This is a genomic window from Kocuria sp. SL71 (assembly GCF_026672465.1).
Lineage (GTDB): Bacteria > Actinomycetota > Actinomycetes > Actinomycetales > Micrococcaceae > Kocuria > Kocuria palustris.
Genome location: NZ_JAPPRE010000001.1, coordinates 1 through 225,380, shown reverse-complemented (window position 1 = coordinate 225,380; position 225,380 = coordinate 1). Strand labels below are relative to the sequence as shown.

Genomic DNA, 225,380 nt, shown 5'->3' with positions numbered 1-225,380 from the left:
CGCGAAGGGGCATGGGGCCGCGGATGCTGAAGCCGAAGCCGGGATCGGCGAACCAGGCGCCGTCGTCGAGCCGGACCTCAAGCGAGGTGTGCGTGCGCGCCCGATCCGGGAGCCCACCCGGCCCAGGTGGCGCGTGACCTCGAATCCCAGGTGCTCGAGGGCCGCGGCCATCAGCTGCCCGTGGGCGAAGCAGTAGCCACCGCGGCGTCGTTCGATCAGCTGCCGCTGCACGGCCGCCGGCGCCGCACCGGGGTAGGTGCCCAGCAGGATGTCGACGTTCGTGAACGGCAGCGTGCGCACGTGCGCCTGGTGCACGGCCTCGAGCAGCTCGAGGCTCGCGGGGCCGGGTTCGATGCCGATCCGCTGCAGATAGGCGGGGATGTCGAAGTCCTCAGTGCGCCACGAGGATCCGGTGAGGTCGGCGGGCATGGTGCTCCTTTACGAGCCGCGCGCCGACGCTCGTCGGCGCGCGTCGGCCCTGAGCCGAGCCTAGGCCAGACGGGGCTCCCCGGTCCGCGCTGGCTCCTCCGACGCCCTCCGGCTGGAATGATGGACGGATGTCCCCTTCGAGCACCCCTTCCTCCCACGCCACCGCACCGCCGCCGGAGAGCACAGAGACCGCATCGAGCGGCCGTCGCTCCGGCGCCGTGCTGGTCGCCTCCCTGATGCTCTTCTCGATGTTCTTCGGCGCCGGGAATCTGATCTTCCCGCCGATGCTCGGCGCTCAGGCGGGCTCCAGCACGACACCGGCCCTGCTCGGCTTCCTGAGCACCGGCGTCCTGCTGCCGGTCCTGGCCATCCTGGCCATCGCCGTCACCGGACGCGATCTGCAGGATCTGGCCAACCGCGGCGGACGGGTCTTCGGCGTCGTGTTCACCGTGCTCGTGTACCTGTCGATCGGCGCGTTCTACGCTCTGCCGCGCACAGGGTCGGTGAGCTACGAGACGGCCGTCGCCCCCTACCTGGGCGAGGAGTCCCTGTGGATCGCCGTGGCGTTCAGCGCCGTGTTCTTCGGGATCTCGCTGCTGCTGGCCTTCGACCCCAGCGGGATCGTGGACCGGCTCGGACGCTTCCTGACCCCGGCGCTGCTGATCCTGCTCGTGGTGCTGATCACGATGGCTGTGCTGCGTCTGAGCGCCCCCGGCCACGGCCCCACCGAGGAGTACGCCTCCGCCCCGTACGTCACGGGCTTCCTGGAGGGCTACAACACCATGGACTCGCTGGCCGGTCTGGCCTTCGGGATCATCGTGGTGGCCAGCCTCCGGGCCAAGGGCGTCTCCGACGGCCCCGCGATCGTGCGCGGAGTCAGCCTGGCCGGCGTGATCGCCGGCGTCCTGCTGGCCGCCGTCTACATCGGCCTGGCGATCGTGGGGCTGCGGATGCCCGAGGGCCAGTCCCACCCCGACGGCGCCTCGCTCCTGGCCGAGGCCGCCGTCCAGGTGCTGGGCGGACCCGGGGCCGTGGTGTTCGGGCTGATCGTCGTGCTGGCCTGCCTGACCACCTCCGTGGGGCTGATCGGGGCCACCTCGGAGTTCTTCCACAAGCTGGTCCCGGCCCTGTCCTACCGGGTGTGGGCGATCCTGTTCACGGTCATCGCGTTCCTGGTCTCCACCGCCGGGCTGGAGACGGTGCTGGCCATCGCCGGACCGATCGTCGGCTTCCTCTACCCGGCAGGCATCACGCTGATCCTGCTCACCCTGATCGAGCCGCTCACGCGCCGGCGCCTGAACCTGACGTTCCGCCTGGCCCTGGCGGTGGCCATTGTGTGGGCCGCGCTCATGACGCTGAGCGATCTGGGTGTGGGCGCCGACCCGATCGAGACGCTGATCGGCTGGACGCCTCTGCACGCGCAGGGCATGGGCTGGGTCGTGCCCACGGTCGTCGCGGCCGTCGTCGGGTTCGTCGTGGACCTGGCCCGCGGGGCCTCCGACCCCGTTCCGGTGGGCGGCGAGTCGCAGGAGGCCGCTCAGGAGCGGGTCGACGCCGCCTCCTGAGTCAGTCCGCCAGGTTCGAGAGCGCGGTGCGGAAGGCCTGCTGCGCGGACTCTCCGAAGGGCACGAAGACGACCTCGTCGATCTGCTGCCCCACCTCCGCCCGCATCGCCTCCGACGTCTCGACGGCGATGCGGGCGGCGTCATCCATGGGCCAGCCGTAGACGCCGGCGGAGATCGCGGGGAACGCCACGGTGCGCGCGCCGATCTCGGCGGCGACGCGCAGGGACTCCCGATAGCAGGAGGCCAGCGTCGCGGACTTGTCGATGGTCTTGGCATAGGTGGGCCCCACGGTGTGGATGACCCAGCGTGCGGGCATCTCCCCCGGCCGTCGTGGCCACGGCCTGGCCCGCCGGGAGGCCGTCCGGCAGCTGCTCGGCGCGCAGCTGCTTGCACTGCTGGAGGATCGACGGGCCGCCGGCGCGGTGGATCGCGCCGTCCACTCCCCCGCCGCCCATCAGGGACGAGTTGGCCGCGTTGACCACCGCGTCCACGTCCATGGTCGTGATGTCACCGGGCTGAATACGAAGCTCCATGACGTCGAGCCTACGCGGGGGCGCTCCCGTTCCGCTCAGTCGATCAGCTCGTGCAGCAGCTGCTCGAACTCCTCCGGCTTCTCCGAGTGCACCCAGTGGCCCGCGCCCTGGACCGTGCGCAGCTCGACGCGCGGGAAGAGCTGGGACATCAGCGGCAGCTTGGCCTCGCTGACGTAGTCCGACTCCGAGCCGGCCACCCACAGCACGGGGCCGTCGAAGCTCTGGTTCGTGACGGGGAAGCCGCCGATCTCCTCCAGGGACTGATACAGCAGATCGAGGTTCGGCTGCCACCCCCAGGCGCCGTCCGAGTAGCGCAGATTCTGCAGCAGGAAGAGGCGCACCGAGTCCTTGGGGATGGCCTCAGCCAGCTTGGCATCGGCGTCGCCGCGGTTCTCCACGTTCGCCAGGTCCAGCTCCCGCAGGCTGCCCAGCAGGTGCGGGAACTCGCCGCCGTCCTCCCAGGAGCGCCCCGGCGAGATGTCCACGACCATGAGCCGCTCGATCAGCTCCGGGTGGCGCAGGGCGATCAGCATGGCGACCTTGCCGCCCATGGAGTGGCCCACGAGCATGATCTTCCGGTCGCCGGCCTTGGCACGCAGGGCCTCTGCGACCGTGTCCGCCATGTCCTCGTAGGAGAACTCGTCCGTCCACCCCGAGGTCCCGTGGTTCGGCAGGTCCACCAGCAGGCTCGTGCACTGGGCCGAGAGGTCCTTGGCGAAGCGCGTGAAGTTCTTGCCGCGCCCCATCAGCCCGTGCAGGAACGCGACGACGACGGGGCCATCGCCCACGGTGGAGATCGTGACGGACTCGGCGGCTTCAGACAGTGCGGACATGGGATCGACGATAGCCGCGGGTGACGACACCCGAACGGTGCACGAGGCGACGGACCCCTAGGGTGAGAAGGCCCTCGACGCCGATGCCCAGGACAGCGCCATGACCATCCCGCCCTCAGCCGCCGCACCGCATGAGCCCCTGCAGGCTCCCCGCACCACCCGAGGGAGGCTGCGCCTGATCGGGCCGGGGATCGTCCTGGCGCTGTCGAGTGTTGGCGCCTCGGACATGATCACCACACTGAACTCGGGCGCCGAGCACGGGCTGGCCCTGATCTGGGTGTTCACGGTCGGCATCCTGCTCAAGTTCGTGCTCTCGGAGGCCGTGGCCCGCGTGCAGATGAGCGGCGACCGCTCGTTGATGTCGCACATGTCCACCGCCGGCGGGCGCTTCTTCCCAGTGGTGTTCCTCGTGGCCGAGCTGCTCGTGGGGCTGTTCTTCGGCGCCAGCGTGGTCTCGGTGTGCGCCATGATCCTGCAGAGCCTCATCCCCGGGCTGCCGTTCTGGCCCACCGCGATCGTCGTGCTGGCCTCGGCCATTTTCATGCTGTGGGTCGGGCGCTACGGGTTCGTCGAGAAGGTCATGATGGGCTTCGGCATCCTGATGTTCTTCGGCATCGTCGCCCTGGCGATCACCACGGCCCAGGGTCAGGAGGCTCAGGAGATCGCCACGCAGACCCTCGTGCCCGTCATGCCCGGCGGGTCCCTGATCACCGTCCTGTCGCTGATCGGCGGCGTGGGCGGAGCCACCGGGATCCTTGCCTACTCGTTCTGGATCCGGGAGAAGGCCTGGCGCGGCGTGCAGTGGAAGGCCACGATCCGCACGGATCTGCTCATCAGCTACGGCGTGGTCTTCGTGTTCGCGGTGGCCATGACGATGGTCGGGGCGTTCCTGCTCTACGGCCAGGGCTTCACCATCTCGGACAACGGCGCCATGTTCGCCATGGCGGACTCACTCGGGGCCTCCCTGGGCTGCTTCGTGCGTCTCGTGTTCCTGCTCAGCTTCCTGGCGGTGGTCTACACGAGCGTGCTCGGCGGCTTCTCGGGCATTGCCTACGTGACCGCCGACTGCCTGCGCGTGCTGCGCCGCTACCCCCATCAGGACGCCCCGGGTCTGGACATGTCCTCCAAGGCGCCCGAGTTCCGCATCGCCCTGATCTACCTGACGATCTGCGCCCTGGCCATCATGGGCACCGGCCGGCCGGTGACGCTCGTGCTCATCTACGCGGCGATCAGCGCCTTCATCCTGCCGGTGCTGGCCATCGCCCTTCTGGTGCTGCTGAACCGCCGTGGGATCCACGAGACGCTGCGCAATCGCGCACCGGCCAACGTCCTGCTCTCGGTGTGCTTCCTGCTCTTCGGCTTCCTGGCCGCCATGCAGGTCGTGGAGTCCGTCGGCGGACTGCTGGCCTGAGCGCCCCGCTCGGCCCGGTGACTTGCGCCGGACAGCGCCCGTATCGTCAGTCGTCCGCGGGCTCCAGGTCGATTCCCGCAGCCCTGGCGATCTCGCCGTAGGCCCTTGCCAGATCCTCCAACGACGAATGGGCGTTCAGCCCGCTCGGATTGGGCGCGACGAACAGCCGCGTCCCTTCCCAGGGGCTGTCCTGCTCACCTGTGGCCGCCTTGGGCTGCCCGAAGGCGACTCGGAAGGCGGTGATCCCGACGACGGCCACGACGGCCGGGCGGTACCCTGCGACGGTCGCGGCCAACCGGTCCTGCCCTGTGCGCAGCTGCTCGCGGGTCAGCTCATCGGCGCGAGCCGTGGCCAGCGGCCAGAGGTTCGTGATGCCGATCCCGCGCGAGGTCAGCTCCGCCAGGTCGTCGTCGCTGAATCCGTCGGACGCTTCGATGAGGTGCCGGGTGATCCCCGCGCGATGCAGCGCCGGATAGAAGCGATTGCCCGGGCCGCTGAAGTGCGCGCCGGTGGCCGCGGAGCGCAGGCTCGGATTGATGCCCACGAACAGCAGCCGCAGCGGATCCGGCAGCAGGTCCGGGACCTCGCGCCCGTACTGCTGCTTCAGCTGCTCTCGCGTGAATCCCATGAGCCCAGGCTATGCGTCATGAAGACCGCAAATTATGCTCCTGCAAGCACCTGATTGTTATCGGAAGGTGATCGGATTCCCAGGCTGAGGGCCCGAACATTCAGGTTCATCTCCTTAGGGTGTGCACTTCCCGGCGGTCCCGAGGAGCGGTCCCGAGGATGAGAGAGAAGGGACCGCCTCATCGCACGGAGGTGTGAATCATGCGCACGAGCATCCGACGAATCCTGGCGCTCCCCATGCTGGCCACCGCTGCCGTGGCCGGTTCGGCCGTGGCCGCCCATGCTGCTCCGGCTCAGGAGCCCGCTCCGGCTGTCGAGCAGACGGGCACCGGAGTCATCACCGCTGACGGCCAGCCGACCACCAACGGCGACTACCGCCAGGATCTGGCTGCGGTCGTGACCTTCCCGCAGGCCGATCCGACCGTGCAGGACTACGTCCAGATCACCTTCCACGGGGTGCCCACGGGTCCGCTGGTGCCGCTGGATGAGAACGGCCAGGCCGAGGTGCCGCTGTACATGTCTCCGGGCTCGTACTTCGTGGGTGCGAACTTCGTGGAGGACGGCCAGGAGGTCACCGACTCCGTCCAGCTGCCCGGCTTCACCGCCACGGCTCCGCTGCCCGGTGAGGAGGACGCACCCGTCGTGCCAGTGCAGTGATCGGCTGACGTCCTCAGCGCACGAGACCCGCGCCGTCCCCCTCAGGGCGGTGCGGGTCTCGTCGTCTCCGGCCCTGGGCCGCGCATCCGGCCGAGCCCTCCCCTACCCTGCTGTCCATGACTGCTCCTCCGAATCCGCCGCAGCCGCTGCTGAGGCTCAGTGCCAACCACCTGCGCCCTGCCGATGAGACCGATGGCCTCGGCAAGGTGCTGGCCTGGAACCCGGTCCAGCTGATCACCGGCGGATTCGGGTACCTGGCCGACGGAGGCCACCTGCTGATCTGGCCGAACGGCGTGAGCTTCGAACCGCACTCCATGAACCTTCCCGGCGGGCAGTGGTGGGCTCCCGCTGAGACGATCCGCGTCGTGCGCACCTTCTCCCAGCAGGCGCTCAAGGGCCTGGAGATCGAGCTGCAGGACGGCGCCACCCGCAGGTTCGTCGTCGGCGACCGCGAGAACGTCCTGGAGACGCTGCGAGCGCTGGGCCTACCGACCGGCTGAAGCAGGCGGCGCCGGGGACCAGCCGCCCCTGCTCATCCCATGCCTAGGGGCCCGTGCTGGTGAAGCGCTCGCGGAAGCCGCTCGGCGTCACCCCGAGCTGCCGCAGGAAGGCGCGGCGCATCGTCTCGTCCGACCCGAATCCAGCTCGTCTGGCCACTGACGTCAGCGGCATGTCGCTGTGGATGATCTCGCGGGCGGCGTCGACCCGCGCGGCCTCGAGCCACTGCATGGGCGACAAGCCTGTCTGCGCCCTCACCAGCCGGTGCAGCTGCCGAGAGCTCACCCCCAGGCGCTCGGCCATGGACGCCACGGAGTGACTGCGCTCCGGATGCTCGAGCACCTCGCCCATCACCGTCTGGAGCCCCGCATCGCCCACGGTCGCCTGTCGCAGGGCGGAGGAGAACTGCGCCTGTCCGCCCGAGCGCTGCATGAACACCACGAGCTCGCGGGCGGCCTCACGCGCCGCAGCCGCCCCCAGATCCTCCTCGACCAGAGCCAGGGTGAGGTCCAGTCCCGCGGAGATGCCCGCCGAGGTCGCGATGCGTCCATCACGCACGTGGATGACGTCGGGCTGGACGTCGAGCAGGGGGAACCGGTCCGCCAGCGCCTGCGCATGGCGCCAATGAGTGGTCACGCGGCGTCCGTCGAGCAGTCCGAGCCGGGCCAGCACGAACGCTCCCGTGCAGACCGACGCTACCCGGCGCGCGTTCTGGGCCAGGTCCCCCGCCAGCTGCAGCAGCTCGTCCTCGATCGGCTCGGCGACCAGCCGGTCCCCGCCGACGACGATCACCGTGTCCGCAGCGCCTTCTGCGCTGGGCGACTCCGTGAGGACCTCGAGCCCCGCCGACGAGCGCACCCGGCCGCCGGCGGCGGAGACCAGACGCGTGCAGTACAGCTCCCCGGACGGATCGGCGACGCGCAGGACCTCGAGCGGGCCGGTGGCATCCAGCAGGGTCATGCCGTCGAACACCACGATGTCCACGCGGCGCATCGGAGGCGCACCGTCGGCGGTCATGTCCGATTCCGAGGGGATGCAGGCTGATGGAACATGGCCCGATCCTATGCGGCGGACCAGGGTGAATATCAGCATCTTCACCGTACCGAAAGGATGGATCCCATGGCCGAGATCATCGCCGGCATCACCATTCCCGACAGCGCCGTCGCCCGGGAGGCCACTGAGCTGGTCCGCGACGTCGAGTCCGATCTGCTGTATCACCACAGCCGTCGCGTGTTCGTCTTCGGCTCCCTGCGCGGGCACGCCCTGGGCCGCGGATTCGACGACGAGCTGCTCTACATCTCCGCGATGTTCCACGATCTCGGGCTGACCGAGAAGTACCGCTCCGACGACCTGCGCTTCGAGATCGACGCCGCGAACGTCGTGCGGGACTTCCTCACCGGCCACGGCTACAGCCAGCACGACGCCGAGGAGGCCTGGGCCTCGATCGCGCTGCACACGACCCCCATGGTCCCGCTGCACATGTCCCCGCTCGTCGAGCTGGTGACCCGCGGCGTGGAGCTCGACGTGATGGGCGTGGACTACCACGAGCTGACCGATGCCCAGCGCGAGGAGATCACCTCCGTGCACCCCCGCCCGCGCTTCAAGGAGGGCATCATCGAGTCCTTCGCGCAGGGCTTGTTCCACCGTCCGCAGACCACGTTCGGCAACGTGAAGGCCGATGTCTTGGCCGATCAGATGCCGGGCTTCGAGCGCGGCAACTTCGTCGACGAGATCCGCGGCTCCGACTGGCCCGAGTGATCGCTCGCTTCACCTGAACCGCATGACGACGGATCCCCGGCGCAGCAACGCGCCGGGGATCCGTCGTCGTAGGTCACCGTCGGCCGACTGAGCCGGTCGGGATGCTCACTCCGTGGAGTCGGCGCTCGAGGAGTCCTCGGTGAGCCCGGCGTAGTCCGTCTCGGAATCTCGCCACACCGAATGGATGTGCGGCTCGGAGGTCGCCACGCCGTTCTGCATGGCCAGCTCGATCCACACGCTGGGCCCGTCGATGCGGATGTAGTCGCCGGCGGTGGAGAAGTCCGTGCTCCCGGAGAACAGGACGTAGGTGTCCTCGAGCTCGGACTCGTACGTGGCCATGTACTCGGCCGCCTCGTCCTCGGGCAGGTCATCGACGTAGGTCTCGATCGCCGCCAGCACGAGCTCCTGCTGCTCCCCCGACAGATCCGAGACCTTCACGCCCTCCTCCTCGGGGAACTCGCCGTCCTGGCCCGGGCCCAGCAGCAGGTCGGACTGATCGGTGGCGGCCTCGGCCAACTGCTCCTCGGTCAGGGACTCCGCCAGCGCGGAGAGCGCGTCCGTCTCCTGGGACAGCGGGTCATAAGTCTCGCCGTCGAACGTGAACTCTCCCGTGGGCTCCGTGCCGCGGAAGGACGGGGTCGCACTGACCAGCTCACCGTCCGTGTAGGTGTTGGACACCGCCAGGTGGTGCCCGCCGAACTGCAGCTCCCAGGTGCCGCTGTCGGTGACCTCGCCGAGAAAGGCGATGTAGTAGTTCTCCGAGCCGTAGTCCGTGCCGCCGTAGTTCTCGGCCAGGTAGTCGTCGGCGGCCAGGATGGCCATGACCTCGTCGTAGCCCTCGTTGTCCTCCCCGCCCAGCGCGGCGGCCATCAGCTCCTCGAGAGCCGCTCGCTGCTCGTCGTCCAGGGTCGAGATCTGCAGACCCACACGCCCCGACGACGAACTCGTCCCTCCGGGACCGCCGCCCATGCCGTTCTGGAGCAGCTCCTGCGGGAAGTTCGACCAGTTGGTCGCATTCTCGTAGCTGTAGTCCTGGTTCAGCTCGGCCAGCTGATCGTCATCCAGGGTGTCGGCGAAGGCCTGAGCCAGGGCCTGGACCTCGGCGGAGCTGTCGAGAGACGACTCCGTCGTGGAGGTGTTCGCGCTGGTCTCCACCGAGGTCGAGACGCTGGTCGCAGCGCTGTCGGAGGACGTGTCCGAGGCCTGGCCGACGGTGCCGCAGGCGGTCGTGGCCAGCAGGGCGGCGACGCCGATCCCGGCGGCTCCCACCCTCAGGCGGCTCCAGCGAGAGGCGGGCCTGTTGGAGTGGTCGGCGGTGGTGATGGTATGGGCTGCGCTGTTGTCGGTGCTGTTCATGACCCCGAGTCTGGGCGCGCTCGCTATGCCGGGGACCACCCGAAGCTGTGCCGGGGCTGTGACTGCGGATCAGCGAGCGGCGGCTGGCTGATCGTCGTCCAGGAATGCATCGGTGGGCACGATAAACAGCGAGCCGGTGGTGGCCGTGGAGAAGTCCAGGACGCGGTCCGTGGTGCCCTCAGGCTCGCCCACGAACATGCTGCGCAGCATCCGTTCGATGATCGCCGGGTCCTTGGTGTCGCCGATGAAGTACGCGCCGGATTCGGCGGTGCCGATCGTGCCGAACGGGCGGTTGTCGCGCACGAACTTGAGATCGCGGCCGTCGTCGTCCGGGGTCGAGTTCAGGTGCACGTGGGAGTCCTGGGGCTTGCGCTCCTCGGGCAGCTCGCTGTTCTCGGCCTTGGTGCGCCCGATCGCATCGTCCTGCTGCTCGACGCTCAGCGCGTTCCACGCCTGCATGTCGCGGAGGTACTTCTGCACGATCACGTAGCTGGCCCCGGCGTAATCCGGGTCCTCGGCGGAGTCGATGCTCACCCAGTCCTGGCCCGTCTGCCCCTCCGGGTTCTCGGAGCCGTCGACGTAGCCGAGCAGATCGCGCTGGTCGAAGAACTTGTAGCCGTGGGTCTCGTCGACCACCTCGGCGTGACCGCGCAGCCGGTCCATCATCATGCTCGCGAGCTCGAAGCACACGTCCATGTTCTTCGCCCGCAGATGCAGGAGCAGATCGCCCGGCGTGGACGGCGCCCGGTGGCGCGCGCCCTGGATCTCCTGGAACGGATGCAGGCCCTTGGTGCAGGGAAGATCCCAGAGCCGATCCCACAACCGGGCGCCGATGCCGGCCACGGCTTGCAGGCTGTCGTCGGGACAACGGAAGGAGACCGAGCGGGGCGACGATCTGCTGCAGCGGCATGGGGGCCACCGTGGGGTCTGCGCCGGGTCTGAGGACAACCTATCGCGGGGTGCTCGCGTGTAAACCGGCCCACGCACAGACGGCACGACTCGTAGACTCGCCCCATGACCGAGACCGAGCAGACCTACGACACCATCCTCGTGAAGACGAAGGGGCGGGTCGGAATCATCACCCTGAACCGCCCCAAGGCCCTGAACGCGCTGAACTCGCAGGTGCTGTCCGATGTCCTGCACGCCGCCCGAGCCTTCGATGCCGACCACGGGATCGGCGCGATCCTGCTGACCGGCTCGGACAAGGCCTTCGCCGCAGGAGCCGACATCAAGGAGATGGCCGACCGGGGCTTCGCCGAGATGTTCGCCACCGACTGGTTCGCCGGCTGGCAGGGCCTGGCCGAGATCCGCACCCCCACCATCGCCGCCGTGAGCGGCTACGCCCTGGGCGGGGGCTGCGAGCTAGCCATGCTGTGCGATCTGCTGATCGCCTCCGAGACCGCCAGGTTCGGACAGCCGGAGATCAATCTGGGCGTGCTGCCCGGCATGGGCGGGTCGCAGCGCCTGACGCGGGCGATCGGGCGCCCCAAGGCCATGGACATGGTCCTCACCGGGCGCCAGATGGATGCCCAGGAAGCGGAGCGCGCCGGGCTCGTCTCGCGCGTGATCCCCGCCGACGAGTTCCATGACGAGTCCCTGGAGATCGCGCAGACCATCGCCTCGAAGTCGCTGATCGCGACCATGGCCGCCAAGGAGGCGGTGCACACAGCCCTGGAGACCCCGCTGTCACAGGGGCTGGTCGCCGAGCGGAGGCTGTTCCACGGCCTGTTCGCCACGGAGGACCAGAAGGAGGGCATGGCCGCGTTCATCGAGAAGCGCGACCCGGAGTTCAAGCACCGCTGAGCTGCGGCGCTCGCCCAGCGGTGGGAGAACGACGAAGCCCGCCGTCCCCGACAGGGGCGGCGGGCTCCATCATGCCGCGACCGGCGAAGCGATGCTTCGGATCAGGCCTCGGTGGTCGTGGCCGGGCGGGCACCCAGCTCGGAGTCCATGCGCAGCAGGCCCGAGCCGTCGTCGCCAACGAGGCGGATGCGGCCGATGATCTCGTCGACCGTCGACTCCTCCTCGATCTGCTCCGAGGTGAACCAGTTGAGGATAGGGCGGGAATCGAAGTCGCCGGCCTCATCAGCAGCGCGGTAGAGATTCTGGATGGCCTCCGAGACCTTCTGCTCGTGCTTGAAGGCGGCCTCGAAGAGGTCCAGAGCGGACGGATCGGCGAACTGCGCCGGGGCGCTCAGGCTGCCGATCTGGACGTGGCCATCACGGGCATCGACGTGGTCGATGAACTTGTTGGCGTGGACGATCTCCTCGTCGGCCTGGTGGCGGAACCACGCGGCCATGCCCACGAGGTCCATGCGCTCGGCCTCGACGGCCAGCTGGCGGTAGACCAGCGAGGCCTCGAACTCGAGGGTGATCTGATCGTTGAACTTGGCTTCCATTTCCTGTGAAATCTTCATAATAAGGACTATAGGAGAGGTCGCTTCAGAAAGCCAGAACATGCGCTGTGAAATGCATTGCTGAGCTGAGGCTCAGCTTCGCGTGATGAGCCTCACCTCAATGAGATGAGCCTGACCAAACGCTTCTCTTTCCTACTCAGGAGACGGTCGGGCAGGTCGCACCAGGTGACAGGCACCCGCAGCGCGGACATGAGTTCCTCGTCGAGGCTCCCTAAAGTGAAAGGGTCGGCTGATCCCCCGGTGCACCATCGCTGCGCGGAGATCAGCCGCCTGCACGCCGGAAAGATCTCGTCCACCCGGAAGGAACTCTCATGGCAGGATCCACCGCACCGCCGTCACCCGGCACCGTCGGCCACGGAGCCGGCGACCCGCTCAGACGCGAGCCCCTCGATCAGGGCGGCCCCCGCCACTCCGCCGTCAGCTGGCCCGTCTTCATCGGAGCCTCGGCGATCATCGTCGCCTTCGCCGCCTGGGCCGCCATCTGGCCGGCGAGCGCGGAGACCGCGATCTTCGGCTCCATGAGCTGGATCGCCACCAACTTCGGCTGGTACTACGTCCTGACCGTGACGGCCGTCGTGGTCTTCGTCCTGGTGGTCGCGCTCTCCCGGGTGGGCCAGACCAAGATGGGCCCCGATCACTCCAAGCCCAAGTACAACCCGTTCACGTGGGCGGCGATGCTCTTCGCCGCGGGCATCGGCGTCGATCTGATGTTCTTCGGGATCTCCGGACCTGCCACGAACATCCTCACGCCCCCGGACGTCGCCCCGATGTCCGATGAGGCCGCGCGGATGGCGCCGCTGTGGACCATCTTCCAGTACGGGATCCCGGGCTGGGCCCTCTACGCGCTGATGGGAATGGTGTTCGGGCTGGTGGCCTACCGCTACCACCTGCCGCTGAGCATCCGATCGGCCCTGGCGCCGATCTTCGGCAAGCGCATCCACGGCGGCATCGGCCACGCCGCGGAGATCGGCGCCGTGATCGGCACGGTCTTCGGCATCTCGGTCTCGCTGGGCATCGGCGTGGTGTTCCTGAACTACGGGCTCGCCGCGATCTTCGGCATCCCCACGAACGTGGCCGTGCAGGTGGCGCTCATGGCCGTCGCCGTGCTGATCACCATCGCCTCCACGGTCTCCGGGGTGGACAAGGGGATCCGACGCCTGTCCGAGCTGAACGTGCTGCTGGCCATCGTCCTGATGCTCTGGATCCTGTTCACGGGCCGCACGCACGAGCTGCTCAACGCCCTCGTGCAGAACATCGGCGACTTCTTCTCCCGGTTCCCCGGGATGATGATGAACACCTTCGCCTACACGGACGGGCCGCCTGCCTATCCCGCGGATCAGTGGATGGCCGACTGGACCCTGTTCTTCTGGGCCTGGTGGATCGCCTGGGCGCCGTTCGTCAGCCTCTTCCTGGCCCGCATCTCGCGAGGCCGCACCCTGCGCCAGTTCGTCTTCGGCGTGCTGCTCATCCCGTTCGCCTTCATCCTGCTGTGGGTCTCGATCTTCGGCAACGCCACCCTGATGAGCGCCGACGATCAGGACTTCCTCGACCTGGCGGTCAGCCTGCCTGAGTCCGGCTTCTTCAATCTCCTCGAGCAGTATCCGGGGGCGTTCTTCACCATTCCGCTCGCGCTGCTGACGGGCCTGTTCTTCTACGTGACCTCTGCGGACTCCGGCTCGCTCGTCTTGGCGAACATGTCCTCCAAGGCCACCGACACCGACTCCGACGGCCCGCCGTGGCTGCGTATCGTCTGGGCCGTCATCACCGGCGTGCTGACCCTCGTCATGCTGTTCATCGACGGCGTCTACACGCTCCAGGCGGCCACCGTGATCGTCGGCCTGCCGCTGTCCCTGCTCGTCTGGGTCGTGATGGCCAGCCTCTGGAAGATGCTGCGCACCGAGCACGTGAACCTCGAATCGCGGCAGGCCGCGCTGCCGGCGCTGCTCACGAGCCGAGTCCGCGAGAGCGGGCAGCAGGTCACCTGGCGCCAGCGGCTGCGCGACCGGATGTCGTACGCCTCCGCCTCCCAAGCGCAGGACTTCGTGGAGCGCACCGCCGCACCCGCGGTGGAGGAGGTCGCCGCCGAGCTCTCCGACCTCGGGCTGTCGGTGGCCTGCCACCGCGGCGAGCACCCCGACAGCGGCATCTCCTTCGTGGACCTCGTCGTCACCTTCCCCGAGGCGGAGGAGTTCAAGTACCAGGCCTACCCCGTGGCCCACGCCCTGCCCAGCTTCGCCGCGAACCTGTCCGCGGTCCGCGATGTGTACTACCGTATCGAGATCTTCTCGACCCACGGGTCGCGCGGCCGCGACATCATGGGATACACCAAGGACCAGGTCATCGCCGACGTCCTGGACGTCTACGACGCCCACATCGCCTACCTGCACCTCAGCGGCGACGGCGGCGGCCTGGCCACGGGCGCGGTCCTCGGGACCACGCCGGAGACCTGGGTCGACACCGACCAGATCCCCGCTGTCGCCGCGAGGGACGCGACCTCGGACGATCGCACTGCCCAGACCACCCAGACCGAGAAGGAGCGACATGACTGAGACGAGCTCGACCCTGTACATCGACGGAGAGTGGGTCCCCTCCTCCGACGGCGGGACCCGCACCATCATCTGCCCCGCCGACGGCACCGAGGTCGGCGTCGTCGCCGAGGCCACCGGCGAGGATGTCGAGCGCGCCATCCTCGCCGCCCGCAAGGCGTTCGAGGCCCGGACCTGGGTGGAGACCCCCGCCGCTGAGCGCGGCGACTTCCTGATCCGCGTCTCGGACGCCCTGCTCGAGCGCAAGGACGAGTTCGCCCGTGCCGAGGCCCTCGACACCGGCAAGCGCCTGGTCGAGGCCGAGGGCGACATGGACGACATCGCGGCCTGCTTCCGCTACTTCGGCAAGATCGCGGACCAGAGCCCGGGCCGTCTGGTGGATGCGGGCGACGACACCGTCATCTCGCGGGTGGTCCACGAGCCCGTGGGCGTCTGCGGCATGATCACGCCGTGGAACTTCCCGCTGCTGCAGGCGGCGTGGAAGATCGCCCCCGCGCTGGCGGCCGGCAACACCTTCGTGCTCAAGCCGGCTGAGCTGACCCCGCACACGGCGATCCTGATCGTGGATGTGCTCGACGAGCTGGGGCTGCCCGCCGGAGTCGCGAACCTGGTCCTCGGAGACGGCGCAGTCGTCGGCGCCCCGCTGTCGAGCCACCCGGAGATCGACCTCGTCTCCTTCACCGGAGGCCTGGTCACCGGCCGGAGGGTCGCCGAGTCGGCGGCCCACGGCGTGAAGAAGGTCGCCCTGGAGCTGGGCGGCAAGAACCCCAATGTCGTGTTCGCCGATGCCGACTTCGACGCCGCCGTGGACAACGCCCTCAATGCCGCGTTCACGGACTCCGGGCTCGTCTGCTCGGCGGGCACGCGCCTGATCGTGCAGGACACGATCGCGGAGCGCTTCGTCGACGAGGTCGTCCGCCGCGCCGGCGATATCGTCATGGGCGGTCCGTTCGACGAGAAGGCCGAGACCGGCCCGCTGATCTCCAAGGAGCACCGGGACAAGGTCACCGACTACGTCCAGCGCGGCATCGAGGCCGGTGCCCGCCTGCGGGTCGGCGGCCACTGGGGCGGCGAGGAGCATCAGGACGGGTTCTTCTATGCCCCGACCGTGCTCGACCAGTGCGATCGGGAGAACCCCGCGGTGATCGAGGAGGGCTTCGGCCCCGTCATCACGGTCGAGACGTTCTCCACCGAGGCCGAGGCCATCGAGACCGCCAATCACACGGAGTACGGCCTGGCCGGAGCGGTGTGGACCTCGGATGCCGGAACGGCCAACCGCGTGTCCCGTCGTCTGCGCCACGGCACGGTGTGGATCAACGACTACCACCCCTACCTGCCGCAGGCGGAGTGGGGCGGCTTCAAGTCCTCCGGCGTGGGCCGCGAGCTCGGCCCCACGGGCCTGGAGGAGTACACCGAGGCCAAGCACATCTACCAGAACACCGAGCCCGCCGTGACCGGCTGGTTCCCGCAGAAGTGACCGCTTCCATGTCCCGCACTCAGCAGAAGGAGGACCGCGTGCTCGAGGAGCCCGTGTCGGAGAACCTGATCACCGAGTACGACTACATCATCGTGGGAGGCGGGTCGGCCGGCGCCGTCGTCGCCGCCCGCCTCAGCGAGGACCCGGACGTCTCCGTGGCCCTGGTCGAAGCCGGGGACCACGACCTGGACCACGAGATGGTCCTGCAGCTCAACCGCTGGCCGGAGATGCTGGAATCCGGGCTCGACTGGGACTACCCGATCGAGCCGCAGGAGAACGGCAACTCGTTCATGCGCCACGCCCGCGCCAAGGTGCTGGGAGGCTGCTCGTCGCACAACTCCTGCATCGCCTTCCACCCTCCTGCGGAGGACATGGACCTGTGGGAGCAGATGGGCGCCGAGGGCTGGAGCGCCGAGACCATGCTCCCGCTGATCAAGCGCCTCGAATCGAATCAGTCCCGTTCCGGTGAGCGGCACGGGACCGACGGCCCCGTGGAGCTCATGGACGCGCCCCCGAACGATCCCGTGGGCGTGGCCCTGCTCGAGGCCTGCGAGCAGGCGGGGATCCCCCGAGCCACGTTCAACGACTTCGAGACCGTGGTCAACGGCGCCAGCTTCTTCCAGGTCAACCGCCAGGCGGACGGGCGCCGCGCCTCGTCGTCGGTGTCCTACCTGCACCCCATCCAGCAGCGGGACAATCTCGAGATCCTCACGAACCGGCAGGTCATGCAGGTCCTGTTCGACGACGACCAGCGGGCCGTGGGCATCGAGTACATCGACAACTGCTTCGATCGCTCCTCGATCATGAGGGCCCGCAAGGAGATCATCCTCTCGGCCGGGGCGATCGACACCCCCAAGCTGCTGATGCTCTCCGGGATCGGCCCGGCGGATCACCTGCGGGAGGTCGGGATCGACGTGCGGGTGGACTCCCCGGGCGTGGGCTCGAACCTCCAGGACCACCCCGAGGCCGTGATCTCCTGGGAGTGCACCCAGCGCATGACCCGCGACTCCACCCAGTGGTGGGAGATCGGGATCTTCTCCCCGACCCAGGAGGGCCTGGAGCTGCCCGACCTGATGATGCACTACGGCTCGGTGCCCTTCGACATGCACACACGACGCCAGGGCTACCCGACCTCCCCCGAGTCCTTCGCGCTGACCCCCAATGTCACGCACGCGAAGTCCCGCGGAACGGTGCGGCTGCGCACGATCGACTACCGGGACAAGCCCAGGGTCGATCCGCGCTACTTCACCGATGAGGACGGCTACGACATGGCCATCGCGGTGGCAGGCATCAAGAAGGCGCGCGAGATCGTCTCGCAGCCGGGCATGGACGCATACCGCGGGCGCGAGCTCTTCCCGGGCGAGGGCGTCCAGACGGACGAGGAGATCGCCGACTACGTCGCCAAGACCCACAACACCGTCTATCACCCGGCAGGTACCTGCCGCATGGGCTCGGCCGATGACGAGATGTCGCCGCTGGACCCCGAGCTGCGGGTCAAGGGCGTCCAGGGGCTGCGCGTGGTCGACGGATCGATCATGCCGCAGCTCGTGGCGGTGAATCCCAACATCACGACCATGCTGATCGGCGAGCGAGCCTCGGACATCATCCGAGGCGCCTGAGGCGCCTCAGGTCCGAGCCCGAGATCGCCGTCCGACCGGACGACGCAGCGCCCCGAGCCGTTCCCGGACGGCTCGGGGCGCTGCGTCGTCTCGGGTCAGCCCTTGAGCCGGTCGATGTGCTCCGAGGCCTCGGCCTTGGTCAGATCTGCCGGGACGGTCTCCCCGGCCTGCTTAGCCAGCGTGTCCAGGTAGGACTTCTGGGACTCGGTCATGGGGTCGTCGCCGCTGACCCACTCCTCCGGGTCCTTCTCCAGGGCGGAGTCGTCGCCGGCCTCGCCCGTGGCACCCAGCATCTCGGCACCGCCCTCGGTGTCATCGGCGGCCGGCGTGCGCAGCTCGTCGTCGCCCTGCGTGGTCTCTGACATGGGAACCTCCTGGAACTGCGGCCACCCCGCAGGGCGGCCGGTGCGAAACGGTGACGCGCTGGTCGGGGAGAGTCCCCCTCGGCGGCGCGCCTGCGCTCATCATGGCACCGCCCGCTGACAGCGCAGCTGGCCCGTCACCATCTCGGGGCCATCGGCGTCGAGCGCCGCTCCAGCCACACGACCAATGCGGCGATCACCTGCGAGGCCACCAGGCTGAACACCGCCAGCGCCACCACCAGGACCCCGTCGAAGGCTGTGATGCTCCCGTCGATCATCGTGGCGCCCCACCACGGCAGCCCGATGATCAGGGCGAGGAACGGGAGCACGAAGAGCACCCGCAGCCACAGCGGATGGATCTCCATGGACAGCGGCAGGAAGAACGCCATGCCCAGGCTCGCACCGGACCACAGCAGCACCGCCACGATCACCAGACCGGCCGCGTCCATCGGCAGCGACCCGTCCACATGCCATGGATGCTCGCCGTCGCGCAGCAGGTAGGGCCAAGCCAGCATGGCCAAGGTGGGCACGATCCCCCACGGAATCGAGCCCAGGAAGACGGCCAGCCCGAGCCAGCGCCGCGGGATGCCGTTGCCCGGACGGTCCGTGTCGAACCCCCACCATCCCGTCATCACGCTGCCGAGCACCACGGTGATCACGCCCAGGGCCACGCCGTCGAAGATCGGGTCGTACATGTTGTCGCGGATCAACCCGCGCGAGCCCAGGAAGGTCGCCCCCAGGGAGCCCAGTGCGATGAGCACCGACCAGATCGCCAGGCGCCGCACGAAGCCCACGAACTCCGTCTCCTCTGCAGGCTGCTCGCGAACCTCCCAGGACGGTCCCGACGGCGGCGGCATGTGGGGGTGCATGGCTGGCTCCTGCGCATGAGGGATGGGGGTGACGGGCATCACCTAGGATGGCGGACGTCTCCCCGTCCGCTCAGGAGGTCCATCATGTCCCAGCCCGCAGATCGCGAGAAGATCTGGGAGCCGTCGGCCGAGCGCGCGGGGGCCTCGCAGCTGCGCGGCTTCCAGCGCTGGCTTGCCGACAGCCGCGGCGTGCGCACCGACGACTACGCCTCGGTGCATGCCTGGAGCATCGAGCACGTGGACGATTTCTGGGATGCGCTCTGGGAGCACTTCCAGGTCATCGGCGAGCGCGGCGATGGCCCCGTGCGCACCGGCGAGACGATCGAGGACACGCGCTGGTTCCCCGACGCCCGGCTGAACTACGCGCAGAACATGCTGCGCTGGGCTCAGCAGCGCCCCGACGACGAGGCGATCGTGGCCTACCACGAGACCGCGCCGCGCACCTCGGTGACCTGGTCCCAGCTGGCCGGTCAGGTCGGGGCGCTGGCCCAGCATCTGCGTCAGATCGGTGTGCGTCCCGGGGACACGGTGTGCGCCGTGCTGCCCAACACCCCGCAGACCATGGTGGCGCTGCTGGCCACCGCGGCCATCGGAGCGGTGTGGTCGGTGGTCAACACGGACTTCGGCCCCCAGGGCATCCAGGACCGCTTCGAGCAGATCCGGCCCAGGGTGCTGCTGAGCACCGACCGGATCGAGTTCGGCGGGAAGCAGCGGGACCTGCTGGCCTCACTGCCGCAGATCCTGGAGACGCTGCCCACGGTGGAGCACCACGTCCTGGTGGACACCGCCGAGGATCCCCTGGACATGCCGGAGATCGGCGTGCCCAGCCGGCGCCTCTCCGAGCTCCTGGAGCAGCCGCAGGAGCCCGAGTTCGAGCTCGTCGAGTTCTCCCACCCACTGTGGATCCTCTACTCCTCCGGGACCACCGGACGCCCCAAGGGCATCGTGCACTCCCACGGCGGGATGGTGCTGGAGTCCCTCAAGGCCAATGCCCTGCAGTACGACGTCCGCCCAGGCGAGCGCGGCTACTTCGCGGTCTCGACCACCTGGATGGTCTGGAACATGCTGGTGGGGCTGCTGATGCGCGGCGTCACCGCCGTGACCTACGACGGCTCCCCCGCCCACGACGGCGGGGCGGTCCATTTCGAGATGGCCGCGCGCGAGCGCACCGAGTTCTTCGGCACCGGAGCCGCGCTGCTGACCATGGTGCAGAAGTCGGGGCTCTCACCCCGCGAGCGCTTCGACCTCTCGAGCCTGCGCAGCGTGCTCTCCACGGGCTCTCCCCTGCCCCGCGACACCTGGCGCTGGATCCACCGGGAGATCCGCGACGACGTCCACGTGGGCTCGGATTCCGGCGGCACCGACGTCTGCTCCGGGATCCTCGGCTCCAACCCCCTGGACCCCGAGTACGTCGGCGAGCTGCAGGCCCCGTATCTCGGCGTGGACGCCCGCGCCGTGGATCCCGCGGGCCGCCCGCTGCACGGCGAGGTCGGGGAGCTCGTGATCGCCCAGCCCCTGCCGTGCATGCCCGTGTCCTTCTGGGACGATCCGGACGGCGCCAAGCGCCGTGACGCCTACTTCGCGGCCTTCCCGGGACTGTGGCGCCAGGGCGACTGGGCCACGGACGTGCCCGACGGCGGCTGGGAGATCCACGGCCGCTCGGATGCCACGATCAACCGCGGCGGAATCCGCATGGGCTCGGCGGACGTCACCTTCGTGGTGAACTCGGTGCCTGGCGTGCAGGAGTCCATGGTGATCGGCGCGGAGCTGCCCGATGGCGGGTACTGGATGCCCCTCTACGTGGTCCCGCAGGAGGGCACGGACGTGGACGACGCCCTGCGCCAGGCCATCACGCAGGCCATCCGCACCCGGCTCTCCCCGCGCTACGTTCCCGACGCCATCATCGCCGCCCCGGCGGTGCCTCTGACGCGCACGGGCAAGCTCATGGAGATCCCCATCAAGAAGGTGCTCCAGGGCGGGGACCCGCGCGAGGTCAATCGCACGGCGGCCGCGGACCCCGAGGCCCTCGAGTGGTACGTGGAGCAGGCCGCGCAGTTCGCAGCCCGGAGCAGGCCCAGCAGCTCTGACCGTCAGTAGCAGATCCGCACGTCGCCGAGGGCGATGTACTGCGTGTTGTACATCTGACTCCCTCCCCCGGATGTCACCGTCCCGGGGTTGCTGTACGTGGGGCTCAGGCTACTGCTCGAGAGGTTCGTGACGGTGACCGGCACATAGCCGCCCGCGTTCGTCGACTGCGTCGTGCCGGCCGGGACGGTGAACCCCGAGCCCTGGCCGTGCGACTTGCCCTGAGTGCCCACGGCCTGCTGGGCGCCAGCGGCAGAGGGCACGAAGTTCCTATTGGACGAACCTCTCCGACTGGGGCTCATGACCATGCTCCCATCGACATTTCCAGCGGCCGATCCGGAGGTGATGGACGAGGCCACGCGCACGGACCACAGCTCCGCAGCGGCCACCGTGCGCCGGGTGAGGACCCCTCCGGTCGCGGTCGTTCCTTCGGTCATGTGACTCAGCTCACCAATCGATGTAAATGCATTTGCCCAGTCGATTGAGGCTGCGGTCGGACCACCCTCCGGCGCCTTCCCCAGGTGCACTGCCCTCCGCCACATCACGGCCCACAAGCCCCCTCGGATCAGCGGCGTCTGGAATGCCGGACGACATCTGCGCTCGGCTCGCCGCCCTCTGCCCTGTGAGCGGGGTCATATCCACTCGAGCCTCTAGGCTCCATACCACCGCCTCGGCCCCCACCCGGGCCGGCGCTCCTACGACCCGGTGCCACCGCGCCGGCACAGGCGGCTCGTCCAGTCCACGGGATCAGCCGCCGGGAAAGGCGGATGCCATGCGCGCACTGACCAAGCTGACGGCAGGCCCGGGCCTGGAGCTCGTCGATCGCCCCGAGCCCGAGTGCGGCCCGGAGGAGGTCAAGATCCGCGTGCTGCGGGCAGGACTCTGCGGCACCGACCTGCACCTGGCCGGCTGGGATGACTGGGCGCAGGCCACCGTGAAGCCGCCGCTGGTCATCGGCCACGAGTTCTACGGCGAGGTCGTCGCGGTCGGCGAGAAGGTCACGAGCGTCGCCGTCGGCGACCGCGCCTCCGGCGAGGGGCACATCGTGTGCGGGACCTGCCGCAACTGCCGGGCCGGGCACCGTCACGTGTGCATCGCGATCGAGGGCCTCGGCGTGAACCGCGACGGCGCCTTCGCCGACTACGTCGTCCTGGCGGCCATGAACGCGTGGGTTCACCCGCCGCAGCTGGATCCGGACCTGGGCGCGATCTTCGATCCCCTGGGCAATGCCACGCACACCGCGCTGCAGTGGCCCATGGTGGGCGAGGACGTCGTGATCACCGGCGCCGGGCCGATCGGCGTGATGGCCGCGGCGATCGCCCGTCATGCCGGGGCGCGCTATGTGGTGGTCTCGGATGCCAGCGACTACCGCCTGGAGCTCGCCCGCAATGCCGGAGCGGACGTCACGATCAACGTGACGCGGCAGTCCCTCGCCGACGCGCAGGACATGCTCGGCATGAAGGAGGGCTTCGACATCGGCATGGAGATGTCCGGAGCCGGGCCCGCTGTCTCGGACATGATCAGCAACATGAACCACGGCGGCCGCATCGCCCTGCTGGGGCTGCCGCATCAGTCCTACGACCTGGACTGGGGCAAGGTCATCACCCACATGATCACGCTCAAGGGCATCTACGGACGCGAGATGTTCGACACCTGGTATGCGATGTCGCAGATGATCGCCACCTCGGAGCGCTTCCGCTCGGCCGTCTCGCAGGTCATCACGCACCGCTTCCCCGCCGAGCAGTGGCAGGACGCCTTCGAGGCCGCCCGCTCCGGCCAGTGCGGCAAGGTCATCCTGGACTGGTCCTGACCGCACCCGCCCCTCACCGACGACGACACCCCACCACCGACCCCGAAGGAATCACCATGTACGGCACCCTCAAGGAGGAGCTGAGCGCCACGCTGCAGGAGATCCGGGACTCCGGGCTCCACAAGGACGAGCGCGAGCTGACCTCCCCGCAGTCCGCCCACATCACGACCCTGAAGTCCGAGGCGCTGAACTTCTGCGCCAACAACTACCTGGGCCTGGCCGATGATCCGCAGATCATCGGCGCCGCCAAGACCGCCCTGGACGACTGGGGCTTCGGCATGGCCTCGGTCCGCTTCATCTGCGGCACGCAGAACCTGCACATCCAGCTCGAGGACAAGCTCTCCGAGTTCCTGGGCACCGAGGACACGATCCTCTACTCGTCGTGCTTCGACGCCAACGGCGGCGTCTTCGAGGTGCTCTTCGGCGCCGAGGACGCGATCATCTCCGATGAGCTGAACCACGCCTCGATCATCGACGGGGTGCGGCTGTCGAAGGCCCAGCGCTTCCGCTACAGGAACGCGGACATGGCGGATCTGCGCGCCCAGCTCGAGACGGCGGCCGATGCGCGCCGGAAGGTCATCGTGACCGACGGCGTCTTCTCCATGGACGGCTCCTACGCCCCGCTGGATGAGATCTGCGACCTGGCCGAGGAGTTCGGCGCCCTGGTCTTCGTGGACGACTCGCACGCGGTCGGCTTCATCGGCGACGGCGGGCGCGGCACCCCGGAGCTGTTCGACGTGATGGATCGCGTGGACATCCTCACCGGCACGCTCGGCAAGGCCCTGGGCGGAGCATCCGGCGGCTATGTGGCCGCCCATCAGGAGATCGTGGACCTGCTGCGGCAGCGCTCGCGCCCCTACCTGTTCTCGAACTCGGTGGCCCCGGCGGTCGTCGCGGGCTCCCTGGCCGCGCTCGAGCTGATCGAGTCCTCGGCGGACAAGCGGCGCACGCTGCAGGCCAACACCGAGCTGTTCGACTCGCTGATGCGCGAGGCCGGCTTCGACGTCCTGCCCGGAACCCACCCGATCCGCCCGGTCATGTTCCCCGGCGACGACGGCGCCCGCCAGGCGGCCCAGATCGCCGATCGCATGCTCGAGGCCGGCGTCTACGTGATCGCCTTCAGCTTCCCGGTCGTGCCGCGGGGCAAGGCGCGGATCCGCGTGCAGCTGTCCGCATCGCACTCGGAGCGCGACGTCCGGGATTGCGTGCAGGCCTTCATCGACGCGCGCGACGCCGTGGCCTGAGGCCTCCGCGCGCAGCGGCCCGCATCAGAGCGCATTGACAGGCGGACCCGACGAGCTCGAGCTCGTCGGGTCCGCCTGTCGCTGTCGCGACAGGGATCTCGTCGTCGTGCTCAGGCCACCTGCCGGCGTCGGGCCGCCTGATGCCGGCCGTGCACTGCGTGGTAGAAGACGCCGGCCACGACCACCACGACCGCCAGCCCCGCGTACATGGGGCCGTAGCCGGTCGCCGAGAGGATGGCGCCCAGCAGCACCGGGCCCAGCCCGATCCCCACATCGGCCAGCAGCAGCAGCGTGGAGATCCCGGTGCCGAGCTTGTCGGCAGGCACGGCGCTCACGGCGATGGCCTGGGCGGCCGGCATCAGCGTGCCGTAGCCCAGGCCAGTGAGCGCACCGGCCACGACCACCTGCCAGTCCTGCTGGGCCGCGGACAGCACGACCAGCGCCAGGACGAAGCACACGATGCCGAACCACACGACGATGTTGTCCCCGCGCTGGTCCTGGACGCGACCCAGCACGAAGCGCATCACGAGCATGGCCAGGGCGTAGGCCACGAAGAACAGTCCGGCGCCGGTGGCGACATCGCGCTCCACGGCATAGGCGTTCAGGTAGGTGATCACCCCGGCATAGCTCAGTCCGATCAGCACCATGACCAGCCCGATCGGCACGACGGCCGGATGCAGGATCTCCGAGAGCGAGAACTCGGCCTTCCGCGCGGCGACGGCCTCGTCGTTCTCCTCGGCCTCCTCGTCCGTGCGCGCTGCAGTGCCCTCGGCGGGGCGGCGCAGGAACAGCGAGAGCACCAGTCCGATGGCGGTGGCCCCCAGCGCGACGGCGAACAGCATCCCGTAGCTGTACGCCCCGACCAGGAAGAGCCCCAGCGCCGGCCCCACGGCCGTGGCCAGCGTGGTGCCCAAGGCGAAGAAGCCGGTGCCCTCGGCGCGACGGGCTGCGGGGATCACCGACTGCACGATGGCCATCACCGCCGTGGAGGCGAAGGCGTAGGCGAATCCGTGCAGGATGCGCACCGCGATCAGCAGGGGCAGCGAGGCGGTCGGGAGGTAGAGAGCGCAGGCCAGGATCGTCACTGCAAGGGCCGCGAGCATTACGCGACGGCGCCCCAGCCGATCGACGATGAAGCCGGTGACCAGTCGCGCGACGGTCGCCCCCACCACGAAGGAGCTCGAGGCGAAGCCGCTGGCGGCGTCGTCGGCGGCGAACTCGCGCACGGCGTACAGCGCCATGGTGGTGACCAGCAGGTAGAAGACGAGGTACTGCGAGAAGTTGACCAGCCAGGCCAGCACGAAGGCCGGGGTGATCAGGGGCTGAGCGCTCGGGTGGTCGATGCGCGGGATCTCACCGGTGGCGGCGGACAAGGGTCATCTCCTGGGATCGAGGTTTGTATGATGCAAATCTAGCACTGAGTGTGCACGATACAATCACTCTCGTCGAGAGCACGCCGTGAGAAGGGGCACCGCATGGCCGAGAAGAGCGGCAGCCGGACGCTGAAGGCGCTGATGTACGAGCACATGCTGATGTCCCGGCATGCCCTGCAGGGCTCGGCCCCGCGTCTGCGCCCGGAGACCCTGGAGCGCAGCGCGGCCGTGCTGCTGGCGCGCCTCCAGGCCTCCGGGCCGATGTCCGTGGGCGAGCTCGCCGAGGCCTTCGACCTGGACGTCTCCACGGTGCACCGCCAGGTCGCCGCAGCCATGAAGTCCGGGCTGATCGAGCGGGTCGAGGACCCCGACGGCGGCTCGGCCCGCAAGCACCGCCCCTCCCCGAGGGCGCGAACCGGCTCCGCGAGGACTTCCGCGGCCGCACCGACTCCGTGGCCGCCGTGACGGCCGAGTGGGCGGACGAGGACGTCGAGCAGCTGACCCGCCTGATGCGCCGCTTCAACGAATCGGTCGAGGCCATCCGGGCACAGCCCTGGCCGCGGCCCGGGCTCGACTGAGCTGTCCGGCTCGGACGCGACGTCGGCCGAGCGCGCTAGTCGGCAGCGACGACGTCGGTGAGCTCCAGCCAGCCGGCCATCGAGCGCAGCTGTGCCACAAGCGCCGGACGCGCCGCAGCCGGTGCGTCCGGCTCCCAGGTCAGGCGCTGCACGCGCAGGGCATCCGCCGCGCGGTCGGCCTTCAGGTCCGCGCGGGCGACCAGCGTGTCCCCGTAGACGAACGGCAGGACGTAGTAGCCGTGCAGCCGCTGAGCTGCGGGCGTGTAGATCTCCAGGCGGAAGCGCATGCCGAACAGCGCCTCGGTGCGCTCGCGCTGCCACACCAGCGAGTCGAACGGGCTGACCAGAGCCTCCACATGGGCTCTGCGCGGCCGTCGGGCCTCGGCATGCAGGTACGCCGGGCCCAGGCCGCGGACCGTCACCTCCTCCAGCTCACCGGCCGTCACCAGATCGACGACGGCCGCGCGGGACTCGTCGGCCCGCAGCCGGAAGTAGTCCCGCAGGCTGCGCAGGCTCGCCACCCCGTGGGCGCGGGCGGCGATGCGGATCAGCTCCACATGGGCCTCATGAGCGTCCATCTGCCGCGAGCGCTCGAGCGGCTCGGGAGGAAGGATCCGCTCGGGCAGGACGTAGGTGCGCTCGAACTGCTGGTTGCGCCCGCTGCTGATGATCTGCCCGGACCAGAACAGGAACTCCAGCGCGGTCTTGACCGCCGACCAGTTCCAGCCCCAGCCGTCGCCGCGGCCGGGGACCTGATGCTCCACGAGCGCGTCGCACTGCCGGGCGGTCAGGGGCCCATGGGATGTCACCACGGCGAGCACCCGCTCCACGAGCTCGGGCTGCTCCCGGGCGATCCGGCGGATGCCGCCCCAGGCCTCGTCACGAGCGCGGTCGCGGCGGAAGGCCAGCAGCGGCCAGGTCTGCAGCGGGATCAGACTGGCCTCGTGCGCCCAGTACTCCACGAGGCGCCGGGGCGAGCGGTCGCGCAGCCGGTCCAGCCGTGCGCGGTCGTACGGGCCGAGCCGGGAGAAGAACGGCAGGTAGTGGGAGCGGGTGAGCACGTTGACCGAATCCACCTGGACCACGCCCACGCGATCGATCACCCGGTTCAGGTGCCGCGCCGTGACAGCGCCCGGAGCCGGGCGCTGGTCCAGGAAGCCCTGGGCGGCCAGGGCGATGCGGCGGGCTGCCGCAGGAGTCAGCTCGGTCATCGGGGCCCCTGGTTCAGCGCGGACTCCAGCTTCTCCAGGGTCTTGGCGCACGTGCGCTGCCCGATCAGCCCCTCCCGGGCATGGGCCGTGGCTTCGAGGCCATGCTGCGACCACACGACCTGCAGGACGCAGGGATTCATCCCCGCCGCACCCGAACCGACCATGCCGGTCATGAGCACGACCGGTCGGTCCGGGGCCCATCCCCACTCGGCTCGACCGCCGAAGACCTCCCGCAGCACGTGCTGGACCAGGTCCTGATCCAGCGCCACCGGCAGCTGGGCCCGCGCCCCGTCCAGGTGCGTGAGGTGGCGGGTGCCGACCTGCGCACCGAACGCACCTCCCGAGCGGCCTCCGACGACACCGGGGATCCCGGCCCCGACCCCGCCGCCGAAGCCTCCGCCCGCACCGCCGAGCTGGGCGAGCCGCCCCTCCAGGCGCGCCTCGACCTCTGCCAGGGGCAGCACCGGAGAGGGCACCTGCGGTCGAACCGAACGTCGGCGGCGAAGCAGGGGCAGCAGGATCAGCAGCACTCCCCCGACCCCGAAGAACAGGGCACCGATCAGCATGATCGCGACCATCACCCAGTCCCCCGCGTCGCTCGGCCCACCGCTCAGCCCGCCGGCCAGCATCGCCAGGCACCCCAGGCCCATGCCGATGGATCCCACCCCCATGAGGATCGGGGTGGCGGGGTGATCAGCGCCCAGCAGCTGCGTCAGCCCGATCAGCGCGCAACCGCCGAAGAAGGCGATCACGACCAGGCCGAGCATCACGGGACCGAAGAGCAGGACGAAGACACCGGCCGCCACAAACAGCAGGGAGATGACGAGCAGCAGGATGGCCTTGAGCCGGCCGGGCTGAGATCCGCCCATCGCTCAGGACCCCGACGGCCAGGTGTCGCGGACGGGTGCTCCGCCTTCGACCACGTCCTCGGACCTGCCGGTGAAGCGGGTCCAGGAGTCCTGCGGCCGGTAGCCGAGCTCGACCATGGTGTTCGTGATGTCCCAGCGCCGGTTGGGGTTCTCGGAGATCGCGTAGTACGCCCCGAAGCTGCGATCCGCCTCGATCGCGCAGCGCACCACCTGGACGCAGTCGTCGGGCGAGAGCCACATGGCGTGCAGCAGCTCGTCGTCGGCCTCCAGCGGATCCTGGGCGTACCAGCCGATGCGCAGGGCGATGAACTCGAGGCCGAACTCATCGTGGTAGTAACTGCCCAGCGCCTCGCCGAAGACCTTGGAGACCCCGTAGAGCGAGTCCGGTCGAGGCAGCGTGGTGGGCAGCACGGGCCACTGCTCGTTCCGATCCCACATGCCGAAGGCGTGATTGGACGACGCATAGACCACGCGACGCACCCCGGCCTGCCGGGCCGCTTCCAGCACGCTGCGGGTGCCCACGATGTTGGCGTCCAGGACGTCGTCCCACTCGGCCTGCGGGGCCGATGCCCCCGCCAGGTGCACCACGGTGTCCACGCCGTCCATCAGGGCCAGCATCTCGTCCAGGTCGGTGATCTGCGCTGGGCGCAGCACGCGCTCCTGCTCCTCGTTCCTGGGCGTGCGCCCGTGCTGGATGATCTCGTAGCCGGGGCCCTGCTCGTTGAGCCGCTCGGCCAGCAGCAGCCCGATCCCGCCGGTGGCACCCGTGATCAGGAGGCGGCGGTTCGGGGCGGAGGACTCTGATGGCGTGGTCATGGCCCCATCCTCCCCCGGCGCATGGATCGGCGCACGCGCCGCAGCAGGGTCGTGCTCGGATCCTGGTCGCGCTCCACCGACGGCTCGTCGGAGGCGCCGTCGATCACGGCCTGCGCCGCCGAGGGCTCCACCCCCGCGTAGAGCATCGCGTCCAGGGCCAGGAGGCGGATCATCCGCACGGTGGGATCGCACTGCCGAGCGGGGCACAGCTCGGACAGCGCGGCCGGGAAGTCGTCGACGACGCCCTGGCGGGCGCTGCGGCTCGCGGGGTCCTCGGCCAGGCGCTCGATCAGTCCCGCGAAGCGCTTCAGGGAGGCGCCATGGGCCACCCGGGACGACGGGTCCGCGGCGATCGCCAGGCGCACGGCCATGATGGCGTCATCGCCCAGCAGGTCCAGATGACCGGCGTTCTCGGTCATGGCTACCAGGGGCGCCTCCCGGAGCGGCGGGTCAGCGAGTGCCGGGCCACGCGCTGGCTGCGCTCGCGCGCCGAGGCCACATCGGCCAGGTCGTCGCGCGTCTCGCGCAGGCCCGCGAGCGCGTCGACGGCCGCGGCCTCGTCGTCGCCCGCCAGGGCCTCGGCGGCCCGGCGCAGACCGGAGCCAACTGACGACAGGGCCTCAGACTCCGCGGCTCGCAGCAGCTTGAGCGGATCCGGGGTGAACAGCAGCTGCGTGAACACGAGCGCGACTCCCGCCCCGATCAGGGCGTCGATCAGCCGCTCAGGGCCGGCGCTGCCGTCGGAGATCGACACGGTCAGCACGGCGGAGGCCGCTGCCTGGGCCACGAGCAGCCGGGAGCCGCCGGCCAGTGTGGAGATGCTCAGCGACACGAGGACAGCGATGCCCAGCGCGAGCGCCAGATCGGAGACGACCAGCAAGGTCAGCTCCCCCACCACGATCCCGAGCACGACGCCCAGCAGCAGCTTCAGGGCGTTGAGGCCGCGCTCGCCCAGATCCGTGTTCAGAGACACGACCGCGGCGATCGGGGCGAAGAACGGCTCCGAGTGGCCCCCGAGCCAGCGGGCGAGCAGGAAGGCGATCAGCGCGGCGGCGGCCAGCTGCAGGATGGTCCACCCGTCCTCGCGCAGCCGATCGCGCACCTCAGCTCTCCAGCTCACCGCACCTCACCCGTCCTCCTCGGCGCCCTGCGCCAGCGGCCTCAGGCCATCGCCCTGCCCTTGGTCTCGGGCAGGGACTTCCACACGAAGCACACGCCCAGCAGTGCGAAGGCCGTGTACAGACCGTAGGCCAGATCCAGGCCGATCCCCGCCAGGACGGGGAAGGTCAGCGTGATCAGCCAGTTCATCAGCCAGTTCACGGCGGTGCACACGGCCACGGCGATGGTGCGGAGGTCCGAGTCGAACAGCTCGCCGAGCATGAGCCACATGACCGGCCCCCAGGTGATGCCGAAGGAGATCGCGAAGCCGTTCATGCCGATCAGGGCGGTGAGCGCAGCCCCGCGAGGCAGAGCGCCCTCGGCGCCGCCGCCCTGGGCGAAGGCGATGGCCATCGCGGCCATGGAGGCGACCATGAACGCGCCGCCGACGATCAGCATGCTCCGGCGTGGGACGCGGTCCATGATCAGGATCGCCACGACCGTGGCCGCGATGCTCAGCCCGGCGGTGAGCATACTGACCTGGAAGGAGGCGTCGACGGGCACGCCCACCGACTGCCAGATGGTGTTGGAGTACATCTTCACGACGTTGATGCCCACGAGCTGCTGGAAGGCGGCCAGCAGGATCCCGGCCCACACGATGCCCTGGAGCCCCAGCCGGCTGCCGCGCAGATCCTTCAGCGACGGGCTCTCGGATCGGTCCGCGAGCTTCTCGCGGATGCGCTCGAAGCGGCCCTCGGCGTCCTCGCCGCCGGCGCGCTCGATGAAGGCGCGGGCCGAGTCGTGATCGCCCAGGCGCACTGCATCGGGCGGGGACTGCGGCAGGCGCAGCGAGATCAGCACGTAGGACAGCGCCAGGACGGCGACGACGGCGAACATCCAGCGCCAGGCCTCCATGCCCCACAGCTGGGCCGATTCGGAGCCTGCGGCCCGGGCGAACAGGTACCCGGAGACCAGGCCCAGGAACTGACCGAGCACGATCGCCATCTGCCAGAAAGTGCCCATGGTGCCGCGGATGCGCGGCGGGGAGACCTCGCTGACATAGGCCGGGACCACTGCGCTGGCGGCGCCGATGCCCAGGCCTGTGCAGATGCGGAAGACGAGGATCAGCCAGAAGCCGTCGGCGAGCTGCGTGAGAACCGAGCCCACGAGCATCAGGGTGCCGGCCAGGGTCATGACCGGGGTGCGCCCTATCCGCTCGGAGACATCGCCCGAGAACCAGGCACCCGCAGCCGCCCCGATCATCGCGATCGAGGTGATCAGCCCCGTCTGGAACGAGCTGAGCTCCAGCGACGGCGCGATGCCGTTGATCGCCGAGTTCATGGTCGACATGTCGAAGCCGAACAGGAAGCCGCCGATCACCGCGCCGACCGCGAGCACGGCGATGAAGGCGGTCTGATGACGGGCGGCGGGCCTCGCCTGGGCGGGCGCAGAAGAAGGCACGGGGAACCTCGCTGACAGGGGGGGGAAGGAAGGGTGCTGTCCTTCACCGTATCCACGCTCCGGATCCCCCGCGCGCCCGAGGTGAGCCGGATCTCAGCCGCGCAGTCCTGCGGCGGCCCGGTGGAGGGCGTCGCCGGAGGCGTGCAGGCGCTCGAGCTCGCCGTCATCGAACGGAGTCCGCTCGATGGGGTGCACCCCCGAGGCGCTGACGATGCTCGGCACCGACAGCGCAGCTCCGTCGATTCCGTGCAGGCCTGAGAGCACGATGGAGACCGTGAGCACGGCGTCACGGTCGTCTCCACGAGCTTCCAGATCGCGGGCTGCGTCGGGACCTCGCTGGCCGCCGGCGTCTACGGCGCGCTCAGCGCCTCCGGCACGGCGAGGAACCGCGCCCCGTGGGCATCGTGAGCCGCTCGTCGATCAATCGCATGGTGGCGGGAAGCCGTCTGCGCCGGCACAAGGACAGCAGGACGCTGGTGGAGACCAGCCTATGATCAGGCGGCCCGCATGGCGCGGGGCTCAGCGCAGCAGCCGGCTCAGCAGCCGGTGGGCGCCGCGGCGGCCCATCCGCTTGCCGAGGGCCTCGGGGCCGCGCTGGGCCGCGCGGGCGTCGCCGCGCATCCGTCGTGCCTTGAACAGCCAGTTCAGCATGGTGTTTTCCTCCTGCGCGTCGTCGGTCCGGCGCGGAATCAGCGGCAGGTGCCGTGGTAGCCGGACCGCGTGGTCCGGCTCAGCCTACGGACCCCGTCCGACGGGCGGGAGACCCTCAGTCGCCGCGCATGTCCTGGGCGAGCATCACCACGATGCCGCTGGGCCCGCGCAGGTACGTCAGGCGGTAGACGCCCTGGTAGTCCGCCACTCCGCGCATCGGGTGGCAGCCGTGGGCGGCCGCCTTCTCCAGGGCGGCGTCGAGATCGTCGACCTGGAAGGCGACCCGGTGCATGCCCAGGTCGTTCGGCTGGGTCGGCGGCATGGGGCTGGCAGGCGGGTGGATGTACTCGAACAGCTCCAGGACGCCGCGTCCGTCGGGAGTGGACAGCACGGCGGTCCGCTCACACATCCACAGCGGCTGGGCATGCCGCCACGATCGCCGAGGCAGCCTCGATGGCCTCCTCGACGTCCTGCTTCGTGGCGGGCGGCCGAGAGATATCGGGGTACTCGGTGCTGTTGCGGACCTGTCGCATCCAGTCGAACTCCGCCAGGGCATCGTCGGACACCTAAGCAGCGGCGGCCGCGCCGGTGTTCACGTGCGCCCCGCCCACCGGTCGAGCGCGCAGACCGTGGTGAGCCAGCACGGCTGCCAGCGCCTTGCGCGCGGCGTCGTAGGCCGCGCGGAGCACCGGCCCCGGCCCATAGGTGGGTTGAACGATCTCTCGCATGGGTGCATGCAGCGGATGATCCCGCTCAGCACGCACCAGTCGATTGCGCCCCTCCTGGCGATCCTGCAGGACGCCGACGTCGATCAGTTGCTGGATCTCCCGATGCACGACCGCTGGGCTGACCCCGGTGCGTCGACCGAGCTCGGCCAGGGAGACTTCTCGCTCGGGGTGGCCCAGCATCTCGGCGAGGATCGCGCCCACGGCGTCCGATCGCACGAACGGCGTGAGCTGCGGAGGAAGAGTCTTCGCGGAACAGGAAGATTTATTCCTGTCATTGAAATGGCCAGGGGTGCGCTCGAGATCTCACTGCGACGTCAGAGCAGGCCTGTAGCGTGCGCAGCGATGCACTGCACCGACGAAACTCGTGAAGGGAATCCGATGACCGAGACCACGCAGGACCGCACGCCCACGCAGGACCCAGCGGAGGACGGGGCCTTCTTCCCGTCTCCGTAGTCACTTTCCCAGTACACCGCTCCCACCACGGACTTCGACGGACTGGCCACCGAGGAGCAGTACCGCGGCGGCCGCTGGAAGGTCCTGGTGATCGCCGCCCACGAGCGCTACATGCGCATGCGCAACGGGACGTTCTTCTCCACCGGCAATCACCCCGTCGAGACCCTGCTGCCGCTGCACCACATGGCCCAGGCCGGCTACGGCATCGACGTCGCCACGCTCACGGGCGGGCCCGGCAAGTTGGAGTGGTGGGCCTACCCGTCGCAGGACCAGGCTGTGGCCAGCACCTGGGAGGCCACCCAGGAGTCCTTCAAGACCCCGCGCGCGCTCGCCGACGTCATCGCCGACGGGCTCGACGACTACGCCGCGATCTTCATCCCCGGCGGCCACGGCGCCATGACGGGCCTGCCCGACAGCCGCGAGCTGCGGTCGGCACTGGACTTCTTCATGGAGCAGGACCGGCTCATCATCACCCTGTGCCACGGCCCCGCCGCCCTGCTGGCCGCGGGCGTCGACCGCGAGAAGAACCCCTTCGCGGGTCGCCGCATCACCGCCTTCCCGGATTCCCTGGACCTGGGGGCGAACATCGAGATCGGCTACCTCCCCGGGCAGATGCCGTGGAACCTGGGCGAGCAGCTCACCGCCGCCGGTTTCGAGATCGTCAACGACGACATGTCCGGAGCGACCACCCGCGACGGCAATCTGCTGACCGGCGACAGCCCTCTGGCCGCGAACCAGCTCGGCAAGGAGTCCGCGCTCGCGCTGTTGGAGTCGTTCGGCGACTGAGCCGTCCCCTGGAGTCGGCACACCATCGCAGCTCCTGCACCGAGCCCGCCCCGGAGCCTCTTCCGGAGCGGGCTCGGCCATGAAGCCCCCGGCCCTTCAGCTCCGCGCGGTGACTCGGGCGATGAAGCCGAGGATCTCCTCTTCGGCGTCGGCGCGAGTCAGCGGCTCGTCGTGCACCTCGTGGCGGACTTCGGGGAAGACGCGGGTGCGGACGTCGTCATGGCCGCTGTCCCGCAGTCGATTGGCCACGTGGAACGCGCCTTCGCCGAAGTTGGCGACAGGATCCTGCTCCCCCGCCAGGATCAGCACCGGCAGATCCACGGGCAGAGCGGCGTAGAAGGAGTCGTCGTTCGCCTGGTCGTAGAGGTCCACGAACCCCTTGAGGAACCGTGCGCTCAAGGGCGCCCCGAAGTTGTTGAAGGGGTCGCGGCCGTGGTCGGCCACCACGTCGGCGTCCAGGGCCACCCAGGCCGTGGGTCCCGCGTCCTGGCCGAAGCGGGCCAGGAAGCCGTCGAAGAGCTGTCCCACCAGAAGATCCGGCGCCGGCTCGGCACGGCCCTCTCCGGCGGAGAGGCGGGCGAGCATGTCCCGGTCGACCGTCGACTCGATGCCGCGCATCTGCGCCGCGATGCCGCCCAAGGCCAATCCGGCCAGCTCGACATCCGGCTGCGCGGCCAGGACGCGGGCGATCATCGAGCCCCAGCTGTGCCCGAACACGACCACCGGGACCCCGGGCAGCTCCTGCCGCACCCTGGCCAGCAGCGCCAGCTCGTCGTCGACGACCACACGGGCGGCGTCGTCGCCGGCATCTGCCCATATCCCGGACCGCATCGCCGTGCGACCATGCCCGCTGTGATCGCCCGCCGCCACCGCGAACCCCTCGTCCAGCAGCGCGCTGATGAGGTGGAGGTAGCGCCGCGAGTGCTCGCCGAGGCCGTGGACGATCTGCACGATCGCCTTGGGCTCGGCGATCGGCGTGTGCAGCCATGCCTGGATGGTGTCGCGACCATTGGCCGACGCGAACTCGATCTCCTGCAGTGCCATGGGTGTCCCCTGCGCTGGATGCGCCGCCGGTCGGCGCTGGGAGCCTCAGCATAATTCGGCGCGTCCTGACAGTTCCGGTGGAATGCAGCCGCCCCGCAGTTCACTGCCGGGCGCTGCCGCCGTCCACCGCACGGGCCAGATCGGTCATGGCCAGCTCGCCGTGGACCCCCGCGCCTGCCATGAGTCCGGCTGCGGCGGCCGAGACCACCATGGTCATGGGCTGGCTGGCGTTGCCTGCGCTCCAGATCCCCGGGATCGGTGTCATCCCCTGCGGGTTCGTGGGGATCTGCCGCCCGAAGGGCGTCTCCCCGGGACAGGCCGCGGAGTTCTCCACCATGACCCCGCACGCGCTCGAAGCCCACCGCGGGCCGGCGGAGATCCTCACGATCTTCGATCACGACGGCGAGCAGGCGCACCTCCCTGGACGGTCCCAGGGCTGAGGCTCGCCAGACCGAATCAGCCCCTGGCGAGCTCGGTCCGCTGACGCATGCCGTACGTCGCCACGCGCCGAGTAGCGTTGGCTCCATGAACACGATCTTCGATTCAGTGCGCGGCCTCGGCTTCCGACGCGGACCGCAGCGGCTCGCCGGAGGCATCGGCGGCGCGATCGCCGCGCGGCTCGGGATCAACGTGTGGGTGGTCCGCGCGCTGCTGCTCGCCTCCTTCCTGCTGCCTGTGCTGGGCGTGGGCGCCTACGCGCTCGTGTGGGTGCTGACCCCTTGGCAGGACGGCAGCATCCCGCTTGAGCGGGCTCTTCGAGGCTGACGACCGTGGTCCTGGCCTCGCGAGTGCTATCGCTGCTCAGCGCCGCACTGTGGGTCCTGAGCCTCACCACGCCCGTCCTCGATTCACGGGACAAGGACGGCATCTCCATGATCCAGACCGCCTTAGGCGGCACCGAGAGCGGGCTGAAGGCGGACTGGCCGCTGTTCGCCGCGCTCGGTGCGGCCGTGATCCTGTGCGCGCTCAGTGCCTGGATCGGCCGCTCGCGCCGGTGGGCCCTTGCGGCGCTGATCGTCGCGGCGGTGTGGGGCGTCGTCCTCTGGCACATGATCGACACCGCGCCGTTTGCGCTCTGGGACGGCATGGACGCCCAGGGCCGACCCACCGGCGGCATGGTCGTGGCGGAGCCGGCTGCCGGGGCTTCGCTGTGGGGTGCTGGCATCGCCGCCCTGGCGCTGGCCGGCCTGCTCCGAGTGGCGGCTCGTCGCCCTGAGGCGGTCAGCGCCAACTGAGGCGCCCCTCGAGACACAGGACATCACGGGCGGCCGCCGCGCGGCCTCCGGCATCGATCGCGAGCCCGCATCAGGCCGGGTGCCGCTCCTTGATGACCTTCATGGCGAAGCGCGACTGCATCCGCCCCAGCCCCGGCAGGGCGCTGAGATGCTCGGTGCTGAAGCGCTCGAAGCTGGGCAGGTCCGCCACCGCGACGAGCGCCTCGATATCCGGGGCGCCGAACATCCGCCGGGCCTCGATGACCTCGTCATAGGCCACGAGTGCGACCTCGAACTGCTCGATCGTGGACTGGCGCTGGTCGGCGAGCTCGAATTCGACGTAGACCTGGAACTGCCGTCCGAGCGCCTCGGGCGAGATCCGCGCGTGATATCCCAGGATCACGCCCCCCTCCTCCAGACGGCGCACCCGGCGCAGGCAGGGCGACGGCGTGAGCCCCACCCGATCCGCCAGCTCGGTGTTGGTCAGGCTCGCATTCGCCTGCAGCTGGTCGATGATGGCGCGATCCACGGAATCCATAGCAGGATCTTGCCATTTCAGCGGTTCGTCCGGGCTGAATTTGGCATCGGCTGTCGCGGACTTCTTCCTACGCTGTCCCTCGTCAACGACGACCGACGCCGCCCGAGGAGGCCGCAATGGATATGGGACTGTGGCTCGCTTTCATCGCCGCGACGGGAGCGCTGCTGCTGCTTCCCGGACCGGACTGGGCCTTCATGCTCGCCACCGGTGCACGCCAGCCCCGGATCGTCCCTCCGGTCGCCGGGCTGACGATCGGCTACGTGATCCTCTCCCTCGTGGTAGCCACCGGACTGGGCCCGCTCATCGCCGCCGTTCCCGCAGCGCTGATCACGGTGACCCTGGCCGGAGCGGGGTACCTGGCCTTCCTGGGGATCCGCATCCTGCGCGCGCCGCGCCCGGCCGCACCCGATGCCTCGACGGGTGCGCTCGAGATCGTCCCCAGCGCGCCGGTGACGGCCGCCGCCCCGGGCCGGAAGGTCCTGCGCCAGGGCGTCGCCGTGAGCACGCTCAATGCCAAGTCGCTGGTCCTGTTCGTCGCCTTCCTCCCCCAGTTCGTCTCGACGACCGCGGCATGGCCCCTGTGGGTTCAGCTCGGAGCGCTCGGACTGACATGGACCGGCCTGGGCGCGATCTTCTATGTCGGTCTCGCCGCGGCATCTCAGAGGCTGCTGGCCGGACGCGACGGCCCCGCCGATATCGTCACCCGCATCACGGGCGCGGCCATGATCCTCATGGGTCTCTGGCTGGCCGGCGAGCAGTTCGCCCATCTGCTGAGCGGAGTGCGCTGAGCGGCCGACTGCGGGGCCCCGTCGGCAGGACGCATCAACGAGCGACGTCATCTCCATGCCGCCGTCGCACTCGACACCTCTCTAGGTACGGATCATACTTAGATACATGACAGACGCCGATCCACTGTGGCCGACCCCCTGGGTGCGCGCCGCCATGGGCACCGCCCTGCTGGCGGTGCTGGCCGAGGAGCCGCTGCATGGATATGCGATCGCCGAACGGCTCGCCGAACGCGGGCTCGGCCGCCCCAAGGGCGGCTCGCTCTATCCGCTGCTGAACAGCCTCGAGCAGCAGGGCGCCATAGCGGCGTCGTGGTCCCAGGGCGACAGCGGCCCCGGGCGGCGCACCTACCGCCTCACCGACGTCGGACGAGAGCGCCTGTCCCGGGAGCGCGACGACTGGCATCGCCTGGTCGCAGCGCTCGAGCCCTCTTCTCCCGCAGCTCACTCTCAGGAGGACGCACGATGACCGCGCAGAGCGATTTCCAGGCCGCCGTCGACAGAGTGGGCACCGCCCGCGGTGCTGAGGAGGATCAGGACTGGGCGCTGACCGCAGGTGGTCGGCTGCTGATGGAGGAGGTGCTGGAGCGTCGCATCGTCGAGGCCCTCGACGAGGTCGCCGAGCAGGTGGCCGCGGCACAGGAGCCTGCGCAGGAGCTCTTCGGCGACCCGCTGACCTGGGCGCGTGGGCAGGAGGCGGCCTGGCGCGAGCAGGGCATGGCCCTGAAGGCGCCGCCGACGACCAGCCCGCGCAACTTTGCGGTCGAGACGCTGATCATCGCGAGCTTCTACGCCGGCCTGTTCCTGCTCTACGAGCTGATCACCTGGTCCTGGGCCGACCCCCTGAAGCTGTCCTTCCTGCTGGCACCGCTTGCTCTGGCGCTGACGTCGCGGACGATCGCAGCCGTCCACACCGCGGTGACGGCGGCTCGATCGCACACCGCCGGAGTCCTGGCCGCGGTGGCCGCAGCGCTTCCCGGCATCACGCTGAGCGTGGGCGTCTTCGCGCTCGGCAATCCCGTGACGCTTCCCGGCACGGCCATGCTGGGCTTCCTGGGCGCGGTCGTCGCCTATGCGCTGCTCGCCTGGGCCACCGCACTGGCCTGGCCCGCGCGGCCCGCCAGGACCGCAGCGCCTCACGACGACGCCTCCTGGTACGACGCCCTGGGCGCTGCACTGCGCAGCCGCGGGGACCTCACGGATTCGCGGGTGAAGGAGATCCTGGCCGAGGCGCGATCCCATGCCCAGGAGGCCGGCACCTCGCCTGCCGAGGAGTTCGGGGCGGCGGAGGCCTACGCGCAGCGGTTCGCGCCGAATCGGGCAGTGGCGGCTCGACGCCGGGCCTGGATGACGACCGGCGTTGCTGGGCTGGTGCTGCTGGTCACGGTGATGGAGCTGATCGAGGGTGAGCATGTGCTTCGGTACGAGCTGTGGCTGCTGCTGGTCGTGGTCATCGCCGCGCTGGAGTGGCGCAGGGCGCGCAAGCTGAGCTGATTCCTTCCCGCCGGCGCCGATGATCAGGCCCGTTATGACGAGATTCTCCGTTGGATCGCGATGCTGTGGCGAGCAAAGTCGGCACAGGCCCGGTGGGCACTGGATCACCGCCATACTGAGCCCATGAAGGATCGTCTGGCTCCTCTGGACCTGCCCGATCAGTCCGAGCGCATGACGAAGACCCACGGCTGGCGACCCTTCCGGGCCTACGGGCGCTCCAAGCTCGCCGACATGCTGTGGGGCCCGGAGCTCAACCGCCGGCTCGCCCCGCGCGGGATCCCCGTGATGCTGGCCCACCCCGGCTGGGCGCTCAAGGCGCAGCGCGGCGCCCCGACCCTGCTGGCTCGCTCCCCCGAGGCCGCCGATCCGCAGCTGGCGCGGCGGCTGTGGGACGAGGCGGTCCAGCTCACGGGGACCGACCTGGACTGAGGTGACGCTCCTCGTCTCCATAGCTGCTGGCCCGGCCGCTTCGCGAGGCCGCGCAGAGTCCCGATGGGGACCGCCGCAGATCTGCTTGACTGCCTTCATGACGATCTTCGCTGTGCGCTTCTCCCACCTCGACAGGCCAGACCCGCTGGATGCCGAGCGCGTGATCGAGCAGTGGCGCCCCACCGGGGGCACATGGCTCTGACCGCGCACGGGCGTTCGCAGAATCTTCTCGCTCCGGACCTCACATCTCACCCATCCCGCGCGTCTTCAGGGCGATGACGATGAATCAGCCCTTCGATCAAGCAGTCCAGCGGCACGGCGAGACCGTGCTGCGGGTCTGCCGGGCCGTGCTCGGGCCCGGCCCCGACTCCGACGACGCCTGGTCCGAGACGTTCCTGGCCGCGCTGCAGGCATGGCCCGAGCTGCCCCAGGACACGAACGTGGAGGCCTGGCTGGTGCGCGTGGCCCACCGCAAGGCGATCGACATCACCCGGGTCCGCGGGCGGCAGGCGATCCCCACCGACGCGCTCCCCGAGCGAGGCGCCTCACAGGAGCTGCCCGGCGACGACGGGCGCGAGGTGTGGACGGCCGTGGCCGCACTGCCGCAGCGGCAGCGCCTGGCGATCGCCTATCACTACCTCGGCGGCCTTCCTCATGCTGAGACCGCACGGATCATCGGCGGCAGCGCAGAAGCGGTGCGCCGAGCGGTCTCCGACGGCCTCAAGAACCTGCGTCACGGCATGGGCGCGGACCACCCCACGAGAGGAGCCTCCCGATGACCGAGAAGACCCCGACGCCCTGCCCCGGCGACGACCTCGCGACCGAGCGGGACACGCTGTTTTCGATCGAGTCCTCTGCGGTGGCGGATCTGCGATCGCGCCTGTCGGCGCAGGCCGGCGAGCGGGGGCTGGTCGACGTCGCCTATCGCACCCTGGAGACCCCCGTGGGTCCGCTGCTGCTGGCAGCGACCGAGACGGGGCTGGTGCGTGTGGCCTTCGAGCGCGAGGGCTTCGACGCCGTGCTGGAGTCGCTCGCGCAGCGGATCAGTCCGCGGGTGCTGGAGGCGCCGCACCGCCTGGATGCTGCGGCGGTGGAGCTCGACGAGTACTTCGCGGGCCGCCGGCACAGCTTCGACGTGCCGCTGGACTTCGCCCTGTCCTCGGGGTTCCGCCGCAGCGTCCAGACCAGCCTGCTGGGCATCGACTACGGGCGCACCCGGTCCTACAAGGAGATCGCCGAGCTCGTCGGCAGCCCCCGGGCGGTCCGCGCGGTCGGCACGGCGTGCGCGACCAACCCGCTGCCGGTCGTGCTGCCCTGCCACCGCGTGCTGCGCTCCGACGGCGGCCTGGGCGGATACATCGGCGGACTGGAGGCCAAGACGGCGCTGCTCTCGTTGGAGAAGGCTGCCTGAGCGCTTCAACGGGCACCCCTCCGCGACGCAGACTTCACTCCGGACGAGTCCGCCCCTCCTCGACCTCTCGGACCAGCGCGGCGTCCTGGTCCTGGAGCACTCGGACATCCACAGACTCGATGCCCCAGAACGGCGCCTGAGCGCCTACGACCGGGAACTTCTCAGCCCCCTCCGACACAGCCAGTCTGTAGAGCTCGATGAGGCTCTCATCCGGCACGTCATTCGCCCTGGCCAGGGCCTCGAGCATCGGCGGCGTCAACGACGGGTGCGGCCGGGGACCGGTCAGCCGATCGGGTACCCGGTGACCGGGCCCTGGGCGTTCGGCTCCCAGCCGAGCTCCGGGGCGACGTGCTCGGCGAAGCTGCCCAGCAGGTTGAGGTTCAGCTCCGGACCCATGTGGGCGGGGATCGTGAGCATCAGGGTGTCCGACTCCATGACGGCGGCGTCGGCCTTGAGCTGCTCGACCAGCCGGTCCGGCTCGCCGACGTAGGACTTGCCGAAGGTGCTGCGGAAGCCGTCGATGATGCCGATCTGGTCCTGGCCCTCGCGCTGCAGCTGCCCGTACAGCGCCTGGTCCTCGGCGGTGACGATCGGGAAGATGCTGCGGCTCACGCTCGTGCGCGGAGTCCGGCTGTGGCCTGCGGCCTTCCACGCCTCCCGGTACTGCTGCAGCTGCTCGGCCTGCAGATCGGCGAATGCGGCGCCGGTGGCCTCGGTGAGCAGGGTCGAGCTCATGAGGTTCACGCCCTCGCGCCCGGCCCACTCGGCCGTCTCACGGCTGCCGGCGCCCCACCAGATCCGCTCGTCCAGACCCGGCGAATGCGGCTCGACGCGCAGCCGCATGCCCCGTCCGTGCTGGGCGGGATCGGCGTCGACCATCGTCTCCCCTCGCACGGCCGCCATCAGCTGATCGAACTTGGGGCGGGCGATATCTGCACCGCGCGGGTCGGTGGAACCGGTGTAGCCGAAGGCCTCCCAGCCGCGCAGCGCCGGCTCGGGCGATCCGCGGCTGATGCCGATGGCCAGGCGCTGATCGCTGAGCAGATCCAGCGCCCCCAGCTCCTCGGCCAGATAGAGGGGGTTCTCGTAGAGCATGTCGCGGTTGTGACACTCGTTCCGTAAGCTTGGTTGCATGGTCGAACTGGTAGCGCTGAGGAAGACGAACGAGGTGGCCGCGTACGTCCGCGCCTCCATGGACCGCAAGGGCGACCGCTGGACGGTCGATACGCAGCTGAGGAAGATCAGGGCGCTGGCCGAGGCCAAGGACTGGAACGTCGTCGAGGTCTACGAGGACAACGCCGTGTCGGCGACGAAGAAGCGCCGCGCTGGCACCCGCTGGGCCGAGATGCTGGACGACGCCCGCGCGGGCCGCTTCTCGATGGTGGTCGCTGTGGACATGGACCGGCTGCTGCGCAGCACGAAGGACCTCAACACCTTGATTGACCTGGGGCTGCGGGTCGTCACCGTGGACGGCGAGATCGACCTCTCGACGGCCGACGGTGAGTTCCGAGCGACGATGCTCGCGGCACTGGCCCGGTTCGAGGCCAGGCGTAAGGCGGAGCGTCAGATCAGGTCGAACGAGCGCCGACGCTTCGAGGGCATCCCGACGAGCGCCTGGAAGGCGTTCGGGTGGACGCGAGAGGGCGAGCTGATCCCGGAGGAGGCCGACGCCGTCCGGCGGGCCTTCGCCGCGTTCCTCGGCGAGCCGTCGCTGTCGATCCGGCGAATCCGCGAGGATCTGAACGGTGCCGGTCATCTCACCGCCCGCGGGTCGGAGTTCTCCGTCGATGCCGTGCGCTACCTCCTGGCGAACCCGCTCTACGCTGGCTACATCAAGCACTACGCGTCGGGCGAGCTGTACCCGGTGCAGGGCGACGCGTTCCCGCCCATCGTCGGCGAGCAAACGTGGCGGGCCGCGGTGGCGAAGCTGGAGGACAACGTGCGAAGGTCGGCGAGGCAGGGTAACCAGCCGAAGTACCTTCTGTCCACGATCGGGCTGTGCGGGAAGTGCGGCGCGACGCTCGTCTCCGGGACGAACAGTCGCAAGCAGCCGACGTACCGCTGCGGCGAGCAGTTCCATCTCACCCGCCAGCGCGAGCCCGTCGATGCGATGGTGACCGAGGCGGTGCTCACCCGCTTGTCCTCGGTGGATGTGCACAACCTCGTGATGCCGCAGGAGGACGATGGGCCAGATCACGAGGAGTTGCTGACGGAGCGGAACGCCCTGGTCGAGCGGGTGAAGGAGCTGAGCCCGCTGCTGCGTGACATCCATCAGCCGGTCCTGGAGATCACGGCGGCGATCAACGACGTGAAGGCCCGCATCGATGAGATCGACGCGGAGCTGCTCGACCGTTCGGTGTCGGTGGCGGCGAAGTTGCTCGCGGACGTGGACGAGCCGGTCGGCACCGCGGAGCGCCGCGAGGTGGTCGAGGCGAAGTGGAAGACGTTGGACGTGGACCGCCGCCGGATGCTCGTGGACGAGCTGGTGACGGTGACCATCGAGCCCATCGCGCCCGGTCACGTGAAGTTCGACCCCGACCTCATTCGTATAGAGCCGCGTCGCGACTGACACGCGAGTCGACTCGTCAGTGGACTGGTGAGTCGACTCGTGGGAGAATGGTTGCAGACAAGAAGATCCCACCGGGGGCCAGACTTTGAAGCTGGCGGTACTACTCCCGGATGAGTAGCCGGTCAAACAGCCCAATTACCGTGGCGGGGAACCGGAAGCACACTCATGTTTGAGGACTTCCGATGTCTGTCGTTATCGACGCTCCCCGCGCATCTGCGCTGGACTGCCCTGGGCTCGACCAGGATTCGACCCCCGATCCGCAGGCTGATGGGCTCGATCCCGTCATCGCTGCCGCCCTCGCCGCCGGTCGCCGAGCTGGTGAGCGCCTGGCCCGCACGCCGCTGACTCCGCGCCAGCGGGCCGCGGTCGCCGCCGTGATGGGTGGTGATCGCTGATGAGCGCCAACTCCGCCGCCTTCGCCCACGTGAACGGCTTCCGCTGGCGTGTGGGCGACCCCACCCTCGCCGACAGCGAAGCGCACCTCTACGACCTCGGCGTGCTCCGCTCCGTGCTGGAGGAGGCCGTCGAGATGGCCGTCGCCGATGCCCGCGCCGACGGGGTGACCTGGGCCAAGATCGGCGACGCCCTCGGCGTCACGCATCAGGCCGTCATCAAGCGTTACCGCAAGGGTGGTGCCCGATGAACGCCGCCGAACGCACCAGCGCCACCGCTCCCGCTGACCTGACCAGCCCGACCGATGGGCCTGGCCTGGCATCCGCCGGAGGCGGGCTGCCCGTCGTCGTGATGCCCGTCCTCATCCGTGCTCCGCACTCCAAGAGTTCTGGAAGCCTCATCCGTTCCTACGGGCGCGGCAAGGGCTTGTCGATTGCCGCGCCATGCAACAACATGCCTGGTCAGCTGCCGGTTTCGCCTTCGCTCCACCGCGTGACCCCGCAGGATCATTTGGGGGTCAATAGGGGGTCATTTAAGGCGCCGCACGCTCCTTCCGACGTCCTGGGCGGTGGTCGCCGTGGCTGAGCAGGAGAACAACCCGACGAGCATCGGGCTCACGCAGTACCTCGATCCGTCGTACTGGACCTGGGCCGCCGAGGACGCGAACGGGGCCGCGCTGCTCCAGCAGGGAGCCGGGGCGGTCCTCGCCTACGTGGTGCAGCGGCTCGAGGCGATCGGCTGTGAGGTCGTCGAGGCCTACGGCATCGTGCACGACAAGGACGAGCGCGAGGTCTGGAGCGACACCGAGAAGACCCTCGTGGTCGAGCCGAAGCCGGATCACCTGCACGCGGTGATCAAGTTCGCCAGCCGCGCGAAGAGCGCGCCTCTGGATCGGCTCGCGTTTGGCATCGGCGTCGAACCGCAGTACGTCGAGAAGCCCGGTCGCGGGCGGTACGCCTTCGACAACATGCTCTCGTACCTGACGCACGTGAAGTACGCGGACAAGCACCAGTACGCGCCTTCGGAGGTCGCCACGGTGCGCGGGCCGGACTACCTCGGCATCGACGCCCAGCGCCGGGAGACGTGGCTCAAGGGTCGCGCCCACGTGAAGAAGAAGGTCGTCGCCGAGAACTTCGAGGACATGCGCGAGCGCGTGCTCCAGGGCGAGATCACGCGCGATCAGATCATGCTTACCGATGAACTGTTCGACATCTACTCGCGGCATCAGCGGGAGATCGACGATGCCCTGTCCGCCTACGGTCAACGCCGCGCGTACCGGGCGGCGGCGAAGCTCCGCGCCGGTGAGTTCTCGACGCACGTGGTATTCGTGCACGGGGATGCCGGTATCGGCAAGACCCGGTTCGCCACGGACTTCATCACCGAGGCGATCAACGCGGCGAACGCCCACGGCGAGCGGTGGCAGGTCTACCGGGCCGCCACGGGGAACCCCCTCGATGACTGGCGCGGGGAGGAAGTGCTGGTGCTCGACGATCTGCGCGCCTCGGCGATGGACGCGAACGACTGGCTGCTGCTGCTCGATCCGTACAACGCCTCCCCGGCGAAGGCGCGCTATAAGAACAAGGGCGAGGTGGCCCCGCGTCTCATCGTCATCACGGCGACGATCGAGCCCGTCGAGTTCTTCTACTACGCCCGTCAGAAGGGCAACGTGGACGAGGCGCTGGACCAGTTCATCCGCCGCCTGGCCTCGGTCGTGAAGGTCTACCGTGCCGACGAGATCAACCGCTACCTCGTGCAGCACATCGGAAGGATCGAGCCCTACGAGTGGCATCAGTGCAGCGTTCCGGCCGCCGCGCACACGCCCGGCATGTACGGGAACGCGTACCACCGGAACGCCGGGTCGCGGGAACTGACCTACGGTCCGGAGACCTCGGCCGACCACGACGCGGACGGCGCGGTCGCGGAGCTGCTGAGCGGGCTCGCCGTGCGGAGTCCGGACGTGCCGCTGGCACTGATCGGAGGTGCCGCATGAGCACCGAACTGGACGCGCTCTTCCAGGGGGTCGAGGGGGCCGGAGGCCCCTCGCAAGCAGGCATGGAGGACACGAGCGTCAGCGATGTGTCCGACATGCCTACTGCTTGCCACTCTGGCGTACAGGTGGAGCAGCAGACCGACTCCCAGGTGAACACGGGTCGGGCTGATGCGGAGGCTGTGCGGCAGAGTCACGGCGGCGCGAAGCGTCGTCGTGGGGGCCGCGCGAAGCTCGATACCGACTTCGGAGAGGCCACGCTCGCGGCGCTTCGCACTCGTGCGAAGCGGCTCGGGCTGGCTCCGAGCACGTGGGTGCGGGCCGTCGTGCGCGATGCCCTCCACGCCTCTCGGAGCGAGGAGCTGGACGCCGCCGTGGCCGCGCACCTGCTCGGCGTCGAGGCGCGCGCGCAGGTGTCGGCGGACGCGCGCGAGCTGGCCGCGCAGATCCGCCCGCTGGCGATCAACGTCAACGACCTGGACCACCGAGCACGTGCCGGTGAGGCGGTGGCGCTGTCGTCGGAGGTGCCCGAGCTGATCGAGCTGCTGCGCGAGGTCCGCGCCCTGCTCGGTGATCGGACGGCGTCATGAGCACGACGCACTACAGCCCGAGCGCCAGCGCCGCCGACACGGAGCGCTATATCCGGGGCAAGGAGGACGAGCGGGGCGTCGCGATCACGTGCGATGTGCCGGGAGGCCCCGGCGCGTTCTCGGCGCGCGCTCGGGCGCTCACGCAGAACACGACGCGCGAGGTCGAGGCGCTGCACTACCGCCAGTCGTTCAGCGACGAGGAGTTCGACCCGAAGAACCCCGAACACGTGCAGCGGGTGAACGACCTGGGCTACCAGCTCGCCAAGAAGATGCACCCGGATTCCGACTGCCTCGTCGTCAGTCATGTGGATGGGCGGGGAAAGAAGCCGCACAACCATATTTTGGTTCTCAATCACAACAACCGCACGGGAAAGGCGCTCTCGGACTATCGCACGTTCCACGACCGCAAGGCCGGGAATCAGAAGGGCGTGCAGTCGGCGAACGACGAGCTGATGCGTGAGCACGGGCTCTCGGTCGTGAAGCGGCTGGAGCACGCGCCGAAGGACTGGGAGCTGCGCCGCGAAGACTTCGCCGAGGGGTCGCTCGACCGCGAGATGGGCGACCGGATGAGTGCGGCGCTGGCCGATCCCCGCGCGGTGGACAAGGCCGGTCTGGTCTCGGTGATCGAGGAGCAGAACCAGCAGCTCGGTAATGACGGGGATCGGGTGCCACGGATGCGGCTGCACAGCCCCGTCAGCAAGAAGGGCAAACGCGCCGGGCAGGAGACCTGGACGCTCTACATCGAGGACCGCCGCGGCGAGTCCGGGCGTGCCGAGCGCCGCAAGCGCACGAGCGCACTCTCGGCGGACTTCACCCCGGAGGGCGCGCAGGCGTTCTTCGACTACCACCAGCAGCAGAAGGAGCAGGAACATGAGCGCAGCACTCGACAGGCTGAAGCAGCAGAACGGGCCCGTGCAGTCGCCGCAACCGCTCGGCAGTCCGGAGACGCTGGAGCTGTTGACCTCGATCCTCGCCGCCGTCGAGGCGCAGAATACGAGGATCGCCACGCTGACCGAGCAGCAGAAGAAGCTCGCGGGGTTCGTGAAGGTGGACAGCGAGGAGCAGGAGAAGCAGCTCTCCGCGATCTCGCATCAGCTGACCTCAACGTCGCCGCCGCCGGAGTCGAACGAGAACAGCGAACTGCTCGCCGGAATCGCGTCCACTCTCGCGGGTATGAGCGTGAACCTCAACGGGGAGAGTCTGAAGGGCTCAGCCTCTAAGTCCGAGGCTGCCGCCAAGCATCTCGATGAGAGCCGGGCTAAGTTCGAGCGGGCCGCGAACGGTGCGCAGAAGGCCTGGCGGGAGTCGATCACCCAAGCCAGCGCCGAGGCGACGAGTGCGATCAGCACGGCCCGGGATCAGGCTGTGCAGTCGATCGAGAGGGCCGCTGCCGACGCCGGGGCCGTGGCAACAGCCAAGATTGACGCCGCGAACGAGCGGGCCGAAAAGATCATCGCCACAACGGCGAAGCTGGAGGCCCGTCAGCTTTGGTCTGTCGCCGCGTCGATGTGCCTCGCGCTGCTGCCGGTCGCAGTGATCGTCGCGGGTGTTTGGATGGCCGTCGCCGGGCTTATCACGGGCGCTCAGTGGGCCCTCGACGTGGACGGGAGCGTGTGGCTCGGGATCGGTCGCTGGCTCGTGGTCTCCATGGGCCTCGCCGGGGCCGGCTACGGACTCTTCGCGTCCGTCCGCTGGGTCGCCGGTCTCGTGGAGACCTGGAAGGGCCGCGGGATGCCGAGGTGGCCCCGTTGGCGGTGATGGCTGGATCCGATCGAGCTACCGGTTCCGATCAGCAGTCGAAGGATTTTCGCAGCAGCCAGTCCTGCGGCCTCGGTGCCGCCGCCGTAGCCTGACGAGCATCCCGGCCGTGACGGCCATCGCGACGGCGATCCCGGCACCGATGATCCAGGGATTGCCGAGGAGCCCTCCGACGCCTGCGAGTGCTCCGCCCGCCGCGATGAGCGGCAGGCCGCAGCAGAGCAGCAACGGAAGCGCGCAGCATGCCAGTAGGAGCAGCCCGGTCCCTGCGGCGACGATGGGACCGGCGCGCCGTTCGTCGCGGTCGTGATCGGCGCTCATCGTCTGCACCTCTTCCGGATGAGATCTCCCCGATTGCATGCGTTGCCGTTCATGCGCAGCACGAGAGCAGTGACGGGTCGGTGGTGAAGGACTTCGCGGCGATCCGGATGCCTTCGGTCATGGTCAGGTAGGGGGCCCAGGCGTCGGCGACTTCGGCGATGGTCTTGCCGAGCACGTGGACGCCTGCGGCGGCGAGTTCCCCGGCGTCCTTGGCGACGGCGGTGAGGCCGAGGATCTCGCTCGTATCGGCGTTCACGACGATCTTGATGAACCCGCGGGTGTCGCGGTTGATCACCGCCCGGGGCACATACTCCAGGGGCAGCACGCGGCAGTCGCAGCGGATCCCCGCGGCGACGACCTCCTTCTCGGTCATCCCGACCGCGCCGATCGCCGGTCCGGTGAACGTCACCCGCGGCAGATGGGAGTAGTCGACGGACCGGTCGGCGTCGGCGAACGCGTTCTCGGCAACGAGGGTGCCGTGGTGGGCCGCGACGTAGACGAACTCCGGGTGCCCGGTCACGTCGCCCGCGGCCCAGATCCGCGGGTTCGACGACTGCAGATGGTCGGAGACGACCACCTCGCCGGAGTCCCCGGTCTTCACCCCGACCGCATCGAGGTTCAAGCCGTCGGTGACGGGACGGCGTCCGAGGGCGACGAGCACCTGGTCGGCGCGGAACTCCTGCGAGCCGCCGGACACGTCCGCGGTAACCACGACCTGCCCGGTCGCCGCGTCCCGGGACACCCGGGTCGGCACCGCGCGGCGGACCACCCGGATGCCCTCGTCGGCGAACACCTCCTGCAGTGTCCGGGACACCTCCGGCTCCTCCTTCGACGCGAGCCGGGACCGCACCAGCACGGTGACCTGGGAGCCGAGGCGGGCGAACAGCTGCGCCTGCTCCAGGGCAACGTAGCCGCCGCCGAGCACCAGCATCGACTCGGGGACCTCGGTCAGGTCCATCGCCGTGGTCGAGGTCAGGTACCCGGCCTCGTCCAGGCCGTCGATCGGCGGAGCCCACGGCCGCGCACCGGTGGCGACCAGGTAGTGCTCGGCCTCGATCGTCTCGACCGCTCCGTCTGCGGCGGTGACATCCAACACCGGCGCGTCCGGGGTGCCCGCGAACCCGGCGTCTCCCCGCCGGACGTGCCACCCGTATGAATCGGCGACGTCGGCGTACTTCTCGCCCCGCATCGTCTCGACCAACGCCTGCTTCCCGGCGATCAGCGCGGGCATGTCCACTGGGCCTGCCGTCGTCGCGATCCCCGGGAACCGGTCGGCGGCGTCGGCGGCGACGTGCCGTGCATCGGCGGCGGCGATGAGGGCCTTCGACGGCACGCAGCCCGTGTTCACGCAGGTGCCGCCGAGCGTGCCACGCTCGATCATCACCACCGACTTCCCGAGCATGGTCGCGCGAATCGCGGCGGCGAACGCTCCGCCGCCCGATCCGATGATGGCGAGATCGTACTTCGTAGGCATCGCTGCTCCCGTCAAGGCTTGGACTTCTGTTCCGTTTCAGCCATACTGGACCTTCCAGTGCAGGGGAAGGCCAAGCGTGGCCCCTGCCGAATGATCGGAGGCCGCAATGCGCATCGGAGAACTCGCCGAACGCGCGGGCACCACCTCGAAGACGCTCCGGTTCTACGAAGAGCAGGGACTGCTGCCCCCGGCCGACCGGACGCCATCCGGGTACCGCGACTACGCGCCCGACGCCGTCGCCCGGATCGACTTCGTTCACCGTGGCCAGGCCGCAGGCCTCACCCTCGCCCAGATCCGCCAAATCCTCGACATCCGCGACAGCGGCCACGCGCCCTGCGAGCACGTGCGAGACCTCCTCGACGCGCGCCTGGCCGAGATCGAGCAGCAGATCGCCCAGCTCACCGGCCTGCACGGCACCATCGCCGACCTCCGGCACGACGCCGCGCACCCGGACCCCGACACATGCAGCCCAGACCAGGTCTGCCGGTACCTGTAGAGGGACGCGGAAGTACGCGCCGTTGACGCCCATCTCGTCGGCGCCCTCGGCGATCTCGACGGCGTCGTGGAGGACCTGACGCGCGTCGGGATCGCCGGGGCCGCGCCCGGAGCCGTAGTGACCGAAGCTGAGGAATCCGAATGCCTTCATGCCCCCGTCAACCTGGTGGACGTGTCAACTATTCCCAGGTCGATGTCAGGGGCAGCCGCACCGGACATCGACCCGGGATGGGCCGATTCACAACCTAACGGCTAGGTGCGAACCCCGCACTGCGACGCGGTTTCATCATCCCGCGCCGGGTCGCACCGCGAGCTGATCCCGCAGTGACGGATCCCGCTGCGGCACCTCCGAGTACCGATCCTCACGATGAAGACACCCCATGACGAGGTGGTTGAGCCGGTGACTGCTGTCCAGCCGCGACTTTTGGGTTGACCCAGGGCGGGGTGCCGTTGTCCTCGACGAGGAAACGTTTACCCATTGAGTGCGTCCGTTCTGGGGTCAGGCGAACTATCGCTGGGCTTCGCCGAGGCGAGCGGCGGGCGTGAGGTCGGCGGCGAGACCGCCGCCGGTCGCAGCCCGGGCAAGAGCGCGACCCAGCGCAGGTGCCTGCTTGAACAGATTGTGACCGGCCACAAAAAGGACAGAGTCTGTCTCCCACACGGCCACGCCGTCCTCGCTCCATGGGAGGTCGGTCACCCAGCAGTGAAGAAAGTCGCGCGGCTCTGGGTGGAGACCGGGCAGCGCCCGTGTCACGTATTTGCGCGCGCGTTCGTCCAGCGATCGAATCGCCGCAGGGTCGATGAACGTTCCGTCGTCGCGGACGCCGACGGTGTCGCTGAGTCCGACCGAATAGCTGCTGTTGCCCGGTAGCGGCGTCGCGTACACGCCGACTTCGCCGAAGACGCCGCTGCTGTCCTGCAGGCACGCGACTCGTGCCGGGGCGGCGTCTTTCACGTCGAAGGTCAGCCGGACGTGTGCGGCAAGGCGAACCGGCAACGACAGGCCGACGCTGCGGGCCAGGCGGGCGGTTTCGCGGCCGGCGCACACGACCACCTTGGAGTAGACAGCCCGGTCGGCGACGCTGCGCACCTCGACCGTCCCATCGGCGCGGGGATCGATGGAGATGACCTCTGCGGTGGTGACGGCATCTCCGAGGGCACCCGCGAGTGCCGTGATCGCGGCGCGGGTGCGGATCGCGCCGCCCGACTCGTCGAGCATCGCTGGCCCCGAGTACCCAGCGAGCAGCGGCATTCGCTGGGCGAGCTCGACTGCATCGATCTCGTGCGCTTCCACGCCGCCGACCTCGTCGAGCACCCGCAGCCGCGCCAGGGCGCTGTCGCCGATCGCCACGACACCGTCTGATGAGACCAGCTCGACGTCGAAGTGTTCGGCCCACTCATCCCATATGCCGCGGCTTTCGCGCGCGAAAGCGACGAGTCGCGGGTCGTCGTGGGCATGCCGGAAGATCCGCGACTCGCCCGCGGACTGACCCGTTCCAGGCAGACCGGCCTCGTACAAGCGCACCGGCACGCCCTGCTCCCGCAGCGCGTACGCCGTCGACAGACCGACGATCCCGCCCCCGATCACTGCTACCTCGGGTGAACGCGTCGGGGCAACGTCGTCGTCAGTTCCTGTCATCGCGGTTCCTCGATCTGTTAGGGATGTGCGATAGGCCACAAGATTAAGGAGCCGCTGCCACGACGTCAACGAGCTGTGTCAGGCCGAAGCCACCGCGCGCAACGACCCCTCATGTCGGGGTCAGTACTCCCGGTCTGTGGTGTCAGGCGGGAAGTTTGGAGCCCAACACGTCGAGCTTCTCGATCGTCGGTTCGGAGAACAACGCACCGGTCTGCTCGCCGAGAGCTGCCGCAACAGGGCCGGACAGGTGAGCGTCACGTCCGGCGTCATCGGGGAACACGTCGAAGATCCCGAAGGAGGAGGGCCCGAGGCGGATCGCGAACCACGCGGTGGTCGCCGGCTCCTCCTCAACAAGCGCACGGCCGCTGTCAAGGAACTCCTTCACGTCGTCCTCCTTGCCGGGCAACGCGTCAAACCTGACCAGCAATCCCTTGGTCACACTCATGATGTCTCCTCTTCCTTTGTTGTGGTGCCCGCAATTTGGGACACGATCGCCTCGGAGAACGCCGGCAGGTCCTCCGGCGAGCGGCAGAGAACCTGGGCCGATTCACTATGGCTATGGTGATCGCTCCTATATCGTACCGAAAACGAAAGCAGTAGCTCGTTGAGGGATCCCTCAGCGGGCATTCATTCGGGCAGGGCTTACGTACGCCAAGAATCTCAGCCCCACCATCCACCGCCGACCTATTGCCTCCTCAGTGGTCCGGACCTGCATCGGAGTCCTCTGCACGAGATGTGTCGTCGTTCTGCGCCGCGTCGTGGACCGCGCTGTCATTGTTCTTTGCGCCGCGTGAGCGGCGCCGCGCCTCGCGCCGTGCGCGCTCCCGGTAGCTATAGGCGGCCTCGAGCACCGACTCTTCACTTTCGAAGCCAGACCCAATCGCACCCGCGATCGTCGCAGCGGCGGTCGCGAACAGGGTCACCAGGAGATACTCGCCCAGTCCGTATCCGTCTCCGGCGTACTGGCTGAACACCTCCGGAGTGAAAACGATCAGCGCGGCAGTCAGGTTCAGGACGAACAGCCCCGCATAGCCGCACGTCAGCCCAATAGCGAGGGTCAAGACAGTCGACGCGTTGAACAGCACCGTTCGCTCACGTTCCTGCGGCGGCAGATCTTTGGCTCGTTCCCAGAGGTGGTGATAGACGATGAGCCAAGTGATCATCACCGTAATTGAGGCAACGACGACGGCGACCAGCTGCCACGCTGCCATGGTGAGTGCGAGTTCCCACAGCGTGGCATTCAACAGATAGAACGCGCTGAACGCGAACGCTCCCACCAACGCCCCTCGGAGACCGGAGACCAGCCGCCACGGGCGATTATCCCGGACCATTCCCACGAGCAGCCGCAGACGCCCGCGGTTCGCGAAGATACGGACGTCGACCCCGTCTTGGTCTGGGGTCGTCCTCTCGAAGGCGCCGCCCAGAGCCGGGACCCGTGACCGCCGATGCGCCTGGGACCCGTCCTTCGGAATGGTCCCGCCGCGCATGTCCCCAATGAGCTGTGTCACCACCTCTGACACTCGCCTTCGTAGGCTCATGGCCCCGAAGGCCGGCAGTGAAACCACCGCCACGTTCCGACTGTGGTCGGCGTCAGCGACGACGGGGCGCCGGTCGATCATCAGTGGGAGGTCGGTCACGCATACTGCGATGTCCCAGCCATGTTCCCGCTTACGCTCGACTGCCAGGTCCATCATCTCAAACCGCTTCTCGTCACTGGGAGGCAGCCTCTCTCGGTGCACGTCCACTCTCCAGCGACCGTCAGAGAGCTGCTCGGCGAGTAGGCCAGGCAGTTCTCGTTCGAGATGCTTCGCGACTGACAGGGTGGTGGCGACCGGATCAGCCACCACCCCGACCACTACCTCCCCCGTCGGGTTTTGCGTCGTCCCGATGGGTTCACTCTTGTGAGTCGTCAAAAGTCGACTCCTTCCGCGTTGTCAGTTCGCGTGCTCCTACCGGCTTCTCAGAGTCTCGATTCCTCACCCTAGAGTGCTTCAGCTGATTTCAGGCACCAGGGAAGCAACCGCGGTTCATGTCAGGCGAGAGCACAAGCAGACCGGCGGCCTTGAAGTTCTCTTGCTACCCCATTCCTTGAGTGGACACTCGAGCCTCCACGTCCCGCGTCAGTCTTAGGAGGAGGTGGGGTTGAGCACCACTTTAGTCCACCCGTCATCGCGGGCGTCGAAGTGTGCGTAGGCGTCCGGGGCGTCGTCGAGCGGGAGATTGTGGGACACGATCCACGAGGGCGTGACCTTATCGGCGAGCTGGATCGCCGTGGGACTGACGCTGGGTGCGTACCTCAACTGGCTCATCGTCGCGCCGCGGCTGCGCGCGTGCACGGAGGTGTCGCGCAACTCGATCACCGTGCCCAGCTTCTTCGAGAACCGTCTGCGCGACCGCTCGCGCCTGCTGCGCATCGTCTTGAGCGTCATCATCCTCGTGTTCTTCACCCTCTACATCTCCTCCGGCATGGTCGCCGGCGGCGTCTTCTTCGAGAGCTCCTTCAACGGCGTGCAATACGAGATCACGTATTCGCAGTCGGCCCTCAAGTCGTTGCGCAAGCTCGACCGGGTTGTCGCGCAGCGCATGGTGCTCGCCATTGGTCACCGTCGCGAGGTCTACCGCTGACAGCGGCCAGCCGCGCCCGTGCACGATCGACGCCCGATCGTGCCTGATAAACCACGTCCCCACCCCATGGGCTAGAGTCGACGGCGAACAACAGACGCGGGAGCTCGGTGAACCGGGCTGAGAGGACGGCTGACTGGCCGTCGACCGCACGAACCTGTCCGGGTAATGCCGGCGAAGGGACACGTCGATGCTCAGCACCACTGTCACAGCACTCATTCTCACCCTCACCCTGGCGAGCTTCTTCGTGGTGGGCCTGCGCACGGGCGCGGACCGATCCGTCGAGGAATTCGCCGTTGCCCGCGGCACCCAGTCCGGCGCGGCCCTGGGCCTGTCGTTCTTCGCCTCGGGCGTGGGCTCCTGGATGCTCTTCTCCGCCCCCGAGGTCGGCGCCACCGGCGGGATCGCCGCCGCCGTGGGCTACGGGGTGGGCGTCGTCCTGCCGCTCGTGGGCCTCCTGCTGGTGGGTGGCCGCCTGCGCCGTCTGCTGCCGGAGGGCTACGACCTCGCCCAGTTCGTCCGCCTCCGTTTCGGTCCCGGCATGCGGGGCTACGTCCTGCTCATCTCGATGCTCTACATGTTCACGGCGCTGGCGGCCGAGCTGACCGCCGTCAGCAGCGTGCTGGGCCGCATCTCCGACCTGGATCCCCGGATCGGCATCATCGCGGTCGCGGCCGTCACCGCCGCCTACACCGCGGTGGGCGGGCTGCGCGCCTCGATCGGCACGGACCGCTGGCAGTCGTGGCTGCTCTTCGCTCTCGTCATCGTCATCGGGGGCTGGCTGGCCCTGCGCGGCCTGGGCCTGCTGGAGACCGCACCCCTGACCACCGCCGAGGCCGGGGCCAGCACCCCTGCCCTGCCCGCCTCCGCATTCCTCACCGTCGACTGGACCGGCATCGAGGCTGGTGTCACCGTCGCCATCGCGGTCACCGCGACGACGCTGTTCCACAACGGCTACTGGCAGCGCGTGTGGGCCGCCCGCGACCTCACCGCACTGCGCCGCGGCGCCGTCCTGGGATCGCTCACCCGCTTCCCCATCGTCGTCGCGGCCGGGTGTGTGGGCATCGTCGCGGCAGTCCTGGGTCTGGATCCCGGGTCTCCCCCGGCACCGTTCTTCGCGCTCGTGGCGGGCGGGCCCACGTGGCTGCTCCTGGCGATCCTCGTGCTCACGCTCACCCTCATCGCCTCAACCGCGGACACGCTGCAGAATGGCATCGCTGCCGCGATCGCCGTGCGCGCGCCACGACTGGGAGTCACGGGGGCACGCGTCCTCACAGTCATCGCGACGCTCATCCCCGCAGCGATCGCCTTCCAGGGGTTCTCCGTCCTGCGGCTCTTCCTCATCGCGGACCTCTTCTGCGCCGCGACCCTGGTGCCAGTCCTCCTGGGGCTGTGGAGCCGCACGACGCGGACGGGTGCGCTGACCGGCGCGGTCGCGGGCCTCGTGTCCGCCGCCGGGTACGGGCTGGTCGTCACCGGGTTCGATCCCGGTCATGCCCTGGCGGTCACGACGTTCGCGGACGGGCTGACGCTGGGGCCATTCGCCGCAGCACTCCTGGGCTCGGGGCTCGTCACGCTGGTGCTGAGCCTCCTCACCCGACCCGCCTCTCCGGCACAAGGCGACACGCGCGCGACCGCGCCCGCCGCAGCGGGCCTGCTCGATCGCTGAACGAGAGGATTCCACGATGACGACAGCCTCGTACTCCACGAGCCACGACACTGCAGATCTCTCAACACTCGATGCGGACATCCTCGCCTTCATCCAGTCCGAGGAGCCTGATCCCGCCACGTTCGACGCGCTGGCGCTGCGGCTCTTCGCCCATCAATTCGAGGCCAACCCCGCGTACCAGCGGTACTGCCGCAGCCGGAAGGCCACACCCGACCGGCTGCGACACTGGAGCGAGATCCCCGCTGTGCCACTGACCGCGTTCAAGCGCCTCACGCTCACGACCGTCCCAGAGAAGGATGCCGCCGCTGTCTTCATGACCTCCGGCAGCACCGATCCCGCCAGCCGAGGCCGCAACCACCACCGGCACCTGGCGCTCTACGACGCCTCGCTCCTGCGCGCCTTCTGCGACCGGTTCCTGCCGGAGCAAACCAGTCACTCGAGCGACGCATCCGCGGGCCGCGACCGGATGCGCATCGTCGTTCTCAACGCACCGCGCGAGCAGTCGCCGCATTCGTCGATCGCGCACTTCTTCTCCACCCTCGTCGATCATCGGGGCACTCCCGACAGCCTCCACCTCGTGAGCGAGGACGGGCTCGACGTCGACGCAGCTCTGAAGGCCTTCGCGCACGCCCAGGACACCGGCGAGCCGTTGGCAGTCCTGGGCACGTCGTTCTCCTTCGTCCACCTCCTCGACGCGATGGCCGACGCGGACAGGACGTTCCAGCTCCCTGCACGCTCCCGTGTCCTGGACACCGGCGGCTTCAAGGGGAAGTCGCGCGACGTGACAGCCGAAGACCTGCGCCTGGCGTTCCGTGTGCGGCTGGGTGTGCCGGAGGATCACTGTGCGAACTACTACGGCATGACGGAGATCAGCACGCAGTACTACGACCGCACTCCTCTGGGCACAGGTCCGGCAGACCGAGCGCACGCCACCCCCGCGACGGACTCCGACGCGTCCACAGCCGCCACGACGGCCCCGGCCGGCGACGACGCCCCGGGCGAGCACGCGAAGGTCGTCCCCCACTGGGCGCGCCTGGTCGTGGTCGATCCGCTGACACGCGCGCCAGTCCCCCACGGCGAGTCGGGCCTGCTGCTGCACCTGGACCTGGCAAACGCGAGCTCCTGCCTGGCCGTCCTGTCCGACGACATCGGCTGGGCGGTCGGCTCCGATCCGACAGCCCGCGCCCACACCTCACCAGGACTGGGAACTGCGGACGTGGTCCTGCGCGGCCGAGCCGCAGGGGCAGAGGCCCGCGGATGCTCGCTCGCACTCGATGAGGTCCTCAGCGCCAATCGCGCACCAGTCGCCCCGCCCTCCCGCCCATGACCCTCGACGTCTCCTTCCTCCCGCAGCTCACAGACGCGGAGCACAGTGCCCTCACGTGGACGACATCCACGCGCGGAGGCGTCGCGCTGCAGGCGCCGGAACCCACCCCGGCGCTCGTCACCACTCTCACCGAGCGACTGCGAGATGCCCAGCAAACTCACCTGGCCAACCGTCCTGTGCTCGATATCGTCGACGCGCTGGGCCGCGTCCAGGCACTGTGGGCGAACCCGGACTTCTCCCTGCGGCGCACGGCGGAGGACGCGCTCCCCCGCCTCACCGGGTACGCGCCCCTGCATGTGCGCCGCACCCTGCGCGACTACCTCACGACGTTCCGCCGCGATCGGCTGCTGCGGTTCCTGGCGCAGGACTTCCCGGATCCGGGCGTCCTCGACGGCTTCCGCCCTTCTCCTGCCGGTGGCCGCCGGCGCGCTCGGGGCCCCGCCGTTCTCACACAGATCTTCGCGGGCAATGTCCCCGGGCTGCCCGCCTGGGATCTGGTCTGCGGACTGCTCGTGAAGTCCGCATCTCTGGGCAAGCCCGCCTCAGGCGAGCCGCTGTTCGCCTCGCTCTTCGCCCGGTCCCTCGCCGAGGTCGATGCCGACCTCGCCTCCTGCCTCGCCATCCTGCCCTGGCCCGGTGGGGACGACGCGATCGAGACCGCCGCGTTCGCAGGATCGGATGCCGTCGTCGCCACGGGTTCGCGGGCTGCACTCGCGGACCTGCGCACCCGCGTGCCCGCGCGCGTGCGGCTCATCGAGCACGGCGCGACCGTGAGCGTCGCGGTCCTCGCCGCCGAGGCCCTGCGCACCGACCACTTCCAGGAGACCGCCCGCAGGCTCGCCCGGGACATCGCCCACTACGACCAGCAGGCCTGCCTCTCCCCTCACGTCGCATACGTGGAGACGGTCAGCCCGCACGAGGACCGCCCGCCGGTGACGTCTCCGCCTGCAACGGTCGTGCAGTCGGCACCTGTGCCGACAGATGTCCCGGACCAGGGAGTCCCGATCGACGTGTTCGCCGCGGCTGTCGCGACGGAGCTCGCTGCGATCGAACGCCGGAATCCGCGCGCACCGCTCACGCTCGAGGAGGCCGCTGCGTGGACGAGTGCGCGCGAGGACACGGAGTTCTCCACGTGGGACGACGAAGCACAGTCGCTGTTCACTGCCGGCGACGACTCTCCCTGGGCTGTCTCGGTCGAGACTGTCAACTCACCGTTCCAGGCGTCCCCGCTGGGACGTTTCGTGCGCCTGATCCCTGTGACCGAACCGTCAGCGATCGGTCGCAGCTTGGCTGGGGTGACACGCATCGTGCAGTCGGCAGGCCTGGCCACCGCACCGGCCAGGGCGGAGGAGTTCGCAGAGGTGCTGGCGGCCTCGGGCGTGGACCGGGTGGCCGCGCTGGGACGGATGGGAGCACCGGCGGCCGGCTGGCACCACGACGGGCGCCCTGGCCTGGGCGACCTGGTGACATGGACGGACCTCGAGCCGTCTGTCGATGCGGAGCTCGAGCTCTACGACCCGGACGACCGGTCCGGCGCATGAGACAGACAGGAGACGGGATGCTGGGAACCAGCCGGATGCTGGAGGGGCGGACGGCGCTCGTGACCGGCTCGGGCCGAGGAATCGGCGCGACGATCGCTCGCGGGCTGGCGCAGCACGGAGCGGATGTCGCGATCAACTGCCTGCGCGACACGGAGTCCGCCCAGCAGGTCGTCGCGGATGTCGAGGCGGCAAGCGGTCGCGGGATCGTGATCGCTGCGGACGTGACGGATCCGGCCGCGGCGAGGCGACTGGTCGAAGAGACCCGAGAGCAGCTGGGGCCCATCGACATCGTGGTCCACAATGCGCTGGCCGGATTCCAGTTCGATCCCCGGGGACGGCGTGCCGCGTGGAATCTGAGTGTCGAGGACTACACCGCGCAGGTGAACGCGGCGGTGGGTGCCGCGCACGCGGTCACGCAGGCCGCGCTGCTTGACCTCACGGGGCACGGGCGCGGGCGCATCGTGTCCGTGCTCTCCGACCTCATCGAGCGACCGGGCGTCCCGTACCCGGACTACGTGACGGCGAAATCTGCACTGTTGGGCTGGTCGCGGGCGATGAGCGCGGAACTGGGTCCACTGGGCGTGACGGTCAACTGCGTGGCACCCGGCCTGGTGCCGTCGACCGGCGCAGCGAGTGGGACGGATGACCACCTGCGGGACTCGCTCGAGGCGGCCACCCCGCTGCGCAGGCTGGCGGAGCCCGAGGACGTCGCCGGTGCCGTGCTCGCGTTCGCCTCCGACTGGCTGGGCTTCGTGACCGGCGCGTGCCTGTTCGTCGACGGCGGCCTCGTCATGCGGTGACGCAGCTTCATACCCACAGCCGCTCGACCGGGAGACTGTGGATCCGGTCCTCCACCGGATACCCTCTGCTGCCGAGGTGAAAGGCGATGCCTCCGACAAACGCGGCGCCCAGACGGTCCCGAAGCTTGCGCAAGCCGGACAGTTGTTTCGAATCGATATGGTCGCCCGCTTTGACCTCAATTCCCAGCACCGCGCCATCCTGGCGCTCGAGCACGAGATCGACCTCGTCACCGTCCCGGGTGCGCCAGTGTCCCGCAGTGATGACGTCATCCATCCAGGTTGTCTGGCGGATGATCTCCTGCACGACGAAGGACTCTGCGAGGTGGCCGAACTCAGTCAGCGCTGAGGGGTCGCCTCGTTCGAGCTTGGGCCTGCTCAGCCGCAACAGGTGTGCACCGATTCCCGAGTCCACGACGTGTATCTTCGGTGCCGCAACACTTCGTGATGAGACGGTCGTCCCCCACGCAGGGAGAGAGCTGATGAGGAACAGCGCTTCCAGCAGCTCCAGGTAGGACGACACGGTGCTTCGAGAGATCTCCAACGTCGCGCTCACCTTCGAGATGTTCAGAACCCCAGCCGTCTGCCCGGCCATAGCGGTCAGCAGCTTCGGCAGCGTTGCAGAACGCTCGAGCCTTCGTAACTGACCCGCATCGCGCCGCAGAGATTGACTCACGCGCCCAGCGAACCAGCGGCCGCGCGCAGCATCCCCGGACTGGGCGAGCGCCAGTGGCATGCCCCCGCGAGAGATGCGGTCGATGTACTCCAATCGGTTCGCTGCAGCCGCATCGGCCGTACGGGCGATGTCGCCGTCGAATGCCCGCTCGATGAACCTGTTCCCAGTGCCGTCGATCTCGGTCTGGCTCAATGGCAGCACGGGCAGTCTTTGGATCCGCCCGGTCAGCGCTTGCGTACCGGAGGGCAACGAGTCATAACTCGCAGATCCAGCGAGTACGAACATTCCTGCCCGCGCCTCCGAGTTCAACCGAGTCTTGATCGACTGCAGGATGGAGGGCATCCGCTGATACTCGTCGAGGAAGACGGGCAATTGCTCATCGGTGATGAGCGAGGGACTGTGCCGCGACAGCTCAAGGACTGCGTCATCGTCGAAGTCGAACACGCGCGCGTGCGGGGTGGCTGCCGCGACCTCGGTCAGCAAGGTCGACTTCCCCACGCTCCGGGGCCCCTCCAGAAGCAGTACCGGAGTTTCAGTGATGCGCTGCCGAATAGCGGGCAGGAGCCTGCGATCAATCTGATCGATCATGATAAGACGATACCATCAGTCAGCAATCTGCCGAGGGTTGACTCGACAATCTGCCAAGGCAACAGTCGGCAATCTGCCGACATCTCAGTCGGCAATCTGCCGCGGCGTTCGCGGCAGTGAAACTGGACCGTCTCAGCACACCGAGTACAGCACGCGGAAGGTCTCGCAGACGACCGGCATCTGAGGATCGAAGCCGCGTGGGTCCTCCGAGTGATCACGCCAGAAGCGCTCGTGAATGTCGCGCCAGGCAGCTAGCGTCCTGTCGCCTTCGCCCTCCGCACAGGCATGGTCCGCTGTGACCTCGTCGAAGGGAACGACGTCGACGGTCATCGTCTCGATCAGGGCCCGCGGCGTGTCCCGCCCATCCAGGATGATGCTGAGTTCGCCCGGTACCGGGATGGCTTCGCCAACGTGCTCGCAGTCCCACATCGACGAGGCCGTGGCCCTCTTGGTGCCCACCAGCACGAGCTCCACGAGTCCGTCGGCATGCTCCGGGGTGGCCCCGAACGCCCACGCCTCCGGAGTCTCCGCGGGCAACGCGGGGAGGTGCGCACGGCACTCCCGCCAGAACCTGTCGATGGCTGAGTCCGTGTGCATTCCGCCAGACTACTGACAGTCGTGCGCCGCCAGGACTCGGCGCGCAGACCGGCCCGGCGCACCCTGCCAGCGCTCAGTACTCGGCTGCCCTCAGTACTCCGGCAGGTGCGGTGCGACGTCGCGCACCCACGCGAGGACACCTCCGTCCAGGTGCCGCACCGTCTCCTCCCGGTTCGCGAAGTCGGGCTGGAGCCGCGCGAGCGCACGCTCCGAGCGACCTCCCGCCTTGCAGTGCAGGACTACTGGCACTCCACGGGCCTCGACTGGCAGCGCCTCGATCCCCTGCTCGAGCAGCGCGTCGAGGGCGACGGGAACCGCGCCCGGGATACTCACGAGGCGACGTTCCCACTCCTCGCGCACGTCGACAAGGGCGAACTCCGCGCTGCCTGCAGCGCGACGATCGAGCATCGCTGCCAGCTCGCGTGCCTCAACCGTCGCCCCTGCCGCGTCCGGTCCCGCTCCCGACTGCGCCGCCGCGCCGGAACCCCGCTCGCACACACCATGCCCGTCCGCACGCGTGACGCCGTCGGAGACCTCGGTGACAGGCGGCGCCGCCGGATCCGCGACCACGCGCAGCTCCCGCCACGTCATCGCCAGCGCATCGTGGAGCAGCAGCCGTCCCAGCAGCGGCTTTCCGATCCCGGTGACGAGCTTGACGGTCTCGGCGGCCATGATGGACCCGATGGTTCCCGGCAGCATGCCCAGCACGCCGCCCTCGGCGCAGCTGGGCACTTCGCCGGCCGGTGGGGGCTCCGGATGGAGGTCGCGGTACGTGGGACCGCAACCGGACCAGAAGACGCTCACACGGCCCTCGAACCGCAGGATCGATCCCCAGACGCACGGGATGCCGGCCAGCGCGCACGCGTCAGAGACGAGGTACCGGGTTCCGAAGTTGTCCGCTCCGTCCAGGACGAGGTCGTAGCCCGCGACGATGTCCCGGGCGTTCTGGGCGTCCAGCCGCACCGGGTGCTGCTGGACGGTGACGAGCGGGTTGAGGCGGGTGATCGCCCGGGCCGCGGATTCCGTCTTCAGGTCGCCCACGTCCTCGACTCCGTGGAGCACCTGCCGCTGCAGGTTGGAGACGCTCACGCGGTCGTCGTCGACGATTCCGATCGTCCCCACGCCGACGGCCGCGAGGTAGTGGAGGATGGGCGCTCCCAGTCCCCCGGCTCCGATGACGAGGACGCGGGCGTTCTTCAGCCTACGCTGGCCGGTCTCCCCCACCTGTTCGAGGGTGAGGTGGCGGGAGTAGCGTTCGATCTCCTCGACCGTGAGCTCCGGTCCCGGCTCGACGAGCGGAGGCAGCGCACTCGACTGCACGGTGGCGTTCACGGCTGCCCCACCTCCGGCCAGTCACCGCGCGGGATCCCGCCGACGGCCGCGCTCGCGTCGCCCGTCGACCCCGCCGTGGCGATCGGATCGATGAGCCCGTCCGCGGGCGATGACGCCAGCGCATGCCTGCGAGCGGGTATCCGCCCCGCCTGCGCGGCCAGCCGTCCCGCTTGGACCGCGGCCTTCATCGCCCGGCCCATGAGGACCGGGTTCTGCGCGCGCGTCACCGCGCTGGCCAGGAGAACGGCATCGCAGCCCAGCTCCATCGCGAGCGCCGCATCCGAGGCTGTCCCGATCCCCGCATCGAGGATCACCGGCACCTGCGCGCGGGAGGCGATGAGCTCGATGTTGTGCGGATTGAGGATGCCCAGCCCGGTGCCGATCGGGGCACCCAGCGGCATGACCGCGGTGGCGCCCACCTCCTCGAGACGCTGCGCGACCACGGGGTCGTCGGAGGTGTAGGCGAACACCTTGAAGCCCTCCGCCACCAGGCGTTCCGTCGCATCGATGAGTTCGACGGCATCGGGAAGGAGCGTCTCCTCGTCGGCGATGACCTCGAGCTTCACCCAGTCCGTCTCCAGGGCTTCGCGGCCCAGCTCAGCAGTGAGCAGCGCGTCGCGCGCGGTGTAGCAGCCGGCCGTGTTCGGCAGGATGCGGATGTCATTGCGCTCCAGCAGGGCGAAGAGCGAGTCGCCGGCCTGCTTCGAGTACCGCCGCATCGCGACGGTGGTGAGCTCTGTGCCGGAGGCCAGCAGCGCCTCCTCGAGGACGCTCAGCGAGGTGATCCCGCCGGTGCCCGTGATGAGGCGCGAGGTGAGCTCGACACCGTCGATGGTGAGCGAGTCCCCGGTGTCCGTGGGGATGTCCGCCGTCGTCTGAGTCGCAATCGTCACTGTCGTCAGCCTCCCTGCATCGCGGTGATGATCTCGACGGTCTGGCCGTCGACCAGGCGCGTGCCCTGCCAGCGGCTGCGCGGCACGACGGCGGAGTCGAGGGCGACGGCGACGCCCAGGCGCCCGCCGTCCGCCGGTGTGCCGTCCGCCGTGAGCGGTCGGTCGATCGTCTGGGCGACGAGGTCCAGGAGTGAGGCGTCATCCTCGATCGGATGCGCGGCCCCGTTGACGGTGAGGGTGGGCACGGAAGGTCCTTCCTGAGCGGTGTCCATGGTGTCAATCTGTCGTGTGGAAGCGGTACGGGTCGGTGGCGCGCAGAACGCCTGCGAGGTCGGTGCCCGGAGAGTCCCCGGTCACGAGCGCCGCGGCCGCATCCGCCAGCAGCGGTGCGAGGAGCACCCCGTGCCGGAAGCCACCGGTCGCGAGGATGAGGCCGGGCACGCCCGCGCCGTCGCCGTCGCGCAGTCGCCCCAGCAGCGGCACGTCATCCGGGGTGCCCGGCCGAGCACGGGCCATGACCTCGACCAGTTCCAGGTCGCAGACCGCAGGGACGAGCGTCTGGGCATCGCGGAGCAGTCGGTACACACCGCCCGCACTCGCGCCCGCAAGGTCGTCCTCGCGCGAGGTCGCTCCGATGACGATCTCGCCGTCGGCCCGCGGCACCAGGTAGATCGGCACTCCGTTCACGACGCCGCGGATCGTGCGCTCGAGGAGCGGCGCGGAGCCCTCCGGCAGCCGCGCGCGGAGGATGTCGCCATGCACCGGTCGCAGCACGGCCGCCGGGGAGGCGGGCAGGCCGGAGAAGAGGTCGCTGCGCAGGCCGGTCGCGAGGATCGTGTGCCTCGAGGCGATCCGGCTGCCGTCCGCCAGCTCGACTCCCCCGCCGTCGCCACACAGCCGGACAGCCGCCTGCGTGACGAGCGTGGCGTGCGCGCGATGCTCCCGCGACGACAATGCCGCAATCAGACCCGCCACCAGCCTGCGCGGGTCGACCTGGTGGTCGCCCACCGCACGGAACGCTCCCGCCAGCCGGGGAGACAGTGCCGGCTCCAGTGCGCGCGCCTCACGGACCGTGAGCGCGTCGACCTCCATCCCGTGCGCGATCTGGTGCTCGCGGAGCTCGGCCAGGCCCTGCCGGTCCGCTGGGGTGCCGGCGCACACGAGGGTCTCCGTCCTGCGGTAGCCCACGTCGTGGCCCGAGGCCGCCTCGATTCCGGCGATGAAGTCCGGGTAGTCGTCCGCGGCCTTGCGCATGAGCGGGTACAGCGCGTGCTGCTGGTACTGGACCTCACTGGCCGGGGCGATCATCCCCGCCGCGGCACGGGAGGCCGCTCCTCCCGGGTCCGGGTCGACGATCGAGACGGACAGTCCGCGCTCACGCAGACGCCAGGCCGTGGAGAGGCCGATGACGCCGGCACCCACGATGACGACATCGCAGTCGTGCGCATCCGGGTGCGACTGTTCCACTGCTCTCATCCTTCCCTTCGGCGGCATGATCCGCATCAGGTTCGACGGTCGGCGCTGGGGCCCTCTCAGCCCCGTAGGGCTCCCGCAGAGTTCGCGATCTCCACGAGTGCGTGCATCGTCGTGACTACACTCGTGGATCGTGAGCCATCATACAGACGCCCCCGCTGGGGAGGGCGCGCAGGCCAGGGCCGCGCGCATCGCCACTGCTCGCCTCTACCTGTGCACGGATGCCCGCACCGGCCCCGGGGATCTGGAGAGCTTCCTCCACGCCGCGTACGCCGGCGGCGTCGACATCATCCAGTTGCGCGACAAGTCGATCGGCACCGCCGATGAACTCGCAGCACTGGAGATCCTCGCTCGTGCGGCTCGCGCGCACGGGAAGCTCTTCGCGGTCAACGACCGCGCGGACGTCGCCTCCCTCATCGGCACCGATGTCTTCCATGTGGGCCAGCAGGACCTCACCCCCGCACAGGCCCGCAAGCTGCTGGGCGACGAGGTCGCCATCGGCCGGTCGACGCACACGGTCGAGCAGGCCCAGGCGGCACGGCTCGACCCGGACGTCGACTACTTCTGCACCGGGCCGATCTGGGAGACCCCCACGAAGCCGGGCCGTAAGGCCACCGGACTGAGCTTCGTCGAAGACGTCGCACATGCGGAGAACAACCATGCAGACCGCGTCACCAACGAGGACCCCGCGAAGCCGTGGTTCGCGATCGGCGGGATCGACGAGCAGCGTCTGCGCCAAGTCCTGGACGCCGGCGCACAGCGGATCGTCGTCGTCCGGGCGATCACCCAGGCCGACGACCCGGAAGCCGCCGCCCGCCGCCTCCGCGCAGCCCTTCGGTAGTCACGACTCCAGCCACGCACAGTCGCAGCTCGCTCCGGCGACAGTGCCTCCATTCGGCGGGACGCGACACTCACGACGTGGAATGGTTCGAGGCCTCTTCCTCGCGCTCAACTGAGCGAATCCGTCGTCGGTTGTCCGGACAAAACCCACAATGCGATTCACTCACCGGAGTGATGAAGCAGAAGAAAGCCCGCGTCGCTCCTCAGAACTGTCGCGCACGTGCACGACCCGGCAGTCCGGCCCCTCCCCCAGCAGAATCCTCAGGTGCCCCGTGGCCACGGAGGTGCGTTGGACCTCGGCGATCGTCGCCGTCCGGGGCACAGACGTGGGCGGCTGCTCCATGCGGACGATCTCCTCGACCGTCACGGTGGTGAGGGCGAGGGCGAGGGCGTGGCTGATCGGCTGGGAGTACTCGTCCGACAGCGTGCCCGCGGCGCGCGACCGGTTGACGAGCTCGCGGATGGTGTCCACGTCCTGTCCGCCGGCCGCCGCCTTCTCCACCGGCTCGACGCCGGAGGCGGCGACGAGTCGGTTGGCGATCCGGTTGATCCACAGCAGGAACGGCCGCAGGGGCCAGGTGAGGGCGCGGGCGGTGATCCCGGTGGCCTTGGCCGCGGTCTCCGGGTGCGCGATCGCCCGCGACTTCGGAGCCATCTCGCCGATGACGAGGTGCAGGAAGGTCACGACGATGAGGGCGAGCACGAACGCGACGATGCCCGAGACGACCGCGGGGATCCCCCAGCTGGTCAGCACGGGTGCCAGCGCGTAGTCGATGGCCGGCTTGGTGATCGCCCCCAGCAGGAAGGTGCACGCTGTGATCCCCAGCTGGGCGAAGGCGAGCATGACGGTGAGCTCGTTGACGCCGCGCAGGGCGGCGCGGGCGGAGGCACTCGACGGGGCCTCCGCCTCGAGCCGGTGACGACGTGCGGCCAACAGCGCGAACTCGACGATGACGAAGAAGGCGCTTGCGACGATCAGGGCGATCGTGATGAGTGTGACGACCCACCAGCTCATCGGGATGTCTCCTCTCCCTGGGCGGCGTCCGGGGCGGGCGCATCGGCCTCCGCCGGATCGTCCTCGACCACGGACAGGGTGAGCATCGACGGGACGTGACGGGCGACCTCGGTCACCTCGATCCGCAGGCTGCGGCGGACGCTGATGCCCTGGACGACCTCGCCGGGTCGTTCCGGCAGTTCCACGACGACGGTCGACCCGACCGGAGTCTTGTCAGGAACGCGGCAATTCTCGGTTCGAGAAGCGCAAGGAGTTGCCGGTCGCTGGCCGGTCAGAGAGCTATTCCGTGCTGCGAGGAGTGAGCCTTCGGAGGACAAGAGTGGGCTTTGTTTCTCCCCCTTGGGCCAATTGTGTCGCACTTGGCCGTCCCGACGGTCAACTGAGAATCCGCTTGACGAGCGGGAGCGCATATCGCCAGTCGTCGCCGTCTTGATCAAAGAGATCGGCGTCCTCGAACCAGGTTGGGTCCGCCTCCGGGTGAGGGCCAATCAAGCCCACACTTCCATCGCCAAACCGATAACACGCGGCGGCGAGGTCGCCTGTCTCGTAATGGGCGTAGGCCTCAGCGCCGTCTCCAGGCAACCGCGCGCCCTCTTGAAAGTAGGTCCATCGCAACGTGTCGCCCCACGTGACTGCCACCACATCATCCGTATTATCTTTCACAGGGAAGTCGGGAACGCCCACCTCCCCCCCCCCCGACGGATTCACTGAAAAAGCCGAAGCCCTCGCTCCCTGCTAGATATGCACCCATGCAGATGCCGAGGTAGCTACCGCCGGTAGCCACAAAGTCACTCACCCCACGGATGAAATCCGCAGGAAAACTCTGGGCAGCGGCCGAATATTGTCTCCACCGCCCGGCTGAGCGTAGAGAGCGAGTCCAGAAAGGGCACTTGATTCGAGAGGGAATTCTTCATGCGGGCCGATAAACGCAACGTCCATACCAAGCGGTGATTGCGACAGTCGCTCAGCAAGAGTTTCCGAGCATCCTGCGCACCCCGCCGGGCCGCGGTACACAAGGGCGATCCGCGCATCCGGAGTCTCGTCGTCGTTCCTGCTGATTGGTGCACATCCGTTCGCTAGCCCAGCGAAAGGGACCGTCAGCAGCCCCGCGAGGACCGACCGGCGCGACCGTCCAGCAGGTGATTCGAACGTACCCATATTTCAATGATAGGTGGGCTTGGTCCACTGCCCGAAGCGACCGGTGCAGCCTGCTCCTGGCCTCTGATCGTTGAACGCGGCCCGAAGTCAGGGGCTGCTGCTCGGATGGGTGACATTGGATCGTCACGCAGCCTGGTCGGCTGGCTCAAAGTTCGTCTGCAGGTCCAGTTTCGACGCCGGGGAGCGGTGACCGTCTCTTCACACACGAGGATATGGGGCTCGCAGTAGCGCGGGTCCTTGGGTTCGACCCACGAGTACGCGTACCGGTTGGCGGTCGTGGGGATAAGCGCCACGTCCTTGTTGACCCAGCGCAATTCGAGCTTTTGCGACTACCCAGCCAACGACCCGCTCCTTCCACCGGGACCGACCCTTCAAGCGCATCGACAGGGACTCTCGGCGGCGCCTCACCGCCTCATGAATCGCGGCGTCGGGCGCGCCGCCGCGATGGGCGCTGTCGTCGACCTGGACGGCATTGCCCTCATGCCCGTACTCCTGCTGACCGGCGCACCGCTCATCGCTTCCGCTCAACCGATGATGGTCGGGATCTACATGGCACTGGTCCCGATGCTCCTGGGCTATCTGCTCTTCGGGTATGGCCTCACGCGCGTCACTCCAAGCGCCGCGACAACGCTCACGCTCGCTGAACCCGCGATCGCCGCCCTCCTGGCCGTGGTCCTCGTCGGTGAGCGCCTCCCCGCCATCGGTTGGGCTGGACTCGCGGGCATCTGCGCCTCGCTCCTGGTCCTCTCGCTCGCACCTGCGACACACGCGTGTGCCGCCGAACCGTCGCGTTCGCGCGAGCTCCCGATACGTCAGGAAGCTTGAATCAGTCAGCCTGAGATAGACATCCAGCAAGACCTGGAGATGCGCCCCAGTACCGGGATGAAATCACTGGGTACGGCCCAATAAGGTCCGTGTAGAGGTTAGATGGCGAAACGAAATTCCACCACGTCCCCGTCCTGCATGACGTAGTCCTTGCCCTCCATGCGCACCTTGCCGGCGGCTTTGGCATCGGCCATGGAGCCGGCGGCCACGAGGTCGTCGAAGGACACGATCTCGGCCTTGATGAACCCGCGCTCGAAGTCCGTGTGGATCACGCCGGCAGCCTGCGGAGCGGTGTCGCCCTTGTTGATGGTCCAGGCGCGGGCCTCCTTGGGCCCGGCGGTGAGGTAGGTCTGCAGCCCGAGGGTCTCGAAGCCCACACGCGCCAGCTTGTCCAGGCCGGCCTCGTCCTGCCCTGACATCTCGAGCATCTCGGCAGCCTCCTCCTCGGAGAGCTCCACGAGCTCGGACTCGAGCTTGGCGTCCAGGAACACGGCCTCGGCCGGGGCCACGAGATCGGCCAGCTCAGCCTGGCGCTCGGCCGAGCCGAGCACGCCCTCGTCGCAGTTGAAGACGAAGATGAACGGCTTGGCCGACAGCAGCGTGAGGTCGCGGATCTGATCGAGCTCCAGCGAGTCCTTGCGTGAGTAGATCGTGTGCCCCTCGGAGAGCACCTCGTAGGCGGCCTGATAGGCAGCGAGCTTGGCGGGGTCCGCCTTCTTGATCTTGACCTGCTTCTCCAGGCGCGGGATCGCGTTCTCGAGGGTCTGGAGGTCGGCGAGCACCAGCTCAGTGTTGATGGTCTCCATGTCGGAGGCGGGATCGATCTTGCCGTCCACGTGGACCACGTCGGGGTCGTCGAAGGCGCGGACCACCTGGGCGATGGCGTGCGCCTCGCGGATGTTGGCCAGGAACTGATTGCCCAGCCCCTCCCCCTCGGAGGCGCCCTTCACGATGCCCGCGATATCCACGAACGACACCGTGGCCGGGAGGATCTTCTGCGACCCGAAGATACCCGCGAGCGCATCCAGGCGCTCGTCCGGAAGGCTGACCACGCCCACGTTGGGCTCGATGGTGGCGAACGGGTAGTTCGCCGCGAGCACGGTGTTGCGGGTCAGCGCATTGAACAGGGTCGACTTGCCGACGTTGGGGAGACCGACGATTCCGATAGTAAGAGCCACGGGAGGACACCCTACCGGCGACGGGCGCGGCGGTCCGCCCAGCGGCCGAACATCACGGTCCGATCACAACCCCTTGCGACCGCGAATCGCGACTGCAAACGTAGGTGCCATCGCAAATCGCGATGCAGGACACATCGACGAGGTGAGCACGATGAACAGCAAGCAGATCCGCAGCACCGCCATCGCCACCGGAGCGGCTTCCCTGCTCTTCCTGGGCTCGGGCGTCGCGGCACAGGCCGCCCCCGCCTGCCCCGGAACCGACCCCACTGACCCGTACGAGGCCGACCAGGCCGCCGCCGCCGAGAAGTGCGACGGACTGACCGGCCAGGAGGCCTTCGACAAGAAGGCCGACGACCTGCCGGACTCCGACGACGGCCACTACACCTGGACCGCCGACAGCGGCATTGCCGACACCGAGCACTACGACCCCTGCGACGGCCTCTCGGCCATCACCGTCAGCTACGCCACCGACGAGGGCATGCCCGCCGGCAGCCCGGGCTACTCCATCGTGATGCTCTTCCACGACGGTGAGTACCTGGGCACGGACACCGCCGAGGCCTACGAGTGGACCCCGGAGATCGAGCGGGTGGACGACGACACCCTGAGCATCGAGTACCCCTACGGCCACCGCGACGACGCCGTCGGCCCCGAGGGCACCACGGAGTCCACCTTCACCTGGGACGAGGCGTCCGATTCCGTCGAGCACTCGGGCGAGTTCCCGGACACCTTCTGATCCCCGCTCCGCCGCCCGACCCCTGGGCGGGCGGCGGCCTTTCTGAGCACCGAAATCCAGTCGCTTCAGCACGATCGACCCTCACGAGGTGAGACTCATGAACCGCACCCAGCTCCGAGACTCCGTCATCGCCGGCGCAGCGGCCTCCGCTCTGCTGCTCGGCACCGGCACCGCAGCCCATGCCGCGGACGTCGCCCCACCCCAGAACCAGCCCTCACAGTCCTGCTCCGACCTCACCGGAGAGGAGGCCGTCTCCGTCTGGGGCGCCCTCGTCCTCAGCGCCGACGACAGCACGGAGATGCTCGACCATGCCGACACCTCCGGCTACGACCGCTGCGCCGACCTGTCGTGGATCGTCGTCCCGCACGGCGGCACCGCCTCCTCGGCCAACAGCGTGATGCTGTTCCACCACGGCATCTACAAGGGCACGGCTACGGCCGAGCCGCAGGCCTTCGTCCCGCAGATCGAGCGGATCGACGACGGCGCGATCGCCATCACCTACCGGTATCTGGAGGGTGACGAACCCAACGCCGCACCCCAGGGCCGCGCGGAGTCGACCTTCACCTGGAACGGCTCGAGCGACTCCGTCGACCACGAGGGCGAGTTCCCGCCGACCGCCTGACCTGCGTCGACAGATCTCAGATCTCGGCTCCAAGGCCACGGGGTCCCGCACTCGCATGAGTGCGGGACCCCGTGACTTTGACGACACCCGGGCGCAGTTCACCGCGAAAGGACTCCACACCAGCTCTTGGAGCACCCACCCCGTCGACCATCTCGCGTCGCCGCGTCCTCCACTCCGCATATGATCCCGCAACCCGCACGACGCGTCTGCAGTGGATGCTCCCCGCAAGGGACCCGCGTGACGAGCGAATCGCGCTCCAGCAGGAACCCGCAGACCCTGCTCATGTTCCGCGACGGCGCCTCGGTCTCCAGCCCGTGCGAGCTGTGCGAGGGGCGCCGCTACGACGCCTCCGTGGTCAAGGACTACAACCAGAGAGCGACCAGCCCCGACGGCATCTACTGATCCCGTCGGGCTCGTCCCGCACATATGGGTCATCTGTCATGGTCAGCTCATGACACCTCCTGACGGCGCGCTGGGGCCTGCGCAGTGGACCATGGAGACATGCGCACAGCACCTGATTCCCCAGACCCCCGCTCGGAGCCCGTCGCTCCCCCGGCTGTCGAGCTGACCGACCTGCACAAGAGCTTCCGCACACGCTCCGGCCGGGTCGCAGCCGTCGACGGACTGGATCTCACGATCGCCCAAGGCGAGATCGTGGCGCTGCTGGGCCCCAACGGGGCCGGCAAGACCACAGCGCTGGACATGGTGCTGGGCTTCACCGACCCCACGTCCGGAACCTGCTGCGTTCTGGGGCTTCCCCCGCGCCAGGCCGTCAACCAGGGACGGGTGTCGGCGGTGCTGCAGAGCGGAGCCCTGCTGGATGACCTGACCGTGCGCGAGACCGTGGCCATGGTCGCCACGCAGCATCCCCGCCACCTTCCCGTCGACGAGGCCCTGGAGCGCGCCGGAGCCTCCGGCATCGCCCGCAGGAAGGTCTCCAAATGCTCCGGAGGCGAGCAGCAGCGCCTGCGCTTCGCCCTGGCCCTGCTGTGCGAGCCCGAGCTGCTCGTGCTCGACGAGCCCACCGCCGGCATGGACGTGACCGTGCGACGCGACTTCTGGGCCTCCATGCACCAGGAGGCCCAGCGGGGGCGCACGATCATCTTCGCCACCCACTACCTCGAGGAGGCGGAGCAGTTCGCCGACCGCATCGTCGTGGTGAGCGCCGGGCGCATCATCGCCGACGGGACGACCGAGCAGATCCGCGCCATGGGCGGGCTGCGGCGCGTCACCTGCCGCTGGGACCCCGTCGACGGCGATCCCGCCTCCGTGCTGAGCCGTCTTCCGGAGGGCGTGCAGATCGAGCAGACCCCGGAGCGCACCGTCTTCAGCGGCGCCGATACCGACCTGATCGCCCGCACTCTGCTGACCACGACCCGGGCCAGCGACCTGCTGATCGTCCAGGCGGGCCTCGAGGAGGCCTTCGTGGGACTGACCTCGACAACCGCCGACGACGACGCCGCCTGAGCGTCCCCGGACAGCCCTCCGCCCGCATGAAGGAGCCCTCGTCATGATCACCTCCACCGCACACGGCACGCAGGCAGCGCCCTCGCCTGTTTCTGCAGCTCGACGCAGCCCCGTCCTGGCCGTCCTGCGCTACGCCGCTTACGACCTGCGACGGAATCTGCGCATGGTCGAGAGCCTGTTCTTCGTCATCGTGCTGCCCTCGGCGCTGTACCTGATGTTCGGGGCCCTCACGGAGTTCGGCGACTTCCCCGCCGGCTCAGGCAACGTCGCAGGGACGATCGCCGTCTCCATGGCCGTCTACGGCGCCACGGTGGCCACGACCAGCATCGCCGGCACCGCAGCCGTCGAGCGCTCCAAGGGATGGGGCCGGCTGCTCGGGCTGACCCCCATGCGCCAGGCGGAGTACACCGCCGCCAAGGTCCTGGTGGCGCTGGCCATCGCAGCGCTTCCGGTGATCGTCGTCTTCATCGTGGCTGCGCTGACGGGCGCCGACATCGGCCCGATCGGCACCTGGATCTCCACCGGGCTGATCACCGTGGCGGCCTCGGCCATGTTCGCGCTCTACGGGCTGACCTTCGGGCTGCTGTTCCGCTCGGAGTCCGCCGTCGGGGCCGCCTCGGGCCTGCTCGTGGTGCTCGCGTTCTTCGGCAACCTGTTCATGCCGCTGTCCGGGACGCTGCTGGAGATCGCCAAGTTCACTCCCATGTACGGGCTGAAGGGACTGGCCTCCTGGCCGCAGATGGAGGGGATGACCACCGGGATGAACGCCGCTCAGGAGGACAGCCTGCTGGGACTTCTGGTCAACGTGCTCGCCTGGACCGCGATCTTCGCCGTCACCACCCTGCTGGCGGCCCGACGCTCGACGGCACGGGCATGACCATCTCCCCCGCCGAGACCACGCACGACGAGCGCGTCGGATCGACCCTCTATGCCTCCATCTGGCTGATCTTCCTGGCCTTCCCCGTGGTCGGTCTGCTGCGCAGCGCACACGGCCCGGCGGCCATGGCCGTCGGCGTCGGGCTCCTGCTGCTCTTCGCCGTCGTCTACGTCCTGTCCTGGTGGGAGCCGGGCGCCCTGAGCCGCCTGCCGCGCATCCCCGCCACCCTCATGTGGCTGTTCGGCCTGACTCTGTGCCTCGCTCTGCTGACCCCCTTGCTGGGCGGGTCGGTGCTGGGGTGCTTCCCCTTCCTGGTGGCGCTGCTCGCATTCCGCCTCCCCTCGGTGCGCTCCCGAGTGATGTGGATCCTGGTGCTCGACGCGATGACGGCGGCGCTGCTGATCTGGGTGTGGCCTCAGCACCTGTTCTGGGCCGTCCCGGTCATCGCCATGTCCTCGGTGCTGATGGCCGTGCTGGCCTCCGTGATGGACCGCGAGGAGCGCACACGCGACCTCGCCGAGCAGCTGCTCCTGGCGCAGCAGCGGGAATCACTGGGACGCGACGTCCACGACCTGCTCGGGCACTCGCTGACCGTCATCACGGTCAAGACCGAGCTCGCTCGCCGGATGGTGGAGCGCGACCCGCAGCGCGCGATCGCCGAGCTCGACGAGGTGCTCGCCCTGTCCCGCGAGGCCGCCGGAGAGGTGCGGCAGGCCGTCGGCGGTCTGCACAGCCCCGAGTGGGCGGCGCAGCTGCGCGCGGCGCACACGGCCCTGAACGCCGCCGCGATCGAGGCACGGCTGCCCGGCCCTGCTGGTCTGCCGGCCGAGCAGCAGACCCTGCTGGCCTGGTGCCTGCGCGAGGCCGTGACCAATGTGATCCGCCATGCCCAGGCCACCGTCTGCACGGTGGAGGCCGGACCCGGCAGACTGGTGGTGGAGGACGACGGCGTCGGAACCGATCCGGGCGCGGGCACGGGCAACGGCCTGCGCGGCATGCGCGAGCGCGTGCGCCAGGCAGGCGGCGAGCTGATCCTCAGCGCCGCCGACGCCTCCCCCGATCGACCCGGAACCCGACTGGAGGTGCGGCTGCCATGACCGAGAAGATCCGCCTGCTGCTGGCCGATGACCAGGCGCTGGTCCGCGGCGCCCTGGCCGCGCTGCTGGAGCTCGAGGGGGACCTCGAGATCGTCGCCCAGACGGGCTCGGGAACGGAGGTCGTGGACCTGGCGCGGGAGCACCGCGCGGACGTGGCGCTGCTGGACATCGAGATGCCCGGCCGCGACGGCATCGAGACCGCCGCCGCCCTGCGGGATGCGGGGGCTCGGGTGCCGCAGCCTCATCGTCACCACGTTCGGGCGCCCCGGGTACCTGCGCCGGGCGCTGGAGGCGGGGGCACGCGGCTTCGTCGTCAAGGACACGCCTGCCGAGCAGCTTGCCGCCGCGGTGCGCACGGTCCACGTCGGTGGACGCGTGATCGACCCCTCCCTGGCCGAGGAGTCGCTGATCACCGGCGGCAGCCCTCTGACCGAGCGCGAGCGCGACGTCCTGCGCATCGCCCTGGACGGCGCCTCCGTGAAGGAGATGGCCGCCCGCCTTCACCTGTCCCAGGGCACGGTGCGCAACCACCTGTCCTCGGCGATCGGCAAGACGCATACGGCCAATCGCGCCGCGGCAGCACGGGCGGCGCAGGACAACGGGTGGCTCTGAGCTGTCAGAGCATCGGTTCGCATGGAGAACCTCCTAGGATGTTGGACACAGCCTGAACGATGACTGAATGCCCGAGAACCCGGAGGCCGCTGTGTCCCACCCCCGTCACACCCTGTTCGCCGCGAGCCTCCTGGGGCTGACGCTGGCGCTGTCCGGATGCACTGCGCAGCCCTCCGACGAGCCCGAGCCGACCCCGGAGACGGTGACGGTGACGCAGACGGCCCCGGCCGAGGATCAGCCCTCCGCCGAGGCGTCCCCGGAAGCCGCAGAGGACTCCCCCGCGGCCGACGGCGACGATTCCGCCGAGGCCTCGGGGCAGGCCTCGGAGGCGGCCGATAGCGATGCGGCGGCGAAGCCTGCCGCCGACGCCTCCGGCCTCAGCGAGCGCGGCAACATCCCCAAGCAGATCGGCGAGGAGGCGAGCCTCACCGCCTCCTCCGGGGAGAAGGCGCTGTCCTTCGAGGTCACCGACATCCAGTCGGACTTCCAGTGCACCAGCCCCTACGCGGAGGCCCCGGAGAACGAGTCCTTCGTCAAGATCGACATCACGGCCAGCACCGGCTCCGCCGAGGACATGGAGGAGCTGTTCTACATCGACTCCATGATGTTCAATCCATACGACTGGAAGTTCGTGGATTCTTCGGGCCGCACGGCCAACGACATCGGCACTGTGGCCAGCTACATGTGCCTTGACACCGGCGAATCCCTGCCCGATGAGATCGGCCCGGGTGAGAACGTCTCCGGATCACTGATCCTCGACGTGACCGACTCCTCCGGCACCCTGGTCTATGCCCCGGTCTACGACTCGGCCGGCTGGGAGTGGAGCCTCTGACCTACTGAGGGCTCTCGTCGCAGCGCGGCTCCGTCCGAGGACGGGGCCGCGCTGTGCTGTCGGAGCGGGCTGAGAATCTGAGTCGCATGGAACAGACCTCCTCCCTCGGCATCGTCCTCCCCCTGCTGCTCTTCATCGCAGGCACGGTGGCCGGGCTGGCCGTGGGCTGGCTGCTGGCCTCCCGTCGTGCGGCCGGTGGAGCGGACGCCCGGGAGCTCGAGAGCATGCGTCAGGACAACGCCGAGCTGCAGCGCCGCCTTGCTGCGGCCCAGGAGAGCTCCCGGCTGCAGACCGAGCGCGTGGCGGCGCTGGAGGAGCGCTCCGCCCAGGACCAGGACGTCCTCACCGCGCTGGCTCCGCTGGCCGATCGGCTGCGCGGGGTCCAGGAGCACGTGACCCGGCTCGAGAAGGATCGCTCCCAGCAGTTCGGGGAGGTCTCCCGCGCGCTCGAGCAAGCTCGGGAGGCCGACGCCGAGCTGCAGCGCGTCACGGGATCGCTGGCGGGATCGCTGCGCTCCAACTCAGCCCGCGGCACCTGGGGCGAGGTCCAGCTGCGCCGCGTGGTGGAGGCCGCGGGGATGCTGCGCCACGTCGACTTCCAGGAGCAGGTCCATGTGCAGACCGAGGACGGCGCGCACCGTCCGGACATGGTCGTGAAGCTGCCCGGGGAGCAGCGGCTGATCGTTGATGCCAAGGCCCCCATGGCCTCGTACCTGCGCGCCCAGGACCTCGGCCACGACGGCTCGGAGCCGGCCCTCGCCGCCCGGACCAAGCTGCTCAAGGGCCACGCCGATGCCCTGCGAGCGCACGTGGACGCCCTGGGCTCCAAGAAGTACTGGGCCTCGACCGTCGGCTCGCCCGAGCTCGTGCTGTGCTTCGTGCCCGTGGAGTCGGCGCTGTCGGCCGCGCTGGAGGCGGATCCCTCGCTGCTGGATCACGCTGCAGCGCGCAGCGTGGCCCTGGTGTCGCCGGTCTCCCTGCTTGCCTCGCTCAAGGCGGTCGCCTTCTCATGGCGCCAGGAGTCGTTGGCTCAGGACGCCTCGCAGCTGCTGCAGCTGTCGCGGGACCTCTACGACCGGCTGGGCACCGTGGGCGGGCACCTCAGCGCCATGGGCGGGTCCATCCGCCGCTCCGTGGAGACCTACAACAAGCTCGTGGGCTCGCTTGAGACCCGTGTGCTGCCCACGGCTCGTCGGCTCAACGACCTGGATGTCACGGCACCCGCCGACGACCGCCTGGAGACGGCCACGGTCGAGTCCACCCCGCGTGCGATCACAGCCCCGGAGCTGCTGGACCAGGAGATGCAGGAGGGGCCGCAGGACTGACCTGTCGATCGGCCGACAGGCTCAGCGCGCCGGACGCGCTCCGCGGCCTCCGAGGTTGCGGGTGGCGTCGCCGTCTGCCGTCAGACGCGCACGCAGCTCCTTGGGAAGCGAGAAGAGGATGTCCTCCTCGGCCGTGACGACCTCCTCCACGTCGGCGTAGCCGTACTCGGCCAGCAGGGCCATGACGTCACGGACCAGGACCTCCGGCACAGAGGCGCCCGAGGTCACGCCCACGGTGCGCACGCCCTCGAACCAGGACTCGTCCACCTCGTTCGCGTTGTCCACGCGCTCGGCGCGAGCCGCGCCGTACTCGGCGGCGACCTCCTTGAGGCGCACGGAGTTCGACGAGTTCGGGGAGCCCACCACGATCACCAGATCCGTCTGCGGCGCGATCTCCTTGATCGCGCCCTGGCGGTTGGAGGTCGCGTAGCAGATGTCGTCGGAGGGCGGATCCTGCAGGTTCGGGAAGCGCTCGCGCAGGGCGGTGACGATCTCGAGGGTCTCGTCCACGGACAGCGTGGTCTGCGACAGCCACACGAGGTTGTCGGGGTCCTCGACCTCGAGCGTCGCCACATCCTCCGGGCCGTTGACGATGATCGTGCGGTCCGGGGCCTCGCCGTAGGTGCCCTCGACCTCCTCGTGGCCCACGTGGCCGATGAGCAGGATCTGACGGCCCTGCTTGGCGAAGCGCACGGCCTCGCGGTGCACCTTGGTCACCAGCGGGCAGGTGGCGTCGATGGTCTGCAGACCGCGATCGGCGGCCGAGCTCACGACCGCCGGGGAGACGCCGTGGGCGGAGAACACGAGCAGCGAGCCCTCCGGGACCTCGTCGACCTCCTCCACGAACACCGCGCCGTCGGCCTCGAGGGTCTGGACCACGTGCTTGTTGTGCACGATCTCCTTGCGCACGTACACCGGCGCGCCGTAGTGATCGAGCGCCTTCTCGACCGCGATCACCGCACGATCCACGCCGGCGCAGTAGCCGCGCGGAGAGGCGAGCAGGACCTTCTTGTCCCCTTCGACGGGCGCTGACGCCGCGACCTCCTCAGGAGAGCGGCGCACGCGGGGGACGACGGGCATGGAGAGAGCGACGGGTGCGGACATGCCCCGCATTCTACGGGCTCCACAGGTGCCGGGGACATGTCATGCATGTCACCGGATCACTGCCGGCGGCCACGCGGCATCAGGCCTCGATGACCCGCCGACCGCTTCGGCTCAGCCCGGTCGTCGAGTCACCGCCGGAGGCGTCGTCGCCGCCCAGGCGCCAGGTCAGGCGCAGCCCGCCCAGGACCACCCCTGCTGCGGTCAGCGCCACCCCGGTCCACAGCCAGGGCTCAGCCGCTGGTCCAGGCCCGCGCCGAGCACCGCGAACAGCCGATCGACCACGGTGCGACCCACCCCCTCCAGGTCCGGGGAGGCCATGACCGAGTCGGCGAAGCCCTGCAGGACCATCCCGGCTGCGATCACGCCGCCGACGAGACCGATGCCTGCCCCCAGCAGCACCCACTCGCGATTCCGGGCGATGAGCAGCGCCAGGACAGCGGCGACCGCAGCAGCGATCCACCAGTACGGCGCCTGATCCGAGACCTCGGAGAGCTGATCCAGCGCGGGGCCGGTGGCCGAGTCGGGGATCTCGGCCACGCCGTCCTGGATGCCCACCAGATCCATCGAGGACAGATCGACCTCCAGTCCGAAGGGCAGCCGGTCGCTGATCGCCTCGGAGAGCCCGTCCATGACCGGTGCGACCTCGACCTGCAGGTCCTCCGGGGCGCCGTCGGGGCTCTCGGCAGCGGCGACGTTGGCGTCGTACGTGCCCTCGAGGACCTCGCGCATGTCCTGCTGGTAGGCGTCGCCGTCGAAGTAGTCGCTCATGGTCGACTGCACGCTGCGGTCCACCCAGCCGGTGATCGTCCCGCCCAGCGGGATGTCCCCGGTGTCGGCGTTCTGGACGGCCTGGGAGGCGGAGTCCAGCGCCATGTCCTCGATCTCGCCGCGCAGCTGCTGATCGGCCAGCAGGTCCTCCGACAGCGCCGAGAACCCCTCCCGATCCATGACGGTGTCGTCGATCCAGGTGGTCGTCACGGCCATCACCGCCGCCAGCCCGGCGCACAGCGCCAGGACCGAGGCCACGACGGTGCGCAGAACGCCCAGCGCACCGGGACCGCGACGTCGCGCCGCGGGCGCAGGCCGGTCCCAGGGAAGGCCTCCGGCGGGGGTCTCGGAGCGCTGAGCAGTCATGCGCACCACGCTACCGGGACCGACTGCCCACCCACCGGCGTCGGACCCGTGACCTGTGCGACTCGGGTGGTATGCATGGATCATGACGGAACAGCCCCCCGCCGGCGATCAGCGACCGGCCCCCGCCCCGCGCGCAGGGCTGACCACGCCGGAGAACCCGTGGCCGCTGCGGCTGCTGGCCGAGAACCTCCACGCGTACATCGCCCGCTGCGATCCCACCTGGGTCGAGGGCCAGATCATCGAGATCAACGAGCGCCCGCGCGTCACCTTCCTGACCCTGCGCGACGTCGACCAGGAGATCTCGGTCCCCGTGACCCTGTTCCCGCGCGAGATGCAGGCGCTGGAGACCCCGCTCGAGAAGGGCATGCGGGTCGTCGCGCAGGTCCGCCCCGACTACTGGACCAAGACCGGGCGGCTGTCGATGATCGGCCACGGCGTGCGTCCTGTGGGCCTGGGCGATCTGCTGGTGCGCATCGAGCAGCTGCGCCGCGCGCTGGCCGAGGAGGGCCTGTTCGACGCCGAGCGCAAGCGCCCCATCCCCCAGCTGCCCCAGCGCGTGGGGCTGATCACCGGGCGGAACTCGGATGCCGAGAAGGACGTCGTGCGCAATGCCTCCCTGCGGTGGCCGTCGGTGCAGTTCGAGATCCGCAACGTGGCCGTGCAGGGCGCGGCCTCGGCGAGCCAGGTCATGGACGCGCTCGCCGAGCTGGACGCCCACCCGGACGTGGACGTCATCATCATCGCCCGCGGCGGCGGCGCCTTCGAGGACCTGCTGCCGTTCAGCGACGAACGGCTGCTGCGCGCCGTCGCCGATGCCTCCACGCCGGTGATCTCGGCGATCGGGCACGAGAACGACCAGCCGCTGCTGGATCACGTGGCGGACGTCCGCGCCTCCACACCCACCGACGCGGGCAAGCGCGTGGTCCCGGATCTGGTGGAGGAGAAGGCGAATGTGGCTCGCGCCCGAGCGGTGCTGGATCGCGCGGTGACCCAGTTCCTGGACCGCGAGCGCCGCGCCCTGGACGCAGTGCGCTCCCGTCCTGTGCTGGATCAGCCGGAGGGCATGATCCTGGTGCGCGAGGAGGACATCGACCGGCTGCGCGAGCGCGCCCAGCGCACCACCGCCCACCGGATCGATCGCGATCGCACGGCGATCGAGCAGATGAAGCTGCGGGTGCGCGCGCTGTCGCCGCAGCAGACCCTCAACCGCGGCTACGCCGTGGTCCAGGACGATCACGGCGTCGTGGTGCGCGGCACCGATCAGGTGGCCGTGGACGACGAGCTCACGGTGCGCCTGGCCGCAGGCGAGCTGTCGGTGCGCGCCCTGGAGCTCTCCCAGCGCCGCCCAGGCCAGCGCCGCGACGACTGACCCGCACTGTCTGGAATTCCCGAAAGGACCCCACTCATGACCGAGACCACCCCATCCTCCCCCGGCGCAGCACCGGATCTGTCCGATATCGAGTCCATGGGCTACGAGCAGGCTCGCGAGGAGCTCGTGGCCACCGTGTCCAAGCTCGAGGCCGGCGGCACGGCGCTGGAGGAGTCGCTGGCGCTGTGGGAGCGCGGCGAGGCCCTGGCCAATCGCTGCGAGCAGTGGCTCGACGGCGCCCGGGATCGCCTGGACGCCGCCCGCGCGCGCCGCGAGAGCGCCGAGGACCAGGACTGAGACCGCGGCTCAGGAGCTCGGGCGAAGCCGCTCGAGCGCCTCGAGCAGCTGCTCCATGACCGCCTCGCGGTCCTGCGCCCGATCCGCCAGGATCCCGAGCGCGGCGTTGTGATACAGCCCGTCGCCCATGTGCAGCACGGCCTGGGCGGCCACGGGATCGCCCAGCTCGGCCTCGAGCATCCGGTACCAGCGGGCCTCGAGGCCCAGCATGGCCTCCCGAGCACCCTGATCGCCGCTCTGCACCAGTCGCGAGGTCGTGAGGATCGAGCGGTCCAGCGGCGTATCGGCCCACAGGGAGGAGCGCAGGTAGGCACGCGCCGGCCCCTCGGCGGAGGCCTCCATGACCTGCGTCCCCTCCTCCGAGAGGCGCTGCATCCGCTCGACGGAGGCGTCTGCCAGGTCCTGGCGCGTGGAGAAGTGGTAGAGCAGCCCGCCCTTGGAGACCCCGGCGCGCGCCGCGACGGCCTCGAGGGTCGCCGAACGCTCCCCCTCATCCACGACGATCCGGTCGAAGGCGTCGAGGAGCCGCTCCCGGGCCTGGGGCTTGCGTGCCACGCCGCCTCCTTCCCTCGTCGACCCGACGGGTCGATCCGATCGTCCTGCGCCGCTGCGGTGAGCCTCACGACACTCGCGTGAAACCATACCGTCCAGACGGTACAGTTACGCGGGCGCCGCTGTCACGGCGCACCGAGAAGCCACCGCTCGCCCGAGCCGCCGGTGAGGCACAGCCCCGGCCGCGCTCGAGATCCCGAGCCGAGAGCATGTGAGGAGGTCAGCGTGTCCACTGCCCAGACCGCCGCCCAGGAGCAGGGCACCCAGCGCAGCGCGTGGATCGGGCTAGCCGCCCTGATGCTCCCGGTGCTCACCGTCGCCGTCACCACCACCACCCTGAGCTTCGCCCTGCCGGACATCGGCGCGGATCTGCGCCCCACCGGGACCCAGCTGCTGTGGATCGTGGACATCTACCCGCTGATCCTGGCCGGGCTGCTGATCCCGATGGGCACCGTGGGCGATCACATCGGCCGTCGTCGCCTCCTGATGATCGGCGCCGTCGGCTTCGCCCTGTCGTCGGTGGCCGGCGGGCTCTCGACGAGCCCCGAGATGCTCATCGCCTCCCGTGTGGCCGTGGCCATCTTCGGCTCCATGCTGCTGCCGGCCACGCTGTCCCTGATCCGCGTGCTCTTCCCGTCCGACGCCTCCCGCCGCATCGCGATCGCCGTGTGGACCGCGGGCTTCAGCGCCGGAGCGGCGCTGGGGCCGATCATCGGCGGAGGGCTGCTCACCTGGTTCAGCTGGCACGCCGCGATCCTGGCGCCCGTTCCCTTCTGCCTGCTCTTCGCCGTCCTGGCCCCGCTGGTCCTGCCCGAGTCGCGGGATCCCAACCCCGGCAAGCTGGATTTGATCTCCGCCGCTCTGGCGATCCTGACCATGACCCCGATCGTCTACGGCATCAAGACCGCGGCCACCGCCGGGTCTCTCCTCACCGCCGTGGTGACCATGCTCGTGGGCCTGGCCTTCGGAACCCTGTTCGTGCTGCGCCAGCGCCGGCTGAGCCACCCCATGCTCGAGCTCGGGCTGTTCCGCTCGGGCCGCTTCTCCGGCGGCGTGCTGGTGAACATCGCCTCCAACATGGCGCAGTTCGGCTTCCTGTTCTTCCTGACCCAGCACATGCAGCTCGTCGTGGGCATGGACTCCTTCACCGCTGGGCTCATGATCATCCCGGGCATGACCCTGGCCATCGTCTCCGGCCTGGTGGGCGCCCGCTGGGCAGGCACCGCAGGCCCCCGCACGGTCGTGGTCACCGGCGTGCTGCTCATCGCGGCCGGCTACGGCGTGATCGCGGTGTTCGCGAACGAGTCCTGGTGGCCGCTGACCCTCGGCTACGCCGTGCTGTCGCTGGGGCTGGGCTTCTCGACCACGCTGTCCACCGAGCTCGTGGTCGGCTCGGTCCCTCCGGAGAAGTCGGGCTCGGCCTCGGCGATCTCCGAGACCGGCTACGAGCTCGGCTCCGTGCTGGGCACCTCGCTGGTGGGCGGTATCGTCACCGGGCTCTACCAGCGCTTCCTGCGGGTCCCCGACGGCTTCGACGCCGAGAGCACCCAGGCGGCTCGCGAGACGCTGGGCGGCGCCTACGCGATCGGCGCGCAGTCCGACGGCGGCCAGCGCCTGATCGACGCCGCCGGGCAGGCCTACACACAGGCCATCCACATGACGGGCGTCGTCTCGACGATCGTGCTGGTGGCCTTCGCGCTGCTGGTCCTGCGCATGCTGCGCAGCCCGTCGTTCACCGCGACCGTCGATGCCCGCACGGGGCAGATGTCGATCGTGCCCCCGGCCTCGACGGATCCCGAGGACTGATCCGCCGCATCGGCGGTGCCGCGATCCTCCTCGCCCGGAACGACGGCGGCTCCCCAACTCGAGGAGTCGGGGAGCCGCCGTCGTCGGGCATACCGCTCAGCGGACCTGGTGGTAGCTGCCCAGGAACTCCTCGATGCGATCCAGCGCCGTGGCGAGCATCTCCACCGAGGGCAGGAACACGAGCCGGAAGTGATCGGGCGTGGGGAGGTTGAAGGCCGAGCCGTGGCTGACCAGGATCTTCTGCTCCTTGAGCAGGTCCAGGGCGAAGCGCTCGTCGTCCTCGATCCCGAACTTCTCGACGTCCAGCTTGGGGAACAGGTACAGCGCGCCGCGAGCCGGCTCGCAGGTCACCCCGTCGATCGCGTTGAGCCGCTCGTAGGCCAGATCGCGCTGAGCCTTGAGGCGACCGCCCGGGAGGATGAGGTCGTTGATCGACTGGTACCCGCCCAGGGCCGTCTGGATGGCGTGCTGGGCCGGGACGTTGGCGCACATGCGCATGTTGGACAGCAGCTTGAGCCCCTCGAGGTAGGACTCGGCCTTCCAGTTGGGGCCCGTGATCGCCAGCCAGCCGGAGCGGTAGCCCGCCACGCGGTACGCCTTCGACAGCCCCGAGAAGGTCAGGCACAGGACGTCCTCGCCGCACAGCGAGGCCAGGTTGATCATCTCGGCGCCGTCGTAGGTGATCTTCTCGTAGATCTCGTCGGCGAACAGGATGAGGTCGTGCTCTTTGGCCAGGTCGACGATCCCCTGCAGGGTCTCGCGCGAATAGACCGCGCCGGTGGGGTTGTTCGGGTTGATCACCACGATGCCCCGGGTGGAGGGCGTGATCTTGGCCCGGATGTCCTCGAGGTCCGGGTTCCAGCCGTCGGCCTCGTCGCAGGCGTAGTGCACCGGCGTGCCGCCGGACAGGGCCGTGGCCCCGGTCCACAGCGGGTAGTCCGGGGAGGGGACCAGGATCTCGTCGCCGTCGTCGCACAGCGCCTGCAGCGACATGGTGATCAGCTCGGAGACGCCGTTGCCCAGGAAGACCTCGGAGACGTCGAGGTTCATGATCCCGCGGGTCTGGTAGTACTGCACGACCGCGGTGCGCGCCGAGAAGATGCCGCGGGAGTCCGAGTAGCCCTGCGCGTTCGGCAGGTTCTTGATCATGTCGACCAGCACGGCGTCCGGGGCCTCGAAGCCGAACGGCGCGGGATTGCCGATGTTCAGGCGCAGGATGCGGTGTCCCGCGTCCTCCATGCGCTCCGCCTGCTCGAGGACCGGACCGCGGACGTCGTAGCGGACATCGGCGAGCTTCTTGGACTGGGTGATCTTGCGCATGCGCCCACGATACGCGGACCTAGTTCTGAGTGCCCCACCAGTAATCGGCCGCCTCGTACGGCGTGTACAGGTCCTGGGAGGTCGTCATCCGCGTCAGCAGGGTCATGGCATCGGCATCCAGGCGGTCGTCGACGTCATCGATCACCCCCCGGACGTTCTGCGGCAGCTCATCATCGGCCACGGGCACCACGCGCTCGGGGATCATGGCGCCGGAGCCGTCCTCGAGGACCACGAGCGCGTTGTCCTGGATCTCCGGACGCGTCGTGACCACCACTGCGGCCTGCACGTCGTCGCGCAGCAGGGCCTCCACCGTCTCCTCCGGCGATCCGTAGCCCACGACCTTCTGCGGCTCGCAGCCGTAGAGCTCCTCCAGCGCCGGCACGGTGACCGGCTGCTCGGTCTCCTCCTGAGGCACGCCGATGGTCATCTCCGAACAGTCCCCGCTCAGCGAATCCAGCGTGCTGCCGGACAGCTGCGCACCCGTGGCCGCGGTGACGGCCATGGCCCGGGTGCGATCCGCCGAGCCCGTGGCCAGCAGGGTCAGGCCGTCGGGCAGCTGCTCCTGCACGGCTGCCTCAACATCGGCATCCGAGAACCCTGCGGTTCCTGGGTCCTGTCCCACCAGGGAGGTCAGCGAATCGATCAGTCCCCCGCTGTCGGCTGCCGCCTCCCCCCCGGGGCTTGGGGTCGGCTCTGCTGGGGACTGCTCGGCCGAGGCGGCGTCGAGCTCCAGGTAGAGGTCGCCGGTGAAGTCCGGGTAGACGTCGACCGTGCCGTCCTCGACCGCCTGGAGGTAGCCGGCACGGCCTCCCTCGACCTCGCGGACCTCGGCTGCGATGCCGCTGTCCTCCAGCGCCAGCACCCACGCATCCGCGACGGCCTGCGTCTGGACGGTGGGACCGGCGCCGACCAGCACGGGCCGCTCCTCCGAGACCGCCGGCTGGGGATCGTCGCCGCGGTCGCCGCAGCCGGTGAGCACGAGCAGCCCGGTCGCCGAGACCGCCAGCAGGCCGCGCCGGAGGCTCCTGCCGGTGGATCGCGCCGTGGTCTCCTGCTGCCCGCTGATTCCCATGCGCGCCAGTCTAGGGAAGCCCGGCCTCCGGCGCCGACGCCCCTAGGATCGACACCATGCCCCTTCAGCACTGCGCCGTCTATCGTGACGGGCGCCTCCTGGCGTCCCCGAGCTCGATCCGCGAAGGAGCCCGGCTGCTCGATGACTCCCCCGAGCACGACGGCAGCTTCATCTGGATCGCCCTGGAATCGCCCACCCGGGAGGAGTTCGACCAGCTGCAGGGGCGCTTCGAGCTGCACGATCTGGCCGTCGAGGACTCGCTGCAGGCCCATCAGCGGCCCAAGGTCGAGCGCTACGGGCCGGACATGTTCACGGTCCTTCGCCCGGCCGTCTACGACGATGCCCAGGAGCAGATCCGGATCGGGGAGATCCACGTCTTCCTGGGCACCGACTACGCGGTGACCGTGCGCTACGAGCCGTCGGAGGTGCTGCGCCGAGCCGCTCGGCGCCTGGAGGACGATCCCAAGCTGCTGGCCCGGGGGCCGGCTGCCGTGCACTACGCCGTCGTCGATCAGATGGTGGACGACTACTTCCCGGTCCTGCAGGGTGTCTCAGCCGATCTGGATCAGATCGAGGACGATCTGCTGGCCGGCGAGGACCGGGTCTCGCCGCGCATCTACAGCCTCGCCCGGCAGGTCACCGGCTTCCACCGCGCCTGCGAGCCCCTCGAGGACATGCTCGGGCAGGTTGCCCGGGCCGAGCGGGTCCGGGACGACGAGACCCTGCGCCACCTGCTGCGCGATGTGTCCGATCACGCCGTGTCGGTGACCCGCCGCGTGGAGTCGCTGCGCGCGGCGCTCAACGACGCCATGCAGCTCGACGCCACGCTGACCGCCGCCCGGCAGAACGACGCCGCCATGCAGCTCAACGACCAGACCAAGAGGATCTCGTCCTGGGCCGCCATCCTGGTGGTGCCGACCCTGATCGCGGGCATCTACGGCATGAACTTCGACGACATGCCTGAGCTGCACTGGGCGCTGGGCTACCCGTACTCGCTGGGGCTGATGGCGCTGTGCTCGCTCGTGCTCTACCTCGTGTTCAAGCACAAGGACTGGCTGTGAGCGCTCGTGCCTGAGTACGACGACGGCCGGTCGCCTCCCCGGAGGAGGTGACCGGCCGTCGTCGTGCGGTGTGCGGGACTCAGGCGCGCTTGGCGCGACGAGCCGCCTTCTTCTCCTCGCGCTGATGCCGCATCTGCTCGTCCTTGCGGGCGCGGCGCTCGAGGATCTCCTCGACCGACTCCTCCCGGGAGCCGTCGGTGCGGCCCTTGCGGATCTTGAGGATGCGCTTCACGACCCACCAGAGCAGGAAGACGATGACCACGACGTAGACGATGTTGGAGAACACCCCGGCCCACTGCTCCATGAGGTGCCAGTTCGCCCCCAGGATCCAGCCGGCCACCACGAAGATCGTGTTCCAGATCAGCGAGCCGATCGTGGTCAGGCCCGTGAAGAACCAGAACGGCATGCGCTCCACGCCCGCCGGGATCGAGATCAGCGACCGGAACAGCGGCACCATGCGGCCGAGGAAGATGGTGTACGGGCCGTACTTGTCGAACCAGTCCTCCGTGCGCTCGACGTCGTGGACGTCCACCAGCGGCAGGCGGTCCACGATCAGGTAGAGGCGACGACGGCCCAGCCATGCGCCCAGCCCGTAGAGCGCCATGGCTCCCACGACGGAGCCCAGCGTGGTCCAGAAGATGGCCTCCCACAGAGTGAAGCCGCCCTGGGTGGCCGTGAAGCCGGCCAGCGGGAGGATGATCTCCGACGGCAGCGGCGGGAAGAGGTTCTCCGCGGCCACCAGGAGGCCCGCGCCGGGGGCGCCGATCGCATCCATCAGGTCCACGGACCATCCGGCGATGCCGGTCAGCCCGGCCTCCTCGGAAGCGGACTGCGCAGCGATCTGCGGTGCGGACTGGGCTGCGATGGTCAGCGCAGAAGAGCTGATCAGGGGCATGGGTCTCCTTGCGGGAAGTCGGTCGCGCGGACGGCGCGCATGCGGGCCGCACGTCGGCGGGCGGCTGTGTCGCAGCATTGTTCCAGACCGGACCGGGTATCCGCTGGGAGCCATCAGCTGTCGTCAAGCCGCGGACACTATCCTTCCCGGCATGCAGCTGCTGGCCTCCTCAGAGACTTCCCCCGCGGACCTGGCGACCTGGTCCTTCTGGCTCGGAGCCCCCTCCCGGATCCTGCTGATCATCATGATCGCCCTGGTCGCCTCCGCCCTGGTCCGGCTGATCATCCGCCGTGTCACGCGCGGCATCGCCAAGGGCACCCACGCGCGCGTGATCGCGAAGGTCGAGGAGTCCGGGGCACGCAGCTGGGTCGAGGACTCCGGCATCGCCACCAAGCGCCAGGCCCAGCGCGCCCGCACCGTCGGGGCGGTGCTCTCCTCCGTGGTGGTGCTCGTCATCTGGGCCGTCGCCCTGCTGATGGTGATCGCCGAGATGGGGTTCAACATCGCCCCGGTGCTGGCCTCAGCGGGCATCGCGGGTGTGGCCCTGTCCTTCGGCGCCCAGTCGCTGGTCAAGGACTACCTCTCCGGCATCTTCATCGTCGCGGAGGATCAGCTCGGCATCGGCGACATCGTGGATCTGGGCGAGGCTTCGGGCACCGTCGAGGATGTGGGCCTGCGGATCACGCGCGTGCGAGATGTGGAGGGGACCCTGTGGCATGTGCGCAACGGGGAGATCCTGCGCGTGGGCAACCAGTCCCAGGGCTGGGCGCAGTGCGTGCTCGACGTCCCCCTCCCCTACGACGCCGACCTGGACGACATGATCCGCCGTCTCGAGGCCGAGCTCGCCTCGCTGCCCCGGGATCCCGACGTCGGCCAGCATGTGATGGGGGCCCCGGAGGTCTGGGGCGTGGAGGCCCTGTCCGGCGAGTCGCTGACGGTGCGGCTGGCCGTGAAGACCGCTCCGGCCCAGCAGTGGGCCGTGGCCCGGGTGCTGCGCGTGCGGATCAAGAAGATGCTCGACCGCGAGGGCCTTCGAGTGCCCCTGATCAACCAGGCGGTCATCCGCGGCGGCGGCCTCACCGTCGACTCCCCGCACGACTCGACCCCGCCCACCGGGTCGCAGCCGATCGTGGGCGGCGGGCCGCCGAAGCAGGGCTGAGGCCGGGGCACCCTGCTCGGCAACGCCTGCTCAGCGCCCCCGGCCGGGCCTTCCGCCGCGGCCCTTGGGCTTGCCGCCGGGTCGACCTCCGCCGGAGCGGCGCGGGCGACCTCCGGCCAGCCGCTTTCCGGCCAGCTGATCGCCGCGGCTCGTGCCCTTGCCGGTGCGGGAGCCGCCCGAGGCGGAGCCGGACTTCGCCTTGCTGCGCTTGCGCGCCGCACTGGCCGCCCGCTGCACCTCGGGATCGCGGCTGTTGGACAGGTCCTCGTCTCCCCGGGAAGCGATCGCCTCGGACTCGCTGCCGCGGGAGCTGCCCTCACGGCGCCCGCGGACGATGCCCTGGAAGTCCTGGACCATCGCCTCGGTCTGCTTCGGAAGGTCCTTCGGCCACACCAGCACGACCGGCACGAGCGGCAGGTCCTGAATCGGGCGGTAGGTCAGATCCTTGCGGTGGTGCCACCGAGCCACGGACATGGGCGCGACGTACAGGCCCACCCCGGCCGCGACAAGCTCTACGGCGGCCCCGGAGTCGGTGATCTCGGGCAGCTGGCGCGGCGCACCGGCGTCGTCGGTGCCGCGCCCCTCGGCGGAGGGACGGTGCTCGGGCAGCTGGTCGAGCTCCTGGAGCAGCCACTCATCGGCCAGCTCTCCCACGGGGACGTCGTCGAGCAGCGTCAGCTCGTCGTCCACCGGAAGGATCACGACCTGCTGCTCGTCATAGAGCTCCACGACGTGGAACGACTCCCGCAGCTGCGTCAGGTCCGCGAGCGCCGCCCCGGCCTCGATGTGCGGGTGCGGCGCCAGACGGATCAGGGCGACGTCGACCGTCTCCCCCAGCGCCTGCGGCCACTGCCCGGGTGCCAGCTGCTGCTCATCGAGCCCGTCACCGCGCTCGCGCCAGCGCCGCAGCCACTTGCCCGGCATCATCCCGGTCTCGTAGCCCACCCGCAGGACGGGGCCCTGTGCGGTGTCGGAAGCGCCCGACGACGGCCCCGGCACGTCCTGCTGGTCAGTGGGGGCCGGCTGATCGGGCTCCGGGTGCGCGTGGGATTCCATGCCGCACAGACTAGAGGCTGCGCCCGGAGTTGGACGCCCAGCCCCCTGGGGCGTACCCTGATCTGGTTCGTTCCGGGGCTATAGCTCAGTTGGTAGAGCGCTTCGTTCGCAATGAAGAGGTCAGGAGTTCGATTCTCCTTAGCTCCACCCCGTGAAAGGCCCTCCGACCAGGCATGACGTCAGGTAGGAGGGCCTTCTTCATGCCCTGTTGCAGCAATCGCCCCGCGCCCAGCCCCGAGCAGGTCGAGTGGCCTCTCAGTGTGAGTCAGCGTCTCCCCCCGTCATCCAGTGGCCTAGTTGTACTGCTCGGGGACGTTGATCAATCGTGAGAACGGCGGCTGGTTGTCGCAGGCCGTGTGCGGGCGGTGCTGGTTGTACTGGTGCAGCCAATCCGGCAGGGCGTCGCGTCGTTCTTGCTCGCTGGTGTAGCAGCGGGCGTAGACCCACCCGTCGGCCATGGTCCGGTGGAAGCGCTCTACCTTGACGTTGGTCTGCGGCCGGTACGGACGCGTCCGCTTCGGGGTGATCGAGAGGGCCTCGCAGGTGTCCCGCCACAGGTGCGAGCTATAGGCGCCACCGTTGTCGGACAGCACCCGCTCCAAGGCGACGCCGCGATCGGCAAACCACGCCACAGCCCGATGCAGGACCCCGACCGCGGTGACGGCGGTCTCGTCGTCGTGGACCTCGGTGTACGCGACGCGGGAGTGGTCGTCAATGACGGTGTGCACGAACGCGTACCCGAGCCTGGGGTTGTGCCACTTGCTCTTCGGCTTACCCGGTGTCGCCGTTCGGTTGTGGTCGCCCTGGCGGCGGCCGACGTAGCGTCAGCCGCCGCCGTCGGGGATGTTCCCGAGCTTCGTCACGTCCACGTGGACCAGGGAGCCGGGGTGGGGGTGTTCGTACCGGCGGATCGGTTCGCCAGTCGCGCGGTCCACGTAGGAGAGCCGGTTCAGTCGGGCACCGGCCAAGATGCGGTGGACGGTCGAGGGCGCGACGCCGAGTCGGGCGGCGAGCTGCACGGGGCCCTCACGCAGCCGTATCCGCAGGCTGACGCACCGCTTCGTCGTCGCCTTGTCCGTCTTGTTCGGTGAGGTCTTCGGCCGGGACGAGCGATCCTGCATCGACTCGCCGGCGCGATAGCGGTCGACCCACCTCTTCACGGTCGGCCAGGAGACCTGGAAGCGGGCGGCGACTTCGCTGATGGGCCAACCGTCGTCGACGACGAGCTGGGCCACCTTGAGCCGGTGGCGAGGTGTCAGGGTGGCGTTGGCGTGCATCACTCCTCTCCTGCTGCGACGGGCGTCGTCCGCGGCGTTCGGAGTTGCCCCAGGACTGCAAGGAGGATCGTCGTGGCGAGCGGCACGAGTCCGGCGGCGATGAACAAGCTGGCAGCGGCGATGTGTCGGCTGAGGAGTCCGGTGAGTGCGATGGACAGTGGCATGAAGGCGATGGAGATGAAGAAGTCGAGGCTGGCGACTCGGCCGAGCATCTCCAGCGGTACGTGTTCCTGCAGGACCGTGCCCCAGATGACCATCCCGACTCCGATCGACGCACCGTAGACCGCCAGTCCGGCGCTGATGATCCACGGATTGTTGGTGAGTGCGGGGATGGCCAGTGGAAGGCAGCCGAGTGCCCATGCGCCGACCATTACGGGCAGGAAGTGTGAGGGGGTGGGCCATGAGCCGGCGACGAGGGAACCCACCAGGCCGCCGACGCCCAGAGCTCCGAGGACGACTCCGTACACAGCCGGACCGTTGTCATGGGTCGAGCGTATGAGCGCGGGCAGGAGAACTTCCAGCGGGCCGGTCACGGCCAGGCCCATGGCGGCCGCCAACAGCACGCTGGAGCGAACCCAGCGCGTGCGGGCGACGTAGCCGAACCCGTTGAGCAGGTCCCGCAGCGCAGAGGTGGCCGGAGCTTCGGCGTCGGTCTCGGCTGAGCAAGGGGCAGGAAGCCGCAGGGCGGCGATCAGGGCGAGTCCGAGCGCGCCGGCGATGAGGTACCCGCCCGCGGCGGGCACGCTCGCGCCGATGACGGCACCGACGACGCCGGGGGCGAGGGTCTGTCCGACCAGCGGCCGGGTGGTCCCTTCGAGCCCGTTGACGGCCATCAGGTCGTCGCTTCCCACGAGGACGGGCACGAGCGCGGTGTAGGCCGGGAAGAAGAAGGCGGTCGAGACGCCGATGACGAACGCGGACGCTGCCAGCATCCAGAAAGTGGCCGCGTCGAAGATGGCGGCGGTGGAGGTCGTCGTTGAGGCGGCGAGGTTGACAGTGAGGACGCCGACGATGACGGACTTCTTGGCGACGCGGTCCGCAAGTACCCCGGCGGGCAAGGATCCTGCGAGCAGGCCGATGCCGCTCCACGCCACGACACCCGACAAGGTGGCTGCCGTGGCGCCCAGGTCGAGGGTCTGCATGGCTAAGTAGAGGGCCCAGGCGCCCTGGGCGAAGACGGTGAGCACCATCGCTGCATACAGCGGTCGGTAGCCGGGGACGGACAAGGGGCGAAGCGGGTTCATGGCAGGTCCTTCGGGGCAAGGCTGAGGTGGGGCCAGTCGGTGAGGTCGGCGAGCATCTGCCGGTCGTGCGTGGCGACGATCATGGCGCAGGAGGTCCGCAGGAGCTCGGTGGTGATGTCGTCGACGAGGCTCGATGACAGATGGTTGGTGGGCTCGTCCAGGAGCAACAGGTCCGGGTCCACCGCCAGGCAAATGGCCAGATGGAGGCGGCGTTGTTGCCCTTGCGACAGGTGCCCCACGGGTGTGCGGGTTGCCGCGGGCTCAAGCAGCCCGAGTGAGCCGAGGGAGGGTGCCTGTGATCGGCGGCCCTGCGTGGCCAGGTACGTCTCGTAGACCACGTGTGCGGGGAGGGCGTCGTCCCAGTCAGGGACCTCTTGAGACAACAGGGCGACGCGCACCCTCGGGTTCACCCGCAGCTGGCCTGTACTCGGGGCCAGCCGCCGACCGAGAAGCCCCAACAGTGTGGACTTCCCAGCACCGTTCGGCCCGGTGACCACCAACCGGTCTCCACCGCTGATGTCCACCGAGACCGGGGTGGCCAACTGGTCAGTCACGGTGAGCATGGAGGCGTTGACGATGTTCTGACCTGTCCGCGCTGACGATGTGGGCCATGCCAACCGCAGCGGTGGCTCTGGCACGTCGATCTGATGACGCTCCAGGTCCACGATGCGGCGGTTGAAAGCCTGGACCACCCCGGCAGCGCGCGTGGCCCGTTGGTGCTTGCCCGTTCCCTTGTCGGGTCGCCAACCGCCTTGCGACAGGCGGGAGCGTGCGTCGGCGGCGGCGCGGGTCAGTTCCTGATGCCGGGCGACCTGGGCGGCATGGTCTTGCTCCCAGGCGGCCCGTTCTCGTTGCCGCCCTTCGATCCAGCCCTCGTAACCGCCCGCGTAGGTGCGCGGAAGGCCATCGCGGGTCGGGTCGAGGTCCAGGAAGCTGGTCGCCACGTCGCGCAGCAGGGCACGGTCGTGGCTGACTAAGGCCAGGCCACCGGGGTGGTCCCGCAGGCGCTCAGTCAGGAAGGACAGCCCTGCAGCGTCCAGGTGGTTGGTGGGCTCGTCCAGCAGCAACAGGTCAGGGGTCGATCCGAGGGCGACCGCCAGCCGTACCCGGTACCGCTGGCCGACCGACAAGGTCGACAGGACCCGATCGCGGTCGCTACAGGCGTTCAGGCCCGCCAGGGCGATGTCAACACGGCGGTCGGCATCCCAGGCGTCCAGCCGCGTGGCCGCCTCGAGTGCGGCGGAATAGGCGTCGGCCGCGTCATCGCCCGCGGCCAGCGCCGCGGTAGCCACGTCGAGGGCCTGCAGAGCGGCCCTGGATAGGGCTGTCGCCTCGGCAATGAAGTCACCGACCGTGCGATCGCCCTCGGTGGCCATGTCCTGCTTGACCAGGACGAGGGAACCCACCCGGGTCACCACTCCCGAGTCAGGTTTCAAGATCCCCGCCAGTATATGGAGCAAGGTGGTCTTGCCCCGGCCGTTGTCCCCGACGATCGCCAGTCGCGACTCAGTGGAGACGGTGACGTCAGTCCCACTCAGCAGCGGCCTGTCGCCGAGTGTCAGGTGGAGTGATTCAGCGCGGATGTGTGCAGCGGGCCCTTGGGATGTCCCGATCCACGCGCATGACCGTAAAGGTTCTGTGGTTGGCATTGAGTACTCTCAGCTCGTCATGGAGCCGGGCACCACGAAGCGGCCGCCCGGCAGATAGCCAGGACGGCAGACGAGAGGTCAGAAGGGGTCCCGCCGCCGTCAGCGGGCGGAACGCAGCTTCATCGAGGCGATGCCTGAGTACATGCGGCCGAGGATACAGAGCCCGGGCGATGCCTCGCAATTCAACTAACGTCCCCGGTCAGTACACCTAGTGGTGTGCGTCCGAGGCTGCAGACCCACACCACGACGCCACTCGAATCGAGCGAGGGCTCTGCGGGGCCACTCGATGCGGTGCGCCTCCCCGCAAGGCTGCCTGGCGCGCCACGTCCTAAGCTGGTGGCATGTCTTCTCTCGCACTGATCACCGGGGCCTCCGCGGGCATCGGCCTCCAGCTCGCCCACGGCCTTGCCGAGCGCGGCTTCGACATCGTGGGCGTCGGGTCCGGAGACCGGATCCACGACCTGCCCGAGCAGCTGCCGGGCGTCGAGGTGCACCCGGTCCAGGCCGACCTGTCGACTCGTGAGGGCGCGGAGGCGGTCTGGCAGGCTGTCCAGCAGCTGGATCCACCGCTCGAGGTCGCTGCGCTGAACGCCGGACGCAGCCTCGGCGGGTCCTTCCTGGACACGGACCTGGACGACGAGCTGGCCATGCTCGGGCTCAACGTGACCTCCCAGGTGGTTCTGGCCAAGCACGTGGCCCGGCACATGGCCCAGCGCCGAGCGGGGCGGATCCTGATCACGTCGTCGTTGTCCGCCACTACCCCGACCCCCTACGAGTCGATCTACGGGCCCACCCGCGCCTTCATGAGCAGCTTCGCCCAGGGACTGCGCCAGGAGCTGCGCGAGTTCGGCGTGAGCGTCACGGTCCTGATGCCCGGGGCCACGGCCACCGACTTCCACCACACGGCCGGCATGGACGACACGAAGTTCGGCTCGAACGACTGGAAGAACGATCCGTCCGTCGTCGCGCGGCAGGGCCTCGACGCGCTGTTCGCGGGCAAGGATCATGTGGTGGGCGGAGACGCCGCCACCAAGCGCGCCGCGGCTGTGAACCGCGTCCTTCCCGAGCGCATCAAGGCGGAGCGCTTCGCCCGCGATTCCAAGCCGAGCAGCTGAATCAGCTTCTCGGCGGCAGCGTCTCCCCCAGGGCGTCGGCCAGCTTCGGGTGGCGGAACGCGTGCCCGTGGGCCTCGAGCGCGGCCGGGCGCACGAGCTGGTCGGCCATCACGAACTCCTCGTTCGCCTGCCTCCCCAGCAGGAGCCTGGGCCCCAGCGCCGGGGTCGGAACGATCCGGGGCCGGTGCAGTGCGCGGCCGAGCTCGCGGGCGAACTCCCGCTGGCGCACCGGCTCCGGGGCCACGGCGTTCACCGGCCCCTCCAGCCCGCCGTCGACGACTGCCCGGGCGTAGATCCGGGTGAGGTCATCCAGCGAGATCCAGGACAGGTGATTGCGCCCGCCGCCCAGCGGGCCGCCGATCCCGGCCAGGTACAGCGGCAGCTGTAGCCGCAGCATCCCGCCCAGGCTCGTCATGACCACGCCCGTGCGGATGCTGACCCGGCGCATGCCCAGGGCCTCCACACGGGCGGCCTCCGCCTCCCAGTCGCGGCAGACCTCGGCCAGGAAACCGCCTCCCGAGGCCGAGCCCTCGACCAGCTGCTCGCTGCCGCGCTGGCCGCCGTAGTACCCGATCGCTGAGGCGCACACGAAGGCCTCCGGGCGCACGGAGGCGGGCAGCTGCTCGCACACGTCGGCGATCAGCCCGGTGGAGGACAGCCGCGACTCGCGAATGGCGCGCTTGCCGGATTCGGTGAGGCGTCGGGCGATGCTCGCTCCTCCCAGGTGCACGACGACGTCCGCCCAGGCAACGTCCGAGGGATTCAGGTGCCCTGTGCCCGGGTCCCACGAGACCTCGTCCTCGCGCTGGGCCGCCCGCCGGACCAGTCTGCGCACGCTGTGCCCACCGGTCGAGAGCATGGCCGCGACCTGGGAGCCCACGAGCCCCGAGGCACCGCCGATCAGCACGTTGAGCCTGCGCCCTCCGCTGATCCCGTCGAGCCGGCCCTGGAAGTCCAGGTCCGCGCGCAGCTTGGTGGAGCGCGCGCGGAACGTGGCCTCCAGCGTGGGGCGCATGGCGGAGGCGACGAACCTCGCCCTCTCACCCAGGCGGCCCGGCAGCGGCTCGTAGGCGATCCGATCGGCGATCAGCGTCGCGCCGTCCTCATGCGCGGCGAAGGTGTGCGTGTGCTCCCAGCTGCTCAGCGGGCCGCGCACCATCCGATCGACGAACGAGTGCTCCGTGGGCCCGGGCTCGTGCTCGCTGACGAACGGCACGCGCACCGACCCGGCGGTGCCCGGAGCGCTGGTGCGCAGGTGGGCCCGGGAACCCGTCGACAGCGGCGGCCAGGACTCCTGCAGCACCGTCTGGGCCCACTCGGGACTCAGCCGGGTCAGGGCTCCGCTGCGGCAGTGCCAGTCCCAGACGGTCTCCAGCGGATGCTCGAGGACCTCCTGATGGTGGAAGACCGCCATGATGCTCTCCTTCGGCCTCGGGTCATCGGCCTCGTGGCCGATCCCCTCACTGTCCTCGATACGGGCCGACGATGCCAGCCGCCCTGCCGCGGACGATGCCGGAGGGGCTCACCGAGCCTGCGCGGCCCGGGCCCCGAGCAGGCTCAGCGCCATGCCCGCAGCCAGCACGATCGCGGCCACGATGAAGCTGCCCATGATCGTGCCGCTGAGCACCGCCGCCACCAGAGCCGGTCCGGTGATCTGCCCCAGGCTGTACCAGGTCGTGAGCTCGGCCGCCGCGACCGGGGACCCCAGCTGCGTCCCGACTCCGATGGTCATCATGGTCACGCCCATGAACGTCGCGCCGAACAGGGCCGCCGCCGCCAGCAGGAGGACGGGCGCAGAGGCGAAGATCGCCAGCACCGCGCCGAGGACCTGCAGCCCGTAGCAGACGGCCAATGCCCTCCGGAGGCCGATCCGGGCGGCGACGAGCGACCACAGCAGCGGCGAGGGTGCTGTGGCCGCTCCGGCCACGAGCCAGGTCACCGCGGCGGCCGTCGCTCCGAACACGGGCTCGGCCAGCACCACGAGATAGGTGCCGATGATGATGTAGCCCGCGCCCTGGCAGAAGTAGCCCACGGACAGCTGGAGCATGCCGTCGGGCCGGGAGCCCGGGGTCTCGTCATCCGGGACCGGGGCGCCCGAGGCCTCGCCAGCCGACGGCGCCGCCCACCGCCAGCACCAGCGCCCCCGAGGCCAGGATGCCCGTGCCCACTCCCGCGTACACCAGCCCGGCATCATGCGGGCGTCGCGCCACCTGCGGGATGCGCTGGGTGATGCACACGAAGACCAGCCCGGAGGCGACTCCGGCCGCCAGGCGCACCGACGCCTGCCACAGCGGCTCGCCGCTCAGCGCCACCAGTGCGAGCAGGACGGCGGTGGACAGGAGCCCGACGCGCAGCAGCGCGGAGCTTGGCCGCAGCCAGCCCCGGGCCACGGCCAGGCAGCCCAGGAAGTAGCCCGCGTAGTTCGCGGTCGCGATCCAGGCGCTCGGCCCGGTGCCCCAGTTCAGGGCCGCGACCATCAGCGGGAGCACCGGGGTGTAGAAGAAGCGGCCCAGCCCCATGGCCACCGCCAGCCCCAGGGTCCCGCGCAGGACGACGGCGGGGGATCCTGCCGGGGCCTCCCTCGGGCCGGTGCTCGGCCCCGCGTGCGACGTGCTCATGTCGAGCAGGCTATCCCCGTGGCAGCCGTCGGAAGGCGCCGTCGAAGCGGAGCCGCCGATGCGACAGCCCCCGTCCCGACGCGTGGCGGCGGGACGGAGGCCTGTGTCCGGTCAGGAGCCTCAGCGGCGCTGATCCGGATCCGGGGCATCGGGCGACGGCATGGCCACCCGCGAGGAATCCGGCTGCGGGCCGGGCAGATCTCCGGGCACCGGCGTGAGGTCGTCTGCGGGATCCGTCTCCTGCGGAGGGGTCAGCACGGAGGCCGTCGAGTGCAGCGTCGAGTAGTCCAGGAACCCGAGGTGGGACTCGAAGCGGTCCAGGACGTCGTCGATGATCTGCTGGCGGGTCACACCCATCAGGTCATAGCCCTCGGAGCCCGTCTGGGTGAAGACCTCCAGGCGGAAGTAGCGCTCCGGATTCTGGCCCATGCGCGCGCCGACCATGGGGACGTTGGTCTCCACGGCGGCGACCTCGTAGCGGAACGGACGATGATCGCCCATGTCCACCTCGATGCTCGAGGACGGGATCCCGTGCTCGGCCAGCTCATTGACGGCCATCGTGGATGCATAGCCCTGCTTCTCGAACTCGCGGGAGACATCGCTCAGCGCGGGCTGCACGGTGCTGGTCACGAACTCGGCGACCTGGCGCTTGGACGGGTACGAGCGCAGGTTGGCCAGGCGCTGGCGCCAGCTGCGCTCGGGGGCGTGGCCGCCACTGGCGGCGGTGTTGGACCGACGCAGCTCACGGCCCTCGCGGTCGGCCTTCTCCATGCGCAGCGCCTTCGTGAACGAGGCCATGACCAGGTAGGCCACGATCGTCACCGGCAGGGCGAAGATCAGCGTGGCGTACTCCATGGTGGTCACGCCGCCTGCTACGAGCATCGCGATCGTGAGGATCGCGGTGAGCACGGCCCAGAAGATGCGCAGCCACTTGGGCCCGTCATCGGCGGGATCGGGGATGGTCGAGGAGTAGTTCGACATGACCATGGCCCCGGAGTTCGCGGAGGTCAGGTAGAAGAGCAGGCCGGACAGCGTGGCCAGGCCGATGAGGAAGGTCGCTCCCGGGAACATCTGCAGCAGCGCGTACCAGCCCTGCTCCGGGCTGTCCATGGCCAGCCGGGCGAACTCCTCGTTGCCGTTGACCATGACCTCGTGCAGCGCGGAGTTGCCGAAGATCGTCACGATGAAGAAGTCGCACAGCACCGGCGCCGTGATCGCGGCGAGCACGAACTCGCGCAGCGTGCGACCGCGCGAGATGCGCGCCAGGAACAGGCCCACGAACGGGCCCCAGGCCAGCCAGAAGGCCCAGAAGAACAGGGTCCAGGAGCCCATCCACTCCGCGCCGTCCGGGTTGTAGCCCATGGTCTGCAGCGTGCGCTCGGGCAGGGTGAAGATGAACCGGCCGATGTTCTGCACGATGCCGTTCATCAGGAACGCGGTCTGCCCGAAGATCAGGATGTAGACGAGCATGGCCGCAGCGGACCAGATGTTCAGCTCCGAGATGATGCGGATGCCCTTGTCCACGCCCGATGTGCAGGCCGCGATCGTGAGCACCACGGCCACGATGATCAGAGCGATCTGCAGTCCCAGCCCGTCGGGGATGCCGAACAGCGTCGAGAACCCGACGGAGAGCAGCACCACGCCGATGCCCATGGAGGTGGCCACGCCGAACACGGTGCCGACCAGGGCGAAGATGTCGATCACATCGCCGGTGGCCCCGCGCACGCGCTTGCCGAGCAGCGGGTACAGCGCCGCGCGGATCGACAGCGGCATGCCCCAGCGGTAGGCGAAGTAGCCCAAGGCCATGCCGATCAAGGAGTACATGGACCACCCGGCCACGCCGTAGTGGAACATGGTCCACACGACCGACTCCTCCGCGGCCTCGAGGCTGCGCGGGTCCCCGTCGATCGGGTGGATGAACTGCGTGATGGGCCCGGTCACCGAGTAGAACAGCATGTCGATGCCCACGCCGGCGGCGAAGAGCATGGCCAGCCAGGTGAAGAACTTGTACTCGGGGCGCGAATGATCCGGACCGAGACGTACGGAGCCCTCCTTGGAGAAGGCCACCCACAGGACGAAGCCGATCACGAGGGTCACGGTCAGGACGTAGTACCAGCCCAGGTTCTCGGCGATCCACAGCACGATGCCGTGCATGGTCTCGCGGGTCCCGTCCGGGGCGGCCATGGCGAAGACCGAGAACGCCAGGATCGCAGCCGCCGCAATGAGGAACACCACCCAGTTGACCCGCGGCCCGCGGTCCTGTGTCAGAGCGGAGTATCCGGCCGAGAGCTCCGCGGAGGAGACGGGGGCCCGCTTCTGCTCGCGCTTGGTCTCGCGCTGCTGATCCCTGTCCGTGCCGCCGAGGCGCTGGCGGTCCAGCGGTGTCCGCTGCCCTCCTTCTCCTGCTGTCTTCTCGTGCTCGGATTCGCTCACGCAGTGCTCCCTTCGCTGGATTCGAGTGCTCGGGTCGAACCGCAGGAGCGCACGTGCGAGCACCTCGCCCAGAGGGCATGACGACTGCTATGGGGAGATTCCCAGGCGACTCCTACGATTCGAGCAACCTTGCGATGATAAGAGGATTCTCTCGAAACAGCGAGGTATCCAATCGAAGCGGGAGCGGTCTGACGTCCCGCCGATCAGTGCGCGGACCGATGCCCATCAGCGCCCTCGGCGCCGTCGTCGTCCGCCTCTGAGCCCTCCGCTGAGGCGGCCCAAGCGGTGCGCAGCGCCTCCAGCAGCACCTCCGGCGGCTGCGCTCCCGAGACCGCATAGCGCGAGTCGAGCACGAAGAACGGCACGCCCTGCACCCCCAGGCTGCGGGCCACCGTCAGGTCGTCCTGGACCGCCCGCTGCCAGGTGCGCTCCTGCAGAGCGGTACGGGCCTGCTCGGGATCCAGCCCGACCTCGTCGGCCAGGCGGACGAGGACGTCGACGTCATCGAGATTCAGGCCCTCGGACCAGTGGGCGCGGAACAGGCGCCGCATCATCTCCGGACCGCGGCCGCGCGCCTGAGCGAAATGGCCCAGCTCGTGGGCCCTGCGCGTGGACGACGAGATCACGTCATCCATCGCATAGTCGATCCCGACCTTGCGGCCTCGAGCGATCAGCGGACGATGCATCTCATGGATCTGCTCCAGGCTCATGCCCTTGTGCTCAGCCAGCATCTGGATCATGGGCATGGTCTCGCCCTCGGGGAGCTCCGGGGCGAGCAGGAACGAGTGGTAGAGCACGCGCACGGCGTCGCGGTGCTCGAACTGCTCCAGCGCCAGCTCCAGGTGGCGATCGCCCAGGCAGCAGAACGGGCACATGACATCCGACCAGATGTCGATGCTCAGGGTGCCGGGCTCGGGCGCGCTCAGGGGAGATTCCATGTCCGGGACACTACCCCGGACCGCGACGGCGGCCGCTCAGCCCCGCTGCTCGGGCTCGGCCTCCGCGGGAGCCTCCTTCACCAGGGAGAGCTCGAACTCGAGGGTGATCTTGTCCGAGACGAGCACGCCGCCGGAGTCCAGCGGGGTGTTCCAGGAGACGCCCCAGTCCTTGCGGTCGATGCGTCGCGAGCCCTCCAGGCCGGCTCGCAGCTGCCCGAAGGGATCGGTGTCCACACCCAGCAGCTCCAGCGGCACGGAGATCGTGCGGGTCACGCCCCGGATTGTGAGCTCGCCGGTGACGATGAACTGATTCTCGTCCACCTCATCTACCGCCGTGGAGTCGAACTCGATGGTGGGGTGCTGCTGCGCATCGAAGAAGTCGGCGCTGCGCAGGTGGGCATCGCGCTGAGGACTGCGGGTGTCCACGCTAGCCACCTGCAGGACGACTCGCACCTGCGAGCGCGACATGTCCTCGGCATCCAGCTGCGCGGTGCCCGAGACGTCGTTGAAGGCCCCTCGGACCTTGGTGACCATCGCGTGGCGCGAGGAGAAGCCCACCCGGCTGTGGGTCGGATCGATGCTCCAGGTCCCTGTCAGCTCGCTCTGAGCGCTCATGTTCGTCTCCCCTGCCTGCGTCGTGGCTGCGCGGGCGACCAGACCCCGCTCCCCCATCGTAGGGCCGGGCCCCACCCCGAGGGCACCTCATCGGTCCCCAGTTCAGGGGCGCTCATCTGCCCTGTGAACTGGAGCGATGCATCACCGGGCAGTCACGGGGACCCGCGGCCGCAGCGCCCCGTCGGCTAGTCTCGGTATATGAGAAGCCTCCTGTCATTCATCCTCAACATCATCTGGTTCCTGACCGCCGGATGGACCCTCTTCCTGGGCTACGCGCTGGCCGGGATCCTGGCCTGCCTGCTGATCGTGACCATCCCGTTCGGGCTGGCGTCGTTCCGCATCGCCGGATTCATCATCTGGCCCTTCGGCCGCGAGGTCATCACCACCCGCCGGGCCGGTGCCCTCAGCGGCATCGGCAACATCCTGTGGTTCGTCATCGCGGGCTGGTGGCTCGCCCTGGGCCACGTGCTCACCGCCGTGGCCCAGGCTGTGACGATCATCGGCATCCCGCTGGCATGGGCGAACGTGAAGATGATCCCCGTGACCTGCTTCCCGTTCGGCCGCGAGGTGGTCCCCAGCTCGCAGCTGCGGGCCCGGATGTACCCGGTCGCCAGCGCCTGACCAGTCTGCCGCGGAGCCCCGCGCCTCTTCCGCCGACTCCGCGGCGGTCTGCTGGTGCCCCCACTGGGACTCGAACCCAGACTGAGCGGATTTTAAGTCCGCTGCCTCTGCCGATTGGGCTATGGGGGCCTGGACGTCGGACGCCCCTCCCGCCTGGGCGGAAGGGGCGTCCGGTCGATGTCCGCAGGGTCAGAGCCTGGCCTGCTTGCGCACGACCTCCTGGCCGGTGGCCGTCTCGAAGTTCAGGCGAGGATCGCGCACGTGGCGGATCTGGGTGGTATTGCGCCCGAAGACCATATTGGCAGTCCACTCGCTGAGGATGCGGAACTTACGGTCCAGAGTCGGCATGGCGTAGGCGTGGTAGCCGCGGTGCATGAGCCAGGCCAGGGGGCCGGAGAACTCGATGCCCTTGAGGTTGGCCGCGCCCTTGTACAGGCCCAGGCCCGCCACGGTGCCGAGGCTCTCGTGGTAGTAGTCGTCCAGCGGCTTGCCCTCGCGGGCGGCCAGGATGTTCTTGACCATGACCTTGGCCTGGCGGATGGCGTGCTGCGCGTTCGGGACGCAGAAGCCGCCGGGGCCCTGACCGGACAGATCCGGAACTGCGGCGTTGTCACCGCCGGTCCAGGCGCCCGGGATGGGGCCGTCGTCGCCGGTGACCCGCAGGTCTGCTCCGGCGCGGACGCGGCCGCGGTCGTCGACGGGGAACGGGGTGTTCTTCTTGAACAGCGGGTTCGCCTGGACGCCAGCGGTCCAGATCAGGGTGTCGGCGTCGAACTCGCCGGCCGGGGACTTGTCCTGCATGTTGATCAGCTTGATGTGATCGTCCTCGGCGGATTCCAGCGAGGTGTTCAGCAGCACCTCCACACCGCGCGAGCGCAGCTCGGCCACGACCTTCTCCGCGCGGTCCTGGGAGACCTCGGGCATGATGCGCCCGGCCGCCTCGACCAGCACGAAGCGCAGGTCGGAGACCTTCACGCGCGGGTTGCGCTCTGCGGCCCTGCGTGCCGCGTCCTCGAGCTCGCCGATGGTCTCGATGCCTGCGAAGCCGCCGCCGACCAGCACGAAGGTCAGGGCCTTGCGGCGCTCCGGACCGTCCTCCATCTGGGAGGCGGCGCTGATGCGCTCGAAGACCCAGTTGCGCACCGCCACGGCTTCCTCGATGGACTTCATGCCGATCGCGGACTCGCCCAGCCCCGGGATGGGGAAGGCGCGGGTCACGGAGCCCGCGGCGAGCACGATCTCGTCGTAGGAGACCTCGAAGACGGGGCCGTCGTTGATGGAGGCCACAGTGGCCACGCGCTTGTCGTGGTCGATGCCGATGACACGGCCCGACAGCGACTCGGTGTCCTTGAGGAACTGCTGGAAGGGAGCCACGGCGGAGCGCGCCTCGAGGCTGCCGGCAGCGACCTCCGGGAGGAAGGGCAGATACATCATGTAGGGGTTCGGATCGACGATCGTGACGATGCCGCCGGACTCCTTGATCCGCTTCTGGAGCCCCTGAGCCACGTGGTAGCCCAGGTACCCGCCGCCCACGATGAGGATGCGATTACGGTCCTTTGCCAGGAAAGAGCTAGACATGGTTTCGAGTCTAGTCATAGGACGAGGCCGTCCTCGCCCCCGCTCCCCCGTGCGTCTCGAGAGTTCACGCACATCTCATCCGTCGCCCGGTCGGGAGCCCTCACGAGGGGCTCGCCGAGAGGTGCGGGGCCTCAGCCGCGGCGCAGCAGCCAGCGGATGTGCCGGACCGCCCCGATCGTGATCGCGGCGACCAGCAGCCCGAATCCGGCCAGCACGAAGATCGGCAGCATCCCGGTCGAGTTCAGCGGCTCGACGGGCTCCGGAGCCTCCGCCTCGACCGTCACATCCTCCGTCAGCGGCGGCCCGGAGGTCGCTGCCGAGGCGCTCCGCTCGCTGTCGTGACGGCGATGCACCTCGATCCACTGCTCCATGGAGCCCAGCGGAGAGTCCTCCATCTCAGGCAGGTCCGCGGTCACCGCCCGGTTCACGTCCAGGATCCCGTAGCCGTAGAGCGGGTCCTTGCCGGGCTCGCCCGCGTCCTCGGCCGAGGCCGTGATCCGGTGAGCCACCTCGTCGGCGCTGAGCTCTGGATGCTCCGAGCGGATCAGGGCTGCCGTGCCCGCCACGATGGGGGCGGAGGCGGAGGTGCCCGTCCAGCTGGCATAGCCGTCTCCCGGAGTGGCTCCCACGAGCTCCTCCGCCGGACCCGCCACCGAGATCGAGATCCCCTGCGACGACGACTCCCAGCCGGCCTGCCCGTCCTGATCCACCCCGCCCACGGTCAGCACGCTGGGGATGGTCGCCGGAGCGCCCACCTGCACCAGGCCGTTTCCGCGGTTGCCTGCCGCCGCCACGATCAGGACGTCCTTCTCCTCCGCGTAGGCGAACGCCGAGTCCCAGGACTCGGGCCAGGACTGCTGCGGGGAGCCCACGGACATGTTGATCACGTCGGCGCCGTTGTCGACGGCCCAGCGCACGGCGTCGGGGATCTGCTCGTCGGTCGAGCGCACGCCGGCCTCATCGGTTCCCAGCGCGGTCGACACGGCCAGGATCTCCGCCTCGGGGGCCACGCCGATGATGCCCTCGGCGTGATCGGCGCCGTGGCCGCGCCCGGCCGCGACGGAGGCGACCATGGTCCCGTGATCGGTATCCGCCCCCAGCGGCTCCTGGCCGTTCGCGGCCCCGATGCCGGAGACGTCCGTTCCCCCCGAGACGGCCCCCTCGAGGTCCGGGTGCGAGCCGTCCACGCCGGTGTCGATGATCGCGATCGTGGCGCCCTCCCCGCGCGAAGCCTTCCAGGCGTCGCGGACGCCGTACTCATCGAGCCAGTACTCGTCCGCGCGGGCCTGCGACTCGGAGATCTCGGTGGACTCGGCCGGCTGCGAGGGCTCCGGCACGGGCACATCCGACGGGTCCGTGACCGGCACCGACGGCGCGGGGCCATCCGGCACCGGGGTCTCCTCGGTGGCCTGGACGGGGCCGGCGATGACCGCGCTGGTCAGCATCCCGCTCAGCACGACGGAGGCGCTCAGCGCCACGGCGGTGCGGACCGGGCCCCGCCCTCCATTGCCGGAGGTGCGCTCGGAGGCTGTGGGGCTCATGGTCAGGTCCTTCGTGGACTCCGCGAAGCGGATCCGGGTCGGCAGGCGCCCCGGGGACGTCAGGCCAGCGGAGCCTTCTGGGGGATGGTGGACAGGCGGGACAGTGCGATGCCGTCCAAAATATCGTGCTCGCTCGTGGTGGCGGTGCTCACACGCCCGTCGGTGGCCTCGGCGATCCGCTGCAGCACGCGCCGCCACACCAGGGCGCCGCCGCCGATCACGTCGCCGCGCCCGGGGTGCATGACGCCCAGGGCGTCGCGCTGCTCCCGGGTCATGGCGGTGAGCTCGCGGCAGGTGCGCTCCAGATCGGAGATCGGCAGCTCGGCGCCGTTGATCCGCTGCTCGTCGTAGTCCTCCAGGCCCAGGGCCAGTGCGGTGATGGTGGTGACGGTCCCGGCCACGCCCACGATCTTCCGGGTCTGGCCCAGCGGGACGGTCAGCGCCGCGGAGTCCAGGGCGCGGTCCACATCCGCCAGCACCGCGCGCTGCTGCGCCTCGGTGGGCGGGTTGGAGCCCAGGTGGCGCTCGGTCATGCGCACGCATCCGATGTTCAGCGAGCGCGAGGCCAGGATCCCCGCCGAGCTGCCGAGCACGAGCTCGGTCGAGCCGCCGCCCAGGTCCACGACCAACGTGCGATCGTCCTCGGACTCCGGAGCGGCCACCATGGTGGCCCCCGCGAAGGACAGGGCCGCCTCCTCCTCGCCCGAGATCACCTCGGGGGCCACGCCCAGGCGCGAGCGGATGCCGTCCACGAAGACGTGCCGGTTGCCGGCGTCGCGCGTGGCCGAGGTGGCCACGAAGCGCACCGAGTCCACGGCGTGCTCATCGAGCAGGCGGGCGAAGCCGTCGACGGCCGCGAACGTGCGCTCCAGCGCCTCCTGGGCCAGCCAGCCTGTCGCATCCACGCCCTGGCCCAGGCGGACCATCTCCTTGGTGCGCACGAGCTCGTTCAGCTCGATCTCGGCCGGGGAGGCGCCCACGGCGTCGTCAGCCGCCTCGGTGATCAGCAGGCGGATCGAGTTGGTGCCGCAGTCGATGGCTCCGACGCGCATGGGGGCTCCTCGGTGTACTCGGGCTCTTCAGGGGGTGGGGCGGTGCTCAGGACTCGCGCCAGGCGGGATCGCATCGGCAGATCTGCGGGGACCAGGTGTCGGCGATCAGCTCGAGCGTCTCGTCGCCGAGCAGGTTCACGCCGGGTCCCGCGGACAGCGAGTGTCCGACCAGCACGTGCAGGCACTTCACGCGGGTGGGCATGCCGCCTGCGGAGATGCCGTCGATCTCCGGGACCTCCCCGGAGCCGGCGATGGCGCCGATGCGCTCGCGCCGGGCCAGGTAGTCCTCGTGCGAGCGCTGGTAGGACGCCGCCAGCTGCTCGTCCTCGCCCAGGCGGTCGGTCATCCCGTACATGGCTCCCTCCGCCTCCAGCCGCGAGACGGCTGCCGTGATCACGGGGTGGGCCAGGTAGTAGACCGTGGGGAACGGCGTGCCGCCGGACAGCCTCGGAGCGGTGGCCGCCACGAGCGGGTTGCCGCAGGCGCACCGGGCCGGGATCTCCACCACATCGCGCACGGGCCGGCCCAGCTGGCGGGCCAGCACCTGCAGGTCCAGCTCCTGCGGGCGGCGGTTGGCGGCCGTGGAGTTCAGGCCGCGGGGCTCGGCCACGTCCACGCCGGCCGGGGCGATCCCGGAGACGGTCTGCTCCAGATCCGGGCGCGGCTGATCGCTGCTGGTGCTCTGCTCGCTCACGGGGGTCCTCACTCGGTGGTCTCGGCGGTGGGCGACGACGAGGCGGACGGGTCCTCCTGCGCCTCGTCGAGCTCGGGGAAGCTGTCGGCGGAGTCCTCGGCGCGCTGCGGCCAGGCGGAGTCCTTGAGCGAGCCCCACAGGGCATCGGCCCAGGCCGGCCTGCCGGCGGACTCCTCGACGGCAGAGGTGTCCGCGGCCCCGGTGCCGACCTCGTCGGCGCCGACCACCAGGTAGGAGCGCTGTCCGGGCTCGACCATCATCAACCGCTCCCCTGCCTGCTGCTCGACGTAGTCCGGGTTCTCCCACAGCTCGAGCTCGTCCTGCAGGGCATCCCGGTCGGCGGACTTCTCCTCGATGCTGGCCTCCAGCTCGGCGATCTCCGCCTGCTGGTCCAGGTAGATCTTGGTCGTGGGGGCGGCCAGGAAGACGATGAACAGCACGATCGCCACGACCCACAGCAGTCGACGGCTGCCCGACGACGTCGTGAAGCGTCGCAGGCTGCGCGCGGGGGCCTCGTCGCGCTCGGCCGGATCCGGCTCGGAGCCGCGCTCGGACCGCGGCGCGCGGTCCTCGGTGCGGTGATCGGACACGGATGCTGCTCCTGGCTCTGCGACGGTCTGCGTGCTCGGGGCGTCCCCTCACTGTGCGAGGGCTGCGGGACGCGCGTTCGACGAGCGAGCGGGCCCAGTCTAGTGGCACGCTCGGACCCCGCTCGGCACCGACGAGGCAGCGACTGCCCCCGCGACGACGGACCGCCGCCGCCCTCCCGAGTCAGGAGGACGACGGCGGTCCGCGTGCGGACGGCTGCGTTCAGCCGTTCAGGCGCGCTCTCAGGCCGAGAAGCGCGGGAAGGCCGAGACGCCGGCGTAGGAGGCGGCGTCTCCCAGGGCCTCCTCGATGCGCAGCAGCTGGTTGTACTTGGCCACGCGCTCCGAGCGCGCCGGGGCGCCGGTCTTGATCTGCCCGGCGTTGGTGGCCACGGCGATGTCCGAGATCGTGGTGTCCTCGGTCTCGCCCGAGCGGTGGGAGACCATGCACCGGAACATGTTGGTCTGCGCCAGGGTGATGGCCTCCAGGGTCTCCGTGAGGGAGCCGATCTGGTTGACCTTGACCAGCAGGGCGTTGCCGACGCCCTCGCGGATGCCGCGGGCCAGGAACTCGGGGTTGGTGACGAAGAGGTCATCGCCCACGAGCTGGACCTTCTGCCCGACCGAGGCGGTGAGCTTGGCCCAGCCGTCCCAGTCGTTCTCGTCCAGCGGGTCCTCGATCGAGACCAGCGGGTAGTCGGCCACGAGCTGCTCGTAGTAGGCCGCCATCTCATCGGCCGACTTCTTGCCGCCCTCGAAGGTGTAGGAGCCCTTGTCGAAGAACTCGGAGGAGGCGACATCCAGCGCCAGCGCGATCTGCTCGCCCGGCTTGTAGCCGGCCTTCTCGATGGCGTCCAGGATCAGGTCCAGGGCAGCGCGGTTGGACTCGAGGTCGGGCGCGAAGCCGCCCTCGTCGCCCAGGCCGGTGGACAGGCCGCGGTCCTTCAGCACGGACTTCAGCGCGTGGTAGACCTCGGTGCCGGCGCGCAGAGCCTCCGAGAAGGTGGCGAAGCCGATCGGGGCGATCATGAACTCCTGGATGTCCACGTTGGAGTCCGCGTGGGAGCCGCCGTTGAGGATGTTCATCATGGGCACCGGCAGCACGTGCGCGTTGGGGCCACCCAGGTACTTGTACAGCGGGAGGTCGGCCTCCTCCGCCGAGGCGCGGGCCACGGCCAGCGAGACGCCCAGGATGGCGTTGGCGCCGAGCTTGGACTTGGTCGGGGTGCCATCGAGCTCGAGCATGGCCTGGTCGACCAGGCGCTGGTCGGTGGACTCCATGCCGATGACGGCCTCGGCGATCTCCTCGTTCACGGCCTCGACCGCACCCAGGACGCCCTTGCCCAGGTAGACGTTCTTGTCGCCGTCGCGGCGCTCGACGGCCTCGTGCTCACCGGTGGAGGCGCCCGAGGGCACCGCCGCGCGACCGAAGCTGCCGTCCTCGAGGCGGACCTCGACCTCGACCGTGGGGTTGCCGCGGGAATCGAGGATCTGACGTGCGTGGACGTCGATGATCATGGCCATGGAAGGTCTCCTTCGATCGGTGCTGCGGAAACGGGCCGAGGCGTCCCGCCAGGACCCGGTGCTTCTGCTGACGAGCCTATCGAGAAGGCCCTGTCACGAACATCATTATTGCCTGTGCTTCCGCTCAGTCCTGCGGGAGCCGTGCCGGATCGCGCTGACGGACCCACCGGGCGCTGTGCTCGCGCAGGGCGCGCTCGGCATCCAGTCCGTCCGACGAGGCCTGGCGCACCAGCTCGAACAGGGCCTGCCCCAGCTGCTCCTGAGTGCGCGGGCGGTCCTCGTCCGGCTCCGAGGGGCTCTGCGGCTCCAGTCCGTGGCGCCTGGCCTTCGAGAGGATCTTCTCGGTGCGCTGCAGGGCGGGAAGCCCCGGCGGCACGCCGTCGAACGGGCCGGTGCGCTGGGGCTTCTCGGCCCGCTTGAGCTCCTCCCACCGGGCGTGCAGGGCGGCATCGTCCGAGGCCTCGGCCCTCTGGGCGTCGGCGAAGACCTCGGGGTGACGGCGCACGAGCTTTTCGCTGATCCCCGCCACGACATCGTCGATGTCGAACCCGCCCTGCTGCGCGCTGCGCTCCTGGGCGATCCTCGCGTGGAAGACCACCTGGAGCAGGACGTCGCCGAGCTCCTCCACGAGCTCGTCGCGGTGGGCCTCCGGCCCGCCGGGGGCTTCGACGGCCTCGACGACCTCGTAGGACTCCTCGATCAGATGCTTCACGAGCGAGGAGTGGCTCTGGCGCCCGTCCCACGCGCAGCCGCCGGGCGAGCGCAGACGGTCCATGATCGCCAGCAGCCGCTCGAAGGCCGCCCCCGATCCGTCCTGGCTCACCAGGTGCCCTCGGAAGCCTCGGCCTCGTGAGCGGCCATCATGTCCCCCAGGCCCAGCGGGATGCCCGATCCGCGCACGGCGTCGAACTCCGCTCCGATCCGCGCCTCGAGGGCCACGCGCTGATCCAGCGGCAGGAAGGCCGACTGGGCCGCGCTGCGCTGCAGGGTCTCGAGGTCATCCAGCGAGAACCCGTGCAGGGCCACGAGCTCGCCGAGCTCGGTCGTGAGATCCGTGCCCGAGACCAGCCGGTTGTCCGCCCCGACCACCACGCGGAAGCCCGCACGGTGCAGGAAGCCGATCGGATGGCGCTGCGTGCCGGGGCCCAGGACGCGCACGAGGTTGTGCGGAGGGTTCCAGCCTGCGACCGCACCGGTCTGGCTGTTCGAGCGCGGGCAGACCTCCAGGGCGATGCCGCGGTCGCGCACCCACCGGGCCAGCTCGCCGAGCTCGATCGAGACGTCGTCGTCCGGGGCGTCCGACAGCGCCACGTCCTCGACCAGGCGCACGCCGTGGCCCAGGCGCAGCGCGCGGCCGTCGACCACCGCCGAGCGAAGGGAGTCCAGGCCGGCGCCCTCGCCCGCGTGCAGGGTGACGGGCACCAGGCTGCGCGCCAGCAGGTCCAGGGCCTCCTGGTGCCGGCTGGGCGCGAAGCCCTCCTCCGGTCCGGCCAGGTCGAAGCCCAGCACGCCGCCGGGCTCGTCCGGGGAGAAGCGCTCGACGGTCAGCTGCGCGATCTCGAGGCTGCGGTCGGCCTGGCGCATGGCGCACAGCAGCTGCCCGGCGGAGATCTCCAGGCCCTGCTGGGCGGCCGCGACCACGCCCTCCTGCAGGCCCTCGCTGACGGCGTCGACGGCCTGGCCGAGGCTCAGACCGCCGGCCACGTGCTGCTCGGGGGCCCAACGCAGCTCGGCGTGGATCACGCCGTCGGCGGCGAGGTCCTCGACGGCCTCGCGAGCCGCCCGACGCAGGGCCTCGGCGCTCTGCAGGACCTCGAGGATCACCGAGAAGGTCTGCAGGTAGCGCTCGAGCGAGCCCGAGTCCGCGGACTCGCGCATCCACTGCTCGAGCTCGGCGGCCGAGTCAGCGGGCGGCTCGGTGCCCGCGGCCCCGGCGAGCTCGAGCAGGGTCTGCGGGCGCAGGCCGCCGTCGAGATGATCGTGGAGGCTGATCTTAGGAAGGGAGCGCAGGACCCCGCCGGCCGAGCCGACGGGGTCCTGGCTCCCGGGCTGACCGGCGGGGCCGGTGCTCGGGATCTGGGTCATGGGATCAGTAGTTCCAATCCTGGAGTGCGTCGTTGACGTGCTGCGGGATGTTCGCCCCGGTGCGCGGGTACATGCGCAGCTCCTCGACGTAGTTCTGCGAGGGCAGGCGGTTCTCGTAGCGCACGAACGCCTCCTCGTCGTCGTAGTCGAAGGAGACCTCCGGGGGGATGCCCGGACGGAAGCGGAACATGATCGCCAACGGGGCGCCCTCGCCCTCGACGTACGAGTCCTGCTTGAGGGCCTGGACCTGCAGGTCCTCCTCGGGGATCAGGTCGAAGGTCGAGCGCTGGTCCCAGAAGCCGCCCTGGCGCACGTGGGTCAGGGCGTCGTAGTAGGTGCCCAGCGTGCGCACGCGGATCAGCACGGTCGAGACGTCGCGGGCGGAGCCGTCGGCACCGAAGAGACGCTTCTGCGCGCCGGCCACGCGGCGGGCGATGTCCTTCTGCGACAGGACCTTGTTGCCCTGGGCCAGGTCCTCGCCGCCCGCTGCCTGCTCCGCGGCGCGGTACGACGGGGCCACATCGGCGCCGCTGGCGACCGTGGGGGCGCCGGAGCCGTCCCGGCTGGACACCGAGTGCGCGGCTGCCGCACCCGTGGGCGCGGCTGCCGGGGAGCGCCGGGCGCCGCTGTCATCGCGCCACTCGTCGTGATCGACGTGCGCCGGGATCTGCTCGCCCTGGGCCTGCGAGGCTGCGGAGGTGCCCGCGTGCTGCTCGCTCGCGCCGGAGCCAGCGGCGGACTGGTGGCCCGCCGTGCGCGCGACCGACTCCTGGACCTCGTGGTCCACCTCGATCGGCTCCTGGCCCTGCTGGCGGGGCGCGAGGTTGTCGACCGTGCCGTTGTCGGTCAGCTGGCCCTCGGGCACGCGCCGCTGCTCCGAGCCGGCGACGACGCCTGCCGCGCCGGCACCGGCCGCGGCGCCGGCGACGCCGGCACCCGCGGAGCGCTGCTCGGCCTCGACGGGGCGCGCCTCGGCGCCCGAGGTCTCGGATGCTGCTGCCTCGGTGCCCCGAGCATCAGCGGTCCGTGCCTCAGCAGGACGAGCCTCCTGGGTCCGTGCCTCGGGGGTGCGGGCCTCGGTGTCCTGGACGGCCTGCGGCTCGCGGCTCAGGGCCTCGGAGTCGCGGCGACGGTCCTCGCGGGACTCGGCCCCCAGGTCGCGCTGCTCAGCGGCGGGCTCGTCCGTGCCGGCCTGATCCTGCCCGAGCGGAGCCGACTGGTCGCGGCCGCCGGCGGCCGCAGCAGCTCCGGCACCGGCGCCGGCCCCCGCGCCGACACCCGCTGCGGTGGCCCCCCGTGCGGGCGCCGCCCTGCGAGGAATCGCCCAGCGGGCCCTGCGCGGCGGGATCGGCCTGAGCGGAGTCGGCCGAACGCGGCGACGTCGCCGCATCGGAGGCGGGCTGTGCCTCACCGCCCTGCGCAGCACGGCTCTGTGCGGCACCGGCCTGCGCGGAGCCGCTGGCGACCCGGTACTGCTCCGTGCGGTGCTCGGCGGCCGGGAAGTCGTAGTCCACGGTGACGGAGCGGCCATCGGCCTCCGGTGCGGCCGCCGTGATGACGACGGTCTGCCAGGCGCCCGTGGACGAGTTCATGGACTCGGTGTAGAGGGCGGCGACGTCGTCGAACAGGGGCGAGGCCTGGTCGACCACGCCGGAATCGGTCTCCGGGGAGCCGTCGGCCGCGGCGCGCTCGGACTGGTAGCTCATGGTCGAGCCGCGCTGGACCAGGGTCAGCTTGGCGCGCTCGGCGCCGTCGACGAGCAGGCCGTCGACCAGGCTGCGCAGCGGGCCGGACTCCGGCAGCTGCTGGCCCGCGGCAGCGGTATCTCAGCGCCGCGAGGCTGCGTCTGCTGGACATCCGCGTCCGCTGTGCGCGGCTCGCTCTCGGGGGTCTGCTTCCTGCTGAAAAGTCCCATCATGTCCTCCAGGTCGTCAGTCTCGTTCCGCCGGATCGGCGCACCGCCGGCACTGTCTGCCACCAGACTACAAGTCGCCTCTCACAAGTCCTCGAATTCCACGACTCCGAGGACCACATCGGCCCGACTCGAGGCCTGCGGCCGGTCGGGGCCCACCGAGATCGCACCGAGCACGAGCTGCTCGGCGCGCTCGAAGGCCTCCGGGGTGTCCGTCATGAGCGTGGCCAGGCGCTGCCCCGCCCGGACCTGCTGGCCTCGCTCCACGTGCAGGAGCACTCCGGCTCCGGCCTGGACCGGGTCCTGGCTGCGCTCGCGCCCGGCGCCCAGGCTCCAGCTGGCCGTGCCGATGCCGAGCGCCTCGATGCCCTGCACCGTTCCGCCTTCTGCCGCGACGACCTCCTGCTCGTGCCGCGCCCGCGGCAGCTCGGCATCGGGGTCGCCGCCCTGCGCTGCGATCATGCGGCGCCAGGAGTCCATGGCGCGGCCGTCGGCGAGCGCGTCGGCGGGATCGTCGTCCACTCCGGCCAGGGCGAGCATCCGGCGGGCCAGCTCGAGCACGAGCTCGACCAGGTCGGCCGGACCGCCGCCGGCCAGGACCTCGAGGGACTCCTGCACCTCGCAGGCGTTGCCCACGGCTCGGCCCAGAGGGGCGGACATGTCGGTGAGCACCGCGGAGGTCGGCAGGCCGGCGTCGTGGCCGAGACCGACCATGGTCCGGGCCAGCTGCTCCGCGGATCCGCGGTCCTTCATGAACGCGCCGGAGCCGACCTTGACGTCCAGCACGAGGCCGCCGGCGCCCTCGGCGATCTTCTTGGACATGATCGACGAGGCGATCAGCGGGATGGAGTCGACCGTGGCGGTGACGTCGCGCAGCGCGTAGAGACGGCGATCGGCCGGAGCGAGATCCCCGCCGGCCGCGCACACCACCGCGCCCACGTCCTGCAGCTGCGCCAGCAGCTGGTCGTGGGTGAGCTCTGCCGTCCACCCGGGGATGGCCTCGAGCTTGTCCACGGTGCCGCCGGTCTGCCCCAGGCCGCGGCCCGACAGCTGCGGGACGGCGACCCCGTGGGCGGCCACGAGCGGAGCCAGCGGCAGGGTGGTCTTGTCCCCCACACCGCCGGTCGAGTGCTTGTCGACGGTCGGCAGCCTCCACCCGCCGCGGCGCAGCCCGGTGAAGTCCAGGCGGGTGCCGGAGTCGATCATGGCCTCGGTCCAGGCCGAGGTCTCCTCCCGATCCATGCCCCGGAACCAGATCGCCATGGCCAGGGCGGCCATCTGCTCCTCGCTCAGCACCCCGCGGACGTAGGCGTCCACGGCCCAGCGGATCCGCGGCTCATCCAGCCGACCCCCGTCCCGCTTGGCCCGGATGACGTCCACGGCAACGAAAGGCTTTCGGACCGGGGACTGCTGCTGCGCGCTCACAGGACGAAGGCGTCCGGGAGGACCTGGTCCATGGTGCGCAGCCCGCTCACGGTGAGCAGCTGCAGCTGATCCCCGCCGTGCTCGTGCAGCAGCTGGCGGCAGCGGCCGCACGGCATGAGCACCGAGCCCTGGCCGTCGACGCACACGAAGTGCGTCAGCCGTCCGCCGCCGCTGGCGTGCAGGGCGCTGACCAGGCCGCATTCGGCGCACAGCGTGAGCCCGTAGCTGCCGTTCTCGACATTGCACCCGGAGACCACGCGTCCGTCGTCCACGAGCGCGGCCGCCCCCACCTTGAAGCGGGAGTACGGGACGTAGGCGTGCCGCATGGCCCGGCGGGCCTCCTCGATCAGCCCCGCCCAGGGCTGCTCGGCGATCAGCTCCTCCAGCCGTGCGCCTTCGATGCTCTCGGTCATCTCCTGCTCCTCCTCGTCTCGACGGCCGCGCCCCGTGCTGTGCGGGCCCGGCCGTGACGCCTCAGCCGGCGTCCTCCTGGGATTCGATCTCCAGCTCGCCGTCGATGATCTGCTGGCGCAGCCCGGCGACCTCGGCGGCCAGCTCCGGGCCCACGCGCTCCTGCTGGTCGTGGTGATCGGCGATGCCCACTCCCCCGTTCTCGAGGGTCCCCACGTAGGGGTCCAGATCGAGTTCACCGTCTTCCAGGTCGCGCACCAGCGACTCCACGGGCCCTGTGAGGTCCTTGAGCACCGAGGTCAGCTGGTGCGATCGCTGGGCCTCCGGCAGGACGTCGTAGCCGTCGGTGTCGACCCAGATGAACAGCGCCTGGTCCGAGCCCTCACCCGTGGCGGCCACGGCCTGCGCGGTGCCCTCGGAGGCGCCTCCGGCGGCCGGCAGGACGATGTCCGCGCCGTTGTCCAGGAAGCCCTCGGTGACCTCCCGGGCGCCCTCGACGTCCTTGAACGAGCCGAGCATGGTGCCCTCCTGCTCCTGCCGGTCCCAGCCGAGCAGCTCGACGTCGTCGTCCTTCAGCTCATTCCAGTGCTCGACGCCCTCGGCGAAGCCGTCGAGCACGAGCCTCACCCGGGGGATGTCCTCGCCCCCGAAGGCTGCGACCGTGCCGGTCTCGGTAGTGCCTGCGGCCAGGTAGCCGGCCAGGAACGCGGCGGTGCCGGAGTCGAAGCTCAGCGGCTTGACATTGCCGAGGCCCTCGCCTGCGGAGTCGTCCACGGTCGCGAAGGCGGCCTGCGGGTTCTCGGCGGCGACCTCCAGGGCGACCTGCGACAGCGGCTGCCCGTTGGCGATCGTGAGGTCGCAGCCGCTCTGGACCATGGAGCGCAGGGCAGGGTCGGACTCGGTATCCGAGCCCACCACGGACTCACGGGTCGAGACCCCCGTGTCACGGGCCGCCTGCTCGAGCCCCTCGTGCGCGCTCTGATGGAAGCTGAGGTCCTCGAAGCCCTCTCCATCGGCCACCATGCAGACGGTGGCCTCCTCCGCCGCGCCGAGCCCGGAGTCCTCCGACAGCTCGCCGCAGGCGCTGAGCGCGAGCGCGCTCAGACCGACCGCGCAGGCGGCTGGCACGGGACGGCGGAGGGACATGGCTGCTTCCGGGTGCTGTGGGGAGGGCGATCGCCTGAAGTCTACGTTCCCGCGCCGGGTCGGGTCGGCTGCCGACCCTCGATGATCTGCTGGCGCAGCTGCCTCAGCTCCTGGGCGGTCTGCTCGTCCACGCGCTGCGCCTGATCATGGAAGTCCCCCAGAGCGACGCCCCGGTTGGCCAGGGTCCCCGTGTAGTCGTCGGCCTCAGCCCCGGGAGTCGCGTACTGGGTCATCACATCGGCGACGGCGGAGCCCACCTCCTTGCGCACCGAGGTCAGCTGCCGAGTGCGCTGCTCATCGGGCAGCACCTCCCAGCCGTCCACGTCGACCCACACGAACAGCGCGTCGTCGTCCTGGGCGATCGTCTCGGTGGCGCCCAGCCCCGCGCGCCCCACCACGGGCATGATGACGTCGGCGTCGTCGTCGAGCTGCCGACGCGTCAGCTCGGCGGCGACCTCCGTGCGAGCGAAGTCCCCGACGAAATCGCCGGTGCGCTCGCGCGGATCCCAGCCGATCAGCTGCACGTCGTCGTCGTGGACCTCGTTCCAGTGCTCGATCCCGGCCGCGTAGCCGTCGAGGAAGTCGTGGACCTCGGGGATGTCCTCCCCTCCGAAGGCGCCCACGCGCCCGGTCTCGGTGGCCGAGGCGGCAGCGTATCCGGCGAGGAACCCGGGCTGCGAGGCGTCGAAGACCAGCGTGCGGACATTGGGCAGATGGATCGAGTCGTCGTCGATGATCGCGAAGTCCTGATCGGGATGGCGCTCGGCGGCCGCCTCGACCTGCTCCACGAGCGTGGAGCCCATGGCGACCACCAGGTCGCAGCCGCCGGCCGGATCGGCCATCTCCTTCAGCAGCTGCTCGGACTCCCGCGGCGAGCCCGACTCCTCGGTGCGCACCTCGATGCCCAGGGAGTCTTCGAGCATCCGGCTGGAGTCGTGGATGTCCTGAATGAAGCTGCGGTCGCGGAAGCCGCCGCTGGAGCCGAGCACGCAGCCGGTGAAATCGACTGCGTCCTCTCCGGATCCCGCCGCGGTGCGCGGGGCGGCGCACGAGCTGAGCAGGGCAGCAGCGCAGACAGCAGCAGCCAGCGCCGCTGCTGCGCGCCGGGGACGTCTCTGGCGGCGGCGACCGGGCGCCGCCGCACGGGCACGGTGCGAACGGAGGGGGGAAGTCATAGCTGTGGGGGGGGGGGCTCCTGCGATGCTGTGCGACGAGACCTTCAGGGGGGACATCTCATCGGCAGCGGCCGGGTTCTGCGGTGCTGAGGGGACGAGCGATCAGCGGAGGGCGGATTCTCTCACGTGGTGCGCCACGGCGCGCAGGGCCGTGCTGGCCATGACCTGGATGCCGCAGGCGATGGCGTCCTCGTCGGCGATGTAGTCGGCCTGGTGCAGATCGTGGGTCTGGCCCCCTCGGGTGCGGGTGCCCAGGCGCATCATGGCGCCGGGGACCTCCTGGAGGTACCAGGCGAAGTCCTCGCCGCCCATGGACTGCTCCACGAGCACCACGGCGTCCTCGCCGAGCTCCGCGCGGGCGGCGTTCTCGATCATGGTGGTCTCCAGCTCGCCGTTGACCACCGGCGGGACGCCCCGCACGTGCTCCAGGTCCACCTCCACGCCGTACGGCGCGGCGACGTCCCCGACGACCTGGTCGAGCAGCTCTCCGGCCTGGTGCCAGGCTTCGGCGTCGAGGCAGCGCATGGTCCCCGCCAGGGTGCCCTCCGAGGGGATGGCGTTGGGGGCCACGCCCGCTCCGATCTCGCCCCAGACCACCTGCACACCCGAGCGGACGTCGATGCGGCGCGAGAGGATCGCCGGGACGTTGATCGCGATCTGGGCCATGGCGAAGACCAGGTCCTGCGTCAGGTGCGGGCGCGAGGTGTGACCGCCCGCTCCGGACAGCCGCAGCCGCACCGTGTCCGAGGCCGAGGTGATCGCCCCGATGCGGGTGCCGACCTGGCCGACGTCGACCTTGGGCTCGCAGTGCAGCGCGAAGATCCGCGGGACCCCCTCCAGGACGTCCTGCTCGATCACGGTCAGGGCGCCGCCGGGCAGCTGCTCCTCGGCCGGCTGGAACACGACGCGGACCCGCCCGGACAGCGGCGAGGTGCGGTTCAGATCGGCCAGCACGGTGGCCACGCCGAGCATCACGGTGGTGTGGATGTCGTGACCGCACATGTGCGCGACCCCGGGGTTCTGCGAGGAGAACTCGAGACCGGTGGCCTCCTGGATCGGGAGGGCGTCGATATCCGCTCGCAGCGCGACCGACAGCTCGCCGGTCCCGATGTCCACGTAGCAGCCCGTGCTGCGCAGCCGCACCGGCTCCAGGCCGACGGCCTCGAGCTCGGTCATCAGCCGGTCGGTCGTGCGGTGCTCCCGGTAGGACAGCTCCGGGTGCGAGTGCAGGTCGCGGCGGAACTCGATCAGGTGCGGCAGGAAGCGGCGGACGAGCGGCGCGATCGACAGGGCCTGGCCGCCGTCGTCGAACCGGTGCCGGGGGGCTTCGCTGCTGGACGTGCTCGCGGCGGGGGAATCGGACATTGCCTCAGGATACGGCGCAGCCGCGAGCCGACGGACCACGGCGCGGCCTCCCGGAGGAGGCCGCGCGCCGGAGAAGGGGTCCTGGTCAGAGGACGTCGGTGTCGCCGGCGGCCTTCAGGGAGTTGACGGTCTCCTTGACGCGCTGGGCGTGCTCGCGCGTGGTGACCAGCAGGGCGTCGGGCGTGTCCACCACGACGATGTCCTCGACGCCGATCAGCGCGACGACCCGGCCGGTGTCCGAGACGACGATCCCGGAGGAGCTGTCCACGAGCACGCGCGGGTTCTCGCCCAGCACCGCCACGTCGTCCGATTCCCGCGGGTGGTTCAGCCGGGACATGGCCGCGAAGTCCCCGACGTCGTCCCAGGAGAAGGAGCCCGGAACCACGGCGACATCCCCGACCGCCGCCGCCGGCTCGGCCACGGCGTAGTCGATCGCGATCTTGGGCAACTGCTCCCAGACCCGGGCCATCACCTCGTCCTGATCCTCGGTGCCCCAGGCATCGGCGATCTCGGACAGCCCGGCGAAGAGCTCCGGCTCGTTGGTCTGCAGGTGCTGCATCATCAGGGCCGCCGGGGCCACGAACATGCCGGCGTTCCAGAGGTAGTCGCCGCTGGCCACGTAGGAGCGGGCGGTGTCCTCATCCGGCTTCTCCACGAATTGCTCGACGTCGCGGGCCGACGGCGCGCCGTCGACGTCCAGGGGCTTCCCGGCCTTGATGTAGCCGAAGCCGGTCGACGGAGCGGTCGGGCGGATGCCGATGGTCACGACCTTGCCGGTGCGGGCGGTCAGCACGGCCTCGCGCACGGCCTCCTGGAAGACATCCGCGGGCTCGATCACGTGATCTGCGGCGAACGAGCCGATCACGGCTCCCGGATCGCGGCGCTCCAGCAGGATGCTGGCCAGCCCGATCGCAGCCCCGGAATCGCGCGGCGACGGCTCCAGGACCAGGTCCTCGGCCGACAGCTCCGGCAGCTGCTGGCTCACGGCCCCGGCGTGGCTGCGTCCGGTCACGACCATGATGGAGCCGCGGCTCAAGGGCGCCAGGCGCTCGTAGGTGGCGCGCAGCAGGGACGAGCCCGAGCCGGTGAGATCCAGCAGGAACTTGGGCGCGTCCGCCCTCGAGAGGGGCCACAGCCGGGACCCCACGCCGCCGGCGGGGATGAAGGGATGGAAATGCTCAAGAGGTTCCGTCACGGATCGCATGATATCGCCCGGGGCGCGCCGCCCGGCCCAGCGCCGCCCTGCCGGGCCGTCCACCGTTCGGCGAGGCTCCGGGTCCGGCCGGGCCCTGCAGGAGCCCTCAGCAGCTGTGAGAACCGCGCGAAACCGCCGCGTGAGGACGCTGACACCTCGTCGCCAAGTGGCCGCTTCCCAGACATCCGACTGGTAGTGTGGCCCGTGAATCCGCTGACAATTCCATGCAACACGCCTCAGGCGCTCGGCCGTCGGCGCGCACGCGCGCCCGCCGAGATCCCCGAACGGGCAATCGGCCTGAGGAGATACAGGGAGGTATCACATCGTGGCGACCACAGCACCCGCGGTCCGGACCCGGCCGGAATCCGCCGGGAAGATCGGATCGGGCACCCTCTATCGCGGAGGATTCGGAATGTGGTCGTGGGTGGCCCACCGGATCAGCGGCGTGGGCATCTTCTTCTTCCTCCTGGTCCACGTCCTCGACACCGCCATGGTCCGCGTGGATCCCGAGGCCTACAACGCCGTGATGGCGACCTACAAGAACCCGATCATGGGCATCGGCGAGATGGGCCTGGTGGCGGGCATCGTCTACCACGCCTTCAACGGCGTGCGCATCATCCTGGTCGACTTCTGGTCGAACGGCGCCAACCACCAGAAGAAGCTCTTCTGGGCGGTGGCCATCGCCTGGCTGGTCGTGATGGTGCCGTTCGCCATCGTCCACGTGTACTACATGTTCATCCACTGATCGCGAGGGGATCCACACACATGAGCACTCCGCTGAAGTCCAAGATCGCCGTCCCTCGCAGCAACGACCGCGAGGTCGCCGGCGTCAAGTACAACCGGTCCACCTCCGGGCGCAGCAAGTTCGAGATGCTGGCATGGCTCTACATGCGCATCTCGGGCGTCGTGCTGCTGGTCCTGGTGTTCGGCCACCTCTTCGTCAACCTGATCGCCCCCGAGGGCGGCGTCCACGCCATCGACTTCGGATTCGTCGGCGGCAAGTGGGCCAACCCGTTCTGGCAGGTCTGGGACCTGCTGCTGCTGTGGCTCGCCCTGCTGCACGGCGGCAACGGCATGCGCACGATCATCGACGACTACGCCGAGCGCACCGGCGTCCGCTTCTGGCTCAAGATCGCGCTCTTCGTCGCCGTCGCCTTCACGATCCTGCTCGGCACCATGGTGATCTTCACCTTCGAGCCCTGCCCCGCCGGCGCGGATCCCGAGCTGCTGGCCAGCTTCTGCACCGCGAGCTGACCGTCCGCCGCCGCAGCTCCCGCCCGCCGATGACGCCGGGCCCGCGCACTGCGGCGGCGCCGCCCAGCACCTCCCACGAACTCCCAACAGAAAGAACACTGGAATGCAGGTTCACAAGTACGACGTCGTGATCGTCGGCGCCGGCGGCGCTGGAATGCGCGCGGCCCTCGAGTCCGGCCAGCGCGCCCGCACCGCGGTTCTCACCAAGCTCTACCCCACCCGCTCCCACACTGGCGCGGCGCAGGGCGGCATGTGCGCCGCCCTGGCCAACGTCGAGGAGGACAACTGGGAGTGGCACACCTTCGACACCGTCAAGGGCGGCGACTACCTGGTGGACCAGGATGCCGCTGAGGTGATGGCCAAGGAGGCCATCGAGGCCGTCCTGGACCTCGAGAAGATGGGTCTGCCGTTCAACCGCACGCCCGAGGGCAAGATCGATCAGCGCCGCTTCGGCGGGCACACCCGCGACCACGGCAAGAACCCCGTGCGCCGCGCCTGCTACGCCGCTGACCGCACCGGTCACATGATCCTGCAGACCCTCTACCAGGCCTGCATCAAGCACAACATCGAGTTCTACAACGAGTTCTACGTGCTCGACCTGATCATGGTGGACACCCCCGAGGGGCGCCGTCCTTCGGGCGTGGTGGCCTACGAGCTGGCCACCGGCGAGCTGCACGTCTTCCAGTCCAAGTCGGTCGTGTTCGCCTCCGGCGGCGCCGGCAAGGTCTTCAAGACCACCTCCAACGCGCACACCCTGACCGGCGACGGCATGGCCATCGCCTTCCGCAGCGGCCTGCCGCTGGAGGACATGGAGTTCGTGCAGTTCCACCCCACGGGCCTGGCCGGCCTGGGCATCCTCGTCTCCGAGGCCGCCCGCGGCGAGGGCGGCATCCTGCGCAACTCGGACGGCGAGCGCTTCATGGAGCGCTACGCCCCTACCATCAAGGACCTCGCGCCCCGCGACATCGTGGCCCGCTCGATGGCCAACGAGGTCCGCGAGGGCCGCGGCTGCGGTCCGAACAAGGACTACGTGCTGCTCGACCTGACGCACCTGGAGCCCTCGCACATCGACGAGAAGCTGCCGGACATCACCGAGTTCGCACGCACCTACCTGGGCGTGGAGCCGTACTACGAGCCCATCCCGGTGTTCCCCACCGCCCACTACTGCATGGGCGGGATCCCCACGGACATCAAGGGCGAGGTCTTCGAGAACTCCGAGAAGACCGTCCCCGGCCTGTACGCCGCCGGCGAGGTCGCCTGCGTGTCCGTGCACGGCTCCAACCGCCTGGGGACCAACTCGCTGCTCGACATCAATGTGTTCGGCAAGCGCGCCGGCGTCTTCGCCGCCCAGTACGCCGAGCGCGCCGAGTTCCTGCCGATCCCCGACGACGCCACGGCGCGCACCGAGGCGCTGCTGGACAACGCCCGCTCGGATCACGGCGAGGAGAAGGTCGGCGCCATCCGCAAGGACCTGCAGGACACCATGGACATGAACATGCAGGTGTTCCGCACCCATGACTCCATCTGGCAGGCCCTGCAGGACATCGAGAAGCTGCAGGAGCGCTACTCCCGCATCTCGATCCAGGACCGCGGCAAGCGCTACAACCTGGATCTGCTCGAGGCCGTGGAGCTGGGCTTCCTGCTCGAGCTCGCCAAGGTCATGTCCGTGGCCGCTCTGCACCGCAAGGAGTCCCGCGGCGGTCACGCCCGCGAGGACTTCCCCGATCGTGATGACGAGAACTTCATGGTCCACTCGATGGTCTACGACGACCCGTCCTCGGAGACCGCTGGCATCCGCCAGGAGACCAAGCCCGTCATCTTCACCCGTTACGAGCCGATGGAGCGCAAGTACTGATGTCCACTGCCGCTGCTGAGAAGACCGACGAGAGCACCCAGTCGGAGTCGATTCCGTCCTTCGACGTCACGGTGCGCATCCGTCGCTACAACCCCGAGTTCTCCTCCGAGGTCACCTGGGAAGAGTTCAACGTCACCATGTACGGCACCGACCGCGTGCTGGACTGCCTCCACAAGATCAAGTGGGAGATCGACGGCTCGCTGTCCTTCCGCCGCTCCTGCGCGCACGGTGTGTGCGGCTCGGATGCCATGCGCATCAACGGCCGCAACCGCCTGGCCTGCAAGGTGCTGCTCAAGGACCTGGACCTGTCCAAGCCCCTGACTATCGAGCCGATCAAGGGCCTGCCCTGCGAGAAGGACCTGATCGTCGACATGGAGCCGTTCTTCCAGTCGTACCGCGAGGTCATGCCGTTCCTCATCAACGAGGACAACGAGCCCGAGTACGAGCGCTACCAGTCCCCCGAGGACCGGGCCCGCTTCGACGACACCACCAAGTGCATCCTGTGCGCCGCGTGCACGTCGTCCTGCCCGGTGTTCTGGACCGACGGCCAGTACTTCGGCCCCGCGGCGATCGTGAACGCGCACCGCTTCATCTTCGACTCGCGCGATCAGGCCGGAGACATGCGTCTGGAGATCCTCAACGACAAGGAGGGCGTGTGGCGCTGCCGCACGACCTTCAACTGCACCGAGGCGTGCCCCCGCGGCATCCAGATCACGAAGGCCATCGCCGAGGTGAAGCAGGCCGCGCTGGCCACCTCCATGTGATCTCCCCCTGAGCAGCGCCCCAGCGGCCGCTCAGACGCACGACGAGCCCCGTCGGTCCACGGACCGACGGGGCTCGTCGCTTCCCCGGCGATCTCGGTGCCGCCGTCAGCCGGCCCGGCGAGCTGACGCCGCACCACCGCAGCCCCTCAGCGGTGATCGACGGCGCTTCTGCGGCCTCAGCGGGTCCGACCGGATGAGGCCGCAGGACGGCAGCCCGTCAGCGCTGAGGGCTGCGCAGGCGCGGCATCGGCGACGGCCCCATCGACGGGGCGCGCAGCAGCGGGGCAGCGATGGGGGGCGCAGAGGCCGCACCGAGCGCGAGGAGGCCCCCGCAGGAGCTGCAGCGGGCAGCAGTGTGTCAGAGCAGGCCGCGCTCGTGAGCGCGGACGTCGTCGAGGGTGGCCACCGCGACCGCGGCCACGGCCCGGGTCTCCCCCACCGGCTGCGGATGCCCGCCATGGGTGTCGGCCTGGACCAGGGCGCCGAAGGCCGCCGAGACCAGGATGATCTGGCTGAAGAAGTAGAACCACAGCAGCACGCCCACGGTGATGGCGATCGAGAGCAGGTACGGGCTCGAGGTCATGGCCTGGATGACCAGCCCGCCGACCTCGCGCAGCACGTAGTTCCCGCCGGCGCCGAGGATCAGCATGCAGGTCATGACCCACCACGACGGCTTGAGCTGGGCGACCACTCGGTACATCAGGAACAGCGTGAGCGCATCGGCTCCGACCCCGACCGCGGTGGCTGCCCCGTAGGCGACCTCGCCGTCCATGAAGCGGACCAGGGGGCTGAGCACCGGCACCTGCCCCACCTGGTCCTCGAGCAGGCGCAGGGCGCCGGCCGCTTCGGCGTTGAGCACCAGCGAGACGGACAGCACCATCACCAGCACGAGCAGCCCCACGATGTCCCGCGGCACCGCCGCGGCCGGAGCTCCTCGCGAAGGAGGGACCTCGAACATCCGCCGGGTCGACAGCCGGATCCCCGCAGCCCATCGCCAGGCGGTGAAGCCCAGGATGGCGGCGCCCACGATCCAGGTGACGGTGAACTGCTGAGTGGTCTCCAGCATGGACACCGGGATCAGGCCCCCATGCCCGGAGTTCAGCAGCCCCGGCACCGACTGCTCCACCGCGTCGATCGCCAGGTCCCGGAACTCGGAGTCCGAGCCGAGCCAGCGGCCCATGATCGCGAAGCCGATCACGAGCACGGCCACGGAGGCGAAGAGCATGTTGTAGGACAGCCCCGCGGCCATCAGGGGCCCGCCGTGGAAGAGGTAGTGCATCACGAGCCGACCGGGCAGCAGGGTCCACACCGAGGCCAGAGCCCAGCCGAAGACGCTGCCGAGCTGAGAGAGCAGACCGGCCCCCTGCCGGCGCTTCAGGCGCAGGATCGACAGCTGCCTCTTGGCCTCACGGCGCAGCCCGTCGCGGTCCACTGCCGCCGGAGGGACGGCCGGCGGCTCCAGGACGTAGGACTGCGCGCCTGCCTGAGGGCGGCGCGCCCCCTCCTCCTCCGGGTCGATCGGCGGCCCCTGGCCGCGAGCCGAGCTGGGCAAGGGCCCTCAGCGCGCCGGCGGCAGGAAGCCGACGGCGTCCATCACCTCGGACAGCGTCCGTGAGGTGATCTCGTGTCCCTTCTGCGCCCCTCGGGCCAGGATGCGATCGAGCTCTGCGGGATCGTCGAGCAGCTCCTGGGCGCGGGACTGGATGGGATCCAGGGTGTCGGCCACGACCTCGGCCAGGTCCACCTTGAGGTGGCCGTACATCTTGCCTTCGTAGTCGGCCACGATGTCGTCGATCGGGCGGTCCGTCAGGGACGAGTAGATGGTCAGCAAGTTGGACACCCCCGGCTTGGCGGTGCGGTCGAAGCGGATCTCGGCGCCGTCGTCGGTCACGGCCGACTTGATCTTCTTGGCGTTCTTCTTGGCCGGGTCCAGCAGGCGGATCAGGCCGTTCTCCGACTCGGCCGACTTGGACATCTTGGCCGTGGGGTTCTGGAGGTCGTAGATCTTGGCGGTCTCCGTCATGATCCGCGGCTCCGGCACGCGCAGGGTCTCGCCGAAGCGCTGGTTGAAGCGCTGGGCCAGGTTGCGGGTCAGCTCGAGATGCTGGCGCTGGTCCTCTCCCACGGGGACCTGATCGGCCTGGTAGATCAGGATGTCGGCGGCCATCAGCACCGGGTAGGTGAACAGACCCACGCTCGTGGAGTCCGCGCCCTGCTTGGCGGACTTGTCCTTGAACTGCGTCATGCGCGCAGCCTCGCCGTAACCCGTGATGCAGTTGAGCACCCAGGCGAGCTGGCTGTGCTCCGGCATGTGCGACTGCACCAGCAGCGTGGAGCGCTCCGGGTCGATGCCCGCTGCGATGTACTGCGCGGCCGTCACGCGGGTGCGCTGGGCCAGCTCCGCCGGATCCTGCGGCACGGTGATCGAGTGCAGATCCGCCACGAAGAACACGCAGTCGCTGCCGTCCTGCATGGACACCCAGTTGCGGATGGCGCCCACGTAGTTGCCCAGGTGCAGCGAATCGGCCGAGGGCTGCACCCCCGACAGGACGCGGGGCCTGGTGCTGGCGGTCGGGGTGTCTGCGGTGGTCACGAGCGGTGCTTCTCTCTGCTGCGAGGACGACGGGGCCCGTCGTCGCGGATGATTCGGTGCTGGGGGCTCGGGTCTGCTCCGGACCCGCGCGGTCAGAGCCGGTAGTCGACCACGAGCGCGGCATGGTCCGAGACCCGGGTGTCGTAGCTCTCGGCGCGGTCCACGACGGCCCGCACGGCACGCTCTGCGAGTGCCGGGGTGGCCATGTGGTAGTCGATGCGCCAGCCGGCATCGGTGTCGAAGGCCTTGCCGCGGTAGGACCACCATGTGTAGGGGCCCGGGACCTCGCCGGCCAGGCGGCGGGCGACGTCGACGTAGCCGAGGTCGCCGAAGAACCGGTCGAAGTAGGCTCGCTCCTCCGGCAGGAAGCCCGAGTTCTTGACGTTGCCCTTCCAGTTCTTGATGTCCAGCTCAGTGTGGCCCACGTTCAGATCGCCCACGACCAGCACGTGGTCCGCGTTCTGGGCCAGCTCCGGCAGGCGGGTGAGCATGGCCTCCAGGAAGGCGTACTTGTCGACCTGCTTGGGAGTCTCGACCTCGCCCGAATGGACGTAGGCGGAGACCAGGGTGAGCAGCGAGCCGTCCGGCAGCCGCAGGTCGTCCTCGACCCAGCGCCCGGAGTCGTTCAGGCCGTCGCCCAGGCCCTCACGGCGCGCCTCCGGGCTCAGGGTCCCGCCATGGCGCCGCGGCGCACCGCGGTCAGCACTCCGGCGCGGCCCTTGGCCTCGGCCTCCTGGTGGTGGATCTCCCACTCCTGCTCGCCGAGCAGCTCGCGGGCGATCGCGTCGGGGGCGCGGACCTCCTGCAGGCACAGGACGTCGACGTCGCGCGGGGCCAGCCACTCGGCCATCCCCCGCTTGTACGCGGCCCGGATGCCGTTCACGTTCATGCTGGCGATGCGCAGCAGCTGCTCGCGGGGCACGGAGGCGCCCTCCTGCTCTGCGGGCTGTGCGGTGGTCTCTGCGCTCACCGGCGCTCCTCTCGTGGTCTGCGTCCGTTCATGGGGTCTGCCCGAGCGTCCGGCGCACTGGTCGGCGCCCGGCGGCGTCCTCCGAGTCCTCGGTCCCGGCCGGGGCCTGTCGGCTCTGCGGCCTGGAGGGTCCTGCTGCTTCCGAGCTACGCTGCACCGCTCAGTCGACGATGTCGCCGTCCACCGGAGCGGCGGAGTCCTGCACCATGCCCATGCCGTTCGAGGCGGTCACCGCGATCGTATCCAGAGCGCGGTCGACCTGGGCGCGATCTCCCGGGTTCGAGCCGTCTGCAGCGGGCAGATTCGCGGAGATCACGCGCGTCTGGACCATGATGATCTGGAACGAGTGCTCGATCTTCTGGTCGGTGATCGAGCGGCTCGGAGCCGGCGCGCTCTGCGTAGCGGCCGGGGCCCGTCCGAAGGCTCGCTGCGCGGTGCGCTGGGCCTCCTCCATCTGCCGGGCGCCGAAGCGGGCCGCCTTGCGCACCGACCACAGCACGAACGCGGCGATCAGCAGCCAGCCGGCGGCGATGCCGGCCAGGATCCAGCCGAGCAGCGAGCTCTCGTTGGCCGCCTGCAGAAGGGCCACCACGAAGATCACGACGAGCGCCGCGATCCCGATCAGCGAGATCCACAGCCCCGTGCGCCCAGAGGCTGCGGGAGTGCTCTGACGGGACGGGTTCTCGGTGCCGATCTGCTGCATGCCCCACATTGTTCCGCATCGGCACGGGACCCGCGAATCAGCGCGCCCGGCTCTCGCCCCCGGCGGATCCTCGTCCCGCGGTCCCCCGGCAGTCGGACAGGCCCCCCGGTGCGCCGAGCGCACCGAGGGGCCTGTCTCGTGAGCTCGCGGGACGAGCACGGCCGCGCCCCGCCGACGATCAGCCCTGCTGCGCCAGCCGCTCGGCGGCCGTGACCACGTTGACGAGCAGCATGGCCCGGGTCATGGGCCCGACGCCGCCGGGGTTGGGCGACATCCAGGAGGCCCGCTCGGCAGCGGCCGGGTCGATGTCTCCGGTGAGGACCTTCTTGCCCTTCTGCGGGTCCTCCACTCGGGAGACTCCGACGTCGAGCAGGACCGCGCCCTGCTTGATCTGCTCGGCGCCGATCATGTGCGGCTGACCAGCGGCTGCCACGATGACGTCCGCGCGGGCCAGCAGCGAGTCCAGATCCTGCGTGCCCGTGTGGGCCAGCGTGACGGTGGCGTTGATCTCCCGGCGCGTCAGCAGCAGCCCGATCGGCCGTCCGACCGTCACGCCGCGGCCCACCACCAGGACCTCCTTGCCGCGCAGCTCGACGCCGTGGCGCTGCAGCAGCTCCACGATCCCGGCCGGGGTGCAGGGCAGCGGCGAGTCCATGGGATCCGACACGTTGAGCACCAGGCGCCCCAGGTTCGTGGGGTGGAGGCCGTCGGCGTCCTTGTCCGGATCCACGAGCTCGAGGATCCGGTTCGTGTCCAGATGCTTCGGCAGCGGCAGCTGCACGATGTAGCCCGTGCAGGCCGGGTCCTCGTTCAGCGCCCTGATCTCGGCCTCGAGATCCTCCTGGGAGATGTCCTCCGGCAGGTCGCGGCGGATCGAGGTGATGCCGACCTCAGCGCAGTCGCGGTGCTTGCCCGCCACATAGGAGTGCGAGGCGGGGTCGTCGCCGACCAGGACCGTGCCGAGCCCGGGGACCACGCCCCGCTCGCCGAGCGCGGCGACGCGCTCGGCGAGCTCGTTCTTGATCTGCCGTGCGGTCTCGCGGCCGTCCAGGATCTGTGCGCTCACCAGTTCTCGAGCCCTTCGTACAGCGGGAAGTCGGCGGCCAGCTTGTCGACGCGGGCGCGCAGGGCGGCGACGTCGGGACCGGGCTTCAGGGCGGTCGCGATGATGTCGGCGACCTCCTCGAACTCGGCCGCGCCGAAGCCGCGCGTGGCCAGCGCCGGGGTGCCGATGCGCAGGCCGGAGGTGACCATGGGCGGGCGGGGGTCGAACGGCACCGCATTGCGGTTGACCGTGATGCCGACCTCGTGCAGCAGATCCTCCGCCTGCTTGCCGTCCAGCTCGGACTCGCGCAGATCCACGAGCACCAGGTGGACGTCGGTGCCGCCGGTGAGCACGGAGACGCCTGCCTCGGTGACATCGGAGGCGGTCAGGCGCTCGGCCAGGATCCGCGCGCCCTCGAGGGTGCGCTCCTGCCGCTCGCGGAACTCCTGGGAGGCTGCGATCTTGAAGGCCACGGCCTTGGCCGCGATCGCGTGCATGAGCGGTCCGCCCTGCTGGCCCGGGAACACGTTGGAGTCGACCTTCTTCTTCCACTCCTCCGTGGTCAGGATGACGCCCGAGCGGGGTCCGGCCAGGGTCTTGTGGACCGTGGAGGTGGTGATGTCCGCGTGGGGCACGGGGTTCGGGTGCAGACCCGCGGCGACCAGACCGGCGAAGTGGGCCATGTCGACCCACAGGGTGGCCCCGACCTCATCGGCGATCGAGCGGAAGGCCTCGAAGTCGAGCTGGCGGGGGTAGGCGGACCAGCCGGCCACGATCACCTTGGGCTGGGCGGCGACGGCCTGCTCGCGGACCTTGTCCATGTCCAGGACCAGGGTCTCGGGGTCCACCTCGTAGGGGGCGATGTCGTAGAGCTTGCCCGACACGTTGAGCTTCATGCCGTGGGTCAGGTGCCCGCCGTGGGCCAGCGAGAGGCCCATGAGGGTGTCGCCGGGCTGCATCATGGCCGCCATGACCGCCGCGTTGGCCTGGGCGCCCGAGTGCGGCTGCACGTTGGCGTGGAAGGCCCCGAACAGCTGTGTGGCGCGGTCGCGGGCGAGGTTCTCCACCACGTCGACATGCTCGCAGCCGCCGTAGTAGCGGCGTCCGGGGTAGCCCTCGGCGTACTTGTTGGTCAGCACCGAGCCCTGGGCCTCGAGGACCGCGCGGGGGGCGAAGTTCTCGGAGGCGATCATCTCGAGGGTGTCGCGCTGACGACCGACCTCGGCGGTGATCGCAGCGGCGACCTCCGGGTCCACCTCGGACAGCGGCGCATCGGTGATGCTGGGACGACTGGGGCTCATCGTGGCTCCTCATCTGGCACGGACGGTCCTGAACGTTCTCATCCACTCTAGTGCTCCGGCTCATCGTGTTCCGAGCCCGGCGGCACGACCTGCTCCAGGCACCCGAAGTGCGCACATCCCGACACCTCCGCAGGGACTGCGCCGAGGCCCTCTCGCCGGTAGGGTTGCCCCGGACCTGCTTCCGTCGGCAAGCGAATGCGCACAGCGCTGCTCGCCGACGACCGGCAGGAAGTCCTCCAGCCAGACGCACCGCCGCGCCCTGATCCTGAGCATCGCCGGCCTGTCTGCCGGTCGACTCGGGCCCAGCGCAGGACCCTCAGGAGTGCCCGTGAACGCCCTTCCGCAATCGCCCTTCACCGCATCGCTCGAGCAGATCCATCCCGGCGGCCCCGCCGCCGAGAGCTCCGCGGACCACCTGCGGACCACCTTTGCCGCTGTGATCTTCGACATGGACGGCGTGGTGACGGATACGGCGGCCGTCCACGCCAGCGCCTGGAAGTCGCTGTTCGACGCCCTCCTGGCGGATGAGCGCCTCCAGGCCCTGAAGTCCGACGGCACCATAGATCGCCGGGAGTTCGACATCTCCCGGGACTACCGCGACTTCGTCGACGGCCGCCGCCGCGAGGATGGCATCCGCACGCTGCTGGCCTCCCGCGGGGCCTTCCTGCCCGAGGGCTCGGACGACGAGGCCCCCGGCACGTGGACCGTCCAGGGCCAGGCCGCGCTGAAGAACGACTACTTCAACGCCGCGCTCGAGCAGAAGGGCGTCCGCGTCTTCGACGCCACGATCGAGCTGATCCGCCGCCTTCGCGAGGGCGAGGTCCCCGTGGGCCTGGTGACCGCCTCCCGCAACTCGACCACGGTGCTCGAGCGCGCCGAGGTCGCCGATCTCTTCGACTTCATCGTCGACGGCGCCATGGCCCAGGCCGAGGGCCTGCCCGGCAAGCCCTCCCCGGACACCTTCCTGCGCTGCGCCCAGGAGCTCGGCGTCGACCCGGCCGATGCGGTCGTCGTCGAGGACGCCGTGGCCGGCGTGCAGGCGGGCGCGGCAGGCGGCTTCGGACTGGTGGTGGGCATCGCCCGCCACGGCGACCGCCAGGCGCTCTACCGCGGCGGCGCGGACGTCGTGCTGAACGACGTCGGCGAGCTGGACCTCGGCGCGCGCCGCGACGACCCCTGGAAGCTCGTCTTCGAGGGCTTCGACCCGGCCGTGCAGGCCCGCCGCGAGACCCTGATGACGCTGTCCAACGGCTACATGGGCGTGCGCGGCTCCCACAGCGAGCGCTCCCAGGACGGCGTGCACAGCCCGGGCAACTACCTGGCCGGCGTGTTCAACCGCGTGGTCAGCCACATCAACGGCCGGGACGTCGAGCACGAGTCCATGGTCAACGTCCCCAACTGGACCACCATGGACGTGCGCATCGCCGGCGGCACGTGGCTGTCCGAGGGCGGGCTGGACTACTCCGACGAGCGCACCGAGCTCGACCTGCGCCGCGGCCTGCTGACCCGCACCATGACGCTGACGGATCGCGAGGGCGACCCGGCCGAGTCCGGTGAGCGCGCCGTGCTGAAGGTCATCCAGCGTCGCCTGGTCTCCCTGCGCCACCGCCACATCGGCGCGCAGGAGACCGTCTTCGAGTCGCAGAACTTCACCGGGCGCATCCACGTGCGCACGGGCATCGACCCCAGCGTCGTCAACGACGGCGTCAAGGAGTACCGCGAGCTGAACTCGCACCACCTGGTGCTCGAGGAGTCCACCACGCTGGCGGACGAGCAGGAGACGCTGCTGTCGCTCGTGCGCACCAACCAGTCGCAGATCCAGATCGCCACGGCCCAGCGCACCCACGTGGACGGGGCCGCCTCCGTGCGCGCCCGCCGCGAGATCCGCCCCGGCGGCACGGAGTTCCGCCGCCTCCAGATCGCGCTGCGCAAGGGCGAGCCGGTCACCGTGGCCCAGACCACCGCGGTGGTCACCAGCCGCGACGCCGCGATCGGCTCCCCGAGCGAGGGCGCCCTGTCCCAGCTGAACCGCAACCCGCAGGACTTCGGCCAGCTGCTCGAGGCCCATGTGGTCGAGTGGGAGCAGCTGTGGCGCCGCTACGACGTCGCCCTGGACGAGGAGATCGACAAGCGCCCTGAGGACCTGCTGACCCAGCTGGCCCTGCGCACGCACACGTTCCACACGGCGCAGACGCTGGCCCCGCACATGTCCTTGCGCGATGCCGGCGTCCCGGCCCGCGGACTGCACGGCGAGGGCTACCGCGGCCACATCTTCTGGGACGAGCTCTACATCCTGCCGGTGATCTCGCTGCACCAGCCGCACGTGACCCGCTCGCTGCTGTCCTACCGCTGGCGCCGTCTGGCGGAGGCGCAGCACCGCGCGACCCAGTTCGGCCTGCGCGGAGCGGCCTTCCCGTGGCAGTCGGGCTCGGACGGCCGCGAGGAGACCCCGCCCGAGCTGTTCAACCACCACTCGCAGCGCTGGCTGCCGGACAACTCGTGGCGGCAGTTCCACGTGGGCCTGGCCATCGCCTACAACGCGTGGCTGTACTACGAGGCCACCGGTGACCTGGACTGGCTCTCGGGCCACGGCTCGGACCTGATCATCGGCATCACGCGCCTGTTCGACTCCCTGGCCGAGTACGACGAGGCCGACGGCCGCTACCACATCAGCGGCGTCATGGGCCCCGACGAGTACCACGACGGCCCCCGCGGCCAGCACGGCGGCGGTCTCAAGGACAACGCGTACACGAACGTCCTGGCCGCGTGGCTGTTCCGCCACTCGGCGCACATCTTCCGGGACATGGTCGAGCACCAGCGCGAGGAGCTCTCGGCGCGCTTCGGCGTGACCGCGGAGGAGGCCGAGCACTGGCACGAGGTCTCGCAGAAGCTCGCGGTGCCGTTCAACTCCGACGGCACGATCTCCCAGTACGACGGCTACGACTCCCTCGATGAGCTGGACTGGGACTTCTACCGCGGCAAGTACCGCAACATCGGCCGCCTGGACCTCCTGCTGGAGAACGAGGGCGACATGACGAACAACTACAAGCTCTCCAAGCAGGCCGACACCATCATGCTGGTCTACCTGCTGGGCCCGGAGGGCGTGATCGAGGAGCTCGGGCGCATGGGCTACGAGGTCGACAACGACGTCATCCAGCGCACCGTGGACTACTACATCCAGCGCTCGTCGAACGGGTCGTCTCTGTCCAAGGTGGTCAACGCCTCCGTGCAGGCCTGGGTCAATCCGGACCGCTCCTGGGCCTCCTTCCAGGACGCGCTGGTCATCGATCTGGACGACACCCAGGGCGGGACGACCGGCGAGGGCATCCACCTGGGTGCCATGGCGGGCTCGGTCGAGGTCGTGACCCGGGCCTACGCCGGCCTGCGCGTGCGCGGCGACTGGATCGAGTTCAGCCCGCACCTGCCGCCGCAGCTGCACGACGTCAGCTTCAGGGTCCTGTACCGCGGGCAGGTCCTCAGCGTCAGGATCGACCACGAGGTCCTGGAGGTGGAGGGCTCCTCCAAGGGCGCCGATCCGGTGACCATCCACGTCGACGGCTCCGAGTACACGCTCCAGGCGGGTCAGAGGATCTCCGTGGCGATCGGACAGCGCACCGGCAGCGCCTGAGCCGCACCGTGCGTCCGTCCCTTCGCGACGGGCGCACGGCGAGCACTGCGACGAGAGGGTGCCGACGCTCCAGGAGCGTCGGCACCCTCTCGTCGTCCACCCGGTCGGCTCAGGCCTCGTGCTGGAGGCTGCGGTGACGCCGCGAGAGCTCGAGGTACTCGGCGGCGTTGCTCCGCACCGCCTGGCGCTCCTCGTCCGTGAGCTCGCGACGCACCTTGGCAGGCACGCCGGCCACCAGGCTGCCGGGCGGGACCACGGTGCCCTCGAGCACGACGGCGCCGGCGGCCACCAGCGATCCCGTCCCGATCACCGCCCCGTTGAGCACGGTGGCACTCATGCCGATCAGGACGTCGTCCTCCACGGTGCAGCCGTGCAGCACCGCCGCGTGGCCCACCGAGACCCGGTCCCCGATGGTGCAGGGGTGCTCCGGATCGGAGTGCACGGTGCAGTTGTCCTGCAGGTTCGACCCCTCCCCCAGACGCAGGGCGGAGCGGTCCCCGCGCACGACCGTGCCGTAGAAGACCCCGCTGCCGGGCCCGACCGCCACGTCGCCGATCAGGACGGCGGTGGGGGCGATGAAGGCGTCGTCGGCGACGTCGGGGAGACGGCCCTTCCACGGAAGCAGGGTGGGCACGGGCAGGGGCTGCTGCTGAGGATCCATGGCCTCACAGTACGCGCAGGACGGCGCTGCGGGGCCGGGTCTGCTCAGCCCTCGTCGGAGGCCACGAGCGTGCGGGCGTAGTCCAGGTAGGCCTCGTGGTCGAAGCCCGGCAGCAGCGCCGACTGCACGACCCAGCCCTGCAGCACGGAGAGCACCGCCTGGGAGAACATCTCGACCCACTGTCGGGCGCTGGCCTCTGCCAGCCCCAGCTCGGCGACGGCCCAGTCGGCGAAGACGCGGTCGATCGCCGAGCGCAGCGTCTCCTGGTGGGTGCCCATCAGCTCGGCGACCGCGGGATCCACGGCCGCTTCGGCCCAGGTGATCAGCAGCAGCCGAGCCAGCCGCGGCGAGGCAGCCAGCTGCTCGAGCGCGCCCACGAGCCAGGCATCGGGCTGGAAGCCCTCCTGCGGCTGCTCGGTGCGCGGATCCGCCGGGGAGATGGCCTCCAGGACGCCGTTCAGGCCCGTGCGCACGCACTCGGAGACCAGCTCGGCCTTGCCTCCGGGGAAGTGGTGGTAGAGCGCACCGGCGGAGAGCCCGGTGGCCGCGATGATCTGATGCATCGAGGCGCCGCGGTAGCCGTGGGCCAGGAAGCACTCGGAGGCGGCGTCCAGGACGGCCTGACGCCGTGCGGCGCGGAACTGATCGCTGACCCTGGGCATGTCCCGATCCTATCCGGAACGGGCGTTCGGGGCGGGCGGTCTCAGCGCCGTCTGAGCGTGGGCGTCTCCAGGACCCGGCTCGACTGGCGCACCACGAGCTTGCTCGGCAGGACCAGGGGCCGGCTGGAGGTCGGCTGGGCTCCGCGGATCATGGCCACGAGGTTCTTCGTGGCCGTGGCGCCGATCGCGTGCACGGGGGCGGCGATCGTGGACATGCTCGGGGAGACGTACGGCAGCAGCATGATGTTGTCGTATCCGATCACCGCGGCGTCGCGCGGGACCGAGAGCCCGTGCTCCTGCAGGGTGCGCACGAACCCCACCGCCATGAGGTCGTTGTAGCAGATCACTCCCGAAGTGCGGTGCTCCATCCAGCTCAGCGCTGCGGCCCGGCCGCCCGCGATCGTGGGAGCGACCGGCCCCAGCCGGTGGATGCGCGCGTGCAGCGCCGCTCCGGTCTCCCGCACGGCCCGCCATCGCATGCCGTCGGTCCAGGAGGCCTCCGGCCCGGCGACGTAGGAGATGTCCCGGATGTTCTGCGAGACCAGGTGCTCGACGGCCCGACGGGTGCCCATGGCGTTGTCCGTGACCACGGAGACCACCCCGGAGACGGCCCGGTTGAGCATGATCGTGGGCTTCTGCTTGGCCGTCATCCGCACGGCGGAGTCCGACATGCGGGAGGAGACCATCAGAACGCCGTCCACGAGCGGCAGGACCCGCCCCAGCGCCTCCTGCTCCTTCTTGACGGTCTCCTGCGAGTTGGCCAGCACGATCGTGTAGTCGGCGTCCGCGGCGGCCTCCTCGGCCCCGCGCAGCAGATCGAAGTACACCGGATTGGAGATGTCGCTGAGCACCAGGGCGATCATGCGGGTGCCCTCGCGGGCATCAGTGCGCCGAGTGATCGTGCGGGCGCGGTAGCCGAGCTCATCGGCCGCGGAGCGGATGCGCTCGGCGGTCTCGAAGGACACGCGTCCCGGGCGGGCGAACGCGCGGGAGACGGTCGAGGGAGCGACTCCCGCCCTCCGCGCGACGTCGTAGATGGTGGGCGCCCGGCCCTTGGACGCGGACGGCCCCTGGGCGGCCTCCGACGGCGCAGGATCGTCTGCTGGGGCGCTGCTCTGCTCTTCCATCACACCCTCAGTCTGACCCACCCCGAGCGCATCACAAAGCGCGCTGACATGATGCGCGGACGTGCACGGAGCGCCTCGGCCGTGCCGGCTCCGTCTCATCCGGCCGCTGCCGATAGGCAGGCAAGCGCTCTACCTATATCATTATTCATGTACTACCGAGCAGACCCCTTTCTGCGTGCGTCTCCCCCGGAGTGGGGACGATCATGACCTGCTCCGCTGCCCAGGCCCGTGCCAGACTGCAACAGCCTGCGCCACGAACCCCAGCTGCCCTCGGGCCCCTTCGTCGGCGCGTCCGCCGCCCTCACGATGGGAGTGAGGGCGACGCCCCCTGGGAGGAGACCCCCATGCCCAATGGCGACACCCGCCGTGCCGCGCGCGAAGCGGAGAAGAAGAAGTCCGGCGGCCGCTGGGCGGTCGTCGGCGCCGTCGGCCTGCTCGTGGTCGGCGGAGCCGGCCTGTGGGCCGTGACCGCCGGCGGGGCCGGCGGAACCCCCTCCTCCTGCGAATCCACCGTGCGCATCGCCGTGGCGGCCACGCCCGAGATGGCCCGGGCGCTCGAGCACAAGCCGATCGAAGCCGACTCCTGCGTCCGCCTGGACGTCGTGGAGCAGTCCAGCGCGCAGACCGCCGAGCGCGCGAGCAGCGGCCAGCTCTCCGAGCCCCTCTGGATCCCGGACTCCTCCGGGCGCGTCGATGCGTCGGACTTCGACGACGCGGTGCAGAGGCACACCCCGGCCCTGGCCTCCTCCCCCGTCGTCGTGGCCTCCGCAGACGGCTCCGAGGACCTGCCCGGCACCTGGACCGAGCTGCTCGAGGAGAACAGCGCCCGCATGGGCGATCCCCTCGACGACGGCGGCGCCCAGGCGGCCATGCAGGCGGTGACCGCCGAGGCGCAGAGCGAGAAGGTCGACCCCGCGGCGGCCCAGGAAGCTCTGACTCTGCGCGCCCAGACCCAGGACGTCTCCTCCCCGCTGCTGGACGCGACCGGGCTGCTCGAAGCCGTCGAGCAGGACGGCGGCCAGTCGATCGTGGCCGAGCACGACCTGCTCGATGACGACGCCGCCTCCGATCTGCGCGCCGGCGTGCCGGGCAGCGGCACGGCCTTCCTGGACTACCCCCTGATGGTCACCAGCGGCTCGCTGTCGAGCTCGAACTCCGTGCAGACCGCCGCCGACGAGATCGCCGCCTGGTTCGAGACCGACGAGGGGCGCGAGGCCCTGGCCGATGCCGGCCTGCGCCCCGCCGACGGTGCACCGCTCGAGGACGACCGCTCGATCGAGATCCCCGAACGGCTGGAGATCGAGGATCGCGCCGCCTACGACCAGGTGGCCGAGACCTACGACCGTCAGTCGGCCCCCCTCAATGCGCTGGTGGTCGTGGATGCCTCCGGCTCCATGGGCGAGGAGGAGGACAGCGGCCAGACCCGCTGGGACTCCACCATGGGCACCCTGTCCATGGGCGCACAGCTGTTCCCGGCCCGCGACAGCCTGGGACTGTGGCTGTTCTCCAGGGACATGGGCCCCGAAGGAGAGCCCTACATCGAGCTGCAGCCGGTGCGCGGCATCGAGGAGGAGGTCCCCGACGAGGACGGGCTCACCCAGCGCGAGGCCCTCCAGGCGGAGATGGCCCAGGCCGAGTACAAGGAGGGCGGCGAGACCGAGCTCTACGAGACCACGCTCGCGGCCTTCCGTGAGCAGCAGCGCAACTGGCAGCCCGGTCAGCTCAACGCGGTGATCCTGGTCTCCGACGGCGGCCAGCAGGTCTACGGCCAAGACAACCCCATGCGCATGGAGGAGCTCATCAGCACGCTCGAGCGGGAGCAGGACCCGGCCAAGCCCGTGCGCATCGTGACTCTGGGCATCTCCGATGACGCCAATCAGGTCGCCCTGGGCGCGATCGCGGGCGTCACCGGCGGCACCTACCACCAGGCCACGGATGAGCAGCAGCTGCAGCAGGCGTTCCTGGAGGGGCTCTCCACGGTCGATCGCTGATCCGCAGCGCCCATGAGCTGAGGCCCCCGCACCATCGGTGCGGGGGCCTCAGCTCATGGCGGCGGGGAACGTCAGTGGAAGAAGTGGCGCGCCCCGGTCGTGTACATGGTCACTCCGGCGGCCTCCGCGGCCGCGATGACCTCCTCGTCGCGGATCGACCCGCCGGGCTGGACCACGGCCCGCACACCGGCCTGCAGCAGCACCTCCAGGCCGTCGGCGAACGGGAAGAACGCATCCGAGGCGGCGACGGAGCCCTCGGCGCGGCGCTTGCCGTCCGAGTCCAGGGTGTTCGCCCGCTCGACCGCCAGGCGGCACGAGTCCACGCGGTTGACCTGGCCCATGCCGATGCCGACCGTGGCGCCGTCATCGGCGAGCAGGATCGCGTTCGACTTCACCGGGCGCAGCGCCTTCCAGGCGAAGGCCAGATCGGCCATGGTCTGCTCATCGGCGGCCTGACCGGCCACGAGCGTCCAGTTCGCGGGATCGTCGCCCTCGGCCTGGCTGCGATCGGCCACCTGCATCAGCGCGCCGCCGGAGATCTGACGGAACTCGAGCGGATCGCGGCTGAAGCCCTCCGGCAGGCGCAGCAGGCGGATGTTCTTCTTCTGCGTGAGGATCTCCAGGGCGGCCGGCTCGAAGTCCGGAGCCACCACGACCTCGGTGAAGATGTCCTTGACGGTGCGGGCCATGGCCTCGCTCACCGGCCGGTTCACAGCGATCACTCCGCCGTAGGCCGAGAGCGGATCGCAGGCGTGGGCCTTGCGGTGGGCGTCAGCCACCGGGTCCTCGGCGCCCGGTGTGGCCACGGCCAGACCGCACGGATTGTTGTGCTTGACGACCGCCACGGCGGGCTCGTCGAAGTCGCCCACGGTGCGCAGAGCGGCGTCGGCGTCGACGTAGTTGTTGTAGGACATGGCCTTGCCGTGCAGCTGCTCGGCCTGGGCGATGCCCGCAGACGCCGCCTGATCCAGGTAGAGGGCCGCGGCCTGGTGGGGGTTCTCGCCGTAGCGCAGGGTCTCGGCGCGCTCGAAGCCCAGACCGGCGTACGGCGGCATGACCAGGTCCGCCTGCGGGTCGTCCGCAAGCAGCGTCTTCTGGGTCCACTCGGCCACGGCGGTGTCGTAGGCGGCCGTGTGCGAGAAGGCGGCGGCGGCCAGGCGGCGGCGCGCGGCCAGGTCGAACCCGCCGTCCGAGGCGGCCGCCACGACGTCGTCGTAGCGGGCCGGGTCCACGACCACGGCCACGGACGGGTGGTTCTTGGCTGCCGCGCGGACCATGGACGGCCCGCCGATGTCGATCTGCTCGACGACCTCGTCTCGCCCGGCGCCGGAGCGCACGGTCTCGGCGAACGGGTACAGGTTCACGACCACCAGGTCGAAGGACTCGATCTCGAGCTGCTGCAGCTGCCGGACGTGGTCGTCCTTGCGGCGATCGGCCAGGATGCCGGCGTGCACGCGCGGGTGCAGGGTCTTCACCCGGCCCTCGAGGCACTCGGGGAACCCGGTCAGGTCGGCGACCTCGGTCACGGGAACGCCGGCCTCGGCGATGCGCTTGGCCGTGGAGCCGGTCGAGACGAGGGAGACTCCGGCGGAGTGCAGGCCCTGGGCGAGCTCCTCCAGACCGGTCTTGTCGTAGACGGAGATCAGCGCGCGCTTCAGGGGCAGGCGGTCCAGCTGGTTCTGGCTCACAGACGGTCACTTCCTGATGGTGGATCGGGGCTCGGCGCCGCTTCCGGCGCGCGCACCAGTCTAGGACCCGTGGAGGGAAGGCGCCTGTGCCCTGCTCAGCCGCGGGAGAGCTGGGCGACCGTGTCCACGAGCAGCTCCCGCTCGGCGGCCTTGATCCGCTCGTGCAGCGAGTCCTCGTCGTCCTCCGGGGCCACGGCGACGGCGGTCTGGGCCAGGATCTGCCCCGCATCGACCTCCGGGACCACGCGGTGGACCGTGGCGCCGGTGATCTTCACCCCGTGGGCGAGGGCGTCGCGCACGCCGTGGGCGCCGGGGAAGGACGGCAGCAGGGCCGGATGGGTGTTGATCAGGCGATCGGCGAACGCTGCCACGAACTGCGCGTCGAGGATCCGCATGAACCCGGCCAGGATCACCAGGTCGGGCTCACGCTCGGCCACCGCGGACTGGAGCGCGCGGTTCCAGCTGGGGCGGTCGGAGTACGACGACGGCGCCACGAGGAAGTCCTCGACGCCTGCGGCACGGGCGCGCTCGAGCCCGGCGCAGTCCTTGTCGGCTCCCACAGCGACGATCTCGGCAGGGATCCGGCCGTCGGCGACGGCATCGAGCAGAGCCTGTGCGGTGGTCCCGGAGCCGGAGAGGAGGATGACGAGGCGCATGTCCGGAATCCTATCGGCGCCCGAGCAGCCGCCGCGTCAGCCGTCGGGTGTCTGCCCGTGCCCGGCCCTGCGGGCCACCGGTGCGATCGGCGCAGGCCCGGCCCGTAGACTCGTGGCCATGAGCTCCGCACCTCCCCCTCCGAGCCCCACGACCCCGCGACCGGGACCGGGCGGCGACGGCGGGCCAGGCGGCGAGGAGCAGGAGCCGCGCGTGCTCAGCGGGCCCGCGGGCACCGCGCTGATCGCGCTGCTGGCGGTGGGCGCGGCCATGCTGCTGAGCTCCGGGCCGCTGTGGATGACGCTGGCCGGACTCGTGGCAGCCGTGGCCGGGATGATCCTGGCCGTCGTGGCGCTGGCGCGGATCCGTCGCGCACCGCGCAAGGCCACCATCATCATGACCTCGGTCATCGCGCTGGTCATCGGGCTGTGGAGCCTGATCGGCGGCGGCGCGCGGCTGCTGTTCTGGGACCAGGTCTCCGCCTACGACACCTGCATATCGAGCTCGGTGACGATCGCCGGGACGTCGTCCTGCCAGCAGGAGCTCGAGGACGGGCTGCGCGAAGCGATCCTGCCGGGCTCCGCCCAGGATGCTCCGGCGGACGGGCCGACCTCCTGAAGAGGGCCGGGGCTCAGCGGTCGCGGACGGCCTTGCGCCTGCGCCGACGGCGCTCGTCCGCGGACTCCTTGCGCTGCCTCTTGGCCTGCACGGCCTCGGCGCGCTGGCGGCGACCGTGCTTGATCTCCGCGCGTCGGCGCGCCTCCCGCTGGCGGTCCGCCTCGGCGCGCGAGGCCTCCTCCTGCCGAGCCCGCTCGTCCTCGTCCTGGACGCTCCACAGCTCGTCGTCCTCGGAAGCACCCGCCTCCGGCTCGGCGGCTGCCGCGCCCGTGCGCACCGCACGGCGATGGTCCGTCCAGGGGCTGAGGATCAGGGCGATCAGGGCCCCGAGCGCCACCTCGAGCCCGACGGCCAGCGCCAGGCGCGCAGGATCGGGACCCACCTCCGTGAGGGCGCCCAGTCCCAGGGATCCGGAGGAGACCGCCCCCAGCAGCAGCATCAGCGCACCCGCGACCGCCCCGATCAGCACCGAGCTCAGCACGATGACCAGGGGCGCGGACAGCCACCGGCGCGGCAGGCGCACCGCGATCCACTCGCCCAGGTGGTCCTCGCCCTCGCGGGCGAACCAGTGACCGGCGGCGAACCCGCCGAGCACGAGCAGCACAGGGGCGGCCAGCAGCGCCGGCGCCGGGTCGTGACCGGGCAGGATCGCCAGCACCGGCAGCATGGGCAGTGCCTCGGCCTGGGTTCCGGCCGGCGTGATCGCGGTGCCGTCGCCGATCGCGAAGCCGGCGCCCGAGGCCCAGGCGGAGGCCCACAGCACGAGGTTGGGCAGCAGGGCGAAGTGCAGCACCGCCACGGCGATGTCGCCGGGGATATCCGTGCCGAGCGCGCGGTGGGCCTCGAGCATGGACTCGGCCCCGGTGGCCAGGGCCAGCAGCATGCACACCGCACCGGCCAGCACGGCGCACAGGGCGCCGATGCCTCCGGCGCGCAGCAGCGCCCAGAGATAGGATCCGGCCCACCGGTAGTCCTGGCGCATCCGCTGTGCTCGCGCGACCGTGCGCTGCCCCACCAGGGCGGCCGCAGAGCCCTCCTCGACCATGGCTCCGATCGCGATGAAGAGGCAGACGAGCCAGCCGCCGATCAGCAGGGCCCACAGCGGGGAGGCGGCCGAGGCCGGGGTGCGCCCCACGACCGCGACCGCGGCGGCCAGCACGGCGTGGGTGAGCCCCGCGGTGAGCACCGCGGCCCCGAGCCGGGCCCCCGAGGGCGCACCCCGTGCCATGCGCACGCCGACCGCGAAGGACAGCCAGGCGGTGAGCCCGCTGAGGCCCAGGGGCACCAGGCTCACCACGCCTCCCTCGGCCCCCAGCCCCTCCGCCGGGGCGATCAGGACGTCGACAGGGACCCCGAGGGAAAGCAGCCACAGCTGCGCACCGAGCCCGCCCGCGACCGCGGCGGGCAGATGCTCGAAGCTGCCCAGAACGGTCGAGAGCACGAGCGCGATCATGGTGAGCGCGAGCACGGGCACAGCGATGCCCAGCCCGGGCAGCACGCCGCGGTGCCAGGGCACCGAGACGGCCAAGATCTCCTCCGGGGCCCCGCCAGGGGCGACGGAGGACTCCGGAGCGGATGGGGAAGCCGGGGAAGCAGGTCGATCGGTCATCGCCGCACATGGTCTCACGCTCGCCTGCCAGTCCCCGGGGAGACGGACCGCACAGACGGCGGGCATGAGTTCACATCGGCTTCACCGCCAGGCCACTGCTCGGCGACGCTGCGTGCCCCGTGCAGCGCCACACTGGACAGCGTGAGAATCGCTGTCATCGCCGAACAGTTCCTGCCCCATATGAACGGAGTCACCCACTCCGTCATCCGCGTGATCGAGCATCTTCGGTCCCAGGGCCATCATGCGATGGTCATCTGCCCCGCCGCCGATCCGCTGCAGATGACGCACACGGTCGAGGCTCTCGACGGCGACGCCGCCGGACATCCGTCCCTGGACGGGCTCGTCGTCCACCGCCTGCCGGCCGTGCCGCTGACCGGCTACCCCGATGTCCGCCTGGCCGCGGGGCCGACCGCGACCGTGCGCCGGATCCTCAAGCGCTTCGGCCCGGACGTGGTCCCACTGGCCTCTCCGTTCGTGCTCGGCTGGCGCGGCGTCCAGGCCGCCCACAGCTCGGCGTGCCCTGCGCGGCCGTCTACCAGACCGAGATCCCCGGCTACGCCGCCCGCTACGGCACCCCGTTCCTCGAGGACGTGCTGTGGGGCCACGTGCAGACGCTGCACAACCTCGCGACCGTGACGCTCGCTCCGTCGACGTTCGCGATCCGCCAGCTGCACGAGCACGGGGTGCAGCGCGTGCACATGTGGCGCAGGGGCGTGGACGCCGTGCGCTTCGATCCCGCCAAGCGAGACGAGGCCTGGCACCAGGAGATCGGCGGCGGCCGGAAGCTGATCGGCTACGTCGGCCGGCTCGCAGCGGAGAAGCAGGTCGAGGACCTGGCCCGCCTGGACGCCCTGCCGGACTCCCGGCTGGTGATCGTCGGCTCGGGCCCGGAGAAGGAGGCTCTGCGCCGGAGGCTGCCGAACGCGCACTTCGCCGGCTTCCAGGGCGGCGAGGACCTGGCCCGGACCATGGCCTCGTTCGACGTCTTCGTGCACCCCGGAGAGTTCGAGACCTTCTGCCAGACGATCCAGGAGGCCATGGCCTCGGGCGTCCCGGTGGTGGCCACGGGCCGCGGCGGCCCCCTGGACCTGGTGGATCAGTCCCGCAACGGCTGGCTGTACCGCCCGGGCGACCTGGGCCAGCTGGAGCACCACGTCCGCGACCTCGTGGGCGATGACGCCAAGCGGGCGGCCTTCGCCCGCGCCGCACGTGCGACCGTCGAGTCCCGCACCTGGGCGGCCATCGGAGACCAGCTGCTCGCCCACTACGAGCGCGCCCGCATCACCTCCCAGCGCCACCGCTCGGTGCGCCGGATCGTGCGCGCCGGCTGATCAGGGGACCGACGATGGCGGGGCCGGTGCGCTGCACGCGCACCGGCCCCGCCATCGTGGCGGATCTGGTTCTTCAGCCCATCAGCTTGGCGACCAGCACCTCGGCGAACTCGCGGGTGATGTCGCCGTAGTTCAGCGAGAAGTCGTCGTCCACGCGGGTGGGGATCAGCCCCGAGCACAGCACGGCGGCACGGGCGTAGAGCCCGGGCAGCTCCGCGCCGATCGGCACCGACAGCAGCTGCAGGGACTCGTCCCACGCCGCCAGCGGGGCTCCGGCCTGGCGAGCGGCCAGATGCTTGCCCAGCCCGGAGTTCACGAGTCGGCTGTGGCCCGACTCGACGTCTGCCTCGGTGCGGAACCGGTAGCGCGTGCGGTGGTGGTGGTTGATGCGGAAGAGCCCGACCTGCTCGCGGTCGGTCGTGGCGTGCCAGGTGGCATCGGCCGGGTCGAAGCGCTCGGCCACGCCGTTGTACTGCATCTCCGCGCGCGGCAGTCCCTGCTCGACCTCCGACAGCGGAGGGAGGGTGTCGAGCATGACCGGACCGGCCTCGTAGACGACGTCGCACAGGCCCTCGGGCAGATGCTCCGCCACCGATTCGAGCTCGGCATCCATGATCAGCGACATGGAGTGGTCCTCGGGCGACAGCGTCACCACCGAGCCGCCCGCCTTCTCGGCCGCGGCCACGACCTGGGCCTCCTTCTGCGGCGTCCACCCGCCCGTGAGAAGCACCGAGCCGTCCACGAGCTGGGCCAGCGCCGGCGAGCAGACCTGCCAGCGGCGCACCGTCCAGTTGGCGTCGCGGATCGTCTCCAGGAATCCGAGCGCGTGGAGGTTGCCCACGAACCACTCCTCGAAGCGCTCGGTGTCCTCGAGCTGTCGGGCCACGATGGACAGCGACGAGCGCTTGCCGCCGCCCAGGAACGTGAGCGCGTCCCGGAAGGGGCCCCACGACGACGGGTGCTCCCCGACCTCCGGGCCGATGAACTGCAGGGCGTCTGCCGAGCCGACCTCCGAGACCGCCGAGGCCTTGGTCAGCCGTCCCGGGTAGCGCTTCTCCATGCCGCAGTCGCGGCAGCGCCCGAAGATCCAGGTCGCCTTGGACTTGGGGTCCATGGGCGGGATCACGATGCGGTGCCGCCCCGTCCGCAGGCAGGAGGGGCCGTCGTGCTCCGGCAGCACGTTCTCCCGGGGCACCAGCAGCTGGCCCTCCTCGGAGTGCCAGCCCGGCACGAGCGGCAGTTCGAGATCGGTCTCGACCGGATGGGCCTCCAGGTTGTCGAAGGCGCCCTGGACGTACTCCTCCGGCAGCTCCTCGGCGGTCGCCGCCGTGACGGGCCACAGCGCATCCGTGGGCTCGTGGAGCATCTCGCCCTCATATCCCAGCGAGCGCTGCGTGATGTAGAAGCTGGTGTCGCGGACCTGGTAGGCGATCCGCTGCTTCACGGTGCGTCCGGCCTTGAGGACCAGGATGTAGTCGTTGGGCCGCAGCCGGCCGTCCGGGCCGACCATGGGAGTGGACTCCACGGATATCTGGAACGGAGGGGTGCGGTTCTCGGCCAGCTTGTGCCGCTCCAGGCGGAAGGTCTCCGCGTGGCGCCACTCCACCTCCAGGGTCAGGGGATCATCCGAGTCGGAGACCACCGTGATCTGCGGCGGGCGCTGCGTGGACCAGCGGATGACGTCGCCGGGGATGCGCAGCCCGCCGGAGAGACGGATCGACGGGACCAGCCGCGGCACCATCCCGGAGAAGTTGTCATCGGCGGTCAGCTCGGGGTTGCCGGCGCGCAGGACCTGGACGCCGTCGAACAGGGCCCAGCCCTCCGGCAGGCCAGCGGTGCCCGCGGGACGGAAGGTGAAGTCCGGGGAGGCGGAGTCCTCGAGGATCGCGCGCATGCCGGCGATCAGGTCCTCGTCGTCGCGGACCAGGACGCGGCACGGCCAGGCGGCCGGGATGTGGTCCACGGAGATGTAGGTGTCCGAGAAGCCGTCCTTGGCGAACACGACGACCGGGCGCGGCGAGCGCCGGAAGCTGTGGGCGCCGGCGGACAGGCGCAGCTCGCCGAGCAGCAGCGACTGCGGGTCGATGCGCGCGGAGTATGCGGAGATCCCCAGGTAGGCATCGCCGATGTAGGACAGGAAGACGGAGCGCGGCCCTGCGGTGGTCTCCAGCTCGACATCGCGATCGGCCATGTAGCGCTTGGGCACCACGAAGCCGAACTCGAACTGCGGATTGCCGACGTAGTCGACCGAGTCGACCAGGGTCAGCGATGCCGAATGCTCACCGGGCCGGGAGGTCGCCGAGCGGCGCACCGGCACCGGGCCTCCGGCGGACTCGCGCGAGCGCTCCCAGCGGATGAGCTCGGAGCGGGCGATCTCCAGACCCGGGTCGCGGGTGGAGGAGGTGGACCACAGCTTCTTCATCTCCGGCGAGACCTCGGTGTCGGCCACGTCGAGCCAGAAGTCCAGGTAGATGCCGAGCTCCCCCGCCGAGAGCCCCTGGGCCATGGTCAGCCCCATGTCCTCGAACATCTGATGCAGCTGGCGCCGCTCGGACTCCCCGAGCAGCGACTGGGACAGCGCCAGGCCCACGGGCCGCTGGTTCAGAGCATCGCCCACGGGCAGCCCGACCTCGCCGTCGCGCAGCTCGAGCCAGTAGCGCACGGCGTCCCAGTAGCCCTCCGCGTCCTTCTTGAAGGAGGCCTCCAGGGCCTTGGCATTGTCCTGGCCTGCGCCGAGAAGGATCGACAGGGGCAGGTAGAACGCAGTGGCCGCCTTGGCGCCGGTCCGCGAGGCGAGGCGCGAGGTGTGGCGCCCGGCCACGGCGAACAGGCACAGCAGCGCGACGACGGGCGGCGGGGCCAGCTCCTCCAGGGAATCCAGGGCGCGGCGCGAGTCGCGGTACCACAGCGTGTTCATCCGCGTGAACGCCTCGAGGACCGGGGTGCGCGATCCGTCGAGGACCAGCAGCGGCGTCACCGAGTCGGCGATCGCGCGCAGGACCGAGGGCCCGTCCATCTCGTGCTCGGCGCCGATCCTGGCGAGCACGGCGTCGTCGAGATCCAGCGGGACCAGCTCGCCCGCCTTGTCGGTTCCGAACAGCGCCGCGCACACGGCGTCGTTCCAGCGCAGGTACTCGATCTCCGCGGCGCTGCGGGCGATCCGATGGTCTCCGAGGCTGAGCCCTCGCGTATGAGCCAACTTCTCCTCCGTCCGCGGCTCCCCGAGCCGCCGTCCTGATGCCGGATTCCGGTCGGCCGCGATCCGCAGCCGCCCCTCTGGTGTCATGTCCTGTGCCCGAACGGGTGCGTTCGGACAGCACCTCCCATTGTAGGTGCCGGGCGCCGCGTAGAATCGGTCGGATGACCGCCTCACCCGATTCCGGAGCCTCTGGATGGAAGCGCGCGCTCGAGCGGATGCTCGACGACGAGGAGGACGGCGCGCTCGAGGCCTCCTTCGACGACGGCCCATCGGCCCAGGTCGGGCTGGAGTTCGACCTGCAGCTGCCGCTGCTGCGCAGGGTCCGTCAGGCGGCGCCCGCCGCCGGGGCTCCCTACACCCTGGGAATGCGCCCGGTTCGACGCGGGGCGCGCGGGACCTGGATCCGCGGCGGGCTGGACTGGGAGCGCGTGGTGGACGCCGGTCGCACGGGGGTCGTCAGCCCCGAGCAGGCGGACTGGTTCGACGAGCTGCGCGTGCTCGCGAACGTGCGATCGCGCCAGGTCGCCCATGACCGGCACTGGATCAGGGTGGAGCACTACGAGTCGCCCATGCTGTGGTCGCTGCTCGAGCGCGCCGAGCAGCTGGACGTCTCCCTGGTCAGCGCGGGCGGAGGCCGGCCCGTCGTGCTGGATCCGGCCGGGCGCTTCCAGGTCGATCTGAGCCGCGACGAGGACCACGGCCTGGTCCTGCACCCGGAGGTCGTGGTCGAAGAGGAGGGCCTGCGCCGGGTGATCCCGCTGACCTCGGCCGGGGTCGTGGGCGATCCGGGGCACGGCCTGTTCTTCCCCGTGGCCGAGGACGACGCCCCTCCGGCCTTCTCCGGCTCCGCGCCGGAGCACCTGGACCCGGAGTCCGATCTCAACGCCATGTCGCTGCGCCTGGTGCCCCTGAGCACGCGCCTGACCCGGGATCAGCGCCGCTTCCTGGAGACCGCGCAGGAGATGACGGTCCCGGACGACGAGGTCCAGGAGTTCGTCGAGCGGTGGTTCCCCCGCCTGCAGCAGCGCATCGCCATGACCAGCGACGACGGCTCCATCGAGCTGCCGGATGTCGCCGCCCCGGAGATGGTCCTCACGGTGACCCACGACGACCTCACGGTGCGCCTGGAGTGGGAGTGGGAGTACCAGCTGGGAGCTGAGCGCCTGCGGCTGCCCTTCCGCCCCGCGGATCCCCTGGGCACCGAGCCGGTGCGCCGCGACTCCACCTGGGAGTCGTCCATGACCACCGCCGTCCACCGGCGTATCCCCGACCTCGAGTTCCGCCGCAGCGCCTACGTGGGCTACGACGCCGTGGTGCTGCTGCGCGACTGGCTGCCCGAGCTCGAGCGGATCCACGACCTGCGCATCGAGACCCGCGGCACCGAGCCCGCCTACCGCCCGTCGCAGGATCCGCCGGAGATCACGGTGTCCACCGCCTCGAGCCAGCGCCGCGACTGGTTCGATCTGGGGGTCTCGATCCGCGTGGGCGACTTCCACGTGGCCTTCGCCGACATCTTCAAGGCGCTGGCCCAGGGCCAGGACGTGATGATGCTGCCCGACGGCACCTGGTTCGGCCTCGACGCCCCGCGCTTCGAGAAGCTGAGGGAGCTGCTCATGGAGGCCCGGTCCCTGCAGGACTCGCCCTCGGACGCGCCCATGATCTCGCGGCACCAGCTGGGCCTGTGGGAGGAGTTCGAGGAGCTGGCCGATCGCTCCGAGCCGGTCGGCCGGTGGCGCGAGGCCGTGACCCGCCTGAGCGCGGGGCTCGAGGAGGAGGATCCGCCGGAGGTGCCGCAGGCTCTGCACGCGCAGCTGCGCCCGTATCAGGTCGACGGCTTCCGCTGGCTGGCAGCGCTGCACGATCTCGGCCTGGGCGGCGTGCTCGCCGATGACATGGGCCTGGGAAAGACGGTGCAGACCATCGCCATGTTCCAGCGCGCCCACGACCGCGCTGCCGAAGGCCTCGCCGAGGCCCCCGCAGGCGGGCCCTTCCTGGTGGTCGCCCCCACCTCCGTGGCGCCGAACTGGGTCTCGGAGATCCGCCGCTTCGCCCCGGAGCTGTCCGTGCGCTCCATGCCCGGGACGGCCGCGGCCACCGGCGAGGAGCCGCAGCAGCTGGCCGGCTCGCACGACGTCGTGGTGATCTCCTACGCCCTGCTGCGCCTGGACGAGCAGCTGTGGAGCGCGATCGACTTCTCTGCCGTGGTGCTGGATGAGGCCCAGTTCGTGAAGAATCCGCGCACCCGCGCCCACCGGGCCGCGCGGGCCCTGCGCACCGACACGACGATCGCCGTGACCGGCACCCCGCTGGAGAACGGGCTGACCGACCTGTGGGCGCTGCTCGCACTGACCGCCCCGGGGCTGTTCCCGTCCCGACGGCGCTTCACGGAGGCCTATCAGCGCCCGATCGAGACCTCGGGCGATCGCACCGCGCTGTCGCGGATGCGCCGGCGCCTGGCCCCGTTCATGCTGCGCCGCACCAAGGAGTCCGTGGATCTTCAGCTGCCGCCCAAGATCGAGCAGACCCTCGAGATCGAGCTGTCCGAGGAGCACCGCCGGCTCTACGACCTGCACCTGCAGCGCGAACGATCCAAAGTCCTGGGGCTGCTGCAGGATCTCAACGGCAACCGGTTCACGATCTTCCAGTCGCTGACCAAGCTGCGCCTCATGGCCCTGGACCCGTCGCTGGTGGATCCCGAGATGGAGGTCCCCTCCTCCAAGCTCGAGGTGCTCTTCGAGCACCTGCCGGAGATCGTCGCAGAGGGGCACCGTCCGCTCGTGTTCTCGCAGTTCACCGGATTCCTCAAGCTCGCGGCCGCGCGCCTGGACCGGCTCGGCATCCCCTATTCCTACCTGGACGGCTCGACCCGCGACCGCACCACGGCGATCGAGGACTTCCGCTCGGGACGCACCCGCGTCTTCCTGGTGTCCCTCAAGGCCGGAGGCACGGGCCTGAATCTGGTCGAGGCCGACTACTGCTTCCTGCTGGACCCCTGGTGGAACCCCATGGCGGAGAACCAGGCGATCGACCGAGCCCACAGGATCGGGCAGACCCGGAAGGTGCTCGTCTACCGACTGATCGCCCAGGGCACGATCGAGCAGAAGGTCATGGAGCTCAAGAGCCGCAAGGCCGCGCTGTTCGACTCCGTGATGGACGACGACGGGACTTTCGCCTCCCAGCTCAGCGCCGACGACGTCCTCGAGCTGCTGCGGGACTGAGGCCGTTCCCACCCACCGGCCCCGCGCCCGCGCCCGCGCCCGCGGCGTCATAATGCCGTCCGGGGCCTGTGGTCCCGTGAGACTGCGCCCGGATTCGTCTAGCGTGGAGGTCGCGCGAGATCGTCAGGGCGCCCGCGGGCCGACCGGATGCGACAAGCGTCCGGACAGGCGTCTCCGCCCGCCCATGAGCCGCTCGTCGGTCGCGCTCGGAGCCATCCGCCGCCCCGTGGAACGCGCGCTCAGCTGCCGACACCACCCGCGCACCGCCGCGCAACCGCCTTCTGCCTGCCGAGGAAGTGATCGCCGTGTCCCACATCTCAGCGGAGCGGCCCGATTCTGAGGGCGTCCCGGCCCTGGTCGCCGACTCGCTCGTCGCCTCCGGGCTCGCACCCGCCGACATCCGCCGCCGTCTGCACACCCTGTTCCCGGACAGGGCACCGAGCTCCTGGGCCGCGTGGCTGCGCCGGGATGTGCTCGGCGAGCCGGTCGCCCGCGACCGGGCCCACTACGACGACCGCCAGCTGCGCCTGGGCGTCGAGGTCGTGGCCGCCGTGGCCGAGGGCCTGGAGCCCGATCCCCAGGCGACAGCCCTGCTGAGCCCCGAGGACGTCGACATCCTCGAGGACCTGACCGGCGGGTACGACCCCTCCGGGGCCATCCTGGCCAACAGCCTCATGCTGGTCGGCGCGCTGCGCCAGCAGGTGCACTCGGGCCAGCGCCCGGTCCTGCGCCAGTCGCGGTACCAGGAGCTGCTCATGGAGACCCGGCCCGTCGCCGATGTCCCGCAGTCCCATCAGCTGCGCTGGCCGCCGGCCGCCTCGGTCGTCGCCCGCCGTCTGGGCGGCGGCGACTGGGCGCGCGCTGGACGGGATGGGCCTGGACGGAGGCCAGCCCGGCGAGCCGAGGCAGAGGGACATGCCGGTGGCCCGGGAGATCCTGGAGCTCGACGACCCCGGGATCGGACTGATCGCAGCGCCGGCATCCCCGGGCGAGTGGCCCCATGAGGTCTGGGACGAGCTGCGGGACCGCCTGCTGGACGAGCTCGAGGAGCTCGCCTGGAAGGACATCCTGGTCCTGCGCTACTCCGCGCCCCCGGAGGAGGACGCTCCCCCGTCCCCGTCCGCCTGGGCCCGCACCGGGCCCGACGGGACCGTCATCAGTCTCTCCGGGGTCAACAGCCCGAGCGCCCTGTGGCCGAGGGCCGAGGACTACTTCGTCGAGCCCCGCTGGCGCCAGCCCGCCCATGGCGGGGTCGCCTGGAGCTGCGGGCCCATGCCGGCTGAGCAGGCCGCCGAGCTGATGGTCGAGGGCATGCGCATCGGGCGGCTGTGCGGCAATCCCTACCGCTTCTGCTGGGGCGTGGGAGATGCGCAGACCGGCTCAGCGGAGGAGGACCCCCAGGCCTCGGACTCAGTGGCCCCGGTGATCTCGTTCCATCGCCCCACATCCTGAAGTTCTTCCAGGCCGTCGCGCCGTGAGCGATTCCACACCCTGAGGCGGGCCGGCGATCCGCGGGGCAGGTAGACTCGCCCGATCGAAGGGGAGTAGTTCCAGGGCGGCCTCGGCCCCCGGAGGCTCGTCGACATACCGGATTCACGGAGGAGTCCCGGCGAGCCGTCCGCATGCGGATGAGCGAGACCTTCAGCCCATCGGCCAGGCTGGTCCCAGACCGCCCGAGCCTCGACAGGACAGGACTCCTCCATGAACGCCTCCCCCGCGCCCTCTTCCGACTCCCCCGCCTCGCTGAACCCGGGGGATCCCGGGGCAGCCACCCGCTCCCAGGTCCGCCGCTGGCGGCGCTACCTGGCCGAGGAGCAGGCCGAGGCGGAGATCTACCGCAGGCTGGGCGAGCGCTCCGAGGGACGCCACCGCCGGATCCTGCTCGAGGTGGCCGAGGCCGAGGGCAGGCACAGCCGGCACTGGCAGAGCCAGCTCGCCCCGTACGGGCTGGGCCCCACGCGCCCGTCGCTCGGCTCCCGCACCCTGATGCTGCTGGCCGAGCACTTCGGCACCGTTTTCGTGCTCGCGCTGCTGCAGCGCGCCGAGTCGCGCTCGCCGTACGCCGACGATGCCGATGTCCCCGCCTCCATGGCCGCCGACGAGGCCCTGCACGAGGAGATCGTGCGCGCCCTGGCCAACGACGGCCGGCAGCGGCTGTCCGGCAACTTCCGCGCCGCGGTCTTCGGCGCCAACGACGGCCTCGTGTCCAACCTGGCGCTCGTGATGGGCGTCGGCGCCACGGGCATGGCGGGATCCCAGGTGCTCTTCACGGGCATCGCGGGCCTGCTGGCCGGTGCCCTGTCCATGGGCGCAGGCGAATTCGTCTCCGTGCGCTCGCAGCGCGAGATGCTCGATGCCTCGCTGCCCACCCAGGTCACCCTCGACGTGGCGCCCCAGCTCGATCTGCAGGCCAATGAGCTCGAGCTGGTCTACCGAGCCCGCGGGATGTCGGCCGAGGCCGCCGCACATCGCGCGGCCGAGCGCCTGGGCTATCTCGACTGCGACTGCGACCCGTCGCTGTCCTACCAGGACGAGGACGACCAGGCGGACAGCGGCGAGGACAACGTGGCCCTGGGGACCGATCTGGGCGCCTCCGCCTCGAGCTTCTGCTTCTTCGCCTCCGGGGCGATCATCCCGATCATCCCGTTCATCCTGGGGATGGCCGGCATGCCCGCACTGGTGCTGGCCATGGTCCTGGTGGGCATCGCCCTGCTGGTCACCGGCGGCGCCGTGGGCCTGCTGTCCGGGGCGTCCCCGCTGAAGAGGGGCCTGCGCCAGCTCTCGATCGGCTACGGAGCGGCGATCGCGACCTACCTGCTGGGCCTGCTGTTCAACACGACGGTCGGCTGAGCGGCCCGGGTGCACGTCCGCCCATGTCCGGAGCCTGTTCCGGCGCTGTGAACTGCATCACTCAAGGCACGTATTTCCTGCAGGGACGCACCGCTGTCCCCAAGGCTGGGATATGATCCGGCTCGTGGCCTTTGCGCCACACAGCAATGAAGGACCACTGTCGCAGACGTCGGCACGGCCGCACTGGGGGGTGCTTCGTCGCCGGCAGCAGCAGTGGCAGCAGTCGCTCAGCCCACGACTCCCTTCATTGAGACATGACTGTCTGCCGATGGCCGCGAGCATTCTCCTTCTGGAGGCGCATCTCTCCCCGCGCCGGGTGCCTTGCATCCGTCACCTCACGGCCATCGGCCTGTCATGCCACGCACTGCGCCCGGACCCTGATGGGTCCGGGCGCTGCTCATCCGGGTCGGCTCAGGACTGCGGCTCGAACTGCTTCTCCCACACGATCTCCCCATTGCCGTCGCGCAGCGAGACCGTCATGAGGTCCTGCTCGTCCAGGTCCACGTGGCCGAAGAACTGGAACGCCGCGTCCCGGGGCGAGCCCATGGCGGGGCCTGCCTTGGAGAAGACCTCCTCCGGGCCGAAGGTCCGGTCCAGCTTGTTCGGCCCGAAGGAGCCCGCGTTGATGGGGCCGGCCACGAACTCCCAGAACTCGTGGAAGTCCTGGAAGGCCGCGTTCTCCGGCGTGTAGTGGTGTGCGGCGCAGTAGTGGACGTCGCCGGTGATGACGAAGACGTTCTTCACGCCGTTGTCCTTGATCGACTTCAGCACCCGGGCCAGCTGCAGCTCACGTCCCAGCGGCTTGCCTGGATCGGTGTTGGAGATCGACTCCTGGGCCTTGCCATCCGGGACCACCAGCCCCAGCGGGAGATCGGCCGAGAGGCACTTCCAGGTGGCAGTGGAGTCCCGCAGGCCGTCGATCAGCCACTGGGTCTGCTCCTCGCCCAGGATGTCCGTCTCGTGAGCCTCCTTGCCGGCGGTGTTCTCGCCCTTGAACGTGCGCATGTCCAGGCAGAAGACGTCCAGCTGGGAGCCGCGCTCGATCTTTCGGTAGATCCGCGCATCCTCGAAGCCGGATGTCCCGGGCTTGAGCGCGCGGGCGTCGCCGATGGGCTGGTACTCCTGCCACGCGCGACGGCCCCGCTGGGCCAGGGTGTCGACATCGAGGACCGTGTAGCGCTCGTCCTCCAGGGTCTCGCCGGGGTACCAGTTGTTGGTGGTCTCGTGGTCGTCCCACTGCGAGAGCAGGGCGGTGTGCGCGTAGAAGTCCCGGATGTTGTGATCCATCATGTTGTAGCGATGGCGGGCCCGGAACTCCTCCTGGGTCTCGGCCACCTTCGCCACGCCCTCGGTCACCACGTTGCGCCAGACCTGGCCGTCGGGCTCCTGGTGCTCGGCCTCGATGGGGCCGTCCGCGTAGATCGTGTCGCCGGCGTGGATGAAGAAGTCCGGGTTCGTGGCCGCCATGGCCCGGTAGGTGCGCATGCCGCCCAGATCCGGGTTGATACCGAAGCCCTGCCCCGCGGTGTCGGCGGTCCACACGAAGGACTGACGGGTGCCCGAGGGCCGGCGGACGCGCTGGCCGCGGCCCGGGCGCAGCCCCTCGGGAGCGGTGCGGAAGGTCCCGAACTCTGCGGGCGAGCGGACACCGGACTCGTCCTCGAACTGCACGGCGTAGAGGAACTGCGAGCCGGAGGGCAGCCCGGTCACGCCGATCTTGGCGGTGTGGTCGGTCTCGGCGGTGACCCATCCGGACTCGACGGTCTTCTCGAAGCGCCCGCGCCCGCGGGCCGGGTTGAAGGCATCGTCCACCGCGGTGACCTTGACGATCATGCGGCCGTCGCCGGAGGAGCGCGACCACACGACGACGGAGTCCTTCGAGGCCTCCCCCGTCATGATGCCCGAGGGCAGGTGGAGGCGGCGGCGGACGATACCCGCAGCCGAGGGGCGCTGGCTGGGCGAGGCGACCGCCGGAGAGGCCGTGGCGGGGGCGGCGGAGACGGCGAGGACGGAGGTGCAGGCAGTGGCGGTGAGCAGACCGCGGCGGGAGACGGAAGTCATGGCCCCATCATCCGAACCCCGCCCGTCTGCGCGCCCACGCCGAGGTGACACCGCGTCGTCACGCAGGTGAAGACGCGATGCCCCAGGTCACGAGCCCATGCACTGCGATGCAATGGGCCGCGGCCAGCTCGAAGCCGTGCAGGGCATCGGCGAGCGTCACCTCGTGCGTCATCAGCGGGGAGACGTCCACGCCCTCGGCCATCAGCCGCAGCGCATCGGAGATCTCGTCGACGAAGCGGTAGGAGCCTCGGTAGGTGATCTCCCGGGTCACGATCCCGCCCAGGGCCACGGGGACCTCGCCCCGGGGAGGTTGCCCACCTTCACGATGGTGCCTCCCGGCGCATTGCCGCGATCACACCGGCCTGGCTCGTGAGGAACTGCGCGAACATCAGCAGGACCGGCTACGACATCCAGCCGCGCCGACCGAGTCGGGGAGGGACGTCGTCGTAGCCCGAGACGGCCACCCGGCCCGTGGAGATCGACCAGTGGCCCAGCTCGATCTGCACCCACACCTTGAGGAAGGTCGAGATCAGCACGAGCCACAGCAGCATGAAGCCGACCTGCGCGTCCAGGGTCGTGGCCGTGAGCAGCTCGCCCGAGCCCACGACGGCCGCGGAGGTGATCATGCCGGGGCCCAGGAAGCGGAAGCGCCCGCCCATGCGCTCCGGGGGCGCCGCGGTCTCGCGGCCGGTCACCAGGTACGGATCGACCTTGTCGGCGTCGATCGTGGCTGTGGCCGGGAGGGTGTCGTCGTGGGGCATCTGGGTGCCTCTCGATATGGCGAGGCGGCACGGGCATGCGGGTCCCTGCAGGCGGACGGAGAGAGGCCCCAACCTAGGACGTGACGCGCACCACGCCGTGCCTTGTTGCCGTGGGATGCCCCGGATGCGCGAGAGCACCGGGGCCCCTCCTGAAGGAGGGGCCCCGGTGCTCGATGATTCCGCTGAGGGCAGGCGCTCTCAGCGCGGATCGGTCACTTGCCGGCCATGAGCTCGCGCATCAGGTCGGCGGTCTCGGTGGGGGTCTTGCCGACCTTCACCCCGGCGGCCTCGAGGGCCTCCTTCTTGGCCTGGGCCGTTCCGGAGGAGCCGGAAACGATGGCGCCGGCGTGGCCCATGGTCTTGCCCTCCGGGGCGGTGAAGCCCGCGACGTAGCCGACGACCGGCTTGGTCACGTTGGCCTTGATGTACTCGGCCGCGCGCTCCTCGGCGTCGCCGCCGATCTCGCCGATCATCACGATGCCCTCGGTCTCCGGATCGGCCTCGAAGGCCTCCAGAGCGTCGATGTGGGTGGTGCCGATGACGGGGTCGCCGCCGATGCCGATCGCGGTGGTGAAGCCGAGATCGCGCAGCTCGAACATCATCTGGTAGGTCAGGGTGCCGGACTTTGAGACCAGGCCCAGCTTGCCCTTGCCGGTGATGTTCGCCGGGGTGATGCCCAGCAGCGACTCCTCCGGGGAGATGATGCCGGGGCAGTTCGGGCCGATGATGCGGGTCTTGGGACGGCCGTCCTCACCCGCGTTCGCCTTGGCGTGGGCCCAGAACTCCGCCGCGTCCTGCACGGGGATGCCCTCGGTGATCACGACGACCAGCGGGATCTCGGCGTCGATGGCCTCGATCACGGCGTCCTTGCAGAACTTCGGGGGCACGAAGACGATCGACGCGTTCGCGCCGGTCTCCTTCATGGCCTCGGCCACGCCGCCGAAGACGGGCAGCTCGACGTCGGCACCCTGAGCGTCCTTGTGCGAGACGGTCGTGCCGGCCTTGCGGGCGTTCACGCCGCCCAGGACCTGGGTGCCTGCTGCGAGCATCCGGGCGGTGTGCTTGGATCCCTCGCCGCCGGTGATGCCCTGAACGATGACCTTCGAGTCCTTGTTCAGAAAGATGGACATTCTGATTCCTCTGCTTTCGGTTTCCGGCGGTTTCAGTTGGCGGCTGCGGCGAGCTCTGCGGCCTTGTCGGCGCCGCCGTCCATGGTGTCCACGGAGGTGACCAGCGGGTGGTTCGCCTCCTCCAGGATGCGGCGGCCCTCCTCGACGTTGTTGCCGTCGAGGCGGACGACCAGCGGCTTGGTCGCGGTGTCGCCCAGGATCTCCAGGGCCTTCACGATGCCGTTGGCCACGGCGTCGCACGCGGTGATGCCGCCGAAGACGTTGACGAACACGGACTTGACCTGCGGGTCGTTCAGGATGACGTCCAGGCCGTTGGCCATGACCTCGGCCGAGGCGCCGCCGCCGATGTCCAGGAAGTTCGCAGGCTTGACGCCGCCGTGCTTCTCGCCGGCGTAGGCCACGACGTCGAGCGTGGACATGACCAGCCCGGCGCCATTGCCGATGATGCCGATCTCACCGTCGAGCTTGACGTAGTTGAGGCCCTTCTCCTTGGCCTTGGCCTCGAGCGGGTCCTCGGTGTTCTTGTCGACCAGGGAGGCGTGGTCCTCGTGGCGGAAGTCGGCGTTGTCGTCGAGCGAGACCTTGCCGTCCAGGGCCACGATGTCGCCCTCGCCGGTCTTGACCAGCGGGTTGACCTCGACCAGGGTCGCGTCCTCGTTCTTGTAGACCTCGCCGAGCTTCACGAGCACCGGCACGATCTTGGCGCCGGTCTCCTCGTCGAACTTGGCCTGTGCGACGATCTCGCGGGCCTTCTCCTCGGTCAGCCCGGCTGCGGGATCGACCTCCACTCGAGCCAGGGCCTCGGGGCGCTCGACGGCCAGCTGCTCGATCTCCATGCCGCCCTCGACGGAGCACATGGCCAGGTAGGAGCGGTTGGCGCGGTCCAGCAGCACCGAGAAGTAGTACTCCTCGGCGATGTCTGCGCCCTGGGCGATCATCACGCGGTGGACGGTGTGGCCCTTGATGTCCATGCCCAGGATCTGCTGCGCGTACTCGTAGGCCTCATCGGCGGTCTTGGCGACCTTGACGCCGCCGGCCTTGCCGCGGCCGCCGACCTTGACCTGTGCCTTGACGACGGTCACGCCGCCGATCTTCTCAGCAGCTGCCTTTGCTTCTTCCGGAGTGGTCGCCACGATGCCCTGGAGCACGGGCACGCCGTGCTTCTCGAAGATGTCGCGTGCCTGGTATTCGAACAGGTCCACGGTTGAGAGCCCTTCTTCGTCGAAGTTCTTGGTCCGGCCGCGCGGATGTGCGGCCGATCGTTGCCGTCGAGGCGCGCGGGCCCTGCTCCGCCGGGTGCATCCCCGGCGCAGGGCACAGCGACGTGCCTCTCCTGAACCCAGCTTAGCGGACTCGCCCTCGGCCCCGCCCTGCGCCCATCGGGGCCTCCGAGTTGATTGACTGTCCCGCATGCAGGCAACCCGACGGCGCGGCGAGAGGCAGCGGCCCTGCTCCATGCCGCCCGCCCGGGCGGCCATGCTCCGAGCCTCGACATGGGTCCTGCTGATCAGCCTTGCGCTGTGCGCGCTGCGCATCCCCCTGGCCGAGGTCCCCGATCTGCTCGACCCGCCCGGCAGGCTGCTTCCGCTGTGGCCCCAGTCGCTGCTGTGGCTCGGCATGGGCCTGATCGCCCTGCTCGGCGCCCGACGCGGATATCTGAGCCTGCAGCGGGCCTCCGGGGCTCGCCGGGTCTTCACGGCCGGACGACGCCAGCCGGACGTCGAGGCGGACCCCCGCTCCCCCACCCTGGCGCTGGCCCTGTTCGTGGTCGCGCTGCTGTCCGCCGTGATCCTCCCGCCGCTGCTCGTGGGCGGCTGGACCATGCAGCCGGTCGAGCTGTGGCTGGGCCTCTACGGCACCTACGGGACCTCCGTGGCGTTCGCGACGGCGGCCTGGGTGATCTTCCACACGGGCTACGCGATCCTCTTCGCACTGATCCTGGCGCTGGTCCAGTCGATGGGCGAATCGCTGATCCGCCGCGCCTGGACCCGGCGCGTCCCTCTGGGCGGGATCGCGCTGGGCCTGCTGCTGGGCATTCCGGACCTGTTCGTCGGCGGGTGGGCCGACCTGCTCACGACACTGGTCAGCTGCACCCTGCTGGGGGTCGTGCACCTGCTGGTGGGTGGGCGCCTGCGCTGGAGCGCGGCGGCGTCGTGGTTCCTGATGATGTTCCTCTGAAGACGACCGCCAGCCGCTCAGCGGCTCACTCGAAGGTCCTGCTCACTCGGAGACCCTGCTCAGCGGGGCCGAGCGCACGAGCAGCCGCTTCTCCTCCGAGCCGAACCTGACCTTGGCGATCACCCGGTCCCCGCGGCCCTCCAGCTGCACCACGGTGCCGCGCCCGAAGCTCTTGTGGTCGACCTGCTCGCCGATGCTCAGCGCCAGGACCTCCCGCTGCGGATCCACGCGCCCCGCTGCCGGTGTGCGGGCACCGCGCCGGAACGTGGCCGCCGCCCCGCCCTGCGAGCCGCCGGAGCCCATGAGCCCGGAGCCGTAGGCGGCCCCGCCCCAGCCCGGCCGCGCGCCGGAGCCCTCGCGCTCCCAGCGGATCAGCTCGGACGGGATCTCCTCCAGGAAGGGGCTCGGCGGGTTGTACTGGGTCTGCCCCCACTGCGAACGGTTCTCCGCGCGGGTCAGGTAGAGGCGGCGGCGGGCGCGGGTAATCCCCACGTAGGCCAGGCGCCGCTCCTCCTGCATCTCCTTCTCATCAGTCATGGAGCGCTGATGCGGGAAGATCCCGTGCTCCATGCCGGTGAGGAACACCACCGGGAACTCGAGGCCCTTGGCCGTGTGCAGGGTCATCAGGGTCACCACGCCCTGCGACTGCTCGTCGGGATCGGGGATCTGATCGGCGTCGGCGACCAGGGCCACGTGCTCCAGGAACTCCGCCAGCCCGTGCTCCGGATGCTCGCGCTCGTGCTCGCGGACCACCGCCACGAGCTCGGCCAGGTTCTCCACGCGGGTCTCGTCCTGGGGGTCCTCCGAGGTGCGCAGGGCCTCCAGGTAGCCGGTCTGCTCCAGCACGGCCTCCACCACCGAGGCCGGGCTGTTGCCCTCCGCGACGGTCGCGAGGTCGTCCATGAGCTGCACGAAGGCCTTCACCGCGTTCAGCGAGCGCGAGGCCATGCCCGGGGCCTCCTCGGCCCGGCGGGCGGCGTCCATGAAGGACAGTCCGTCGCGCTCGGCCAGGGCGGCCAGAGCGCCCTGGGCTCGGTCGCCGATCCCGCGCTTGGGCTCGTTGATGATGCGCCGGACCGTGACCTCGTCATCCGGGTTCAGCAGCGCGCGCATGTAGGCCAGGGCGTCCTTGATCTCCTTGCGCTCGTAGAACCGGGTGCCGCCCACGACCTTGTAGGGCAGGCCCACGCGCATGAGGATCTCCTCGAGCGAGCGGGACTGCGCGTTGGTGCGGTAGAAGATCGCCACGTCCGCCGGACGGATGCCCTCGGCATCCTGGAGGCGGTCGATCTCCTCGGCGATCCAGCGCGCCTCCTCGTGGGCGGACTCGGCCGCGTAGCCCACGATCTCGGTGCCATCGCCCTCGGCGGTCCACAGCCTCTTGTCCTGGCGCCCGGCATTGCGGGAGATCACGGCGTTGGCCGCGGAGAGGATGGTCTGGGTCGAGCGGTAGTTCTGCTCCAGCAGCACGGTCCGGGCGGAGGGATAGTCCTTCTCGAACTCGGTGATGTTGCGGATGTCCGCCCCGCGGAAGGCGTAGATGGACTGGTCGGAGTCGCCCACGACCGTCAGCTCCGCAGGCGGCAGGCCCGTGGGATCACCCTGATGCCCCACGATCTCCCGGATCAGGGAGTACTGGGCGTGGTTGGTGTCCTGGTACTCGTCGACCAGGACGTGCCGGTAGCGGCGGCGGTAGTACTCCGCGATCTGAGGGAAGGCCCGCAGCATGTGCACCGTCTGCGAGATGAGGTCGTCGAAGTCCAGGGCGTTGGCCGCACGCAGCCGCTGCGTGTAGCCGCGGTAGGTCTGCGCGACCGCCTGCTCCCACGGATCCGACCCGGTGGCCCGGGAGAGATAGGTCTCGTCGTCGATCAGCTCGTTCTTCAGCGAGGAGATGGCGTGCTGCAGCGCCTTGGGGGCGAAGCGCTTGGGGTCCAGCTCGTGCTGCTTGGCCACTGCGGTGATCACTCGCAGCGAATCGGCGGAGTCGTAGATCGAGAACGTGGACTTCAGCCCGATCGCGGTGGCCTCCCGCCGCAGCACGCGCACGCAGAAGGAGTGGAACGTCGACAGGGACATGGTCCGCGCAGACGGCCCCACGAGCTCGACCACGCGCTCGCGCATCTCCGCGGCGGCCTTGTTGGTGAAGGTGATCGCCAGGATCTCCCCCGGATGCGCCCGCCCCGTGCCCAGCAGATAGGCGATGCGGTGGGTCAGCACGCGGGTCTTGCCCGAGCCCGCCCCGGCCACGATCAGCAGCGGCGAGCCGGCGTGCTCGACAGCCTGGCGCTGCGGCCCGTTGAGCCCCTCCAGGAGGGATTCCGGGCTGCGCCGCCCCGGAGCCGACTCCATGGCGCTGGCTGCGCCCGAGGCCGGCGGGGAGGAGAGCAGGGGGTTGTCCGAGAGGAAGTCCATGATGGGCTCGAGTCTAGAAGAGCCGCCGGACAGCACAGCGGGCGTCGTGTTCCGGTGCCGCATGGCCGATAGCCTGCAGGCATGGGACTCTCGCGGGCGCAGAAGATCAAGAAGCACGGCGACAGCGCTGCGCAGGCACCGACCGGCCGCACCACTGCCGCCCGATCGCGCCCGGCGGCCCGGAGCACCGGGGCCTCGACGACCACAGCAGCGGCTCAGCGTCGCGAGCAGCTGCGCCCGGAGCCGGAGAGCTCGCCGTCGAGCCCCATGATGCTGGTGGGCGTGCTCATGGCGGTCGCAGCGCTGTTCCTGCTCTACGTGAACCTGGTGATCCTGCCGGGCTTCGCCTCGGCCATGGCCGGCGGCCACGGCGTCCCCGAGCTGCGCCTGCTGGGATTCGAGGCCGAGTGGTTCCGGGGCTTCACGGACGCCATGGACGACGGCGCCGCCGAGGCCTACCGCTCCATCCACCGCTCCACGGCGCTGATCGCCCCGCTGGGCATGGCCGTGGGCTGGGCGGCCTTCGTGCTCCTGCAGTCCAGGGGCGCGGCGCTGTTCCGCTGGGTCGGCCTGGGCGTGGTGGCGCTGTTCACGATCGTCTACCTGCTCGGCAGCTCGGTCCTGGACCGCGCCGTGGCCGATCCGCAGGACGAGACCCTGGTGGGCATGGCCTCGCTGCTGATGAACCTGCGCGGGGCGCTGCTGCTGGGCATGGTCGCACTGCTGGTGTGGGCCATGCTCCGCTCGGTGCGTCGGATCGCCGGCGAGATGGCGCAGCGCGGGCGCCAGGACCAGCAGGCCTGAGCCGGCAGCCCGGTGCAGGACCGCGTGCGAGCGCGGAAGAAGGAAGAAGGGGTGCCCCCGGCGCGATTCGAACGCGCGACACCGGCTTTAGGAGAGCCGTGCTCTATCCCCTGAGCTACGGGGGCGACGGCGACCATCATAGGGCCCGCAGCCTGCCGCTCCGAACAGCGGGCGGCAGCGCGAGTGCCGGGCGGGGTCGGTGCCGGGCGATAGATTGACGCGCATGGCTGTCTACATCGATCCCGCGCGCTGGCCTGCCCATGGCACCGTCTTCTCGCACCTGGTCTCCGACAGCTCCCTGGACGAGCTGCACGAGATGGCTCGGCGGATCGGCGTGAGCCCCCGGGCCTTCGACGGCGATCACTACGACGTCGCAGTGGCCCACTACGACAAGGCCGTGGCCGAAGGCGCGATCGAAGTCGACGGCAAGGAGCTGGCCCGGCGCCTGGTGCAGTCCGGGCTGAGGATCCCGGCTGCGCGTCGCAGCGAGCGTGCCGAGTACGCGCTGCGCTCGCGCTGGGACAGCGGCATCGGGATCGGCCCCGAGCTGCGCGGCCTGCGCGCCGAGCTGCTCGAGCGCTGGGGCGAGCCCCACCGCCGCTACCACGACCGCACCCACCTGCTGGCCGTGCTGAGGGCGCTGGATCTGCTCACCGACGATGCCCCGCCGCGGCCCGTCGTGCTGGCCGCCTGGTTCCACGACGCCGTCTACGACGGCCGCCCCGGCGCCGATGAGGAGGCCTCCGCCGAGCTGGCCGAGCGCCTGCTGCCGGATGCCGGCTTCCAGGCCTCGGAGGTCGCCGAAGTCGCCCGCCTGGTCCGCCTCACCGCCTCCCACCGTCCCCGGCCCGACGACGACGCGGGGCAGCTGCTGTGCGATGCCGATCTGGCGGTGCTGGGCGGCGCCCCGGCCGTGTACGCCGACTACGTCCGCAGGGTGTCCGAGGAGTACGCCTCGGTGCCGCGGCCGGACTTCGTGCGGGGGCGGCTGCAGATCCTGGAGCAGCTCTCCGCGGCCGAGCTCTACCGCACGCCCAAGGGGCAGCAGCTGTGGGCCAAGCAGGCGGCGGAGAACCTCGCCGTCGAGATCGACGACCTGCGCCTGGAGTCCCTGCGGGAGATCCAGGTGCCGGAGGGCCTGGACGTGCTCACGATCGTGGGCGTGTGCTTCCTGCGCGAGGGTCGTCTGCTGACCGTCCGCAAGCGCGGCACGCAGAAGTTCATGCTGGTCGGCGGCAAGCTCGAGCCCGGTGAGACGGCCGAGCAGGCCGCTGAGCGCGAGGTCGCCGAGGAGGTCGGGGCCGTGATCAGCGCGGAGGACCTGCAGCTGCTGGGCCGCTTCCACTCGCCGGCGGCCAACGAGGCGGACACCTGGGTCTCCTCGACCGTCTTCACGGTCGATCTGGACGAGCAGGCGCAGCAGCCCCGTCCGCAGGCGGAGATCGAGGAGCTGCGTCCGCTGGACCTGCGACCGGAGGCGGTCGCCGAGGCCGAGCCGTCCCTGGCCCCGCTGGTGCGCCGCCAGGTCATCCCGCTGCTGCGCCGCCGGGATCCGCGGTTCTTCAGCGCCGGTCCGCGGTGAACAACCGCTCGGCGACACTGCGCGGCGGGACGGCGCTCAGCTCCTGGGAGGCTGCTGCCCCTGGGCCTGCCCTGCCTGCTCGGCCTGCAGACGGGTCCGGCGCCGGCGCCACAGGATGCTGGCCGTCACGAGCCCGATGATGATGCCCACGCCGCCGATGACCGAGACCCACATGGCCGCGTGCCCGATCGCCAGCGACACCAGCAGCCCCGCGATGACTCCGGGGACGGCTCCGGCCACCATGCCCACGGCCAGGTAGGTGTACTCCTGGTCGCTGCCGGTGCGCGCGGCCGCGCTGTAGTCCGCCGGGGGTCGCTGCTGTCCTCGAGGGTCCTGTGCCATGGCTCCAGCCTATCCGCGCCGAGGCGGTGGGCCGTCGCGGCCGGTGGCCTCAGCGCACGGTGTAGAAGCCGTCCAGGGCCATGTCGTGCACCGAGTGCTCGATCGTGCCCTGCTGGGGGTTCAGCGCGGAGATCATCCGATCACCGCCCAGGTAGATCCCCACGTGCGATCCTCCGTTCTGCGAGACGAGGTCGCCCGGGCGGGGGTCCGCCGAGGGCTCGGCGGCGGCGAACTGCTCCCACGTGACCCGCGGCAGCTCGAGGCCGTGCTGCGCGTAGACCCACTGCACGAACGCGGAGCAGTCCCAGGCCTTGAAATCGGTGCCGCCCCAGACGTACTGCCCGCCGAGCCCGAGCCGAGCGGTGGCCAGGATCTCCTCGTCCGAGACCCCGCCGCCTGTGTCCGCGGCGCTGGTCGTGGCCTGCTCGGTCGTCGGCGCATGAGCAGGAGCGGCAGGGGCCGCAAGGGCTGCCTGAGGCCCTGCCGAGAGCGTCTCGGCGCCCGGACTGCGCTCGAACGGGGCCGTGGCCGCTGAGGCCAGGTCGTCGAGCCCGGGATCCGCCGCCGGCTGGGCGGGGTCCGACTCCCACAGAGTGTCCTGGAGGCTCTGGACGCCCAGCTGATCACCGACGGCGGTGTCTGCTGCCGTGGGCTGGGCCGCATGGCGGGCCGTGGGGTCCAGCGAGGTGGAACGGCTGCCGTCGGCGTAGGCGAAGCTCACCACGCCGTCGGCGTCCGTGGACCAGGAGAAGGTCCAGTCGTTGGCCTCGGCGGCCGCGCGATCCAGCCCGGCGTCGTCGGGGACGGTCCCGGTGACCGTGACCCAGGCGGGGAACTCGATCGCAGCGGCCTGCGCCGGGGCTGCTCCCAGAAGCGCCGCCCCCACGAGCCCGAGCCCCGCAGCACCCGCCAGCGGCGCGGGAGCCCGAACCGTGCGGCCACCGCTGAGGACCCGGCTCGCGGCTCCACCTGAAGGGCGCATGGCCCGGGCCGAGAGCATGGGCTCGATCTGACCTGCCAGGGGTCGCAGAGCGGGAGCGAATCGCAGGCCTGCGAGGTCACGGGCGTCGAAGGCCCATGTCTCCCGGACGGGATCGGCGGAGCGGAGGGCGACGGCGTTCATGGCGGAACCTCTCACGGGAAGCGTGCGGCGGCCGCCGCGGCGGCGGGCATCGACGACGGCGATGCCCGCGCACGCTATGCCCCGTGCCGCTGCGCGCCTGCTGCCCTTCGCCGCATTGAGACTCCCGAGGGCGCTGAGCAGCGGGGACCACTCATCTGCCGCGACATGATCCGCTGAGGGATGCGCCTGTGGAGCCGCGGGTGCGCAACCGACCCGCGCAGACGACGGCACCGCCGGCGATCGTGTCACCGGCGGTGCCGTCAGAAGCGCTTCAGCAGCGGGCGGCTCAGCCCTGCCCCACCACGATGGAGTGGGCGGAGGCCTCCGGGATGCGAATGTCCTCCGCCTCCACGCCCTCGGCAGGCTCCAGAGCCCGCACGACGACCTCACCGCTCTCCTCCTTGCGCGCCGCGAACGGTCCACCGGCCAGCAGCCCGCAGCGACCCAGGAGGCTCAGCACCTCAGGATGCGTCTGCACGACCTCCGGGACGCCCCTGAGCACGAAGCGCCCGCCGAGCTCGCTCGGGGCGGCCTCCGAGAGGATCTGGTCGGTGCCGGGAAGGGACTGCAGCGGCTGCAGCAGAGCCTGGTGAGCGGCCTCCTCCGAGGCCGCGCCCAGGCCCGCCAGGCCCGGGATCGGCATGCCGTAGGGCGAGATCTGCGGGTTGTGCAGCAGATCCACGAGTCGCTCCTCCACAGCCTCGCTCATGACGTGCTCCCAGCGGCAGGCCTCGTCGTGGACGACCGAGAGGTCCAGGCCGATGACGTCGGCGAGCAGGCGCTCGGCCAGGCGGTGCTTGCGCATGACCTTGACCGCGGTCTCCCGCCCCGCCTCCGTGAGGGCCAGCCGGCGATCCGGCTGCACGGTCAGCAGGCCGTCGCGCTCCATGCGGGAGACGGTCTGGGAGACGGTGGGCCCGGAGTGATCGAGGCGCTCCACGATACGGGCGCGCATGGGAGGGATCCCCTCCTCCTCGAGCTCGAGGACCGTGCGCAGGTACATCTCCGTGGTGTCGATCAGTTCGGTCATGTGACAGCTCCTGAGCAGGGGGCGAGCAGACATCTGGGGACGTGGCCGCGGCTGGGCGGCGCATGCCGGTTCATCGCAGGAGTCTACGCAGATCCCCCGACAGCGCATCGGCTCCGTGCGGCACAATGGCCGGACGGAGGGTCCTGCCGGTCCTCCGCCCGATCCCTCGTCCCAGGAGCACCGCCCGTGACCGACCGCCTCACGATCCCCGACAGCCTGCTGCCCGTCGATGGGCGCTTCGGCGCCGGACCCTCCAAGGTCCGCGAGGAGCAGATGGGAGCGGTCGCCCGAGCCCATCGTCAGCTCATGGGCACATCCCACCGGCAGGCCCCGGTGCGCGGCCTGGTGGGCGGCCTTCGCGAGGGCCTGGGCGAGTTCCTCCGCGTCCCTGACGGCTACGAGATCCTGCTGGGCATGGGCGGAGCCTCCGCCTTCTGGGATGCCGCGGCCCTGGGCCTGGTGCGCGAGCGCGCACAGCACGCGGCCTTCGGGGAGTTCGGCGCCAAGTTCGCCGAGGTCACCGACGGCGCCCCGTTCCTGCAGCCGTCGTCGATCCGCCGTGCGGAGCCCGGCACGCGCACCTCCGTGCAGCTCGAAGACGGGATCGACGTCTACGCCTGGCCGCAGAACGAGACCTCCACGGGCGTGGCCGCCCCCGTCGTGCGCCCCGAGGGCCTGGCCCCGGCACGCAGCGCGGCGGATCCGCTGGTCGTGGTCGATGCCACCTCGGCCGCCGGGGGCATGGCCGTGGATCTCTCCGAGACGGACGTCTACTACTTCTCGCCGCAGAAGAACTTCGCCTCGGACGGCGGGCTGTGGTTCGGCGCGTTCTCGCCGGCGGCGATCGAGCGGATCGAGTCCGTGGCCGCCTCCGAGCGCTGGATACCGGCCTTCCTGTCCCTGGGGGCGGCCCTGGAGAACTCGCGCAAGGACCAGACGTACAACACCCCGGCCCTTGCCACGCTCGTGATGCTCGACGAGCAGGTGCGCTGGCTCAACGACCAGGGCGGCATGGACTGGGCCGCCGAGCGCACGGCGCGCAGCTCCGGGCTGATCTACGACTGGGCCGAGGCGCACCCCCATGCCGCGCCCTTCGCCGCAGCCGTCGAGGACCGCTCCCCCGTAGTCGTGACCGTGGACTTCGACGACAGCATCGACGCCTCGGTGCTCAGCTCGGCGCTGCGCGCCCACGGCGTCGTGGATGTGGAGCCGTACCGGAAGCTGGGCCGCAACCAGCTGCGGATCGCCACCTTCACCGCGGTCGAGCCCTCGGACGTCCAGAAGCTGCTGGCCTGCCTGGACGCGCTGATCGAACAGCTCTGAGTCCCTGATCAGCCGCCCGGCTCGGCGCGCAGGCGCCGCCGGTGGAGCAGGCCCACGCAGGCCCCGGCAGCCCCTGCCAGGACGGCGGCGCCCAGCCCCCAACGCGGGCCGGCCGTGTCGATGACCCACCCGATCAGCGGCGCTCCGATCGGGGTGCCGCCCATGAGGATCGCCGTGTACAGGCTCATGACCCGCCCGCGGAAGCGCGGCTCCGTCATGGTCTGGACATAGGCGTTGGCCGTCGTCGTCATGGTCAGCGACGCCATGCCCAGCGGGATCAGGCACAGGCCGAACAGCAGCGGCGTGGGTGCCAGCGCGGCCAGCAGCGAGCTCAGCGCGAATATCGCCGCACCGGCATAAAGCGTCCTCAGCCTGGCGCGGGGACGGCGCGCCGCCAGCAGAGCCCCCAGCAGGGTCCCCACCGCGAGCACGGAGTTCAGGAGGCCGAACGCCTGGGACCCGAGCCCGAAGACCGTGCCGGTCATGGCCGCCAGGAAGATCGCGTAGTTCAGCCCGAGCGTGCCCAGCAGGAAGACGGTGAGCAGCACGGCCAGCAGATCCGGGCGCTGCCGGACGTAGCGGAAGCCCTCCCGGATCTGGCCGGGGCCCTTGGGCGTGCGCTCCCGTGGATGCAGCCGATCCCGATCCAGGCGAAGGATGGCGGTGATCATGGCGGCGAAGGTCAGGCTGTTGAGCAGGAAGACCCATCCCGTGCCCACCTGCGCGATGAGCACCCCGGCGGCGGCCGGACCGAGCAGACGGGCCGCGTTGAAGGCCGTCGAGTTCAGCGCCACCGCATTGGACAGGTCGCGGTCCCCGACCAGGCTGGCCACGAAGGTCTGGCGCACCGGGGCGCTGAAGGTCGTGGTGACGCCCAGGGCCAGGGCGAAGGCCATCACCCAGCTCAGCGTGACCGCGCCGGAGAGCACCAGCGCTCCCAGGCCCAGCGCCAGGACGCCCATCAGCGTCTGCGTGACCAGCAGGACCCGGCGGCTGTCCGCGCGGTCGGCGTGCAGCCCGGCCCACGGCGAGATCAGCAGCTGCGGCAGGAACTGCAGGGCGAGCACCAGCCCCATGGCTCTCGCGTCATGGTCGGTCAGCTCGTCGAACACGAGCCAGGACTGCGCCGTGCGCTGCATCCACGTGCCGGTGTTCGACAGCAGGGAGCCCGCGTACCAGCGGCGGTAGTTGGGCACGCGCAGGGACCGGAACGCGCCGGTCGCGGGTGCCTCGCTCACGGAGCGGGATCGATCCCCGGGCTCTGCTCCGAGCCGTCCTGCCCGTGATCACGGGAGTCGGCCTGGGCCGCGTCGCGATCGGGGTCCCGCTCCTGCGGGTCGGGGCGCTCCTGGTCCTCGGACTCCGAGTCCTCGGGCTCCTCCTGGTCGGAGCCGTCATCGGTGTCGGACTCCTCCGACCCGTCGGACTCCTCGGTCTCGTCGGGCTCGGCCCCAGGCTCGCCCTCTCGATCCTCGTCGTGGTCGCTGTCGAGCACGCGCTCTGACCAGGGGACCCAGGCCGGGGCCAGGAGGGCGTCCTCACCGGGCAGCATGCCGGATTCGCAGACCGTGGCCTCCTCGGAGCCGGGCACACGGGTCAGCGTGACGTACCACTCCCAGCCGCGGCTGCCCCGGGCCGTAGCCGGGAAGAGGTGCGTGACCAGCAGCTCGCCGTCGGCGCGCACACGGTGGCCCTCGCCGATCTCATCGGCCGGCACGATCGAGCGCAGAGCCGCCAGGGCGAGATCCCGGCGCGCGGCGAGCTGGACGTCCGGGCTGCGCTCGGGGCCCTGGTCGTGAGTGGTGGTGGACTGATCGGTCACCGATGCCCCTAGTCGTCGTGTTCCATGTGCTGCCTCCCGCGGCGGGCAGGCGCCAGGCGCGAGCGGCCCGCCGCAGGAGGTCTCAGGCGTCCAGATTATCCGCGACCGTGCGCAGGATCTTGGCGATCTTCTGCCCGTGGGCGCGATCCGGGTAGCGGCCGTGCTGCAGCCCCTCCGAGATCCCGTCCAGCAGCGTCACCAGGTCCTGGCTGATCTCGGCCATCTGCTCGGCCGGCATGCGATTGTTCCGGGCCACGGACGGGGTCCTGCCCAGCACGGTGGCCTGCAGGGCCTGGGCTCCGCGACGGCCTTCGGCCACGCCGAACTCCATGCGGGTCCCGGGCGCGACGGTGTCCATGCCCTCGGGCAGCGCCGAGACGTGGAGGAAGACCTCGCCGCCATTGTCGTCGGCCAGGAATCCGAAGCCCTTCTCCTGGTTGAACCACTTCACCTTGCCGGTGGGCACTGTGCACATCCTCTGCTTCTCGTGGCGAGGCAGCGGCCTCGCGGGGTGTTCCGGGTGCGTGCTCGGCCGCGGAGATCCCTTCCGGACAGGGCACGCCGCCTGCGCGGTCCCTGCGGCGGCCCGCTGCTCGAGCAGACGGCTCGAGCCCCGGCGGGCGCGCTCTGCTCGGGGACCGGCAGAACATCCCATCGTACTCCAGACGGTGCCTCGGCGCCCGTGCCGGGCTCGGCTGTACCCTGGATCCATGCCCGCCGAGTCCTCCCCTTCGATTCCCCCTGCCCGTTCCGGCACCGCATCCTCCGCCGCCGGCAGGCAGCCCGGAGGCATGGATGCGCTGGCCTGGGCCACGGTCGTGCTGGCGGTGAGCTCCGGGGCGGCCATGGCCGCCATGCTGATCACCAAGTGGATCGTGGGCGGCGGCGAGATCTGGCCCTGGTTCACCCGCTACGCGCTGGTCGCCTTCCCGCTGTCGGTCGTCCTGCTGTTCGTGCTGCTGGTGCGCAACGCGATCCGCCGTGCCCGCAGCTGACGTCGTGAGCACGAGCCTGCCCCTGCTGCACCGGAGCTGAGATGGCCAAGCTGTACTTCCGCTACGGGGCCATGAACTCCGGCAAGTCCACCGCACTGCTGCAGGCGGCGTTCAACTACGAGGAGCGCGACCAGCGCGTGCTGCTGGCCAAGCCCTCCGTGGACACGAAGGGCGAGTCCACCATCACCTCCAGGCTGGGCCTCGCCCGCTCCGTCGACCTCCTGCTCGGACCCCACGACGACGTCCGCGCCCGCTTCCGCCAGGCCGCCGCGGGCCGCGACCCGGAGGCCCTGCTGGCAACCGTCGAGCTCCCGCCCGTGGCGTGCCTGCTCGTGGACGAGGCCCAGTTCCTGAGCCCGCAGCAGGTGGACGACCTGCTGCGCATCGCCGTGCTCGATTCCGTGCCGGTGCTGGCCTACGGGATCCGCGGCGACTTCCGCACCCGCTCCTTCCCCGGTTCGGGGAGGCTGATGGAGATCGCGCACACGCTCGAGGAGCTCAAGACCATCTGCCGCTGCGGCCGCAAGGCGATGTTCAACGCCCGCACCTCGGACGGCGGCATGGTGCTGGACGGAGAGCAGGTCGCGATCGACGGCGAGGTGGCCTACGAGTCCCTGTGCGCCTCCTGCTACCTCGAGCGCAGCGGCGGGCAGCTGGGCTGAGCCCTGCCCCACGGCCCACGACTTCCATGAAACGTCCTCAAAGCATCCAGAGGACGTCCAGGAGACTCCGAGACACTGGGTCGCGTGAACAACAGCAACCCTGAAGCAAAGCTCCTGGTCGTCGACGACGAGCCCAACATCCTCGAACTCCTCGCCACCTCGCTGAAGTTCGCGGGCTTCGAGGTCGTCACCGCCGCCAATGGCCGCGATGCCATCACCCGCGCCCAGGAGGAGAGCCCCGATCTGGCCGTCCTGGACGTCATGCTCCCGGATCTGGACGGCTTCGCCGTCACGAGGAAGCTGCGCGCCGAGGGCCGCACCTTCCCCATCGTCTTCCTGACCGCCAAGGACGACACCGAGGACAAGGTCCAGGGCCTGACCGTCGGCGGCGACGACTACGTCACCAAGCCGTTCAGCCTGGACGAGGTCGTGGCCCGCATCCGCGCCGTCCTGCGCCGCTCGGCCCCGGCCGAGGAGGACGACTCGCGCCTGCGCGTGGACGACCTGGTCCTCGACGACGACGCCCACGAGGTCTTCCGCGGCGAGCGCGAGATCGATCTGTCGCCCACCGAGTTCAAGCTGCTGCGCTACCTGATGCTCAATCCCAACCGCGTGCTGTCCAAGGCCCAGATCCTGGATCACGTGTGGGAGTACGACTTCAACGGAGACGCCTCGATCGTCGAGTCCTACATCTCCTACTTGCGCCGCAAGATCGACAACGATCCGGATCTTCCCCCGCTGATCCACACCAAGCGCGGCGTCGGATACCTGCTGCGCACGGCCCACAAGAACGGCTGAGCCCATCTGCAGCCCTCACCGGGCGGTGTCCGCCTCCGGCGGCGCCGCCCGTCGTCCTGACAAGATGACCGTCGTCCGCCTGCCGTCGACGGAGGTCTGAACCGTGGAGAAGCTCACAGCGTGGTGGCGCTCGTCGTCGCTGCGGACCCAGCTGATGGTCCTCACCGGCCTGCTGCTGATGCCGTCGATCCTGCTGACGAGCTTCGTGTCGATCTCCGTGGTGCGCGACTCGCTCGTCAACTCGATCGACAACGAGCTGCGCGAGTCGCTGGGCACCGTGTCGACCGCGCTGATGTCGGACATGATCGGATCGCCCACCGTCAACGTGTCCAAGCGGGGCTACCTGCTCGACTCCGACGGCGAGATCGTCGCCCAGGTGGGCTCCACCGCCCCCGGCCCGGTCGACCCGGGCGAGCCGGACCTCTCCAGCTTCACCCGCGAGCTCGTCCTGCAGACGGAGCAGTCCGGGATGACGGTGCGCTCCGCCGACGGCGAGGACGGCTCCTGGCGCGTGGTGGCAGCCCCCCAGGCCGATTCGGACTACACCGTCGTGACGGCCGAGCCGCTGGGCTGGGCCAACGGCATGATCTCGGCGGTGACGCTGCTGACCCTGAGCTTCGGGGTGGCCACCCTCCTGGTGGCCCTGACGGTCGGCTGGATCCTCATCACGCGGGCGTTCACACCGCTGAAGCGGGTCGAGGCCACCGCTGCCGCGATCGCCGCCGGCGACCTGTCCCAGCGCATCTCCGGCTACAGCTCCGCGACCGAGGTCGGTCAGCTGTCGATGTCGCTGAACCGCATGCTCGGGCAGATCGAGGACGCCTTCGACGCCCGGACCCACTCCGAGAACCGGCTGCGCCAGTTCGTGGCCGATGCCTCCCACGAGCTGCGCACTCCCCTCGTGTCGATCCGCGGATACTCCGAGCTCTACCGCCACGGCGCCCTGGACGATGAAGAGAAGGTCTCTCAGGCCATGGGGCGCATCGAATCCGAGGCCACGCGCATGACCCAGCTGGTCGAGGACCTCCTCTCGCTGGCCCGGGTGGACAACGGCCGAGCCCTCGAGATCACCGACGTCGACCTGCTGGTCCTGGCCCACGATGCCGCCGCCGACTTCGCGGCGGCCTGGCCGGATCGCCGCATCACGGTGCTCGGCCCGGACGACAGCGCCGCCGCGCCGGTGTGGACCCGCGGCGATGACGCCCGTCTGCGCCAGGTCGTGGTCAACCTGATGACCAACGCCGTGCGCTACACGCCGCAGGGAACAGACCTCGAGATCATCGTGGAGAACCCCTCGTTCGACGCCGTGCCGCAGGAGCAGCAGCCCTCCGTCCCGGATGACGAGTCCGCGCCGACCTGGCTGGCGCAGCTGAAGATCCGCGACCACGGTCCCGGCATCAAGGGCCCCGACCGCACTCGGATCTTCGAGCGCTTCTACCGCGCGGACACCTCCCGCACCCGCGAGACCGGCGGCACCGGGCTGGGCCTGTCGATCGTGGCCTCGGTGGTGGGCCAGCACGGCGGAGTGGTCACCCTCGAGGAGACCCCCGGCGGCGGCGCGACATTCGTGGTCACCCTGCCCGGCGGAGAGTCCGCCGAGGCCGCGATCGAGCGCGCGGCCGACGCCGACGACCCCGCGGACCAGGCCCTGCGCTCCAGCGGCGCTGAGGCTCCCAGGGCCTCCCGCGGGGAGTCGGGGACCTGGTTCTCGCGCGGTGCGTGGACCCCCTCCAGGCGGCGCAGCGCACCCACCGAGGAGCAGCTCGAACGGCAGCGCCAGGCCGCCGAGGAATCCGGTCCCGCTTCCGCCTCGAGCGGTCGTCGGATGCGCCGTGCCGCCCGCCGCGGCGAGACGACAGTGCCCTCGGCCGGAGACTCCCCGGTCGAGCCCGGTTCGGCAGCCGAGGCCACCGGTGCCGGCGCGTCCGATGCCGACGGCTTCGAGGCGGGAGATTCCGCTCGCGCCTCGACGGCTGCGGGGGCGTCGCCGGTCGAGCAGGCTCAGCCCGCCCGCGCCGCAGATGCCGAAGCAGGCACTGCTGGACGCGAGACCCGAGACGACGCCCCGTTCGGCGACGACGGCCTGCCTCCGATCCCCGAGATCGACGAGGACGATCCCAGCATCATCGACGAGACCGGCGAGCTGCCGGATCTGTCCGGCCCAGATCCCGGGGCACCGCGCGACGACCGCAGCGGCGGCTCCTCGCACAGCTGAGGGTCCGTCCACGGCTCGCAGAGCGACCGGCGCAGGCCGCTTCCGAGGGCGAGCATGGCCCGAGAGGTCCTCGCGGCCGCCGGCCGGGCAGAGAGACGACGGCTCAGTCGCGGGGGCGTCAGCTCAGCCGCGGGGACGGCGGGTCAGCCGATCGTGCAGACCGGAGCTGAGCCGATCCAGGCCCACGATCTCCACCTGCACGCCGTGGCGGTCGTACTTCTCCCGGATCGAATCCAGCGCGGCGACCGTGGAGGCATCCCAGATGTGCGCCCGGCTCAGGTCGATGCGCACGTGCTGCGGGTCCCGGGCGTAGTCGAACTGCGTGTAGAGGTCGTTCGAGGAGGCGAAGAACAGCTCGCCGTCCACCACGTAGGTGACCATGTCCTCGCTGGGGGCCGTGGTGACGAGGTCCTCGCCCACCCGGCCCGGGAAGCGGTGGACGCGCACGGTGTGGGCCACGCGGCGGCTGAACAGGACCATGGCAGCCAGCACTCCTGCGCCCACGCCGATCGCCAGATTGTGCGAGACCACGATGACCACGGTCGTGATGACCATGACCGCGACCTCGCTGCGCGGCAGCGTGCGAAGGGTACGCGGGTGGATGCTGTGCCAGTCGAACGAGGTCAGCGCCACGTAGATCATCACCGCGGCGAGTGCGGCCATGGGGATCACGGCCACGACGTCTCCCAGTGCGATCACGAGCACCAGCAGGAAGATGCCCGCCGAGGCCGTGGAGATCCGCGTGCGGGCGCCCGAGGCGTTGACGTTCATCATGGTCTGCCCGATCACCGCGCAGCCGCCCATCCCGCCGAAGAGCCCCGTCACGATGTTCGCAGCGCCCTGCCCCCAGGTCTCGCGGGTCTTGGAGGACGGGGTGTCGGTGATGTCGTCCACCAGCTTGGCGGTCAGCAGCGACTCGAGCAGTCCCACGACCGCCATGGACAGGGCGTACGGGAAGATCACCTGCAGCGTCTCGAACGTCCAGGGGACCTCCGGCAGTCCCAGTACCGGCAGCTCGCGCGGCAGCTCGCCCTTGTCCCCCACGGTCGGCACGGCGATCGAGGCCAGCACCGCCAGGAGGGTCACCACGACGACCGCCGCGAGCGGGGACGGCACCGCCCGGCTCAGCCGCGGCAGACCGAAGGTGATCAGCAGGCCCAGGGCCACGAGCGGGTAGACCATCCACGGCACGCCGAGCAGCTCGGGGAGCTGGGACGTGAAGACGATGATCGCCAGCCCGTTGACGAAGCCCACCATGACCTGCCGCGGCACGAAGCGCATGAGCTTGGGCAGTCCGACCACTGCCAGGAGCACCTGCAGGATCCCGGCGAGGATCACGCATGCGATCAGGTGCTCGACCCCGTGGGAGGCCACCAGGGGCGCGACGACCAGGGCGACGGCACCGGTGGCCGCCGAGATCATGGCGGGTCGGCCGCCGACGATCGAGATGGTCACCGCCATGGTGAAGGAGGCGAAGAGCCCCACCCGCGGATCGACCCCGGCGATCACGGAGAAGGCGATCGCCTCCGGGATCAGCGCCAGGCCCACGACGAGTCCCGCCAGCAGCTCGGTGCGCAGGGCTCGCGGCGAGCGCAGGCTCCACAGCACGGACTGGCGCTGCAGCGGCGAGGGCGAGGCCTGGGCGGACGGTGAGCTCATGCGGACGGGGCTCCTGAGACGGGGAAGGGCAGGGACCCCGCCGCCGGCAGGTGCGCCGCGGGGCTGTTCAGGACTCGAGCGTCACCTGGAGGTGGCGCAGCAGCCATTGTCCCAGTTCGCTGCGGGAGTCCTCGCGCGTCCACAGCGCGGTGTGCACCGCCGAGCCCGTGGAGCCCAGGACATGGATCGTTGTCTGCACAGCGCGCCCGCTCAGGGCCAGCAGGTCCACCAGATGCAGGTCGGCGGAGTCGTCGCCCCGGGAGACGCTCGCGGGATCGCCGGGGCGCCCGTCCGAGTCGATGAGCACCGCCTCCGGGTGGAGGGTCGCGGACGGCAGGCCCTCGCGGATGCGTCCGCGCTCCAGGCCGAAGACCTCCTGCGCGGGGCTCGGAGCGGCGGCCAGGTCCTCCGACTGGTCCTCCAGGCTCGAGAGCAGATCGGGATCCGGGTCCCCCACCTGCTCCTCTGCCTCCGCACGGGGATCGGCTGCGCCGCTGCCTGCGGGACCGGCCTGGTCCCCCGCTGCGGCGCCTGTGGCGGCCGCGGGCTCGGCAGAAGCCGCAGGGCCTGCCGGCGCCGCAGCAGCTGAGGGCGCGGCCGCGTCCGAGCCCAGCGCCAGCCCCGGCCCCTCCTCCGGCGCGCGGCCGGCCTGAAAGGCCTTGGCGGCGGCGTTGGCTCGGGCGTCGGCGGCCTCGTTCAGCTCGTGGCCCGCGTGGCCCTTGACCCATTCGAAGGTCACGTCCCGGCCCTGCATGGCGGCGTCCAGCGCCTTCATGAGCTCGACGTTGAGCACCGGCTTGCCGTCGCTCTTCTTCCAGCCCTTCTTCTTCCAGCCCTTCATCCACTTGGTGATCGAGTTGATGACGTACTGGCTGTCGCACAGCACCCGCAGGGGCTCGCCGAGCTCCTGCGTGGATTCGAGCAGGTCCAGCACGGCCTGGAGCTCGCCCATGTTGTTCGTGCCATGCGGCCAGCCCCCGCTGCGCCAGTTGGAGTCGTCGATGTACCAGGCCCAGCCGGCCGGGCCGGGATTGCCCAGGGCGGAGCCGTCGGCGGCAGCGATGATCGTCATGCCGAACACTGTGGCACGTCCCACCGACAGCACGGCCCCGTCCGGCGCCGCGGCTCGGGCTGCCCCGACAGGCTCCCGTCGGCAGGGCGGTCGCACCGCACCCTGGGACGCCTGCGGCACCGGCCGGCAGCGCAGACGCTCGTCGGGTCCACCCCCGGACATGACGACGGGCCCCGCCTCCCGAGGTTGGAGACGGGGCCCGTCGGACTCGCTGGGCTGCGCTCAGGCGCGTTCAGCGATGACGTCGAGGCGTCATCACATCATGCCGCCCATGCCGCCCATGGGGTCCTCGCCGCCGCCGGCACCGGCCGGCTCCGGCTTGTCCGCCACGACGGCCTCGGTGGTGAGGAACAGACCGGCGATCGAGCCGGCGTTCTGCAGGGCGGAGCGGGTGACCTTGACCGGGTCGTTGATGCCCGCGGCCAAGAGGTCCTCGTACTCGCCGGTGGCCGCGTTGAGGCCCCAGCCCTTCTCGAGGCCGCGCACCTTGGCCGCCACGACGCCCGGCTCGAGCCCGGCGTTGAAGGCGATCTGCTTGAGCGGAGCGTCGATGGCGACCTTCACGATGTTCGCGCCGGTGGCCTCGTCGCCGCTGAGCTGCAGCTGGCCGAAGGCGGTCTCGCCGGCCTGGATCAGGGCGACGCCGCCGCCGGCGACGATGCCCTCCTCCACAGCGGCCTTGGCGTTGCGCACAGCGTCCTCGATGCGGTGCTTGCGCTCCTTGAGCTCGACCTCGGTGGCCGCGCCGGCCTTCAGCACGGCGACGCCGCCGGCCAGCTTGGCCAGGCGCTCCTGCAGCTTCTCGCGGTCGTAGTCCGAGTCCGAATTCTCGATCTCGGCGCGGATCTGGGCCACGCGGCCCTCGATCTCCTCGGCGGAGCCGGCGCCGTCGACGATGGTGGTCTCGTCCTTGGTCACGACGACCTTGCGGGCGGTGCCCAGCAGGTCCAGGGTGGCGGTCTCGAGCGAGAGGCCGACCTCCTCGGTGATGACCTGGCCGCCGGTCAGGATGGCGATGTCCGCCAGCTGGGCCTTGCGGCGGTCGCCGAAGCCCGGAGCCTTGACGGCCACGGACTTCACGGAGCCGCGCATCTTGTTCAGCACCAGCATGGCCAGCGCCTCGCCCTCGACGTCCTCGGCGATGATCATCAGCGGCTTGCCCGACTGGATGACCTTCTCCAGGACCGGGACGAGATCCTTCACGGCCGAGATCTTCGAGTTGACGATGAGGATGTAGGGATCCTCGAGGACGGCCTCCTGGCGGTCGGCGTCCGTGACGAAGTAGCCGGAGAGGTAGCCCTTGTCGAAGCGCATGCCCTCGGTCAGCTCGAGGTCCAGCCCGAAGGTGTTGGACTCCTCGACCGTGATCACGCCCTCCTTGCCGACCTTCTCCATGGCCTGGGCGATGAGGCGGCCGATCTCCGGATCCGCGGCCGAGATGGACGCGGTGGCCGCGATCTGCTCCTCGGTCTCGATCTCCTTGGCGGAGCTGAGCAGCTCGGCGGTGACGGCCTCGACGGCCTTCTCGATGCCGCGCTTGAGCGAGAGCGGGTCAGCACCGGCGGCCACGTTGCGCAGGCCCTCGCGCACGAGCGCCTGGGCGAGCACGGTGGCGGTGGTGGTGCCGTCGCCGGCGACGTCATCAGTCTTCTTGGCGACCTCCTTGACGAGCTCGGCGCCGATCTTCTCGTAGGGGTCCTCGAGCTCGATCTCCTTGGCGATGGACACGCCGTCGTTGGTGATCGTGGGAGCGCCCCAGGACTTCTCCAGGACGACGTTGCGGCCGCGCGGGCCGAGCGTGACCTTGACGGCGTCAGCCAGGGTGTTGAGGCCGCGCTCGAGACCGCGGCGGGCCTCCTCGTCGAATGCGATGAGCTTTGCCATGTGTTCGTCCCTCCTGGACGTTCAGTCTGACTCCCACCGACCCGCTGCCCGCGACGGACGGGGCGCCGGCTCCTGCGGGATCTGCCCGCCGAGCCTGCCCCTCAGAGAGGCGGTGGCTTCCACTGCGTGGTCGAGCGGCTGCGCCGACCGCAGCGGGGCCGGCTGGCAGTCTGCTCGACTGAGTGCCAAGTCCATTATTGGCACTCGGCCCCTGCGAGTGCAAACCCCTGAGCGCGTTCGGCTCAGGGTTCACCGTGGGCGGACGCCCCGTGCCACGGCACCTGCTCCCACTCCTCGCGCAGAATGCCGTAGATCATCCGGTCGTAGTGCTCCCCCGCCACCTTACGAGCCCTGCGGATCCGCGCCTCCTCGGTGAAGCCGAGCTTCCGGGCCACCCGGCACATGCCGCGATTGCCGCTCCAGGTCTCCAGGTCGACGCGGTCGGCGCCGCTGGTCCGGAACAGCAGGTCGACCCACAGGCGCAGGGCCTCCGAGCCGTACCCACCGGACCAGTACTCCGGCGGGTAGATCGCCACGCCGATCGAGTGCAGCGGCAGCAGATGCGTGCCCGTACCCGGATCCTCCGTGGGGGCCTCCGCGTGATACCAGGAGACCTGCCCCAGGAACCGGTCGGTGCCCTGCTCGGCGATCACCGCGGTGTCACGCACTGCGGGCCAGTCGCCCTGACGCACCCGCTCCGTCAGCTTCCCGAGCCAGCGCTGGGCCGATTCTGCGGTGAAGTTGAGGTAGAAGGGCCCGTCCGTGCGCTGCCACTCGTGCTCGCCGCCGCCGGGCGGGGGCATGATCCACCGCTCGTAGACGGGGAGGTCATCGGCGCGCCAGTCGCGCAGGCGCACGCGCCGGCCCTCGACGGCCAGCGGCTCGACAGCGCGCGAGTTCCCCGCCGCGCTCATCGGAGGGCCTCCGCCGGATCGGCCGCCAGCGCCTGGGCGCCGGCGCCTTCCTGCGGGAGCTCGGCGGCGCCCTGCGCGGAGGACTGCTCCTGGCCTGCGCCCACCAGCTCCTCGCCGAGGTCGTCTCCGATCACTGCCACCAGCGGATAGGCGATGGCGTCGTCGGCCTGGACCTGCTCGATCCCCAGGGCATCGGCCACGAGCCGGGCCTGCTCCTCGGTGTCCCCGGTGACGCCGTCGCTCGCGTAGTAGACCACGCTCTCGTCCACGGGCATGCCCCAGTTGCCGGTGGCGATGACCTCCCAGTCCAGCGCCGTGAGGTCCTCGCTGGCAGCGCCGGCCACGCCGTCGAGGTCGGTGGCGTTGAAGATGCCCACCTGCTCGGCGTCCTCGGGAGCGGCGGAGGCGCTCGCCCCGTCCTCCGCCCCGGCCGACCCGCTCGGATCCTCGGCGACCTGGTCCTCGGAGCCCTGGACGGCGCTCGAGCCGCGGTCCTGGTTCACGGTCGAGAAGACGTAGGCGCAGGCGCCCAGCAGCAGGCCGAGGGAGCCCACGATGACCATGGCCTTCAGGCTCCCGGGTGTCTTGGGGGCTGCGGCCTCCCGGGGCCGGTGCGCGCCCTGCCGAGGGCCGCCCTCCGGGACGTCGTCGAAGACGTCGCGGGGATGCAGGTCGGGATCGGACCACGGGGGCTGTTCGCTCATGCGCGCCATCCTTCCATCCGGGAGCCCGTTCATGCGCCGCGACGAGCCGCCGGGACCGCGCTCACGAGTCCCTCAGCTCGCGCAGCCGCCGCACCAGGACGGGCTCGGCCACCCAGGCGGCCTCCGTGTCCAGCAGCGCGTTGAGCCGCTGGTAGTACTCCGTCACGGGCATCCCGAGCTGCGCGCCGATGGCCCGCTCCTTGGCCCCCTGGTACTTGAAGCGCCGCTTCTCCAGGTCCAGGATCGCCCGCTGCTGCTCGTCCAGCTCCCCCGCCTGCGCGCCCATCAGCGCTGCTCCTGGCGCGGGCGCACCGAGACCGAGGTGAGCTGCACATCCGGGGAGGCATCTACGACCGCACGCACGGCCCGGCCCACCGACTCGGGGAGGATGTACTCCTCCGGGCGGTGCTGCTTCCCAATCGAGTCGTGGATCCCCCGCAGCATTTCGGTGTCCGTGGGGCCGGGGTGCACCGAGGCCACCCGCACGAGGTCCGGTTCGAGCTCCTGGCGCAGCGAGTCCGCCAGCGCCCTCAGCGCGAACTTGGAGGCCGCGTAGACCGCGTTGCCGCCGCTGGCGGTGAAGCCGGCGCCGGAGTTCACGAGCACCACGGTTCCCTGCGCGCGGCGCAGCGCGGGCAGGGCCAGCCGGGTCAGCTCGGCGGGGACCATGACGTTGAGCTCCAGCTGCGCCTGCCAGTCCTGGGGGCGGGAGTCCTCGACCGAGAGCCGGTGGCCCAGGGCGGCGCAGTGGACCAGGACATCAAGCCGCTCGAGCCCGTCCACGAGCTCGGGCAGGGCCTGGAAGTCCGTGAGCTCGGCGCGCACGGGCTCGGCCCCCTCCGGCAGCTGCGCCAGGGCGTGCTCATCGCGGCCCACGGCCAGGACCCGGTGATCGACCGCCAGGGACTCGACGACCGCCCGGCCGATGCCGCCGGTGGCACCGGTGACGAGGGCGAGGGGACGCTGATCGGTGGGCATGCTCGACTCGCTCATGCCGCCACTGTAGAACGCGGCCACGACAGCGCAGCGGGGCGCCCCCCGGCGTCGTGGGCGGCGGTCCCTAGAGTGGTCCGCATGACCAGCACCGATTCCGCAGACCGCCCCGAGCTCGCCGAGATCATGGCCGAGGACTGGGCCGAGGCCCTGCGCCCCGTGGAGGACGCGATCCACGGGATGGGCGACTTCCTGCGCCAGGAGCATGCGCAGGGCCAGCGCACCTTCCCGCCGGGCCCGGAGATCCTGCGGGCCTTCCAGGAGCCGATGGCCGAGGTCCGCGTGCTGATCCTGGGCCAGGACCCGTACCCCACCCCGGGCCACGCCATGGGGCTGTCGTTCTCGGTGCGTCCGGACGTCCGCCCCCTGCCGCGGTCCCTGCAGAACATCTACCGCGAGCTGCACGACGACCTGGGGATCGCCCCGGCCGAGAACGGGGACCTCAGCGCATGGAGCCGCCAGGGCGTCATGCTGCTCAACAGGTGCCTCACGGTGCGCGACGGAGTGCCTGCCTCCCACCACGGCAAGGGGTGGGAGGCCGTCACCGAATGCGCGGTCCGGGCCCTGGCGGCCCGCGGCGGCCCGCTCGTGGGCCTGCTGTGGGGACGCCCCGCACGCCAGTGCGCCCCCTGGCTCGCCCCGGCCCCGACCGTGGAGTCCACGCACCCCTCTCCCCTGTCCGCCTCCCGCGGCTTCTTCGGTTCGCGGCCGTTCTCCCAGGTCAACCGTCTGCTCGAGGAGCAGGGGGCGGCTCCGATCGACTGGTCGGTAAGGTAAGCCTCATGACTGACGACCCCGCCCAGCACCAGCCCGCTCCCGCAAAGCCGCCGAAGGCGCAGATCGACCTGACCGTCGTGCAGCGCCTGGAGCTCTCCCCGTCGATGGTGCGCATCGTGGCCTCGATCGGCGATCCGAGCTCCTTCCGGGACATCGAGCCGCCGGAGAAGTACTGCAAGCTCGTGTTCTTCGATCCCGAGCTGGGCCTGGGAGATCATCCCGACTACTGGAGCCTGCGCGAGACGCTTCCGCGCGAGCACCTTCCCGTGACCCGGCACATGACGCTGCGCCACGTGGACCTCGAGGCCGGGCAGCTGTGGATCGACGTCGCGCTGCACGGCGACTCCGGCTGGGCCGGGCCGTGGGCGGCCGGAGCGCAGCCCGGCGACACGATCGTCGCTGTGGGTCCCGGCGGCAAGTGGATCCCCGACCCACAGGCCTCCTGGAGCCTCATGCTCGGCGACGAGGCCGCGATCCCCGCGGTGCTCGCCAACGTCGAGGCCATGCCGGAGGACGCCCGCGGAGAGATCCTGCTCGAGGTCCAGGACGCCGATCACCACCTGGACATCCAGGTGCCCTCGGGCTGGAGCCTGCGCTGGATCCACCGCGCCGAGGCCCCCGCCGGCTTCCCCGCCCTGGTCGAGGCCGCGCGCACGGCGCAGTGGCCCGGCACGACGGACGGCATCCAGGTCTTCGCCCACGGCGAGCGCGAGGCCATGAAGGCCCTCCGACCCGTCCTGTTCGAGGAGCACGGCCTGGACCGGGCGCAGGTCTCGCTGTCGGGCTACTGGGCCCGCGGCCGCGACGAGGACGCCTTCCAGGCCGAGAAGAAGACCCCGGTCGGCAAGGTCTGATCCCCTTCCCCTCGCACAGCACGACGGCCGCGCACCTGCTCATGCGAGGGTGCGCGGCCGTCGTCGTCTGCGCAGGCGGGGTCGGTCAGTCAGCGGCGGCGGTTGCGACGCATGCCGATCCGGGCATCCTCCGAGAGCACGAACGGGCGCATCAGCAGCTGGCCCAGGACCAGCCCGGCGGCCATCGACAGGATCGTGGTCATGGCCGTCACCAGCGACACGACGCCGTGGCCCGTGGTCTCGGCCTCGATCGTCACTGCGTACATGCCGCGGAAGAACGACAGCCCGGGCAGCAGGAACGTCATGCCCGGCACCGCGAGCACCAGGGACGGGATGCGGTGCCGCCCGGCGATGTAGGCGCCGATCACGCCCGTCATCGTGGCCCCGAAGACCACCTGCAGGCGCGCGTCGAGTCCGACCCACCCCACCAGGTGATAGGCCAGCAGGCCACCGAGCCCGGCGACCATTGCGGGCAGCAGGTGCCGCGCCGAGGCCTGCAGGCTGATCGCGATCAGCCCGGCTGCCAGCGTCATGCAGATGATGTTGAAGTAGGGCGCCGCCGGCTCGAACTGCGTCTGGGAGATGTCCAGCCCTCCCTGGCCCATCAGCCCCATGACCGCGATGCCCGTGTAGATCCCCGCGACGATCCCTGCGAAGGCCATGCCCGTGGACAGCGCGCGCCCTGCGGCCGTGACGGGGAAGCCCGAGATCGCGTCGTGCATGGTCGACATGAACCTGGTGGTGGGCATCAGCATGATCAGACCGGCCGCGATCACCTTCGGGGGCGACATCTCGATGCCGATCTGGGAGCCCAGCAGCGCCATGACGGTGATGACGAAGGCCGAGACCACCATGGTGAAGAACTCCGGCACGCGGCGTCGGCCCATCACGGCCCCGATCTTGCCCACCATGCCGGCCGAGAGCATCGAGATCGTGGCGCCCGTGAGGCCGCCGCCGATGCCCAGGGTGATGGCGAATGCCGCAGCCATGGTGGCCAGGGAGACCACCCAGTTGGGGTAGGGCTTGGGCCGGGAGTTGATGGCCTGGAGCCGCTCGCGGGCCTCCTCGCGCGACATCCTCCCTCGGCTGATCTCCGTGACCAGCCGGTGCGTGTCCGCCAGACCGGAGTAGTTGTCCGACGACGAGCGCACCACGCGCATGACGGTGTGGCTCGTGGTGTCGGCGTGGTTGAACACGTCCTCGCGGGTCGCGGAGGCATCGAGGCCGGAGACGTCTGCGACGTAGTTGATCGTGACCGACTGGTTGGTGATGTCGACCTCGATGTTCTCCACGCCGTAGGTCGCGCACACGGCCACGACCGCGTTCTCGACGTCCAGTGCGTCGGCGCCGTAGTGGAACATCGTCTCCGCCAGGCGCAGGGCGAAATTCAGGGTGCGCCGGGCCTCTCGGTCGTCCGAGCTCGCGTACCGACGCAGGCCCGCGAACGGGCTGGCCGTGAGCCGCTCGACCATGGGCATGGCGGCGGTCATCCCTGCGTCGCGCTTCATGATCGACTCGAGCACGCGACGCGAGCGCCGCGGCTGCGGCGCCGTCGCTGCGGAGCTCGACGACGGGTAGGCCGCCGTCTGCATCTGCGTGGTCGGCTGGCTGCCGAGATCCGTCGGCTCGACGGCCGGCAGCATCGAGGTGTCCGGGCGCGAGACCGGGCCCGTGGACTCCTGTGAGGCGCGCCGACGGCTCGTCGTGGCGATCGGGACGGTCTGGGCGGGCGACTGCCGCTGCAGCCGGTCGCGCTCGATGGCCTCGGTCGTGAGCACTGGAAGCGCCTCGACGCGCGGTGCCAGCACGTCGCCGAGCTGACCGTCCGCCAGGGCCTGGGCGCGTCCGGCCTGGGCCTCGGTGGGCCGGATCGGCGCCAGGTCGTCGTCGCTGAGCCACTGCTGCAGGCTCAGCTGGGCGTCCGGCCCGAAGGGATCCGCGGGCAGCTGCTCGAGGTCCGTCCATCCCGAGCTCGGATAGGAGCCGGGGCGGACCTCCTGGCCGAAGGGCTGCAGAGCCGACGGCTCGGATGCGTCCGTCAGGCTGGTCAGGGAACCGGTGAGCGTGGCTGGGGGCACCGCGGACTCTCCTCCATGGTGTGTTCCGACATGCATCGCGCCGGATGCCGCCGTGCGGCGTCATCCGGCACGGGCACCCGGGCAGGCCGGGCAGGTGGCCGGTCGTCGGCTCAGTAGAACGCCTCGTTGCGGGAGCGGACCCACAGTCGTCGCATGACCTTCTCGATCACGGTGTTCCACAGGCGGGCCCGGCAGGGGGAGATCTGCTGATCCCACACGCCGGTGTAGTCGATGACGGTCTTGGTGAACGACGTCTTGAACAGCCCCAGCCCGTGGAACGGGTGCTCCTTGTCCTTGACCCGGTCCTTGGGCGGGGTGCCCACGAAGTCGTAGTCGATGATCCCGTGGTCCTTCATGAGATCCGTCAGCGCGGTCCACTGCACCAGGTGCGAATCGCCGTACTGCTTGCGCCGGGGCTTCGACCCGCCGTCCTTGTAGAAGCCGTGCCTCCCGAAGGCCACCACGAAGGCGCCGACGGAGGGCTCGCCGTCCTCGTAGGCGAAGTACAGGCGTCCCTGCCCGGCCTGGTCGAAGTTCGTCCAGAACCGCTGGTAGTACTCGTACGGACGCAGCATGACGCTGGCGTGGCCCTGTCCGATGGTCTGCATCAGCCCGAACATGGCCTGCATGTTCTCCTCCGTGACGGGCACGCGCTCGACGCGCGCCTCCTCCCGGATCGCGCGGCGCACCGCGTTGCGGCCGCGGGAGTGCAGGGCCTTGAAGACCTCGTCCTCGCTGCGGTCGGTGTCCAGCAGCGCGGTCGAGTCGTTGGACTGGATCGGGAAGGAATGCACCAGGCCGGCGTCCTCCAGGGTGGACGTGAGCTCGGGGTCATCCAGCAGCACCGGCTCCATCTTGACCATGAAGACGCCCAGGCGCTTGCGGCGGATCAGCTCCTCCGTAGCCTCGGCGAAGCCGACCAGGTCCTCGCCGGCCTCGACCGACGGGCCCTTGGCCATGTACCAGAGGCTGCCCAGCCCCGGAACGACCTTCTCCAGCACGAGCGTGAACACCGGCTGCGATCCGTCGCGCGGCTCGTGGACCAGGTGCACGGGCCGCCAGCCGTGATCCTTCTTGACGTCGGCGTACGAGGACGCCTGCAGCAGGTCTCCTCCGCGCGGGTTGGACTGCACATGCTCATCCCAGGCGTCGATCTCCTGGGTCGTGGCGAAGCGTGCGGTGAAAGCGCGCACGGTGCTCCTTTCGGGTCATGCCCCGGGACGATCGCTCGGGGGCTGTCTCGGCGAGGACGGGACGGGGGCCGACAGCAGGCCCGCGCCGCCCGGGCTCGCGGACAGGGGTCTCGGCCTCCCACCGTACCGGGTGATCCCTGCTCGGACCCCGGCACCGCCCCTGCGCGTCCTTCAGGCGATGACGACCTCCACACCGGCGCGCTCCAGGGCGCGGGCGAGCCCGGACGGCGGCTCGGCGTCGGTGATCATGACGTCGATCTCGCTCAGATGGGCGTAGCGCGAGAACGTCTCGTGGCCGTGCTTCTCGGCGTCGCAGACCACGACCACCCGGCGGGCGGCCCCTGCGATCGCCGCCTTGACCGCGGCCTCTGGCGCGTGCGGCGTGGAGAATCCGAAGCCCTCCGAGACCCCCGAGCAGCCCAGGATCGCCAGGTCCACCCGGTGGTCGGAGTAGTGCCCGGCGGTGCGGGCTCCGGCGGCCGCCCAGGTGAGCTTGCGGACAGCGCCGCCGACCATGTCGAGCTCGATGTCCGGGTGATCGGCCAGCCGCCCGGCCACGTGCAGCGCGTGGGTCAGCACCTGCAGCGGCTGCTCGGAGTCATCGGACCGCCAGTTCGCGAGCTCATCGGCCACCGCCTCCACCGTGGTGCCCGCGTCCAGGACGACGGTGACCGCACCCTCGGCCTCGAGCAGGCGCACGGCAGCCGCGGCGATGCGCCGCTTGGCCGGGGATTTCGGCGCCTCGCGCCCTGCGATCGCTGCCTCGACGGAGGCCGGCCGGTCGAGGGAGACCGCCCCGCCGTGCACTCGACGCAGCCTGCCCGCGGCCTCGAGCGCGGCCAGATCCCGGCGCACGGTCTCCATGGCCACGTCGAATCGCCGGGACAGGTCGGCGCCGCTGACCCGACGGGATGCGCTGACCAGCTCGGCGATCTCCGCCTGCCGCTCCTGTGCGAACATGTGCCGATTCCTCCTGGGACCCGAGTCCGTGCCTCGCCCCCTCCTCGGTGCGCGGTCCTTTCGCGGCAGCCGAGACAGGGCCGCTGCGACCCGGGGCGTCGCCCCCGAGACTATCGGGAGCCTCCCTGTCCGAAGGTCTATCCTGTCCCGGGCCGGGCCCGGCTTCCGGGCCCCTGCCCCTTCCGCGCACCCCGTCATCGATGACGGAGGCACCCAATCCCTGCGCCCCTCGTCCGCCCCCTTGGAGGCACCGCTTGCTCCTGCGCCTGATCCGCGACTACGCGGGCCGCTACCCCGGCTGGATCCTGGGAACGGTCGTCCTGCAGCTGGCCGCGACCATGACGATCCTCCTGCTGCCCGCGCTCAACGCGCGCATCATCGACGGCGGGGTGGCCCAGGGCCGCACCGGGGTGATCGTCTCCACGGGTCTGGTCATGCTCGGTGTGACGCTGCTGCAGGCAGTGACTGCCGTGGCGGCCGTGTACTGCGGCGCGCGCGTGGCCATGGGCACCGGACGCGACCTGCGCCACGCCGTCCAGCGCCGGGTCGCCCGCTTCTCCGGGCGCGAGATGGACCGCTTCGGCACACCGTCGCTGATCACGCGCGGGACGAACGACGTCCAGCAGATCCAGATGCTGACCCTGATGGGCCTGACCATGATGATCACCGCGCCGCTGATGAGCATCGGCGGCCTGGCCATGGCCCTGCGCACGGACCCCGGCCTGTCCTGGCTGGTCTGGGTCGCGATCCCGCTGCTCGTGGTGCTGCTGCTGCTGATCATGCGCAGGCTCATGCCCCTGTTCCGCTCCATGCAGGGCCGGATCGACGACATCAACGGCGTGCTGCGCGAGCAGGTGGTCGGCATGCGCGTGGTGCGGGCCTTCGTGCGCGAGGACCACGAGCGCCAGCGCTTCGCCGGTGTGAACGACGAGCTCTCCGGGATCTCCCTGCGCATCGGGCAGCTGTTCGTGCTGATGTTCCCCCTGATCATGATGATCCTTCACCTGGCCACCGCCGCGGTGCTGTGGTTCGGCGGCCACCGCGTGGATGAGGGGCTGCTCGAGGTCGGGCAGATGACCGCGTTCACGCAGTACCTGCTGCAGATCCTCATGGCCCTGATGATGGGCGTGTTCATGATGATGATGGTCCCCCGGGCCATGGTCAGCGCCGAGCGCATCGGAGAGGTCCTGCGCACGGAGACGAGCCTCCACGAACCGCTGCAGCCGCAGGCCCCGCAGCGCCTCGAGGGCGTCGTCGAGTTCCGGGACGTCTCCTACTCCTACCCCGGCGCGGAGGCCCCGGTGCTGGAGGGCATCAGCTTCACGGCCCGCCCGGGCACCACCACCGCGATCATCGGCTCCACCGGCGCCGGGAAGACCACGCTGCTGCACCTCATCCCGCGCCTGGACGACCCCACGCACGGGCAGGTCCTGCTCGACGGGGCGGAGACCTCGCGCCTGGCCCGCAGCGAGATCGTGCGCCGCGTGGCGCTCGTGCCGCAGAAGCCCTACCTGTTCTCCGGGACGATCGCCTCCAACCTGCGCTTCGGGCGCCCCGAGGCCACCGACGAGCAGCTGTGGGAGGCCCTGGAGACCGCGCAGGCCGCCGATTTCGTGCGCCGGATGCCCGAGCAGCTCGAGACGTACGTGTCCCAGGGCGGAACGACCGTCTCGGGCGGGCAGCGCCAGCGCCTGTCCATCGCACGGGCGCTGATCGCGGATCCCGTGGTCCACCTGTTCGACGACTCGTTCTCGGCCCTGGACGTCACCACGGATGCCGCGCTGCGGGCGGCGCTGCGTCCCGTGACCCGCGACGTCACCCAGATCGTGGTCGCCCAGCGCGTGGCCACCGTGCTCGATGCCGATCAGATCCTCGTGCTCGACGACGGCCGACTCACCGCCCGCGGCACCCACGCCGAGCTGCTTGAGTCCTCGGCCACCTACCGGGAGATCGTGGACTCCCAGCTCAGTCCCGAGGATCCCTCGGCCGACACGGAAGCGGAGGCCGCCCGATGAGCCCCAGCACCTCCTCTGCACGTCGCCGCGGCCGCGCCGAAGCCGCGGCCGGGGACGAGGCCCTGAAGGACGATTCCCTGATCTCCCCCGAGATCGACCTGGATGACGCTCCCGCTGACGACGGCTGGGGCGGCGGCGCTCCCGCGCGCAAGCCGCGCAGCTTCTGGCCCTCGGTGCGCCGGCTCGGCGGCCTCATGATGGACTTCAAGGCGGGGCTGGCCGTGGTGCAGGTGTTCATCACGGGATCCGTCCTGCTCTCCGTGCTGGCACCCATGCTGCTCGGCCAGGCCACGAACGTCGTCTTCGCCGGTGTGCTGTCCCGGGACCTCCCGCCGGATGCCACGCAGCAGGAGGTCGTCGACGGCCTGCGCGCCGACGGGCGCGACTCCCTGGCCGACGTCTTCTCGACCATGACGCTGGACCCAGGCTCCGGAGTGGACTTCGGTCGGCTGGGCCAGCTGATCATGCTCGTGCTGGCCATGTACCTGGTGGCCTCGGTCCTGCAGTGGGCCCAGGGCCGGATCCTCAACACGATCTCCGTGCGGATCATCCGGGACCTGCGCGCCCAGGTCGAGGACAAGCTGCACCGGATCCCGCTGAGCTACTTCGACACCCGCCGCCGCGGGGATGTGATGTCGCGGGTGACCAACGACGTCGACAACGTCCAGACGGCGCTGCAGCAGACCTTCTCGTCACTGCTCGAAAACATCATGCGGGTGCTCGGCATCCTGATCATGATGTTCGTGCTGTCCTGGCAGCTGGCACTCGTGGCGCTGATCGCGCTGCCGCTGTCCGCCGCCGCGGCCGGGATCGTGGGCTCTCGTGCCCAGAAGCACTTCGGGAAGCAGTGGGCGGCCACCGGAGCCCTCAACGGCCAGATCGAGGAGGACTTCACCGGCCACCAGCTCGTGACCGTCTTCGGGCGCGAGGACGACATGGCCCGGGACTTCGATCACCGCAACGACGACCTCTACCGCTCGGCCTTCTCCGCCCAGTTCGTCTCCGGGACGATCATGCCGATCATGCAGTTCGTCTCCTGGCTGTCCTACGTGGGCATCGCCGTGGTCGGCGGGATGCGCGTGGTGTCGGGGTCCATGACGCTGGGTGCGGCCACGGCCTTCATCCAGTACTCGCGTGAGTTCAACCAGCCCCTGTCGCAGGTCGCCTCGATGGCCACCCAGATCCAGTCGGGCGTAGCCTCCGCCGAGCGCGTCTTCGAGCTGCTGGACGCCCCGGAGCAGGAGCCCGAGTCCGCTCCGGCGCAGATGCCCGAGCGCATCGAGGGCCGCGTGCAGTTCGAGCACGTGGACTTCTCCTACCAGCCCGACGAGCCGCTGATCGAGGACCTCTCCTTCACCGCCGAGCCGGGGCGCACGGTCGCGATCGTGGGCCCCACCGGCGCGGGCAAGACCACACTGGTCAACCTGGTGATGCGCTTCTACGAGATCGACTCCGGGCGCATCACTCTGGACGGCACCGACATCCGGGAGATGACCCGTGCGCAGCTGCGCTCGCAGGTGGGCATGGTGCTGCAGGACGCGTGGCTGTTCACCGGGACCATCCGCGAGAACATCCGCTACGGGCGCCTCGAGGCCACCGACGAGGAGGTCGAGAAGGCGGCCCGCGCCACTTCGGTGGATCGGTTCGTGCGCTCCCTGCCCCAGGGCTACGAGACCGTGCTGGACAACGACGGCGGCAGCATCTCCGCCGGCGAGCGCCAGCTCATCACGATCGCCCGCGCCTTCCTGGCGGCACCCGCCCTGCTGATCCTGGACGAGGCGACCTCGTCGGTGGACACCCGCACGGAGGTCGCGGTGCAGAAGGCCATGGCCGCGCTGCGCCGTGGCCGCACATCGTTCGTGATCGCCCACCGCCTCTCCACCATCCGCGACGCGGACACGATCCTGGTGATGAGCGGCGGCCGGATCATCGAGCAGGGCTCCCACGACGAGCTGATGTCCCGCCCCGGGGCCTATCGGGCGCTCTACGAGAGCCAGTTCAGCGAGGAGCCTCCCGAGGAGCCCGAGGCCCTCACCGGCTCGCTCGATCAGCTGTGATCGCGGCCGCTGCGGGGGCTCGGCTCAGATGCGATTGTGTGCGAGTTCACATGTAGCATGGCGCACATCATCAGCCGCGGGTCGGGATGCCACCACCTCTGACCTGCGGCTGCGCCACGCACCAGCAGGAGCCCTCCCGTGGAAGCACAGGAAACACCGCAGACAGGTCCCCCGGGCCGTCGGGCCGTTCTGAAGGGACTGGGCGCGGTCGTCGCGCTCGGGTCATTCGGGACCGCGGCCTACGGCTCGATCACCTCGCGCACCTCCGGAACCGATCTGCGCTCGAACCTCACGATCATCGCCCCGGCCGCGGCCGGCGGCGGATGGGACACCATCGCCCGTGAGATGCAGATGGTCCAGCGCGAGAACCAGATCATCAACAACACCCAGGTGGTCAATCAGCCCGGTGCCGGCGGCACGATCGCGCTGAGCAACCTCATCAACATGGAGGGCGACCCGCAGACCCTGATGGTCGGCGGCACCGGCCAGCTCGCGGCGACCATCCAGTACGAGACGGAGGCGACCCTCGACGACGTCACCCCTCTGGCCGTCGTGGTCGAGGAGTACGGCGTGATCGTCGTGCCCGGAGACTCCCCCTACGAGAGCCTCGACGACCTCGTGAAGGCGTGGAAGGACGACCCGGGGGCCCTCCCGTGGACCGGCGGCGGCTCGTTCGACGAGCTCGTGATCACCGATCTGGCGCTGAAGGCCGGGGTGGACCTGGCGAACTTCCAGTTCGTGTCCTCCGACGGCGGCGGCGAGGCCATCCAGGCGCTGCTCAACGGCACCGCCAAGGCGGCCACGGGCGGCTACCCGGACAACGTGGATCAGATCGAGGCCGGGAACCTGCGCGCGCTGGCGCTGGTGGCCCCCGAGCCGGTCGAGGGCATCGACATCCCCACCGCCGTCGACCAGGGATACGACGTATCGCTGACCAATTGGCGCCTGCTCGCAGCCCCTCCGGGAATCACGGAAGAGGAGAAGGCCGAGCTGGAGGACGTGATCCTCGAGACCATCGACGCCCCCGAATGGGCCGAGGCCGTGGAGCGCTACCACTGGTCCGAGAACCGGATCTTCGGCGACGAGCTGACCGACTTCCTGGAGACCGAGCGCGAGCGCATCTCCGGCCTGTACGAGGAGATGGGCTCATGAGCACCTCAGCATCCGCCGCCGAGACCCCCTGGGCCGACGGCTCCGACGAGCCCCGCGACCCCGCAGCGCCTTCGAGCTCCTCCGCCGAGCCCGAGGTGCGCACCACGCTGATCCGCGATCTGCTCACTCCGCTGATCCTGCTCGCGTTCGCGACCTATCTGACGGTGAACCTGTTCCTGATCGAGGTCACGGACTCCACCGACTTCCCGGGCCCCGGTTCTTCCCCGCGATCATCGCCGGGCTGATCTACGCGCTGACGGCCCTGGAGCTGCTGAGCATCGCCCGGAACCGCTCCCGTCGCGGCCCCGCGCCCGCGGCCGCCGCCGAGTCGGCCGCGCCGTTCGACTGGCCCGCACTGGTCTGGACCGTCGGCGGGTTCATCCTGTTCATCCTCACCCTGCGGCTGCTCGGCTGGGTCCTGGCCGCGGCGCTGCTCTTCTGGTTCGTGGCCCGCGGGTTCGGCAACCGCAGCCCGCTGACCTCGCTCGCGGTGGGCCTGACGGTCAGCTCGCTGGCCTACATCGGCTTCGACATGGGGCTGGGCCTGAACCTGCCCTCCGGCATCCTGGGAGGTGCGTTCTGATGGAATCCCTGTCCCTTCTGGCCGACGGCTTCGCCGGAGCCCTGACGCTGAGCAACCTCTTCTGGGTCGTCGCCGGGTGCCTTCTGGGCACCGCTGTGGGCGTCATCCCCGGGCTCGGCTCCTCCATGGCCGTGGCGCTGCTGCTGCCCGTGACCTTCGCCCTCGAGCCCACCGCCGCGTTCATCATGTTCTCGGGCGTCTACTTCGGCGGCCTGTTCGGCGACTCCACCATGGGCATCCTCATGAACACTCCGGGGCAGGGATCGGCGATCGCCTCCACGTTCGAGGGCCATCGCATGGCCAAGGACGGCAGAGCGCCCCAGGCCCTGGCCACGGCCGCGATCGGCGCGTTCGTCGGCGGCTTCACGGCCTCGATCCTGCTGGTGTTCGTCGCGCCCTGGCTGGCCAGGTTCTCCTCCAGCTTCGGACCGGCCGAGTACTTCGCCCTGGCCCTGTTCGCCTTCATGGCCACGTCCTCCGTCGTCACCGACTCGGCGGTCAAGGGCCTGCTGTCGCTGCTGCTCGGCCTGGGCATCGCGGTGATCGGCATCGACTCCGTCACCGGCATCCCTCGCTTCACCGCCGATTCCCAGAACCTCTTCGACGGCATCTCGCTGGTCACCGTCACCGTGGCCGTGCTGGCTCTCGGCGAGGTCTTCCACTACGCCACCGTCACCCGGCACACCCCGCAGGGGACCATGGTCGCCTCCAAGGGCCGTCCGTGGCTGTCGGGCAAGGAGTTCCGGGAGGCGGCCCCGGCCTGGGGCCGCGGCACCGCCATCGGCCTGCCCTTCGGCGTGATCCCCGCCGGCGGCGCCGAGATCCCCACCTTCCTGGCCTATGGCACCGAGCGATCGCTGGATCGACGCCGCAAGGACCCCCAGTTCGGCAAGGGGGCCATCCGCGGCCTGGCCGCACCCGAGGCCGCCGGCAACTCGACCACCGGCATGGCCATGGGCGCTCTGCTGGCCCTGGGCCTGCCGGTCTCCGCCACCGCGGCCATCATGCTGGCGGCCTTCCGGCAGTACGGCCTGCAGCCCGGCCCGCTGCTGTTCGAGCGCTCCTCGGACCTGGTGTGGGCGCTGCTGGCCAGCTTCTTCATGGCCATGGTGGTCCTGCTGATCATCAACCTGCCGTTCGCACAGGTCTGGGCCAAGCTGCTGCTGATCCCCGCCCCGTATCTCTACGGCGGGATCATGGTCTTCTGCGCGCTGGGCATCTACGCGTCGTCGAGCGCCCTGTTCGACCTGGGCCTGCTGCTGGTGCTCGGACTGATCGCGTTCGTCATGCGGCTCAACGACTTCCCCATGGCGCCGCTGATCATCGGCATGGTCCTCGGGCCGCTGGCCGAGACCTCCCTGCGGGATGCGCTGGTGTCCTCCGCCGGTGATCCCTCCGTGCTGATCGACGGCCCCATCACCTGGGTGCTCTACGGGCTGCTCGCCGTGATCCTGCTCCTGTCCATCCGCGCCAAGGTGGTCAGCCGCACCCGCAAGGACGTCTGAGCCGGGTCGAGCCGCGAAGGCCCTCCTCGGTGCGCAGTGCCCATCGAGGAGGGCCTTCGTCGTGCCCGGGCCAGGTGCTCGGCGGTCCCGCGGCGGATCCCCGTGGGAATGTCCTGTGCATTCGAGCCGATGCGACGAGTGCGGTTCCTCCCCTCGGCGTGCGCGGATACGTTGGGGAGGAAGGCATCGCATCAGTCATCGCATGAGCGCCTCCGGCGACCCGGAGCGCGCCGGGAGGAGATGAAGTGACCAATTTCGCCGTCGTCGAGCGCCGTCACCTGGCAGCCCTGCTGCGCCGCGTGGGGCCGGATGCCCCCACCCTGTGCGAGGGCTGGGTCACCCGTGACCTCGCGGTCCACCTGATCGAGCGCGACTCCCGCCCTGATCTCATCGCGGGCACCGTCCTGCCCAAGATCCCCGTGCTGAGCAAGCGGGCCCAGGAGGCCGACGCCCAGCTGCGCCGCCAGGACTGGGGCGAGCTGGTGTCCAAGGTCGAGAAGCCTGCCCTCTACTCCCCAGCCCGACTGGGCCCGCTGGACAAGCGCATGAACACCGCCGAGTTCTTCGTCCACCACGAGGACGTTCGCCGAGCCCAGGAGACCTGGCACCGCCGTCAGCTGCTGCAGGAGGAGGAGCGGGACCTCTGGGCCGCCCTCAAGCTCATGGGCAAGGCTCTGCTGCGTCCCGAGCAGGATTCCGTCCTGCTGGTGGCCAACGGCTACGGCTCCGTGACCGGGGGCAAGGCCAAGACCACGACGGTGCGCATCGTGCGCGGCACCCCGTCCGAGCTGCTGCTGTGGGCCTTCGGCCGCCGCGAGCAGGCGGAGGTCGCGATCACCGACGAGTGATCCCGCCTCGATCCCCAGCGGCCCCCGACCGGATGGTCGGGGGCCGCTTCCGTTCTGTGCGGCACCTCAGCGCCGGAACGCCGCCCCGGGGTGGGTGCTCGGCAGGTGATCGGCGCCGGTGAGCCGCCCGCGCAGCGTCGAGCCGGGCCGGGTGCCCTCGGGCAGGTGCCCGCGGCGGCGCAGCTCGGGGCTCACGTGCTCAGCGAAGGCCGTCATATCCAGGTCGCGCAGGCCGTAGTCGATGTTGAAGCCGTCCACGCCGGCCTCGGCCATCCAGCGCTCGAGCTCCTCGGCGACCGTGGCGCCCGAGCCGATCACGACGGGGCCGCGAGCGCCCAGGCACATGTGCGCAGCCACTTCCCCCACCGTCCAGTCCCGGTCAGGGTCCAGCTCCAGGAAGGACTGCAGCGCTGAGCGGTTGCCCTCGATGGCGCCGTCGCCCGTCAGCTGCGCGACCGCCTGCGCCAAGGGGGTCTGCGGGTCGAACGGCGCCAGGTCGAGCCCGGTCCAGCCCGCGAACAGCGCCAGGGCAGCCTGCCGGTCGGCGAACTGGGCGTAGGAAGCCGCGCGCTCGGCCGCCTCCGCGTCGGTGCTGTCGGCGATCACCGTGATCGACATCAGCATGTGCGCAGCATCCGCCCCGCGGCCCTCCCGCTCCAACCCGGCTCGCGCGGCGTCCGTGAGCCGACGGACGGATGCTGTTGAGGTCCCGGAGAAGAACATGGCCTCGGCATGCCGGGCGGCGAAGGCCATCCCTCGCGGCGAGGAGCCCGCCTGGAAGAGGTACGGGGTGCGCTGCGGGCCCGGCGCCACGAGCGCGGGTCCGGGGACGCTGAAGTGCTCGCCCTCATGACCCGCCCCGTGGACGAGGTCCGGGTCGAGATAGATCCCGGACTCGGCGTCGGCGCGCAGCGCCCCCGGCTCGAACGTGCCCTCCCACAGCGCGCAGACCACGTCCATGAACTCATCGGCCCGGTCGTAGCGGGCGTCATGGGGCAGCTGGCCTCCGGCGCCGAGGTTGCGCATGGCGGATTCCTGATAGCCGGTCACGATGTTCCAGCCGATGCGCCCGTCCGTGAGGTGGTCCAGGCTCGCGAAGCGGCGCGCCAGCAGATACGGCTGCTCGTAGCTCACCGAGGCCGTCACGCCGAAGCCGAGGGTGGTGGTGGCTGCGGCGAGCGCGCTGACGGCCGTCAGGGGATCCAGCGCCGGGTACTGCATCCCGGAGCGGATGGCGGTGCGCCCGGAGCCGTCGAAGACGTCGTAGACCCCGGCGGCATCGGCCAGGAACAGGGCGTCGAAGCCGGCGCGCTCGAGCATCTGCGCGTGGGCGGTCCAGAACCTCAGGTCCCGGTACTGCTCCGGCTGAGCGCGAGGATGGCGCCACAGCCCCGTGCTCTGGTGGGTGGGGACCATCATGTCCAGCGCTGCCAGGATCATGAGCCACATGCTGGCACAAGCGGAGCCCCCTGTCGGAATCGAACCGACGACCTGCTGTTTACAAGGCAGCTGCTCTGCCGACTGAGCTAAGGAGGCGCGTCCTCTGCTGAAGGACCCTGCCATCCTAGCGGGGAGCACCCGGATGACACGACGGCGCCCGTCGAGCCCTGGGCTCGACGGGCGCCGTGGTCGCGCGGTCCGAGGGGGAATCAGCCTTCGGTGGGCTCCGCCGAGGCGGTCGAGGAGACCGACGCGGAGGCGGACGGCGACTCCGTGGCCCCGCCCGAGGCGGAGTCCGAGGCCTCGCCGCCGGCCTCGTTCGGGTCCTTGCCCTCGGCGGCGGCCTTGACGGCCTCGGAGAGGCTCGAGCCCTGCTCCCAGACCACGCCGTCGACCATGGCGGTGGGGGTGCCGTTCACGCCGTCGGCCTGGGCCGTGGCGGAGGTGTAGTCGACCATCGGGCGCCAGTCCTGATCGTCCATGGCCTGCTCGATGTCGGCGCCGTGCTTGGAGGCGATCTCGACGATCTCGTCGTTGTCGAGCCCGCCGGTGCCCTGGTGCGTGAACATCTCCTCCTGGAAGGCGAGCGCCTCGTCGGTGCCCACCTGGTTGGCGACCTCGTAGAAGGCGGCCGCGGAGCGGGAGGAGTAGTACGTGGCGTTGTCCAGGTAATTCACCGTGCGGTACTCGACGGTGGCCTCGCCCGAGTCCACGACCTTCGCGAGGTCCTCGGCGTGGGCCTCCTCGAACTCCGCGCAGTGCACGCAGTCGAAGTCCTGCCAGATCACGATCTGCACGGGCTCATCGGAATCGGCGGCCGTTCCCGGCTCGACGATGCCCTCGGCCTCCGGGGTCTCCGGCGGGGTCTCGGGCGGGTCGCCGGCGTCATCGGCGGAGACCTCATCCGTATCGGAGGAGTCCTTCGTGATGCCGTCGGCGGTCATCTCGATCCCGCCCCACTGGTTGGCGCTGGCGGGAACGGGCCCGGAATCGGGGATGCGCTGGGAGCGCACCTGCCAGAACACCAGCGCGGCGATGACCAGGACCGCGACCACGAGCAGCGCGATACCGCCCTGGAGGAGGCGCTTCTGCCGCTGGTCGGCCTGGGCGTGCTTCTCGGCGATCCCGCGAGCCTGAGCCCTGAAATCGTCCTTGTCGTGGGTGGAGGCCATGGATCCTCTTCTGCGTGAAGGTCGGGGGTGACGGCACCACGGTGCCCGGGGGGCGTATCGCGGGCTCGAGTGGTCTCACGCGCCAGGATAGCGGTGACCGCGCCCGCCTCCGCGATCAGGGACCGTCCAGCCGACGTGCAGACGCCCCGGGGCCGGGCCAGGCGCGGCGACCTAGACTGGAGCCAGCAGATCACCCGATGGAGGAGAGTGCACCGTGAGCCAGTCCGCATCCGCGAGCACCGATCAGACATCCACTGGGGACGGGCCGGGCCGGGACTTCGTCGTCGTCGCCAACCGCCTGCCGGTGGACCGCGCCGTCGACGAGAACGGCAGCAGCTCCTGGCATCGCTCCCCTGGCGGGCTGGTCTCCGCGCTCGCCCCGGTCATGGCCAGCAACGACGGCGCCTGGGTCGGCTGGGCCGGCAGCCCGGACGAGCAGCTCGAGCCCTTCGACCACGACGTCTTCCACCTGGTCCCGGTCGAGCTCTCCGCCCGGGAGGTCGAGCGCTACTACGAGGGCTTCTCCAACGGCACCCTGTGGCCGCTGTACCACGACGTCATCGCCCCGCCGAGCTACCACCGCACCTGGTGGAACGCGTACAAGGACGTGAACCGGCGCTTCGCCGAGGCCGCCGCAACGGCTGCCTCCGAGGGCGCGACCGTGTGGGTGCAGGACTACCAGCTGCAGCTCGTGCCCAGGATGCTGCGGCAGATGCGTCCCGATCTGACCATCGGGTTCTTCGATCACATCCCGTTCCCGCCGGTCGAGATCTTCGCCCAGCTGCCCTGGCGGCGCTCGGTGCTCGAGGGCCTCACCGGTGCGGATCTGGTCGGCTTCCAGCGCCCCGGCGACGCCCAGAACTTCCAGAACTGCGTCCGCCGGTTCCTGGGAGTCTCTTTCCGCCGCGGCGAGGCCGAGATCACCGCGCAGACCACCTCCACCGCCTTCGACTTCACGGGCGAGGACGCCGCGGACGATCCGTCGTGGACCCTGAAGGCCGGTCCGTACCCGATCTCGATCGACGTCGAGGGCATCAAGGAGATGGCCGCCCGGAAGGAGACGAAGGAGCGCGCGCGGCAGATCCGCCGCGAGCTCGGCGATCCCGAGACGGTGTTCCTGGGCGTGGACCGCCTGGACTACACCAAGGGCATCCGCCATCGGATCAAGGCCTACGGCGAGCTGCTGGCAGACGGCGATCTCGATGTCGATCACGACATCCTGGTCCAGGTCGCCTCCCCGTCGCGCGAGCGCGTGGAGTCCTACAAGGTGCTGCGCGAGCAGGTCGAGGGCATGGTCGGGCACCTCAACGGCCAGTACGACACCATGGGCCACACCGCGATCCGCTACCTCCACCACGGCTATCCGTTCGAGGAGATGGTCGCGCTCTACCTGGCCACCGACGTCATGCTCGTGACCTCCCTGCGCGATGGGATGAACCTGGTGGCCAAGGAGTTCGTGGCGGCCAAGGCCGACGGCAGCGGACGGCTCGTGCTCTCCGAGTTCACGGGGGCGGCGGATCAGCTCAAGCAGGCGATCCTGGTCAACCCGCACGACATCGACGACCTCAAGCTGCTCATGCTCGCGGCCAAGGCCATGCCGGACGACGAGGCCCGCAAGCGCATGCGCGCCATGCGCCGGCAGGTGCTGACCCACGACGTCGACGCCTGGCAGGAGGCGTTCCTCAACGACCTCGCCGCCCTCCGCCGCCGCAACGACGATGCCCAGGAGTCCTGAGCCCATGTCCTCTCCCGACGACGCCCTGTCTCCTGAGCTGCTCGAGGCCCTGCGGCGTCTGGCGAAGGCGCCCGTCCTGCTGGCCGCCTTCGACTTCGACGGCACCCTGGCCCCCTTCACCGTGGACCCGCAGGACTCCCGGGCGCTGCCCGAGGCCCAGGAGGCGCTCGACCGGCTGGCGGCCATGGAGCGCACTCACGTGGGCATCATCTCCGGGCGGGACCTCGGCTTCCTGCGCTCCGTCGTGGACAAGGACCGCACCAAGCTGCTCAGCGGGTCCCACGGGGCCGAGCTGGACCTGCATCCGCTCGGGCCCGACGCCGGCGACACGACCATCCGCCTGTCCGGGGAGCAGCTCGTGGCACTCGATCGCGCCGTCGACGCCGTGCGCGAGGTCGTGGACAGGTATCCCGGGGCCAAGGCCGAGCTCAAGCCGGCAGGGGTCTGCCTGCACACCCGTCCCATGGAGGACCAGTCCCTGTCGGATCAGGCGCTGGCCGAGATGCTCGGGCGCTTCGAGGCCCTGGACGGACTGCGCATCACCCCGGGCCAGCAGGTCATGGAGTGCTCGGTGCTCTCGGCGCTCTCGGCGACCAAGGGCGAGGGCGTCGAGGCGCTGATCCGGGCCACCGGCGCGGATGCGGCGCTGTTCGTGGGCGACGACGTCACCGACGAGGACGGCATGCGAGCGCTGCGCCCCCAGGACGTCGGCCTGAAGGTCGGCGACAAGGAGACGGTCGCGCCGTTTCGCGTGGCCTCCCCCGAGGCCCTGGGGCGACTGCTGACGCAGTTCGCGCAGCTGCGGGCGGACGCCCTGGGCTGAGCGGATCCGAGATCTGCTCAGCCCTTGACGGCCCCGCCGGTGAGTCCGGCCACGATGTAGCGCTGCAGGAAGAGGAACAGCAGCACGACTGGCAGCGCCGAGAGCACGGCTCCTGCTGTGAAGACTCCCCAGTCCGCCCCGAACTCGACCGAGACGAACTGGTAGAGGCCCACCGCGAGCGTGTATTGGCGAGGATCCTGCAGGACGATCTGCGCCAGCAGGAAGTCGGAGAACGACGCGATGAAGGAGAGCATGCCGACGACCACGATGATCGGCGTCACGAGCGGCAGGATCATCCGCCAGTAGATCTGGGCATGGCTCGCCCCATCCAGCGTCGCGGCTTCGTCGAGGTCCCGCGGGATGGTGTTGAAGAACCCGAACATCAGGAACGTGTTCGCTCCCAGAGCCCCGCCCAGGTACACAGCGATCAGGCCGAAGCGGGAGTTCAGTCCCAGGACCGGATAGACCTCGGAGATCGCGAACAGGAGCAGGAAGATCGCCACGAAGGCCAGCAGCTGGGGGAACATCTGGATGATGAGCAGTGCCATGAGCCCCTGGCGTCTGCCCCGGAAGCGGAACCGGGAGAACGCATAGGCCGCCGCCGCCCCCATGAGCACCGTGCCGATCGCTGTGATCGTGGAGACCATCATGGAATTGAGGAACCAGCGCGGGAACGGATTCTGCGGATCGGAGAACAGCTGCCTGTAGTTCGCATCGGTGACGGTGGCGAACAGCTGATTCGAGCCCACCAGCGACCCCGAAGCCGACAGCGAGGCCGACAGGGCGTAGACGAGCGGGAACAGCGCGAACACGCACATGGCCACGGCGGCGAGATGGCGCCACCAGGCATTCGAGCGTGCACGGGCGCTGCGACGACGACGAGGGGTGCGAGACCCTGCGGTGCTGGCCATGTCAGTTGATCTCCTCGAGAGCCTGGGAGCGACGGAAGGTCAGCAGCGAGATGAGCGCGACCATGAGGAAGATCAGGATCGACAGGGCCGCCGCCAGACCGTAGTCATTGGTGCCGCCCGCGAACGCGATCTTGTAGACGAACGTGATCAGGATGTCCGTCCCGCCGACCCCCGTCGTGGATTCGAGGTCCACGGGCCCGCCGCCGGTGAGCAGGTAGATCACGTTGAAGTTATTGAAGTTCATGGCGAAGGAGGCGATCAGCAGCGGGCCCACCGCCACCATGAGCATCGGCAGCGTGATCGAGCGGAAGCGACGCACCGGGCCCGCACCGTCGGTCGAAGCCGATTCGTAGATCTCGGAGGGGATCGCCTGAAGGGCCCCGGAGCAGATCAGGAACATGTACGGGAAGCCCAGCCACAGGTTCACCAGCAGGACCGAGCCTCGCGCCAGCCAGGCGTTCTCCAGCCAGGGCACCCCTGCGCCCCCGAGCAGCACCTGGTTGATCCATCCGTAGTCGGTGTTCAGCAGTCCGGCCCAGATCAGCGCCGAGAGGAACATGGGGAAGGCATAGGGAAGGAAGAGGATCGCCCGGTAGAAGCCGCGTCCGCGCAGCTGGGGGTCGTTGAGCAGCATCGCCAGCAGCAGCCCCAGGAAGAAGGTGAGCGCGACCGACAGGATGGCGAAGGCGAAGGTCCACAGCGTCACGGATACGAACGGCCCGCCCAGGATCTCGGGGTCGAAGATCGCCGCGAAGTTCTCGAATCCCACGAACTCCCGCCAGCCCGGACGCAGCTCCTCGCCCGCCTCCGAGACGAACGAGCCCTCACCGGAGTCGCTGTACACCGTGCCGTCCTCGGCGACCATGGAGCCTGTGTCCTCGTCGTAGCTCAGCGTCGGCTCCCAGGCATAGGCGGTCCGCCCGTCCTCGGTCCGCAGCGAGCCGTCATCCGGATCTCCCGAGACCGGGACGCGAAGCTGCTCCAGGTCCTCCGAGGCCGAGACGACGCCCGCGTAGTCCAGCACCTCGTAGCCATCCGCAGCTGTGACCCGATCCCCGTCCGTCTGGGCAGAGTCCTCAGCAGCCAGCGGCTGATCGGCCGTGCCGATCAGCACTTCCTCGTCCTCGACAGCCGCCAGGGCGAGGTCGCCGTCGTCGCTGCGCAGCACGGTCACAGCACGTTCGGGCGAGCCCTCCACGCGCTGCTCGTAGGTGCGGGTCAGCTGGGCGATCGCCTCGTCCTTGGAGCCGTTGTGCCCGTCGCCGTAGTTCGTGAACGCAGTCATGCCCGTGTAGAGGATGACGAAGACCTGGAAGACCACGAGCATCAGCAGCCCGGGGAACAGGTACTTGCCCGGGAGCATCCGCCGGGAGGGGACGAAGTAGATCAGGTCGGCGATGACCAGCGCGAGAACCAGGAAGAGGCAGATCGCCCAGCTGCCGACCGTGGCCGAGGCCACGATCCCATAGAGGCCGAACGCGTTGACCAGCCCCATCAGGGCGAGCTTGACCAGGAATCCGGCGCCGAAGCCCCGGGTGTGGGAGCGTCGCGGGGGCTTCGAATCCAGCTCGGAGCCCATCTCCGGAGCCTTCACCTGCTCAGTCATCAGATCTGCCCCTCGATGCTCTCGATCATGGACTGCCACTGGGGTCCGGGCTCCGCGCGTCCGTCCAGGATGGCGTTCTCCGTGGTGCCCCAGAAGCTCCACACCGCTCCCATGGCCGGGATCGACGGCATGGGCAGCGCCAGCTCGTCGGCGATCCTGGCGTACTCGGTGCGCAGGGGATCGCCGTCCATCGCCTCCACGGCGGTGACGGAGGCCGGAGGCCGCCCTGTGGATTCGTAGAGGGCGGTCTGCGCCTCGGTGGTGGGCAGCCAGTTGGTCACGAAGTCATGTGCGGCGACCGGATTCGCCGCGTGGGCGTTGACGAACAGCGCCTGGACTCCGGCGAACGGCCGAGCGGGCTGGTCACCGGCTGGCGGCACGGGGAGCACGGTGCACCTCATCCCGGCCGCCTCGATCGCCGCGAGCTCCCACGGCCCTCCGATCAGGAAGGGCGACTCTCCGTTGAGGAACGCCTCAGAGGCGATGTCGGGAGTCATCGAGGTCTGCACATCGCCCGCCTCCCCGAGCTCGGCCAGGTAGTCGGCGAAGGCCTCGCCCTCCGAGCCGCCCATGGTCAGTTCGGGCAGGTATTCGCCGTCCTCGGTCCGGTGGAAGACCTCCGCGCCGAATGAGGTCTGCAGCGGGTAGAGGTGGTACGGATCTCCCGAGGTGGGCGATTGGGAGACCGCCAGCGGATAGCTCAGCCCCTGCTCCTGCATCAGCCGCCGGCCGATCCGCCGCAGCTCGTCGAAGGACTCCGGCTGCGCGTCGGTGATCTGATCGTTGCGGATCAGCGCCACGCACTCCACGGCATAGGGCACCCCGTAGGACACCCCGTCGAAGACGACGGCGGTCAGAGCGTTGTCCGTGAAGTCCTGCGCTCGGTCGCCCAGCTCGACCGATGCCACGACGCCGTTCGTGGCCAGCTGCCCGAGACTGTCATGCGGGGAGATGATGATGTCCGGGGCCTGGCCCATGGGCGACTGCGCGATGAAGTCCGAGATCGAGTCGGCGTTGATCTCACGCTGGATGTACTCGACGTTCACGCCCGTCTGCTGCGTGAATCCCTCGGCGATGCGCCGCAGGCCGGGGATCTCGTCGTCACCGGCCTGGATCTTCAGCGTTCCTGCACCGAGTCCCAGACCGGCGCCCGATTCGGTGCAGGCGCTCAGCGCCCCGAGAGCACCCAGACCCAGGCCTCCGCCCAGCAGGGCCCGGCGCGTCAGACGTCGGTCAGGACGCTGTCCAGTCGCAGCCCGGTGTCTCGGGTACGGCGTTCGCTCCACAGTGATCTCCGTTCCGATCTGGGACGGTGCATACCCGAATCCAGGCTGCAGGAGCCCCAGGATAAATGCTCAGCCCACTATGTGACACGCGACACGCTCAGACCAGGTGATGTGCGCAGCGCCGGCGTCATCTCACCGGCTGCCGCTTGACCAGTAGGCTCTTGTCCCATGACGGAGTCCCCCACCGCCCCGCCCGAGACGCATCGCCACGGGCGCCGCGTATCCATCCAGACCGGCTTCCCCCAGCCCGAGCTGCTGGATCTGCCGTGGCAGGTACCGCTGGCCGAGTGGCCCGAGGACGTCCTGGTGGCCTACCCCCGGGGCATCTCCCGTCACGTCGTGCGCTTCGCCCGGGTGGGCGAGCGCGTCCTGGCCGCCAAGGAGACCACGGCCCGCAATGCCTCGCGGGAGTACGAGGTCCTGCGCCAACTGCGGCACATGGGCACGCCGTCGGTCGTGCCGGTCGCCGTGGTCACCGATCGACGTGCGCCGGACGGCACCGAGCTGCCTGCGGTGCTGCTCACGGAGCATCTGGCCTTCTCCCTGCCCTACCGGGTGCTGTTCTCGGACAATCCGGACCCCGAGATCGCAAACAAGCTCGTGGATGCCCTGGCGCTGCTGCTGGTCCAGCTGCACCTGGCCGGCTTCTACTGGGGGGACGCCTCCCTGTCGAACACCCTGTTCCTGCGCGATGCCGGGGCCTTCGCGGCATGCCTGGTGGATGCGGAGACCGGCGAGCTGCACCCGCGGCTGACGGACGGCCAGCGACGTTACGACCTGGACCTGGCCACGACCAACGTGGCCGGCGAGCTCATGGACCTGCTGGCGGCCTTCGAGCAGGACCAGGACCCCGCAGACATCCATGAGGACCTGCGCGGCGACGATCAGCTCGACCCCGAGGACCGCGGCACGCACTCCGGGCCCGGCTACGAGCCAGCGGCCGCCACTCAGGCGCTGACGGTGCTCCCGGCCGTGGCCACCGCCTCGACCCCGGTGGACCCGTTCGCCACCGCCAACCGGCTCTCGGAGACCTACGACTCCCTGTGGGAGGAGCTCACCGGAGAGGAGCGCTTCCCTCACGAGCAGAAGTGGCGCGTGGCGGAGCGCGTGCAGCGCCTCCAGGACCTCGGCTTCGATGTGGAGGAGGCCTCCCTGGACACCGACGACGACGGCGTGGTGCGCCTGATCCCCCGCGTGGTCGAGCCGGGGCACCACACCCGGGAGCTGCTGAACCTGACCGGTCTGCACGCCCGGGAGAACCAGGCGCGGCGCATCCTCACGGACATCCGCCAGTTCGGCCGCGCCCTGTACCCGGGGCTGCCCGACGACATGACCGCCAGCCTGTGGAAGCAGGAGGTCTTCTCGCCCATGATGCAGGCGGTCCCCGCGGAGCTGCGCGCCAAGCGCGAGCCCGCCGAGATCGTCCACGAGGTGCTGGAGCACCGCTGGTTCCTCTCCGAGCGGCAGAAGCACGACGTGCCGACCGAGGTCGCCACGAAGGACTACCTGGAGTCCCAGCTGCGGCGCAGGCCCGATGAGCAGATGAGGCTCTGAGGCCTCCCGGATCCGCGGGTGCTCAGTCCTGTCCGAGCTGGCCCAGCAGCGCATCGCGCACCCGCTGCGCCCAGTCGGCGCCGAGCTCCCCTTCCCGCGCCAGACGCGCATAGGCGGAGCCCAGCACGAAGTCGATCACGACCTCCAGATCGAGATCGGAGCGCAGCCGCCCCGCCTCGACCTGCAGCTGCAGCAGCCGGTGCAGCTGCTCGATCCTGGGCCGCACCAGGTGCAATCGCAGGATCCGGGCCACCTCGGAGGTCGGCTGGGACAGCAGTGCGACTGCCGTGCCCGTCCCGAGATCGAGGACCAGCGATCGCACCGCGGCATCGAGAGCCTCGGTCCACTGCCGCTGGGTCCACTGCCCGTCCTGGGGGATCTCCAGGGGCCGCGGTGCGAGGCTGTCGCCGCTGCGCTCCAGGACGTCCTCGACCATGGCCTCGGTATTGGCGTAGCGGCGGTAGATCGAGGTCTTGGCCACCCCGGACTCGGCCGCGACCGATTCGATGGAGACCCGTCCCGGGCCCTCATGCACGAGCAGCGACAGGACTGCCGCGACGATCTTGCGATCCGTCGTGGCAGCGCGCCCCCGCGCCGGCCCTGCCGAGGCCTCCTGCCGCTGCGAGCTCATGCGACCTGCCGCTGGGCAGACTCCGCCTCGCCGGGCCCGGCGGTCTCCTGATCTGCGGGCTCGGCATGCCCGATGACATCCTGGAACAGGGTGAGCCCCTCCATGCCCGGCAGGCGGGCGATGTTGGCGTCGAGCTTGCGCATCTCCGCACGCCCCTCCTCGCCGGCGAAGAGGTGGCCCATCACGTGGCGGACCTCCTCATCGCTCATCACGCCGGAGCCCACCGGGCGCCAGGCGCTGCGCAGCGCGAGCCGGGTGATGCGCTGGGCCTTGACGGAGTCGCCCAGGCGCTGCCGGGCCTGCGTGGAGTAGAAGGCCACGTGGCGCGACTCCTGACGGGCGATGCGCACGAGCAGCTCCGAGAGCACGGGGTGCTTCTCGATCGCTGCCATCCGCTTGTAGGCCGCCACCGCCGAATACTCGTTCGCCGCTCCCCAGGTCATGTGCGTGGCCACGAAGTCGTGGCCGATCAGCGTGGACAGCAGCGACTGCTTCAGCGGCTTGAGCGCCTCCGCCCAGCCCAGCTTCACGCGCTTGGCCTTGATCTCGTCGTAGTCCACGACGATTCCGTGCAGCCCCAGCACCTCCGCCAGCGCCTCGCCGTGCCAGAACTCCTCTCGGTTCCACATGGTCATGAACGCGGAGACGTCCTCGTCGTGGTGCGACGGGGTGATCAGCAGATCGCGCAGGTAGCAGACGGTGTGGAACTCGACATCGCACATGTAACGCAGCACCCGCAGCGACGACTCCGGCAGGGGGTCCCTGCGGAAGCTGTCCATGTCGAGGTCCTCCCACGCGACGCGGTGGGAGGACTCGGCGAAGCGGTCGATGTCGAATGCCATGCGATCAGTGCCTCTTCCAGTCTTCGATCGGCCAGTGGGAGCGCTTGGCCAGGCGATACAGGGGGATGTCCGGATTCACGGCGGCCGGGTGCCCGACCAGACCGAGCCACGCCGCATCGGCCACGGAGTCGCCGTAGCCGAAGGAGCGGGACAGGTCCAGGCCGTGATCCTGCGCGTAGCGCTTGAGCCACTGGGCCCGGGCCTCATCGACCAGAGGCGGGGTGTCGAGGTAGCCGGTCAGCACGCCGGCACGCACACCCATCCGGGAGGCGACGACCTCGTCGAACAGATCCGCGACCGGTGAGACGAGCAGCTCCGGGCTGCCCGTCACGAGCACCGTGCGGTGCCCTGCTGCGCGGTGCTCCTCGAGGCGGGCCAGGGCACCGGGTTCAGCCGCTCGAGCATCTGCTCGCCCAGGGGGCCGTCGACCGCCTCGCGGATCGAGGACTCCGGGAGGCCTTCGTAGCGGCGCAGGAACGAGCGCAGGAACTCGCCGCGATCGCGCCGCTCGGCCTTGAGGTAGGTGGGCACGGTGCGCACCATGCCCAGGATGTCGCTCGGAATGCGCGACGGTGCGACCCTGCGCTGCACGGCCAGGTACTGGGAGACCACGGTCGAGTCGAGCACGGTGCCCTCGAGGTCGAACAGCGCCAGGACGTCGGTGCCCGGCTTGAGCTCCCGGCGCGGGCGCTCGGTGCGCTTTCGCCGGGCTGCCGAGGCCCGCGAGTACGCCTTGGTCATCTCCGTGAGGGCAGGCAGGTGGATCTGCTGCCAGTAAGTGCGCCACTCGATGTCGCGGGGGTCGAAGGACGAGTCCTCCGGCGCATCCTGCGGCCGCTGGGCGTTGAGCGCACGCGTGTTGGTGTCGTCGAAGATCATCTCGGTGCGCGTGTAGTTCTGGTAGAGATCCACGTAGGTGCGCAGCGAGCCCAGCCCGGACTGGGCCTTGTGCAGCCGATTCGCCCACTGCAGGGTGCACTTGGTCGAGGGCAGCAGCTCGTTGAGCCGCCCGCCCAGATCGACCAGCCGCTCGCGCACGGCCAGGGAGCTCTCCACGCCGTTGTTGGCCGGGAACTTCCATTCCGGGACGACCACGGGCTTGCCGTCGGGCCCCTCGACCGGGTGCTCGAGGAAGTACTCGCGGACGTACTCGTACATCTTGTGGAACGGCAGCGGGTTCGAGGCGCCCGTGCAGATCTGGTAGTACCCCGCCCGGGAGCGCTCCCCCTCGGCCTCCCCTCGGTGGCCCTGCAGGGCGAGGGTCACGATCGCGTTGACCACGAAGTCCACCGGGGTCACGTCCAGCACGGAGTCCGGCAGGCCCGGGAACTCGGGCAGCGCGCCCTTGGCGTAGGCCATGATCAGCGGATCGGCGACCTTGTAGCCGTCGATCCAGCCCGGGAAGGGGTGGCGCAGGGAGGACTCGATGATGGCCGGGCGCACGACCGAGAGGCGGTGCCCGTCACCGGCCCACAGGTCCTCGGCCACGCGCTCGCCCATGGCCTTGGTGAAGGTGTAGACGTCGGTCCAGCCCAGCGACTGCGCGCGGGTGCGGCCCAGATCCACCAGGCGCTGAGTGATCCAGCCGGTGCGACTGGCCTCCGCCGAGCCGGCCACCGACTTGGGGCCCTGCTTGCCCTCGGTGCGGGTCGCGGACTCCACGAACGCGTGCAGCTGCTCCGGGGTCCGAGAGGCCGCCTCGGCCTCGGCGCGCGAGGCGATCGCGTGGTCGAGCTCCAGGCGCCAGTCGACGTCGTGGTCCACGGCCGTCTCCGGGCGCAGGCCCTTGGCGATGCCGCCCACGTAGCAGGTCGAGACGTGGATGACGTGGGGGTCCTGGCCCGAGGCGCGCAGGGCCTCGTAGAGGCTCAGCGCACCGCCCACGTTGGTCTTGAAGGCGTCGTCGATCGGCGGATCGAACGAGACGGTCGAGGCCGAGTGGATCACGACGTCGAACGGCTCGCGGATCTCGCTCAGTGCGGAGAGATCGCCGGAGAGCACATCGGTGCGCTCCTCGAAGATCCGACGGGCCTCGTCGTCACCGACGGCAGCGCGCCAGTTCTTGAAGACGGGCTTGCGGAAGAGCTGCCCGAGCCGGGTCTGTGCGGTGATCTCGCCCTTGGGGCGGATGACGGCGGTGACGTGCACGTCCGCTCCGGAGGAGAGCAGGCGCTCGAGGACCGCCTGGCCGAGGAAGCCGGTGGCTCCGGTCAGCAGCACGCGCTTGGTGGTGGTCTCGCTCAAGAGGACTCCTTGTGCAGGGGCGGCCTGTCGGCCGCCTCGAGGGGCGCGGCGCCTGCCGCGCGATGTCAGGGACGGGGCTTGGGTGCTACCAGTGTGCCGGACGACGGGGACGTCACAGGCACAGTCGCGGGCCTCGTGATGGGCATCTCAGCTCGGCACGCAGGCCGCCGAGGGCTCACCGGCCGCTGCGCAGCGCCGCCGCCAGCGGCTCGGGCCCGCGCAGGCCGGGGAGGAGTGGACCGGGGCATCGGCCCGGCTGCTCAGCTGCCGGCGCTCGCGCACCCCCGGGGCCAGGACCTCGAGGGCGCGTCGAGCCCGGCGGGCCGACATCCGCGGCGCCACCAGCGGCGAGTAGCCGATTCCGAGCGCGCGCCTGGCGGGCGCTGCGGCCGAGGCGTCTGCCAGCAGCCGGGTCCGGGCCTCCTCGCGGAAGAACGCGATGTAGTCGTCGGTGCGCTCGAGGGACTGCCGGCACAGCCGGTCGATGACCGGGTGATCGGCCACCTCGCCCAGGCGCTGCAGCAGTGCTGCCGCCGTGGACTCCCGGGACAGCTCGCGGGCCATCTGCCCTGCCACGATCCGCTCGCCGCGCAGGTTCGTCCACACGGAGTCGGTCATCGGATAGACGTGGTCCAGGAGCCGACCCAGGCGGCCGCGGAGGTCGTCGTCCGGCTCGACCTCGGGCGGAGTGGGGGCTCCGTGGGCACGCAGCACGCGCTTGAGGGCATCGGCGATCCAGAACTTCTCGTAGGCCCAGGTGGTCAGGAAGGCGTCGATCCGAGCCTCCTTGGAGGTCCACCCGGCGAACAGGTCGCGCAGCCGGCCGGTGGTCGAGCGCTGCAGGTCCCACAGGTGGCGCACGGCTTCCAGGACGTCGTCATCCAGTCGACGCTGCTCGAACTCCTCCAGCCCGAGATCCGAGGAGAAGGCTCCGCGCTCGCGCCGGAAGAACTCCCGCACGGAGAAGTCCGTGGACAGGACCCCCTGCTGCCCGGGGGTGCTGTAGAGCCTGCCGGAACGGTGCTGGGCCAGGTATCCGAGCGGGGGCTGGGCTGCGGCTGCTGCCAAGGGGACTGCCTCGTCTCATCTGAATCGCTACGCTCACCGTAGTGTAGCCTGTCCACCATGATGACTGCTCTGATCACCGGCGGAACCTCCGGCATCGGATCTGCGTTCGCGGAGGCGCTGGCGCGCCGCGGATTCAGCCTCGTCCTGGTCGCCCGCGGCGCCGAGCGCCTCGAGTCCACCGCCTCGCGGCTGAGCGCGGAGTACGCGGTCGAGGTCGAGACCCTCGAGGCCGATCTCAGCGACGCCGACGACGTCGCCCGCGTCGCCGAGCGCATCGAGGACCCGCGCGCACCGATCGACATGCTGGTCAACAACGCCGGCTTCTCGGTCAAGCGCACCTACCAGGCCGAGGGCCTGGACCTGCACCACCGCGGCATCGACGTCATGGCCAAGGCCGTCCTGGATCTCTCCTCGGCCGCCGCCCGCGCCATGACCGCCCGCGGCGAGGGGTGGATCCTCAACGTCTCCTCGACCTCCGGCGAGGTCACCATGGGCCCCTACTCCGCGCTCAAAGCCTGGTGCACCACCTACACCGAGTCCCTGGCCGTGGAGCTGGAGGGCACGGGCGTGCGCGTGATGGCGCTGCTGCCCGGCTGGGTGCGCACCGAGTTCCACGCCCGGGCGGGCATCAGCGGCTCCTCCATACCCGACTTCCTCTGGCTGCAGGCCGACGACCTGGTCGAGGAGGCCCTCAAGGACCTGGCCCGCGGCCGCGTGGTGTCGATCCCCACGCTGCGCTACAAGGCGATCATGCTCGGAGCCAAGCTCGCCCCGCGCGCTGTGGTGCGCAAGTGCTCGGGCATGCTGATGGGCTCTCGCGCCAATGAGACTCCGCTGGCCGAGCCCGCGGCCTCCGGCTCCACCGCCCGACGCCGCGCTGGACAGGGGAAGCACGCATGAGCACTCAGGACCACGACCGGCGCGCATCAGAGTCCGAGGCAGGCCAGGCGGCCGAGGAGCCGCAGCATCCCGCCGAGGCCGGGCAGCGCAGCACCCCGTGGGGCGCCGCGCAGGAGCGCGCCAGCCGGGAGGCGCGCGAGCTGCGCCAGCGCCTGGACGGCTGGACGCATCCGGAGCACGAGCCGGTCCTGGAGAGCATCGACTCCCACGGTCAGCGCGAGGAGCGCAGCGGCCCCGATCCCGTGGCTCCCCCGGCGGCCTCGGCGCACATCAGCCTCGCCGACTTCACCGGGCAGTCCCGTCGGCGGGCGCGCACGATCGCGCAGACCATCTTCTTCCGGGGTCTGGTCGACCGTGTGGTCCGTCGCCGGGTCGTCCGCGCCCCGGGAGCGGAGCAGCTCTCCGGCGGGTGCGTGGTGGTGTGCAACCACTCGAGCCACCTCGACGCCCCCATGATCATGAGCTCGCTGCCGCCCAACCTGCGCCACGAGGTCGCCACCGGCGTGGCAGCCGACTACTTCTTCACCGCCTGGCACAAGCGGCTGTTCACGCAGCTGGTCTTCAACGCATTCCCCGTCGACCGCAAGGGCAGCGGGGCCAACCGCGGGCTGACCAAGAAGCTGATCGCCGCCGGGATCCCCGTGCTGATCTTCCCCGAGGGCACCCGCTCCAAGGACGGGCGCATGCGCGACTTCAAGATGGGCGCGGCGGCGCTGTCCCAGTCGCTCGAGGTCCCCGTCCTGCCGGTCGCCCTGATCGGCGCCCACGAGGCCATGCCCAAGGGGTCCTCGTGGCCGCGCTGGGGCCGCCCGCCGGTTGTCGTGGCCCTGGGCGAGCCCATGCGGCACCGCCCCAACGAGTCCGTTCCGTCGTTCAACGAGCGGATCCAGGCCACGGTCCGGTCGCTGTACGCGCAGAACCGGCCCCTGATCGACGATCCCGACGCCGCCTGAGCCCGGCAGCAGGGCCCGCCGCGCGCCGCCCCTGACGGACGCGGCAGCGCCCGACGGAGGATGATAGGCACCACACGAGCAGAAGGAGCACGAGCAGCGATGCCGAACGTCAAGCACATGAAGTGGTGGGGCTGGGGAGAAGAGGGCGTCTTCTTCAACTGGCAGAACAAGCCGGCCTTCGCCCCGATCGTGCGCCGGGCCGTGGGCGTCGACCTGCGCCCGCGCGAGGTCGACACGGTCGACTTCGCCACCGCCCAGGTCCCCGAGTCCCGCCTGCCGGAGGACCTCCGCTCCGAGCTCACCGCGATCCTCGGCGCCGAGCACACCGTGACCGATGACCACGACCGCGTGGTCCACTGGGCCGGCAAGGCCGTCATGGACATCGTCAAGACGCTGCAGAACCGCTTCGAGCGCCTGCCCGACGTCGTCGTCTACCCGGCCGACGAGCAGCAGGTCGCCGCGGTGACCCGCCTGGCCGTCGAGCGCGACCTGGTGCTGATCCCGTTCGGCGGAGGCACCAGCATCTCGCGCAGCCTGCAGCCCCGCCCGGAGGAGACCCGCACGGTCGTCTCCGTGGACCTGGGACGCATGAACAAGGTGCTCGAGATCGACGAGACCTCCTGCATCGCCCGTATCCAGGCCGGGACGCTGGGCCCGGACATGGAGGAGCAGCTCAACGCCCGCGGCTGGACCCTGGGCCACTTCCCGGACTCCTTCACCCACTCGACCGTCGGCGGCTGGGCGGCCACGCGCTCGTCGGGCATGCAGTCGGACAAGTACGGCGACATCGCGGACATCATCCGCGGCATGGACGTCGTGCGCCCCGGCGGCACCGTGCGGCTGCGCCCGCTGCCCTCCACCTCGACCGGGCCGTCCCTGCGGGAGATGTTCATCGGCTCCGAGGGCCGGCTGGGCATCATCACCGAGCTGTGGGTCCAGGTCCACCGCATCGCCCCCGAGCGCCAGGTCATCGCCTACATGTTCCCCACGTGGGAGCAGGGGCTGACCGGGATCCGGCAGATCAAGGAGGCGGAGATCCCCACGACCTTCGCCCGCATCTCGGATGCCGGCGAGACCGAGTTCTCCCTGGCCACGCAGAAGGCGCCCACCTCCCGGAAGTCGGAGATCGCCGCCAAGGGCCAGGAGACGCTGTGGGCGTTCATGCGCAAGCGCGGCTGGGACACCCAGGCCATGTGCATCGCCTACGTCTGCTTCGAGGGCGCCAAGGCGGACGTCGCCCGCCACCGCAAGGCGGTCGCCGGCATCGCCAAGTCGAACGGCGCGATCGTGCTGGGCTCCGGACCCGGAGCGCTCTACGACCAGAAGAAGTTCGACACCCCGTACCTGCGCGACTTCCTGCTCGAGCAGCAGATCATCGGCGACGTCTCCGAGACGGCCGCGCCCTGGTCGCGGCTGATCTCGGTGCACAAGGCCGCATACCAGGCCGCCCAGTCCGCCTTCGACGAGCTCGGCGTCAAGGGCTGGATCATGAGCCACATGTCGCACTCGTACCACACGGGGGCCTGCCTCTACTTCACGTTCGCGTTCCCCTTCACCGACGAGAACGTCGACTACGAGTACGCCCTGGTCAAGACGCGGATCCAGCAGGCCTTCATCGACGCCGGCGGCACTCTGTCGCATCACCACGGCGTCGGTGCGGAGCACAGCCCCTGGATGGACCAGGACGTCTCCGAAGAGGGCGTCGAGGTCCTGCGCGGGCTGTTCCGCTCGGCCGACCCCGGCGAGAACTTCAACCCCGGCAAGGTCATCGACTCCCCCGACACCCAGACCCGGGTGCTGGAGCAGCACCGTCAGCAGCAGGGCTGAGCCTCCTGATCGGCTCGCACGGCCCCCGTCGGCAGACTCTGCCGACGGGGGCCGTTCTGCATCCGGGCCGCAGCCTCCTCCCGTCGCCGCCGCGCCGCCATCGGAATAAGCCCCGGGCCCTGAGGTGCTGAGACGGGTGGAACCTCTCTCGGGCCCTCGAAGAATCCTGCGGCCCGGATCCTCGATCAAGGAGCACCCCATGGCAGCATCCGCACGCATCCCCGGCATCGACACGCAGTTCCTCCCGCTGAACCTCGGCGGCAACACCTTCGGCTGGACGTCGGACGAGCAGACCTCCTTCGAGGTCCTGGACGGCTTCGTCGCGGCCGGCGGCACCTTCATCGACACCGCAGACATGTACTCGGTCTGGGCCGACGGCCACACCGGCGGCGAGTCCGAGACCGTCCTGGGCCGCTGGCTGGCCGCCCGCGGCAACCGCGAGGACATGCTGATCGCGACCAAGACCGGTCGGCACCCGGAGTTCACCGGCCTGGCCGACGAGACCGTCAAGGCCTCCCTCGAGGCCTCCCTGCAGCGGCTGCAGACCGACCGGATCGACCTGTACTACGCGCACTACGACGACGAGGCGATCGCGATCGCCGACCAGGTCCGCACCTTCCACGATCTCGTGCAGTCCGGCAAGGTCATGGCCTACGGGCTGTCCAACTACTCGCCGCAGCGCATGCGCGAGTTCTTCGAGACCGCCCGCCGCGAGGGCCTCACTGCCCCGGTGGCGATCCAGCCGCAGTACAGCCTGGTGTTCCGCAAGGAATACGAGCAGGACTACTCCCCCATCGCCCGCGAGTACGGCGCGGCCGTGTTCCCGTACTTCTCCCTGGCCGCAGGCTTCCTCACCGGCAAGTACCGCACGAAGGCCGATCTCGAGGGTGCCCAGCGCGGCGGGATGGCCGAGGGCTACTTCTCCGAGGACGGCCTGCGCGTGGTCGAGGCCGTGGAGCGCATCGCCGCTGCTCGCGGCGTCGAGATGCCCACCGTGGCCCTGGCCTGGCTGCTGGCCCGCGGCATCACCGCCCCGATCGCCTCGGCCTCCCGGGTCGAGCAGCTCCCGGCGCTGATCGCAGCCGCCGAGCTCGAGCTCACGGATGCGGAGGTCACGGCGCTGAACGAGGCCTCCCAGCCCTTCGCCTGATCCCCACCCCTGACCCGCTCCTCGTCCGCGCGGCGTCGGAGCAGGTCAGGGGCTCCAGCACCCCGCACCGACGGCCGGGTGCCGGTCGCGCCCTCACCGGCAGCGATCGGCACCCGGCCGTCGGCATCTCGCCCTCGCGCTGCGCGCTCATCGGGCTTTCATTCCGGTGGGCCATAGTCGAGGGACATCGCGGTCCAGGGACAGCAGGTCCCGCGCATCCTGCGGATCGCCACCGGAGGTGAGAGGCATGACCGCCCATCGGCACAGCAGCAACGGACCGCCCCGCGCCGTCGTCGTGGGCTCTGGGCCCAACGGCCTCACGGCCGCCGCACTGCTCGCCCGTGAGAGCTGGGAGGTCGACGTCTACGAGGGCGGCGAGCATCCCGGCGGCGCGGCGGCCTCCGCCCCGCTGCTCGGCGAGGGCACGATCGTTGATCTGGGCGCCGCCGGGCACCCCTTCGGCGTCGCCAGCCCGGTGTTCCGGGACCTGCGCCTGGAGCAGCACGGCCTTCAGTGGGTCCGCAGCGCCTATCCCATGGCGCATCCGGCTGAAGGCGCTCCGGCCGCGCTGCTCCACCAGGACCTCGCCTCCACGGCTGAGGGCCTGGGACGCGACGCCCGCGCCTGGCGCGCTCTGCACGCCCCCGTCGTCGAGGGCCTCGACGCCCACCTGGAGAACATCCTGGGGCCCATGCTGCGCTGGCCGAAGCACCCCGCTGGCTATGGCGCGCTTCGGGCTGCGCTCTGCGCCCCTGCCGCTGCGATGGCACGCGCGCTGTTCCGCGACGACGCCGCGCGCACCCTCTTCCTGGGCTCGGCCGCTCATGCGATCACGCCGCTGGGACAGCCGCTCACCGGTGCGTTCGGGACCCTGTTCGGGGCGCTGGGCATGACGCGCGGCTGGCCGGTGGCACGCGGAGGCACCGGCTCGATCGTCGCAGCCCTGCTCAGCGTCCTGGAGTCCCACGGCGGCCGCGTGCACACCGGTCATTGGATCACCGATCTGCGCGAGCTGCCGCAGTCCGATGCCGTCCTTCTGAACCTCACGCCCTCGCAGGTGCTGCGCCTGAGCGGGCCGGGCGCCGAGGAGATCCAGCCGCGTGTGCGGAATCAGCTGGGCCGGTGGCGCTACGGGGCGGCCGCCTACAAGGTCGACTTCCTCCTCGACGGGCCAGTGCCGTGGAGCGATCCGCGCGTCGCGGAGGCCACCACCGTCCACGTCGCGGGTACCGCTCAGGAGCTGGTGCGCGCGGAGTCCGAGGTCTTCCGGGAACAGCTACCAGAACGACCGTTCGTATTGGTGTGCCAGCAGCAGGCGGCCGATCCGTCGCGCGCACACGGCCCAGCCGAGGGACGCGTGGTCCTGTGGGGCTATGCCCATGTGCCGGCGAGGTACGTGGAGCGGCGCCCCGGTGAGGTCGCCGAGCGCATCGCGTCCCAGATCGAGCGCTTCGCCCCCGGTTTCCGCGACCGCATCCTCGAACGCCGCAGCACGCACCCCGCGGCCCTCGAGCGGTGGAACCCCAACCTCATCGGCGGCGACGTGGCCGGCGGTGCCATGACGGGACTGCAGTCGGTGTTGCGACCGCGCCCGAGCCTCGACCCGTATCGGCTCGCACCGCGGGGACTGTACCTGGCCTCCTCCTCCGCCCCTCCGGGTGCCGGCGTCCACGGCATGCCAGGCGCCTGGGCCGCCCGCGCGGCCATGGCGGATCTCGCACTCTGACCTGCTGCCCTTCCGCCTACATCGCTAGTGAGCCCGAAGAGCCGGCAGACAGAGCCAGGAGGGGCTCTGCAGTGATAACCGCCCTCTCCCTTTGCGCGAGTGGATTCCCAGTTGCGTTGAGGGCCCCCATAGCGCAACCAGGTATCCACTCAGCAGGAGGGGGCACAAAGCATCTAGGTACGCGGAAAGAGGCCGACCGCGACTCGACTCATCCTCACCCTCACGGTGAAGACAAGGAGTCAGCGATCAGCCTCTCTCCGTACAAATAATTGCGGCGGCGACCTACTCTCCCACACCCATCAGAGTGCAGTACCATCGGCGCTGTGAGCCTTAGCTTCCGGGTTCGGGATGGGACCGGGCGTTTCCCTCACGCTATAACCACCGCAAAGCTGCCACCACCACACACCGCAGTGCGCGTGGAAACCTGTTCACGAACCTACCACCCACCACCACCAACCCCGCCAACGGGAACCAGATGGTTGTGGGACGGTGTTGTTCCAAAACCGTACAGTGGACGCGAAACACGCTGCTATTCACACCCCAAACGGGGCTGCAAGACATGTTGTGTGTGTGAAGATCATCGGCTTATTAGTACTGGTCAGCTCCACGAGTCGTCAGTCCTCGCTACCACATCCAGCCTATCAACCCAGTAGTCTCCTGGGAGCCTCACCCCCACAAAGGAGGAAGGAAATCTCATCTCGAAGCAAGCTTCCCGCTTAGATGCTTTCAGCGGTTATCTCTCCCGAACGTAGCCAATCAGCCATGCACCTGGCGGTACAACTGACATACCAGAGGTTCGTCCGTCCCGGTCCTCTCGTACTAAGGACAGACCTTCTCAAATTTCCAACGCGCGCAGCGGATAGGGACCGAACTGTCTCACGACGTTCTGAACCCAGCTCGCGTGCCGCTTTAATGGGCGAACAGCCCAACCCTTGGGACCAACTCCAGCCCCAGGATGCGACGAGCCGACATCGAGGTGCCAAACCATGCCGTCGATATGGACTCTTGGGCAAGATCAGCCTGTTATCCCCGAGGTACCTTTTATCCGTTGAGCGACGGCCATTCCACAATGTACCGCCGGATCACTAGTCCCGACTTTCGTCCCTGCTCGAGCCGTCACTCTCACAGTCAAGCTCCCTTGTGCACTTGCACTCAACACCTGATTGCCAACCAGGCTGAGGGAACCTTTGGGCGCCTCCGTTACTCTTTAGGAGGCAACCGCCCCAGTTAAACTACCCATCAGGCACTGTCCCTGACCCGGATCACGGGCCGAAGTTAGATATCCAGAGCGACCAGAGTGGTATTTCAACAACGACTCCACGAACACTGGCGTGTCCGCTTCACAGTCTCCCACCTATCCTACACAAGCCGCACCGAACACCAATACCAAACTATAGTAAAGGTCTCGGGGTCTTTCCGTCCTGCTGCGCGTAACGAGCATCTTTACTCGTACTGCAATTTCGCCGAGTTCATGGTTGAGACAGCGGGGAAGTCGTTACTCCATTCGTGCAGGTCGGAACTTACCCGACAAGGAATTTCGCTACCTTAGGATGGTTATAGTTACCACCGCCGTTTACTGGGGCTTAAATTCTCCGCTTCGACTTGCGTCTAACAGGTCCTCTTAACCTTCCAGCACCGGGCAGGAGTCAGTCCGTATACATCGTCTTACGACTTCGCACGGACCTGTGTTTTTGATAAACAGTCGCTTCCCCTGGTCTCTGCGACCCTTACCCCCTCCACACCGCAAGGGCATATCAGGGTCCGGGCCCCCCTTCTCCCGAAGTTACGGGGGCATTTTGCCGAGTTCCTTAACCATGATTCTCTCGAACGCCTTAGTATTCTCTACCTGATCACCTGTGTCGGTTTAGGGTACGGGCGGCTAGAACCTCACGTCGATGCTTTTCTCGGCAGCATAGGATCACCGAATCCCCCACCAAAGGGGTCCCATCACGTCTCAAGCTATATGAGCCACGGATTTACCAATGACTCGCCCTACACGCTTAGACCAGGACTACCATCGCCTGGCTCGGCTACCTTCCTGCGTCACACCTGTTAACACGCTTACCTCCCTGGATCAGGTCCCACGCATCCCACCACAACCACACACCACAAAGTGGCGCATGAGAAACGGGTGGAACCGGTGGTTAGTATCCCCAGTTCAGTATGGGCGGTTCTTCGCCGGTACGGGAATATCAACCCGTTGTCCATCGACTACGCCTGTCGGCCTCGCCTTAGGTCCCGACTCACCCGGGGCAGATTAGCTTGACCCCGGAACCCTTGATCATTCGGCGGACGGGTTTCTCACCCGTCATTCGCTACTCATGCCTGCATTCTCACTCGAACAGGCTCCACCACTCGGTCACCCGGCAGCTTCACCACCCGCTCGACGCTCCCCTACCCAACACACACAAAACCATTACAGTCACCACACAGCACCCCACCAGAACCCAAAAGCCCTGACAGGATCGGTGTGCGGAAATGTGCATTGCCACGACTTCGGCGGTGTACTTGAGCCCCGCTACATTATCGGCGCGGAATCACTTGACCAGTGAGCTATTACGCACTCTTTCAAGGATGGCTGCTTCTAAGCCAACCTCCTGGTTGTCTGAGCAACTCCACATCCTTTCCCACTTAGCACACGCTTAGGGGCCTTAGTCGGTGGTCTGGGCTGTTTCCCTTTCGACTATGAAGCTTATCCCCCACAGTCTCACTGCCGTGCTCTCACTTACCAGCATTCGGAGTTTGGTTGACGTCAGTAACCCGTTGGGGCCCATCAGCCATCCAGTAGCTCTACCTCTGGCAAGAAACACACGACGCTGCACCTAAATGCATTTCGGGGAGAACCAGCTATCACGAAGTTTGATTGGCCTTTCACCCCTACCCACAGCTCATCCCCTCCATTTTCAACTGAAGTGGGTTCGGTCCTCCACGCGCTCTTACACGCGCTTCAACCTGGCCATGGGTAGATCACTTCGCTTCGGGTCTAGATCACGCCACTCAACGCCCTCTTCAGACTCGCTTTCGCTACGACTACCCCACACGGGTTAACCTCGCGACATGACACTAACTCGCAGGCTCATTCTTCAAAAGGCACGCCGTCACCCCAAAAGGCTCCGACGGCTTGTAGGCACACGGTTTCAGGTACTATTTCACTCCCCTCCCGGGGTGCTTTTCACCTTTCCCTCACGGTACTGGTCCGCTATCGGTCATCAGGTAGTATTCAGGCTTACCAGGTGGTCCTGGCAGATTCACACGAAGTTTCACGGGCTCCGTGCTACTCGGGAAACACCACGCGCGGCAGCAATGATTTCGTCTACGGGACTCACACCCTCTACGGCACACCACTCAAGATGATTCGACTATCACGCTGCACTCACACGACCCAGCCGGCAGACCGGGCACTGATGCTCCCACAACCCCGCCCATGCAACCCCTGCCGGGTATCACACACAGACGGTTTAGCCACTTCCGCTTTCGCTCGCCACTACTCACGGAATCACTGTTGTTTTCTCTTCCTGCGGGTACTGAGATGTTTCACTTCCCCGCGTTCCCCCCTGCACCCTATGTATTCAGATACAGGTCATCGCCCTCACAGACGACGGGGTTTCCCCATTCGGAAATCCTCGGATCACAGCCCGCTTATCGGCTCCCCGAGGCATATCGCAGATTGCCACGTCCTTCATCGGCTCCTGATGCCAAGGCATCCACCGTGCGCCCTTAGTAATCTTCAAACAGACACACAAAAATATTCTCACATAAAGAATAAGATGCTCGCGTCCACTATACAGTTCTCAAACAACACCAGCCGCCCCCCTCACCACACACACCGTGCGCAGCTACCTGAAGCAAGCCACAGAACACACACCCAACCACCACACCCCCACCCGAAGGCAAGGACCACGGTGACGGGGCCTGTTGTTCCAGGACCCGACAGTGCACCAAACCACCAACCGTCAACAGCACCCACGCACCAAGCAAGCACGCAGACACCAGACAGTGATCAGACACCCACCACAACCCGAAGGTCGCACCGGCTGCCTCGTCCGCTGATATTCCACCCATGAGCACGAACCCACCACCGGGCCCTCGAAACGGGCCAGGTGCAGCGGGTCTCACCAAAACAACCCCCACACCAAGTAAGCGGTGCGCGGGCGGGCCGCCACACGGCGACCAGAGCTAAGCTCCTTAGAAAGGAGGTGATCCAGCCGCACCTTCCGGTACGGCTACCTTGTTACGACTTAGTCCCAATCGCCAGTCCCACCTTCGACGGCTCCCTCCACAAGGGTTGGGCCACCGGCTTCGGGTGTTACCGACTTTCGTGACTTGACGGGCGGTGTGTACAAGGCCCGGGAACGTATTCACCGCAGCGTTGCTGATCTGCGATTACTAGCGACTCCGACTTCATGAGGTCGAGTTGCAGACCTCAATCCGAACTGAGACCGGCTTTTTGGGATTAGCTCCACCTCACAGTATCGCAACCCTTTGTACCGGCCATTGTAGCATGCGTGAAGCCCAAGACATAAGGGGCATGATGATTTGACGTCATCCCCACCTTCCTCCGAGTTGACCCCGGCAGTCTCCCATGAGTCCCCACCATCACGTGCTGGCAACATGGAACGAGGGTTGCGCTCGTTGCGGGACTTAACCCAACATCTCACGACACGAGCTGACGACAACCATGCACCACCTGTATACCGACCCCAAAGGGGAAGAACCATCTCTGGAACGATCCGGTATATGTCAAGACTTGGTAAGGTTCTTCGCGTTGAATCGAATTAATCCGCATGCTCCGCCGCTTGTGCGGGCCCCCGTCAATTCCTTTGAGTTTTAGCCTTGCGGCCGTACTCCCCAGGCGGGGCACTTAATGCGTTAGCTACGGCGCGGAAAACGTGGAATGTCCCCCACACCTAGTGCCCAACGTTTACGGCATGGACTACCAGGGTATCTAATCCTGTTCGCTCCCCCATGCTTTCGCTCCTCAGCGTCAGTAACAGCCCAGAGACCTGCCTTCGCCATCGGTGTTCCTCCTGATATCTGCGCATTCCACCGCTACCCAGGAATTCCAGTCTCCCCTACTGCACTCCTAGTCGCCCGTACCCACTGCACACCCGGGGTTAAGCCCCGGGCTCTACAGCAGACGCGACAAACCGCCTACGAGCCTCTTTACGCCCAATAATTCCGGACAACGCTTGCGCCCACCGTATTACCGCGGCTGCTGGCACGTAGTTAGCCGGCGCTTCTTCTGCAGGTACCGTCACTTGTGGCTTCTTCCCTGCTGAAAGAGGTTTGCAACCCGAAGGCCGTCATCCCTGACGCGGCGTCGCTGCATGAGCTTTCGCCCACTGTGCAATATTCCCCACTGCTGCCTCCCGTAGGAGTCTGGGCCGTGTCTCAAGTCCCAGTGTGGCCGGTCACCCTCTCAGGCCACACTGCCGTCGTCGCCTTGGTGAGCCATTACCTCACCAACAAGCTGATAGGCCGTGAGCCCATCCAAGACCAGTAAACCCTTTCCACACCACCACCATGCGGTGACATGTGGCATCCAGTATTAGACCCAGTTTCCCGGGCTTATCCCAGAGTCAAGGGCAGGTTACTCACGTATTACTCACCCGTTCGCCACTCATCCACACCAGCGAGCTGGTGCTTCAGCGTTCGACTTGCATGTGTTAAGCACGCCGCCAGCGTTCGTCCTGGGCCAGGATCAAACTCTCCGTTGAAAAACGAAAAACCATACCTGGCTGGAATCAAAAATAAGATCGCCAGCACGTCACGGGAACGAGACGCACTGACGCATCAGCTGATCCAACCAAACAAAAAATTGCTTGAACTGGTATCCAGCAGACAATTTGCACACACTATCGAGTTCTCAAACAACAGACGATCAACCAGCCCGTTTCACTGAGGCCCGCGAAGATCAGTT

The 225,380-nt window shown here is 69.9% G+C and carries 202 protein-coding genes, 4 tRNA genes, 3 rRNA genes, 11 pseudogenes and 2 riboswitches (1 of these 222 running past the window's edge); of the genes and pseudogenes, 92 read left to right on the top strand and 128 right to left on the bottom strand.

Annotated elements, in window-relative coordinates; all coding sequences use genetic code 11:
* Window positions 1-145: the 5' end (the start) of an arylamine N-acetyltransferase gene (locus OVA15_RS01105; protein ID WP_268145553.1), read on the bottom strand. 425 nt of this gene lie to the left of the window's left edge; only the first 145 of its 570 coding nucleotides appear in the window; the start codon lies at window positions 143-145; its stop codon lies off the left edge, out of view.
* A pseudogene (locus OVA15_RS01100) lies at window positions 118-429 on the bottom strand (arylamine N-acetyltransferase); the annotation flags it as partial. The pseudogene OVA15_RS01100 and the gene OVA15_RS01105, both read right to left, overlap by 28 nt.
* Before the next feature lie 128 nt (window positions 430-557).
* Between OVA15_RS01100 and brnQ the strand changes: the two are divergent.
* Window positions 558-1,994, top strand: coding sequence for a branched-chain amino acid transport system II carrier protein (brnQ, locus tag OVA15_RS01095; protein WP_268142529.1), 1,437 nt, complete (start codon window positions 558-560; stop codon window positions 1,992-1,994).
* 1 nt (window position 1,995) lies between these two features.
* Here the strand turns inward: brnQ and OVA15_RS01090 are convergent.
* Window positions 1,996-2,527 (bottom strand): annotated as a pseudogene (locus OVA15_RS01090) (O-acetyl-ADP-ribose deacetylase).
* Window positions 2,528-2,562: 35 nt separating this feature from the next.
* Entirely contained in the window at window positions 2,563-3,360 is a 798-nt protein-coding gene (locus tag OVA15_RS01085; protein WP_268142528.1) for an alpha/beta fold hydrolase, read from the bottom strand.
* A 100-nt stretch (window positions 3,361-3,460) separates the two neighbouring features.
* Between OVA15_RS01085 and OVA15_RS01080 the strand changes: the two genes are divergently transcribed.
* Window positions 3,461-4,771, top strand: coding sequence for an Nramp family divalent metal transporter (locus tag OVA15_RS01080; RefSeq protein ID WP_268142526.1), 1,311 nt, complete (start codon window positions 3,461-3,463; stop codon window positions 4,769-4,771).
* A gap of 46 nt (window positions 4,772-4,817) precedes the next feature.
* Here the strand turns inward: OVA15_RS01080 and OVA15_RS01075 are convergent, their stop codons facing one another.
* Window positions 4,818-5,399 carry a mismatch-specific DNA-glycosylase gene (locus tag OVA15_RS01075; protein WP_268142524.1) on the bottom strand — a complete coding sequence of 194 codons (582 nt, stop codon included), beginning with the start codon at window positions 5,397-5,399 and terminating at the stop codon, window positions 4,818-4,820.
* Window positions 5,400-5,599: 200 nt separating this feature from the next.
* Between OVA15_RS01075 and OVA15_RS01070 the strand changes: the two genes are divergently transcribed.
* Both OVA15_RS01070 and OVA15_RS01065 read left to right on the top strand, forming a co-directional pair.
* The gene (locus OVA15_RS01070; protein ID WP_268142522.1) at window positions 5,600-6,055 is read left to right on the top strand and encodes a hypothetical protein; all 456 of its coding nucleotides are present in this window, start codon (window positions 5,600-5,602) and stop codon (window positions 6,053-6,055) included.
* A 116-nt stretch (window positions 6,056-6,171) separates the two neighbouring features.
* Window positions 6,172-6,555 (top strand): hypothetical protein, encoded by a 384-nt coding sequence (locus OVA15_RS01065; protein ID WP_137801924.1) that lies wholly within the window; start codon window positions 6,172-6,174, stop codon window positions 6,553-6,555.
* A gap of 43 nt (window positions 6,556-6,598) precedes the next feature.
* On the opposite strand, the gene OVA15_RS01060 is transcribed toward OVA15_RS01065, so the two are convergent.
* Window positions 6,599-7,570 carry a GlxA family transcriptional regulator gene (locus OVA15_RS01060; RefSeq protein ID WP_006214968.1) on the bottom strand — a complete coding sequence of 324 codons (972 nt, stop codon included), beginning with the start codon at window positions 7,568-7,570 and terminating at the stop codon, window positions 6,599-6,601.
* A gap of 102 nt (window positions 7,571-7,672) precedes the next feature.
* Between OVA15_RS01060 and OVA15_RS01055 the strand changes: the two genes are divergently transcribed.
* Window positions 7,673-8,311: an HD domain-containing protein gene (locus tag OVA15_RS01055; protein WP_268142517.1), complete on the top strand. Its 639-nt coding sequence runs from the start codon at window positions 7,673-7,675 to the stop codon at window positions 8,309-8,311.
* A 105-nt stretch (window positions 8,312-8,416) separates the two neighbouring features.
* On the opposite strand, the gene OVA15_RS01050 is transcribed toward OVA15_RS01055, so the two are convergent.
* Both OVA15_RS01050 and OVA15_RS01045 read right to left on the bottom strand, forming a co-directional pair.
* A complete protein-coding gene (locus tag OVA15_RS01050) occupies window positions 8,417-9,667 on the bottom strand; it encodes a DUF3500 domain-containing protein (protein ID WP_268142515.1) in 1,251 nt (416 codons plus the stop codon).
* 69 nt (window positions 9,668-9,736) lie between these two features.
* A complete protein-coding gene (locus tag OVA15_RS01045; protein ID WP_268145551.1) occupies window positions 9,737-10,654 on the bottom strand; it encodes a Dyp-type peroxidase in 918 nt (305 codons plus the stop codon).
* 27 nt (window positions 10,655-10,681) lie between these two features.
* Between OVA15_RS01045 and OVA15_RS01040 the strand changes: the two genes are divergently transcribed.
* Window positions 10,682-11,470 carry an enoyl-CoA hydratase gene (locus tag OVA15_RS01040; RefSeq protein WP_268142513.1) on the top strand — a complete coding sequence of 263 codons (789 nt, stop codon included), beginning with the start codon at window positions 10,682-10,684 and terminating at the stop codon, window positions 11,468-11,470.
* Window positions 11,471-11,571: 101 nt separating this feature from the next.
* Here OVA15_RS01040 and OVA15_RS01035 read toward each other — a convergent pair whose 3' ends face one another.
* Window positions 11,572-12,084: a ferritin gene (locus tag OVA15_RS01035; RefSeq protein ID WP_024290965.1), complete on the bottom strand. Its 513-nt coding sequence runs from the start codon at window positions 12,082-12,084 to the stop codon at window positions 11,572-11,574.
* A gap of 311 nt (window positions 12,085-12,395) precedes the next feature.
* Here OVA15_RS01035 and betT (OVA15_RS01030) point away from each other — a divergent pair, with 311 nt between their 5' ends.
* Genes betT (OVA15_RS01030) through OVA15_RS01020 form a run of 3 tightly spaced genes read left to right on the top strand, consistent with a single transcriptional unit; the run spans window position 12,396 to window position 17,726 of the window.
* The gene (gene betT / locus OVA15_RS01030) at window positions 12,396-14,633 is read left to right on the top strand and encodes a choline BCCT transporter BetT (RefSeq protein ID WP_268142510.1); all 2,238 of its coding nucleotides are present in this window, start codon (window positions 12,396-12,398) and stop codon (window positions 14,631-14,633) included.
* On the top strand, window positions 14,626-16,107 hold the full coding sequence (locus OVA15_RS01025; protein WP_268142508.1) for an aldehyde dehydrogenase family protein: 1,482 nt from the start codon (window positions 14,626-14,628) through the stop codon (window positions 16,105-16,107). The genes betT (OVA15_RS01030) and OVA15_RS01025 overlap by 8 nt, the downstream gene beginning before the upstream one ends.
* 8 nt (window positions 16,108-16,115) lie before the next feature.
* Entirely contained in the window at window positions 16,116-17,726 is a 1,611-nt protein-coding gene (locus OVA15_RS01020) for a GMC family oxidoreductase (protein ID WP_268142506.1), read from the top strand.
* A 95-nt stretch (window positions 17,727-17,821) separates the two neighbouring features.
* Here OVA15_RS01020 and OVA15_RS01015 read toward each other — a convergent pair whose 3' ends face one another.
* Both OVA15_RS01015 and OVA15_RS01010 read right to left on the bottom strand, forming a co-directional pair.
* Complete coding sequence (locus tag OVA15_RS01015) at window positions 17,822-18,091, bottom strand: DUF3072 domain-containing protein (RefSeq protein ID WP_024290970.1); 270 nt, start codon at window positions 18,089-18,091, stop codon at window positions 17,822-17,824.
* A 134-nt stretch (window positions 18,092-18,225) separates the two neighbouring features.
* Window positions 18,226-18,957, bottom strand: coding sequence for a hypothetical protein (locus tag OVA15_RS01010; RefSeq protein ID WP_268142504.1), 732 nt, complete (start codon window positions 18,955-18,957; stop codon window positions 18,226-18,228).
* Between the two features lie 84 nt (window positions 18,958-19,041).
* Here OVA15_RS01010 and OVA15_RS01005 point away from each other — a divergent pair, with 84 nt between their 5' ends.
* Window positions 19,042-21,054, top strand: a complete 2,013-nt coding sequence (locus tag OVA15_RS01005) for an acetoacetate--CoA ligase (RefSeq protein WP_268142502.1) — start codon at window positions 19,042-19,044, stop codon at window positions 21,052-21,054.
* Here the strand turns inward: OVA15_RS01005 and OVA15_RS01000 are convergent.
* The gene (locus OVA15_RS01000) at window positions 21,048-21,479 is read right to left on the bottom strand and encodes a hypothetical protein (protein ID WP_268142500.1); all 432 of its coding nucleotides are present in this window, start codon (window positions 21,477-21,479) and stop codon (window positions 21,048-21,050) included. The genes OVA15_RS01005 and OVA15_RS01000 overlap by 7 nt on opposite strands.
* 335 nt (window positions 21,480-21,814) lie before the next feature.
* Here OVA15_RS01000 and tdh point away from each other — a divergent pair, with 335 nt between their 5' ends.
* Together tdh and OVA15_RS00990 are read left to right on the top strand one after the other, a co-directional pair.
* Window positions 21,815-22,852 carry an L-threonine 3-dehydrogenase gene (gene tdh / locus OVA15_RS00995; protein WP_268142498.1) on the top strand — a complete coding sequence of 346 codons (1,038 nt, stop codon included), beginning with the start codon at window positions 21,815-21,817 and terminating at the stop codon, window positions 22,850-22,852.
* A gap of 56 nt (window positions 22,853-22,908) precedes the next feature.
* Window positions 22,909-24,096 (top strand): glycine C-acetyltransferase, encoded by a 1,188-nt coding sequence (locus tag OVA15_RS00990; protein WP_268142496.1) that lies wholly within the window; start codon window positions 22,909-22,911, stop codon window positions 24,094-24,096.
* 110 nt (window positions 24,097-24,206) lie between these two features.
* Here the strand turns inward: OVA15_RS00990 and OVA15_RS00985 are convergent, their stop codons facing one another.
* Window positions 24,207-25,469 (bottom strand): MFS transporter, encoded by a 1,263-nt coding sequence (locus OVA15_RS00985; protein WP_268142494.1) that lies wholly within the window; start codon window positions 25,467-25,469, stop codon window positions 24,207-24,209.
* A gap of 102 nt (window positions 25,470-25,571) precedes the next feature.
* On the opposite strand from OVA15_RS00985, the gene OVA15_RS00980 reads away from it, so the two are divergent.
* Together OVA15_RS00980 and OVA15_RS00975 are read left to right on the top strand one after the other, a co-directional pair.
* Window positions 25,572-25,934, top strand: a complete 363-nt coding sequence (locus tag OVA15_RS00980) for a MarR family winged helix-turn-helix transcriptional regulator (RefSeq protein ID WP_268142492.1) — start codon at window positions 25,572-25,574, stop codon at window positions 25,932-25,934.
* The gene (locus OVA15_RS00975) at window positions 25,922-26,047 is read left to right on the top strand and encodes a hypothetical protein (RefSeq protein WP_268142490.1); all 126 of its coding nucleotides are present in this window, start codon (window positions 25,922-25,924) and stop codon (window positions 26,045-26,047) included. The genes OVA15_RS00980 and OVA15_RS00975 overlap by 13 nt, the downstream gene beginning before the upstream one ends.
* Window positions 26,048-26,082: 35 nt before the next feature.
* Here the strand turns inward: OVA15_RS00975 and OVA15_RS00970 are convergent, their stop codons facing one another.
* From OVA15_RS00970 to OVA15_RS00920, 11 genes and pseudogenes are all read right to left on the bottom strand, one after another.
* A complete protein-coding gene (locus tag OVA15_RS00970) occupies window positions 26,083-27,258 on the bottom strand; it encodes a winged helix-turn-helix domain-containing protein (RefSeq protein ID WP_268142488.1) in 1,176 nt (391 codons plus the stop codon).
* Window positions 27,255-28,127, bottom strand: a complete 873-nt coding sequence (locus OVA15_RS00965) for a hypothetical protein (protein ID WP_006215412.1) — start codon at window positions 28,125-28,127, stop codon at window positions 27,255-27,257. The genes OVA15_RS00970 and OVA15_RS00965 overlap by 4 nt, the downstream gene beginning before the upstream one ends.
* A 3-nt stretch (window positions 28,128-28,130) precedes the next feature.
* Window positions 28,131-28,943 (bottom strand): NAD-dependent epimerase/dehydratase family protein, encoded by an 813-nt coding sequence (locus OVA15_RS00960; RefSeq protein ID WP_268142486.1) that lies wholly within the window; start codon window positions 28,941-28,943, stop codon window positions 28,131-28,133.
* A complete protein-coding gene (locus OVA15_RS00955) occupies window positions 28,940-29,362 on the bottom strand; it encodes a hypothetical protein (RefSeq protein WP_268142484.1) in 423 nt (140 codons plus the stop codon). The genes OVA15_RS00960 and OVA15_RS00955 overlap by 4 nt, the downstream gene beginning before the upstream one ends.
* Window positions 29,363-29,364: 2 nt before the next feature.
* Window positions 29,365-30,063 carry an FUSC family protein gene (locus OVA15_RS00950; RefSeq protein ID WP_268142482.1) on the bottom strand — a complete coding sequence of 233 codons (699 nt, stop codon included), beginning with the start codon at window positions 30,061-30,063 and terminating at the stop codon, window positions 29,365-29,367.
* A gap of 41 nt (window positions 30,064-30,104) precedes the next feature.
* Window positions 30,105-31,502 carry a sugar porter family MFS transporter gene (locus OVA15_RS00945; RefSeq protein WP_268142480.1) on the bottom strand — a complete coding sequence of 466 codons (1,398 nt, stop codon included), beginning with the start codon at window positions 31,500-31,502 and terminating at the stop codon, window positions 30,105-30,107.
* Window positions 31,503-31,595: 93 nt separating this feature from the next.
* Window positions 31,596-31,784: a hypothetical protein gene (locus tag OVA15_RS00940; protein WP_268142478.1), complete on the bottom strand. Its 189-nt coding sequence runs from the start codon at window positions 31,782-31,784 to the stop codon at window positions 31,596-31,598.
* Window positions 31,785-32,021: 237 nt separating this feature from the next.
* Window positions 32,022-32,153, bottom strand: a complete 132-nt coding sequence (locus OVA15_RS00935; RefSeq protein WP_006215416.1) for a hypothetical protein — start codon at window positions 32,151-32,153, stop codon at window positions 32,022-32,024.
* Between the two features lie 115 nt (window positions 32,154-32,268).
* Window positions 32,269-32,553 (bottom strand): annotated as a pseudogene (locus OVA15_RS00930) (VOC family protein); the annotation flags it as partial.
* Between the two features lies 1 nt (window position 32,554).
* Window positions 32,555-32,719, bottom strand: a complete 165-nt coding sequence (locus OVA15_RS00925; protein WP_006215418.1) for a HEPN domain-containing protein — start codon at window positions 32,717-32,719, stop codon at window positions 32,555-32,557.
* The gene (locus OVA15_RS00920; RefSeq protein WP_268142476.1) at window positions 32,720-33,097 is read right to left on the bottom strand and encodes a helix-turn-helix domain-containing protein; all 378 of its coding nucleotides are present in this window, start codon (window positions 33,095-33,097) and stop codon (window positions 32,720-32,722) included.
* Window positions 33,098-33,346: 249 nt separating this feature from the next.
* Here OVA15_RS00920 and hchA point away from each other — a divergent pair.
* Window positions 33,347-34,120, top strand: a pseudogene (hchA, locus tag OVA15_RS00915) (glyoxalase III HchA); the annotation flags it as partial.
* A gap of 96 nt (window positions 34,121-34,216) precedes the next feature.
* Here the strand turns inward: hchA and OVA15_RS00910 are convergent.
* The gene (locus OVA15_RS00910) at window positions 34,217-35,164 is read right to left on the bottom strand and encodes an alpha/beta fold hydrolase (protein ID WP_268142474.1); all 948 of its coding nucleotides are present in this window, start codon (window positions 35,162-35,164) and stop codon (window positions 34,217-34,219) included.
* A gap of 100 nt (window positions 35,165-35,264) precedes the next feature.
* Window positions 35,265-35,501 carry a hypothetical protein gene (locus tag OVA15_RS00905; RefSeq protein WP_162138730.1) on the bottom strand — a complete coding sequence of 79 codons (237 nt, stop codon included), beginning with the start codon at window positions 35,499-35,501 and terminating at the stop codon, window positions 35,265-35,267.
* Between the two features lie 188 nt (window positions 35,502-35,689).
* On the opposite strand from OVA15_RS00905, the gene OVA15_RS00895 reads away from it, so the two are divergent.
* Window positions 35,690-35,929, top strand: a complete 240-nt coding sequence (locus OVA15_RS00895; protein WP_006215424.1) for a PspC domain-containing protein — start codon at window positions 35,690-35,692, stop codon at window positions 35,927-35,929.
* A 5-nt stretch (window positions 35,930-35,934) separates the two neighbouring features.
* Window positions 35,935-36,399, top strand: coding sequence for a hypothetical protein (locus OVA15_RS00890; RefSeq protein WP_053447008.1), 465 nt, complete (start codon window positions 35,935-35,937; stop codon window positions 36,397-36,399).
* A 70-nt stretch (window positions 36,400-36,469) separates the two neighbouring features.
* Here the strand turns inward: OVA15_RS00890 and OVA15_RS00885 are convergent, their stop codons facing one another.
* Window positions 36,470-36,916, bottom strand: a complete 447-nt coding sequence (locus tag OVA15_RS00885) for an Lrp/AsnC family transcriptional regulator (protein ID WP_024290990.1) — start codon at window positions 36,914-36,916, stop codon at window positions 36,470-36,472.
* Between the two features lie 116 nt (window positions 36,917-37,032).
* On the opposite strand from OVA15_RS00885, the gene OVA15_RS00880 reads away from it, so the two are divergent.
* The 6 genes from OVA15_RS00880 (at window position 37,033) to OVA15_RS00855 (ending at window position 41,035) form a co-directional block, all read left to right on the top strand.
* Window positions 37,033-37,704 (top strand): LysE family translocator, encoded by a 672-nt coding sequence (locus tag OVA15_RS00880; protein WP_053447007.1) that lies wholly within the window; start codon window positions 37,033-37,035, stop codon window positions 37,702-37,704.
* A gap of 106 nt (window positions 37,705-37,810) precedes the next feature.
* Entirely contained in the window at window positions 37,811-38,170 is a 360-nt protein-coding gene (locus OVA15_RS00875) for a PadR family transcriptional regulator (protein WP_024290992.1), read from the top strand.
* Entirely contained in the window at window positions 38,167-39,195 is a 1,029-nt protein-coding gene (locus OVA15_RS00870) for a hypothetical protein (protein WP_268142471.1), read from the top strand. The genes OVA15_RS00875 and OVA15_RS00870 overlap by 4 nt, the downstream gene beginning before the upstream one ends.
* A gap of 123 nt (window positions 39,196-39,318) precedes the next feature.
* Window positions 39,319-39,624, top strand: a complete 306-nt coding sequence (locus tag OVA15_RS00865) for a hypothetical protein (protein WP_053447005.1) — start codon at window positions 39,319-39,321, stop codon at window positions 39,622-39,624.
* 281 nt (window positions 39,625-39,905) lie between these two features.
* Window positions 39,906-40,403, top strand: coding sequence for an RNA polymerase sigma factor (locus OVA15_RS00860; RefSeq protein WP_053447004.1), 498 nt, complete (start codon window positions 39,906-39,908; stop codon window positions 40,401-40,403).
* A complete protein-coding gene (locus tag OVA15_RS00855; protein ID WP_053447003.1) occupies window positions 40,400-41,035 on the top strand; it encodes a methylated-DNA--[protein]-cysteine S-methyltransferase in 636 nt (211 codons plus the stop codon). The genes OVA15_RS00860 and OVA15_RS00855 overlap by 4 nt, the downstream gene beginning before the upstream one ends.
* A gap of 34 nt (window positions 41,036-41,069) precedes the next feature.
* On the opposite strand, the gene OVA15_RS00850 is transcribed toward OVA15_RS00855, so the two are convergent.
* Window positions 41,070-41,252 carry a hypothetical protein gene (locus tag OVA15_RS00850; protein ID WP_268142467.1) on the bottom strand — a complete coding sequence of 61 codons (183 nt, stop codon included), beginning with the start codon at window positions 41,250-41,252 and terminating at the stop codon, window positions 41,070-41,072.
* A 65-nt stretch (window positions 41,253-41,317) separates the two neighbouring features.
* Entirely contained in the window at window positions 41,318-42,130 is an 813-nt protein-coding gene (locus tag OVA15_RS00845) for an LLM class flavin-dependent oxidoreductase (RefSeq protein ID WP_268142465.1), read from the bottom strand.
* 97 nt (window positions 42,131-42,227) lie between these two features.
* On the opposite strand from OVA15_RS00845, the gene OVA15_RS00840 reads away from it, so the two are divergent.
* From OVA15_RS00840 to OVA15_RS00810, 7 genes and pseudogenes are all read left to right on the top strand, one after another.
* On the top strand, window positions 42,228-43,604 hold the full coding sequence (locus tag OVA15_RS00840) for a recombinase family protein (RefSeq protein WP_442786742.1): 1,377 nt from the start codon (window positions 42,228-42,230) through the stop codon (window positions 43,602-43,604).
* A gap of 182 nt (window positions 43,605-43,786) precedes the next feature.
* Window positions 43,787-43,999 carry a hypothetical protein gene (locus tag OVA15_RS00835; protein WP_053446998.1) on the top strand — a complete coding sequence of 71 codons (213 nt, stop codon included), beginning with the start codon at window positions 43,787-43,789 and terminating at the stop codon, window positions 43,997-43,999.
* Window positions 43,999-44,247: a helix-turn-helix domain-containing protein gene (locus OVA15_RS00830; RefSeq protein WP_035123395.1), complete on the top strand. Its 249-nt coding sequence runs from the start codon at window positions 43,999-44,001 to the stop codon at window positions 44,245-44,247. The genes OVA15_RS00835 and OVA15_RS00830 overlap by 1 nt, the downstream gene beginning before the upstream one ends.
* 318 nt (window positions 44,248-44,565) lie before the next feature.
* Window positions 44,566-45,987 carry a Rep family protein gene (locus OVA15_RS00825; protein ID WP_326493248.1) on the top strand — a complete coding sequence of 474 codons (1,422 nt, stop codon included), beginning with the start codon at window positions 44,566-44,568 and terminating at the stop codon, window positions 45,985-45,987.
* On the top strand, window positions 45,984-46,574 hold the full coding sequence (locus OVA15_RS00820) for a hypothetical protein (RefSeq protein WP_035123391.1): 591 nt from the start codon (window positions 45,984-45,986) through the stop codon (window positions 46,572-46,574). The genes OVA15_RS00825 and OVA15_RS00820 overlap by 4 nt, the downstream gene beginning before the upstream one ends.
* Window positions 46,571-47,032 (top strand): annotated as a pseudogene (locus OVA15_RS13335) (relaxase/mobilization nuclease domain-containing protein); the annotation flags it as partial. The gene OVA15_RS00820 and the pseudogene OVA15_RS13335, both read left to right, overlap by 4 nt.
* A 412-nt stretch (window positions 47,033-47,444) precedes the next feature.
* Window positions 47,445-48,332 carry a hypothetical protein gene (locus tag OVA15_RS00810; RefSeq protein WP_442786714.1) on the top strand — a complete coding sequence of 296 codons (888 nt, stop codon included), beginning with the start codon at window positions 47,445-47,447 and terminating at the stop codon, window positions 48,330-48,332.
* A 370-nt stretch (window positions 48,333-48,702) separates the two neighbouring features.
* Here the strand turns inward: OVA15_RS00810 and merA are convergent, their stop codons facing one another.
* A complete protein-coding gene (merA, locus tag OVA15_RS00805; protein ID WP_268145549.1) occupies window positions 48,703-50,127 on the bottom strand; it encodes a mercury(II) reductase in 1,425 nt (474 codons plus the stop codon).
* 106 nt (window positions 50,128-50,233) lie between these two features.
* On the opposite strand from merA, the gene OVA15_RS00800 reads away from it, so the two are divergent.
* The gene (locus OVA15_RS00800; protein ID WP_268142456.1) at window positions 50,234-50,623 is read left to right on the top strand and encodes a heavy metal-responsive transcriptional regulator; all 390 of its coding nucleotides are present in this window, start codon (window positions 50,234-50,236) and stop codon (window positions 50,621-50,623) included.
* Window positions 50,624-51,130: 507 nt separating this feature from the next.
* On the opposite strand, the gene OVA15_RS00790 is transcribed toward OVA15_RS00800, so the two are convergent.
* The 3 genes from OVA15_RS00790 to OVA15_RS00780 form a co-directional block, all read right to left on the bottom strand.
* Window positions 51,131-52,261, bottom strand: a complete 1,131-nt coding sequence (locus OVA15_RS00790) for an NAD(P)/FAD-dependent oxidoreductase (RefSeq protein WP_268142454.1) — start codon at window positions 52,259-52,261, stop codon at window positions 51,131-51,133.
* Between the two features lie 142 nt (window positions 52,262-52,403).
* Entirely contained in the window at window positions 52,404-52,706 is a 303-nt protein-coding gene (locus OVA15_RS00785; RefSeq protein WP_058871375.1) for a putative quinol monooxygenase, read from the bottom strand.
* A 250-nt stretch (window positions 52,707-52,956) separates the two neighbouring features.
* Window positions 52,957-54,174 (bottom strand): hypothetical protein, encoded by a 1,218-nt coding sequence (locus OVA15_RS00780; RefSeq protein ID WP_268142452.1) that lies wholly within the window; start codon window positions 54,172-54,174, stop codon window positions 52,957-52,959.
* Between the two features lie 337 nt (window positions 54,175-54,511).
* On the opposite strand from OVA15_RS00780, the pseudogene OVA15_RS00775 reads away from it, so the two are divergent.
* From OVA15_RS00775 to OVA15_RS00755, 5 genes and pseudogenes are all read left to right on the top strand, one after another.
* Window positions 54,512-54,778: pseudogene (locus OVA15_RS00775) on the top strand (sodium:solute symporter family transporter); the annotation flags it as partial.
* Between the two features lie 194 nt (window positions 54,779-54,972).
* A riboswitch (TPP riboswitch) is annotated at window positions 54,973-55,083 on the top strand.
* Window positions 55,074-56,552: a sodium:solute symporter family transporter gene (locus tag OVA15_RS00770; RefSeq protein WP_206391307.1), complete on the top strand. Its 1,479-nt coding sequence runs from the start codon at window positions 55,074-55,076 to the stop codon at window positions 56,550-56,552. (Overlaps the previous riboswitch by 10 nt.)
* 16 nt (window positions 56,553-56,568) lie before the next feature.
* Window positions 56,569-57,879: a LuxE/PaaK family acyltransferase gene (locus tag OVA15_RS00765; protein ID WP_206391308.1), complete on the top strand. Its 1,311-nt coding sequence runs from the start codon at window positions 56,569-56,571 to the stop codon at window positions 57,877-57,879.
* Window positions 57,876-59,420 (top strand): acyl-CoA reductase, encoded by a 1,545-nt coding sequence (locus OVA15_RS00760; RefSeq protein WP_137803192.1) that lies wholly within the window; start codon window positions 57,876-57,878, stop codon window positions 59,418-59,420. The genes OVA15_RS00765 and OVA15_RS00760 overlap by 4 nt, the downstream gene beginning before the upstream one ends.
* 17 nt (window positions 59,421-59,437) lie before the next feature.
* Window positions 59,438-60,220: an SDR family oxidoreductase gene (locus tag OVA15_RS00755; RefSeq protein WP_137803191.1), complete on the top strand. Its 783-nt coding sequence runs from the start codon at window positions 59,438-59,440 to the stop codon at window positions 60,218-60,220.
* Between the two features lie 7 nt (window positions 60,221-60,227).
* Here OVA15_RS00755 and OVA15_RS00750 read toward each other — a convergent pair whose 3' ends face one another.
* From OVA15_RS00750 to thiO, 6 genes are all read right to left on the bottom strand, one after another.
* Entirely contained in the window at window positions 60,228-61,481 is a 1,254-nt protein-coding gene (locus tag OVA15_RS00750; protein ID WP_268142448.1) for an ATP-binding protein, read from the bottom strand.
* A gap of 132 nt (window positions 61,482-61,613) precedes the next feature.
* Entirely contained in the window at window positions 61,614-62,078 is a 465-nt protein-coding gene (locus tag OVA15_RS00745; RefSeq protein ID WP_137803189.1) for an ASCH domain-containing protein, read from the bottom strand.
* 90 nt (window positions 62,079-62,168) lie between these two features.
* Window positions 62,169-63,410, bottom strand: coding sequence for a molybdopterin-synthase adenylyltransferase MoeB (gene moeB, locus OVA15_RS00740; RefSeq protein WP_268142445.1), 1,242 nt, complete (start codon window positions 63,408-63,410; stop codon window positions 62,169-62,171).
* Window positions 63,407-64,312, bottom strand: a complete 906-nt coding sequence (locus OVA15_RS00735) for a thiazole synthase (protein ID WP_390886417.1) — start codon at window positions 64,310-64,312, stop codon at window positions 63,407-63,409. The genes moeB and OVA15_RS00735 overlap by 4 nt, the downstream gene beginning before the upstream one ends.
* The gene (gene thiS / locus OVA15_RS00730; protein ID WP_171004215.1) at window positions 64,309-64,548 is read right to left on the bottom strand and encodes a sulfur carrier protein ThiS; all 240 of its coding nucleotides are present in this window, start codon (window positions 64,546-64,548) and stop codon (window positions 64,309-64,311) included. The genes OVA15_RS00735 and thiS overlap by 4 nt, the downstream gene beginning before the upstream one ends.
* A 31-nt stretch (window positions 64,549-64,579) precedes the next feature.
* Window positions 64,580-65,779 (bottom strand): glycine oxidase ThiO, encoded by a 1,200-nt coding sequence (gene thiO / locus OVA15_RS00725; protein WP_206391311.1) that lies wholly within the window; start codon window positions 65,777-65,779, stop codon window positions 64,580-64,582.
* A riboswitch (TPP riboswitch) is annotated at window positions 65,766-65,866 on the bottom strand. (Overlaps the previous gene by 14 nt.)
* 43 nt (window positions 65,867-65,909) lie before the next feature.
* Between thiO and thiE the strand changes: the two genes are divergently transcribed.
* Entirely contained in the window at window positions 65,910-66,617 is a 708-nt protein-coding gene (gene thiE / locus OVA15_RS00720; protein ID WP_268142441.1) for a thiamine phosphate synthase, read from the top strand.
* 162 nt (window positions 66,618-66,779) lie between these two features.
* On the opposite strand, the gene OVA15_RS00715 is transcribed toward thiE, so the two are convergent.
* The 4 genes from OVA15_RS00715 to OVA15_RS13330 all read right to left on the bottom strand — a co-directional run bounded on the left by OVA15_RS00715 (window position 66,780) and on the right by OVA15_RS13330 (window position 68,436).
* Window positions 66,780-67,631 carry a CNNM domain-containing protein gene (locus OVA15_RS00715; RefSeq protein WP_268142439.1) on the bottom strand — a complete coding sequence of 284 codons (852 nt, stop codon included), beginning with the start codon at window positions 67,629-67,631 and terminating at the stop codon, window positions 66,780-66,782.
* The gene (locus OVA15_RS00710; protein ID WP_268142437.1) at window positions 67,628-67,816 is read right to left on the bottom strand and encodes a hypothetical protein; all 189 of its coding nucleotides are present in this window, start codon (window positions 67,814-67,816) and stop codon (window positions 67,628-67,630) included. The genes OVA15_RS00715 and OVA15_RS00710 overlap by 4 nt, the downstream gene beginning before the upstream one ends.
* Window positions 67,817-68,006: 190 nt before the next feature.
* Window positions 68,007-68,315 (bottom strand): hypothetical protein, encoded by a 309-nt coding sequence (locus OVA15_RS00705; RefSeq protein WP_268142435.1) that lies wholly within the window; start codon window positions 68,313-68,315, stop codon window positions 68,007-68,009.
* On the bottom strand, window positions 68,284-68,436 hold the full coding sequence (locus tag OVA15_RS13330) for a BPL-N domain-containing protein (RefSeq protein ID WP_442786741.1): 153 nt from the start codon (window positions 68,434-68,436) through the stop codon (window positions 68,284-68,286). The genes OVA15_RS00705 and OVA15_RS13330 overlap by 32 nt, the downstream gene beginning before the upstream one ends.
* A 767-nt stretch (window positions 68,437-69,203) precedes the next feature.
* Here OVA15_RS13330 and OVA15_RS00700 point away from each other — a divergent pair.
* Window positions 69,204-69,614: a DMT family transporter gene (locus OVA15_RS00700; RefSeq protein WP_102162798.1), complete on the top strand. Its 411-nt coding sequence runs from the start codon at window positions 69,204-69,206 to the stop codon at window positions 69,612-69,614.
* A gap of 98 nt (window positions 69,615-69,712) precedes the next feature.
* On the opposite strand, the gene ychF is transcribed toward OVA15_RS00700, so the two are convergent.
* Window positions 69,713-70,792, bottom strand: a complete 1,080-nt coding sequence (ychF, locus tag OVA15_RS00695; protein WP_268142431.1) for a redox-regulated ATPase YchF — start codon at window positions 70,790-70,792, stop codon at window positions 69,713-69,715.
* 151 nt (window positions 70,793-70,943) lie between these two features.
* Between ychF and OVA15_RS00690 the strand changes: the two genes are divergently transcribed.
* The 9 genes and pseudogenes from OVA15_RS00690 (at window position 70,944) to rmuC (ending at window position 78,357) form a co-directional block, all read left to right on the top strand.
* Window positions 70,944-71,525 (top strand): LppP/LprE family lipoprotein, encoded by a 582-nt coding sequence (locus OVA15_RS00690; RefSeq protein WP_268142429.1) that lies wholly within the window; start codon window positions 70,944-70,946, stop codon window positions 71,523-71,525.
* Window positions 71,526-71,622: 97 nt separating this feature from the next.
* Window positions 71,623-72,147, top strand: a complete 525-nt coding sequence (locus OVA15_RS00685; protein WP_268142427.1) for an LppP/LprE family lipoprotein — start codon at window positions 71,623-71,625, stop codon at window positions 72,145-72,147.
* Between the two features lie 237 nt (window positions 72,148-72,384).
* A complete protein-coding gene (locus OVA15_RS00680; RefSeq protein ID WP_268142425.1) occupies window positions 72,385-72,549 on the top strand; it encodes a hypothetical protein in 165 nt (54 codons plus the stop codon).
* A 99-nt stretch (window positions 72,550-72,648) separates the two neighbouring features.
* Window positions 72,649-73,614, top strand: a complete 966-nt coding sequence (locus tag OVA15_RS00675; protein WP_268142423.1) for an ABC transporter ATP-binding protein — start codon at window positions 72,649-72,651, stop codon at window positions 73,612-73,614.
* 43 nt (window positions 73,615-73,657) lie between these two features.
* Complete coding sequence (locus OVA15_RS00670) at window positions 73,658-74,491, top strand: ABC transporter permease (protein ID WP_268142421.1); 834 nt, start codon at window positions 73,658-73,660, stop codon at window positions 74,489-74,491.
* The gene (locus tag OVA15_RS00665; RefSeq protein WP_268142419.1) at window positions 74,488-75,588 is read left to right on the top strand and encodes a sensor histidine kinase; all 1,101 of its coding nucleotides are present in this window, start codon (window positions 74,488-74,490) and stop codon (window positions 75,586-75,588) included. The genes OVA15_RS00670 and OVA15_RS00665 overlap by 4 nt, the downstream gene beginning before the upstream one ends.
* Window positions 75,585-76,200, top strand: a pseudogene (locus tag OVA15_RS00660) (response regulator transcription factor). Before OVA15_RS00665 ends, OVA15_RS00660 begins: the two are co-directional and overlap by 4 nt.
* A gap of 67 nt (window positions 76,201-76,267) precedes the next feature.
* A complete protein-coding gene (locus tag OVA15_RS00655) occupies window positions 76,268-77,032 on the top strand; it encodes a hypothetical protein (protein WP_268142417.1) in 765 nt (254 codons plus the stop codon).
* Window positions 77,033-77,118: 86 nt separating this feature from the next.
* The gene (gene rmuC, locus OVA15_RS00650; protein WP_268142415.1) at window positions 77,119-78,357 is read left to right on the top strand and encodes a DNA recombination protein RmuC; all 1,239 of its coding nucleotides are present in this window, start codon (window positions 77,119-77,121) and stop codon (window positions 78,355-78,357) included.
* A gap of 21 nt (window positions 78,358-78,378) precedes the next feature.
* Here rmuC and OVA15_RS00645 read toward each other — a convergent pair whose 3' ends face one another.
* From OVA15_RS00645 to OVA15_RS00635, 3 genes are all read right to left on the bottom strand, one after another.
* A complete protein-coding gene (locus OVA15_RS00645) occupies window positions 78,379-79,461 on the bottom strand; it encodes a 4-hydroxy-3-methylbut-2-enyl diphosphate reductase (RefSeq protein ID WP_268142413.1) in 1,083 nt (360 codons plus the stop codon).
* Between the two features lie 79 nt (window positions 79,462-79,540).
* Complete coding sequence (locus tag OVA15_RS00640; RefSeq protein WP_268142411.1) at window positions 79,541-79,672, bottom strand: hypothetical protein; 132 nt, start codon at window positions 79,670-79,672, stop codon at window positions 79,541-79,543.
* On the bottom strand, window positions 79,663-80,595 hold the full coding sequence (locus tag OVA15_RS00635) for a hypothetical protein (protein ID WP_268142409.1): 933 nt from the start codon (window positions 80,593-80,595) through the stop codon (window positions 79,663-79,665). Before OVA15_RS00635 ends, OVA15_RS00640 begins: the two co-directional genes overlap by 10 nt.
* A gap of 82 nt (window positions 80,596-80,677) precedes the next feature.
* Here OVA15_RS00635 and xseA point away from each other — a divergent pair, with 82 nt between their 5' ends.
* A complete protein-coding gene (xseA, locus tag OVA15_RS00630) occupies window positions 80,678-81,964 on the top strand; it encodes an exodeoxyribonuclease VII large subunit (RefSeq protein ID WP_053446979.1) in 1,287 nt (428 codons plus the stop codon).
* A 36-nt stretch (window positions 81,965-82,000) separates the two neighbouring features.
* Window positions 82,001-82,261 carry an exodeoxyribonuclease VII small subunit gene (locus OVA15_RS00625; protein WP_006215477.1) on the top strand — a complete coding sequence of 87 codons (261 nt, stop codon included), beginning with the start codon at window positions 82,001-82,003 and terminating at the stop codon, window positions 82,259-82,261.
* Between the two features lie 9 nt (window positions 82,262-82,270).
* Here OVA15_RS00625 and OVA15_RS00620 read toward each other — a convergent pair whose 3' ends face one another.
* A complete protein-coding gene (locus OVA15_RS00620) occupies window positions 82,271-82,816 on the bottom strand; it encodes a TetR family transcriptional regulator (RefSeq protein ID WP_206390806.1) in 546 nt (181 codons plus the stop codon).
* Window positions 82,817-83,038: 222 nt separating this feature from the next.
* Here OVA15_RS00620 and OVA15_RS00615 point away from each other — a divergent pair, with 222 nt between their 5' ends.
* The gene (locus OVA15_RS00615; protein WP_268142405.1) at window positions 83,039-84,619 is read left to right on the top strand and encodes an MFS transporter; all 1,581 of its coding nucleotides are present in this window, start codon (window positions 83,039-83,041) and stop codon (window positions 84,617-84,619) included.
* Window positions 84,620-84,715: 96 nt separating this feature from the next.
* Here OVA15_RS00615 and OVA15_RS00610 read toward each other — a convergent pair whose 3' ends face one another.
* Both OVA15_RS00610 and OVA15_RS00605 read right to left on the bottom strand, forming a co-directional pair.
* Entirely contained in the window at window positions 84,716-85,939 is a 1,224-nt protein-coding gene (locus OVA15_RS00610; RefSeq protein ID WP_006215480.1) for a pyridoxal phosphate-dependent aminotransferase, read from the bottom strand.
* A gap of 19 nt (window positions 85,940-85,958) precedes the next feature.
* The gene (locus OVA15_RS00605; protein ID WP_268142403.1) at window positions 85,959-87,011 is read right to left on the bottom strand and encodes a glycine betaine ABC transporter substrate-binding protein; all 1,053 of its coding nucleotides are present in this window, start codon (window positions 87,009-87,011) and stop codon (window positions 85,959-85,961) included.
* A 56-nt stretch (window positions 87,012-87,067) separates the two neighbouring features.
* On the opposite strand from OVA15_RS00605, the gene OVA15_RS00600 reads away from it, so the two are divergent.
* Complete coding sequence (locus tag OVA15_RS00600) at window positions 87,068-88,072, top strand: magnesium and cobalt transport protein CorA (RefSeq protein ID WP_268142401.1); 1,005 nt, start codon at window positions 87,068-87,070, stop codon at window positions 88,070-88,072.
* Between the two features lie 79 nt (window positions 88,073-88,151).
* On the opposite strand, the gene OVA15_RS00595 is transcribed toward OVA15_RS00600, so the two are convergent.
* The gene (locus OVA15_RS00595; RefSeq protein ID WP_251715080.1) at window positions 88,152-88,967 is read right to left on the bottom strand and encodes a DedA family protein; all 816 of its coding nucleotides are present in this window, start codon (window positions 88,965-88,967) and stop codon (window positions 88,152-88,154) included.
* A gap of 151 nt (window positions 88,968-89,118) precedes the next feature.
* On the opposite strand from OVA15_RS00595, the gene OVA15_RS00590 reads away from it, so the two are divergent.
* Entirely contained in the window at window positions 89,119-90,126 is a 1,008-nt protein-coding gene (locus tag OVA15_RS00590; RefSeq protein ID WP_268142397.1) for a mechanosensitive ion channel family protein, read from the top strand.
* 30 nt (window positions 90,127-90,156) lie between these two features.
* Here the strand turns inward: OVA15_RS00590 and OVA15_RS00585 are convergent, their stop codons facing one another.
* Window positions 90,157-91,182: a LysR family transcriptional regulator substrate-binding protein gene (locus tag OVA15_RS00585; RefSeq protein ID WP_268142395.1), complete on the bottom strand. Its 1,026-nt coding sequence runs from the start codon at window positions 91,180-91,182 to the stop codon at window positions 90,157-90,159.
* Between the two features lie 74 nt (window positions 91,183-91,256).
* Here OVA15_RS00585 and OVA15_RS00580 point away from each other — a divergent pair.
* Window positions 91,257-91,329, top strand: a tRNA-Ala gene (locus OVA15_RS00580).
* A 146-nt stretch (window positions 91,330-91,475) separates the two neighbouring features.
* Here the strand turns inward: OVA15_RS00580 and OVA15_RS00575 are convergent.
* The 3 genes and pseudogenes from OVA15_RS00575 to OVA15_RS00565 form a co-directional block, all read right to left on the bottom strand.
* Window positions 91,476-92,462 (bottom strand): annotated as a pseudogene (locus tag OVA15_RS00575) (IS481 family transposase).
* The gene (locus OVA15_RS00570; RefSeq protein ID WP_053446970.1) at window positions 92,459-93,703 is read right to left on the bottom strand and encodes an MFS transporter; all 1,245 of its coding nucleotides are present in this window, start codon (window positions 93,701-93,703) and stop codon (window positions 92,459-92,461) included. Before OVA15_RS00570 ends, OVA15_RS00575 begins: the two are co-directional and overlap by 4 nt.
* A complete protein-coding gene (locus OVA15_RS00565; RefSeq protein WP_053446969.1) occupies window positions 93,700-95,352 on the bottom strand; it encodes an ATP-binding cassette domain-containing protein in 1,653 nt (550 codons plus the stop codon). Before OVA15_RS00565 ends, OVA15_RS00570 begins: the two co-directional genes overlap by 4 nt.
* A 341-nt stretch (window positions 95,353-95,693) precedes the next feature.
* On the opposite strand from OVA15_RS00565, the gene OVA15_RS00560 reads away from it, so the two are divergent.
* Window positions 95,694-96,467, top strand: a complete 774-nt coding sequence (locus OVA15_RS00560; RefSeq protein ID WP_268142392.1) for an SDR family NAD(P)-dependent oxidoreductase — start codon at window positions 95,694-95,696, stop codon at window positions 96,465-96,467.
* A gap of 1 nt (window position 96,468) precedes the next feature.
* On the opposite strand, the gene OVA15_RS00555 is transcribed toward OVA15_RS00560, so the two are convergent.
* The 6 genes from OVA15_RS00555 to OVA15_RS00530 form a co-directional block, all read right to left on the bottom strand.
* Window positions 96,469-97,881, bottom strand: coding sequence for a TIGR01777 family oxidoreductase (locus tag OVA15_RS00555; RefSeq protein WP_268142390.1), 1,413 nt, complete (start codon window positions 97,879-97,881; stop codon window positions 96,469-96,471).
* 108 nt (window positions 97,882-97,989) lie between these two features.
* The gene (locus tag OVA15_RS00550; protein WP_442786740.1) at window positions 97,990-98,658 is read right to left on the bottom strand and encodes a YbfB/YjiJ family MFS transporter; all 669 of its coding nucleotides are present in this window, start codon (window positions 98,656-98,658) and stop codon (window positions 97,990-97,992) included.
* Window positions 98,543-99,085 carry a YbfB/YjiJ family MFS transporter gene (locus OVA15_RS00545; protein WP_006215489.1) on the bottom strand — a complete coding sequence of 181 codons (543 nt, stop codon included), beginning with the start codon at window positions 99,083-99,085 and terminating at the stop codon, window positions 98,543-98,545. Before OVA15_RS00545 ends, OVA15_RS00550 begins: the two co-directional genes overlap by 116 nt.
* A 120-nt stretch (window positions 99,086-99,205) precedes the next feature.
* Entirely contained in the window at window positions 99,206-101,518 is a 2,313-nt protein-coding gene (gene betT, locus OVA15_RS00540; protein WP_268142385.1) for a choline BCCT transporter BetT, read from the bottom strand.
* A gap of 203 nt (window positions 101,519-101,721) precedes the next feature.
* On the bottom strand, window positions 101,722-102,456 hold the full coding sequence (locus OVA15_RS00535; RefSeq protein WP_268142383.1) for a DsbA family oxidoreductase: 735 nt from the start codon (window positions 102,454-102,456) through the stop codon (window positions 101,722-101,724).
* Window positions 102,457-102,492: 36 nt separating this feature from the next.
* Window positions 102,493-103,071 carry a YceI family protein gene (locus OVA15_RS00530; protein WP_204782795.1) on the bottom strand — a complete coding sequence of 193 codons (579 nt, stop codon included), beginning with the start codon at window positions 103,069-103,071 and terminating at the stop codon, window positions 102,493-102,495.
* A gap of 198 nt (window positions 103,072-103,269) precedes the next feature.
* Between OVA15_RS00530 and OVA15_RS00525 the strand changes: the two genes are divergently transcribed.
* Window positions 103,270-103,692, top strand: coding sequence for a YccF domain-containing protein (locus tag OVA15_RS00525; protein WP_268142380.1), 423 nt, complete (start codon window positions 103,270-103,272; stop codon window positions 103,690-103,692).
* A gap of 52 nt (window positions 103,693-103,744) precedes the next feature.
* On the opposite strand, the gene OVA15_RS00520 is transcribed toward OVA15_RS00525, so the two are convergent.
* From OVA15_RS00520 to OVA15_RS00440, 17 genes are all read right to left on the bottom strand, one after another.
* Window positions 103,745-103,821: transfer RNA gene (locus OVA15_RS00520), tRNA-Leu, on the bottom strand.
* 60 nt (window positions 103,822-103,881) lie between these two features.
* Entirely contained in the window at window positions 103,882-105,270 is a 1,389-nt protein-coding gene (locus tag OVA15_RS00515; protein WP_268142378.1) for an NAD(P)/FAD-dependent oxidoreductase, read from the bottom strand.
* A gap of 131 nt (window positions 105,271-105,401) precedes the next feature.
* Window positions 105,402-106,811, bottom strand: a complete 1,410-nt coding sequence (locus tag OVA15_RS00510) for a S8 family peptidase (protein WP_268142376.1) — start codon at window positions 106,809-106,811, stop codon at window positions 105,402-105,404.
* A gap of 59 nt (window positions 106,812-106,870) precedes the next feature.
* Window positions 106,871-107,863 (bottom strand): Ppx/GppA phosphatase family protein, encoded by a 993-nt coding sequence (locus tag OVA15_RS00505; protein ID WP_006215496.1) that lies wholly within the window; start codon window positions 107,861-107,863, stop codon window positions 106,871-106,873.
* Between the two features lie 46 nt (window positions 107,864-107,909).
* Complete coding sequence (locus OVA15_RS00500) at window positions 107,910-108,473, bottom strand: DUF501 domain-containing protein (RefSeq protein ID WP_375543934.1); 564 nt, start codon at window positions 108,471-108,473, stop codon at window positions 107,910-107,912.
* Between the two features lie 92 nt (window positions 108,474-108,565).
* Window positions 108,566-109,147: an FtsB family cell division protein gene (locus tag OVA15_RS00495; protein WP_006215498.1), complete on the bottom strand. Its 582-nt coding sequence runs from the start codon at window positions 109,145-109,147 to the stop codon at window positions 108,566-108,568.
* Window positions 109,148-109,387: 240 nt separating this feature from the next.
* The gene (gene eno, locus OVA15_RS00490; protein ID WP_006215499.1) at window positions 109,388-110,668 is read right to left on the bottom strand and encodes a phosphopyruvate hydratase; all 1,281 of its coding nucleotides are present in this window, start codon (window positions 110,666-110,668) and stop codon (window positions 109,388-109,390) included.
* A 124-nt stretch (window positions 110,669-110,792) separates the two neighbouring features.
* Complete coding sequence (locus OVA15_RS00485; RefSeq protein WP_006215500.1) at window positions 110,793-111,491, bottom strand: MazG family protein; 699 nt, start codon at window positions 111,489-111,491, stop codon at window positions 110,793-110,795.
* Window positions 111,488-112,753 (bottom strand): adenosine deaminase, encoded by a 1,266-nt coding sequence (locus tag OVA15_RS00480; protein ID WP_053446955.1) that lies wholly within the window; start codon window positions 112,751-112,753, stop codon window positions 111,488-111,490. Before OVA15_RS00480 ends, OVA15_RS00485 begins: the two co-directional genes overlap by 4 nt.
* A 4-nt stretch (window positions 112,754-112,757) precedes the next feature.
* Window positions 112,758-113,618: a hypothetical protein gene (locus OVA15_RS00475; protein ID WP_268142371.1), complete on the bottom strand. Its 861-nt coding sequence runs from the start codon at window positions 113,616-113,618 to the stop codon at window positions 112,758-112,760.
* A gap of 301 nt (window positions 113,619-113,919) precedes the next feature.
* Window positions 113,920-114,459 (bottom strand): hypothetical protein, encoded by a 540-nt coding sequence (locus tag OVA15_RS00470; RefSeq protein WP_268142369.1) that lies wholly within the window; start codon window positions 114,457-114,459, stop codon window positions 113,920-113,922.
* Window positions 114,460-114,749: 290 nt separating this feature from the next.
* Entirely contained in the window at window positions 114,750-116,045 is a 1,296-nt protein-coding gene (locus OVA15_RS00465; protein WP_268142367.1) for a thymidine phosphorylase, read from the bottom strand.
* Window positions 116,046-116,086: 41 nt separating this feature from the next.
* On the bottom strand, window positions 116,087-116,503 hold the full coding sequence (locus OVA15_RS00460; RefSeq protein WP_268142365.1) for a cytidine deaminase: 417 nt from the start codon (window positions 116,501-116,503) through the stop codon (window positions 116,087-116,089).
* 61 nt (window positions 116,504-116,564) lie between these two features.
* Window positions 116,565-117,647: a BMP family ABC transporter substrate-binding protein gene (locus OVA15_RS00455; RefSeq protein WP_268142363.1), complete on the bottom strand. Its 1,083-nt coding sequence runs from the start codon at window positions 117,645-117,647 to the stop codon at window positions 116,565-116,567.
* 41 nt (window positions 117,648-117,688) lie between these two features.
* Window positions 117,689-118,636, bottom strand: a complete 948-nt coding sequence (locus tag OVA15_RS00450) for a BMP family ABC transporter substrate-binding protein (RefSeq protein WP_268142361.1) — start codon at window positions 118,634-118,636, stop codon at window positions 117,689-117,691.
* A gap of 288 nt (window positions 118,637-118,924) precedes the next feature.
* Entirely contained in the window at window positions 118,925-120,187 is a 1,263-nt protein-coding gene (locus OVA15_RS00445) for an amidohydrolase (protein ID WP_006215507.1), read from the bottom strand.
* Between the two features lie 85 nt (window positions 120,188-120,272).
* Window positions 120,273-121,391: a mannose-1-phosphate guanylyltransferase gene (locus OVA15_RS00440; RefSeq protein ID WP_029643361.1), complete on the bottom strand. Its 1,119-nt coding sequence runs from the start codon at window positions 121,389-121,391 to the stop codon at window positions 120,273-120,275.
* Between the two features lie 403 nt (window positions 121,392-121,794).
* Here OVA15_RS00440 and sdhC point away from each other — a divergent pair, with 403 nt between their 5' ends.
* From sdhC to OVA15_RS00420, 4 genes are all read left to right on the top strand, one after another.
* Window positions 121,795-122,127: a succinate dehydrogenase, cytochrome b556 subunit gene (sdhC, locus tag OVA15_RS00435; RefSeq protein WP_241180359.1), complete on the top strand. Its 333-nt coding sequence runs from the start codon at window positions 121,795-121,797 to the stop codon at window positions 122,125-122,127.
* Window positions 122,128-122,147: 20 nt separating this feature from the next.
* The gene (locus tag OVA15_RS00430) at window positions 122,148-122,636 is read left to right on the top strand and encodes a succinate dehydrogenase hydrophobic membrane anchor subunit (RefSeq protein WP_006215510.1); all 489 of its coding nucleotides are present in this window, start codon (window positions 122,148-122,150) and stop codon (window positions 122,634-122,636) included.
* A gap of 103 nt (window positions 122,637-122,739) precedes the next feature.
* On the top strand, window positions 122,740-124,491 hold the full coding sequence (gene sdhA, locus OVA15_RS00425; RefSeq protein WP_006215511.1) for a succinate dehydrogenase flavoprotein subunit: 1,752 nt from the start codon (window positions 122,740-122,742) through the stop codon (window positions 124,489-124,491).
* The gene (locus OVA15_RS00420) at window positions 124,491-125,255 is read left to right on the top strand and encodes a succinate dehydrogenase iron-sulfur subunit (protein ID WP_006215512.1); all 765 of its coding nucleotides are present in this window, start codon (window positions 124,491-124,493) and stop codon (window positions 125,253-125,255) included. Before sdhA ends, OVA15_RS00420 begins: the two co-directional genes overlap by 1 nt.
* Window positions 125,256-125,613: 358 nt before the next feature.
* On the opposite strand, the gene OVA15_RS00415 is transcribed toward OVA15_RS00420, so the two are convergent.
* From OVA15_RS00415 to glyA, 6 genes and pseudogenes are all read right to left on the bottom strand, one after another.
* The gene (locus OVA15_RS00415) at window positions 125,614-126,807 is read right to left on the bottom strand and encodes a YhjD/YihY/BrkB family envelope integrity protein (RefSeq protein WP_006215513.1); all 1,194 of its coding nucleotides are present in this window, start codon (window positions 126,805-126,807) and stop codon (window positions 125,614-125,616) included.
* Between the two features lie 6 nt (window positions 126,808-126,813).
* Complete coding sequence (gene trpS, locus OVA15_RS00410; RefSeq protein WP_206390826.1) at window positions 126,814-127,848, bottom strand: tryptophan--tRNA ligase; 1,035 nt, start codon at window positions 127,846-127,848, stop codon at window positions 126,814-126,816.
* Between the two features lie 92 nt (window positions 127,849-127,940).
* Window positions 127,941-128,737, bottom strand: a pseudogene (locus OVA15_RS00405) (exodeoxyribonuclease III).
* Between the two features lie 241 nt (window positions 128,738-128,978).
* Window positions 128,979-129,521, bottom strand: a complete 543-nt coding sequence (locus tag OVA15_RS00400) for a hypothetical protein (RefSeq protein ID WP_006215516.1) — start codon at window positions 129,519-129,521, stop codon at window positions 128,979-128,981.
* A 178-nt stretch (window positions 129,522-129,699) separates the two neighbouring features.
* Complete coding sequence (locus tag OVA15_RS00395) at window positions 129,700-130,587, bottom strand: bifunctional methylenetetrahydrofolate dehydrogenase/methenyltetrahydrofolate cyclohydrolase (protein ID WP_268142355.1); 888 nt, start codon at window positions 130,585-130,587, stop codon at window positions 129,700-129,702.
* Complete coding sequence (glyA, locus tag OVA15_RS00390; protein ID WP_006215518.1) at window positions 130,584-131,867, bottom strand: serine hydroxymethyltransferase; 1,284 nt, start codon at window positions 131,865-131,867, stop codon at window positions 130,584-130,586. The genes OVA15_RS00395 and glyA overlap by 4 nt, the downstream gene beginning before the upstream one ends.
* Before the next feature lie 328 nt (window positions 131,868-132,195).
* Here glyA and OVA15_RS00385 point away from each other — a divergent pair, with 328 nt between their 5' ends.
* Window positions 132,196-135,495 carry a beta-phosphoglucomutase family hydrolase gene (locus OVA15_RS00385; protein ID WP_268142352.1) on the top strand — a complete coding sequence of 1,100 codons (3,300 nt, stop codon included), beginning with the start codon at window positions 132,196-132,198 and terminating at the stop codon, window positions 135,493-135,495.
* A 109-nt stretch (window positions 135,496-135,604) separates the two neighbouring features.
* On the opposite strand, the gene OVA15_RS00380 is transcribed toward OVA15_RS00385, so the two are convergent.
* Genes OVA15_RS00380 through OVA15_RS00370 form a run of 3 tightly spaced genes read right to left on the bottom strand, consistent with a single transcriptional unit; the run spans window position 135,605 to window position 137,945 of the window.
* Window positions 135,605-136,156 (bottom strand): gamma carbonic anhydrase family protein, encoded by a 552-nt coding sequence (locus OVA15_RS00380; protein WP_268142350.1) that lies wholly within the window; start codon window positions 136,154-136,156, stop codon window positions 135,605-135,607.
* A gap of 44 nt (window positions 136,157-136,200) precedes the next feature.
* On the bottom strand, window positions 136,201-136,818 hold the full coding sequence (locus tag OVA15_RS00375; protein WP_053446946.1) for a TetR/AcrR family transcriptional regulator: 618 nt from the start codon (window positions 136,816-136,818) through the stop codon (window positions 136,201-136,203).
* A 41-nt stretch (window positions 136,819-136,859) separates the two neighbouring features.
* Window positions 136,860-137,945 (bottom strand): LacI family DNA-binding transcriptional regulator, encoded by a 1,086-nt coding sequence (locus tag OVA15_RS00370; RefSeq protein WP_268142347.1) that lies wholly within the window; start codon window positions 137,943-137,945, stop codon window positions 136,860-136,862.
* A 344-nt stretch (window positions 137,946-138,289) separates the two neighbouring features.
* Here OVA15_RS00370 and OVA15_RS00365 point away from each other — a divergent pair, with 344 nt between their 5' ends.
* Window positions 138,290-139,936 carry a substrate-binding domain-containing protein gene (locus OVA15_RS00365; protein WP_268142345.1) on the top strand — a complete coding sequence of 549 codons (1,647 nt, stop codon included), beginning with the start codon at window positions 138,290-138,292 and terminating at the stop codon, window positions 139,934-139,936.
* A 71-nt stretch (window positions 139,937-140,007) separates the two neighbouring features.
* Here the strand turns inward: OVA15_RS00365 and purH are convergent, their stop codons facing one another.
* Window positions 140,008-141,624, bottom strand: a complete 1,617-nt coding sequence (purH, locus tag OVA15_RS00360; protein ID WP_268142343.1) for a bifunctional phosphoribosylaminoimidazolecarboxamide formyltransferase/IMP cyclohydrolase — start codon at window positions 141,622-141,624, stop codon at window positions 140,008-140,010.
* Window positions 141,625-141,719: 95 nt separating this feature from the next.
* Window positions 141,720-142,280, bottom strand: coding sequence for a phosphoribosylglycinamide formyltransferase (gene purN / locus OVA15_RS00355; protein WP_006215525.1), 561 nt, complete (start codon window positions 142,278-142,280; stop codon window positions 141,720-141,722).
* Between the two features lie 118 nt (window positions 142,281-142,398).
* Between purN and OVA15_RS00350 the strand changes: the two genes are divergently transcribed.
* On the top strand, window positions 142,399-142,896 hold the full coding sequence (locus tag OVA15_RS00350; protein WP_268142340.1) for a hypothetical protein: 498 nt from the start codon (window positions 142,399-142,401) through the stop codon (window positions 142,894-142,896).
* Window positions 142,897-142,909: 13 nt separating this feature from the next.
* On the opposite strand, the gene OVA15_RS00345 is transcribed toward OVA15_RS00350, so the two are convergent.
* Window positions 142,910-144,505 (bottom strand): cell division protein PerM, encoded by a 1,596-nt coding sequence (locus OVA15_RS00345; protein ID WP_268142338.1) that lies wholly within the window; start codon window positions 144,503-144,505, stop codon window positions 142,910-142,912.
* 141 nt (window positions 144,506-144,646) lie between these two features.
* Here OVA15_RS00345 and OVA15_RS00340 point away from each other — a divergent pair.
* A pseudogene (locus tag OVA15_RS00340) lies at window positions 144,647-145,836 on the top strand (glycosyltransferase family 4 protein).
* A 73-nt stretch (window positions 145,837-145,909) separates the two neighbouring features.
* On the opposite strand, the gene OVA15_RS00335 reads toward OVA15_RS00340, so the two are convergent.
* Window positions 145,910-149,035, bottom strand: a complete 3,126-nt coding sequence (locus tag OVA15_RS00335; protein ID WP_006215529.1) for a hypothetical protein — start codon at window positions 149,033-149,035, stop codon at window positions 145,910-145,912.
* A 161-nt stretch (window positions 149,036-149,196) separates the two neighbouring features.
* Here OVA15_RS00335 and OVA15_RS00330 point away from each other — a divergent pair, with 161 nt between their 5' ends.
* From OVA15_RS00330 to OVA15_RS00315, 4 genes are all read left to right on the top strand, one after another.
* A complete protein-coding gene (locus OVA15_RS00330) occupies window positions 149,197-152,253 on the top strand; it encodes a DEAD/DEAH box helicase (protein WP_053446939.1) in 3,057 nt (1,018 codons plus the stop codon).
* Window positions 152,254-152,558: 305 nt separating this feature from the next.
* A complete protein-coding gene (locus OVA15_RS00325; protein ID WP_268142335.1) occupies window positions 152,559-153,257 on the top strand; it encodes a hypothetical protein in 699 nt (232 codons plus the stop codon).
* Entirely contained in the window at window positions 153,175-153,705 is a 531-nt protein-coding gene (locus OVA15_RS00320) for a TY-Chap domain-containing protein (RefSeq protein ID WP_268142333.1), read from the top strand. Before OVA15_RS00325 ends, OVA15_RS00320 begins: the two co-directional genes overlap by 83 nt.
* Window positions 153,706-153,954: 249 nt before the next feature.
* The gene (locus OVA15_RS00315) at window positions 153,955-155,103 is read left to right on the top strand and encodes a VIT1/CCC1 transporter family protein (RefSeq protein ID WP_006215532.1); all 1,149 of its coding nucleotides are present in this window, start codon (window positions 153,955-153,957) and stop codon (window positions 155,101-155,103) included.
* 411 nt (window positions 155,104-155,514) lie between these two features.
* Here the strand turns inward: OVA15_RS00315 and OVA15_RS00310 are convergent, their stop codons facing one another.
* From OVA15_RS00310 to sucC, 5 genes are all read right to left on the bottom strand, one after another.
* Complete coding sequence (locus tag OVA15_RS00310) at window positions 155,515-157,164, bottom strand: alkaline phosphatase D family protein (protein ID WP_040561368.1); 1,650 nt, start codon at window positions 157,162-157,164, stop codon at window positions 155,515-155,517.
* Window positions 157,165-157,222: 58 nt separating this feature from the next.
* A complete protein-coding gene (locus tag OVA15_RS00305) occupies window positions 157,223-157,453 on the bottom strand; it encodes a hypothetical protein (protein WP_024289076.1) in 231 nt (76 codons plus the stop codon).
* A gap of 112 nt (window positions 157,454-157,565) precedes the next feature.
* Entirely contained in the window at window positions 157,566-157,925 is a 360-nt protein-coding gene (locus tag OVA15_RS00300; protein ID WP_268142329.1) for a hypothetical protein, read from the bottom strand.
* A 212-nt stretch (window positions 157,926-158,137) separates the two neighbouring features.
* Complete coding sequence (sucD, locus tag OVA15_RS00295; protein ID WP_024289078.1) at window positions 158,138-159,055, bottom strand: succinate--CoA ligase subunit alpha; 918 nt, start codon at window positions 159,053-159,055, stop codon at window positions 158,138-158,140.
* A 32-nt stretch (window positions 159,056-159,087) separates the two neighbouring features.
* Window positions 159,088-160,257 (bottom strand): ADP-forming succinate--CoA ligase subunit beta, encoded by a 1,170-nt coding sequence (sucC, locus tag OVA15_RS00290; RefSeq protein ID WP_006215563.1) that lies wholly within the window; start codon window positions 160,255-160,257, stop codon window positions 159,088-159,090.
* A 208-nt stretch (window positions 160,258-160,465) separates the two neighbouring features.
* Between sucC and OVA15_RS00285 the strand changes: the two genes are divergently transcribed.
* Complete coding sequence (locus tag OVA15_RS00285) at window positions 160,466-161,233, top strand: hypothetical protein (protein ID WP_268142327.1); 768 nt, start codon at window positions 160,466-160,468, stop codon at window positions 161,231-161,233.
* 42 nt (window positions 161,234-161,275) lie between these two features.
* On the opposite strand, the gene pcrA is transcribed toward OVA15_RS00285, so the two are convergent.
* Window positions 161,276-163,648, bottom strand: a complete 2,373-nt coding sequence (pcrA, locus tag OVA15_RS00280; RefSeq protein ID WP_024289080.1) for a DNA helicase PcrA — start codon at window positions 163,646-163,648, stop codon at window positions 161,276-161,278.
* 81 nt (window positions 163,649-163,729) lie between these two features.
* On the opposite strand from pcrA, the gene OVA15_RS00275 reads away from it, so the two are divergent.
* On the top strand, window positions 163,730-164,452 hold the full coding sequence (locus tag OVA15_RS00275; protein WP_268142325.1) for a hypothetical protein: 723 nt from the start codon (window positions 163,730-163,732) through the stop codon (window positions 164,450-164,452).
* Between the two features lie 52 nt (window positions 164,453-164,504).
* Here the strand turns inward: OVA15_RS00275 and OVA15_RS00270 are convergent.
* Window positions 164,505-164,577: transfer RNA gene (locus OVA15_RS00270), tRNA-Arg, on the bottom strand.
* Window positions 164,578-164,675: 98 nt separating this feature from the next.
* Between OVA15_RS00270 and OVA15_RS13185 the strand changes: the two genes are divergently transcribed.
* On the top strand, window positions 164,676-166,034 hold the full coding sequence (locus tag OVA15_RS13185; RefSeq protein WP_082330863.1) for a DUF4031 domain-containing protein: 1,359 nt from the start codon (window positions 164,676-164,678) through the stop codon (window positions 166,032-166,034).
* A 36-nt stretch (window positions 166,035-166,070) separates the two neighbouring features.
* Here the strand turns inward: OVA15_RS13185 and OVA15_RS00255 are convergent, their stop codons facing one another.
* The 3 genes from OVA15_RS00255 to OVA15_RS00245 form a co-directional block, all read right to left on the bottom strand.
* The gene (locus OVA15_RS00255) at window positions 166,071-166,376 is read right to left on the bottom strand and encodes a hypothetical protein (protein ID WP_006215568.1); all 306 of its coding nucleotides are present in this window, start codon (window positions 166,374-166,376) and stop codon (window positions 166,071-166,073) included.
* A gap of 49 nt (window positions 166,377-166,425) precedes the next feature.
* A complete protein-coding gene (locus OVA15_RS00250) occupies window positions 166,426-167,499 on the bottom strand; it encodes a C40 family peptidase (protein WP_268142323.1) in 1,074 nt (357 codons plus the stop codon).
* Between the two features lie 286 nt (window positions 167,500-167,785).
* Window positions 167,786-168,529 (bottom strand): metal-dependent transcriptional regulator, encoded by a 744-nt coding sequence (locus tag OVA15_RS00245; RefSeq protein WP_006215570.1) that lies wholly within the window; start codon window positions 168,527-168,529, stop codon window positions 167,786-167,788.
* Window positions 168,530-168,715: 186 nt separating this feature from the next.
* On the opposite strand from OVA15_RS00245, the gene serC reads away from it, so the two are divergent.
* Window positions 168,716-169,852, top strand: coding sequence for a phosphoserine transaminase (gene serC, locus OVA15_RS00240; protein ID WP_137802079.1), 1,137 nt, complete (start codon window positions 168,716-168,718; stop codon window positions 169,850-169,852).
* Between the two features lie 8 nt (window positions 169,853-169,860).
* Here the strand turns inward: serC and OVA15_RS00235 are convergent, their stop codons facing one another.
* The 3 genes from OVA15_RS00235 to OVA15_RS00225 all read right to left on the bottom strand — a co-directional run bounded on the left by OVA15_RS00235 (window position 169,861) and on the right by OVA15_RS00225 (window position 172,140).
* On the bottom strand, window positions 169,861-171,090 hold the full coding sequence (locus tag OVA15_RS00235) for an MFS transporter (RefSeq protein ID WP_006215572.1): 1,230 nt from the start codon (window positions 171,088-171,090) through the stop codon (window positions 169,861-169,863).
* The gene (locus OVA15_RS00230) at window positions 171,087-171,674 is read right to left on the bottom strand and encodes a DUF3027 domain-containing protein (protein ID WP_006215573.1); all 588 of its coding nucleotides are present in this window, start codon (window positions 171,672-171,674) and stop codon (window positions 171,087-171,089) included. The genes OVA15_RS00235 and OVA15_RS00230 overlap by 4 nt, the downstream gene beginning before the upstream one ends.
* Before the next feature lie 82 nt (window positions 171,675-171,756).
* Window positions 171,757-172,140: a cold-shock protein gene (locus OVA15_RS00225; protein WP_053446928.1), complete on the bottom strand. Its 384-nt coding sequence runs from the start codon at window positions 172,138-172,140 to the stop codon at window positions 171,757-171,759.
* A 325-nt stretch (window positions 172,141-172,465) separates the two neighbouring features.
* On the opposite strand from OVA15_RS00225, the gene OVA15_RS00220 reads away from it, so the two are divergent.
* The 4 genes from OVA15_RS00220 (at window position 172,466) to OVA15_RS00205 (ending at window position 176,344) form a co-directional block, all read left to right on the top strand.
* On the top strand, window positions 172,466-172,669 hold the full coding sequence (locus OVA15_RS00220; protein ID WP_006215575.1) for a hypothetical protein: 204 nt from the start codon (window positions 172,466-172,468) through the stop codon (window positions 172,667-172,669).
* A gap of 41 nt (window positions 172,670-172,710) precedes the next feature.
* A complete protein-coding gene (locus OVA15_RS00215) occupies window positions 172,711-173,331 on the top strand; it encodes a thymidine kinase (RefSeq protein ID WP_006215576.1) in 621 nt (206 codons plus the stop codon).
* 84 nt (window positions 173,332-173,415) lie between these two features.
* The gene (locus tag OVA15_RS00210; protein ID WP_006215577.1) at window positions 173,416-174,129 is read left to right on the top strand and encodes a response regulator transcription factor; all 714 of its coding nucleotides are present in this window, start codon (window positions 173,416-173,418) and stop codon (window positions 174,127-174,129) included.
* A 103-nt stretch (window positions 174,130-174,232) separates the two neighbouring features.
* A complete protein-coding gene (locus OVA15_RS00205; RefSeq protein ID WP_326493247.1) occupies window positions 174,233-176,344 on the top strand; it encodes an ATP-binding protein in 2,112 nt (703 codons plus the stop codon).
* A gap of 123 nt (window positions 176,345-176,467) precedes the next feature.
* Here the strand turns inward: OVA15_RS00205 and OVA15_RS00200 are convergent, their stop codons facing one another.
* The 7 genes from OVA15_RS00200 to OVA15_RS00170 all read right to left on the bottom strand — a co-directional run bounded on the left by OVA15_RS00200 (window position 176,468) and on the right by OVA15_RS00170 (window position 183,570).
* Window positions 176,468-178,003, bottom strand: coding sequence for a SulP family inorganic anion transporter (locus OVA15_RS00200; protein WP_268142316.1), 1,536 nt, complete (start codon window positions 178,001-178,003; stop codon window positions 176,468-176,470).
* Window positions 178,004-178,070: 67 nt separating this feature from the next.
* Window positions 178,071-179,075: a ribonuclease HI gene (locus tag OVA15_RS00195; protein WP_024289090.1), complete on the bottom strand. Its 1,005-nt coding sequence runs from the start codon at window positions 179,073-179,075 to the stop codon at window positions 178,071-178,073.
* Between the two features lie 255 nt (window positions 179,076-179,330).
* A complete protein-coding gene (gene groL / locus OVA15_RS00190; protein ID WP_006215581.1) occupies window positions 179,331-180,959 on the bottom strand; it encodes a chaperonin GroEL in 1,629 nt (542 codons plus the stop codon).
* A 242-nt stretch (window positions 180,960-181,201) separates the two neighbouring features.
* Window positions 181,202-181,873: a GNAT family N-acetyltransferase gene (locus tag OVA15_RS00185; protein ID WP_268142314.1), complete on the bottom strand. Its 672-nt coding sequence runs from the start codon at window positions 181,871-181,873 to the stop codon at window positions 181,202-181,204.
* On the bottom strand, window positions 181,870-182,577 hold the full coding sequence (locus tag OVA15_RS00180) for a LytR C-terminal domain-containing protein (RefSeq protein ID WP_006215583.1): 708 nt from the start codon (window positions 182,575-182,577) through the stop codon (window positions 181,870-181,872). The genes OVA15_RS00185 and OVA15_RS00180 overlap by 4 nt, the downstream gene beginning before the upstream one ends.
* 61 nt (window positions 182,578-182,638) lie before the next feature.
* On the bottom strand, window positions 182,639-182,863 hold the full coding sequence (locus OVA15_RS00175; RefSeq protein WP_268142312.1) for a DUF3263 domain-containing protein: 225 nt from the start codon (window positions 182,861-182,863) through the stop codon (window positions 182,639-182,641).
* Entirely contained in the window at window positions 182,863-183,570 is a 708-nt protein-coding gene (locus OVA15_RS00170; RefSeq protein WP_024289093.1) for an SDR family oxidoreductase, read from the bottom strand. The genes OVA15_RS00175 and OVA15_RS00170 overlap by 1 nt, the downstream gene beginning before the upstream one ends.
* Window positions 183,571-183,651: 81 nt before the next feature.
* Here OVA15_RS00170 and OVA15_RS00165 point away from each other — a divergent pair, with 81 nt between their 5' ends.
* Entirely contained in the window at window positions 183,652-184,347 is a 696-nt protein-coding gene (locus tag OVA15_RS00165) for a uracil-DNA glycosylase (protein WP_024289094.1), read from the top strand.
* A 5-nt stretch (window positions 184,348-184,352) separates the two neighbouring features.
* Window positions 184,353-185,201, top strand: coding sequence for a siderophore-interacting protein (locus OVA15_RS00160; RefSeq protein WP_053448184.1), 849 nt, complete (start codon window positions 184,353-184,355; stop codon window positions 185,199-185,201).
* Window positions 185,202-185,290: 89 nt separating this feature from the next.
* Here the strand turns inward: OVA15_RS00160 and OVA15_RS00155 are convergent, their stop codons facing one another.
* From OVA15_RS00155 to OVA15_RS00145, 3 genes are all read right to left on the bottom strand, one after another.
* Complete coding sequence (locus OVA15_RS00155; protein WP_268142309.1) at window positions 185,291-187,279, bottom strand: threonine/serine ThrE exporter family protein; 1,989 nt, start codon at window positions 187,277-187,279, stop codon at window positions 185,291-185,293.
* 110 nt (window positions 187,280-187,389) lie between these two features.
* Window positions 187,390-188,472 carry a lipid II:glycine glycyltransferase FemX gene (locus OVA15_RS00150; protein WP_006215589.1) on the bottom strand — a complete coding sequence of 361 codons (1,083 nt, stop codon included), beginning with the start codon at window positions 188,470-188,472 and terminating at the stop codon, window positions 187,390-187,392.
* Window positions 188,473-188,643: 171 nt separating this feature from the next.
* Window positions 188,644-189,432, bottom strand: coding sequence for a DeoR/GlpR family DNA-binding transcription regulator (locus tag OVA15_RS00145; protein ID WP_006215590.1), 789 nt, complete (start codon window positions 189,430-189,432; stop codon window positions 188,644-188,646).
* A gap of 254 nt (window positions 189,433-189,686) precedes the next feature.
* Between OVA15_RS00145 and OVA15_RS00140 the strand changes: the two genes are divergently transcribed.
* The 7 genes from OVA15_RS00140 to OVA15_RS00110 all read left to right on the top strand — a co-directional run bounded on the left by OVA15_RS00140 (window position 189,687) and on the right by OVA15_RS00110 (window position 197,592).
* Window positions 189,687-191,447 (top strand): ABC transporter ATP-binding protein, encoded by a 1,761-nt coding sequence (locus OVA15_RS00140; RefSeq protein ID WP_268142306.1) that lies wholly within the window; start codon window positions 189,687-189,689, stop codon window positions 191,445-191,447.
* Window positions 191,444-193,504, top strand: a complete 2,061-nt coding sequence (locus OVA15_RS00135) for an ABC transporter ATP-binding protein (protein WP_268142304.1) — start codon at window positions 191,444-191,446, stop codon at window positions 193,502-193,504. Before OVA15_RS00140 ends, OVA15_RS00135 begins: the two co-directional genes overlap by 4 nt.
* Before the next feature lie 138 nt (window positions 193,505-193,642).
* A complete protein-coding gene (locus tag OVA15_RS00130) occupies window positions 193,643-194,656 on the top strand; it encodes a tripartite tricarboxylate transporter substrate binding protein (protein ID WP_259870704.1) in 1,014 nt (337 codons plus the stop codon).
* Window positions 194,653-194,901 carry a hypothetical protein gene (locus tag OVA15_RS00125; protein ID WP_268142301.1) on the top strand — a complete coding sequence of 83 codons (249 nt, stop codon included), beginning with the start codon at window positions 194,653-194,655 and terminating at the stop codon, window positions 194,899-194,901. Before OVA15_RS00130 ends, OVA15_RS00125 begins: the two co-directional genes overlap by 4 nt.
* Window positions 194,886-195,239 carry a tripartite tricarboxylate transporter TctB family protein gene (locus OVA15_RS00120; RefSeq protein WP_326493298.1) on the top strand — a complete coding sequence of 118 codons (354 nt, stop codon included), beginning with the start codon at window positions 194,886-194,888 and terminating at the stop codon, window positions 195,237-195,239. Before OVA15_RS00125 ends, OVA15_RS00120 begins: the two co-directional genes overlap by 16 nt.
* Window positions 195,239-196,744: a tripartite tricarboxylate transporter permease gene (locus tag OVA15_RS00115; RefSeq protein ID WP_268142299.1), complete on the top strand. Its 1,506-nt coding sequence runs from the start codon at window positions 195,239-195,241 to the stop codon at window positions 196,742-196,744. Before OVA15_RS00120 ends, OVA15_RS00115 begins: the two co-directional genes overlap by 1 nt.
* 245 nt (window positions 196,745-196,989) lie before the next feature.
* A complete protein-coding gene (locus OVA15_RS00110; protein WP_006215596.1) occupies window positions 196,990-197,592 on the top strand; it encodes a TIGR03085 family metal-binding protein in 603 nt (200 codons plus the stop codon).
* Window positions 197,593-197,658: 66 nt separating this feature from the next.
* On the opposite strand, the gene OVA15_RS00105 is transcribed toward OVA15_RS00110, so the two are convergent.
* The 3 genes from OVA15_RS00105 to OVA15_RS00095 all read right to left on the bottom strand — a co-directional run bounded on the left by OVA15_RS00105 (window position 197,659) and on the right by OVA15_RS00095 (window position 200,204).
* Entirely contained in the window at window positions 197,659-199,032 is a 1,374-nt protein-coding gene (locus tag OVA15_RS00105) for an NtaA/DmoA family FMN-dependent monooxygenase (RefSeq protein WP_268142297.1), read from the bottom strand.
* 23 nt (window positions 199,033-199,055) lie between these two features.
* Window positions 199,056-199,128, bottom strand: a tRNA-Thr gene (locus tag OVA15_RS00100).
* 113 nt (window positions 199,129-199,241) lie between these two features.
* On the bottom strand, window positions 199,242-200,204 hold the full coding sequence (locus OVA15_RS00095) for a DsbA family protein (RefSeq protein WP_268142295.1): 963 nt from the start codon (window positions 200,202-200,204) through the stop codon (window positions 199,242-199,244).
* A 214-nt stretch (window positions 200,205-200,418) separates the two neighbouring features.
* Here OVA15_RS00095 and OVA15_RS00090 point away from each other — a divergent pair, with 214 nt between their 5' ends.
* Together OVA15_RS00090 and otsB are read left to right on the top strand one after the other, a co-directional pair.
* On the top strand, window positions 200,419-201,939 hold the full coding sequence (locus OVA15_RS00090; protein ID WP_259871499.1) for an alpha,alpha-trehalose-phosphate synthase (UDP-forming): 1,521 nt from the start codon (window positions 200,419-200,421) through the stop codon (window positions 201,937-201,939).
* A 4-nt stretch (window positions 201,940-201,943) separates the two neighbouring features.
* Window positions 201,944-202,762: a trehalose-phosphatase gene (otsB, locus tag OVA15_RS00085; protein ID WP_268142292.1), complete on the top strand. Its 819-nt coding sequence runs from the start codon at window positions 201,944-201,946 to the stop codon at window positions 202,760-202,762.
* A gap of 17 nt (window positions 202,763-202,779) precedes the next feature.
* Here the strand turns inward: otsB and OVA15_RS00080 are convergent, their stop codons facing one another.
* Genes OVA15_RS00080 through OVA15_RS00070 form a run of 3 tightly spaced genes read right to left on the bottom strand, consistent with a single transcriptional unit; the run spans window position 202,780 to window position 206,565 of the window.
* Window positions 202,780-203,673: a sugar ABC transporter permease gene (locus OVA15_RS00080; RefSeq protein ID WP_006215601.1), complete on the bottom strand. Its 894-nt coding sequence runs from the start codon at window positions 203,671-203,673 to the stop codon at window positions 202,780-202,782.
* A gap of 1 nt (window position 203,674) precedes the next feature.
* On the bottom strand, window positions 203,675-205,279 hold the full coding sequence (locus OVA15_RS00075; RefSeq protein ID WP_268142290.1) for an ABC transporter permease subunit: 1,605 nt from the start codon (window positions 205,277-205,279) through the stop codon (window positions 203,675-203,677).
* On the bottom strand, window positions 205,279-206,565 hold the full coding sequence (locus tag OVA15_RS00070) for a sugar ABC transporter substrate-binding protein (protein ID WP_268142288.1): 1,287 nt from the start codon (window positions 206,563-206,565) through the stop codon (window positions 205,279-205,281). Before OVA15_RS00070 ends, OVA15_RS00075 begins: the two co-directional genes overlap by 1 nt.
* A 168-nt stretch (window positions 206,566-206,733) precedes the next feature.
* Here OVA15_RS00070 and OVA15_RS00065 point away from each other — a divergent pair, with 168 nt between their 5' ends.
* Window positions 206,734-208,119 carry a DUF4032 domain-containing protein gene (locus tag OVA15_RS00065; RefSeq protein ID WP_268142287.1) on the top strand — a complete coding sequence of 462 codons (1,386 nt, stop codon included), beginning with the start codon at window positions 206,734-206,736 and terminating at the stop codon, window positions 208,117-208,119.
* A gap of 22 nt (window positions 208,120-208,141) precedes the next feature.
* On the opposite strand, the gene OVA15_RS00060 is transcribed toward OVA15_RS00065, so the two are convergent.
* The 5 genes and pseudogenes from OVA15_RS00060 to OVA15_RS00045 all read right to left on the bottom strand — a co-directional run bounded on the left by OVA15_RS00060 (window position 208,142) and on the right by OVA15_RS00045 (window position 212,904).
* Window positions 208,142-208,750, bottom strand: coding sequence for a TetR/AcrR family transcriptional regulator (locus OVA15_RS00060; protein ID WP_006215605.1), 609 nt, complete (start codon window positions 208,748-208,750; stop codon window positions 208,142-208,144).
* Window positions 208,747-209,592: a ferritin-like domain-containing protein gene (locus OVA15_RS00055; RefSeq protein WP_268142282.1), complete on the bottom strand. Its 846-nt coding sequence runs from the start codon at window positions 209,590-209,592 to the stop codon at window positions 208,747-208,749. Before OVA15_RS00055 ends, OVA15_RS00060 begins: the two co-directional genes overlap by 4 nt.
* 4 nt (window positions 209,593-209,596) lie before the next feature.
* Entirely contained in the window at window positions 209,597-210,673 is a 1,077-nt protein-coding gene (locus OVA15_RS13325) for a haloacid dehalogenase-like hydrolase (RefSeq protein ID WP_442786739.1), read from the bottom strand.
* 245 nt (window positions 210,674-210,918) lie between these two features.
* Window positions 210,919-211,812 (bottom strand): annotated as a pseudogene (locus tag OVA15_RS13320) (SDR family oxidoreductase); the annotation flags it as partial.
* A gap of 171 nt (window positions 211,813-211,983) precedes the next feature.
* Entirely contained in the window at window positions 211,984-212,904 is a 921-nt protein-coding gene (locus OVA15_RS00045; RefSeq protein WP_268142280.1) for a hypothetical protein, read from the bottom strand.
* Window positions 212,905-212,961: 57 nt separating this feature from the next.
* On the opposite strand from OVA15_RS00045, the gene OVA15_RS00040 reads away from it, so the two are divergent.
* The 5 genes from OVA15_RS00040 (at window position 212,962) to OVA15_RS00020 (ending at window position 219,460) form a co-directional block, all read left to right on the top strand.
* A complete protein-coding gene (locus tag OVA15_RS00040) occupies window positions 212,962-213,804 on the top strand; it encodes an SDR family NAD(P)-dependent oxidoreductase (protein WP_268142279.1) in 843 nt (280 codons plus the stop codon).
* Window positions 213,801-214,757 (top strand): lysophospholipid acyltransferase family protein, encoded by a 957-nt coding sequence (locus tag OVA15_RS00035; RefSeq protein WP_024289115.1) that lies wholly within the window; start codon window positions 213,801-213,803, stop codon window positions 214,755-214,757. The genes OVA15_RS00040 and OVA15_RS00035 overlap by 4 nt, the downstream gene beginning before the upstream one ends.
* A gap of 99 nt (window positions 214,758-214,856) precedes the next feature.
* Window positions 214,857-216,584, top strand: a complete 1,728-nt coding sequence (locus OVA15_RS00030; protein ID WP_268142276.1) for an FAD-binding oxidoreductase — start codon at window positions 214,857-214,859, stop codon at window positions 216,582-216,584.
* 199 nt (window positions 216,585-216,783) lie between these two features.
* Entirely contained in the window at window positions 216,784-217,734 is a 951-nt protein-coding gene (locus OVA15_RS00025) for an aldo/keto reductase (RefSeq protein WP_268142274.1), read from the top strand.
* 247 nt (window positions 217,735-217,981) lie between these two features.
* Entirely contained in the window at window positions 217,982-219,460 is a 1,479-nt protein-coding gene (locus OVA15_RS00020; protein ID WP_268142272.1) for a phytoene desaturase family protein, read from the top strand.
* 269 nt (window positions 219,461-219,729) lie between these two features.
* Here the strand turns inward: OVA15_RS00020 and rrf are convergent.
* The 3 genes from rrf to OVA15_RS00005 form a co-directional block, all read right to left on the bottom strand.
* Window positions 219,730-219,846 (bottom strand): 5S ribosomal RNA (rrf, locus tag OVA15_RS00015).
* Window positions 219,847-220,028: 182 nt separating this feature from the next.
* A 23S ribosomal RNA gene (locus OVA15_RS00010) occupies window positions 220,029-223,191 on the bottom strand.
* A 458-nt stretch (window positions 223,192-223,649) separates the two neighbouring features.
* Window positions 223,650-225,177: ribosomal RNA gene (locus OVA15_RS00005) — 16S ribosomal RNA — on the bottom strand.
* The 16S, 23S and 5S rRNA genes sit together here, the layout of an rRNA operon.
* Window positions 225,178-225,380: the final 203 nt, after the last annotated feature.

Excerpts from the sequence above, each read along its gene's own strand:
- OVA15_RS00845 (WP_268142465.1), bottom strand. The coding sequence starts at position 42,130 with ATGCTCTACGAGAACCCCCTCTATCTGGCCGAGGAGCTGGGGGCGCTG.
- pcrA (WP_024289080.1), bottom strand. The coding sequence starts at position 163,648 with ATGGACTTCCTCTCGGACAACCCCCTGCTCTCCTCCCCGCCGGCCTCG.
- OVA15_RS00675 (WP_268142423.1), top strand. The coding sequence starts at position 72,649 with ATGCGCACAGCACCTGATTCCCCAGACCCCCGCTCGGAGCCCGTCGCT.
- OVA15_RS00215 (WP_006215576.1), top strand. The coding sequence starts at position 172,711 with ATGGCCAAGCTGTACTTCCGCTACGGGGCCATGAACTCCGGCAAGTCC.
- OVA15_RS00370 (WP_268142347.1), bottom strand. The coding sequence starts at position 137,945 with ATGGAAGAGCAGAGCAGCGCCCCAGCAGACGATCCTGCGCCGTCGGAG.
- OVA15_RS00685 (WP_268142427.1), top strand. The coding sequence starts at position 71,623 with ATGAACCGCACCCAGCTCCGAGACTCCGTCATCGCCGGCGCAGCGGCC.
- OVA15_RS00745 (WP_137803189.1), bottom strand. The coding sequence starts at position 62,078 with ATGCACACGGACTCAGCCATCGACAGGTTCTGGCGGGAGTGCCGTGCG.
- OVA15_RS00910 (WP_268142474.1), bottom strand. The coding sequence starts at position 35,164 with ATGGCACTGCAGGAGATCGAGTTCGCGTCGGCCAATGGTCGCGACACC.
- OVA15_RS00840 (WP_442786742.1), top strand. The coding sequence starts at position 42,228 with ATGGACCGCAAGGGCGACCGCTGGACGGTCGATACGCAGCTGAGGAAG.
- OVA15_RS00610 (WP_006215480.1), bottom strand. The coding sequence starts at position 85,939 with ATGCGCAAGATCACCCAGTCCAAGAAGCTCGCCGATGTCCGCTACGAC.
- OVA15_RS01055 (WP_268142517.1), top strand. The coding sequence starts at position 7,673 with ATGGCCGAGATCATCGCCGGCATCACCATTCCCGACAGCGCCGTCGCC.
- OVA15_RS00075 (WP_268142290.1), bottom strand. The coding sequence starts at position 205,279 with ATGACTGAGCAGGTGAAGGCTCCGGAGATGGGCTCCGAGCTGGATTCG.
- OVA15_RS00960 (WP_268142486.1), bottom strand. The coding sequence starts at position 28,943 with ATGACCACGCCATCAGAGTCCTCCGCCCCGAACCGCCGCCTCCTGATC.
- OVA15_RS00300 (WP_268142329.1), bottom strand. The coding sequence starts at position 157,925 with ATGCCCCACGACGACACCCTCCCGGCCACAGCCACGATCGACGCCGAC.
- OVA15_RS01025 (WP_268142508.1), top strand. The coding sequence starts at position 14,626 with ATGACTGAGACGAGCTCGACCCTGTACATCGACGGAGAGTGGGTCCCC.
- OVA15_RS00020 (WP_268142272.1), top strand. The coding sequence starts at position 217,982 with ATGACCGCCCATCGGCACAGCAGCAACGGACCGCCCCGCGCCGTCGTC.
- xseA (WP_053446979.1), top strand. The coding sequence starts at position 80,678 with ATGACGGAACAGCCCCCCGCCGGCGATCAGCGACCGGCCCCCGCCCCG.
- OVA15_RS00635 (WP_268142409.1), bottom strand. The coding sequence starts at position 80,595 with ATGACTGCTCAGCGCTCCGAGACCCCCGCCGGAGGCCTTCCCTGGGAC.
- brnQ (WP_268142529.1), top strand. The coding sequence starts at position 558 with ATGTCCCCTTCGAGCACCCCTTCCTCCCACGCCACCGCACCGCCGCCG.
- OVA15_RS01060 (WP_006214968.1), bottom strand. The coding sequence starts at position 7,570 with ATGACCGCCGACGGTGCGCCTCCGATGCGCCGCGTGGACATCGTGGTG.
- OVA15_RS00175 (WP_268142312.1), bottom strand. The coding sequence starts at position 182,863 with ATGGGCGCGCAGGCGGGGGAGCTGGACGAGCAGCAGCGGGCGATCCTG.
- OVA15_RS00330 (WP_053446939.1), top strand. The coding sequence starts at position 149,197 with ATGACCGCCTCACCCGATTCCGGAGCCTCTGGATGGAAGCGCGCGCTC.
- OVA15_RS13185 (WP_082330863.1), top strand. The coding sequence starts at position 164,676 with ATGGCTGTCTACATCGATCCCGCGCGCTGGCCTGCCCATGGCACCGTC.
- OVA15_RS00765 (WP_206391308.1), top strand. The coding sequence starts at position 56,569 with ATGACGACAGCCTCGTACTCCACGAGCCACGACACTGCAGATCTCTCA.
- betT (WP_268142510.1), top strand. The coding sequence starts at position 12,396 with ATGGCAGGATCCACCGCACCGCCGTCACCCGGCACCGTCGGCCACGGA.
- OVA15_RS00690 (WP_268142429.1), top strand. The coding sequence starts at position 70,944 with ATGAACAGCAAGCAGATCCGCAGCACCGCCATCGCCACCGGAGCGGCT.
- tdh (WP_268142498.1), top strand. The coding sequence starts at position 21,815 with ATGCGCGCACTGACCAAGCTGACGGCAGGCCCGGGCCTGGAGCTCGTC.
- OVA15_RS00865 (WP_053447005.1), top strand. The coding sequence starts at position 39,319 with ATGAAGGATCGTCTGGCTCCTCTGGACCTGCCCGATCAGTCCGAGCGC.
- OVA15_RS00560 (WP_268142392.1), top strand. The coding sequence starts at position 95,694 with ATGTCTTCTCTCGCACTGATCACCGGGGCCTCCGCGGGCATCGGCCTC.
- merA (WP_268145549.1), bottom strand. The coding sequence starts at position 50,127 with ATGCCTACGAAGTACGATCTCGCCATCATCGGATCGGGCGGCGGAGCG.
- OVA15_RS00380 (WP_268142350.1), bottom strand. The coding sequence starts at position 136,156 with ATGGATCCTCAGCAGCAGCCCCTGCCCGTGCCCACCCTGCTTCCGTGG.
- OVA15_RS00455 (WP_268142363.1), bottom strand. The coding sequence starts at position 117,647 with ATGTCCCTCCGCCGTCCCGTGCCAGCCGCCTGCGCGGTCGGTCTGAGC.
- OVA15_RS00185 (WP_268142314.1), bottom strand. The coding sequence starts at position 181,873 with ATGAGCGCGGCGGGGAACTCGCGCGCTGTCGAGCCGCTGGCCGTCGAG.
- OVA15_RS00715 (WP_268142439.1), bottom strand. The coding sequence starts at position 67,631 with ATGAGCTGGTGGGTCGTCACACTCATCACGATCGCCCTGATCGTCGCA.
- OVA15_RS00905 (WP_162138730.1), bottom strand. The coding sequence starts at position 35,501 with ATGGTGGAGAACTCCGCGGCCTGTCCCGGGGAGACGCCCTTCGGGCGG.
- OVA15_RS01005 (WP_268142502.1), top strand. The coding sequence starts at position 19,042 with ATGTCCCAGCCCGCAGATCGCGAGAAGATCTGGGAGCCGTCGGCCGAG.
- OVA15_RS00105 (WP_268142297.1), bottom strand. The coding sequence starts at position 199,032 with ATGATCCTGGCAGCGCTGGACATGATGGTCCCCACCCACCAGAGCACG.
- OVA15_RS00115 (WP_268142299.1), top strand. The coding sequence starts at position 195,239 with ATGGAATCCCTGTCCCTTCTGGCCGACGGCTTCGCCGGAGCCCTGACG.
- OVA15_RS00250 (WP_268142323.1), bottom strand. The coding sequence starts at position 167,499 with ATGAACGCCGTCGCCCTCCGCTCCGCCGATCCCGTCCGGGAGACATGG.
- groL (WP_006215581.1), bottom strand. The coding sequence starts at position 180,959 with ATGGCAAAGCTCATCGCATTCGACGAGGAGGCCCGCCGCGGTCTCGAG.
- OVA15_RS00160 (WP_053448184.1), top strand. The coding sequence starts at position 184,353 with ATGACTGACGACCCCGCCCAGCACCAGCCCGCTCCCGCAAAGCCGCCG.
- OVA15_RS00350 (WP_268142340.1), top strand. The coding sequence starts at position 142,399 with ATGAGCTCCGCACCTCCCCCTCCGAGCCCCACGACCCCGCGACCGGGA.
- OVA15_RS00590 (WP_268142397.1), top strand. The coding sequence starts at position 89,119 with ATGCAGCTGCTGGCCTCCTCAGAGACTTCCCCCGCGGACCTGGCGACC.
- OVA15_RS00145 (WP_006215590.1), bottom strand. The coding sequence starts at position 189,432 with ATGTTCGCACAGGAGCGGCAGGCGGAGATCGCCGAGCTGGTCAGCGCA.
- OVA15_RS00875 (WP_024290992.1), top strand. The coding sequence starts at position 37,811 with ATGACAGACGCCGATCCACTGTGGCCGACCCCCTGGGTGCGCGCCGCC.
- OVA15_RS00990 (WP_268142496.1), top strand. The coding sequence starts at position 22,909 with ATGTACGGCACCCTCAAGGAGGAGCTGAGCGCCACGCTGCAGGAGATC.
- OVA15_RS00080 (WP_006215601.1), bottom strand. The coding sequence starts at position 203,673 with ATGGCCAGCACCGCAGGGTCTCGCACCCCTCGTCGTCGTCGCAGCGCC.
- OVA15_RS01080 (WP_268142526.1), top strand. The coding sequence starts at position 3,461 with ATGACCATCCCGCCCTCAGCCGCCGCACCGCATGAGCCCCTGCAGGCT.
- OVA15_RS00880 (WP_053447007.1), top strand. The coding sequence starts at position 37,033 with ATGGATATGGGACTGTGGCTCGCTTTCATCGCCGCGACGGGAGCGCTG.
- OVA15_RS00470 (WP_268142369.1), bottom strand. The coding sequence starts at position 114,459 with ATGAGCTACCAGTCCGAGCGCGCCGCGGCCGACGGCTCCCCGGAGACC.
- OVA15_RS00125 (WP_268142301.1), top strand. The coding sequence starts at position 194,653 with ATGAGCACCTCAGCATCCGCCGCCGAGACCCCCTGGGCCGACGGCTCC.
- OVA15_RS00855 (WP_053447003.1), top strand. The coding sequence starts at position 40,400 with ATGACCGAGAAGACCCCGACGCCCTGCCCCGGCGACGACCTCGCGACC.
- OVA15_RS00135 (WP_268142304.1), top strand. The coding sequence starts at position 191,444 with ATGAGCCCCAGCACCTCCTCTGCACGTCGCCGCGGCCGCGCCGAAGCC.
- rmuC (WP_268142415.1), top strand. The coding sequence starts at position 77,119 with ATGGAACAGACCTCCTCCCTCGGCATCGTCCTCCCCCTGCTGCTCTTC.
- OVA15_RS00670 (WP_268142421.1), top strand. The coding sequence starts at position 73,658 with ATGATCACCTCCACCGCACACGGCACGCAGGCAGCGCCCTCGCCTGTT.
- OVA15_RS00550 (WP_442786740.1), bottom strand. The coding sequence starts at position 98,658 with ATGCCGGGCTGGTGTACGCGGGAGTGGGCACGGGCATCCTGGCCTCGG.
- OVA15_RS00645 (WP_268142413.1), bottom strand. The coding sequence starts at position 79,461 with ATGTCCGCACCCGTCGCTCTCTCCATGCCCGTCGTCCCCCGCGTGCGC.
- OVA15_RS00760 (WP_137803192.1), top strand. The coding sequence starts at position 57,876 with ATGACCCTCGACGTCTCCTTCCTCCCGCAGCTCACAGACGCGGAGCAC.
- OVA15_RS00315 (WP_006215532.1), top strand. The coding sequence starts at position 153,955 with ATGAACGCCTCCCCCGCGCCCTCTTCCGACTCCCCCGCCTCGCTGAAC.
- sdhA (WP_006215511.1), top strand. The coding sequence starts at position 122,740 with ATGCAGGTTCACAAGTACGACGTCGTGATCGTCGGCGCCGGCGGCGCT.
- OVA15_RS00955 (WP_268142484.1), bottom strand. The coding sequence starts at position 29,362 with ATGACCGAGAACGCCGGTCATCTGGACCTGCTGGGCGATGACGCCATC.
- OVA15_RS00440 (WP_029643361.1), bottom strand. The coding sequence starts at position 121,391 with ATGCGATCCGTGACGGAACCTCTTGAGCATTTCCATCCCTTCATCCCC.
- OVA15_RS00700 (WP_102162798.1), top strand. The coding sequence starts at position 69,204 with ATGAATCGCGGCGTCGGGCGCGCCGCCGCGATGGGCGCTGTCGTCGAC.
- OVA15_RS01010 (WP_268142504.1), bottom strand. The coding sequence starts at position 18,957 with ATGCACCCCCACATGCCGCCGCCGTCGGGACCGTCCTGGGAGGTTCGC.
- OVA15_RS01020 (WP_268142506.1), top strand. The coding sequence starts at position 16,116 with ATGTCCCGCACTCAGCAGAAGGAGGACCGCGTGCTCGAGGAGCCCGTG.
- OVA15_RS01085 (WP_268142528.1), bottom strand. The coding sequence starts at position 3,360 with ATGTCCGCACTGTCTGAAGCCGCCGAGTCCGTCACGATCTCCACCGTG.
- OVA15_RS00820 (WP_035123391.1), top strand. The coding sequence starts at position 45,984 with ATGAGCACCGAACTGGACGCGCTCTTCCAGGGGGTCGAGGGGGCCGGA.
- OVA15_RS00585 (WP_268142395.1), bottom strand. The coding sequence starts at position 91,182 with ATGGAATCCCACGCGCACCCGGAGCCCGATCAGCCGGCCCCCACTGAC.
- OVA15_RS00535 (WP_268142383.1), bottom strand. The coding sequence starts at position 102,456 with ATGGAATCTCCCCTGAGCGCGCCCGAGCCCGGCACCCTGAGCATCGAC.
- OVA15_RS00885 (WP_024290990.1), bottom strand. The coding sequence starts at position 36,916 with ATGGATTCCGTGGATCGCGCCATCATCGACCAGCTGCAGGCGAATGCG.
- OVA15_RS00800 (WP_268142456.1), top strand. The coding sequence starts at position 50,234 with ATGCGCATCGGAGAACTCGCCGAACGCGCGGGCACCACCTCGAAGACG.
- OVA15_RS00255 (WP_006215568.1), bottom strand. The coding sequence starts at position 166,376 with ATGGCACAGGACCCTCGAGGACAGCAGCGACCCCCGGCGGACTACAGC.
- OVA15_RS00310 (WP_040561368.1), bottom strand. The coding sequence starts at position 157,164 with ATGACTTCCGTCTCCCGCCGCGGTCTGCTCACCGCCACTGCCTGCACC.
- OVA15_RS00040 (WP_268142279.1), top strand. The coding sequence starts at position 212,962 with ATGATGACTGCTCTGATCACCGGCGGAACCTCCGGCATCGGATCTGCG.
- OVA15_RS00785 (WP_058871375.1), bottom strand. The coding sequence starts at position 52,706 with ATGAGTGTGACCAAGGGATTGCTGGTCAGGTTTGACGCGTTGCCCGGC.
- glyA (WP_006215518.1), bottom strand. The coding sequence starts at position 131,867 with ATGAGCCCCAGTCGTCCCAGCATCACCGATGCGCCGCTGTCCGAGGTG.
- sucD (WP_024289078.1), bottom strand. The coding sequence starts at position 159,055 with ATGTCCATCTTTCTGAACAAGGACTCGAAGGTCATCGTTCAGGGCATC.
- OVA15_RS00095 (WP_268142295.1), bottom strand. The coding sequence starts at position 200,204 with ATGGCCTCCACCCACGACAAGGACGATTTCAGGGCTCAGGCTCGCGGG.
- OVA15_RS00430 (WP_006215510.1), top strand. The coding sequence starts at position 122,148 with ATGAGCACTCCGCTGAAGTCCAAGATCGCCGTCCCTCGCAGCAACGAC.
- thiO (WP_206391311.1), bottom strand. The coding sequence starts at position 65,779 with ATGAGAGCAGTGGAACAGTCGCACCCGGATGCGCACGACTGCGATGTC.
- OVA15_RS00055 (WP_268142282.1), bottom strand. The coding sequence starts at position 209,592 with ATGGCATTCGACATCGACCGCTTCGCCGAGTCCTCCCACCGCGTCGCG.
- OVA15_RS00570 (WP_053446970.1), bottom strand. The coding sequence starts at position 93,703 with ATGAACCCGCTTCGCCCCTTGTCCGTCCCCGGCTACCGACCGCTGTAT.
- OVA15_RS00965 (WP_006215412.1), bottom strand. The coding sequence starts at position 28,127 with ATGGGCGGATCTCAGCCCGGCCGGCTCAAGGCCATCCTGCTGCTCGTC.
- OVA15_RS01015 (WP_024290970.1), bottom strand. The coding sequence starts at position 18,091 with ATGTCAGAGACCACGCAGGGCGACGACGAGCTGCGCACGCCGGCCGCC.
- OVA15_RS00060 (WP_006215605.1), bottom strand. The coding sequence starts at position 208,750 with ATGAGCTCGCAGCGGCAGGAGGCCTCGGCAGGGCCGGCGCGGGGGCGC.
- OVA15_RS01065 (WP_137801924.1), top strand. The coding sequence starts at position 6,172 with ATGACTGCTCCTCCGAATCCGCCGCAGCCGCTGCTGAGGCTCAGTGCC.
- OVA15_RS00600 (WP_268142401.1), top strand. The coding sequence starts at position 87,068 with ATGCCCCTTCAGCACTGCGCCGTCTATCGTGACGGGCGCCTCCTGGCG.
- OVA15_RS00375 (WP_053446946.1), bottom strand. The coding sequence starts at position 136,818 with ATGCCCAGGGTCAGCGATCAGTTCCGCGCCGCACGGCGTCAGGCCGTC.
- OVA15_RS00665 (WP_268142419.1), top strand. The coding sequence starts at position 74,488 with ATGACCATCTCCCCCGCCGAGACCACGCACGACGAGCGCGTCGGATCG.
- OVA15_RS01035 (WP_024290965.1), bottom strand. The coding sequence starts at position 12,084 with ATGAAGATTTCACAGGAAATGGAAGCCAAGTTCAACGATCAGATCACC.
- OVA15_RS00655 (WP_268142417.1), top strand. The coding sequence starts at position 76,268 with ATGCCCGAGAACCCGGAGGCCGCTGTGTCCCACCCCCGTCACACCCTG.
- OVA15_RS00505 (WP_006215496.1), bottom strand. The coding sequence starts at position 107,863 with ATGCGCGTCGGAGCCATCGACTGCGGCACCAACTCGATCCGCCTGCTG.
- OVA15_RS00895 (WP_006215424.1), top strand. The coding sequence starts at position 35,690 with ATGAACACGATCTTCGATTCAGTGCGCGGCCTCGGCTTCCGACGCGGA.
- OVA15_RS00810 (WP_442786714.1), top strand. The coding sequence starts at position 47,445 with ATGAGCGCAGCACTCGACAGGCTGAAGCAGCAGAACGGGCCCGTGCAG.
- OVA15_RS00285 (WP_268142327.1), top strand. The coding sequence starts at position 160,466 with ATGCAGGCAACCCGACGGCGCGGCGAGAGGCAGCGGCCCTGCTCCATG.
- OVA15_RS01075 (WP_268142524.1), bottom strand. The coding sequence starts at position 5,399 with ATGGGATTCACGCGAGAGCAGCTGAAGCAGCAGTACGGGCGCGAGGTC.
- OVA15_RS00245 (WP_006215570.1), bottom strand. The coding sequence starts at position 168,529 with ATGACCGAACTGATCGACACCACGGAGATGTACCTGCGCACGGTCCTC.
- OVA15_RS00420 (WP_006215512.1), top strand. The coding sequence starts at position 124,491 with ATGTCCACTGCCGCTGCTGAGAAGACCGACGAGAGCACCCAGTCGGAG.
- OVA15_RS00065 (WP_268142287.1), top strand. The coding sequence starts at position 206,734 with ATGACGGAGTCCCCCACCGCCCCGCCCGAGACGCATCGCCACGGGCGC.
- OVA15_RS00530 (WP_204782795.1), bottom strand. The coding sequence starts at position 103,071 with ATGAGCGCTCAGAGCGAGCTGACAGGGACCTGGAGCATCGATCCGACC.
- OVA15_RS00165 (WP_024289094.1), top strand. The coding sequence starts at position 183,652 with ATGACCAGCACCGATTCCGCAGACCGCCCCGAGCTCGCCGAGATCATG.
- purN (WP_006215525.1), bottom strand. The coding sequence starts at position 142,280 with ATGCGCCTCGTCATCCTCCTCTCCGGCTCCGGGACCACCGCACAGGCT.
- OVA15_RS00860 (WP_053447004.1), top strand. The coding sequence starts at position 39,906 with ATGAATCAGCCCTTCGATCAAGCAGTCCAGCGGCACGGCGAGACCGTG.
- sdhC (WP_241180359.1), top strand. The coding sequence starts at position 121,795 with ATGTGGTCGTGGGTGGCCCACCGGATCAGCGGCGTGGGCATCTTCTTC.
- eno (WP_006215499.1), bottom strand. The coding sequence starts at position 110,668 with ATGGCCATGATCATCGACGTCCACGCACGTCAGATCCTCGATTCCCGC.
- OVA15_RS00750 (WP_268142448.1), bottom strand. The coding sequence starts at position 61,481 with ATGATCGATCAGATTGATCGCAGGCTCCTGCCCGCTATTCGGCAGCGC.
- OVA15_RS00790 (WP_268142454.1), bottom strand. The coding sequence starts at position 52,261 with ATGACAGGAACTGACGACGACGTTGCCCCGACGCGTTCACCCGAGGTA.
- OVA15_RS00515 (WP_268142378.1), bottom strand. The coding sequence starts at position 105,270 with ATGTCTAGCTCTTTCCTGGCAAAGGACCGTAATCGCATCCTCATCGTG.
- OVA15_RS00195 (WP_024289090.1), bottom strand. The coding sequence starts at position 179,075 with ATGACGATCATCGCTGCCGCCGACGGCTCCGCCCTGGGCAATCCCGGC.
- OVA15_RS00830 (WP_035123395.1), top strand. The coding sequence starts at position 43,999 with ATGAGCGCCAACTCCGCCGCCTTCGCCCACGTGAACGGCTTCCGCTGG.
- OVA15_RS00935 (WP_006215416.1), bottom strand. The coding sequence starts at position 32,153 with ATGCTGAACTGGCTGTTCAAGGCACGACGGATGCGCGGCGACGCCCGC.
- OVA15_RS00445 (WP_006215507.1), bottom strand. The coding sequence starts at position 120,187 with ATGTCCGATTCCCCCGCCGCGAGCACGTCCAGCAGCGAAGCCCCCCGG.
- OVA15_RS00565 (WP_053446969.1), bottom strand. The coding sequence starts at position 95,352 with ATGCCAACCACAGAACCTTTACGGTCATGCGCGTGGATCGGGACATCC.
- OVA15_RS01050 (WP_268142515.1), bottom strand. The coding sequence starts at position 9,667 with ATGAACAGCACCGACAACAGCGCAGCCCATACCATCACCACCGCCGAC.
- OVA15_RS00275 (WP_268142325.1), top strand. The coding sequence starts at position 163,730 with ATGGGACTCTCGCGGGCGCAGAAGATCAAGAAGCACGGCGACAGCGCT.
- otsB (WP_268142292.1), top strand. The coding sequence starts at position 201,944 with ATGTCCTCTCCCGACGACGCCCTGTCTCCTGAGCTGCTCGAGGCCCTG.
- OVA15_RS00030 (WP_268142276.1), top strand. The coding sequence starts at position 214,857 with ATGCCGAACGTCAAGCACATGAAGTGGTGGGGCTGGGGAGAAGAGGGC.
- OVA15_RS01000 (WP_268142500.1), bottom strand. The coding sequence starts at position 21,479 with ATGACCGAAGGAACGACCGCGACCGGAGGGGTCCTCACCCGGCGCACG.
- OVA15_RS00180 (WP_006215583.1), bottom strand. The coding sequence starts at position 182,577 with ATGAGCGAACAGCCCCCGTGGTCCGATCCCGACCTGCATCCCCGCGAC.
- OVA15_RS00035 (WP_024289115.1), top strand. The coding sequence starts at position 213,801 with ATGAGCACTCAGGACCACGACCGGCGCGCATCAGAGTCCGAGGCAGGC.
- OVA15_RS00365 (WP_268142345.1), top strand. The coding sequence starts at position 138,290 with ATGCCCAATGGCGACACCCGCCGTGCCGCGCGCGAAGCGGAGAAGAAG.
- OVA15_RS00025 (WP_268142274.1), top strand. The coding sequence starts at position 216,784 with ATGGCAGCATCCGCACGCATCCCCGGCATCGACACGCAGTTCCTCCCG.
- OVA15_RS00555 (WP_268142390.1), bottom strand. The coding sequence starts at position 97,881 with ATGGCGGTCTTCCACCATCAGGAGGTCCTCGAGCATCCGCTGGAGACC.
- OVA15_RS00770 (WP_206391307.1), top strand. The coding sequence starts at position 55,074 with ATGCTCAGCACCACTGTCACAGCACTCATTCTCACCCTCACCCTGGCG.
- OVA15_RS00970 (WP_268142488.1), bottom strand. The coding sequence starts at position 27,258 with ATGACCGAGCTGACTCCTGCGGCAGCCCGCCGCATCGCCCTGGCCGCC.
- OVA15_RS00595 (WP_251715080.1), bottom strand. The coding sequence starts at position 88,967 with ATGCCCCTGATCAGCTCTTCTGCGCTGACCATCGCAGCCCAGTCCGCA.
- OVA15_RS00220 (WP_006215575.1), top strand. The coding sequence starts at position 172,466 with ATGGATGCGCTGGCCTGGGCCACGGTCGTGCTGGCGGTGAGCTCCGGG.
- OVA15_RS00510 (WP_268142376.1), bottom strand. The coding sequence starts at position 106,811 with ATGAGCCCCACAGCCTCCGAGCGCACCTCCGGCAATGGAGGGCGGGGC.
- OVA15_RS00835 (WP_053446998.1), top strand. The coding sequence starts at position 43,787 with ATGTCTGTCGTTATCGACGCTCCCCGCGCATCTGCGCTGGACTGCCCT.
- OVA15_RS01070 (WP_268142522.1), top strand. The coding sequence starts at position 5,600 with ATGCGCACGAGCATCCGACGAATCCTGGCGCTCCCCATGCTGGCCACC.
- OVA15_RS00345 (WP_268142338.1), bottom strand. The coding sequence starts at position 144,505 with ATGACCGATCGACCTGCTTCCCCGGCTTCCCCATCCGCTCCGGAGTCC.
- OVA15_RS00870 (WP_268142471.1), top strand. The coding sequence starts at position 38,167 with ATGACCGCGCAGAGCGATTTCCAGGCCGCCGTCGACAGAGTGGGCACC.
- OVA15_RS00170 (WP_024289093.1), bottom strand. The coding sequence starts at position 183,570 with ATGAGCGAGTCGAGCATGCCCACCGATCAGCGTCCCCTCGCCCTCGTC.
- OVA15_RS13325 (WP_442786739.1), bottom strand. The coding sequence starts at position 210,673 with ATGGAAGTTCCCGGCCAACAACGGCGTGGAGAGCTCCCTGGCCGTGCG.
- OVA15_RS00200 (WP_268142316.1), bottom strand. The coding sequence starts at position 178,003 with ATGAGCTCACCGTCCGCCCAGGCCTCGCCCTCGCCGCTGCAGCGCCAG.
- OVA15_RS00980 (WP_268142492.1), top strand. The coding sequence starts at position 25,572 with ATGGCCGAGAAGAGCGGCAGCCGGACGCTGAAGGCGCTGATGTACGAG.
- OVA15_RS00755 (WP_137803191.1), top strand. The coding sequence starts at position 59,438 with ATGCTGGGAACCAGCCGGATGCTGGAGGGGCGGACGGCGCTCGTGACC.
- OVA15_RS00605 (WP_268142403.1), bottom strand. The coding sequence starts at position 87,011 with ATGGGAATCAGCGGGCAGCAGGAGACCACGGCGCGATCCACCGGCAGG.
- OVA15_RS00460 (WP_268142365.1), bottom strand. The coding sequence starts at position 116,503 with ATGACCGAGAGCATCGAAGGCGCACGGCTGGAGGAGCTGATCGCCGAG.
- OVA15_RS00480 (WP_053446955.1), bottom strand. The coding sequence starts at position 112,753 with ATGACCCAGATCCCGAGCACCGGCCCCGCCGGTCAGCCCGGGAGCCAG.
- OVA15_RS01040 (WP_268142513.1), top strand. The coding sequence starts at position 10,682 with ATGACCGAGACCGAGCAGACCTACGACACCATCCTCGTGAAGACGAAG.
- OVA15_RS00625 (WP_006215477.1), top strand. The coding sequence starts at position 82,001 with ATGACCGAGACCACCCCATCCTCCCCCGGCGCAGCACCGGATCTGTCC.
- OVA15_RS00525 (WP_268142380.1), top strand. The coding sequence starts at position 103,270 with ATGAGAAGCCTCCTGTCATTCATCCTCAACATCATCTGGTTCCTGACC.
- OVA15_RS00545 (WP_006215489.1), bottom strand. The coding sequence starts at position 99,085 with ATGAGCACGTCGCACGCGGGGCCGAGCACCGGCCCGAGGGAGGCCCCG.
- OVA15_RS00400 (WP_006215516.1), bottom strand. The coding sequence starts at position 129,521 with ATGCAGCAGATCGGCACCGAGAACCCGTCCCGTCAGAGCACTCCCGCA.